This window comes from Pedobacter sp. Leaf176, assembly GCF_001424305.1.
Classification (GTDB): Bacteria; Bacteroidota; Bacteroidia; order Sphingobacteriales; family Sphingobacteriaceae; genus Pedobacter.
Genome location: NZ_LMPD01000001.1, coordinates 115344 through 346029 on the forward strand (window position 1 = coordinate 115344; position 230686 = coordinate 346029).

208 protein-coding genes, 1 tRNA gene, 1 pseudogene and 1 riboswitch (2 of these 211 only partly in view) are annotated in these 230686 nt (G+C 38.0%); of the genes and pseudogenes, 97 read left to right on the forward strand and 113 right to left on the reverse strand.

The genetic code is table 11. The features are described from left to right. The 4 genes from ffh to ASF92_RS00495 all read left to right on the forward strand — a co-directional run. On the forward strand, window positions 1-617 hold the 3' end of the coding sequence (gene ffh, locus ASF92_RS00480) for a signal recognition particle protein (RefSeq protein WP_056086244.1). The gene continues 721 nt to the left of window position 1, outside the view; only the last 617 of its 1338 coding nucleotides appear in the window; its start codon lies beyond the left edge, outside the window; it ends in the stop codon at window positions 615-617. A 219-nt stretch (window positions 618-836) separates the two neighbouring features. After that, window positions 837-2375: a YifB family Mg chelatase-like AAA ATPase gene (locus tag ASF92_RS00485; protein ID WP_056086247.1), complete on the forward strand. Its 1539-nt coding sequence runs from the start codon at window positions 837-839 to the stop codon at window positions 2373-2375. Window positions 2376-2641: 266 nt separating this feature from the next. After that, complete coding sequence (locus ASF92_RS00490; RefSeq protein WP_056086249.1) at window positions 2642-3304, forward strand: hypothetical protein; 663 nt, start codon at window positions 2642-2644, stop codon at window positions 3302-3304. 35 nt (window positions 3305-3339) lie between these two features. After that, window positions 3340-3957: a hypothetical protein gene (locus ASF92_RS00495; protein ID WP_056086252.1), complete on the forward strand. Its 618-nt coding sequence runs from the start codon at window positions 3340-3342 to the stop codon at window positions 3955-3957. Between the two features lie 714 nt (window positions 3958-4671). On the opposite strand, the gene ASF92_RS00505 is transcribed toward ASF92_RS00495, so the two are convergent. Together ASF92_RS00505 and ASF92_RS00510 are read right to left on the reverse strand one after the other, a co-directional pair. Next, window positions 4672-4917 (reverse strand): hypothetical protein, encoded by a 246-nt coding sequence (locus ASF92_RS00505; protein WP_056086257.1) that lies wholly within the window; start codon window positions 4915-4917, stop codon window positions 4672-4674. Next, a complete protein-coding gene (locus tag ASF92_RS00510) occupies window positions 4914-5516 on the reverse strand; it encodes a hypothetical protein (RefSeq protein ID WP_056086259.1) in 603 nt (200 codons plus the stop codon). The genes ASF92_RS00505 and ASF92_RS00510 overlap by 4 nt, the downstream gene beginning before the upstream one ends. Before the next feature lie 391 nt (window positions 5517-5907). Between ASF92_RS00510 and ASF92_RS00515 the strand changes: the two genes are divergently transcribed. After that, window positions 5908-6279: a hypothetical protein gene (locus tag ASF92_RS00515; protein WP_056086263.1), complete on the forward strand. Its 372-nt coding sequence runs from the start codon at window positions 5908-5910 to the stop codon at window positions 6277-6279. Between the two features lie 39 nt (window positions 6280-6318). Here the strand turns inward: ASF92_RS00515 and ASF92_RS00520 are convergent, their stop codons facing one another. Next, window positions 6319-6570 (reverse strand): hypothetical protein, encoded by a 252-nt coding sequence (locus ASF92_RS00520; protein WP_056086266.1) that lies wholly within the window; start codon window positions 6568-6570, stop codon window positions 6319-6321. Between the two features lie 430 nt (window positions 6571-7000). On the opposite strand from ASF92_RS00520, the gene ASF92_RS00525 reads away from it, so the two are divergent. Next, window positions 7001-8383 carry an MBL fold metallo-hydrolase RNA specificity domain-containing protein gene (locus ASF92_RS00525; protein WP_056086269.1) on the forward strand — a complete coding sequence of 461 codons (1383 nt, stop codon included), beginning with the start codon at window positions 7001-7003 and terminating at the stop codon, window positions 8381-8383. A 133-nt stretch (window positions 8384-8516) separates the two neighbouring features. On the opposite strand, the gene ASF92_RS00530 is transcribed toward ASF92_RS00525, so the two are convergent. Beyond that, window positions 8517-9764: a glutamate-5-semialdehyde dehydrogenase gene (locus ASF92_RS00530; RefSeq protein ID WP_056086270.1), complete on the reverse strand. Its 1248-nt coding sequence runs from the start codon at window positions 9762-9764 to the stop codon at window positions 8517-8519. Between the two features lie 192 nt (window positions 9765-9956). Further along, window positions 9957-11036 (reverse strand): glutamate 5-kinase, encoded by a 1080-nt coding sequence (gene proB / locus ASF92_RS00535; protein ID WP_056086272.1) that lies wholly within the window; start codon window positions 11034-11036, stop codon window positions 9957-9959. 206 nt (window positions 11037-11242) lie between these two features. Here proB and ASF92_RS00540 point away from each other — a divergent pair, with 206 nt between their 5' ends. The 4 genes from ASF92_RS00540 to def all read left to right on the forward strand — a co-directional run bounded on the left by ASF92_RS00540 (window position 11243) and on the right by def (window position 15919). Beyond that, on the forward strand, window positions 11243-13396 hold the full coding sequence (locus ASF92_RS00540; protein ID WP_231729710.1) for a S9 family peptidase: 2154 nt from the start codon (window positions 11243-11245) through the stop codon (window positions 13394-13396). Window positions 13397-13491: 95 nt separating this feature from the next. Then, window positions 13492-13944 (forward strand): hypothetical protein, encoded by a 453-nt coding sequence (locus ASF92_RS00545; protein ID WP_056086279.1) that lies wholly within the window; start codon window positions 13492-13494, stop codon window positions 13942-13944. Window positions 13945-13970: 26 nt separating this feature from the next. After that, the gene (locus tag ASF92_RS00550) at window positions 13971-15203 is read left to right on the forward strand and encodes a pitrilysin family protein (protein WP_056086283.1); all 1233 of its coding nucleotides are present in this window, start codon (window positions 13971-13973) and stop codon (window positions 15201-15203) included. Window positions 15204-15358: 155 nt separating this feature from the next. Continuing rightward, on the forward strand, window positions 15359-15919 hold the full coding sequence (gene def / locus ASF92_RS00555; RefSeq protein WP_056086286.1) for a peptide deformylase: 561 nt from the start codon (window positions 15359-15361) through the stop codon (window positions 15917-15919). Between the two features lie 45 nt (window positions 15920-15964). Here def and ASF92_RS00560 read toward each other — a convergent pair whose 3' ends face one another. The 3 genes from ASF92_RS00560 to ASF92_RS00570 are packed head-to-tail and all read right to left on the reverse strand — an operon-like array spanning window position 15965 to window position 18009. Continuing rightward, the gene (locus ASF92_RS00560) at window positions 15965-16606 is read right to left on the reverse strand and encodes a hypothetical protein (RefSeq protein WP_056086288.1); all 642 of its coding nucleotides are present in this window, start codon (window positions 16604-16606) and stop codon (window positions 15965-15967) included. Between the two features lie 46 nt (window positions 16607-16652). Beyond that, window positions 16653-16898, reverse strand: a complete 246-nt coding sequence (locus ASF92_RS00565) for a NifU family protein (protein ID WP_056086291.1) — start codon at window positions 16896-16898, stop codon at window positions 16653-16655. Between the two features lie 34 nt (window positions 16899-16932). After that, window positions 16933-18009 (reverse strand): Mrp/NBP35 family ATP-binding protein, encoded by a 1077-nt coding sequence (locus ASF92_RS00570; RefSeq protein WP_056086296.1) that lies wholly within the window; start codon window positions 18007-18009, stop codon window positions 16933-16935. Window positions 18010-18140: 131 nt separating this feature from the next. Here ASF92_RS00570 and ASF92_RS00575 point away from each other — a divergent pair, with 131 nt between their 5' ends. From ASF92_RS00575 to ASF92_RS00585, 3 genes are all read left to right on the forward strand, one after another. Then, window positions 18141-20297 carry a transglycosylase domain-containing protein gene (locus ASF92_RS00575; protein ID WP_056086298.1) on the forward strand — a complete coding sequence of 719 codons (2157 nt, stop codon included), beginning with the start codon at window positions 18141-18143 and terminating at the stop codon, window positions 20295-20297. A 119-nt stretch (window positions 20298-20416) separates the two neighbouring features. Beyond that, window positions 20417-20959 (forward strand): hypoxanthine phosphoribosyltransferase, encoded by a 543-nt coding sequence (gene hpt, locus ASF92_RS00580; RefSeq protein WP_056086303.1) that lies wholly within the window; start codon window positions 20417-20419, stop codon window positions 20957-20959. 53 nt (window positions 20960-21012) lie between these two features. Further along, window positions 21013-21672, forward strand: a complete 660-nt coding sequence (locus tag ASF92_RS00585) for a phosphatidylserine decarboxylase family protein (RefSeq protein WP_056086305.1) — start codon at window positions 21013-21015, stop codon at window positions 21670-21672. A 110-nt stretch (window positions 21673-21782) separates the two neighbouring features. Here the strand turns inward: ASF92_RS00585 and ASF92_RS00590 are convergent, their stop codons facing one another. The 5 genes from ASF92_RS00590 to ASF92_RS00610 form a co-directional block, all read right to left on the reverse strand. After that, the gene (locus ASF92_RS00590) at window positions 21783-22961 is read right to left on the reverse strand and encodes a mechanosensitive ion channel family protein (protein ID WP_056086308.1); all 1179 of its coding nucleotides are present in this window, start codon (window positions 22959-22961) and stop codon (window positions 21783-21785) included. Between the two features lie 87 nt (window positions 22962-23048). Then, window positions 23049-23396 (reverse strand): 50S ribosomal protein L19, encoded by a 348-nt coding sequence (gene rplS / locus ASF92_RS00595; protein WP_056086310.1) that lies wholly within the window; start codon window positions 23394-23396, stop codon window positions 23049-23051. A gap of 136 nt (window positions 23397-23532) precedes the next feature. Next, on the reverse strand, window positions 23533-24207 hold the full coding sequence (gene trmD / locus ASF92_RS00600) for a tRNA (guanosine(37)-N1)-methyltransferase TrmD (RefSeq protein WP_056086313.1): 675 nt from the start codon (window positions 24205-24207) through the stop codon (window positions 23533-23535). A gap of 14 nt (window positions 24208-24221) precedes the next feature. Beyond that, window positions 24222-24749, reverse strand: coding sequence for a ribosome maturation factor RimM (gene rimM / locus ASF92_RS00605; protein WP_056086316.1), 528 nt, complete (start codon window positions 24747-24749; stop codon window positions 24222-24224). Window positions 24750-24930: 181 nt separating this feature from the next. Next, window positions 24931-25500, reverse strand: a complete 570-nt coding sequence (locus tag ASF92_RS00610) for a 30S ribosomal protein S16 (RefSeq protein WP_056089009.1) — start codon at window positions 25498-25500, stop codon at window positions 24931-24933. A gap of 140 nt (window positions 25501-25640) precedes the next feature. On the opposite strand from ASF92_RS00610, the gene ASF92_RS00615 reads away from it, so the two are divergent. Together ASF92_RS00615 and ASF92_RS00620 are read left to right on the forward strand one after the other, a co-directional pair. Continuing rightward, window positions 25641-26162 (forward strand): 5'-3'-deoxyribonucleotidase, encoded by a 522-nt coding sequence (locus tag ASF92_RS00615; RefSeq protein ID WP_056086319.1) that lies wholly within the window; start codon window positions 25641-25643, stop codon window positions 26160-26162. A 145-nt stretch (window positions 26163-26307) separates the two neighbouring features. Continuing rightward, complete coding sequence (locus ASF92_RS00620) at window positions 26308-26634, forward strand: heavy metal-binding domain-containing protein (RefSeq protein ID WP_056086323.1); 327 nt, start codon at window positions 26308-26310, stop codon at window positions 26632-26634. Window positions 26635-26669: 35 nt separating this feature from the next. On the opposite strand, the gene pfkA is transcribed toward ASF92_RS00620, so the two are convergent. The 4 genes from pfkA to ASF92_RS00640 form a co-directional block, all read right to left on the reverse strand. After that, on the reverse strand, window positions 26670-27653 hold the full coding sequence (gene pfkA / locus ASF92_RS00625; protein ID WP_056086326.1) for a 6-phosphofructokinase: 984 nt from the start codon (window positions 27651-27653) through the stop codon (window positions 26670-26672). Next, window positions 27646-29355 (reverse strand): protein-disulfide reductase DsbD, encoded by a 1710-nt coding sequence (locus tag ASF92_RS00630; protein ID WP_056086329.1) that lies wholly within the window; start codon window positions 29353-29355, stop codon window positions 27646-27648. Before ASF92_RS00630 ends, pfkA begins: the two co-directional genes overlap by 8 nt. A gap of 124 nt (window positions 29356-29479) precedes the next feature. Continuing rightward, window positions 29480-29929: a protein-disulfide reductase DsbD domain-containing protein gene (locus tag ASF92_RS00635; RefSeq protein ID WP_056086332.1), complete on the reverse strand. Its 450-nt coding sequence runs from the start codon at window positions 29927-29929 to the stop codon at window positions 29480-29482. Next, on the reverse strand, window positions 29929-30714 hold the full coding sequence (locus tag ASF92_RS00640) for a biotin--[acetyl-CoA-carboxylase] ligase (RefSeq protein ID WP_056086335.1): 786 nt from the start codon (window positions 30712-30714) through the stop codon (window positions 29929-29931). The genes ASF92_RS00635 and ASF92_RS00640 overlap by 1 nt, the downstream gene beginning before the upstream one ends. Window positions 30715-30760: 46 nt before the next feature. Here ASF92_RS00640 and rsfS point away from each other — a divergent pair, with 46 nt between their 5' ends. The 4 genes from rsfS (at window position 30761) to ASF92_RS00660 (ending at window position 35078) form a co-directional block, all read left to right on the forward strand. After that, window positions 30761-31135, forward strand: a complete 375-nt coding sequence (rsfS, locus tag ASF92_RS00645) for a ribosome silencing factor (protein WP_056086338.1) — start codon at window positions 30761-30763, stop codon at window positions 31133-31135. Window positions 31136-31163: 28 nt separating this feature from the next. Beyond that, window positions 31164-33191: an ATP-dependent zinc metalloprotease FtsH gene (gene ftsH, locus ASF92_RS00650; protein WP_082489414.1), complete on the forward strand. Its 2028-nt coding sequence runs from the start codon at window positions 31164-31166 to the stop codon at window positions 33189-33191. A 91-nt stretch (window positions 33192-33282) separates the two neighbouring features. After that, window positions 33283-33927, forward strand: a complete 645-nt coding sequence (locus ASF92_RS00655) for an LUD domain-containing protein (RefSeq protein ID WP_056086341.1) — start codon at window positions 33283-33285, stop codon at window positions 33925-33927. Between the two features lie 71 nt (window positions 33928-33998). After that, window positions 33999-35078 carry a 3-oxoacyl-ACP synthase III family protein gene (locus tag ASF92_RS00660; protein ID WP_056086346.1) on the forward strand — a complete coding sequence of 360 codons (1080 nt, stop codon included), beginning with the start codon at window positions 33999-34001 and terminating at the stop codon, window positions 35076-35078. Here ASF92_RS00660 and ASF92_RS00665 read toward each other — a convergent pair. From ASF92_RS00665 to ASF92_RS00690, 5 genes are all read right to left on the reverse strand, one after another. Beyond that, window positions 35075-36568, reverse strand: a complete 1494-nt coding sequence (locus tag ASF92_RS00665) for a hypothetical protein (protein ID WP_056086349.1) — start codon at window positions 36566-36568, stop codon at window positions 35075-35077. The genes ASF92_RS00660 and ASF92_RS00665 overlap by 4 nt on opposite strands. 134 nt (window positions 36569-36702) lie before the next feature. Beyond that, a complete protein-coding gene (locus ASF92_RS00670; RefSeq protein WP_056086350.1) occupies window positions 36703-37446 on the reverse strand; it encodes a zinc ribbon domain-containing protein in 744 nt (247 codons plus the stop codon). Next, window positions 37446-38543 (reverse strand): Nif3-like dinuclear metal center hexameric protein, encoded by a 1098-nt coding sequence (locus ASF92_RS00675; protein WP_056086352.1) that lies wholly within the window; start codon window positions 38541-38543, stop codon window positions 37446-37448. The genes ASF92_RS00670 and ASF92_RS00675 overlap by 1 nt, the downstream gene beginning before the upstream one ends. A 210-nt stretch (window positions 38544-38753) precedes the next feature. After that, on the reverse strand, window positions 38754-39122 hold the full coding sequence (locus ASF92_RS00685; protein ID WP_056086359.1) for a TM2 domain-containing protein: 369 nt from the start codon (window positions 39120-39122) through the stop codon (window positions 38754-38756). A gap of 5 nt (window positions 39123-39127) precedes the next feature. Further along, window positions 39128-39430, reverse strand: coding sequence for a DUF2752 domain-containing protein (locus ASF92_RS00690; protein ID WP_056086362.1), 303 nt, complete (start codon window positions 39428-39430; stop codon window positions 39128-39130). A gap of 208 nt (window positions 39431-39638) precedes the next feature. On the opposite strand from ASF92_RS00690, the gene mfd reads away from it, so the two are divergent. Together mfd and ASF92_RS00700 are read left to right on the forward strand one after the other, a co-directional pair. Next, complete coding sequence (mfd, locus tag ASF92_RS00695) at window positions 39639-42977, forward strand: transcription-repair coupling factor (protein ID WP_056086364.1); 3339 nt, start codon at window positions 39639-39641, stop codon at window positions 42975-42977. Continuing rightward, window positions 42978-43193, forward strand: a complete 216-nt coding sequence (locus tag ASF92_RS00700; RefSeq protein WP_056086366.1) for a DUF3820 family protein — start codon at window positions 42978-42980, stop codon at window positions 43191-43193. A gap of 200 nt (window positions 43194-43393) precedes the next feature. Here ASF92_RS00700 and ASF92_RS00705 read toward each other — a convergent pair whose 3' ends face one another. Continuing rightward, window positions 43394-44113: a DsbA family oxidoreductase gene (locus ASF92_RS00705; protein ID WP_056086371.1), complete on the reverse strand. Its 720-nt coding sequence runs from the start codon at window positions 44111-44113 to the stop codon at window positions 43394-43396. A gap of 125 nt (window positions 44114-44238) precedes the next feature. Between ASF92_RS00705 and ASF92_RS00710 the strand changes: the two genes are divergently transcribed. Next, window positions 44239-44886 carry a hypothetical protein gene (locus tag ASF92_RS00710; RefSeq protein ID WP_231729711.1) on the forward strand — a complete coding sequence of 216 codons (648 nt, stop codon included), beginning with the start codon at window positions 44239-44241 and terminating at the stop codon, window positions 44884-44886. 63 nt (window positions 44887-44949) lie between these two features. Here the strand turns inward: ASF92_RS00710 and ASF92_RS00715 are convergent, their stop codons facing one another. Then, the gene (locus ASF92_RS00715; protein ID WP_056086374.1) at window positions 44950-47652 is read right to left on the reverse strand and encodes a M14 metallopeptidase family protein; all 2703 of its coding nucleotides are present in this window, start codon (window positions 47650-47652) and stop codon (window positions 44950-44952) included. A gap of 187 nt (window positions 47653-47839) precedes the next feature. Next, window positions 47840-48042, forward strand: a riboswitch (cobalamin riboswitch). 192 nt (window positions 48043-48234) lie between these two features. On the opposite strand from ASF92_RS00715, the pseudogene metE reads away from it, so the two are divergent. Both metE and ASF92_RS00725 read left to right on the forward strand, forming a co-directional pair. After that, window positions 48235-50567: pseudogene (gene metE / locus ASF92_RS00720) on the forward strand (5-methyltetrahydropteroyltriglutamate--homocysteine S-methyltransferase). Window positions 50568-50652: 85 nt separating this feature from the next. Next, the gene (locus ASF92_RS00725) at window positions 50653-51039 is read left to right on the forward strand and encodes an acyl-CoA thioesterase (protein ID WP_056086377.1); all 387 of its coding nucleotides are present in this window, start codon (window positions 50653-50655) and stop codon (window positions 51037-51039) included. Window position 51040: 1 nt separating this feature from the next. Here ASF92_RS00725 and ASF92_RS00730 read toward each other — a convergent pair whose 3' ends face one another. From ASF92_RS00730 to ASF92_RS00740, 3 genes are read right to left on the reverse strand one after another with little or no spacing between them, the layout of a single operon-like run. Next, window positions 51041-51850, reverse strand: coding sequence for a phosphatidate cytidylyltransferase (locus ASF92_RS00730; RefSeq protein ID WP_056086382.1), 810 nt, complete (start codon window positions 51848-51850; stop codon window positions 51041-51043). Between the two features lie 48 nt (window positions 51851-51898). Next, the gene (locus ASF92_RS00735) at window positions 51899-52105 is read right to left on the reverse strand and encodes a putative signal transducing protein (protein WP_056086384.1); all 207 of its coding nucleotides are present in this window, start codon (window positions 52103-52105) and stop codon (window positions 51899-51901) included. Further along, complete coding sequence (locus ASF92_RS00740) at window positions 52086-53012, reverse strand: CPBP family intramembrane glutamic endopeptidase (protein WP_056086387.1); 927 nt, start codon at window positions 53010-53012, stop codon at window positions 52086-52088. The genes ASF92_RS00735 and ASF92_RS00740 overlap by 20 nt, the downstream gene beginning before the upstream one ends. A gap of 43 nt (window positions 53013-53055) precedes the next feature. On the opposite strand from ASF92_RS00740, the gene dusB reads away from it, so the two are divergent. Continuing rightward, on the forward strand, window positions 53056-54063 hold the full coding sequence (gene dusB / locus ASF92_RS00745) for a tRNA dihydrouridine synthase DusB (RefSeq protein WP_056086390.1): 1008 nt from the start codon (window positions 53056-53058) through the stop codon (window positions 54061-54063). 35 nt (window positions 54064-54098) lie between these two features. After that, on the forward strand, window positions 54099-54485 hold the full coding sequence (apaG, locus tag ASF92_RS00750; RefSeq protein ID WP_056089020.1) for a Co2+/Mg2+ efflux protein ApaG: 387 nt from the start codon (window positions 54099-54101) through the stop codon (window positions 54483-54485). A gap of 561 nt (window positions 54486-55046) precedes the next feature. On the opposite strand, the gene ASF92_RS00755 is transcribed toward apaG, so the two are convergent. Then, on the reverse strand, window positions 55047-55742 hold the full coding sequence (locus ASF92_RS00755) for a zinc metallopeptidase (RefSeq protein WP_056089024.1): 696 nt from the start codon (window positions 55740-55742) through the stop codon (window positions 55047-55049). Between the two features lie 86 nt (window positions 55743-55828). Here ASF92_RS00755 and ASF92_RS00760 point away from each other — a divergent pair, with 86 nt between their 5' ends. Then, window positions 55829-56962: an FAD-binding oxidoreductase gene (locus tag ASF92_RS00760; RefSeq protein WP_056086393.1), complete on the forward strand. Its 1134-nt coding sequence runs from the start codon at window positions 55829-55831 to the stop codon at window positions 56960-56962. Window positions 56963-56970: 8 nt separating this feature from the next. Here the strand turns inward: ASF92_RS00760 and purU are convergent, their stop codons facing one another. Then, window positions 56971-57810 carry a formyltetrahydrofolate deformylase gene (gene purU, locus ASF92_RS00765; protein WP_056086396.1) on the reverse strand — a complete coding sequence of 280 codons (840 nt, stop codon included), beginning with the start codon at window positions 57808-57810 and terminating at the stop codon, window positions 56971-56973. 146 nt (window positions 57811-57956) lie between these two features. On the opposite strand from purU, the gene rmuC reads away from it, so the two are divergent. Continuing rightward, window positions 57957-59342 (forward strand): DNA recombination protein RmuC, encoded by a 1386-nt coding sequence (rmuC, locus tag ASF92_RS00770; protein WP_056086398.1) that lies wholly within the window; start codon window positions 57957-57959, stop codon window positions 59340-59342. A gap of 111 nt (window positions 59343-59453) precedes the next feature. On the opposite strand, the gene ASF92_RS00775 is transcribed toward rmuC, so the two are convergent. The 5 genes from ASF92_RS00775 to nadA all read right to left on the reverse strand — a co-directional run bounded on the left by ASF92_RS00775 (window position 59454) and on the right by nadA (window position 63628). Further along, window positions 59454-59783 (reverse strand): hypothetical protein, encoded by a 330-nt coding sequence (locus ASF92_RS00775; RefSeq protein WP_056086401.1) that lies wholly within the window; start codon window positions 59781-59783, stop codon window positions 59454-59456. Next, entirely contained in the window at window positions 59776-60135 is a 360-nt protein-coding gene (locus ASF92_RS00780; RefSeq protein ID WP_056086405.1) for a DUF6864 domain-containing function, read from the reverse strand. The genes ASF92_RS00775 and ASF92_RS00780 overlap by 8 nt, the downstream gene beginning before the upstream one ends. A gap of 9 nt (window positions 60136-60144) precedes the next feature. Further along, a complete protein-coding gene (gene thiL, locus ASF92_RS00785; protein WP_056086408.1) occupies window positions 60145-61185 on the reverse strand; it encodes a thiamine-phosphate kinase in 1041 nt (346 codons plus the stop codon). 138 nt (window positions 61186-61323) lie between these two features. After that, a complete protein-coding gene (locus tag ASF92_RS00790) occupies window positions 61324-62562 on the reverse strand; it encodes a dicarboxylate/amino acid:cation symporter (RefSeq protein ID WP_056086411.1) in 1239 nt (412 codons plus the stop codon). 67 nt (window positions 62563-62629) lie between these two features. Next, the gene (nadA, locus tag ASF92_RS00795) at window positions 62630-63628 is read right to left on the reverse strand and encodes a quinolinate synthase NadA (RefSeq protein ID WP_056086420.1); all 999 of its coding nucleotides are present in this window, start codon (window positions 63626-63628) and stop codon (window positions 62630-62632) included. Window positions 63629-64077: 449 nt separating this feature from the next. On the opposite strand from nadA, the gene nadB reads away from it, so the two are divergent. Further along, on the forward strand, window positions 64078-65664 hold the full coding sequence (gene nadB, locus ASF92_RS00800) for an L-aspartate oxidase (RefSeq protein ID WP_056086422.1): 1587 nt from the start codon (window positions 64078-64080) through the stop codon (window positions 65662-65664). Window positions 65665-65727: 63 nt separating this feature from the next. Next, on the forward strand, window positions 65728-66243 hold the full coding sequence (locus tag ASF92_RS00805; protein WP_056086426.1) for a gamma carbonic anhydrase family protein: 516 nt from the start codon (window positions 65728-65730) through the stop codon (window positions 66241-66243). On the opposite strand, the gene ASF92_RS00810 is transcribed toward ASF92_RS00805, so the two are convergent. The 5 genes from ASF92_RS00810 to ASF92_RS00830 all read right to left on the reverse strand — a co-directional run bounded on the left by ASF92_RS00810 (window position 66244) and on the right by ASF92_RS00830 (window position 76582). Then, on the reverse strand, window positions 66244-67890 hold the full coding sequence (locus ASF92_RS00810) for an Ig-like domain-containing protein (protein WP_056086430.1): 1647 nt from the start codon (window positions 67888-67890) through the stop codon (window positions 66244-66246). Between the two features lie 121 nt (window positions 67891-68011). Continuing rightward, window positions 68012-69874: a tRNA uridine-5-carboxymethylaminomethyl(34) synthesis enzyme MnmG gene (gene mnmG, locus ASF92_RS00815; protein WP_056089025.1), complete on the reverse strand. Its 1863-nt coding sequence runs from the start codon at window positions 69872-69874 to the stop codon at window positions 68012-68014. A gap of 113 nt (window positions 69875-69987) precedes the next feature. Continuing rightward, window positions 69988-71850, reverse strand: coding sequence for an ABC-F family ATP-binding cassette domain-containing protein (locus tag ASF92_RS00820; protein ID WP_056086432.1), 1863 nt, complete (start codon window positions 71848-71850; stop codon window positions 69988-69990). Window positions 71851-72517: 667 nt separating this feature from the next. Next, complete coding sequence (ybeY, locus tag ASF92_RS00825; protein WP_056086435.1) at window positions 72518-72958, reverse strand: rRNA maturation RNase YbeY; 441 nt, start codon at window positions 72956-72958, stop codon at window positions 72518-72520. Between the two features lie 258 nt (window positions 72959-73216). Next, window positions 73217-76582, reverse strand: coding sequence for a DUF4175 family protein (locus ASF92_RS00830; protein ID WP_231729712.1), 3366 nt, complete (start codon window positions 76580-76582; stop codon window positions 73217-73219). 205 nt (window positions 76583-76787) lie between these two features. Here ASF92_RS00830 and ASF92_RS00835 point away from each other — a divergent pair, with 205 nt between their 5' ends. Next, window positions 76788-78293 carry a family 16 glycosylhydrolase gene (locus ASF92_RS00835; RefSeq protein ID WP_056086438.1) on the forward strand — a complete coding sequence of 502 codons (1506 nt, stop codon included), beginning with the start codon at window positions 76788-76790 and terminating at the stop codon, window positions 78291-78293. Window positions 78294-78425: 132 nt separating this feature from the next. Then, window positions 78426-80804 (forward strand): phosphocholine-specific phospholipase C, encoded by a 2379-nt coding sequence (locus ASF92_RS00840; protein WP_056086443.1) that lies wholly within the window; start codon window positions 78426-78428, stop codon window positions 80802-80804. A gap of 164 nt (window positions 80805-80968) precedes the next feature. Here the strand turns inward: ASF92_RS00840 and ASF92_RS00845 are convergent, their stop codons facing one another. The 5 genes from ASF92_RS00845 to ASF92_RS00860 all read right to left on the reverse strand — a co-directional run bounded on the left by ASF92_RS00845 (window position 80969) and on the right by ASF92_RS00860 (window position 84422). Next, window positions 80969-81559, reverse strand: coding sequence for a DUF2911 domain-containing protein (locus ASF92_RS00845; protein ID WP_231729713.1), 591 nt, complete (start codon window positions 81557-81559; stop codon window positions 80969-80971). Between the two features lie 84 nt (window positions 81560-81643). Next, window positions 81644-81829, reverse strand: coding sequence for a hypothetical protein (locus ASF92_RS00850; RefSeq protein WP_056086446.1), 186 nt, complete (start codon window positions 81827-81829; stop codon window positions 81644-81646). Window positions 81830-81889: 60 nt separating this feature from the next. Beyond that, window positions 81890-82225, reverse strand: coding sequence for a hypothetical protein (locus tag ASF92_RS21315; protein ID WP_231729714.1), 336 nt, complete (start codon window positions 82223-82225; stop codon window positions 81890-81892). 23 nt (window positions 82226-82248) lie between these two features. Further along, window positions 82249-82536: a polysaccharide deacetylase family protein gene (locus ASF92_RS21320; RefSeq protein ID WP_231729715.1), complete on the reverse strand. Its 288-nt coding sequence runs from the start codon at window positions 82534-82536 to the stop codon at window positions 82249-82251. 41 nt (window positions 82537-82577) lie between these two features. Next, window positions 82578-84422, reverse strand: coding sequence for a glycoside hydrolase family 9 protein (locus ASF92_RS00860; RefSeq protein WP_056086449.1), 1845 nt, complete (start codon window positions 84420-84422; stop codon window positions 82578-82580). Window positions 84423-84533: 111 nt separating this feature from the next. Between ASF92_RS00860 and ASF92_RS00865 the strand changes: the two genes are divergently transcribed. The 5 genes from ASF92_RS00865 (at window position 84534) to ASF92_RS00885 (ending at window position 92042) form a co-directional block, all read left to right on the forward strand. Next, window positions 84534-85160 (forward strand): TetR/AcrR family transcriptional regulator, encoded by a 627-nt coding sequence (locus ASF92_RS00865; protein ID WP_056086453.1) that lies wholly within the window; start codon window positions 84534-84536, stop codon window positions 85158-85160. After that, window positions 85157-86476, forward strand: a complete 1320-nt coding sequence (locus tag ASF92_RS00870; RefSeq protein WP_056086456.1) for a TolC family protein — start codon at window positions 85157-85159, stop codon at window positions 86474-86476. Before ASF92_RS00865 ends, ASF92_RS00870 begins: the two co-directional genes overlap by 4 nt. Window positions 86477-86484: 8 nt before the next feature. Next, complete coding sequence (locus ASF92_RS00875; RefSeq protein WP_056086460.1) at window positions 86485-87522, forward strand: HlyD family secretion protein; 1038 nt, start codon at window positions 86485-86487, stop codon at window positions 87520-87522. An 8-nt stretch (window positions 87523-87530) separates the two neighbouring features. Beyond that, a complete protein-coding gene (locus ASF92_RS00880) occupies window positions 87531-89078 on the forward strand; it encodes a DHA2 family efflux MFS transporter permease subunit (protein WP_056086463.1) in 1548 nt (515 codons plus the stop codon). A 378-nt stretch (window positions 89079-89456) separates the two neighbouring features. Next, window positions 89457-92042: a phosphoenolpyruvate carboxylase gene (locus tag ASF92_RS00885; RefSeq protein WP_056086465.1), complete on the forward strand. Its 2586-nt coding sequence runs from the start codon at window positions 89457-89459 to the stop codon at window positions 92040-92042. A 112-nt stretch (window positions 92043-92154) separates the two neighbouring features. On the opposite strand, the gene ASF92_RS00890 is transcribed toward ASF92_RS00885, so the two are convergent. The 5 genes from ASF92_RS00890 to ASF92_RS00910 all read right to left on the reverse strand — a co-directional run bounded on the left by ASF92_RS00890 (window position 92155) and on the right by ASF92_RS00910 (window position 97442). Next, on the reverse strand, window positions 92155-92403 hold the full coding sequence (locus tag ASF92_RS00890; protein WP_056086467.1) for a hypothetical protein: 249 nt from the start codon (window positions 92401-92403) through the stop codon (window positions 92155-92157). After that, entirely contained in the window at window positions 92403-92711 is a 309-nt protein-coding gene (locus ASF92_RS00895) for a co-chaperone YbbN (RefSeq protein WP_056086471.1), read from the reverse strand. Before ASF92_RS00895 ends, ASF92_RS00890 begins: the two co-directional genes overlap by 1 nt. Window positions 92712-92725: 14 nt before the next feature. Further along, complete coding sequence (locus tag ASF92_RS00900; protein WP_056086474.1) at window positions 92726-93358, reverse strand: peroxiredoxin; 633 nt, start codon at window positions 93356-93358, stop codon at window positions 92726-92728. A gap of 326 nt (window positions 93359-93684) precedes the next feature. Continuing rightward, window positions 93685-96075, reverse strand: coding sequence for a prolyl oligopeptidase family serine peptidase (locus ASF92_RS00905; protein WP_056086476.1), 2391 nt, complete (start codon window positions 96073-96075; stop codon window positions 93685-93687). 179 nt (window positions 96076-96254) lie between these two features. Beyond that, window positions 96255-97442 (reverse strand): hypothetical protein, encoded by a 1188-nt coding sequence (locus ASF92_RS00910; RefSeq protein WP_056086479.1) that lies wholly within the window; start codon window positions 97440-97442, stop codon window positions 96255-96257. 181 nt (window positions 97443-97623) lie between these two features. On the opposite strand from ASF92_RS00910, the gene ASF92_RS00915 reads away from it, so the two are divergent. Further along, window positions 97624-98151 (forward strand): YfiT family bacillithiol transferase, encoded by a 528-nt coding sequence (locus ASF92_RS00915; protein ID WP_056086480.1) that lies wholly within the window; start codon window positions 97624-97626, stop codon window positions 98149-98151. A 43-nt stretch (window positions 98152-98194) separates the two neighbouring features. Here ASF92_RS00915 and ASF92_RS00920 read toward each other — a convergent pair whose 3' ends face one another. From ASF92_RS00920 to ASF92_RS00955, 8 genes are all read right to left on the reverse strand, one after another. After that, window positions 98195-98914 (reverse strand): heavy-metal-associated domain-containing protein, encoded by a 720-nt coding sequence (locus tag ASF92_RS00920; protein ID WP_082489415.1) that lies wholly within the window; start codon window positions 98912-98914, stop codon window positions 98195-98197. 380 nt (window positions 98915-99294) lie between these two features. Then, the gene (gene ygiD / locus ASF92_RS00925) at window positions 99295-100119 is read right to left on the reverse strand and encodes a 4,5-DOPA dioxygenase extradiol (RefSeq protein ID WP_056086485.1); all 825 of its coding nucleotides are present in this window, start codon (window positions 100117-100119) and stop codon (window positions 99295-99297) included. 113 nt (window positions 100120-100232) lie between these two features. After that, window positions 100233-100805: a YceI family protein gene (locus tag ASF92_RS00930; RefSeq protein ID WP_056086487.1), complete on the reverse strand. Its 573-nt coding sequence runs from the start codon at window positions 100803-100805 to the stop codon at window positions 100233-100235. A 222-nt stretch (window positions 100806-101027) separates the two neighbouring features. Further along, on the reverse strand, window positions 101028-101588 hold the full coding sequence (locus tag ASF92_RS00935) for an AraC family transcriptional regulator (RefSeq protein WP_056086490.1): 561 nt from the start codon (window positions 101586-101588) through the stop codon (window positions 101028-101030). Further along, a complete protein-coding gene (locus ASF92_RS00940) occupies window positions 101588-102091 on the reverse strand; it encodes a DUF3347 domain-containing protein (protein ID WP_056086493.1) in 504 nt (167 codons plus the stop codon). The genes ASF92_RS00935 and ASF92_RS00940 overlap by 1 nt, the downstream gene beginning before the upstream one ends. 79 nt (window positions 102092-102170) lie before the next feature. Next, entirely contained in the window at window positions 102171-102983 is an 813-nt protein-coding gene (locus tag ASF92_RS00945) for a hypothetical protein (protein WP_157263663.1), read from the reverse strand. Then, window positions 102984-103520 (reverse strand): heavy-metal-associated domain-containing protein, encoded by a 537-nt coding sequence (locus tag ASF92_RS00950; RefSeq protein ID WP_056086499.1) that lies wholly within the window; start codon window positions 103518-103520, stop codon window positions 102984-102986. 129 nt (window positions 103521-103649) lie between these two features. Beyond that, entirely contained in the window at window positions 103650-104054 is a 405-nt protein-coding gene (locus ASF92_RS00955; protein ID WP_056086504.1) for a hypothetical protein, read from the reverse strand. Between the two features lie 94 nt (window positions 104055-104148). On the opposite strand from ASF92_RS00955, the gene ASF92_RS00960 reads away from it, so the two are divergent. After that, the gene (locus tag ASF92_RS00960; protein ID WP_056086507.1) at window positions 104149-104877 is read left to right on the forward strand and encodes a peptidylprolyl isomerase; all 729 of its coding nucleotides are present in this window, start codon (window positions 104149-104151) and stop codon (window positions 104875-104877) included. After that, window positions 104877-105644, forward strand: a complete 768-nt coding sequence (locus tag ASF92_RS00965; protein ID WP_056086508.1) for an exodeoxyribonuclease III — start codon at window positions 104877-104879, stop codon at window positions 105642-105644. Before ASF92_RS00960 ends, ASF92_RS00965 begins: the two co-directional genes overlap by 1 nt. A 92-nt stretch (window positions 105645-105736) precedes the next feature. Here the strand turns inward: ASF92_RS00965 and ASF92_RS20910 are convergent, their stop codons facing one another. The 10 genes from ASF92_RS20910 to ASF92_RS01010 form a co-directional block, all read right to left on the reverse strand. Beyond that, window positions 105737-105895 carry a hypothetical protein gene (locus ASF92_RS20910; RefSeq protein WP_157263666.1) on the reverse strand — a complete coding sequence of 53 codons (159 nt, stop codon included), beginning with the start codon at window positions 105893-105895 and terminating at the stop codon, window positions 105737-105739. Between the two features lie 7 nt (window positions 105896-105902). Next, complete coding sequence (locus ASF92_RS00970) at window positions 105903-106463, reverse strand: 5-formyltetrahydrofolate cyclo-ligase (RefSeq protein WP_056086511.1); 561 nt, start codon at window positions 106461-106463, stop codon at window positions 105903-105905. A 97-nt stretch (window positions 106464-106560) separates the two neighbouring features. Then, entirely contained in the window at window positions 106561-107121 is a 561-nt protein-coding gene (gene efp / locus ASF92_RS00975) for an elongation factor P (RefSeq protein WP_056086515.1), read from the reverse strand. Between the two features lie 119 nt (window positions 107122-107240). Then, window positions 107241-107801, reverse strand: coding sequence for an elongation factor P (gene efp / locus ASF92_RS00980; RefSeq protein ID WP_056089037.1), 561 nt, complete (start codon window positions 107799-107801; stop codon window positions 107241-107243). Between the two features lie 449 nt (window positions 107802-108250). After that, on the reverse strand, window positions 108251-108865 hold the full coding sequence (locus ASF92_RS00985; RefSeq protein ID WP_056086520.1) for an ABC transporter ATP-binding protein: 615 nt from the start codon (window positions 108863-108865) through the stop codon (window positions 108251-108253). A gap of 31 nt (window positions 108866-108896) precedes the next feature. Further along, complete coding sequence (locus tag ASF92_RS00990) at window positions 108897-109361, reverse strand: GNAT family N-acetyltransferase (protein ID WP_056086524.1); 465 nt, start codon at window positions 109359-109361, stop codon at window positions 108897-108899. 42 nt (window positions 109362-109403) lie between these two features. Beyond that, window positions 109404-110189, reverse strand: coding sequence for an acyl-ACP--UDP-N-acetylglucosamine O-acyltransferase (lpxA, locus tag ASF92_RS00995; protein ID WP_056086529.1), 786 nt, complete (start codon window positions 110187-110189; stop codon window positions 109404-109406). Continuing rightward, window positions 110189-111601, reverse strand: coding sequence for a bifunctional UDP-3-O-[3-hydroxymyristoyl] N-acetylglucosamine deacetylase/3-hydroxyacyl-ACP dehydratase (locus ASF92_RS01000; protein ID WP_056086532.1), 1413 nt, complete (start codon window positions 111599-111601; stop codon window positions 110189-110191). Before ASF92_RS01000 ends, lpxA begins: the two co-directional genes overlap by 1 nt. Continuing rightward, window positions 111591-112667: a UDP-3-O-(3-hydroxymyristoyl)glucosamine N-acyltransferase gene (lpxD, locus tag ASF92_RS01005; RefSeq protein WP_056086535.1), complete on the reverse strand. Its 1077-nt coding sequence runs from the start codon at window positions 112665-112667 to the stop codon at window positions 111591-111593. Before lpxD ends, ASF92_RS01000 begins: the two co-directional genes overlap by 11 nt. Window positions 112668-112789: 122 nt before the next feature. After that, window positions 112790-114013, reverse strand: coding sequence for an HD domain-containing protein (locus tag ASF92_RS01010; protein ID WP_056086538.1), 1224 nt, complete (start codon window positions 114011-114013; stop codon window positions 112790-112792). Window positions 114014-114120: 107 nt separating this feature from the next. On the opposite strand from ASF92_RS01010, the gene ASF92_RS01015 reads away from it, so the two are divergent. The 4 genes from ASF92_RS01015 to ASF92_RS01030 all read left to right on the forward strand — a co-directional run bounded on the left by ASF92_RS01015 (window position 114121) and on the right by ASF92_RS01030 (window position 118241). Further along, the gene (locus ASF92_RS01015; RefSeq protein WP_056086541.1) at window positions 114121-115674 is read left to right on the forward strand and encodes a PglZ domain-containing protein; all 1554 of its coding nucleotides are present in this window, start codon (window positions 114121-114123) and stop codon (window positions 115672-115674) included. 80 nt (window positions 115675-115754) lie between these two features. After that, complete coding sequence (gene tsaE / locus ASF92_RS01020; RefSeq protein WP_056086544.1) at window positions 115755-116171, forward strand: tRNA (adenosine(37)-N6)-threonylcarbamoyltransferase complex ATPase subunit type 1 TsaE; 417 nt, start codon at window positions 115755-115757, stop codon at window positions 116169-116171. A gap of 83 nt (window positions 116172-116254) precedes the next feature. Next, window positions 116255-117484, forward strand: a complete 1230-nt coding sequence (locus ASF92_RS01025; protein ID WP_056086547.1) for an alanine dehydrogenase — start codon at window positions 116255-116257, stop codon at window positions 117482-117484. A gap of 79 nt (window positions 117485-117563) precedes the next feature. Beyond that, a complete protein-coding gene (locus ASF92_RS01030; RefSeq protein ID WP_056086550.1) occupies window positions 117564-118241 on the forward strand; it encodes a M15 family metallopeptidase in 678 nt (225 codons plus the stop codon). Window positions 118242-118310: 69 nt separating this feature from the next. Here the strand turns inward: ASF92_RS01030 and ASF92_RS01035 are convergent, their stop codons facing one another. From ASF92_RS01035 to ASF92_RS01050, 4 genes are all read right to left on the reverse strand, one after another. Next, window positions 118311-118811, reverse strand: a complete 501-nt coding sequence (locus tag ASF92_RS01035; protein ID WP_056086553.1) for a phosphoglycerate mutase family protein — start codon at window positions 118809-118811, stop codon at window positions 118311-118313. A 98-nt stretch (window positions 118812-118909) separates the two neighbouring features. Further along, window positions 118910-119965 carry an aminotransferase class I/II-fold pyridoxal phosphate-dependent enzyme gene (locus tag ASF92_RS01040; protein ID WP_056086557.1) on the reverse strand — a complete coding sequence of 352 codons (1056 nt, stop codon included), beginning with the start codon at window positions 119963-119965 and terminating at the stop codon, window positions 118910-118912. A gap of 5 nt (window positions 119966-119970) precedes the next feature. Beyond that, window positions 119971-120771: an alpha/beta hydrolase family protein gene (locus ASF92_RS01045; RefSeq protein ID WP_056086560.1), complete on the reverse strand. Its 801-nt coding sequence runs from the start codon at window positions 120769-120771 to the stop codon at window positions 119971-119973. Window positions 120772-120775: 4 nt separating this feature from the next. Continuing rightward, the gene (locus ASF92_RS01050) at window positions 120776-122104 is read right to left on the reverse strand and encodes a D-alanyl-D-alanine carboxypeptidase/D-alanyl-D-alanine-endopeptidase (protein WP_056086563.1); all 1329 of its coding nucleotides are present in this window, start codon (window positions 122102-122104) and stop codon (window positions 120776-120778) included. Between the two features lie 50 nt (window positions 122105-122154). On the opposite strand from ASF92_RS01050, the gene ASF92_RS01055 reads away from it, so the two are divergent. From ASF92_RS01055 to ASF92_RS01075, 5 genes are all read left to right on the forward strand, one after another. Continuing rightward, the gene (locus tag ASF92_RS01055; RefSeq protein WP_056086566.1) at window positions 122155-123405 is read left to right on the forward strand and encodes a PDZ domain-containing protein; all 1251 of its coding nucleotides are present in this window, start codon (window positions 122155-122157) and stop codon (window positions 123403-123405) included. Between the two features lie 77 nt (window positions 123406-123482). Further along, entirely contained in the window at window positions 123483-124349 is an 867-nt protein-coding gene (locus ASF92_RS01060; protein ID WP_056086569.1) for a phosphodiester glycosidase family protein, read from the forward strand. 221 nt (window positions 124350-124570) lie between these two features. Next, entirely contained in the window at window positions 124571-125317 is a 747-nt protein-coding gene (locus ASF92_RS01065) for a hypothetical protein (RefSeq protein ID WP_231729716.1), read from the forward strand. Between the two features lie 104 nt (window positions 125318-125421). After that, entirely contained in the window at window positions 125422-125613 is a 192-nt protein-coding gene (locus tag ASF92_RS01070; RefSeq protein ID WP_010599196.1) for a cold-shock protein, read from the forward strand. A gap of 83 nt (window positions 125614-125696) precedes the next feature. Then, window positions 125697-126224 (forward strand): alpha/beta hydrolase, encoded by a 528-nt coding sequence (locus ASF92_RS01075; protein ID WP_056086575.1) that lies wholly within the window; start codon window positions 125697-125699, stop codon window positions 126222-126224. A 46-nt stretch (window positions 126225-126270) separates the two neighbouring features. On the opposite strand, the gene ASF92_RS01080 is transcribed toward ASF92_RS01075, so the two are convergent. The 3 genes from ASF92_RS01080 to ASF92_RS01090 form a co-directional block, all read right to left on the reverse strand. Then, a complete protein-coding gene (locus ASF92_RS01080) occupies window positions 126271-126753 on the reverse strand; it encodes a hypothetical protein (RefSeq protein ID WP_056086579.1) in 483 nt (160 codons plus the stop codon). Continuing rightward, complete coding sequence (locus ASF92_RS01085; RefSeq protein WP_056086583.1) at window positions 126750-127331, reverse strand: RNA polymerase sigma factor; 582 nt, start codon at window positions 127329-127331, stop codon at window positions 126750-126752. The genes ASF92_RS01080 and ASF92_RS01085 overlap by 4 nt, the downstream gene beginning before the upstream one ends. A 327-nt stretch (window positions 127332-127658) precedes the next feature. Continuing rightward, on the reverse strand, window positions 127659-127979 hold the full coding sequence (locus ASF92_RS01090) for a multidrug efflux SMR transporter (protein ID WP_056086586.1): 321 nt from the start codon (window positions 127977-127979) through the stop codon (window positions 127659-127661). Window positions 127980-128140: 161 nt separating this feature from the next. Here ASF92_RS01090 and ASF92_RS01095 point away from each other — a divergent pair, with 161 nt between their 5' ends. Beyond that, window positions 128141-128494: a DUF6249 domain-containing protein gene (locus ASF92_RS01095; RefSeq protein WP_056086588.1), complete on the forward strand. Its 354-nt coding sequence runs from the start codon at window positions 128141-128143 to the stop codon at window positions 128492-128494. 53 nt (window positions 128495-128547) lie between these two features. On the opposite strand, the gene ASF92_RS01100 is transcribed toward ASF92_RS01095, so the two are convergent. The 3 genes from ASF92_RS01100 to ASF92_RS01110 are packed head-to-tail and all read right to left on the reverse strand — an operon-like array spanning window position 128548 to window position 130655. After that, on the reverse strand, window positions 128548-128970 hold the full coding sequence (locus ASF92_RS01100) for a hotdog fold thioesterase (protein ID WP_082489416.1): 423 nt from the start codon (window positions 128968-128970) through the stop codon (window positions 128548-128550). Continuing rightward, window positions 128960-129469: a DinB family protein gene (locus tag ASF92_RS01105; RefSeq protein ID WP_056086591.1), complete on the reverse strand. Its 510-nt coding sequence runs from the start codon at window positions 129467-129469 to the stop codon at window positions 128960-128962. Before ASF92_RS01105 ends, ASF92_RS01100 begins: the two co-directional genes overlap by 11 nt. Further along, the gene (locus ASF92_RS01110; RefSeq protein ID WP_056086593.1) at window positions 129450-130655 is read right to left on the reverse strand and encodes a HAMP domain-containing sensor histidine kinase; all 1206 of its coding nucleotides are present in this window, start codon (window positions 130653-130655) and stop codon (window positions 129450-129452) included. The genes ASF92_RS01105 and ASF92_RS01110 overlap by 20 nt, the downstream gene beginning before the upstream one ends. Window positions 130656-130876: 221 nt before the next feature. Here ASF92_RS01110 and gltX point away from each other — a divergent pair, with 221 nt between their 5' ends. The 8 genes from gltX (at window position 130877) to ASF92_RS01150 (ending at window position 140436) form a co-directional block, all read left to right on the forward strand. Continuing rightward, window positions 130877-132385: a glutamate--tRNA ligase gene (gene gltX / locus ASF92_RS01115; protein ID WP_056086595.1), complete on the forward strand. Its 1509-nt coding sequence runs from the start codon at window positions 130877-130879 to the stop codon at window positions 132383-132385. A gap of 155 nt (window positions 132386-132540) precedes the next feature. Beyond that, window positions 132541-133380, forward strand: a complete 840-nt coding sequence (locus ASF92_RS01120) for a neutral zinc metallopeptidase (RefSeq protein WP_056086599.1) — start codon at window positions 132541-132543, stop codon at window positions 133378-133380. A gap of 107 nt (window positions 133381-133487) precedes the next feature. After that, entirely contained in the window at window positions 133488-134642 is a 1155-nt protein-coding gene (locus ASF92_RS01125) for a cell wall metabolism sensor histidine kinase WalK (protein ID WP_056086602.1), read from the forward strand. Window positions 134643-134680: 38 nt separating this feature from the next. Next, window positions 134681-138274 (forward strand): response regulator, encoded by a 3594-nt coding sequence (locus tag ASF92_RS01130; protein WP_056086605.1) that lies wholly within the window; start codon window positions 134681-134683, stop codon window positions 138272-138274. Window positions 138275-138289: 15 nt separating this feature from the next. Next, window positions 138290-138661, forward strand: coding sequence for a response regulator (locus ASF92_RS01135; protein ID WP_056086608.1), 372 nt, complete (start codon window positions 138290-138292; stop codon window positions 138659-138661). A gap of 37 nt (window positions 138662-138698) precedes the next feature. Next, window positions 138699-139481 carry a protein-glutamate O-methyltransferase CheR gene (locus tag ASF92_RS01140; protein ID WP_056086611.1) on the forward strand — a complete coding sequence of 261 codons (783 nt, stop codon included), beginning with the start codon at window positions 138699-138701 and terminating at the stop codon, window positions 139479-139481. Further along, entirely contained in the window at window positions 139466-140062 is a 597-nt protein-coding gene (locus ASF92_RS01145) for a chemotaxis protein CheB (RefSeq protein WP_056086614.1), read from the forward strand. Before ASF92_RS01140 ends, ASF92_RS01145 begins: the two co-directional genes overlap by 16 nt. Before the next feature lie 11 nt (window positions 140063-140073). After that, on the forward strand, window positions 140074-140436 hold the full coding sequence (locus tag ASF92_RS01150; protein WP_056086617.1) for a response regulator: 363 nt from the start codon (window positions 140074-140076) through the stop codon (window positions 140434-140436). Here ASF92_RS01150 and ASF92_RS01155 read toward each other — a convergent pair whose 3' ends face one another. The 4 genes from ASF92_RS01155 to ASF92_RS01170 all read right to left on the reverse strand — a co-directional run bounded on the left by ASF92_RS01155 (window position 140437) and on the right by ASF92_RS01170 (window position 145672). Further along, entirely contained in the window at window positions 140437-141390 is a 954-nt protein-coding gene (locus tag ASF92_RS01155; RefSeq protein ID WP_056086620.1) for a DUF3137 domain-containing protein, read from the reverse strand. Further along, a complete protein-coding gene (locus ASF92_RS01160) occupies window positions 141390-141944 on the reverse strand; it encodes a LemA family protein (protein WP_056086623.1) in 555 nt (184 codons plus the stop codon). The genes ASF92_RS01155 and ASF92_RS01160 overlap by 1 nt, the downstream gene beginning before the upstream one ends. 56 nt (window positions 141945-142000) lie before the next feature. Continuing rightward, window positions 142001-143818: a hypothetical protein gene (locus ASF92_RS01165; RefSeq protein ID WP_056086626.1), complete on the reverse strand. Its 1818-nt coding sequence runs from the start codon at window positions 143816-143818 to the stop codon at window positions 142001-142003. 66 nt (window positions 143819-143884) lie between these two features. Continuing rightward, window positions 143885-145672 carry a hypothetical protein gene (locus tag ASF92_RS01170; protein ID WP_056086628.1) on the reverse strand — a complete coding sequence of 596 codons (1788 nt, stop codon included), beginning with the start codon at window positions 145670-145672 and terminating at the stop codon, window positions 143885-143887. Window positions 145673-145951: 279 nt separating this feature from the next. Here ASF92_RS01170 and ASF92_RS01175 point away from each other — a divergent pair, with 279 nt between their 5' ends. From ASF92_RS01175 to ASF92_RS01225, 11 genes are all read left to right on the forward strand, one after another. Further along, window positions 145952-147442, forward strand: coding sequence for a MiaB/RimO family radical SAM methylthiotransferase (locus tag ASF92_RS01175; RefSeq protein ID WP_056086632.1), 1491 nt, complete (start codon window positions 145952-145954; stop codon window positions 147440-147442). A 122-nt stretch (window positions 147443-147564) separates the two neighbouring features. Beyond that, window positions 147565-148812, forward strand: a complete 1248-nt coding sequence (locus tag ASF92_RS01180) for a sigma 54-interacting transcriptional regulator (protein ID WP_056086634.1) — start codon at window positions 147565-147567, stop codon at window positions 148810-148812. 8 nt (window positions 148813-148820) lie between these two features. After that, entirely contained in the window at window positions 148821-149327 is a 507-nt protein-coding gene (locus ASF92_RS01185) for an LptE family protein (protein ID WP_056086637.1), read from the forward strand. 56 nt (window positions 149328-149383) lie between these two features. Then, a complete protein-coding gene (locus ASF92_RS01190) occupies window positions 149384-150460 on the forward strand; it encodes a hypothetical protein (protein WP_056086640.1) in 1077 nt (358 codons plus the stop codon). Window positions 150461-150473: 13 nt separating this feature from the next. Next, a complete protein-coding gene (gene secG / locus ASF92_RS01195; RefSeq protein ID WP_056086643.1) occupies window positions 150474-150833 on the forward strand; it encodes a preprotein translocase subunit SecG in 360 nt (119 codons plus the stop codon). Window positions 150834-151073: 240 nt separating this feature from the next. Continuing rightward, the gene (gene groES, locus ASF92_RS01200) at window positions 151074-151364 is read left to right on the forward strand and encodes a co-chaperone GroES (protein ID WP_056086646.1); all 291 of its coding nucleotides are present in this window, start codon (window positions 151074-151076) and stop codon (window positions 151362-151364) included. 143 nt (window positions 151365-151507) lie between these two features. Continuing rightward, complete coding sequence (groL, locus tag ASF92_RS01205; RefSeq protein WP_056086649.1) at window positions 151508-153145, forward strand: chaperonin GroEL; 1638 nt, start codon at window positions 151508-151510, stop codon at window positions 153143-153145. A gap of 308 nt (window positions 153146-153453) precedes the next feature. Beyond that, on the forward strand, window positions 153454-158862 hold the full coding sequence (locus ASF92_RS01210; protein ID WP_056086654.1) for a PKD domain-containing protein: 5409 nt from the start codon (window positions 153454-153456) through the stop codon (window positions 158860-158862). Then, window positions 158859-159884, forward strand: coding sequence for a PorP/SprF family type IX secretion system membrane protein (locus tag ASF92_RS01215; RefSeq protein WP_231729717.1), 1026 nt, complete (start codon window positions 158859-158861; stop codon window positions 159882-159884). Before ASF92_RS01210 ends, ASF92_RS01215 begins: the two co-directional genes overlap by 4 nt. Before the next feature lie 23 nt (window positions 159885-159907). After that, window positions 159908-160567, forward strand: a complete 660-nt coding sequence (locus ASF92_RS01220) for an MgtC/SapB family protein (RefSeq protein WP_056086657.1) — start codon at window positions 159908-159910, stop codon at window positions 160565-160567. A 575-nt stretch (window positions 160568-161142) separates the two neighbouring features. Continuing rightward, complete coding sequence (locus ASF92_RS01225; protein ID WP_056086659.1) at window positions 161143-162570, forward strand: L-serine ammonia-lyase; 1428 nt, start codon at window positions 161143-161145, stop codon at window positions 162568-162570. Window positions 162571-162774: 204 nt separating this feature from the next. On the opposite strand, the gene ASF92_RS01230 is transcribed toward ASF92_RS01225, so the two are convergent. From ASF92_RS01230 to ASF92_RS01285, 10 genes are all read right to left on the reverse strand, one after another. Continuing rightward, window positions 162775-163686, reverse strand: coding sequence for an AEC family transporter (locus ASF92_RS01230; protein ID WP_056089042.1), 912 nt, complete (start codon window positions 163684-163686; stop codon window positions 162775-162777). 67 nt (window positions 163687-163753) lie between these two features. Next, entirely contained in the window at window positions 163754-164986 is a 1233-nt protein-coding gene (locus ASF92_RS01235; protein WP_056086661.1) for a DEAD/DEAH box helicase, read from the reverse strand. Between the two features lie 321 nt (window positions 164987-165307). After that, a complete protein-coding gene (locus tag ASF92_RS01245) occupies window positions 165308-165751 on the reverse strand; it encodes an Hsp20/alpha crystallin family protein (protein WP_056086669.1) in 444 nt (147 codons plus the stop codon). Between the two features lie 55 nt (window positions 165752-165806). Continuing rightward, window positions 165807-166190 (reverse strand): hypothetical protein, encoded by a 384-nt coding sequence (locus tag ASF92_RS01250; RefSeq protein ID WP_056086671.1) that lies wholly within the window; start codon window positions 166188-166190, stop codon window positions 165807-165809. A gap of 8 nt (window positions 166191-166198) precedes the next feature. Continuing rightward, window positions 166199-166429: a hypothetical protein gene (locus ASF92_RS01255; RefSeq protein ID WP_056086674.1), complete on the reverse strand. Its 231-nt coding sequence runs from the start codon at window positions 166427-166429 to the stop codon at window positions 166199-166201. 5 nt (window positions 166430-166434) lie between these two features. Beyond that, the gene (locus tag ASF92_RS20915) at window positions 166435-166704 is read right to left on the reverse strand and encodes a hypothetical protein (RefSeq protein WP_157263672.1); all 270 of its coding nucleotides are present in this window, start codon (window positions 166702-166704) and stop codon (window positions 166435-166437) included. Between the two features lie 484 nt (window positions 166705-167188). Continuing rightward, window positions 167189-167533: a hypothetical protein gene (locus tag ASF92_RS01265; protein WP_056086679.1), complete on the reverse strand. Its 345-nt coding sequence runs from the start codon at window positions 167531-167533 to the stop codon at window positions 167189-167191. 11 nt (window positions 167534-167544) lie between these two features. Continuing rightward, window positions 167545-168096 (reverse strand): RNA polymerase sigma factor, encoded by a 552-nt coding sequence (locus ASF92_RS01270; protein ID WP_056086682.1) that lies wholly within the window; start codon window positions 168094-168096, stop codon window positions 167545-167547. 317 nt (window positions 168097-168413) lie between these two features. After that, window positions 168414-169340 (reverse strand): PD40 domain-containing protein, encoded by a 927-nt coding sequence (locus ASF92_RS01280; protein ID WP_056086688.1) that lies wholly within the window; start codon window positions 169338-169340, stop codon window positions 168414-168416. Between the two features lie 153 nt (window positions 169341-169493). Further along, window positions 169494-170252 carry a DUF4197 domain-containing protein gene (locus tag ASF92_RS01285; RefSeq protein ID WP_056086691.1) on the reverse strand — a complete coding sequence of 253 codons (759 nt, stop codon included), beginning with the start codon at window positions 170250-170252 and terminating at the stop codon, window positions 169494-169496. A gap of 244 nt (window positions 170253-170496) precedes the next feature. Here ASF92_RS01285 and ASF92_RS01290 point away from each other — a divergent pair, with 244 nt between their 5' ends. The 3 genes from ASF92_RS01290 to ASF92_RS01300 all read left to right on the forward strand — a co-directional run bounded on the left by ASF92_RS01290 (window position 170497) and on the right by ASF92_RS01300 (window position 173100). Next, window positions 170497-171075, forward strand: a complete 579-nt coding sequence (locus tag ASF92_RS01290) for an RNA polymerase sigma factor (protein WP_056086695.1) — start codon at window positions 170497-170499, stop codon at window positions 171073-171075. Next, window positions 171068-172357, forward strand: coding sequence for a carboxypeptidase-like regulatory domain-containing protein (locus ASF92_RS01295; protein WP_056086697.1), 1290 nt, complete (start codon window positions 171068-171070; stop codon window positions 172355-172357). Before ASF92_RS01290 ends, ASF92_RS01295 begins: the two co-directional genes overlap by 8 nt. 128 nt (window positions 172358-172485) lie before the next feature. Continuing rightward, complete coding sequence (locus ASF92_RS01300) at window positions 172486-173100, forward strand: FMN-binding negative transcriptional regulator (RefSeq protein ID WP_056086699.1); 615 nt, start codon at window positions 172486-172488, stop codon at window positions 173098-173100. A 45-nt stretch (window positions 173101-173145) separates the two neighbouring features. Here ASF92_RS01300 and ASF92_RS20920 read toward each other — a convergent pair whose 3' ends face one another. The 9 genes from ASF92_RS20920 to ASF92_RS01340 all read right to left on the reverse strand — a co-directional run bounded on the left by ASF92_RS20920 (window position 173146) and on the right by ASF92_RS01340 (window position 181480). Next, a complete protein-coding gene (locus ASF92_RS20920) occupies window positions 173146-173295 on the reverse strand; it encodes a hypothetical protein (RefSeq protein WP_157263675.1) in 150 nt (49 codons plus the stop codon). 74 nt (window positions 173296-173369) lie between these two features. Next, window positions 173370-174380, reverse strand: coding sequence for an inorganic phosphate transporter (locus tag ASF92_RS01305; protein ID WP_056086702.1), 1011 nt, complete (start codon window positions 174378-174380; stop codon window positions 173370-173372). 12 nt (window positions 174381-174392) lie between these two features. Then, on the reverse strand, window positions 174393-175034 hold the full coding sequence (locus tag ASF92_RS01310; RefSeq protein WP_197413207.1) for a DUF47 domain-containing protein: 642 nt from the start codon (window positions 175032-175034) through the stop codon (window positions 174393-174395). A gap of 718 nt (window positions 175035-175752) precedes the next feature. After that, window positions 175753-176778 carry a cell wall metabolism sensor histidine kinase WalK gene (locus ASF92_RS01315; RefSeq protein ID WP_056086705.1) on the reverse strand — a complete coding sequence of 342 codons (1026 nt, stop codon included), beginning with the start codon at window positions 176776-176778 and terminating at the stop codon, window positions 175753-175755. Window positions 176779-176811: 33 nt separating this feature from the next. Continuing rightward, window positions 176812-177576: a TIGR03915 family putative DNA repair protein gene (locus ASF92_RS01320; RefSeq protein ID WP_056086707.1), complete on the reverse strand. Its 765-nt coding sequence runs from the start codon at window positions 177574-177576 to the stop codon at window positions 176812-176814. Between the two features lie 180 nt (window positions 177577-177756). Further along, window positions 177757-179016 (reverse strand): putative DNA modification/repair radical SAM protein, encoded by a 1260-nt coding sequence (locus ASF92_RS01325; RefSeq protein WP_056086709.1) that lies wholly within the window; start codon window positions 179014-179016, stop codon window positions 177757-177759. A gap of 154 nt (window positions 179017-179170) precedes the next feature. Continuing rightward, window positions 179171-179815, reverse strand: coding sequence for an HD domain-containing protein (locus ASF92_RS01330; RefSeq protein ID WP_056089048.1), 645 nt, complete (start codon window positions 179813-179815; stop codon window positions 179171-179173). A gap of 70 nt (window positions 179816-179885) precedes the next feature. After that, the gene (locus ASF92_RS01335) at window positions 179886-180167 is read right to left on the reverse strand and encodes a helix-turn-helix domain-containing protein (protein ID WP_056086713.1); all 282 of its coding nucleotides are present in this window, start codon (window positions 180165-180167) and stop codon (window positions 179886-179888) included. Window positions 180168-180295: 128 nt separating this feature from the next. Beyond that, on the reverse strand, window positions 180296-181480 hold the full coding sequence (locus ASF92_RS01340) for a class I SAM-dependent RNA methyltransferase (RefSeq protein WP_056089051.1): 1185 nt from the start codon (window positions 181478-181480) through the stop codon (window positions 180296-180298). A 72-nt stretch (window positions 181481-181552) separates the two neighbouring features. Between ASF92_RS01340 and ASF92_RS01345 the strand changes: the two genes are divergently transcribed. From ASF92_RS01345 to ASF92_RS01355, 3 genes are all read left to right on the forward strand, one after another. After that, the gene (locus ASF92_RS01345; RefSeq protein WP_056086716.1) at window positions 181553-181924 is read left to right on the forward strand and encodes a DUF3127 domain-containing protein; all 372 of its coding nucleotides are present in this window, start codon (window positions 181553-181555) and stop codon (window positions 181922-181924) included. A gap of 253 nt (window positions 181925-182177) precedes the next feature. Next, window positions 182178-184022: a sensor histidine kinase KdpD gene (locus ASF92_RS01350; RefSeq protein WP_056086718.1), complete on the forward strand. Its 1845-nt coding sequence runs from the start codon at window positions 182178-182180 to the stop codon at window positions 184020-184022. A gap of 142 nt (window positions 184023-184164) precedes the next feature. After that, window positions 184165-184860, forward strand: coding sequence for a response regulator transcription factor (locus ASF92_RS01355; RefSeq protein WP_056086721.1), 696 nt, complete (start codon window positions 184165-184167; stop codon window positions 184858-184860). Here ASF92_RS01355 and ASF92_RS01360 read toward each other — a convergent pair. Both ASF92_RS01360 and mqnB read right to left on the reverse strand, forming a co-directional pair. After that, complete coding sequence (locus tag ASF92_RS01360) at window positions 184857-185690, reverse strand: menaquinone biosynthesis family protein (RefSeq protein WP_056086724.1); 834 nt, start codon at window positions 185688-185690, stop codon at window positions 184857-184859. The two genes, ASF92_RS01355 and ASF92_RS01360, sit on opposite strands and share 4 nt — an antisense overlap. Before the next feature lie 40 nt (window positions 185691-185730). After that, window positions 185731-186354: a futalosine hydrolase gene (gene mqnB / locus ASF92_RS01365; protein ID WP_056086726.1), complete on the reverse strand. Its 624-nt coding sequence runs from the start codon at window positions 186352-186354 to the stop codon at window positions 185731-185733. Between the two features lie 100 nt (window positions 186355-186454). Here mqnB and ASF92_RS01370 point away from each other — a divergent pair, with 100 nt between their 5' ends. The 4 genes from ASF92_RS01370 (at window position 186455) to ASF92_RS01385 (ending at window position 192287) form a co-directional block, all read left to right on the forward strand. Further along, window positions 186455-186865, forward strand: a complete 411-nt coding sequence (locus ASF92_RS01370; RefSeq protein WP_056086728.1) for a 6-carboxytetrahydropterin synthase — start codon at window positions 186455-186457, stop codon at window positions 186863-186865. A gap of 6 nt (window positions 186866-186871) precedes the next feature. After that, the gene (gene folE / locus ASF92_RS01375) at window positions 186872-187504 is read left to right on the forward strand and encodes a GTP cyclohydrolase I FolE (protein ID WP_056086732.1); all 633 of its coding nucleotides are present in this window, start codon (window positions 186872-186874) and stop codon (window positions 187502-187504) included. Between the two features lie 84 nt (window positions 187505-187588). Then, the gene (gene fabD, locus ASF92_RS01380; RefSeq protein ID WP_056086734.1) at window positions 187589-188470 is read left to right on the forward strand and encodes an ACP S-malonyltransferase; all 882 of its coding nucleotides are present in this window, start codon (window positions 187589-187591) and stop codon (window positions 188468-188470) included. A gap of 88 nt (window positions 188471-188558) precedes the next feature. Next, the gene (locus tag ASF92_RS01385; protein ID WP_056086737.1) at window positions 188559-192287 is read left to right on the forward strand and encodes a HAMP domain-containing sensor histidine kinase; all 3729 of its coding nucleotides are present in this window, start codon (window positions 188559-188561) and stop codon (window positions 192285-192287) included. 1 nt (window position 192288) lies between these two features. Here ASF92_RS01385 and ASF92_RS01390 read toward each other — a convergent pair whose 3' ends face one another. Then, complete coding sequence (locus tag ASF92_RS01390; protein WP_056086741.1) at window positions 192289-193191, reverse strand: hypothetical protein; 903 nt, start codon at window positions 193189-193191, stop codon at window positions 192289-192291. A gap of 205 nt (window positions 193192-193396) precedes the next feature. On the opposite strand from ASF92_RS01390, the gene ASF92_RS01395 reads away from it, so the two are divergent. Further along, complete coding sequence (locus tag ASF92_RS01395) at window positions 193397-194941, forward strand: glycoside hydrolase family 10 protein (RefSeq protein WP_056089054.1); 1545 nt, start codon at window positions 193397-193399, stop codon at window positions 194939-194941. On the opposite strand, the gene ASF92_RS01400 is transcribed toward ASF92_RS01395, so the two are convergent. Then, window positions 194942-196084 (reverse strand): acyltransferase family protein, encoded by a 1143-nt coding sequence (locus ASF92_RS01400; RefSeq protein WP_056086743.1) that lies wholly within the window; start codon window positions 196082-196084, stop codon window positions 194942-194944. It abuts the gene before it with no gap. A 570-nt stretch (window positions 196085-196654) separates the two neighbouring features. Continuing rightward, window positions 196655-198580 (reverse strand): glucosamine-6-phosphate deaminase, encoded by a 1926-nt coding sequence (gene nagB / locus ASF92_RS01405; RefSeq protein ID WP_056086746.1) that lies wholly within the window; start codon window positions 198578-198580, stop codon window positions 196655-196657. Window positions 198581-198726: 146 nt separating this feature from the next. Here nagB and ASF92_RS01410 point away from each other — a divergent pair, with 146 nt between their 5' ends. The 3 genes from ASF92_RS01410 to ASF92_RS01420 all read left to right on the forward strand — a co-directional run bounded on the left by ASF92_RS01410 (window position 198727) and on the right by ASF92_RS01420 (window position 204444). Then, window positions 198727-199923 (forward strand): anhydro-N-acetylmuramic acid kinase, encoded by a 1197-nt coding sequence (locus ASF92_RS01410; protein ID WP_056086748.1) that lies wholly within the window; start codon window positions 198727-198729, stop codon window positions 199921-199923. Between the two features lie 67 nt (window positions 199924-199990). After that, complete coding sequence (locus ASF92_RS01415) at window positions 199991-203128, forward strand: SusC/RagA family TonB-linked outer membrane protein (protein ID WP_082489418.1); 3138 nt, start codon at window positions 199991-199993, stop codon at window positions 203126-203128. Window positions 203129-203145: 17 nt separating this feature from the next. Next, window positions 203146-204444, forward strand: coding sequence for a RagB/SusD family nutrient uptake outer membrane protein (locus ASF92_RS01420; RefSeq protein ID WP_056086752.1), 1299 nt, complete (start codon window positions 203146-203148; stop codon window positions 204442-204444). Window positions 204445-204480: 36 nt separating this feature from the next. On the opposite strand, the gene ASF92_RS01425 is transcribed toward ASF92_RS01420, so the two are convergent. After that, entirely contained in the window at window positions 204481-205227 is a 747-nt protein-coding gene (locus ASF92_RS01425; protein WP_056086755.1) for a DeoR/GlpR family DNA-binding transcription regulator, read from the reverse strand. 230 nt (window positions 205228-205457) lie between these two features. Between ASF92_RS01425 and ASF92_RS01430 the strand changes: the two genes are divergently transcribed. From ASF92_RS01430 to ASF92_RS01440, 3 genes are read left to right on the forward strand one after another with little or no spacing between them, the layout of a single operon-like run. Then, complete coding sequence (locus tag ASF92_RS01430) at window positions 205458-208532, forward strand: SusC/RagA family TonB-linked outer membrane protein (protein ID WP_056086758.1); 3075 nt, start codon at window positions 205458-205460, stop codon at window positions 208530-208532. A gap of 10 nt (window positions 208533-208542) precedes the next feature. Further along, window positions 208543-210120 carry a SusD/RagB family nutrient-binding outer membrane lipoprotein gene (locus ASF92_RS01435; RefSeq protein WP_082489458.1) on the forward strand — a complete coding sequence of 526 codons (1578 nt, stop codon included), beginning with the start codon at window positions 208543-208545 and terminating at the stop codon, window positions 210118-210120. Between the two features lie 12 nt (window positions 210121-210132). Then, on the forward strand, window positions 210133-210939 hold the full coding sequence (locus ASF92_RS01440; RefSeq protein ID WP_082489419.1) for a DUF4397 domain-containing protein: 807 nt from the start codon (window positions 210133-210135) through the stop codon (window positions 210937-210939). 156 nt (window positions 210940-211095) lie between these two features. Here the strand turns inward: ASF92_RS01440 and ASF92_RS01445 are convergent, their stop codons facing one another. Continuing rightward, complete coding sequence (locus ASF92_RS01445; RefSeq protein WP_056086764.1) at window positions 211096-211698, reverse strand: porin family protein; 603 nt, start codon at window positions 211696-211698, stop codon at window positions 211096-211098. Between the two features lie 146 nt (window positions 211699-211844). On the opposite strand from ASF92_RS01445, the gene ASF92_RS01450 reads away from it, so the two are divergent. From ASF92_RS01450 to ASF92_RS01465, 4 genes are all read left to right on the forward strand, one after another. After that, window positions 211845-212060, forward strand: coding sequence for a hypothetical protein (locus tag ASF92_RS01450; RefSeq protein ID WP_056086767.1), 216 nt, complete (start codon window positions 211845-211847; stop codon window positions 212058-212060). Between the two features lie 152 nt (window positions 212061-212212). Beyond that, the gene (locus tag ASF92_RS01455; RefSeq protein WP_056086769.1) at window positions 212213-213904 is read left to right on the forward strand and encodes a S41 family peptidase; all 1692 of its coding nucleotides are present in this window, start codon (window positions 212213-212215) and stop codon (window positions 213902-213904) included. Window positions 213905-213921: 17 nt separating this feature from the next. Further along, on the forward strand, window positions 213922-215250 hold the full coding sequence (locus tag ASF92_RS01460; protein WP_056086772.1) for an alpha-L-fucosidase: 1329 nt from the start codon (window positions 213922-213924) through the stop codon (window positions 215248-215250). An 84-nt stretch (window positions 215251-215334) separates the two neighbouring features. Further along, window positions 215335-217938 (forward strand): glycoside hydrolase family 2 TIM barrel-domain containing protein, encoded by a 2604-nt coding sequence (locus tag ASF92_RS01465; RefSeq protein WP_056086775.1) that lies wholly within the window; start codon window positions 215335-215337, stop codon window positions 217936-217938. Window positions 217939-218014: 76 nt separating this feature from the next. On the opposite strand, the gene ASF92_RS01470 is transcribed toward ASF92_RS01465, so the two are convergent. Both ASF92_RS01470 and ASF92_RS01475 read right to left on the reverse strand, forming a co-directional pair. Beyond that, a complete protein-coding gene (locus ASF92_RS01470) occupies window positions 218015-218341 on the reverse strand; it encodes a 2Fe-2S iron-sulfur cluster-binding protein (protein ID WP_029204033.1) in 327 nt (108 codons plus the stop codon). Between the two features lie 39 nt (window positions 218342-218380). After that, complete coding sequence (locus ASF92_RS01475) at window positions 218381-219391, reverse strand: NAD(P)/FAD-dependent oxidoreductase (protein ID WP_056086778.1); 1011 nt, start codon at window positions 219389-219391, stop codon at window positions 218381-218383. Window positions 219392-219683: 292 nt separating this feature from the next. On the opposite strand from ASF92_RS01475, the gene ASF92_RS01480 reads away from it, so the two are divergent. The 4 genes from ASF92_RS01480 to ASF92_RS01505 all read left to right on the forward strand — a co-directional run bounded on the left by ASF92_RS01480 (window position 219684) and on the right by ASF92_RS01505 (window position 223472). Further along, a complete protein-coding gene (locus tag ASF92_RS01480) occupies window positions 219684-220433 on the forward strand; it encodes a UDP-2,3-diacylglucosamine diphosphatase (RefSeq protein WP_056086780.1) in 750 nt (249 codons plus the stop codon). Between the two features lie 345 nt (window positions 220434-220778). Then, a complete protein-coding gene (gene prfA / locus ASF92_RS01490) occupies window positions 220779-221852 on the forward strand; it encodes a peptide chain release factor 1 (RefSeq protein WP_056086786.1) in 1074 nt (357 codons plus the stop codon). Between the two features lie 106 nt (window positions 221853-221958). Beyond that, window positions 221959-222032: transfer RNA gene (locus ASF92_RS01495), tRNA-Asp, on the forward strand. Window positions 222033-222704: 672 nt separating this feature from the next. Beyond that, entirely contained in the window at window positions 222705-223472 is a 768-nt protein-coding gene (locus tag ASF92_RS01505; RefSeq protein ID WP_197413208.1) for a TlpA disulfide reductase family protein, read from the forward strand. A gap of 95 nt (window positions 223473-223567) precedes the next feature. Here the strand turns inward: ASF92_RS01505 and ASF92_RS01510 are convergent, their stop codons facing one another. The 3 genes from ASF92_RS01510 to ASF92_RS01520 all read right to left on the reverse strand — a co-directional run bounded on the left by ASF92_RS01510 (window position 223568) and on the right by ASF92_RS01520 (window position 226806). Next, window positions 223568-224347, reverse strand: coding sequence for an OBAP family protein (locus ASF92_RS01510; RefSeq protein WP_056086794.1), 780 nt, complete (start codon window positions 224345-224347; stop codon window positions 223568-223570). Between the two features lie 140 nt (window positions 224348-224487). Further along, window positions 224488-225066, reverse strand: coding sequence for a DUF1543 domain-containing protein (locus ASF92_RS01515; RefSeq protein ID WP_056086796.1), 579 nt, complete (start codon window positions 225064-225066; stop codon window positions 224488-224490). A gap of 21 nt (window positions 225067-225087) precedes the next feature. After that, a complete protein-coding gene (locus ASF92_RS01520; RefSeq protein WP_056086798.1) occupies window positions 225088-226806 on the reverse strand; it encodes an FAD/NAD(P)-binding protein in 1719 nt (572 codons plus the stop codon). 211 nt (window positions 226807-227017) lie between these two features. On the opposite strand from ASF92_RS01520, the gene ASF92_RS01525 reads away from it, so the two are divergent. Continuing rightward, entirely contained in the window at window positions 227018-228967 is a 1950-nt protein-coding gene (locus tag ASF92_RS01525) for a glycoside hydrolase family 97 protein (protein ID WP_056086800.1), read from the forward strand. A gap of 67 nt (window positions 228968-229034) precedes the next feature. Then, complete coding sequence (locus ASF92_RS01530) at window positions 229035-229694, forward strand: hypothetical protein (RefSeq protein ID WP_056086803.1); 660 nt, start codon at window positions 229035-229037, stop codon at window positions 229692-229694. Between the two features lie 154 nt (window positions 229695-229848). Here the strand turns inward: ASF92_RS01530 and ASF92_RS01535 are convergent, their stop codons facing one another. Further along, entirely contained in the window at window positions 229849-230190 is a 342-nt protein-coding gene (locus ASF92_RS01535) for a hypothetical protein (protein ID WP_056086806.1), read from the reverse strand. Between the two features lie 142 nt (window positions 230191-230332). Between ASF92_RS01535 and ASF92_RS01540 the strand changes: the two genes are divergently transcribed. After that, window positions 230333-230686, forward strand: partial view of a biopolymer transporter ExbD gene (locus ASF92_RS01540; protein ID WP_056086808.1) — the 5' portion only. 174 nt of this gene lie beyond the right edge of the window; the window shows 354 of its 528 coding nt (coding positions 1-354); its start codon is at window positions 230333-230335; its stop codon lies off the right edge, out of view.

Genomic DNA, 230686 nt, shown 5'->3' on the forward strand with positions numbered 1-230686 from the left:
CAGGTGTAGTTTTAACGAAATTAGATGGTGATACTCGTGGTGGGGCAGCACTTTCAATTAAATCTGTTGTAAACAAACCCATAAAATTCATTGGTACTGGTGAGAAAATGGAGGCTTTGGATGTTTTCTATCCAGACCGTATGGCATCCCGTATATTAGGTATGGGTGATGTGGTTTCACTTGTTGAACGTGCCCAGATGCAGTTCGATGAGAAAGAAGCTGCAGAATTACAAAAGAAAATCCGCAAAAATAAATTCGATTTCAACGATTTCTATAACCAGATTCAGCAAATTAAGAAAATGGGTAACATGAAAGATTTGATGGGAATGATTCCGGGTGTTGGCAAGATGATGAAAAATGTAGACATTGAAGATGATGCGTTTAAATCGATTGAGGCAATCATCCAGTCGATGACACCTTTTGAAAAAGAAAATCCGGATAGCATTCAGCAAAGTCGCCGTTTACGCATTGCTAAGGGTTCAGGTCGGAAAATTGAAGAAGTTACCAAACTGATTAAACAGTTTGAAGACATGCGTAAAATGATGAAACAGTTTTCAAACCCGGCAGCCGCAGCCGCAATGATGAAAGGTATGCCGAAAATGCCTTTTGGAAGATAGCGTTAGGCTTAAAGCAGAAAAGACCAAAGCTAAAGCGAAATAGCATTGCAGATATTTAAATCCTAACCAGAAATGGTTGGGATTTTTTATTTAGTACGTTTTATTTTTCGTCTCCCGTATTTCGACCGATTATAAATCAGATAATTCTTTCTATATTAGCAATAATCCTATTCATCCCCGAATAACATAACATCCCATTTCATTTTTCGAGAATAATAAATGCTTGTAAAAACATACGGGAGTGCTGTATATGGTGTAAATGCACTCACAATAACTGTTGAGGTTAGTATTAGTGGTGGGAATAAGTATTATATGGTCGGCCTGCCGGACAATGCAGTAAAAGAAAGTCTGCAGCGGGTAGAAAGCGCCATACATGTTTCAGGTTTCAGAATGCCCAGACAAAAAATTGTCGTCAATCTTGCCCCCGCCGATATTCGAAAAGAAGGTTCTGCTTATGATTTACCCATCGCTATTGGGATTCTGGCTGCTTCTGGTCAAATTCCCTCCGAAGAACTGGAAAGCTATTTTATTATGGGTGAGCTTTCCCTTGATGGCGCCATTCAGCCAATCAAGGGCGCGTTGCCCATCGCAATCCAGGCTCAGCAGGTTGGTTTTAAAGGCATTATTTTACCAAAACAGAACGCTCGGGAAGCAGCCATTGTAGATGGGTTAATAGCCTATGGCGTGGAAACCTTGATTCAAGTTATCGCCTTTTTCAACAAAAGTGCGCCATTGGAACAGGTTAAAATCGATACAAAAGAGGCGTTTTTCAAAAACATTAGCAACTATGATCATGATTTCGCAGATGTTAAAGGACAGGAAAATATTAAACGTGCTTTGGAAATTGCTGCTGCCGGCGGACACAACCTGATTTTAATTGGCCCACCGGGCGCAGGCAAAACGATGCTCGCGAAACGTTTGCCAACCATATTGCCACCGCTGAATTTATATGAAGCTTTAGAAACCACGAAGATTCATTCCGTTGCCGGAAAGCTTTCATCCACAGATGCTTTAATGACTGTCCGGCCCTATCGTTCACCGCACCATACCATATCAGATGTTGCGCTGGTTGGCGGTGGTATAAATCCGTCGCCAGGGGAAATATCTTTAGCGCACAATGGCGTTTTATTTCTGGATGAATTGCCCGAATTTAAAAGAACGGTTTTAGAAGTCATGCGGCAGCCCCTGGAAGATCGAAAAGTCGCAATTTCCCGCGCGCGTTTTTCTGTTGAATATCCTGCAAGCTTTATGCTCGTCGCTTCGATGAATCCATGCCCCTGTGGCTTTTATAATCATCCGGAAAAAGACTGTGTTTGTGCTCCGGGAGTCGTACAAAAATACCTCAGTAAAATTTCGGGTCCGCTGCTGGATAGAATTGATTTGCATGTTGAGGTTACTCCGGTTAATTTCTCCGAACTCGCCTCCGCCCGCGAAGCGGAGAAAAGTGAACTCATCAGGGCACGTGTAATTATGGCCAGAGAAATTCAAGACAGTCGCTTTGCAGATAAGGACGATTTACACTATAATGCGCAGATGAGTCCAAAGATGGTTCGAAAAGTTTGCCAAATCAGCGATGCCGGAACAATACTTTTAAAATCAGCGATGGAACGCCTCGGTTTGTCAGCCAGGGCTTACGATAGAATTTTAAAAGTTGCCAGAACCATAGCTGATTTGGATGGAAGTGACCATATTGCACTCGAACACCTGGCAGAATCTATTAATTACCGCAGCTTAGATAGAGCAGGCTGGGCAGGATAATAACAAAACTTAAACAAAATAATATGACTTTCCATTTTGGAACCAGAAGCGCATCTGCTTTACAGAACTTGTGCAAAATCTGTCTTGCCAGCATTGTGGTGATCAAAAAATGTATTCAGCAATCGAGTTCTTAATCGGTATATTTGAATAGATTACACCGCTGATTTCGAGGCATAAGATGAAAAAATTTCAACATCCGGAAGAAGCAATTGTATACATATTTATCGAATAAACGATTTTGATTAACTATAATAGTTGAATGCACAATGAAATCACTTCTCGTTCTCATCTTATTTTTCTCTTTAAATACTGTTGCACAAATATCGAAAAAGCTAGTTGGCCCTAAAGGGTACACAAAAATTTTAGAAGCAACCGGCGACTTAGATAAGGATGGATTAAATGAAGTAGTTATTGCCTATAACACCAACAGGAGAAACGACAGCACTGGATTCAAAAGAGAACTATGGATCTATAAAATTGTTAACAGTTCACTTAAGCTTTGGAAGCAAAATTCCTCCGTTCTTTGGAATAGTAATGATTGTGGATTTTGCCTGGATGCAGGCGTAAATCTGTCTCTGGAAATAAAAAATAACACCATAATTATAGCGCAAACATTTCAGCATAATTCCAGGCATTACAGTACGCACCGGAATATTTTTCGCTATCAAAATGGAGATTGGTATGTTATTGGTTCCCGTTATAATGATTACGATACATGCGATTTCGATTTTAAATACGATATTAATTTTTCGACCAATCAGGTCATTGTAGATTATACTTTTGGCGATTGCGATGATAATACCCCTATACCAAAAGACAGTCAGCTAAAATTTAAATACCCTTTTAAATCAATTCCAAAAATGGATGGTTTTACTGCGGGTAAAACGGAAATTAAAATCCCCAACTCAAAGAAATATTTTTATTATTAGCATATAAAACTAAATTCAAGACCAGACTTTGCTCAATGAAAAACAATTTAGCCATAATTATATTTACGCTTTGCGTATTCGGTTGCAAAAATAATACTAAACCCGATCATCAATTCAATGATTCTTTAAAAGCCGATTCCGTTGCCACCAGTATTCCAATTATTAAGGATACTTCAATTATAGACACTCCTGTTTCTAATCATGAAGAGATTTATCATACAGACAGTATTAATTTCGAAAAATTCGTACTTGATGCAGAATCGAGCTCAGTTAAAGCACCTATTGATTGGTCGAGCTATCCAAAGGCAAAAGATTTTAAGACTAGAATCACCGAAGCCTATAAATCGAATGAAGTTAGTTTCGCTGGTAATTATGTGTTGGCAACATTTGGATGCGGTACAAGCTGTATAATGGGATTCATGATTGATGTACGCGATGGGAAAATTTACGACTTGCCACTAGGTGAAGAAAACTCTTGCCTATTTGCAGAGGATAGGGCCATATGCAAAACAAATAGTCTTCTGTTTATCTCCAGCATCTGTAAAGAGAAGCTGGAATCTACAAAAGCTTATTACGTTGCGTACTTATGGGACGAGCATAAAAAAGAATTTAGTAGCTTAAAAAATGAAGAAGAATTTTTGAAGAACAAATGAAAACACCAATAGCATTTTTTTATCGCTATAATAATTTTTCTTTTGGCATATAATGCCCTGAAATAAAAGTTAGCCAATGTAGAAAGCGATTGCTGTCCCAACTGCTTTTAAATGCGCAAGCATGGATTGGCGATTAAGTTTAATTTAAACGATTAATCATCAATGAGCATACAAAACTCAAAATTAAGAGCCGGAATTTATTTCACAATCAGATTATTGATTTTAGCCCTCGTGATTTTAATTTTTTACAATTATGCGGATTGCTTATTGCCAAAATACATTCGGGAAGATCAGTTTTCGTTTATTGAAGAGCTTAGTCTATTCCTGAAATTAACATTTTGCTTTTCTCTATTTTATGGAGTATTTATTTTTTGGGAGTTCAAAGCCTTCCGAACGAAAGGACTCTATAACTTAAAAAACATGGCTATAATTGTCTTTATAATTAATGTACTAATCTTTCTAATATCACTTTTTTTAACTTTTAAAAATAATTAGAAGCATCTATGCAAAATCTCTTTTTTAGCTGATGGGTGCTTTTCATTTTTTAAAGGAGTAATTAAAGAAGATGTACTAATGAGGGGCATAATTAATACGTTCTTTCCGAGAATATTTAGCCATTAAAAAATCGGTTTTTGAACGTTGACAAAAAAGATAATCTCAGTATTAGGTAAGTCCTTCCATATTATTGGACCAGCAACCTATACCAAAAAGTGATTATAAATTTCTCAATTTACGCTCCGCTTTAATTTTCTTAATACTTACCAAATTAGTGAGTATAATTGGCGATAAGGCAATTGGAATTACCGTTAAGGGCGTAAAGCCTTTTTTAAAGGTTAAAAACAGGCCTAAGCAAAACAATACCAATAGCATTCCTGCCAGCGTGTAAGTTACTGAGCTTACCATCTTTTCTCTTTTGAGTAACGCTTCGTCACTCAATTCTTCCAATTTTACTTCTGTCATTTTAATTTTTTATTTAGCGTTAATTCTATGTTTTTTACTGCACCAATTGGAGCAATTTTAACGGCCTTATTTCCTTTTGCTACGTAAAAGTAATAGATACTATTTACATCAATGAGGTAGATTACTTCTGATTCACCACTGTTATAGTTTAAGGTATGGTCGTACTTAATTGTGTTATTGTTTATTTTGTTCGCTAATTTTTTCCCTTGCCCAAGCCCTATGCCGATAAAGAAGGAGAATAATCCGCACGCTAAAAGTACAGCAAAAAAACGTGTATAATGATCACCTACTTCTTCCTCGCTAAGCATTTCGGTATTTTTTAACCCTGATAGTTTTTGCGCCCATTTTTTGTCTCGTTTGTTGGCTAAAAAAGCCGGATAGGCGTACAGAATTACAGCAAAAATAATTACCGCTGCAAATACAATAAGGTTAGAGGTTAAAGTTGCAATCGGACTAATTAAAATATCCATTATAGTAGAATATTTTAAAATATTAATGTCAATCTGGTAGTAAAAAATACTCTCTTTAAGTATGCCCAGCACAACAAGGAAAAGATAACCAAAGGGAAGTAATTTCTGTAAATTAACTGAAAATTTCATCTATAGAGCGTTTGCCAGGATAAACATAAGATAAGCAAAATGCATATGTCCACAAAATAAAAAATATTCACTTATAAAAAAATTTTGTTCTTAATCAACCAACACTTTCATTAAATTCCTATAAACTAAACAGTTCATCGATTAGAACATGTTCTTAAGTTCTATTTAGCCAAATACATTAAATGCATTAATTCATCCTCCGAAAGGGTCAAAACCATTGTGCTGTCATTCAATTAATTATAACTGATACAAGTCCAATTTATCGGATGGAACACTTATATTTTTTTCTTTAAAAATATCTTTGGCACAGTCGTTGTAAACAGTCTGTTACATTTAATTATCCGAATCGGTTGTCTACCCCAGCCGTTTCATAAACTTTGAAAAACAAAACATGAAAAAGACAGTTCAAATTTTCAGCATGCTTTTGATAGCATTAACCGTAATGGCATCTTGTAAAAAAGATACTGACCCGGCAGACAGAGATCTATTTGTAGGTACTTACAGAGGAACCGTTTCCTATAGTAAAGGTGACACACAGATAACCAGTACAGATGGTAAGGTAACCGTAACAAAAGTAAATGATACTTACAGTTTCTTTTTTGGTAACAATATCCCTGATATCACCGGGGTAAAATTCCAGGAAAGCGGAAATACGTACATCAGTGTCGGTACGGGCGTCATTGGTATTACAATAGATGCGAGCACCTTGAAAATAGGCGTTTCAAATACGAATGGAACCTGGACAGCGAACTGTACCAGATAATTTAAAAAGGAAAAGTCCCGGTTTAGCCGGGACTTTCTGTTATAATTCCTCTTCATCATCCTCTTCTTCAGGCACATACTTCTCAATTGCCTGCCCAATTGCATTAACTTCTTCATCTTCTTCAAAAATGGGAAGTTCAGTTTTGTAATCCATTTTTAACCAAATGGAAGAAGTATCTTTCTGAATTTGAATGTACTCTTTACCATCTTTAAAAATGGTATATGAATCATTACCCTCAGGAAAAACCGAATAATTTACCGGTCCTATTTCTATATCAAACGGCTCTTGCATTGCTGATGTTTTTCTTCAAAGATAAAGCTTTAAAATATTAAAATCAGCCTGAATTAAGGATTTGAAAATGAATGGTTCTGTTTTTCATGAATTTGGCAGCCCCGCTTTTTGCTAACTAAAGCAAAAAACTTTGCGTTTCGCTGCTATAGGGTTTATAAATTTTGGTTGTGAAAATAGCAATGCCGTTTTCCACTTAAATCCGCTAAAAATGGAAAGCCCGTAAACGAGAAATGAGTGTAGAATGAAATAGAAATCGGGGCTGAATGAACAAAAAAGCTACCGCAATTGCTTTCCAAAAAATAATGTTAAAATTTAAATCCCTGAACATTAAAATATTCAGACTGCAATAACAAAAAATTACCTGCTATTGTTTAAAAATTCCAGCAATTATACTACTTTACACCAAACAATTTACCCTACAGAAAGAAAGATGAAGTTAACGTTTTGGGGCGCCGCAAAACAAGTAACAGGAAGTATGCACCTGCTCGAAGTGGGGCATTATAAAATACTCATAGATTGCGGTTTAGATTATGAAAAAGAAACCTACCAGGAAGAAAATCAGCAGTTTCCATTCGATCCGGCCAGCATTAATCTGGTTATTTTAACGCATGCACATATCGACCATTCAGGCAACTTACCAACCCTGGTTCGTATGGGTTTTGATGGCCAGGTACTTTGCACGCCCCCAACTGCTGACCTAACTTCTATTTTATTATTCGATTCTGTAGAGCTTTTTTTAAGAAAACAAAATCGAAAGCCACGCACAAAACGCGGCAATTTCAGCGGACCGAAGCCTTTGTATCTCCACAAACACGTGATGGATACAATAGATCGTTTTGTAACCATCGCTTTCAATAAACCATTTAAAATCAACGGCGATATCAGTTTGACCTTCGTTCCTGTTGGACACTTATTAGGTGCTGCGGCAGCTGTTTTAACCATCAATGATAATGGCCAGGAAAAAAGAATTGCTTTTTCCGGTGATATCGGAAGAGAAAATTATCCGGTTTTGGTAAAACCAGAACCAATCCCTGAGGTAGATTATTTCATTTGCGAGTCTACCTATGGCGGCCGGTATCACACCAAAGACCAAACGCTGGAAGAAAGATTAGTCAAAGAAATCGAAGAAGCCTGTATTAAAACTCCAGGGCGATTAATTATTCCCGCCTTCAGCATTGGTAGAACACAATCCCTTGTGTTTGCACTAAACCAAATCTTTACTAAAAAATTATTGCCTCCCGTACAAATTTTCGTGGACAGCCCCATGGCGATACAAGCCACAGATGTTTACCGGAAACACCATAGTCTGGTTAATCAGGAAGCGAAAGATTTTTATAAAACCATGGGTGATGAGTTTGAATTTGAGCATCTCGCCTACGTCCAGACAATGAAAGAAAGTAAAGATGTTTCTAACTATTTCGACCCTTGTATCATCATTTCTTCTGCAGGTATGTTGGAGGGCGGACGTATTCAAGACCACCTTTACTATAATATCCAAAATTATTACTGTACCATTCTTTTTATTGGCTATTGCGCCAAAGGAACGCTTGGTTACAAGCTTTTGAGCGGCGCGCCAATTGTGAAAATCAAAGATCGTGAAATGATGGTTTATGCCACCATTCGCCAAACCGATTTACTCAGCGGTCACGGCGATCACGACGATTTAATCCGAACAGTAAAACAGACCGGTCAACCCAAAAAAGTTTTTTTGGTACATGGAGAAGATAAAAGTTTACAAAGTTTAACTGCCGCATTGCAAGAAGATGGCTTTGATGTGGTAGCTCCGGAACGTGGAGAAGTGTTTGAAATTTAGTTGTTAATTGGTTCATTGGGCGACAGCCCTTAACAATGGTTATTGCAACATATTGGTTGTTTCAGGAAAAAAACGGACTGGCTAAACTTTACATTGTCGATGCATCGATCTTCCACTTCCCTCTAATCTGCCATCAAGCCCGCACTTGCCCATTGCCCCGTACTACCCATTTATAGCTGGTCAAAGCTTCCAATGCCATTGGTCCGCGGGCATGAAGCTTTTGCGTACTTATGCCTATTTCCGCCCCCAAGCCAAATTGAGCGCCATCGGTAAAACCTGTTGATGCATTGGCATAAACCGCAGCTGCATCTACTTCATTTAAAAACCTCGTGATGTGGTCAGCATCTTCCGAAATGATGGCCTCACTATGTTTGGAGCTATAATCTGCGATGTGATTCAAGGCTGCATCAAAATCATCAACAATTTTGACAGCCAGTTTTAAGGATAAAAACTCCGTTCCAAAATGTGCTCCCGTTGCATGGCTTAAAAGTTCAGCAGGGTAAGAATTTTTTAAAACTTCAAAACTTCTCTCGTCTGCAAAAAGTGCCACTTCTCCTTTAGCCAAAGGCGACAGGAGTTTGTCCAAATCTGTTAACCTGCTATTATGAATTAAAACACAATCAAGCGAATTACAAACACTCACTCTTCTTGTTTTCGCATTAAATATTATGGCTTTACCTTTTTCCAAATCACCGGACTCATCGAAATAAGTGTGTACAATTCCTGCTCCGGTTTCGATTACCGGAATTTTACTGTTTTCACGAACATAATTAATCAGCGACTGACTTCCGCGAGGAATCAATACATCAACGAAACCTCTTGCATGAAGTAAAGCTTCTGTAGCAGCTCTTTCAGCAGGCAGTAAAATTAAAACATCAGGGTTAATTTTATGCTTTGCAATAATACTATGAATTAATTTTACAATGGCCAAGTTTGAAAATTCTGCGTCACTTCCACCTTTTAAAACGGCTACATTTCCCGTTTTAAAGCAAAGCGAAAATACATCGGCAGTGACATTCGGGCGAGCCTCATAAATAACACCAACCACACCCAGCGGAACGCGAATCTTTTGAATTTGAAGTTTATTTTCTAAGGTTTTATCGGAAAGGATTTCACCCAGCGGACTTTTTAAATCAACTACATTCTTAAGATCATTAGCAATATCAGCAATGCGTTGTTCTGTTAGTTTAAGTCTATCATATTTCGGATCTTCAATGGGCATTCTAGCCAAATCTTTTTCGTTTTCAGCTAAAATTTCTGGCGTATGCAAAACTAAAGCCTCAGCTAAATCAGCTAAAACTTTATTGGTGGTTTCTTTGCTCAAGCTAATCATGGTACGGGTAGCTTGCTTGGCCTTTTCGAAGTAACGTTTGTAGTTCATTTTTTAGTATCAATTAGCGAGAATCAAGTATCAAGATTTGCTGATGTTGTTCAATTATTAACACAGAGGCCGCTGAGTTTACACAAGGACACCAAGGCCTAAATATAGCTCAGTGTTTCTCTGTGCTTTTTCTTTGTGTGCTTTGTAGTTAAATTGTTTACAAGCTTTGGTCTTTCTGCTTTAATCTTTAGCTTAGATGGCTGAATAAAAATAATCATAATGTACCAGCGCCTTTTGTTTTTTCTGCCCGATTCTTTCTTTTGCTTTATCCGAACCGTATTCCGCAATGCCTAAACCAATTAACCGGTTTTGTTCGTCGATGATTTTAATGATATCACCCTTCAAAAAATCAGACTGTATTTCTGTAATACCAATAGGTAATAAACTTGTCGCTTTTCCAGAAGTTAATACACTTTTTGCGCCGTCGTTCAGTTTCACTACGCCTGTTGCCGATGTTTCTGAATGGGCAATCCATCTTTTTTTACCAGACTTAATTTTTTCTGGAACGAAACGGGTATGTACAATTTCATTATTTGTTAATGATGTTAAAACATTATCTTTTGTTCCATTCGCAATATGAACGGTTATACCAAGTTTAGCTACCTTTCGGGCCATAGTCGATTTTGTTAACATTCCGCCACGTCCGAATTGCGATTTACCCGTCTGGATAAATGAGGCCAGATTTGAAACCGGGCCCGAGATTTCTTCTATTACTTGCGAGCCAGTCGTGTTCGGGTCTCCATTGTAAATTCCGTTCACATTAGAAAGAATAATCAACGCATCAGCATTTAACATTGAGGCGATTAACCCTGCCAGTTCATCATTATCGGTAAACATCAATTCGGTTACAGAAACTACATCATTTTCATTTACTACAGGGATCACCTCATTCTGTAGCAAAATCTGAATACAGTTTTTCATGTTTAGGTAATGCGCCCTGTCACGGAAATCTTCTTTTGTTACAAGAACCTGTGCACATTTAATTTTGTGCGGCTCGAAGAAATTAGCATAGGTATTTATCAGTTTTACCTGACCAATTGCTGCTAATAATTGTCGTGTGGTTACGGCGTCTTGCTTTTCGGAAACTTTAATTAGGCTTCTGCCCGAAGCCACAGCGCCCGAAGAAACCAAAATTACTTCGACGCCTTGTTTTTTTATTTCGGACAGTTGGTCTGCCAAATGCCGAATCCGCGATTCATCAGGTAAGCCGTTAGCCTGTGTAATTACATTCGACCCAACCTTGACAACGATTTTTTTGTATGCTAATTTCATTGGCCTTTCCAACCCCTCCTTTGAAGAGAGGCATTTAATAAATTTAATATTGGCAATTTAACATCTATTTTTTTCAATTGGAGTGAATATCAACAGGATGGCGAATTTTTGCGAAAATAATAATTTGGCTGATTAAACCTTTAACGTGTTGAAATCAAAAATCTAACATAAATTCGTTAAATTGCATCAACCTGAACCAAACCATCATGATGAAACGTATTTTACCCTCGCTGATTTTGCTTGGCGCAATTACAGCTTGCAACAACCCAAAAAAACAAGAAATGAATTCTATAAAATGGCCTGATGCTAATCCGCCTATAGCCGAAATTAAACCTCATAAAAGAATTATTCACGGCGATACTGTGGTGGATAATTATTATTGGATGATTGATTATTTTAAGAAAGGACCTGATAGCACGAAAGTTGTCGATTATTTGAAAGCTGAAAATAAATATCTGGATACAATGATGAAAGGGACGGAAACGTTTCAGGCAGATTTGTTTAAAGAGATGAAAGGCCGTATTAAAGAAAAAGATGAATCGGTACCGGTATTCAAAAATGGTTATTATTACTATAACCGAACTGAAGATGGCCAGCAATACTTTAAATATTGCCGCAAAAAAGGAAGTTTAAATGCTGCTGAAGAAATTTTATTGGATGTTGATGCCCTGGCAAAAGGAAATTCCTACTACAGTGCATCGGGTTTTAGCATCAGTCCTGACAATAAATTGCTGGCTTTTGGAGTTGATAAAATTTCCCGCAGGCAGTACACCATTCAGGTTAAAAATTTAGAAACTGGCGAAATTTATAAGGACGCCATCCCTAATACACAAGGTGCAGTTGCTTGGGCAAATGACAACAAAACGTTCTTTTACACTTCGAAAAATCCCGTTACTTTATTAAGCGAGAAGATTAAGAAACATGTACTCGGAACGGATGCAAAAACCGATGTTGTGGTTTACGATGAGAAAGACAACACGAATTATATAGGCGTTTCTAAATCGAAAAATGACAAATACATTTTCATTGGCTCGCAGGGAACTTTAACTTCTGAATATAGAATGATTGATGCCAACCATCCAGAGGCACCTTTTAAAGTTTTTTCTCCGAGGTTTAAGGATGTATTATATGATGTGCTTCCTGTTGATGATAAATTTTATATCGTTACCAATTGGAATGCTAAGAATTTCCGTTTGATGGAATGTCCGCTGGATAAAACAGCAAAGGAAAACTGGAAAGAAGTGATACCGAATCGTAAAGATGTTTTATTGGAATATGGAGATGAGTTTAAAGATTACCTGGTATTATCGGAGCGAAAAAACGGCTTAACCGAACTACGTGTTTTAAAGAAAGACGGCGGCGATTATTACATCAAATTTGAGGAACCTGTGTACGCCGCAGGCATTGGCTCAAACCCTGAATACAATGGCAAAATGCTTCGTTATTCTTACACCTCGTTAACTACGCCAAACTCTACCTACGATTATGATTTAGAGAAAAAAGACAAAAAATTAATGAAGCAACAGGAAGTTGTCGGCGGTTATAACGCTGAGGACTATGTAACGGAGCGTGTATTCGCAACAGCGAACGACGGAACGAAAATTCCTGTAGCTTTGGTTTATAAAAAGGGCTTCAAGAAGAATGGACAAGCGCCATTGTTGCTCTATGCATATGGTTCTTATGGCTCGAGCACAGATGCAACTTTTTCATCGCCGAGATTGAGTTTACTTAATCGCGGTTTTGTTTTTGCCATCGCCAATATTCGCGGCGGACAGGAAATGGGTCGCCAATGGTATGAGGATGGAAAGCTGATGAAGAAGAAAAATACATTTACCGATTTTATTGCCGCGGGTGAATACCTGGTGGAGCAGAAATATACTTCTAAAGGGCATTTATATGCCCAGGGCGGCAGTGCAGGCGGTTTATTGATGGGCGCGGTAGTGAATTTGGCGCCTGATTTATGGAACGGCGTAATTGCTGATGTTCCTTTTGTTGACGTGGTAAACACGATGCTCGATGAAACTATTCCCTTAACCACCAATGAGTTTGATGAATGGGGAAATCCGAAGAAAAAAGATGCCTACGATTATATGAAAAGTTACTCTCCTTATGAAAATGTAGAGAAAAAAGCTTATCCGAATATGCTGGTTACAACAGGTCTGCATGATAGTCAGGTACAGTATTTCGAGCCTGCTAAGTGGGTGGCAAAGCTGCGCGCTATGAAGACTGATAAAAACGTTCTGCTCCTTAAAACGAATATGGAATTCGGTCATGGCGGTGCTTCAGGTCGTTTCGATTATTTAAAAGATGTATCGTTAAGATGGGCGTTTCTATTTGCGCTGGAGGGGATAGAGAAATAAAAGCTATTGTCATTCTGAGCTTGTCGAAGAACAATTACGGTTTCGACAGGCTCAACATGACACCCCTTTAAGTTTAAATCGCCTATATTTATCCAATGAACAGTAAATTAAAAACGCTTCAAATCATTCACCTGGCATTATGCGCGGGTGTTTTTCTTTTCGCATTGGTGACCATTTTCCTCAATCGTGAGATCACCTTTTTCGATGCAAATCCGAAAACCACTGCGCCATTTAACCCCATATTTCCGATCGTTGGGTTGATAACCATTTCCGCAAGCATTTTCTTTTTCAAAAATGTGATTGAGAAAATCGATAAATCTGCAGATTTAGATTCTAAAATAAATCAATATCAAAGTGCATTTATTATCAGTTCGGCACTTTTGGAAGGTGGTGCACTTTTTAATACCGTTGGATTTTTCATCACCCAAAATGCCTTTTTCTTGATTTTTGCCATGGCTAATTTTATTTTTCTGATTCTTAAACGGCCAACAAAAGATAAATTGATTTTTGCTTTACAATTGCAATACCCGGATACGGAAGCTTTGTAAGCAAATAGCCTTATCTTTGTCCTCCAATGGAATACAATGTTCATACTTTACCGAATGGTATACGCTTATTGCATGTGCCCTCGGCGTCTACCATATCTCACGCCTGCATTATCGTTAATACGGGCTCCCGCGACGAACCGGATGGCAAAGCTGGTTTAGCACATTTTATTGAACACCTGATTTTCAAACGTACCGAAAAACGCAGTACCAATCAGATTCTGAATCGCCTTGAAAGTGTTGGAGCAGATTTGAATGCCTACACGACCAAAGAATACACTTGCGTTCATGCTTCGTTCCTGAATCCTTATTTAGATAGAACTTTAGATTTATTTAATGACATCATCTTTCATTCTACTTTCCCGGAAGAGGAAATGGATAAGGAAAAAAGCGTTATTCTTGATGAAATAGCTTCCTATCTGGACCAACCCGAAGAAGCCATTAATGATGATTTTGAGGATATGCTTTTTGCTGGAAATTCGCTTGGCAATAATATCCTTGGCACAGCTGCAAGTGTGAGTAATTTCACCCGTGAAGATGTAATCAATTTCCGTAAGGCAAATTATCGAACCGATGAAATTGTAATTGCTGTTTTAGGAAATTATGGCTTCAATAGCTTTGTTAAAAAAGGGACTAAATATTTTGCCGATGTTGAGGAAAATTCTCCCACTTTGAACAGAGAAAAGCCAGTCGTTTTAAATCCAACTTCAACCAATATTTATAAACCGATTATGCAATCGCATTGTATTTTGGGAACTCAAACTTATTCTACTCACGATAAAAACAAAGCAGGGTTAATGCTGCTGAATAACTATTTTGGGGGCAATGGAATGAGTTCGGTTTTAAATCTTCAAATCAGGGAAAAGTATGGTATCGCCTACACCATCGAATCGAATTTTTCACCTTTGAGTGATACGGGAATTTTCTCCATATACTTTGGAACAGATAAGGATAAACACCAGAAAGCGCTCTCTTTAATTTTCAGGGAAATGAAAAAATTGCAAGATAATCCCCTGAATGAATTGCAATTGCAGAAGGCGAAAAACAAATTCATCGGGCAGATTGCTTTAAGTGAGGAGAACAGAATTGGGCTAATTATTTCGATGGCGAAAAGCCTTATCGACCATAATAAAATCGATTCCCTGGAGCAGGTCTTCGAGAAGATTAATAAGGTTACGACCAAAGAAATTGCCGGTATAGCTGATGAGGTTTTGGCTCCTGAAAAACTGAATATTTTTACTTTCAGCCCAATACTGGAATAATTGTTATTTTTGTAAAAACTAAGTGCAGAGTTTGCCTTTAGTTATCTAATTTTCGTCATTGCGAGGTGTGAAGCAATCCTAAAAATATCACTAATGTCTGGCGCATTAAGATTGCTCCGTACCTCGCAATGACGGCCGATTAAAATTATTACACAATGAAATTACCAATAGTAGCATACGGAGACCCTGTTTTAAAGAAAGTAGGAACCGATATCGATAAAGATTATCCTGAATTAAAAGAGCTGATTGCCAATATGTTTGATACGATGTATTATGCAAATGGTGTAGGCTTGGCGGCACCGCAAATTGGCTTACCAATTCGTTTATTCATCGTTGATACAGGAGAAGACGAAGATGGAACGCCTGGCTACAAAAAGGTTTTTATTAATGCCAGAATATTGGAAGAAAGCGGTGAGCCATGGAATTTCAACGAAGGTTGTTTAAGCATCCCTGATATCCGTGAAAATATTCTCCGTAAACCAAACATTAAGGTCAAATATTTTGATGAAAACTGGGTTGAGCATACGGATGACGTTGATGGAATGCCTGCCCGCGTTATTCAGCACGAGTATGACCATATCGAAGGAAAATTATTTACGGATAAGGTAAGCATTTTGCGTAAAACCATGCTTAAAAGCAAGCTGGATGCGATTTCAAAAGGAAACATTAAAACAGATTACAAAATGAAGTTCCCGAATAAAAGCAAAAGAAGATAGAATTTAGAAGGTAAGAGGGGAAAAAGAAACATTTTCCCTTTTTTATTATTCGTTTTCGCTCCTTTTTCTATCACCGTCAAAGATTTGCTGCATCAGCTTACCCCAGGCAAAAGGGTTTAACAAGGGATTTGTCTGAACCATATTTTTATTAATCATCCTGTCGAAATTATACCGGTAATTCTGGCTACTGATTTCCCCACCATCACGAGGCAAAGTCTGAATTAAACCGTTTATAGACGATTTTGAAAGGTTCTTTTTCGCAATTGCAAGGTCATCATCGGCTAGTTTCATGGATAAAAATTCACGGGTAAACTCTTCTGTGGTCGCCCATGGAAAAATACGAACTGTTGGCAAATTAATTACCTCCGATTTCAACTTAACCATGATTGTATATTTACTGTCTGGTGTGGTTTCCGGAATTATAGTAGAGAATTTTTTGTAACCAATTGCGGTAAATAAAATTGTGTCCCCAGGGTTAACAATAAATGTAAAATAACCCCTGTAATCAGCAGCCACGCGCTTACTTTTCTGGGAAAGGTTGGTTATGGTAACGTAAGGAATAACATTCGTACTGTCGATATCTGTTATAATTCCCGAAAATTGAATGAGCTTATCTTGAGCCGGCTTTTGCTGAGCAAAGGCCGTTACAGAAAAAAACAGGCAAATAAGGGCAACACAATATCTCATTAAAACAAAAGTAATTTTAATAATTAAAACCGCTTGTTAAATATTGTTAATCTTGTTCGGCCATATTTACGGCAACAACCGATGTAATCTCTGGAACAGCTTTCATAATTGCTTGTTCAATGCCAGATTTCATCGTCATAAAGCTCATCGGGCAGGAACCACAATTGCCTAAAAGCTTTAGCTTCACAATCCCTTCTGATGTAATTTCTTCAACAGAAACATCACCCCCGTCGGCCATTAAATATGGTCTGATGGTTTCTAATGCCTGTTCTACTTGTTCTGTTAAATTCATTATTTAATTATTAAAATATAAAAATAGTAATTTTTTAGCAATTAGCCATCTGTGCATTGTTAATGGATATCTGCTGCGCTATTTTGCTCGCGATGTCTCCAAATACAACATCCAAAAGAGGGTTTTGAGTTAATGCAACAGGTTTACCGTTATCACCAGCCTCAGCTATGCTTTGTATAATTGGAATTTCACCCAAAAACGGAACGTCAAATCGATCAGCCAATTTTCTGCCTCCACCCCTTCCGAAAATATAATATTTGTTTTCCGGCAATTCTTCCGGGGTAAAATACGACATATTTTCAATTACCCCTAGCACCGGAATATTGATTCCCGGCATACGGAACATGGCTAAACCTTTATGCGTATCGGCCAGGGCAACCTGCTGGGGCGTAGTAACTACAACAGCACCCGAAATCGGGAAGCTTTGTGTGATGGTAATGTGAATATCGCCTGTACCCGGGGGAAGATCGACAATAAGATAATCCAATGCTCCCCAATTGGTATCATTAAATAACTGCTTTACCGCATTTGATGCCATTGGCCCGCGCCAGGGCACCGGCTGACCAGGATCTGCAAAAAAACCTAGTGAAAGCAACTTAATCCCATATTTTTCAATGGGAATAATTTTGGTCTTACCATCTGCGGCTTCTTCAGCGCCAGGTTTTGCATCAACCAAATCGAACATAGTAGGAACCGACGGACCATAAATGTCCGCATCGATTAAACCAACTTTTGCACCATCTTTCGCCAACGTAACAGCCAGATTACTCGCTACGGTCGATTTACCAACACCGCCTTTACCTGATGAAACCAGAATGATGTTTTTTATGGCATCTAATGATGATGAATTGGCTGGCTGTGTAACTCTTGAAGTTACATTTATATTTATTTCCGCATCCGCATAAACGAAATGTTTGATCGCATTTGTACAGGCATTCTTCAGCATATCCTTCATTGGGCATGCGGGCGTAGTAAGTTCGAGTGTGAAATTTATTTGGGTGTCAACTATTCTTAAATCCTTTATCATGTTTAAGGTGACCAGATCTCTTTTTAAATCCGGATCCTCTACATTTTTTAAGGCATCTAAAACTTGTTGGGGACTTATCTGCATCTTATTAATTTAAATTCAAAATTAACAAAACATAGCCATAAATACTTTTATTTAGGCTTTTAAACTGTAATTTTAACACGAAATAAACATTTAATTGTTACGTTTAAGCAATTAACCATTTTAATGACTGTATGCGAATACCTAAGATAAACATCCCTAAAAAATATTTAAAAATTGGTGCCTGGGTTTTAGGTGTTTTTTTAATTGTTTGTATCGCATTGGGGGCGGTTGCCTATAGTAAAAGGGAGGCGCTTTTAAAAAAAATGGTTGCAAAGGCCATAGCGAAGGCAGATAAAGATTATGGCCTCAATGTTAAAATAGGTTCAGCAGGTTTTACAGGGCTAAGCACGGTAAAACTGACGGCCATTTCTGTCGTCCCTAAAGATAGAGATACACTTTCCAACATTGCTGATCTTAGTGTTGGCGTAAAGCTTTGGCCACTGATTTTCGGGAATGTAAAGTTTGCAGAACTTAAACTAAATGAGGGTTTCATTAATGTGGTGCTTAAAGATTCCACTACAAACATTGATTTTATCCTCAAGAGAAAGAAAAAAGATAGCAGCTCAACAAAAAGTAAAGTAAACCTGGCTGATATAGCCAGTAACATCCTTAATGAGGTTTTGTATAAAATTCCGGATGATATGGATGTCAAAAACCTGGTTTTGAAACTCAATGATAATGATACCGCTAAATTGAGCTTTGCGACGGTTGCGACAATTGATGGCGGAGATCTGAAATCTACAATTAATGTTAATAATGGAGAATCGACCTGGCATTTAGATGGTAGCGTAGACCCAGGAGATAAACAACTGAGCATAAGCGCTTATGCTGATGGAAAAAAATTGGAATTGCCTTATCTGAATAACAAACTTCATGCGAAGCTCAGTTTTGATACCTTGCAAACAGAACTTAAAAATGCGAAATATAGTGGTGATGATTACAAAATTTCAGGCTCATGGTCGGTTAAAAACATGCTGATTAACCAGCCTCGAATTGCAGGTAATGATATCGTTATTCAAAGTGCAAAATTAGATGCCGATGTACTGGTTGGCCCCAACTACATTGCGCTGGATAGCAGTTCAACGGCTTATTTAAAGAATGCGTCAATTCACCCTTATGTTAAGTATACGCTGGGTAGAAACAAAATTTACGAATTGAAACTAAACGCTGAAGAACAAGATGCCCAGTCAATTTTCCAGGCCTTTCCACAAGGTTTATTCGAATCATTAGATGGGTTAAAAGTTCAGGGAAAGATAAAATATAACCTGAATTTTTACCTAGACACGGCAATTCCTGATAGTGTAAAATTTAGTTCCTCGCTTAAGCCGGTTAATTTTAAAATAGTACAATGGGGCAAAACAAATCTCCAGAAAATTAACAGTCCCTTCGTTTATACACCATATGAGTACGGTAAGCCCATGCGCGACATTACCATCGGCCCTTCAAACCCAAATTTTACACCACTAAATGTGATATCTAAAAACTTTATAAATTCGGTTTTAACGGCGGAAGACCCTTCGTTTTTCACACATAACGGTTTTGTAGAAGAATCAATACGCAAATCCATTGCGGTGAATTTTAAAGAGAAAAAATTCAAACGTGGCGGAAGTACCATCAGCATGCAGCTGGTGAAAAATGTCTATTTAAGTCGGCAGAAAACTCTGGCGCGTAAAGCAGAAGAAATTTTAATTGTCTGGTTAATCGAACACAACCATTTGGTTAGCAAACAACGAATGCTGGAGGTTTATTTCAACATCATGGAGCTTGGCCAAAATATTTATGGTATCGGCGAAGCTTCAAGATATTATTTTGGGAAACAACCTGCCGATTTAACCATTGGTGAAGGACTCTTCCTGGCGAGTATTGTGCCAAAACCGAAAGCGTCCATGTATAAATTTATGGCTGATGGAGGTCTGAAGCCCTATATGTTTAACTATTTCAGGTTTATGGGCAATATAATGGCCAGGCGGGGTTTAACAGCAGCAGATACCTCTGGCTATGGCTTTTATAATGTTCGCTTAAGAGAAGGGCTGCGCCAGTATTTAGCGCCAGATACGGCGGCGGTTGATACAACCGGCTTCGATGACGATAATGATATGGGTGATGCACCGGTTCTGATGCAGGACCAAAACAAAAATCTTTTCGACCGGATTTTTGGAGGGGGAAAGAAGGATACTGTCAACCGACCCGTTGTAAAACCAACAGATACAGCCAAAACCAAAAAACAATTAAGACAAGAACGAAGGGAACAGCGACGAAAAGAGAAGGAGTTGGAAAATGGTGGATAAATTATAGAAATAATACAAGTTGTTCTAATTTACCGTCTACTTCCTCATCATTTAAAAGACCAGCATTGATAGCTGAATAAGAATGTTGTTTAATCCTTAATGCTAATTAAATCCGGCTCATGCATAAAATAAAAGTAGAAGACAGGGAATTTGAAATTTTCCTGGAAAACGATACCATTAGTAAAAGGATTCGGTTACTTGGTATCCAAATTAACGTGGATTACGAAAACAAGTGTCCTTTATTTATCGGTATTCTAAATGGTAGTTTTTTATTCATGGCTGATTTAATTAAAGAAATTAAAATCCCTTGCGAAATCGCGTTCATGCGTGTTGCATCATACGAAGGGGCGTCCAGTTCAGGACGAGTGAAAGAATTAATTGGCTTACCAGATAACATCGAAGGTCGTGACATTATTATCGTAGAAGATATCGTAGATACAGGTTTAACTTTAACTCATATTGTCAAAACGATTAAAGAAAAAAATCCTTCTTCGTTAAAAGTAGCCTCGCTTTTACTTAAACCTGCGGCTTTAAAACAGGAGATTGAAGAACTATATTATGTAGGATTTGAAATTTCCAACGAATTCGTGGTTGGTTATGGCCTGGATTACAATGGCCTGGGCAGGAATTTAACGGATATCTACAGGGCAACTGAAGCATAAATCTAGTTTGTATTATTTATTTTTCGCACCTTTGTTCAATAATTTCCAATATAATGACCATACATAAAGAAGGCTACACAACAATAGCTTTAAGCATACTGTTTATTTTTGTTATTAATGCATTTATAGATTACAAGTATTATGATCTAACGTGGTTACGCTGGTTTATTTACATATTTTCTGCATTACTTTTTATTATTGTATTACAATTTTTTCGCAATCCGAGCCGCAGCTTTTCAAGCGATGAAAATTTAGTAATCTGCCCCGCAGACGGCAAAGTTGTTGTAATCGAAGAAACTGAAGAAAGCGAATATTTCAAAGATAAAAGACTACAGGTGTCGATCTTCATGTCGCCAGTTAATGTTCACATTAACCGCAATCCGATTTCAGGTGTGGTAAAGTTTTTTAAATACCATCCGGGTAAATACCTTGCTGCATGGAATCCAAAATCTTCTACAGAAAATGAGCGCACAACAACTGTTGTGGAACATAAAAACGGAACGCCTGTTTTATTTCGTCAAATTGCCGGTGCATTGGCCCGCAGAATTGTTTGGTATGTAAAAGAAGGCGATCAGGTTGTTCAGGCAGAACAGTTTGGTTTTATCAAATTCGGCTCAAGAGTAGATGTTTTCCTTCCTGTAGGAACAAAAGTTAACGTAGCCCTTAATGATGTTGTTAAAGGCGGAATTACAACTCTAGCAACATTAAGTTAATTATTTTAACCACCTTAAGGCACCTTAGTACATCTAAGCCTGGCTGCATTAATTTACAACAACTTTAGCTAAATTATCCTGATAATCTTAAAATCCCATTAATCTTGTTTCTAGTCGGTAGCATCATTTCCTACTTCCTTTTCTCCTGTTGCTGAATTAGCTGGCTTATCGCTGATTAATCTTTGAGTTGGATAAGCAAAGTCAGATTTATTCTGCATCACAATCTCCATTATTTTGAAATTGATTTCCTGCTTAACAGCTAAATAGTCATTGTAGGCTGTAATTGAAACGAAATAAATGACCTCGATGTTTAACGAAGAGTCACCAAATCCTTCAAAATAGGCGTTGCCGTCATCGCTCGTATCCGCATGGTCATGGATATAGATTCTTATCTCGTCAACGATTTTTTTGATGGTTTCTACATTGGTTTCATAAGTAATCCCAAAAGAAAATTTCACTCTTCTGAAATTCCTTAAACTCATATTTTCCAACACGCCATCTATCATTCCCTTATTCGGAATTGTCGCCATAGTTTTCTCCGATGTACGGATTAACGTACTCCTGAAACCAACTTTTTCCACTGTTCCTTCTACGCCGTCTACTTTAACCAAATCACCTACAGTAAATGGCTTATCAAGGAAAATAGTAAATGACCCGAGTAAGTTTTCCAGGCTCTCTTTTGCAGCTAAAGCGATTGCAATACCCCCGATTCCCAATCCGGTTATCAGGGTTAATACATTTACTTCGAAAACAAAACCAAGTAAAGTGAAGAAGCCTATAAATACGACAATTGTTTTAAGTAACTCTTTCAAAAACGGCACCAGTTGATCATCCGATTTGCTTTCAGTAAGTGAAGCCCGATACATCAACACATGTGAAATGAAATCAATTATCCGAAGAAATATCCAGAAAACGGATAGGATTATCAGGAATAAAAATATTCTGTCGATGCATTCACCAATCGTAACAGGAATTGCTACTTTAACTTTTCCAATTAATTTATTGAAATGGAAAACAGTTACTTCCAAAGGATGTTTAAGCTGATTAATAGACAAATAAAATGTCGAAAAAAGGATAAAAATCTCAATTGGATTGAGCAGTAAGGCAACGAAAGTATCGTCATGACTCTGCTGGGAAAATCGCTGAAAAAGCTTAAACAACAATTTACTTAATAGTTTTGAAACAATTGTTTTGAAAATAAGCCCGGTTAAGAGAATACCTCCAAATAAGCAGTAGGCCCTTACCGTATTACCCCAAAAAGTTTGCTCAAAAAAAGCAGAATCTAACATATTGCTTTGTAAATTAGATAAAGATGATATAACAAAAAAACCTCCACGATTTTAATCGTGAAGGTCTATATCTCGCAACAAAGAATATTATTTTCTTAAAGATTTAATACGGGCAGCTTTACCAGTTAATGCGCGTAAATAGAACAATTTCGCTCTGCGAACTTTACCGTAGCTATTCACTTCAACTTTCTCAATGTTAGGAGAACTGATAGGGAATATACGTTCTACACCAACACCGTTGCTCATTTTACGAACAGTGAAAGTTTCGTTTGCACCTGCGCTGTTTCGTTGTATAACAACACCTTGGTAAATTTGAATACGTTCTTTATTACCTTCGCGAATTTTATAGTGTACGCTCACTGTATCGCCAGACTTGAACGCAGGAAAATCTTTTTTCGCGATGGCCTGCTCTTCAACAAATTTTACTAAATCCATGATTTTAAGCTATTAAATCGACATTTCAACCCGTGAAATTCGGATTGCAATATTAGGGATTATTTCCCAATAAAAAAAACTAATTTTATTTTTTCCACAATCTTTTGGAATTCCACATTAAATCAGGTAAATGCTTCTATTCCAAAAGGTCAGGACGACGGGTCTTAGTCCTTTCCAAAGCCTGTTCGTGCCGCCATTCATTCACTTTGGCTTCGTGTCCGCTAAGCAAAATATCGGGCACTTTGTGTCCCCGCCAATCTGCCGGACGAGTATAAACCGGCGCATCTAAAAGTTCGCCTTGAAAGCTGTCGGACAGGGCAGAGGTCTCATCATTCAAAACTCCGGGAATTAAACGGACCACAGCGTCTACCACAATTGCAGCGGGCAGTTCTCCGCCACTTAAAACGTAATCACCAACAGAAATCTCTCTGGTTACAAAAACGTCTCTGATGCGCTGATCTATGCCTTTATAATGTCCACATAAGATGATGATGTTTTTCTTTATGGAAAGCTCGTTTGCAGTACTCTGATTTAAAGTTACGCCGTCAGGGCTCATAAAGATAATGTCATCATAGGCACGCTGTGCCTGAAGTTTTTCTATACAGGCTGCAAAAGGTTCAATACTCATTACCATACCGCTGCCGCCACCGTACTGATAATCATCCACACTCTTTTGCTTATTGGTCGCATAATCACGTAAATTATGAACAACAATTTCAGCAATTCCCTTATTTTGTGCTCTTTGCAGAATAGAATGGGCAAACGGACTCTCAAGTAAGGCAGGTAAAACAGTTATGATATCAAAACGCATCTTCAAATTTAAGTTTAATTTTCAAGATAAACATCTAGTAAACCCTCCGGCAAAGCGAGTGTTAATATTTTTTCCTCATCATCAATTTCGATGATAAAATCTTCATTTAAAGGGAAAAGGATTTCAGTTCCTCTATACAAAACGGTTGCCACAAATTGTTGCGGATATTCATTTACCTCAATGATTTCTCCAAGCTCACCTAATGTTTCATCTACTGCGGTAAAGCCCTTTAAATCCGTGTAAAAGAATTCATCTTCATCACGTTCGGGCATTTGAGCAATTGGTAGATAAAGCTTCTTTTTTAACAATGGTTGTGCCTTATCAATATGATCGACATCATCAAAATTAAAATAGCCGGTTTTATTGGCTTGCAATTTTGCCGAGGCTACAAAATACGGAACCAGCTTGCCGTTCATATCAGCAAAAACGACATCAAAAGTCAACTGTTCGTATGCGTCAAATTCAAAAAAAACCTGAACTTCGCCTTTCAAGCCTCTGCTTTTTGTGACGTACCCTACGTAAAATGCTTCTTCATGTTTCATAACCCTTTGAATTCATTATTGCCTTTATTACGAATCTGATTTCTCATCAGATGAAGCAATCGCTTTCCTACACCTATTAGATTGCTTCGTGCCTCGCAATGACGGCGCTTGATAAAAATCTCTTTATATAAAAATAGCGTTCCGGATCCGGAACGCTATTTCTAAAAACAAAATAATTAAATTATTCTGCTCCTTCTTCTTTAGTTTCTGCTGCAGGAGCTGCTTCAGTTGCCTCAGCTTCAACAGCTGGCGCTTCTTCAGTAACTTCTTCTTCAACAACCTCTTCTGCAACTGGTGCATTTTTAGCTGCGATAGCTGCTGCTCTATCTTCCTTTTTCTTAGCTTCTGCTGCTAAAGCTGCTTTACGGGCATCCGCTTTAGACGTCGCTAAACCTTCTGTTTTACCAGAAATTTTACCTGCTTTAGCATCTAACCAAGCAGTGAATTTCTCATCAGCCTGTTCTTGAGTTAAAGCACCTTTTTTAACACCACCTTCTAAGTGTTTTTTGTATAAAACACCTTTGTAAGATAGGATAGCACGAGCGGTATCAGTAGGCTCAGCACCTTTGTTAACCCAGGCTAAAGTTTTTTCGAAGTTAATTTCGATAGTTGCAGGATTGGTGTTCGGGTTATAAGAACCTAAACGCTCAATGAATTTACCATCACGTGGAGCACGTGAATCTGCTACTACTACGTGGAAAAAAGGTTTTCCTTTTTTACCAAACCTTTGCAATCTGATTTTAGTTGCCATTTCTTTTTTGTTTATGTATTCAACATATTTCCCGGAACTTCGTGTTGCGGGCTGCAAAGATAAAAAAAATCTTCAAATTAAAAACATAGTTTAATTAGTTTATTTTCAGGAGATTTGACTTAAAAATTTGCATATATAACATGGAAAGAATTGCTATTGATATGGATGAGGTTGTAGCTGATGCCATCGGAAAATTTATTAAACTTTATAACAGAGACTATGACGTTCCTTTAGATTTAAAAATTGATGCCGGCAACGAAATTTATCATCACGTTCCTCAGGATGTAAATCAAAAATGGTTTGAATACATTAATGAACCAGGCTTTTTCAGGGATCTGAATGTTATCCCCGATAGTCAGCGGGTAATTAAAGCCTTACAACAAAAATATGACGTTTACATTGTTTCAGCTGCTATGGAATTCCGCAATTCTTTGGTAGACAAATACGATTGGCTTGCCGAGCATTTTCCTTTTATCGACTGGCAACACATTATGTTTTGTGGAAATAAAATTGTTCAGGCCGATATCATCATCGATGATCGTACCAAGAACTTTGTAAATTTTCCGGGAAGGCCTTTGCTTTTCACCTCGCCACATAATTTACTGGTTACCGAATACGAACGCGTGAACACTTGGGAAGAAGTTGCCGGGTTGTTACTTTAATCACCAACCAATATCAAGCAATGTGTTTTCCTGACTTTTAAAATTTAAAACGAGCGTTGATATCAACAGGATGAACGAATCTGATTTCAAAACAGAATGTAACATTTATCGAAAAAAACTTTCTAATTGAAAAAGCTTAATAAATATGTTAGTAACCACAACGCCTTCTGTTGAGGGCACAAAAATTGTAAAATACATTGGTCTCGTTACTGGGGAAACCATTATTGGCGCAAATATTTTTAAGGACTTATTTGCCGGGATAAGAGACATTGTTGGTGGCCGTTCGAGTGCTTATGAGCAAGTTTTAAGAGAAGCCAAAGATACGGCTGTAAACGAAATGCAACAATATGCCGCCGCTTTAGGCGCTAATGCTATTGTTGGCGTTGATTTAGATTACGAAACCGTTGGAACGGGCGGCAGCATGCTCATGGTAACAGCCAGTGGAACAGCTGTTATACTGGAAAATTTATAGCTGATGAGTAGCAAAACTACTCATCAGCTTTTTTATTAAAAAGAAAGTATGTCGATCAGTTTTAACCACCGGGAGCTCACTTTTTCTGCATCTATATGCTTAATTGCATGATCAAATGGTGTAAAAACCATTTCTCGGTTAACCTGGCCTGCCATTACACTACGCTCGCCGTTTATCAAACCTTCAACAGCCACCACGCCTAAACGGCTGGCCAAAACCCTGTCCATACAAGTTGGCTTTCCTCCCCGTTGTATATGCCCCAAAACCGACACTTTTGTGTCGTAGTGTGGGTATTTTGACTGGAGAATTTCGCCAACTTTGAATGCACCACCAGCGTCATCACCCTCGGCAACAATGATAATTTTTGACGATTTATCTTTCCGGCTGTGTTCCAATTTATGAAGTACATCTTCCACGCCCATATTGGCTTCAGGAATAAGAATTGCTTCAGCACCAACGCCAATACCGCTTCTCAATGCAATTAGGCCGGAGTCGCGCCCCATTACCTCAACAATGAAAAGCCTGTCGTGAGATTCAGCAGTGTCTCTAATTCTATCCACCGCATCAATTACTGTGTTTATCGCCGAATCATAACCGATTGTAAAATCGGTACCCGCCAAATCATTATCAATTGTTCCCGGCAAACCCACAATTGGGAAATCAAATTCATTCGCAAAAACATTTGCTCCGGTAAAAGTTCCGTCACCGCCGATAACAACTAAGGCATCGATATTTCTGCTTTTCAAATTATCATAGGCCGCTTTTCTACCCTCAACAGTTCTGAAAGCGTCGCTACGTGCTGTTTTTAAAATTGTACCTCCCCGCTGTATGATGTTCGCTACTGATTTACGATCCATCGGAATACAATCATCGTGAATCAGACCTTCATATCCGCGAAGAAAACCGGTTACTTCAATATCATAATAAATTGAGGCTCTAACAACAGCCCTAATGGCGGCGTTCATGCCCGGAGAATCCCCTCCGGAGGTTAAAACACCAATGTTCTTTATCTTATTCATTTGTTTGTTTCTTGGCAAATTCTGAAAGACCTTTATCCAGATATTGCAAATATTTTTTAATATTATATTCTACCCCTATTGGCGGAGAAACTAATTCTTTTTCATCGGTACCCAAAAGCACATAATAAGGCTGCGAAATCGTGTTGAATCTTTCAGCCTGTAAATGTTTGAACTTTTTACCTACTGTATTTACTTTTACAGGGCTAGTTTTTGACCCTAAAATTTCCGAATCAAATTGCTCATTTTCCGGCAAAGCTGTTTTATCATCTGTATATAATGATACAACGATATAATCTTCCTTCAACTTTTTAAGCACGCGGGGATCCGACCAGACTTTTGCTTCCATTTCACGGCAATTCACGCAACCATGGCCTGTAAAATCGAGGAAAAGCGGTTTTTTAACTTCTTTAGCGTAAGCTAATGCTTCCTGGTAATCGAAGAAACCGTCAATATTATGGGGAATATGTAAAAAATCCGCATATTTTCTTTTTGAATGAGCTGGGCCTGAGGGCTGATTTTCAGATGGGCCTTCCAATCCAATAACAAAATCCTGTGTAGACAAAGGCGGCACCAACGAACTAACAGCCTTTAATGGTGCTCCCCATAAACCAGGAATCAGGTAGAATGCAAAAACAAAGGCAGCTCCTCCCAAAAATAACCTTTGGATTGATATATAAGGTAAATCACTATCGTGAGAGAATTTTATCTTTCCTAACAAATAAAAGCCTAAAACAAATGCAATGACTACCCAGATGGCAATGAAAACTTCTCTGTCTAAAATCCCCCAGTGATAAGCCAAATCTGCAGTAGATAAAAATTTCAGTGCCAGGGCAATTTCTATCAACCCCAATACAACCTTAACAGCATTTAACCAACCACCGGATTTCGGAAGAGAAGTCATCCAGCTTGGAAAAATTGCGAAAACCACAAATATTAAAGCCAACGCTAAAGAGAAACCAAACATCCCCATAATAGGAGCTAAAAATCCGCCGGTTTGACCAACAGTAACCAACAGCGTTCCTATTAAAGGACCTGTACAAGAGAAGGACACCACAGCTAATGTCGCTGCCATGAAAAATATCCCTGTCAATCCTTTTGAATCGGATTTCGAATCCATTTTATTTACAAATGAGCTTGGCAGTGTAATTTCGAAGGCGCCCAAAAATGAGATTCCAAAAATTAACAATATTAAAAATATAAATACATTAAAAAATCCGTCGGTAGCGAGCTCATTCAGCGCACTGGCACCGAATATCAACGTGATAAGCAAGCCTAAAACGACATAAATCACGATAATAGAAACACCGTAAATTATAGCGCCTTGTATTCCTTTTCCTTTAGTTTCAGCTCTCTTGGTAAAATAACTTACTGTTAACGGTACCATAGGAAATATACAAGGAAGCAGGAAAGCAATTAATCCCGCTATAAATCCCGCTGCGAATATGGAAAGAAGTGATTTCGATGAGCCTTCCTGCACAGTGCCAGCCTTTTCTACTTTAGCAGAAACGGCTGTTGTATCCTTCGTTGTTGAATCTTTAACAATGCTATTTGCAGCACTGTCCTGTGCAGAACCAACCTCTGTAAACTGAATATCATCTGGCACAGATGCGGTTGTGTCTTGCTTGTTATTGGCAAGACTTTTAGATGTCGGCAGCGCAACAAACATTACGGCTAACATAATTAACAATAAAACCCTCTTCATGTGTGTGTGTTTATTCTGGCGAAAATACACAAAACGATTATGGAAAAGAAAGCGAAACGCAGATTTTACTTTAAATAGAAAGAGCTCCCGATTTGGAAGCTCTTTCTATGTACAAACATCTGCTTTATTTTACTGGAATACTGAATTCAACTTCCTCTGGTGGAAGGCATTGCTTATCGTTACAAACCATAAATTCTACTTTTCCCTTAACAGCGGTAACACCTTTATTAAGCTTTATTTTTTGCTGAAATACAACTTGATCTTCAAAATAGCTTACATTCATTTTAAATGTGTCTTCGTATTTAACAATCGCTTTTGGTTCTGCAGTTTTTCCAACTAACGTGAAATCTTTAGATGGTGAAAAAGTGAAGGTAGTTTTAACAGGGCCGCCACTTTTTACATTTTGAGAATAAATATGCCATCTGTCTTCTATAGATGCCTTTATATACAAAGTAGCTTCTGTTTTGCTTGTCTTTTTAGCTACGTAAGCCCAGGTTACCGGTTTCTCGATTTGAGCGAATGCGCCAGCAATGGTAAATAAAACCATTGATAGTACTAAAGTGATTTTTTTCATTATTGTTTAATTTGTGTGTGTATGTATTCTATTTCTTTAAAATTGAATCTTCTTAATTCCCCTTCAACTTCTACTCTTAATAACCCATTAGCTTCAACACCAACAATAACACCTTCAAAAACCCGACCATTTTGACGATAACCTGATTTGATATTGTAGTTTAAAAGTCTTTTTAAATATTCCTTTCCTAAAAAATCATACCTCTTTGACTTCAAATTTAAATAGTATTTTTCCATAAAAAAGAATATTTTTTCCATGATACGCTCCAATTCCACTTCTTTATGTAAAATTTGACGGATAGATATCGCATTAGTACTTAATTTCTCTTGGAACTCGGCTTGGTTGACGTTCAACCCAAGCCCAACGATAGTCGATTTAATGATTGAACCTGTCAGTGTGCTTTCTATAAGTATGCCACCAAGTTTCCTTTTATTGTAATAAATATCATTAGGCCATTTAACCTCAACAGGATCTGGAAGAATGTCAGAAAGCGCATCTGCAACAGCCAAACTAACTAAAATATTCAAATAAAACTGCATTTCTAACGGTAAAAAACTCGGTTTCAAATATATACTTGTACTGATATTTTTACCCGGTTCTGTGTGCCATACACTTTCCTGCTGCCCTCTTCCTGCGAATTGGTGGTCTGCCATAATTACAGTTCCTTCAGGTAGTGGATCGGAATTTGACACCATCTTTTTTAAATAATTATTCGTCGAATCAACTTCTTTTAGTTTGATTAGATTTTGACCAACAAATAGTGTCGAAAAAGTGTTATTTTGCAAGTGTTAAATTTATATTTAATTGTAATTCCAAAATTAAAGCATTTTAATGGTAAAAAAGAAAATAGTAGCCCTTTCTACATACCTTTCTGAGTTAGCCGTACATGGCATACAAGAAAAAAAAGGAGAAGATATTGTGCGGTTGGACCTTAAAAATATTCATACTTCAGTAGCAGATTATTTCATTATCGCGAGCGCAAATTCTGCTACGCAGGTAAAAGCTATTGCTGATAGTGTGGAGAAGGAAATATATAAAGCAACTCAAACAGATCCAAGACATAAAGAAGGTTTTGAATCTGCAGACTGGATTATTTTAGATTATTTCGACGTGGTTGTACACATTTTTAAAACTGAAAAGCGCCACTTTTATGGCATCGAAGAGTTATGGGGTGATGCTGAAAGCACTAATTACCAAAGCGCATAACCGTTAATATACCTTTTTAAGAAAACAAATGAATAATAATCAAAATACAAACGAGAACAATAAGGCAGGTAAAAAACTGCCGAATATTCCAAAAAAACCCCAGAAAGGTGGGTCTAAATTTAATATTTTTTGGGTTTATGCAGCCATTATTGTGGCGATAATAGCGGCCCAGTTTTTATTTACGACAGAAGGAGGCAAGGAAGTATCCTATAGAACGTTCGAAACTGAAATGCTGCTTAAAGGCGATGTAGATAAAATCATTTCCTATAAATCTGATGATATTGTAAAAGCAGAAGTTTACATAAAAAAAGACAGCTTAAATAAACCGCAATACAAGGCATATAAAAGTACAAGCAGCTTTAATAATAACACCGGCCCAACAGTTTACTTTATTGCTGGTTCTCCTGATGCATTAGATAAGTTACTTGCTGATTCTCAAAAAGATATTCCGAGCAATCAGAGAGTCTTAGCGCAACCAACAACTAAAAATAATCCTTTGGCTAGTTGGTTTCTTACGATTATCGTACCGGTATTGCTGTTAATCGCTTTCTGGATATTTATGATGCGCCGTATGGGCGGAGGTGCCGGTGGCGGCGGACAGATTTTCAATATAGGTAAATCAAAAGCAACCTTATTTGATGAAAAAAATGATGTCAAAACCACATTTAAAGACGTAGCGGGTTTAGAAGGTGCTAAAGAAGAGATTCAGGAAATTGTAGAATTCCTTAAAAATCCTCAGAAATATACGGTATTAGGTGGTAAAATTCCGAAAGGTGCTTTACTGGTGGGTTCTCCGGGTACAGGAAAAACCTTATTGGCAAAAGCTGTTGCTGGGGAAGCTCAAGTTCCTTTCTTTTCATTATCAGGGTCTGATTTCGTGGAAATGTTTGTTGGTGTCGGCGCCTCACGTGTCAGAGACTTGTTTAAACAGGCGAAAGACAAATCACCTTGTATTATCTTTATAGATGAGATTGATGCAATTGGTCGCGCCCGCGGTAAAAATGGTGTGATGGGCGGTAACGATGAACGCGAAAACACTTTGAACCAGTTGTTGGTAGAAATGGATGGTTTTGGAACCAATACACATGTTATCATTTTGGCAGCGACAAACAGGGCTGATGTTTTAGATAAAGCTTTATTAAGGGCTGGTCGTTTCGACAGACAAATTTATGTTGATTTGCCGGATGTTCGTGAACGTAAAGAGATTTTTGAAGTCCACTTAAAGCCAATTAAAATGGCCGAAGGTTTAGATACTGAATTCCTGGCAAAACAAACTCCAGGATTTTCAGGCGCAGATATTGCAAATGTGTGCAACGAAGCCGCTTTAATTGCTGCTCGTAAAAACAAAACGGCGGTTGATAAGCAAGACTTCTTAGATGCGGTTGATAGAATTGTCGGTGGTTTAGAAAAGAAAAACAAAATTGTTACGCCATCAGAAAAAAGAGCAATTGCAATTCATGAGGCTGGTCACGCTACAGTAAGTTGGATGCTTGAACATGCTGCACCTTTAATTAAGGTAACCATCGTTCCGCGAGGACAAAGTTTAGGTGCGGCCTGGTACTTGCCGGAAGAGCGCTTAATTGTTCGCCCTCACCAAATGCTTGATGAAATGTGCGCTACAATGGGTGGACGTGCGGCTGAAAAGGTTATTTTTGATACCATTTCAACCGGCGCATTAAGCGATCTTGAAAAAGTTAATAAACAAGCCAGAGCGATGATTACCATTTATGGCTTAAATGAAAAGCTAGGTAACATCACCTATTACGATTCTTCAGGTCAGAATGAGTATAATTTTAATAAACCTTACTCTGAAGAAACTGCCTTAATTATTGATAAAGAAATTTCCTCTTTAATAGAAAGTCAATATCAGAGAGCTATAAATTTACTTCAGGATAATAAGGATAAGTTAATCCAACTTGCAGACATTTTAATTGAAAAAGAAGTATTGTTTAAAGACGATTTGGAAAATATTTTCGGAAAGCGTCCTTTTGGCGCTGAAATAACCGAAGAGCTGGCCAAAGGTGGAACGAACAATGTTCCTCCAGTAGAAGCTTAATTTATGCAAAGAAAAGGCTTTTAAAACAAAACATTTATACATAAGTTTGAAACCTCGGATGTGAATATCCGGGGTTTTTAGTTTTTATACCATGAGGGATAATACGACAGCGAAAGAACAAATGCTAAAAAAGATAAGAAAAGCGCTTCTGGAAAAGCGCGAAAACCCTTATCCTAATCTGGAAGAACTTCCTTTGTACAAAGAAAACAATGAAGAACTTGAAGTATTGTTCGCAGAACAATTAACTGCAGTTTCAGGAAACTTTATCTTTTGTGAAGATGGTATAGACTTTATTGAAAACATGCTCCAACTTGCTGACAGGTTCAAATGGCGAAAAATTTATTGTTGGGAGCCTGAATTGCAAGATTTTTTAGCCCGGTATGAGTTTCCGTTTTACCAGACGGATAAAGCGTTCGAACAAGCTGAAGCCGGTATCACGATGTGTGAAGCGTTAATTGCCAGAAATGGAAGTATTATGGTAACAAATGAAAGTGCTGCTGGGAGACGATTAAGTATATTTCCACACCACCATATTGTCATTGCGCGCTCAAGCCAACTTGTTTTAGATTTAAAAGACGGTTTCCAACTGATTAAGAACAAATATGGCAGTCAAATACCATCCATGATATGCACCATTACCGGACCAAGCCGTACAGCTGATATAGAGAAAACACTGGTTCTCGGCGCGCACGGCCCTAAAGAACTCTTTGTGTTCCTTATCGACGATTTTTCTTAAATAATTTCCTTTTATAATTTATTAACCATATTTTTATACCAGATACCGTTTTAGTATGTGGTATTATAATTATGAGCGCAACAATAAATACTGTCATTATTGGAACAGGAAGTTATATTCCTGAAAATATTATTACAGGTGATGAGTTTCTAAATTCAACTTTTTTTGAAAACGGAAATCGTTTGGAAAAGGAAAATTCTGAAATCATCCACAAGTTTTCTGAAATTACTGAGATAGTGGAACGCCGCTATGTTTGTCATGATCAGTTAAGCAATCAGATTGGTGCAAAGGCTGCTGAAAAAGCCATACAAAACGCGGGCATTGATAAAGAAACTTTAGATTATATTATTTTTTGCCACAACTTTGGTGATGTCCCCCTAAATAGTAACCGCATTGATATATTACCTTCATTGGCTTCCAAAGTTAAACAACAACTAGGAATTTCAAATCCAGATTGTGTTGCCTATGATATCATTTTTGGCTGTCCTGGTTGGGTGCAAGGTAGTATTCAAGCCGATTATTACATCAAAAGTGGCGATGCAAAAAGGGTTTTAGTTATTGGTGCTGAAACTTTATCAAGAATTATAGATCCGCACGACAGAGATAGCATGATCTTTTCTGATGGTGCAGGAGCAGTGATTTATGAAGGCATAAAACAGGTAGGTGAACAAGACGGTATTCTTGCGCACAAAACAGAAACTCATGCATTACAACATGGGGGCTTGCTAACGATGGGAAAGGGCGCTCATCCTGAAGAAACTAACGGCAATTATTATCTTAAGATGAATGGCCGTAAACTTTACGAATTTGCAGTAATACAAGTCCCTCAGGTTATTAAAAAAGCCGTTGACAAGGCGGGTTTAAACATTGAGGATGTGAATATTGTTTTTGTTCATCAAGCCAATGGAAAAATGGACGCTGCCATAATGAAACGTTTGTTTAAGCTTTATGGTTTAGACAATGTACCAGAAAATCTCGTTCCAATGACAATCAGCTGGCTGGGAAACAGCTCGGTTGCAACCATCCCTACACTCCTTGATTTAGTTTTGAAGGAACAAGTTGAAGGCTACAAAGTTAGAAAAGGAGATGTCGCAGTTTTCGCATCAGTAGGCGCTGGCATGCATATAAATGCGTTCGTTTACAGGTTTTAACTTCCCAGCCTTTTAATTCCGGCTTTTGCCTGGCTTTCAATACTATTCTCATATTCATGGTTCTTCATGGAGATGGCGGTATTAAAAGCCTCTTTAGCTTTAGTCTTATTCCCTTTTTTCTCATAAACCTTACCCATTTGTAAGGCTGCATTAGATGCAAAATAATATTTCAGATTTCGGCCGCTGTTAACCGCAGCCTGATAATAATTTAACGCCTGATCATCCTTTCCCAAATCATCATAGATTCTCCCGGTTCTGTAATTAAATTCGGTTTTGTCTTTATCTGAAGCATAATCAGATGCCTTTTTATCTTCTAACAGCTGGCCTGCTTTTGAAAGATATCCGCCATCAAAAAGGAGCCTGGCTCTAAGTAAATCTACTGGAGGAGCAGGTGCGGCAGCCTCATTTTGAGCCTGTTTATCTTTCTCATTATAAGTAAAACCTGTATTTAGAGCTTTGGTTGCCAAAGTTGAGTAGCCCGTTTTATCGCCCTTCAAGAGCGAAATCCATGCAAGATGCAGGTTTGCATCTTTTATGTAGTTGGCTCCTTTATTATTTGTCAGAAATCTATTGAAGTAGCCGGATGCTGCGAGATCTAATTTATTTAAGTGTGCTATTCCTTCGAGATAATCCAGGTAAGGAAATGACTGATAAACTCCGCCCTCAGGTCTCTTCGCTAAAATGGTTATTGCTTCATCGTTATGCGCAGTCTTAATACAAACATAGCTCTGAAGATAAGATTTTAAAAGGCTCGTATCTGCGATTCGGTTAGTATATTTCATTGTTTTAGCATAAGCAGAAGAACTGTGGGCAACATCCGTTAATACGTAAGCGTAGTAGAACACGACTTCTTCATAAAAAGGTTCATAGGAAGATTTCGGCAATCCATCGGCAAGTTTATCCAGCATAGCTAAACCGCTTTGCATGTTACCCTTTATGCCAAAAGTTGATAAGGTTGTTTTTAGAACGCCGTCCGGAAGATTGCCAAGTACGGTATTAATTAGCCCTAACCCCTTATTATTCAATAAAAAAGCGGGGAATTTTTTTGCATTTTCCTGAAGCATGGAATTTGCTTTCCGGATTTCCATTGCGGAATTGAAATACTCTCCAAATCGGGCTCGAATTAAAGCCCATTGCAAATTAATCTCGGCCTGTGCATATAAATAATAAGGAGAATTCTTTTCGTCATCGCTTATTTTATCTAACCTTATCGATTTATTACCTTTCAGTTTATCGAATTCCGATTTACTTCCAGAAGTGATAAGGGTAAAATAGTCAATGTAGTTCTCGAGCAGGGGAATTATTGAGTTGTTTGGGTGCTGCTTCTTTTCGGTTGATACATATGCCCTTGCATTCCCCAATTTCAATTCGAAAACGCTTTTGTAGGCATTTAAACAATTGGCATTAAAATCAAAATTAGCAAATGTAAAATGCGGTAAAACTAGCAGTAAGGGCAAAAAAACGGAGGCAAAACGTAAGCTTTTAGTCATTGTTATGATTTAAATCGAAGATATCTAATAACAAATACTGTACCTCAATTCATGAATTCATTACTCGAACTTTAGATTTGGCCTTAAAAGAAAAAGTCCCAAAAAATTGGGACTTTTTAATACTTTCTTATTAACTAAGCTTCTGCGACTTCATGAGTTAAAGCTTCATCGACTAATATACGCCCGCAATGCTCGCATACAATAATTTTTTTACGCTGGCGGATATCCAGTTGACGTTGAGGCGGTATCTGATTGAAACAACCTGAACAAGAATCCCTATCAATGGTTACAACAGCTAAACCATTAATTGCGTTTTTACGTAGGCGTTTATAAGCAACCAATAAGCGTTCATCAATTGTTGGTTCTGCACTATCGGCTTTCTTCTGCAAATCTTGCTCTTCCTTTTCCGTTTCGGCAGTAATTACACCTAATTCTTTTCTTTTAGTTTCTAAATCCTTTTTTCTGCCTTCTAACTCAGCTTTAGCAGCTTCATAGATTTCAGTTTTCGAAGTAATTTCGAAACCGTGCTCTTTAATTTTCTTTTCAGAAACCTGGATATCTAAGCCTTGAATCTCAATTTCTTTAGTTAAAGCATCGTATTCTCGATTGTTTTTAACTTCTTTTAGTTGCGTATCGTATCTTTTAATAGCTGCTTGCGCATCTTTTATTGTGTTTTTACGCGTTACGATAGAATCTTCAAGATCATCAAGATCTGCCTTGATTTTCTGGATTCTGGTTTCTAATCCTAAAACATCATCTTCAAGGTCGGCAACCTCCATAGGAAGTTCGCCTCTTACCTGACGGATTTTATCAATTTTGGTGTGGATATTTTGTAATTCGTATAAAGCTTTTAGCTTTTGTTCTACGGTTTGTTCCATTAAAACAAGTAATTTATGGGGTTTGTATTTTGCTCCGTTAAACGGATTGCAAAGTTAGTAAATTTTTTCTGAATAATTTCAACCAATAAATTTGATGTAAATTGTTCAGTTTCAAAGTGTCCGATGTCGGCAATGATTAATTTTTCTTCTGCGTCAAAAAACTCATGGTATTTAAAATCAGCCGTAATAAATGCGTCAGCGCCAGCGGCAATTGCTTCTTTTAGAAGAAAACTCCCTGAACCTCCGCAAACCGCAACTTTTTTAATCCTTTTCGGTAGAACAGAGGTATAACGAACAACCTTTGCCTGCATTTTATCTTTAACCATGTGCAAAAAATCATAGGCTTCCATGTCGTATTCCAACCAGCCAACCATTCCGGAACCGACTTGCTGGTGTTTGTTTTCGAGGTTATATAAATCATACGCGACTTCTTCGTAAGGGTGGTTCTCGAATAGCGCAAGCAAAATCTTTCTTTCTGATTGAACAGGATACATAATTTCGATTCTAACTTCCGGCTCCTGGTGACGGACACCTTTTTCCCCAACGAAAGGCTCGGCATTTTCATTTGCTTTGAAAGTTCCGAAACCATCTGCATTAAAACTCGCTTCACTGTAGTTTCCGATATTTCCGCCGCCTGCATAAAAAAGTGCCGAACGCAATTGCTCGGCCTGTGCTTGTGGACAAAAAGTGACCAGTTTTTTTAGTAAACCTGATTTTGGCGAAAGCACTTTAATGCCACTAAGGCCAAGTTTATCACAAATTCTGGCGTTTACTCCGGTGTGCACCGCATCCAGGTTTGTGTGTATGGCATACAAGGCAACATTGTTTCTAACCGCTTTTAAAATAACCCGCTCTACATAATTTTTTCCGTTTAGCTTTTTCAGGCCTTTAAAAATAATCGGGTGATGGGTAATTATCAAGTTACATCCGGTAGAAATCGCTTCATCAACTATCTTTTCTACGCAATCCAGCGCAACTAGCGCAGCCTGAATATCCATATTTGGATCGCCGACAATTAAGCCCGAATTATCGTAATTTTCCTGATAATTTAAAGGCGCTATGCTTTCCAGATAATTTGTTATTACTGATAACTTCATGGTATAAAGATAGAAATTTGGACAAACTTACGAAGCTTAAAAGGCAAGGCGCGGAAGAGAAAGTCCGTAGTTTTGGAGAACCAATTTCAGTAAACCCGACAGAAACAAAAAGCCCGCAAACCCGATTCTTCATCGGGTGCGGACTTGCAGTGTATGGCGGGACTAACATTAAAACTTTTGCTGTCCCTGCTTTTCTAAAAATTAACGGACTTATTGAAATCCGCCCATTCTAACCATTTGCAAACTTTCGAAAACCATTTTCTGGTTATGCTCGAAAGCAAGGGTTTTGTGGTTTATAATATCTACAATTGAACCAATGAAGCATAAACCGATTGTTAAAAGGTACAAAATTCCCATCCCGATTTGGCCAACAATAAATCTTTGCAAGCCCGGCACAACGAATAAGCCAATTAAACAGAAAATTAACATATCTGACGGATTTTTTCTTTTGCTGCTGTAAACCATCAAAAAATTCCGCAATTGTTGTTCCGTTAAGCCGGTTGTTGCCTGCTGTAAGTACGAGTATTCCTCTGGTGTTATACCTGGTAACGACATTAGAGGTGATTGATATATATCCATGATTTCTATGTGTTTGTAGTTGAGTATTTTTTGTTCGTTTTGTATTTAATTAATGTTATTATTCTATACACTATAATTACTAAGGCTGGAAAACCTAACCAATGCTCGGAAAAGCTTTCGGCAAATTCGCCATGTAAGACATGACTAATCGACCTTCCTAGTCCACACCCCGGGCACCAATCTGCAAAGCCCAAATTTGCCAGCGGGCAAATTGTAAAGTGATGCTCATTTACATTTGCGGTTGCCATCAACACTAAAGCTGTTACCCAGAAAAAAATTTCTAAAGGAAAGCTTTTGAGGTGTTTCATGTATCGCTTTTTATATTATTTAGATTAAAGGAAAAAGTTTTGTTACAGAAAGAAGCATTAATTCGACCAACCCTAAAAAAAAAACGACCAAGGGCTTTATCAGTTCGAACAAATATTTTGAATTTAATAAAAATGTAGCTGCAAACTTAAAAAAACCTTTACATAAGTTTTGGCGTTAAAATATAAAAGATAAGCTTATTTTTGTGCCTTGAACATTCGCGATTTAATAAACAGATACAAAACCGACGATAGGGTAACTCAATTTACCAAGGCGTTGAATACTTCTAAAAACCCGAAAATACAATTAAAGGGTTTGGTTGGTTCGGCTGATGCCATAGTTGCACTTTCTTCATACTTTTTATTGCACAAGCCTTTGCTTTTTATTCTTCCGGATAGGGAAGAGGCCGCTTATTTCCAGTCGGACTTAGAAAGTGTTTTAGATAAACAGGTTTTGCTATTCCCTTCATCATACAGAAAATCTTTCGATTTTACCCAGGTTGATACGGCCAACGTTTTGGCTCGAGCAGAAGTTTTGAATGAACTTAATCACGACTCGGAATACGGCAAGATAGTAGTGTCCTACCCCGAGGCGATTGCTGAAAAAGTAATAGACCGCTCCGCTTTAGAGAAAAATACTTTAGAGATTAGTTTGGGCGCAAAGCTGGGCATTGATTTTATCAATGAATTTTTAATTGATTACGATTTCGACCGCAGGGATTTTGTTTATGAGCCAGGACAGTTTTCAATTCGTGGAGGTATCGTTGATATTTTTTCTTTTTCTTCTGATTTACCATATCGAATTGAGTTTTTTGGCGATGAGGTTGAAAGCATCCGGAGTTTTGAAATTGAAAGTCAGCTTTCGGTGGCTGATGTTAAATCGCTTACCATCGTTCCGAATGTACAGGCGAAGTTTCTGACAGAAAGCAACATCAGCATTTTAGATTACATTGATAGCGATACGCAGCTTTGGTTTAAAGATGTTGAATTTACGCTAGATATTGTAAAAGCCGGCTATAAAAAAGCTGTAGAACTTTGGAAAGCTTTATCATTGGCTGATAAAACCCAGAACCCGGATTGGATTGATCCTAAATTTGCTTTTACGGATGAAAAGCTCCTTGGCGATCATCTCCAGGATTTTCCGATAATAGAATTTGGCAAGCAGTTTTTCTACCAGACAGAAAATCGTTTTGAATTCGAAACCCGCCCGCAGCCATCGTTTAATAAAGATTTTAACCTGCTCATTCATAATTTGAAAGAGAATGAAAAAGCGGGAATAGTGAATTTCATATTTACCGATTCGCCAAAACAAATTGAACGATTGTATGCAATTTTAGAGGACATTGACAAAACTGCCAAGTTTACACCAATCAACAGCATGTTGCGTGAAGGCTTTGTTGATGCGCAAATTCAAACAGCATTCTATACCGACCATCAGATTTTTGATCGTTATTACAAATACAAGCTTAAAAAAGGCTATCAGAAAAGTCAGGCGATTACGCTGAAAGACCTTCGTGAGTTAAAATCCGGAGACTATGTTACGCACATTGACCACGGTATTGGTAAATACGCAGGACTTGAAAAGGTTGAAGTAAACGGCAAAACTCAGGAAATGATTCGCTTAATTTATGCTGATAATGATTTGCTTTACGTTAATATTAACTCGCTAAATAGAATTGCGAAATACAGTGGAAAAGAAAGCGGTGTACCGAAGATGAATAAGCTTGGTACCGATGCCTGGGATAAACTTAAAAAAACCACAAAAAAAAAAGTTAAAGACATTGCCCGCGATTTAATTAAGCTTTATGCTCTACGCAAAACGCAGGCCGGAACCGCTTTTTCTCCTGATGGGTATTTGCAGACCGAACTGGAGGCTTCTTTCATTTACGAAGATACACCCGACCAGTTAAAAGCAACACAAGACGTTAAGAAAGACATGGAATCGCCACACCCGATGGATAGATTGGTTTGTGGTGATGTTGGTTTTGGTAAAACAGAAATTGCCGTTCGTGCTGCTTTTAAAGCTGTTGCAGAAGGTAAACAGGCTGCAATTTTAGTTCCGACAACGATTTTGGCACTTCAGCATTTCAAGACTTTTTCTTCCAGATTAAAAGATTTCCCCGTAACGGTTGATTACATCAATCGTTTTAAAACCAGTAAACAGATTAAAGATACCCTAGCCGAAGCCGCAGCAGGAAAGGTTGACATTTTAATCGGTACGCACCGTTTGCTAAGCAAGGATGTAAAATTCAAAGACCTTGGCATCATGATAATTGATGAGGAGCAAAAGTTTGGCGTTACGGCAAAAGAAAGGCTTAAAGCCGTGCGTGTAAATGTTGATACGTTGACGCTTACAGCAACGCCCATCCCAAGAACTTTACACTTCTCCTTAATGGGCGCACGGGATCTATCGATTATCAGTACGCCACCGCCAAATCGCCAGCCCGTTAGTACGGAATTGCATGTCTTTAACGATAAATTAATTCAGGAAGCTGTTCAATTTGAACTGGATAGAGGCGGCCAGGTTTTCTTTATTCATAACCGCGTAAATGATTTAATGCAATTGGGCGGATTGATTCAGAAACTGGTTCCGAAAGCCAGAATTGGTATTGCTCATGGTCAACTGGATGGTGATGCTTTGGAAGATGTAATGCTTGACTTTATCAATGGCGAAAAAGATGTTTTAGTGGCTACAACAATTATCGAAGCCGGTCTGGATATCCCGAACGCCAACACAATTATCATTAATCACGCGCACATGTTCGGCTTGAGCGATTTACACCAGATGCGCGGACGTGTTGGGCGAAGCAATAAGAAAGCATTTTGTTATTTACTTTCGCCGCCATTATCCACCTTAACTTCTGAAGCCAGAAAGCGCTTAAGCGCCATTGAAGAATTTTCTGACTTAGGAAGCGGATTCAATGTAGCAATGCGTGATTTAGACATTCGCGGAAGCGGGAACTTACTTGGCGCAGAGCAAAGTGGTTTCATTGCTGAAATTGGTTTCGAAATGTATCACAAAATTCTAGACGAAGCCATCCAGGAATTAAAAGAAGCCGAATTTAAAGGCTTATTTGAGAACGAACCTGCGCGCTCCTATGTCGGTTTTACACAAGTTGATACCGATTTAGAATTGTATATTCCAGATGCCTATATCACCAATATTACCGAACGTTACAATCTGTATACAGAACTTTCCAAACTGGACGACGAAAACGAATTAGCAATTTTTGAAAAACATTTAGCAGATAGATTCGGACCGGTTCCGCCACAAGTAAAAACCATGCTGAGTGTTGTGAGGTTGCAGTGGCTGGGCAAAAAGTTGGGTTTTGAAAAAATCAGCTTTAAGAAAAATAGTTTACGCGGGTATTTCCTAAGTGATAAACAGTCGAAATACTTTGATTCTGAAACTTTTACCAAAATTTTAACCTTTGCACAAAATCATCCGAGAATGTGTAATATAAAGGAAGTTAAAAATACCTTAAGAATTGCTTTTGACAATATTAACACAGTTGAAGAAGCCATACAAACTTTAGAACTAATCGATTAAATGTTAGACCCTACGCTCTTGCTCGATTTGGTTAAAATGCAAATGCCTTATGGCAAATACAAAGGTTATTTAATTTGCAATATTCCTGAAAGTTATTTGCTTTGGTATAAGGACAAGGGCTTTCCGAAAGGCAAACTCGGCGATTTAATGGCCACAATGTTCGAAATTCGGGTTAATGGATTGGAATATTTGCTAACGCCACTAAAGGGAAAATAACTTGATGCGGAAAGTTTTACCGTTAGGCACATCATTTTTCTGAGCAAACTGAAATTATAGAAGCAAGATGTGGAATTTGAGGGTAAATATTCTAACTCACAGTTGTTTTGTTTCGTTGCCTGTGGTGTTTTATTATTGCCTCAGAAACACGGAATGCACGGAAGGAAGATGTAGAAAGTGAGTGAAGCAAAACAGAAAAATTATTCTAGCTCACAGCCGTTTTCATCACATATCGCACCATCATTTTGATTTAGTGAAGTCAGATTTGTTTTAGGCTGAGCAGATTTCCATTCGGCGAAGCTTTTGGTCAGGGCATCCGTAAAAGCCTGAACAGGCTGAGCCCCGGAAACACCATATTTCCTATCCATAACAAAATATGGAACGCCACGAATGCCCAAATTCTGACTTTCGTAAACATCGTACCGAACAGCCTCGGCAAATTGCGCACCCTGTAAAACCGCTGATGATTCTTCCCTATCCAATCCTATTTCCTGCGCAAGTTGCAATAACACTGCATGCTCACCGATATTTAGGCCCCGTACAAAGTGTGCTTCGAAAAGTTTTTCTTCGGCCAAATCCTGAAGATTGTGTTTCGCCGCCAAATGAATCAGGCGGTGCGCATCGAAGGTATTTGCAGGTATATTCTTATCGAAGTTTATTGTTAAACCAGCATCAAGCGCCATATCAGAAACTTGCTTTGTCATCTGTCTGGCCTGTTCAACCGGCATTCCTTTACTTCTGGAAAGATAATCGTAAACAGACTCATTGTTTTTATTATGATACTCCGGATTAAGCTGGTAGCTTTTCCATTCAACATCTATTTCGCTTTTGAAAGGCAAATTTTCAATTGCTTTTTCAAAATGACGCTTCCCGATATAGCAAAACGGACACATTACATCCGACCAGATTTCTACTTTCATAAATCAAAAATACCCGATTAAGAAATAAATAGGGTATGCAGAAAGTAAAAAGTAAAAACTGTAAAGTTAGTTTTGATGCTCAAGATTTACTTTTATTCTTTATGTTTGGTTAAACAAATTATTTAATGATGAAAAAAATTTTATTATCGCTCTTAGTGGTTGCGACTTCTTTTGCAGCCAAAGCCCAGTTTGAAGGTTCAAAGCAGATTTTTGAAAGCCCGAAACTTAAATCGGAAAAAGCTACCCACAAACTGGTCGCAATTCTTCCTTTTGCTACCAAGATTTCTTATAAGAAAATGCCCAGAAATTTTAATGCAGAGGCAAACAGAGATCAGGAGAAAACGATGTCTAAATCAATCCAATCGAGTATGTACACATTTTTGCTCCGCAAAGCGGGCGACTATACGGTAGAATTTCAGGATGTAGATAAAACAAATATCTTGTTAAAAAAAGCTGGTATTGCTGATAAATTAGATGAAATGACGAAAGATGAAGTTGCGAAAATTCTTGGTGTAGATGCGGTTTTAGGCGGCAGTTTTGAAACGGAGCAAACAAAAACCGAAGCAGGAGCCATCGCATCAGCCGTGTTGTTTGGCGGTTTTGGTGGCAAAACCGGTACCGGAACGCTTACACTTACGCTGAATAGCGGCACTTCTGGTGATTTACTCTGGAGATTTTTTAAAACGATGAACGATAGCATTACAACTTCTACAGATGATTTGGTTGAACATATGATGCGAAAAGTTTCGAGAAACTTTCCTTACGCAAAATAAAACCGAACAAATTTAAGAAAACGGCCGCTTCAATTTAAAGCGGCCGTCTCGTTTATATAAAATCTATTTATACAATTGATTAAAAATTAGCTTGAATGTTCCGTGGGTTTGTGCTCTAAAGGCAATCTCCGGACCAAATGCATAAAGTTTTCCTTTGCCAACATTTGCTTCAAAAGCCGTTACGCCATCTTGTAAATAGGCTTGTCCCCAGGCCCATCCGCTTCGCAAAGGGGTTGCAGAATTAAACCACATTAAAGGTTTTATTTTCCCTGAAGAAATTGCATCTGTAGTTAATTTGAAAACCGGACTGTTGTCAAAGTAAACGTCAGCTTCGTGCTCCATGCCCCAGTTTGCCTGCAGTTTGTTATCAACTTCTACATTGAGCACACTTCCTGGAATATAATATTTTTCGTCTGGCAATCTTCTTTCTGTTCCATTCACAATTTCTACCATTGCATTACGAACGGGCAGTTGTAGGTGGTAAGCAAGATTGGTGCTCGAACCAATAGTGACAATTTTGCCGCCATCCTCAAGAAATTTTTTAAGCTGAGGAATTGATTTATCAGCGGTAATTCTACCTGTTTGTTTTTTGTATTCTTCCGGCACTTCTTGTGGGTTTAGCACGCCGAAATTACCTCCGCCTCTTCCCGTTACACCTACGGTTGGCAGTGCCGGAATTGCGCCACCGACAAAAACAATTACATCATATTTCGATTTTAAATCTCCTCCATCAATATCCTGTGGATAAATTACGGCTGCATTGTAATGGTATTGTTCCATAATCCAACGTAACCATCCAGAAGCCATTGAACCACCATAAGTGTCCCAAAGCGCGATTCTACCTGCTGTAATCTTCGTTTTGTTCTTTGGTAAAGAAGCGGCCTTCAGTTTTACATTAGCTTTTTCTAAAATACTTTTTGCACTCCCGGATGCCGAAACATAGAAATCGCCATTTTCCTTCGAACGATAAACATCAACTTTAGCTTTTAGCAGGTCATTTACTGCAGTATAGGAGTCGTTTTGAGCCGAAGCCAACACATAACTCGATCCCGATGGTAATTCATTTTCCGGCTTTAATAATTGTCCAAAAGGAATTTTTTCAAAAGGCCCTGAAAAATCGTCAAGCAATCTATCGAATTTAACGTCCATCATGTAAGCAAGTGTCCAGCCAGCGGCATCGTAAGGCGGGGTTGGAGCGCTTCCTTCGTATTTAAAATCGTTTGGGTGATCTTGTGGCTCAAACATATCCAGAACATGTGGCCTGAAAGCCTGGTCCGTTTTAACAATATAGCTTCCTGCAGGATAACTTTTGCCCGCAACGTTAAATGGCGCAGTCGCTTTTTGAACCAGGATACCCGTTCTGATTAAGGCATTCAAAAACTTAATCGCTGAATTGAAGTCCGGTTGATTGGCAGATAAAATATAACCTCGGGCATCGCGATTTAACGGTGCTTTCATCACCGTGTCATAAGCCTTCATGCTAACACCCCTGCCTCTTGTAAACTCGGCTCCGGGCGTCGTAGCCGATGTCTTAGCCGCAGCATTTATTGCATCTATTTTTTTAGGAGAGAAAGACCAGGTATCTTTTTTTCCCCTTTCGATAGAGTTCTTACCCATCTGATAAATGTTATATAGCAACTCATCATGATACCGCTGGGCATAACCCAATACGGCATAGTTTAATGAAACCGAATAATCTATTGAGTTTTTGAAATACCATTTTCTTGGTGTAATGGGATTTGGTGAGTCGCCGTTAGGCAATAATCTCGAAGGAACCAAAGGGATTTCGGATGGCGTTGGGCTACCCACAATTTCCGTAAGTAGGCCAATCATATTATGAAAATAAGTTGTGGTACGCAAACCTCCATTATACCAGGTAGAAAAAACAGAGCCACCCCTTTGTGTATAGCCGGGCTTATTTTCTACATTCATTCGGTTATGCATTGCTGCACCCACCGCATCTAAGCTTGTTAAAATTGTAGCATCAAAAACATAATTAAAAGGGTCACGGTAAGGAGGTCCGGCAACTACTGTCCCGGCAGGCCCGGCCTGATGATGGTTATACATAATTTGCGGCAACCATTCTACGAACAACTGGCGCCCCATATTTTGAGTTTCCTTAAGATTTAGCATGAAAAAATCGCGGTTGTTATCGTGTCCTGCATATTTTTCGTACAACCTTGGCAAGCCCGATATAGTTCTTTTTTTCGGATCTTTATCTCTCATGTACCAGTTGCTTACCAATTCTTGCCCGTCGGGATTAGCATGTGTAAAAAGAATAATTACATTGTCCAAAATCCTTAGCGTTTCTGCATCCGTTCTCGAAGCAAATTCATAAGCGGTTTGGATAAGCTGATGAGCGCCCACAGTTTCGTTAGCATGTAAACCACCATCAATCCAAACTACGGCTTTACCTGCTTGTGCTAAGGCTTTAGCTTGTTCAGGCGTAAGTTCTGCATGTGCCAATTGCTGAGAAATTTCTTTGTAGCGATCTAATTTCTGCAGGTTTTCAGGAGAAGAAACAATGAGCATAAGTTGGCTTCTGCCTTCTTCGGTTTTACCGATGTCGACCAGCTTAACACGTTTGGATGTTTCGGCAAGTTTTTTAAAATAAGCTTCAGTTTGCGTGTAGTTTGCGAGCTGATAATCATCGCCGATGTTGAAACCGAAGTGCGATTTTGGCGTCGGCACTTCCTGCGCGAATACAGTGGCGCAACTCAACATTAAAAAGCTAAAACATATCTTCTTAAAGTAGTTTTTTATCATAGTCAGGAAATTTTGGTTGGTCAATCCAAATATATAACAGAAAAGCCTCGTTAATATCCTTGCTGTAAATTTGTTACAGTTTTACTAGGTCTTTACAGCCTTTAATCTGTCCTTAAAAATGCTTTTCTTAAAAAATCTTTAACCTTAATGCATACATTTGCCCTTGATGTAAGTTCTTAACTTTATTTTTTTATCAACCGATATCGGTCCCTGATGTAAAATTGGGGTTAAAAGGGAATCGTGTGCAAATCACGAACTGTCGCGCAACTGTAAATCTTGTCTTATAAAAACGAGACAACAAATTATCAAAAATGCCACTGTACTTTCGGGTATGGGAAGGTGATAATTTGGAGATAAGTCAGGAGACCTGCCAAATGTCGAATTGACGATGCTTTCGCGTTAAAAAGCAATTGGTCAGGTCTGATTTGTACAATAAAATTGCCGTTTTATTAGGTTTTCCTTTATGCCTTCAGGCTGCGAGGCCGGTTTTTTGTGCGCTAGACCTAGCATATTGTTTTTTCCAAAGTCTCGTAAAATATTGCTTAAGAGCTTTAAACGATTTATTCACATAATCTTTAAAACATGCTAACGCAAAATCTGGGTTACCCGCGCATTGGTAGCCAACGAGAACTAAAGAAAATCTGCGAAAATTATTGGGCAGGTAAAACGGGGTACAAAAATGTGCTCCAGGTTGGAAAAAATATTCGCCATGAAAACTGGCTGATGCAAAAAGAATCGGGGATAGATTTAATCCCCTCAAATGATTTCTCCTTCTATGATCATGTACTCGATCATTCCTTAACTTTCGGAGCAATTCCGAAAAGGTACAATGAAGTTATCCTAAGAAAAGGAAATTCAGAACTCGATTTGTATTTTGCCATGGCACGAGGTTATCAAAAGGATGGATTGGACGTTGTCGCAATGGAAATGACCAAGTGGTTTGATACCAATTACCACTACATCGTTCCTGAATTTTACGAGAACCAGCCTTTTAAACTTTTTTCAACCAAAATTATCGATGAGTTTTATGAAGCCAAACAACTCGGAATCCTCACCAAACCGGTGTTAATAGGGCCGGTTTCTTATTTGTTATTAGGAAAAGAAAAACAATCGGGTTTTGAAAAAATTGATTTAATTGAAAATCTGCTTCCCGTTTACCTGGATATTTTAACACGCTTAAGCTCTTTAGGATTGGAATATATTCAATTTGATGAACCTTTTCTATCGCTCGACTTATCTGAGAAAGAGCAAAAGGCTTTTGAATATGCCTATAAAGAAATCAGGATAGCATTCCCTAAATTAAAGATTGTTTTAGCGACTTACTTTGAAGGTTTAGGAAATAACCTTGTGTTAACGACCTCGCTTCCTGTAAACGTTCTGCATGTAGATTTGGTGCGTTCTCCCCAACAATTAAATGACGTTCTGGCGGCATTAAATGATAAAATTATTCTTTCTCTGGGCTTGGTTGATGGCAGAAACATCTGGAAAAATGACTTCGGGAGCGCTCTTGAAATGATAAACAAAGTAAACGAAAAGTTAGGGTCAGAACGCATTTGGATTTCCCCTTCTTGCTCATTAATTCATTCTCCTGTTGATTTAAATAATGAAACGGATGAGGAAAATCTATCTCCGGAAGTAAAAAAATGGCTGGCCTTTGCGAAACAAAAAGTAGCCGAAGTTGTCACACTGAAAAAGCTTGCATTAAACGAAGACCCTGCATCTACCCTGCAAAAACTCGAAGCAAATAAATGTGCGGTTGCAGACCGAAAAAATTCTAAATTAATTCATAATCCTGAAGTTAAATCCCGCCTTCAATCTTTAAAACCGGAAGACGCTGAGCGGTTAAGTCCTTTTTCAATAAGAAATTCAAAACAGAAAAGCCTCAATTTACCACAATTTGCGACGACAACAATTGGTTCATTTCCTCAGACAGCGGAGGTTAGAAGTTGGCGGGCAAAGTTCAAAAATGGAACATTTTCAATAGAAGAATATGATACTTTAATAGCTGAAGAAACGGCCAGGGCGGTGAAATGGCAGGAAGAAATTGGACTAGATGTTTTGGTTCATGGAGAATTTGAGCGAAATGACATGGTCGAATATTTTGGAGAACAACTTTCCGGTTTTGCCTTTTCTAAAAATGGATGGGTACAAAGTTATGGCTCCCGTTGTGTAAAACCACCTATAATCTATGGTGATGTTTTCGTCCAAAGGCGATGACTGTAAAATGGACCGCTTATGCCCAATCGTTAACCGAAAAGCATATGAAGGGGATGTTAACCGGGCCGGTAACCATTTTACAATGGTCTTTTGTTCGTAACGATCAGCCTCGATCGGAAACTTGTACGCAGATTGCTTTGGCCATACGCGATGAAGTTTGCGATTTGGAAAATGCTGGAATTAAGATTATCCAGATTGATGAACCCGCTATCAGAGAAGGTTTGCCGCTGCGTAAAGCCGACTGGCAAAACTACCTGAACTGGGCAGTAAAGGCTTTCCGAATTTCGGCAAGTGGTGTTCGGGATGAAACGCAAATCCATACGCACATGTGCTATTCTGAGTTTAGTGATATTATTCAAAATATAGCAGATATGGATGCCGATGTAATTACAATTGAAACCTCGCGTTCGCAAATGGAATTACTCGATATTTTTGCCAATTTTAAGTATCCAAATGAGATTGGTCCCGGTGTTTATGACATTCATTCCCCTCGTGTGCCTAAAAAGGAAGAAATGATAACTTTGCTTGAAAAAGCAAAATCAGTTATTCCATCCCGACAACTCTGGGTAAATCCCGATTGCGGATTAAAAACCCGGGGCTGGGATGAAACCAAAAAAGCTTTGATTGAAATGGTCGAAGCAGCTAAAGAAATGCGCAAAGCCGAGCCTGTTTTAGCAGTTGAACCACAAACAATTTAATACTTTTATTGCCACAGAGACTGAAAGAAATGAATTTCAAATCCCGTGCCTTCCATGTTTCTGTGGCTAAATTATTTCCTCCATTATGACTTTAGAAGAAAGAATAGAACACTCAAAGACCAGTATTTTCAAAGCCGTATTTCCAAATACAACCAATCATTACGACACACTCTTCGGAGGGACGGCAATGCACATGATGGATGAAGTTGCTTTTATTACAGCAACTCGTTTTAGCAGGCAGATTATGGTTACTGTAAGCAGTGATAGAATCGATTTTAAAAAACCCATTCCGGCGGGAACAATTATAGAATTAATTGGAAGGGTTAACCATGTCGGCAACACTAGCCTAAAAGTAAATGTTGAAATCTACATCGAGCAAATGTATGCCGAAGGCAGAGAACTAGCCGTTCATGGCGATTTTACGTTTGTGGCTATTGATGAAAATAAGAAACCTGTTCAGGTGATAAAATAAGTTAATACAAAATCAGGTATAAATAAGCATAAACCACAGGCGCTGCGAGCAATAAACCATCAAAACGATCGAGTAAACCTCCGTGACCTGGAAGCAAGCCTCCGCTGTCTTTTGTATCCAGACTACGTTTAAGCATTGATTCTACCAAATCGCCAAGGGTACCAAATGAGGCAATTAATATTGCCATACCAACCCAGACAGTTGATGTTGTTTCTTTAAACAAAAACGATATTCCATAAGCCACCAGGGCGCTCGTAAGCATGCCTCCAAAAAAACCTTCCCAGCTTTTTTTCGGTGAATGGCGCTCAAATAATTTGCGTTTTCCGTATTTAACGCCAAACATATAGGCTCCAGTATCATTTGCCCAAAGCATCAATAAAAAAGCCAGTGGAAAATGAAAGTTGTATTCATTCCAATCGTTTAGAAAACCTAATGCGTGGAAAAAGCAAAAAGGAAATGTTACGTAGACAAAGCCAACAAAAGTGTAAGAAATGTTAGCGAACGGAATCTTGTTTTTCTTGTAGAGTTCGGTAATAAAGACGGAGAAAATTAATGGTATACACAGCAAGAGGTATTTAACGTCATATTTTAAGTAATGCAAGCCTGCGGCCATCAAGAATATTAATGCCCCTGCTGCCAATCCAATATTTCTATGTGGCCTGATACCTGAGTTTTTTATAAGCTTATAGAACTCAAAAAGAGAAAGGACACTTAAAATGAGAAAAAAAGCTGTAAAAACATAGGTTCCTAAAAACACGGAGCCTAACATCACAATAGTAAAAAAGAAGGCCGTTATTGCTCTGGTTTTCATGATTGAAATAGGAGAATGGATGATGTTAGATAGCAGGTTTTCACCGCCTTATTCGATTTCATTTTTAACAAGATATTCTATTGCTTTATCGAAATCTGCTTTATTAACCAAAACATTAATTTCGCCAATATTATAAGCCGAAAGTTGCTTATTAATAACAACAGCAGGAATATCCTCTTGAATTAATCCTTGCTTTAATACTTCGGCCGCAAATGCATCGCCTGTTGTATATACTTTAACCCAATTTTCGCTCACGTTGTGCTGTATCTTTAAAAAATTTAAACAAAGCTATGGTTATTATTGCACTAATTAAATACCCATACCAGGGAAAACCTATCGGATCTTCTGCTTTATCAAGTGGCATATTATGTTTCTGCATGTAAAATGCCATGGAAACGGCATAAGCATTGTTGATGAAATGCCCTATCATGGCGTACCATATGCTTCCACTAAAGTAATATAAATAGCCAAATCCTGCTCCCAATAATAACCTCGGCACAAAACCATAGAATTGCATATGAATGGCACTAAAAATAATCGCAGCTATCCAAATTGCAGCATGATGACTATTAAATGCATTTGTTAATGACCGTTGCACGCCACCACGAAACATCAATTCCTCTCCAATTGCAGGCAAAACAGCAATCATAACCAGATTTACGATGAAGTCCCAATTATTTCTAACGGTTAAAAGCTGAATGGTCATTTTCATTGCCGCTTGCTCACTTTCTTTCATCCAGTCCTCCAGCCATTTTAGTCCCGAAGGTAAAATCATTTTCTGATTAGCGACGGCAATCCATTCCATAAAAGGCATAGAGGCAATCATGATTACCAAAACCAAGCTTGCAAGTATGATTTTCAGCTTTCCAAAAGAATAGAAATTCGAAGGTTTCTTACGGTTCGTATAGGCAAGAGCCAACGGGGGAACAATAAACATACCAATGGAGGTTCCTATCTGAAGAATCTTTAACGCATCGGTAAACATTGGGTCGCCGCTTGCTATTAAACTAAAATCTTTTATAATCCCCAAGCCGTAAACGGCCAGTATAACCATAAACGAGATGAGCGTAAATAGTAGAGCACCTGCAACTGCGTAAAATAAAAGTAAAAGTAATTGCAGGAAAGGGTTCATTTCTTCCTGCTTAGGCGTTACAACATTCATTATTTGTACCTTTGTATGTTTTATTAATCGTTGAAGATAGAAAATGTCTGTTAAGATAGGAAATATAGATTTAGGTGAGTTCCCATTGTTGCTGGCACCGATGGAGGATGTTAGCGATCCGCCTTTCCGTTTTGTTTGTAAGCAGAATGGCGCAGATATGATGTATACCGAGTTTATATCGTCTGAAGGATTAATTCGTGATGCTGCGAAAAGCCTTCAGAAACTGGACATTTTTGAATATGAGCGGCCTATTGGTATCCAGATTTTTGGTGGTGATATTGAACATATGCGGGAAGCTTCAGAAATTGCATCTGCAGCCGGCCCTGATTTGGTCGACATCAATTACGGCTGTCCTGTCAAAAATGTGGTTTGTAAAGGTGCCGGTTCCAGCTTGCTTCAGGATATCGATAAAATGGTAAAAATGACTGAGGCCGTTGTAAAGGCTTCGCACTTACCTGTTACTGTTAAAACCCGCCTGGGTTGGGATGACAATACGAAAAACGTTTATGAAGTTGCCGAGCGTCTTCAGGATGTGGGCATTCAGGCTCTTACCATTCATGGAAGGACCAGAGCTCAGCTTTATAAAGGCGAAGCAGACTGGTCGCTGATTCGTGAAATCAAACGCAATCCAAGAATAAAAATTCCAATTTTTGGAAACGGTGATGTTGATAGTCCAGAAAAAGCCGCGAACTGGCGGATGGAATATGAAGTTGACGGGATTATGATTGGCAGGGCGGCAATAGGTTATCCATGGGTCTTCCGTGAAGTAAAACACTTCTTTAAAACGGGCGAGCACTTGGCTGGTCCAACCATAGAAGAAAGAATTACGGTGTGCAGAACACACCTTGAAAAATCTATCGAATGGAAAGGGCCGAAAACTGGAGTTTTTGAGATGCGCCGCCATTATGCAAATTATTTTAAAGGTTTGCCCGACTTTAAACCTTACCGTATGCGTTTAGTTTCGGAAGGAGATATCAGCAACATTTACAGCATTTTAGACGAAGTGGCAGAAAAATTTGCAAACTATGATCAGGCAAATCAACTGGCTTGATTTTTGAAAAGCTTTTTGTACATTCGTTAATTATCATGGTTACAGCAATTACAGACGGAGTTAAAGTTTCAGTAGAAACGATTTACCAGCCGGAATATTCCAATCCTGCTAATGAACATTTTATGTTCGCTTACCGCGTAGAAATCGCAAATCTTTCTGATTATCCCGTACAGCTTATGCGTCGCCAGTGGTTTATTTTCGATTCCAATAGCAGTCATCGTGAGGTTGAAGGCGAAGGTGTTGTTGGTGTGCAGCCAATAATAATTCCAGGCGAAAGCCACGTTTATGTTTCGGGTTGCAACTTAAAAACTGATATTGGCAGCATGCAGGGAAAGTATGTGATGAACCGCCTTATAGACGATACTGAATTCGAAGTTGAAATACCCGAATTTCAACTGATTGCGCCTTATAAATTGAATTAATCATAATAAATTCTTCCACAAATCCTCGTTTCGACCTTAAGAGAATCTCCATTATTTAATTCAAAGATATTTCCCTGCCTGCTGCAGGCAGGTATTTTTGTTTTACTTCATCCGATAACTAGCGCATTTGGATTACGAGGCCTTTAACATAAATAAAATCTCAGAAAAGCAGCTTCAAACATTTCATTTTAAGGCTAGTCCTGCTTTTCATTTTATTCCGCACTAGTTCCTCGTTTATCGGCTTTCCATTGCAATCAGATTTAAGTTGCAGTTTTCTGGTGATATCAAAAGGTTGAACGGCATTGTGTACGAACCCTCTTCTCGAACTCTGCAGCTCAAATTTTACAACCTATAGTGCCACCTAAACCTGATCCCATAACTATCGGATTAAGCGAAATGCCGATATTTTTCTATCGCCTTAAGCAGGATCGGGACCGGAGCTTCCCTACTATTACAAAACCTGTTTTCCCTAAAGCATCAATCATAACACTAAATGCAATAACAAAAACGGCCAGGATTATTATCCCAGCCGCATTGTATCCTTCAGAATTGGATATTTCCTTAGTCTCTGCTTCTTCCAAAAAGCATTGAAGCATAATAAAGTAAGTTTGCTAAAGCACCAACAGCAGCAACAACGTAAGTCATCGCGGCCCACCATAGCGCATCTTTCGCCTGAGTATTTTCTTCCTGTGTTTGCATTACACCGGGATTATTTTTTAACCAGGCTAATGCTCTGTTACTTGCATCAAACTCAACGGGCAATGTTATAATACTAAAAACCGTTACCAAAGCAAGACCTACAACACCGATTGCTAAAACGATAGGTGTTACGGCAAAAACCATGAGCATTACGCCAATTAATAAAACCCATTGGAGCAGGTTTGATGAAATGCTCACCACAGGAACCATTGTACTCCTTAAATTTAGCCAGCTGTAAGATTTTGCATGCTGAACAGCGTGCCCGCATTCATGTGCTGCAACTGCGGCCGCAGCTACACTTCGACTGTAATATACATCGGTACTTAAATTTACGGTTCTATCTGTCGGATTGTAATGATCTGTAAGTTGCCCTTCGGTACTCATCACTTTCACATCGAATATGCCGTTATCATGCAGCATTCGTTCTGCCACCTCCTTACCCGATAAGCCAGAGCTTAATTGCATTTCTGCGTATTTAGAAAATTTATTCCTAAAGCGCCATTGTACAAACATGCTCAGCAATAATACCGGGATGATTAAAATTAAATAAACTCCCATTTTCTTTTGTGTATGTTTTTCGTTTAGCGTTATATCAAAAAGCGATCCTATATTATAAACCAACATATTTGTATTATTTTTAAAGCATGGCCAACCAATTATCATACTGGGAAATAACTTCATTTTTTGATTTCGACGCTATAGTTATTGGGAGCGGAATTGTTGGTTTGAACGCCGCTATTCACCTTAAAAAATCAGCTCCTGGTTTAAAAATAGCGATATTGGAAAGGGGTTTTCTACCATCGGGTGCGAGCACTAAAAATGCAGGTTTCGCCTGTTTTGGAAGCATTTCTGAACTCATTGAACAAGAGCGTATATGCGGATCGGAAAACCTGTTTTCTTTAATTGAAAAGCGATGGAAGGGTTTAGAAAAGTTAAAGGATATTTTGCCGGTTGAAGCGATGGATTACCGAGCATTGGGTGGCTATGAACTATTTAAAACCGATGACACTTTGCCTTATGAAACTTGTGTAGCTAAAATTGAACATTACAATCAACTCATTGAGCCAATAATTGGCCCGGATACATTTTATATCGATAGTAAGAAAATAAGAAAGCTGGGCTTTAGACATGTGTCCGGGCTGATAGCAAATCGTTATGAAGCACAAATAGATACTGGAAAAATGATGCTTGCACTGATTCAATATGCCCAAAGTCTTGGTTGTATCATTTTCAACAATTGTGAGGTAGAGCGAATAATTAGCGATCATAAATTATCTGTTAAGACACAACATGGTTACTTCACAACCCGAAAAGTTATCGTTACCACGAATGCTTTTGTAAATAAATTGATTCCTGATTTAGACGTTAAACCAGGTCGCGGACAAGTTCTGATTACCAAGCCTATCAAAAATTTAAAATTTGAGGGTACTTTCCATTATGATAAAGGTTACTACTATTTCAGAAATATTAACAATAGGATTTTATTGGGCGGAGGAAGAAATTTAGATTTTAAGGCTGAAAAAACTACGGATTTGGCTTTAACTTCTAATATTCAAAATGCCTTGGAAAAACTTTTAGAAGAAGTGATCCTACCCGATACACCCTTCGAAATAGATTACAGATGGAGTGGAATTATGGCTTTTGGAAACCAGTTGCAACCGATAGTTTCGGAAACCAGCCAAAATATTTTCTGTGCCGTTAGGTGCAATGGAATGGGCATTGCCATGGGTAGCCAAACTGGTGAAGATGTTGCAGAGTTGGTTTTGAGGAGTTTATAGCCATTACTCTATTTAAAAACAATTGTCTTATTTCCAGTTACAAAAACACGATCTTCAAAAATCAATTCAAGCGCATCCAAAAGCACTTTTTTCTCGATTTCTTTTCCTGCCCTAACCATTTCTTTCACACCGAAATTATGGTCGATATGTGTGGTATGCTGCGTAATAATGGGTCCTTCATCCAAATTATCCGTTACGAAATGTGCGGTAGCGCCAATAATTTTTACGCCACGCTCAAAAGCTTGTCTATATGGATTCGCACCAATAAAAGCGGGTAAAAAAGAATGGTGGATATTGATAATTTTTCCCGAGTAATCTTTAACAAAATCGACTGATAAAATTCTCATAAATTTTGCCAACACCAGGTAATCTACACCGAATTGATTAATAATCGTCTTTATTTCGTTTTCAAATTGGCTCTTATCTTTATCAGCATGGCTAACATAAAAATATGGAATACCCAATTTCTCAGTAAATTCTCTTAATGATTCATAATTTCCGATTACGCATTTCACATCAGCACCGAGGGTTCTGAATTGATTTTTAATAAGAATCTCTGCTAAACAATGGTATTCTTTTGTAACCAGCACTGCGATTTGTTTTTCAGCTTGTCCAATTAAATTTACTTCTGCTGCACCTGGCAAATTTTCAAGCAGTTGATTTTTTAATTTAGCAGGCTCAGTCAATTCTCCTGTGCAAGCAATTCGGGTAAAAAAAGCTTCGTTTGCTTCATCTACAAATTCCCTCATCGCAATTATATTTAACTGATGTGCTGCCAGAACCCGTGTTATATTGGTAACCAGCCCAACCTGATCGGTACAAGAAATTAAGATTGTTAATTCGTTCATTAGTATTTGAAAGAACAATAATAATAAATAAAGCCACAGATTAGCAGTTTTTTTCTGATCAAAGAAAGTAAATCTGCGCTTCTAAAAAGCAAAATATTTTGGTAAAGCAATTTTAAATATTGATTTTTACTAAAATTTTTATCATTATGGAAATTGCTGCTGTCTTATTATTAGTCGTTATTTTAGCTGTTTTAATATTGCTTTTTTTAAAGAAACCACAAATACCTGTTACTTTAATATCAGTAGAAGAATTTGAGAAAGCAAAAAGCGAAAATGAAGTTTTGAAAATTAATTTAGCCAAAGCTGAGGAACGGGTTTCGAATTTAACAGCCGAGAAAGAACACATAACGATTTTGCTTAAAGAAGAGCAGCAACGCTTAATTGACGAATTACAGGCCGAACGTGATCGCCTGGCCGATGCAAACCGCGAGTTGGAAGGCACACGATCTTTTTATCTGGCGGAGAAGGAAAAGTTAGCGGAACAGAAGGAAAGTTACGAACAATCGCAGGAAAAGCTAAATAAAGATTTCGAATTGCTTGCAAACAAAATTCTGGAAGAAAAATCGACCAGATTTGTCGAACAAAACAGAATGAATCTAGATTTGATTTTAAATCCGTTAAAGGAAAACATCAAAGCCTTTGAAGAAAAAGTTGAAAAGGTGTATAAGGCCGAATCAGATGAGCGCAACATTTTAAAAGGTGTGATTTCTGAACTTCAGATTCAAAGTAAAATGATTCAGGAAGATGCCAATAATTTAACCAAAGCGTTAAAAGGCGACAATAAAAAGCAAGGTAATTGGGGCGAAATCATTCTGGAGAAAGTTTTAGAACGTTCTGGTTTGGTAAAAGATCAGGAATACCGCATTCAGGCCTCGCATACATCCGCTGAAGGTGGTCGCTACCAACCAGACGTGGTGATAGATTTACCTGATGATAAACATCTTGTTATTGATGCTAAGGTAAGTTTGGTTGCCTACGAGCGCTCTGTATCGGCAGAAAGCGATGAAGAGCGTGAAGGCTTAACAAAGGCTCATTTAGCATCGATAAAAAATCATATTCAAGAACTATCTACAAAAAACTATCAGGATTTATATAAAATCAATTCTCCGGATTTCGTTTTGCTCTTCGTTCCGATTGAATCATCTTTCAGCGTTGCCGTTCAAAAAGATGCAGAACTTTTCAATTTTGCCTGGGATAGGCGGGTAGTTATTGTTAGTCCTTCTACTTTATTAGCAACGCTACGTACCATAGCCAGTATGTGGAAACAGGAGAGGCAAAACAGAAATGTTATGGAAATTGCGCGCTTAAGCGGCAGTATGTACGATAAATTTGTTGGCTTTGTTTCCGATATGGAAAATATTGGAAAACACTTGAAAAACGGGCAGGACGCTTATGATAAAGCCCTAAATAAATTATCTGATGGTTCTGGAAATTTGGTGAACACTTCAGAGAAAATTAAGAAACTTGGTGCCAAGGCAACTAAGCAGATTGATACAAAGTACTTAGATTTAAATGAAGCTGAAAATTTATAAACCTTTTATTTACGGTCGGTAAATCGTTCGGTTTCTATAAAAATGATTAAATATTAATATTTTTTGATAAAGCTGTAGAACTATTTTTTATTTTACAATTAATAAGATTGGCTATTTAATACCCTTTTTAGATTTATCACCAAACAGATATCCTATTGACAAAGTTATCAATGGCGAAATGATACTCCAAAGATCTTTTATTTGGAGTGAAATTTTTTCCGATGGCATTCCTGAAACAATGCAAGTATATATTAGTCCCGTTAAAATTAAAATAACTATTAAAAGTGCAGCTAGATTATTAGGTATTTTTTCTGAATTTCCCCAAATATCTCCAAGCCAACCCCTCTCAATTTTTATTTTTTCCAATTCATTTTGACTTTCTATAACTTGCTTTGCTAAAACTTTATCTTTAATTAGATTTGGATTTATTTGATTAGCCAATTTTCACCCCCTCTCCTAGATACCACGTGTAGTGAACTGTTTTTGTTGTCTTGATATTTAGTGCGTAAACAGTAAAATTTAAATATAATTTTTTATTGTTCAGAGTTCCTACTTCTAGTGGTGACGCATTTCCAGTACCTAAAGAATTATTAAAATTTATTAAAATAATCTCTAACTCAGTTCCTGAAATTTGCTTAAATTCCATTTTGTGAACATCTTTATTTTCTTCTTCATCCTTAAAAGACAAGTGTATTTTTAAATCTATGGCCAAATGAAATGTAATAGGCTCAGCTTCAAAACTTAGTACAGTCCCACTATTATATATTTCATAATCTCCTGATGTTATTTTCATATACAATTTTTATTTATTAAAAGCATTCCATCCCTGCGCTTTCAACTCATGCACATTATTAGATTTTGAAACCATTTTACAGCCTGAATTCTTATCCGTAACGTGGCCGATTACGGTGATATCTACATCGTGTTTTAATTTTTTATAGTCTTCCTGACTAATGGTAAATAACAGTTCATAATCTTCGCCTCCACTTAAAGCACACACCGTTGGATCAATACCAAGTTCTCTTGCGGTTTCATAAGTCATTGGATCTAAAGGGATTTTTTCTTCATAAATGGTGATGCCTTTATCAGATTGTTCAGCCAGATGCAAAATTTCAGAAGCCAAACCATCTGAAACATCAATCATAGAAGTCGGTTTTATATCCATTTCTTCTAAAAGTGCAACAATATCCATCCTGGCTTCAGGCTTCAACTGTCGTTCGATAATATAGTCTTTTCCTTCTAAATCCGGCTGGATCTGCGGGTTTTCCAGGTAGATCAATTTCTCCCTTTCCAGAATCTGAAGACCTACATATGCACCTCCTAAATCTCCCGATACACAAAGTAAATCATGCTCCTGAGCACCATTTCTGTAGGTTACCTTATCGGCATCCGCATAACCAATACTCGTAATACTAATGACTAAACCCTGTTTGCTAGATGAGGTATCGCCGCCAATTAAATCGATGTTGAATTTATTGCAGGCCAGTTCAATCCCTTTATAGAGTTCTTCAACAGCTTCCAGTGGAAATTTACTTGATAAACCCAAAGAAACGGTAATCTGGCTGGCATTACCATTCATTGCATAAATATCACTTAAATTAACCTGAACGGCTTTATATCCTAAATGCATTAGGGGAACATAAGCCAAATCAAAATGAATGCCCTCTAAAAGTAAATCAGTTGAAACCAGGGTTTGTTTACCTTTAGAATCCAAAACGGCAGCATCATCGCCAATGCCTTTTACCGAATAATCATTTCTTATCTTAAAATTCGTGGTCAGGTGTTTTATTAAACCAAACTCACCTAATTCATTTATATCTGTGCGTTCTTTATTTTCAAACATATACTTAAACCTATAAGGCCTTTAATTTTTTTATTATTTATTTAAAATTTTTAACTCGTCATTTCGACCGCAGTGGAGAAATCTTTGAACCTTGGTACAATCGTTTGTCCCTGCTACGATCCAGTCAAAATGACGTAATTAAGATGAAAAAATCTTACTCTCCATCCAGTTTTTACCTTCTGTGAATCTGGCGATTAGCATTGCCGCAACATTATCTCCTGTAGCATTTAATAAAGTTGCCATTGGATCAACCAAAGTTCCGATTATCATAGCCGGAGGCAATGCTTCAGGTGGCAACTGGTATGCAGATATCATTAATAATTCTCCAATATATCCTCCATTTGGAATTCCACCTTCAACAATACTCACTAAAACTGTAATACCCAATGCTAAAACTATGGTATCAACATGAACTAAATCCTTTCCAAAAATAGCAAATACAACAGCTATTTTGATAATTGAACTAATGCTCGAGCCGTCTTTATGTAAGGTCGAACCTAGTGGAATGGTTACATTTGCAATGTATGCCGGAACACCCATTTTTGAAGTTCCGTCTAAGTTTGCCGGTATAGTCGCAATGCTGCTACACGTTCCGATTGAGGTTAATGAAGGTACAATGTTATTTTTCCAAAATACTTTTATTGCTTTAAATCCACCGGCGATAAATGCATAAAAAGTAAAAAAAACTAGGAAATAAAATGTACCAATACCATAATATAACCCTAGAGCCTTCGCATAGGTTCCAAAAAGCTGAGGGCCAAAAACACCAACTTGATAAGCAAAATAAGCACCCAAACCAATTGGTCCTAGTTTCATAATCAGAATGATGAGTTTCTTCATCACTTCATTCCCTGAAACCAAAAAATTCTTAAAACTAGCTCCATCTTTTCCAGCGTATAAGGTTGAAAAACCCACTAAAACTGAAAAGATAATTAGTGCCAGCATATTTTTTCGACTGCCAATTTCATAAAATTCTCCAACGGTCAAAAGCTGGGTCATTTGTTCTCCGAAAGATTGAATTTTTTCATTTTCAACCGGTAACGGATTAGAACCCAATTGCTGGTGAATAGGAAAAATCCAGGTGGCAACTAATGTTAAAATCGCTGAAATAAGAATTGTAGACAGAAAAACTAAAACCATCACGGTTAGTAACTTTCCTAATTTTTTACTTCTGTCTATGTTTGCAATTGCTGATGAAACTGCAAAAAATACCAACGGAATTACGGCTGTAAACAACAGGTTTAAAAAGATATCACCTAAAGGCTTAATACTTTCAACACTTTTTCCAAAAAATAAACCAACTAAACTTCCAACAGTAATACCTGCCAGAAGCCATAATAAGCCTGAGTAATTTCTTAGAATGTTGCTTGTTTTCATTTAAAAAAGTTGCTTACCACCTTAGCCACCTAAAAAAAAATCTTAGGTGCCTCAGGTGGTGAAAAAATTATAAACCCAATTCCGCCGAAATATCCAGCATTCTTTGAATTGGCTTGCGGGCTTGTTCTATAATATGTTCAGGAACAGTTACTTCAGGTAATCCATTTTTGATACATAAATATAGTTTTTCTAACGTATTTCGTTTCATGTAGGGACAATCATTACAAGCACAACTGTTATTCGGTGGTGCAGGAATGAAAGTTTTATCCGGACAAGCTTTCTCCATCTGATGTATAATTCCGCTTTCCGTTGCTACAATAAATTCTTTTGCAGGATTAGAAATGGCGTATTTCAGAAGTCCTGTAGTAGATCCAATATAATCAGCCATTTTCAAAACTACTTCCTCACACTCCGGGTGTGCTATAAATTTAGCGTCTGGATGACGCTCTTTCAGTTTGATAATCTTCTCCTGAGAAAAAATTTCATGAACCATACATGCACCATTCCACAGTACTAAATCCCGGCCTGTTTTTTTTGCTACATAAGCGCCCAAATTTCTATCTGGTCCAAAAATAATCTTCTGTTCTTTCGGTAAACTTTCCACAATTTGAACAGCATTTGTTGAGGTACAAACAATATCGCTTAAGGCTTTTAGTTCAGCTGTACAATTTACATAAGTGATGACCAAATGATCAGGATATTTTTCCTTGAATTTTTTAAACAAATGAGGTGGGCAGCTGTCGGCCAGGGAACAACCTGCTTTTACGTCGGGTAATAAAACCTTCTTAGATGGAGATAAAATCTTCGCCGTTTCTGCCATAAAGTGCACACCAGCGAAAACGATTATATCAGCATCAGTTTTAGCAGCCTCTTGTGATAAACCCAAACTATCTCCAATATAATCCGCTATATCCTGAATATCAGGTTCTTGATAATAATGCGCCAAAATAATGGCATTTTTTTCTTTCTTTAATTTTTCGATTTCAACAAAAAGGTCGAGTGTTGGATCAATGTGTTCCTCTACAAATCCTTTTTTATTAATTTCTTCTAATACATCGATGTTCATTATTAATTTTCCTTTTTTTGAATTTAGACGTTGGTCAAAGATAAAGCTTTCCACGTCTCAATAATTAATAAGTTATTTTAAATAAATAGATCTTGTTTGTTTATTAGTGTGTTGGTAACGTTGGTAAGTTTCTAAAAAAAGTTCTTTTATGTAAGTTGTTAATCGTTTACTAACATTTAGATTACATTTTTGTAATATGATGAGTTTGATTTTCAGCACTATCGAAAAACAGGTTAAATTTTATCCATATTGGAATGTTAATTGTTTACAAGTGTGTGAAAAGTTAATTACTTGTACAAAGGTGCTTAAAAATTGAGTAAAAGATTGTGGCAAATTGTCTTTTTAGAGTAGCTTTAAACAATCAAATTTATTTGTTAGTCTTATCTCTACATAAAGCTAACAGTTGTTATATAGTTATCAACATCGTTGATAAAGTAAATGTTTTTTAAATGAGAAAAGTAGATTTTCTGGTAATTGGTTCAGGTATAGCGGGTTTAAGTTTCGCATTGAAGGCTGCCAGGTTTGGTAAAGTTTTAATTGTTACTAAATCAAATGAAGATGAATCTAACACTAAATATGCACAAGGCGGTGTTGCAGTTGTTGTGGATAAAGGAGATTCTTTTGAAAAACATATTCAGGATACTTTGATTGCCGGTGATGGATTATGTGATGAGAAGATTGTGGAAATAGTTGTAAAAGAGGGGCCTCAGCGTATACAGGAGATTATAGACTATGGTATAAATTTCGATAAAGACAATGCTGGTTTTTACGATTTAGCCAAGGAAGGTGGTCATTCAGAACACCGGGTTTTGCACTATAAAGACATCACCGGATACGAGATTGAACGGGTACTTTTAAATGAAATACACGCAAACACAAACATAGAGATATTAACACACTACTTTGCTCTGGAGTTAATTACCCAGCATCACCTTGGTGAGTTTGTGGATAAACGTACCGAAGATATTAACTGTTATGGTGTATATGCCTTTAACACAGAGCTTAACGATGTGGAAAAGATTGTGGCAAACGTTACAGTGATGGCATCTGGCGGAGCCGGACATGTATATTCTGCCACAACAAACCCTGTAATTGCAACAGGTGATGGTATGGCAATGGTCTATCGTGCAAAAGGAAAAGTAAGGAATATGGAGTTTATTCAGTTTCATCCAACCGCTTTGTACCATCCCGGAGAGTACCCTTCCTTCCTAATTTCCGAAGCTGTTCGTGGTTTTGGTGGTGTTCTTCGCCGCAAAAATGGCGAAGAATTTATGCATGAATATGATGAGCGTAAATCATTAGCACCCCGTGATATTGTAGCTCGGGCTGTGGATAATGAAATGAAAAAGTCTGGCGACGACTTTGTTTATTTAGATATCACCATGAGAAGTAAAGCGGATATTTTACAGCATTTTCCAAATATATATGCAAAGTGCTTATCCATTGGCATTGATATGACGAAAGATTATATTCCGGTAACACCTGCTTCTCATTATATGTGTGGGGGAATTTTGGTTGATGACTATGGTCGCTCATCCATTAAAAATCTTTATGCTTGCGGTGAATGTTCATCAACTGGTCTTCATGGCGCTAACCGGTTGGCATCCAACTCACTATTGGAGGCTACAGTTTTTGCACACCGGATTTACCAGGATGCTATAGAAAATTTTGAAAAGAATATAATCCCTGATAATATACCGGAGTGGGATTCTAAAGGCGTTACACAAAGCAATGAAGATGTTCTGGTTACGCACAATCTTCGGGAATTACAGAAAGTAATGGGTGATTATGTTGGTATTGTTCGTTCTGATTTTAGATTAGAAAGGGCTCACAGACGTTTATTTTTAATTTATCAGGAAACTGAAGAATTTTATAAAATGAATAAGGTTTCTGTTAAACTTTGTGAATTGAGGAATGTAATTCAAACGGCTTACCTGGTCATAAAATCTGCTATGCAAAGAAAGGAGAGCAGGGGATTGCACTTTACAACGGACTATCCAAATCACGCCGAACGATTGGTTGATACCGTGCTCTAATTTGTTGTTTTCTATTTGTTCGCTTTTTAATCTTTGATACCTATTTAAAAATAAAAACTAGATATGCCTTTAATATTACCTGTAAAAGATAAATATCCTCAAATTGGAAAAGATAATTTCATTGCTGAGAACGCCACAATAGTTGGTGATGTTACCATTGGTGATAATTGTTCTGTTTGGTTTAATGCGGTGATTAGAGGCGATGTAAATGCCATTACGATAGGAGATGAGTCAAACATCCAGGATGGGGCTGTAATTCATGCTACTTACATGAAAGCGTCTACACATATTGGCAATCGGGTTTCTGTTGGCCATAATGCAATTGTTCACGGATGTACAATAGAGGATAATGTTTTAATAGGCATGGGTGCTATTGTAATGGATAATGCCATAGTAGAACAATATTGTATTATTGCTGCTGGTTCTGTCGTTTTAGAAAATACAGTATGTGAAACCGGTTATCTGTTTGCTGGAACTCCTGCAAAAAAGATAAAGCCCATTACTGAAGAGCAAAAGGCTTTACTAAATAAATTACCAGATAATTATATAATGTATTCTGGCTGGTTTACCAATCCTTAATTACTCTTTAGGGAGTGGAGGAATAACCAGATTATTTTCAATATCCCAATTTGGACGCAATGTAATTTCATCTTTTGAATACCAGATTTTCTCCGGTTGCGTTCCTAAGTTAATATTTCCTGTATCCCATATTCCATTTTTATTCTGGTCGTAAACTACCCTAATTAAATATTTAGCTACCGGATAATTGTTGAAAATCAGTTTTGCATTTGATTTAATCGGATACGACCTAATCACAGATTTCTTTTCATTTAGTATCTCTACAATATAATTTACAGTTGTATCTGGAATAGAAACATTTAGGGTGAACTGACTACCATAATTCTCACTTGCATCAAGTGTAAATATTTTGGTAAAATCTTTATTCTTGGTATTAAACATACCTGTGAAAGCACCAGCAGAAAACTTTATATCATATTTTCTTTTAGCTTTCCACGGAAAGGAAATGTAATATTTAAGAAAGTTGACACTATCTTTTATAAGTTCGAAGTTTGTTCGTTTTATAGAATCGTCTAACAAAACAATTTTTGATGCATCCGCACTTAGTATTGGAGATGAAAAAGTGAGTGTGTAGCGCTGAAAAGGACTTAGTTTACCACCTCCTGCATTATCGCTAGGTGTAAGGTCTCTTATATAAGTATCCTTTTTACCTCTTATTAAATTAACAGTTTGCAAGAGTTTACCCTGGTCTTGAATAGAAACTTTAACAGAGTCGAAACTCATGTCATTTAGCCATACTTTTGCAGTATCATTGGTCTTATTAAACATCACTTTTTTAGAAACATCTAAAGCAGCAGGTTCGGTAATTATTATCTGAGGTTTTTTTAATTGTTGGGTAAAACTCAATAAAATACTTCCGTCAGCACCTATTTTTCTTTCTAAAACCCTGAAGTTTGCTGCTGATTCTTTGAAAACCTGTAGATTGATGTTATCTGTATTTTTATCAATTACCAGGGGCTCTTTGAGGAAACCAACTTCATCAGAACTTTGCTGGTATATTTTATCACCACCGCCAGATGATTCTTTCAAAGCATAAACTTTGTATCTTCCTTTTCTAAGGTTATTTAGTTTGTAATTTCCAGAGCTATCTGTTAAGGTATAAATTGAAGCACGTTTTTTACCAAATAAAGTATCCCTTTCTATCGGTAAAATTAAAACGGTTACATCTTTCTCTAACTCACCCGTTAAAGCATTTTTGACATTTCCACTTAGGCTTAATGAATCAATTTCGTTTCCGGTAGAAAAAACATAAGATAGATTTTTAATAACGTTGCCCTCGTTTATATCTCCGATGGCCTTACCAAAATTTAAAGTGTATGTTGTATTTTTTTCTAGTGTATCAGGCATCGTAATTTCCAATACTTTTTTCTTGATCTTTAATATCGGTGCTTTTTCTAATTCCGGTGAAATGGAAAATTCCTTAGTCTCATTTTGAATTTTAAAAAATTCATCAAACTGAATCAGAATTTTTTTGGCATTAAAATTTCTTGTCTGATTTTTTGGAAGCATACTTACAACCTTTGGTGGTTTGTTATCTTTCGGACCACCCTGGGGGGTTTGTATACTCGCACAACCAAAAAACAGGAGCAATGCTATTGCAACTACTAAATTTTTAATATTAAAATAAGGACCTTTTAAATATGGCATGTTTTAGACGTTCTAACGAATTTTTAATGTTTTTGGAACGATTATATTAAAAAATCTTTTTTTTAGTTTATATCGCATTATTTTGCGTCAATATTTTTTATTTTAAAATACTGATTATCAGTTACTTATTTATATACACCATCAAAACTGAAATATCTGACGGTGAAACACCTGAAATTCTTGATGCCTGACCCAATGTACGTGGTTTTATCTTAAATAATTTTTCTCTGGCTTCTTTTGAAATGGAAACAATTTTATTATAGTCGAAATCGGGTTTGATTTCTTTATCTTCCATCTTCAACATTTTAGCTACGATTTCATTTTCCTTTTCGAAATAGCTTTCGTATTTGATTTTAATTTCAGCCTGTTCTATCGTTTCATTATCTAAATGTTTGGTTGCTTCAGCTAATAGTTTACTCACTTTGATAATATCTTGTAATCCAACATGCGGACGTCCTACCAAACTATGAATTTTGACATTTTGATTCAATGCACTGGAATTTAAACTTTCCAACATTGGATTAGCATCAGCCATTTCTATGCCCTGATTCCTAGTAAATTTTACCAAGGCATCCGCAGCTGCAACTTTCTTTTTAACCTTTTCTAAACGTTCATCAGAAATTAAACCAAGCTCATGGCCGATAGGAGAGAGACGTATATCAGCATTGTCTTGTCTCAATAGCAAACGATGTTCAGCTCTTGAGGTGAACATACGATAAGGCTCTTCAGTTCCTTTAGTTACTAAATCATCGATTAAAACGCCAATATAACTATCAGACCTTTTCATAATCAATTCATGTTTATCGTTGATTTTTTGATGCGCATTTATGCCTGCCATAAACCCCTGGCAAGCGGCTTCTTCGTAACCAGTTGTTCCGTTTATTTGGCCAGCTAAAAATAAATTGCCGATTAGTTTTGTTTCTAATGTTAAGGATAATTGGGTAGGTGGAAAGAAATCATATTCAATGGCATAACCCGGTCTGAACATTTTTGCATCTTCGAAACCCGGAATCAATCGGAGGGCCCTTTGTTGAACAGCTTCAGGAAGTGAAGTGGAAAAACCGTTCACATAAATTTCGCAGGTATTCCATCCCTCAGGCTCCACGAAAATCTGATGTCTGTCGCGTTCAGCAAAACGATTAATTTTATCTTCAATAGATGGACAATATCTTGGACCCAAACCTTTAATTCTGCCCGTAAACATGGGTGATTTTTCAAAACCTTCTTTCAGTGTTTCATGTACATCACCATTCGTGTAAGTTATCCAACAGCAGCGTTGGTCTTTGGAAACTTCAGTATCGGTAAAAGAGAATTTACCTGGATTTTCATCGCCCCATTGCTCCTCCATTTTCGAATAATCTAAGCTTCTTCCATCTACACGGGGAGGGGTGCCGGTTTTCATTCTTCCGGATTCCATTCCTAATTCTACCAGTTGTTCGGTAATTCCAGTTGAAGATCTTTCTGCTGTTCTACCTCCGCCAAATTTCTTTTCGCCGATGTGCATTACACCGTTTAAAAAAGTGCCGTTGGTTAGCACAACCGCAGTACTTTCAATCTCGATTCCTAAAGAGGTCTTGACCCCGTAAACAGTATTGTCTTTAATTAATAAACCAACCACACTATCCTGCCACATATCTACATTTGGCGTTCTTTCCAAAGCTAGGCGCCATTCTTCTGCAAAGCGCATTCTGTCTATCTGCGCCCTTGGACTCCACATAGCAGGGCCTTTAGATTTATTTAGCATTCTGAATTGAATGGTCGATTTATCAGATATGATACCCGAATAGCCTCCTATTGCATCTACCTCACGAACAATCTGTCCTTTCGCTACGCCACCCATAGCCGGGTTACAACTCATTTGAGCAATCGTGCCCATGTTCATTGTTATTAATAAAACTGATGATCCCAGATTGGCAGCAGCGGCAGCGGCTTCACAGCCAGCGTGGCCGGCACCAACAACAATCAAATCGTATTTTGAAAACATTGTATTTCCTCTTATATGTTCCACGTGGAACATATTGTTTTAATCAATTTATTTTTCCGATTGTATTATGTTCCACGTGAAACATAAAGTTATACCGGAGTAGTTATTACAGATTATTCCGACAGCTCTAACCAGCGCATCGTGTAATCATCTAGTTTTTGTTTTAACTTTTCAATCTCATCAGAAACCTCCTGAATTTTTAAGTAGTCAGTAGCGTCAATATTCAATAAGCTTTCTGTTAATTCTGCTATTTTATTTTCGGTATCCGCCATGCCTTTTTCGCTTTCATCAAGTTCTTTTTGTTCTTTAAAACTTAACTTTTTAGCGGTTTTAATAGGAGCTTCTTCCGCAGGGTGAATAGTGGTTTTTTTAACTTCTGGTTTAATTTTTGGTTGCTCTAAACTTAATCTGTATTCGGAATAATTGCCATTATAAATTTTAACCACGCCTTCCCCTTCCATAATGAAAAGCTGATCGCTCATCTTATCGAGTAAATATCTATCGTGAGAAACCAACATTAAAATGCCAGGGAAATTTTCTAAAAACTCTTCCAATACATTTAATGTATCGATATCTAAATCGTTGGTTGGCTCATCTAATATTAAAAAGTTTGGATTCTGCATTAAAACTTTCATCAAATTCAAACGCTTCTTTTCTCCACCACTTAATTTCTCCACCATGCCATGTTGTTTCTTTGGCGGAAAGAGGAAAAGCGTTAAAAGGGCAGAAGCGGTAATTACAGAACCGTCGGCCATCTTAATATATTCAGCATCAGATTTTACGATATCGATAACTCTTTCCTTAGGATCGAATGTTAAACCCCCTTGTTTATAATAACCGAAAACAGTGGTTTCTCCGGTATCTACCTGACCAGCGTCTGGTTTTAATTGACTTGTAATAATATTTAGTAAGGTTGATTTGCCAGTACCATTTTTACCAGCCAAACCAATTCTATCTCCTTTTTTGAAGGTATAGCTGAAATCATTAATTATTGGACGACCATCAAATGATTTTGCTATGTGTTCAATCTCAATAATCTTCCCTCCCTGACGAGACATCTTCATTTGTAGGTTAATGCTCTGATTATCAGACTTTTTCTTCGATTTTTCTTCCAAATCATAAAACGCATTAATTCTAGCATTAGATTTCGTTCCACGAGCTTGTGGCATGCGTCTCATCCATTCTAATTCTTTCTTTAATAGTTGTTGGTTCTTATGTAAAACCGTCGCATCAAGCGCTTCTCGCTCTGATTTCTTTTCAAGATAATATGCATAATTTCCATTATAATTGAAAATTTTGCCCCTGTCCAACTCTACTATAGTATTACAAACGTTATCCAAAAAGTATCTATCGTGGGTAACCAACAGGACTGTTTTTTGTCCAGTGGTTAATAATTTTTCAAGCCACTCAATGGTATCAATATCTAAATGGTTGGTAGGTTCATCCAAAACTAAAATTTCAGGATCTTCAATTAAAAGTTTAGCCAAAGCCAAACGTTTCTTTTGTCCGCCGGAAAGTGTGGAGATTTTCTGTTGTAAATGAGTGATTCCCATTCTATTTAAAATGGTTTTAATCTCATGCTCATATTCCCAGGCATTGTGTTCGCTTAGTTCCTCATACAAACGGTTCAGTGTTTTTTCGTCAGGATTAGGGTTTTCAATTAACTCTTCATATTCTTTAATCAACTGTTGTTGCTTGTTTTCTAAAGAGAATATATGATCGCTAATGGAAAAGCCTTCAGTAAATTGAGGCTCTTGATCCAGGAAACCAATTTTAACAGATTTATTTTTAACAATCTTACCTTCAAGCGGAGGAAATCTTTCTGCCAGTAATTTTAAAAGTGTGCTCTTCCCAGCGCCATTAATTCCAACCAGCGCCACACGCTGACCAGAGTTAATGCCTAAGGTTAAATTTTTAAATAGCCATTCATCATGATAACCATGACCCAAGCCTTCTGCCGCAATTAGTGTGCTCAATTTATTTGTATTTCGGATTTATAAAGGAAAATTAGTGCAAAAGTAAGTATAAAATATTTGACAGCACATATAGATGTTCCAAACCAACTAAGTATCAGTTAAAAATGGCAGAATATTGATGGTGCTAAAGAAAAGATTGAAAAAGCATAGAGCATGAATGGAAAAACAGAATCTCAATTTCCCTTCGCATTTATAAAAACGAAACAGCGACTGGACTCGCTCCGCCGCTGCTTCTATCATTAACTAAAACTAAACTTTATTTTTATGCTATGGTTATAAGTAGATTCTAAAATATCAACTTTATGTCTTTCTTTATTGTTCTTGACTATAAGACTACAAGAGGGCGGAAAGGTTGCACGTCTATTTGCGATAATATACCAGTGTAGGTAAATCATCGACCAACGCCCATAACTTTTAGACGAACAGCAAATACTTTAAACAGATCTTAACTTGTTCATATATGTTTCTTAATTTATTGAGGCACCCCGTGACTGTCCCTTCCTGAAAAACTTTCTATGTAGACTTTTTTAGGAAGGGACGATGCTAAGTAGCGTAATGGGATAGGTAAATTTAGTGCCCGGCTGCCTTAAGCTGAAAGGATTGAGAGCAAATTAATTTTCAGGTTGTGTCTATGCTAAGAATGATACCTGTGTTAATTTAAAATAAATTACGATTTCATATCAAAATCAATTCTACATCTTAAATACTCGTCTTCTTTTTGAGTCATAAGGGCTTTAGCTGTTTTGCCTTTATCCTTGTAGCCGAGTAAATGCAAGGTTCCGTGAATCATAATGCGGCAAACTTCATCAAAATCGTTCGTTTTAAAGGTTTTTGCATTTTCTTTTACACGTTCGATGCTGATGAAAAGATCACTTACAATTTGCTTTTCCTCATCCGAGTTATCGAAAGTGATGATGTCTGTGTAGGTATCATGGTTTAAGTACTGCTGATTGATATCCAACAGGTATTCGTCGCTGCAGAAAATGAAATTGAGTTCCTGCAAATTATATCCTTCTTTTTCAATAGTTGCTTTAATCCATTTCTTAACCTTAAGTTTTTGAGGAAGATTGTAAGTAACCGATTCTGTAAAGAATGAAATTGCAGGCATATTGGCTGTGTTTTAGGCCGTAAATTTAGGAAATATTATTTAGCCACAGATTCGCAGATTATTTGTTTTTTGAATTTTAGGCTGGGATTTCTTGCCAATTTGGAAGATGCGTAAATATATTTTATCTATAAGCCGTAGTTCGTGTCCCTACGAAATATCATGTAATAATGAGGCATTAGTATTGACATAATTAATAAAAGTTGACACACTATTCAGCATAGTTGGTGGCTTATAAAAATCTGCGAATCTCTGGCCAGCCTACTGCACCGTATTCAACAATTTCAAATACTCGGCAATTTTATTCTTGTAATAATAGTTCAGACTCGGAGGTAACTTTTGCAACATATCAGTGCCATTTTGCTGCTGCTTTTTAAATTGTTCAACCATTTTTTGATATGATGGCGGAAACTCTTTAGCTGCTTTACTTTCCCGTTTTGAATCTTCTTCCTGGTCGCGTTCGGCTTTCTCGGCTTCTAAAAGCTTGGTTAACAGTTCTTTCTGACGGTTTAAAGTTTCCTGCTGTAAACGCTTGTTAACCAGTTCACTTTCCGTTTGTTTCATTTCCTTAATGGCTTCGTTCAGGTTACCCATTTTTCCTGAACCGTCTTTGTTTTCTTCACGATTTATCTTTTCCAAAGCCTGACGAATCATTTGCTGCTGTTGCGCCATTTTTCCAAACTCCTGACTCATTTGCCCTTTACCCACAGTTCCTTCATTTCCACCAGATTTTTGCATCTGCTCACGGGCTTTTTGCATGCTCTTGTTCAATTGCTCCTGCATTTGCGAAAGCTGTTTCATGCCTTGTTTCTGTTTTTTACCACTTCCAGGTTTTGAATTCTTTTGCATGTTCTGCAATTGGTTTAAAGCCTCACTCAACATCAAACTCAAGTTGTTAATGGAAGTCATGGTAAACTGCTGGTAACGATTGGCCTCAGGGGTTCTTCTTTCACCAAGACTTTCCAAGCTCTTATCTAGGTTGAAATTGATTTTATTCATCTCCTCGTTAACTGTCGATTCAATTTGAGGTACACGTTTACTCAATGCATACAAGCTATCGGCGATGGTTTTCAGGTTATCCTTAATACTTCTTTGTTTTTGAACATTGTTTACGTAGGATGGGTCTGCCTGAGTCATTTTCTTTAAGATGAGCATGACCTTTTCCTGCTCAAAGGATGTGTTCAGCAAGTTTTCAAGCAATTTTCGCAATTCTTTGGCGTTCAGGTTGTTTTCCATTTCCTCACCTTGTTGCTGCATGTCACTCATTTTTTTCGAAAGCTTTTCCATCTGATCGCCAGCTTTTTGCTGTTTTTGGCTTGCACCTTTCGAATCTTTTTTATCTAAAGCATCTTTACTTTCCTGCTGTTCTTTTTGAATGTCCTGAATCGCTTTTTCAGGGTTTTCAAAAGGATTAGGTTTCTCTAAAGACTGGTTTTTATCCTCCAATTTCTTGAAATCATCTTTCAAATCTTTCATTTCCTTGTTCAGGGCCTCCTGCTTTTGTTTAAGCGATTCGTTATCGTGCTTTTTATCAGCAGTTTGTTTAGCAAGCTCTTTTTGTTCCTTTGCCAACTCATTTAAACGATCGATATCATTTTGAAGGTTTTGCTCAAATTCCAGTTGTTTGTAAAGTTCTAAAATCCTATCCAATTCATTTTTGAGGGTTTTATTATCCAATTGCATTTTCGAGAGCTCCTTTTGCGTTTGGTCTTTATTTTTCTCATTCATCAAATTTTGCAATTTTTGCAAAAGCGCTTTAGTCTTTTCATCCAATACATTGTCAAATAAGTCTTTAATCTGCTTTTGTTTCTCTAAAAGCGCTTCAGTTTGCTTTTGGTCTTGCTGCTGTTGAATGTTTTTATCGTTCTGCTCCTTAATCTCCTTTACCGCCTCGTCCAATTGCTTTTGTTTATCCAGCAAAGCCTCAATTTGCTTTTTATCCTCGAAAGAAATCTGCTTCTTATCAATCAGACTTTCAGCAACTCTTTTACTTTCCTTTTCAATAGTATTAGCCAAACGAATGGCGGATTGGACTTTTTGTTTTAGTGCCTGGCTGTTAGCACTTACCTGCTCTGCAGTTTCTTTTTTTGTAGGTTGCTTAAAGGTTTTAATCTCAGAACGCGTAATTTTTGAACCGTTAATGCCATCATTATCAGCTACTTCAAAATAATATTCAATTTCCTGACCCGGCTTTGCCGATGTTATATTTAAATCCCAGAAATAAAAAAATGCATTTTCAATTGCGTTTGCTTTAATGGCGATATTCTTACTTACCGTGCTGATTATTTTATCGTTTTCCTTGATGTTATATTTAAAACTCAACCGACTAAAACCATAATCATCCCTAACCTGACCGCTGAAATATAGCGCTTTGGTGCTTATAGAATCTGGCTTTTCTTCAACCTGAATAGCAGGAGATTGATCTTTAATAACCGTAATTTGATGCGATAGCGAATCTTTAAGGGTTACAAAATCATTTTTTGGTGTGATGCTGTATTTAGAGTTATTGCGAATCGTGGCATTGAATGAAGATTCATCACCTATCACCTTTAAAATATTCTCTCTTCCATTTAAATTAAACAAAAGCGAATTGCTTTGACCGGTTTTAAGATTCCAGGTAATACGCGTTCCCTCAGGCAAAAGGATATCGCCAACATTGGCAATTACTTCTTGTTTTTTGCCAAGGTAAGCTGGATAATTTAAGGTTGCGCTTACATTTAATAATTCCGGACGAGGTTTAACGCGAACCGTAAATACCGTAGAACTAAATCCACCACCTTTAAAAATCAGTTTTTTATCGCTCTGAATGTTTTTGATGCCATAATTAAATTTGCTGATGCTCTGTTTTTCAAGTTTGTAAGTGTTTTTTCCATCTTCTACATAAACTTCAGCAGGCAACTCATCGCCAGCCAATTGCAAATTTACCGTTACGTCATCGCCCTGCGTAACAGTTAAATTTTTATTCAGAACCATAAAACTGAAAGGTGCTTTTGGAGCAATATATTCATCATATTTTAAGAAACTATTGGTTCCCTCACGTAAGATAGCAGGCGCAATAATGGCAATCAACAAAATGATAGAAAGCGGAATAAAAAGGTATTTTAAATACTTCCGGTTATCGTTTATCCGAACGGCGGTATAAAACGGAACGGGTTTCAACTCCAAAATTTTCTGGTCGATACTGGCCATTATCAACTGGTTGTTTTCTTGGAGATTTTCAGAAAGTTTATGCAGCTGTAAAGTGTTTAAAAGTTTATCCTTGATATCTGCAAAATGATTTCCAATAATAACCGAGGCCTCATCAAAAGACAAATGTTTGCCTAATTTCAACATCGAAAGCAAAGGTTTAATGATTAAAAAACCAATCAGTAATGAACCCAGTAATAAATATGCAAAGAAGATAAGCGTCTTAAATCCAGCAGATGGATTAAGGTAATACAGACTCAAAAAAACAAGCAAATACAATCCAAGCAATATCGCAGCGGCATAAATGGCGCCCCGTAAAATCTTATTCAAATAAAATTTACGGATAAACTCATCTATCTTCCTCAACAAATCGTTGTAATTATTGCTTACCATATCAACGTAAATGTAAAAATTGTTACCGTCAATTAAAAGAAACCTCATTAAGGTAACGCGTTTATTTCAAATAGTTTATTAGAAAATAAAAATTTGGCTTTTGAGGTTCTAAAAACCTTTAAGGTTTGAAACGGCCAATTAAAGATTAATTTAAAATCTATATCTTGTTATATTTAATACAAAGGTTACACAGATTTTAAACGAGTATTCATGGAAAAATCTACTTTTGGTTTTTTGTATAAACACCCCAAATATGAAACGAGCATTTATATTGACCTGTAGTATGGTATTCATTTTTACCTCTTCTTTTTCGCAGAAATTCAAATGGAATAAAAACCAGGTAATTGCCCATCGCGGCGCATGGAAAAAGAATAACTATCCTCAAAATTCCATCGCATCATTAAATGAGGCGGTGAAGTTGGGCTGTTATGGATCTGAATTCGATGTATGGATGACTGCTGATGATGTTTTGGTAATTAATCACGACCCCGAATTTCAGGGTTTAACGATTGAGAAAGTGAAATACGAGGAACTTTTAACCAAAACCATGAGCAATGGAGAGAAAATCCCTACACTCGAGGCTTATTTAAAAGAAGGGAAAAAGCAAAAAACGACGAAACTTATTTTGGAAATCAAACCTTCGTTAATAAGCAAAGAACGGGGAATCGATGTAACCAACAAGTGTATCGAAATGGTTAAGAAGGTTGGTGTTTTAGACTGGACGGAATACATTAGCTTTGATTATGATTATTGCAAACGCATTTTAAAAGTTTTACCAAAAGCGAAGGTCGCTTATTTAAAAGGCGACATTAGTGCGGAGCAAATGAAAACTGATAAATTAACTGGTGTGGATTATCACTATAGTGTTTATCAAAAAGATGGCTGGATTGAAAACGCACATAAATTAGGGTTAACTGTTAATGCCTGGACTGTAAATACAGTTCCTGAAATTCAGTGGTTATTGGCGCACAAAGTTGACTACATCACAACTAACGAGCCTGAATTGACTTTTGAGGAAATTAAGAAAACACCTGTTGCTTTGGGTTGGCAGTTAAAATGGTATGATGAATTTGATGATGCCGGTTTGCCACAAAGCAAAAACTGGAGTTACAATGTAGGAGGACAGGGTTGGGGAAACAAGGAATTACAATATTATACTGATGCTGATTCCGCAAATGCAAATGTGAAAAAAGGAAACCTAAACCTTACTGTTATCAAAGCAGAGAAAGAAAACAATCATTACACATCTGCCCGGTTAGTAAGTAAAAATAAGTTCGATTTCAAATACGGCAGGGTGGAAGTTCGGGCGATGTTGCCAAAAGGCAGGGGTTTATGGCCTGCGATTTGGGCACTTCCTACGATACAAAAGTATGGAAGCTGGCCAAAAAGTGGTGAAATAGACATCATGGAACACGTTGGTTATGAACCAGACAGTGTTTATGGAACCGTTCACACAGAAAAGTTTAACCATAAAATTAATACGCAGGTTGGCAAAGGCATAAAAATCAATCCTTACAATACTTACCACATTTATGCTATAGAATGGTATGAAGACCGCATGGATTTCTTCGTTGATGATCATAAATATCTGAGTTTTAAAAATACAGGAAAAGGCGCTCCTGAATGGCCTTTCGACCAAAACTTCCATCTGATTTTAAACGTTGCCGTTGGCGGTGGCTGGGGTGGAAAAATGGGGGTAGACGAATCCATATTTCCTGCAACAATGAAGGTAGATTATGTAAGGGTTTACCAAAAATAGGTATCGATGTAAGCGGTGAAATAGATGCTCAATTGTTTTATTGCGACTAAGCGGTTAATCTTTATCTGATAACTGTTGAATGCTATTTGCCACTGTTCCTAATTCTAACTATTTAATCTATATGTATGATTCATGGACTCACGTAGAGAATTTTTAAGAAAGGCGGCATTGTTCACTAGCGCTACAGGTATGGCGAATGCCTTGCCCAGTTCGGTTTTAAAGGCCTTGTCTATAAAAGCCGAGCCTGGCAGCACTTTTCAGGACGCAGAGCATATTGTTTTTCTAATGCAGGAAAACCGGTCGTTTGATCATATGTTTGGTAAAATGAAGGGTGTTCGGGGATTTAATGATCCACATCCCCACATTCAACCCGATGGCAATAAAGTTTGGCTGCAAAAAGATGGCCAGGGCTATACCTATGTGCCATTTCATGTAGACATTAACAAAACCAGAATTACCTGGCAGGGTGGGCTACCCCATTCCTGGAACGATCAGGTTGCAGCCAGGAATGGCGGCAGGTATGATAAATGGTTTCCGGTGAAATCGGCTATGACATTATCCTATTATGATAGAAATGACGTACCATTTTATTATGCTTTAGCTGACGCATTTACAATTTGCGATCAGCATTTTTGTTCCTCCTTAACCGGGACAACCCCAAATAGGTTATTCTTTTTTACGGGAACAGTACGCGGAGAGAAAAGCCTTAATAAAGTCGCCGTTGTTAATAATGACCAGGCTGAATCGCAGAATAATGTTTTTGTAGATTGGCCAACCTTCCAGGAAATTTTAGAGGATAACGGGATCGATTGGCGGATCTATCAGAATGAACTTTGGACATCAAAACTTCCGGAGGGCGAAATAGATGATTGGTTAGGGAATTATGGCGATAATCCTGTTGAGTATGTAAAGCGGCACAATGTAAAATTGTCTGCTTATTTCAGAAAAAATGGAGATAATACTGTAAAACCCGCTTTAACCGCTGCTGAAGTTCAGGCAAAATATGATAAACTTTCGCAACGGGAAAAAAATCTGATAGACAAGGCGTTCCAAACAAATATTAGCGAAAAGGATTACCTGGAATTAGCGCCTTTTACATTTACCAATGATGAAGGAAAATCCGAGACCATAAACATTCCTAAGGGCGATATTTTTCATCAGTTTAGAAAAGACGTTGATAGCGGAAAATTGCCTACTGTTTCATGGCTTGTAGCGCCGCAACGATTTTCTGATCATACCAGTTCGCCGCTTTATGGTACCTGGTATGTTAGCGAGGCTTTGGATATTTTGACCAAAAATCCTGAAGTTTGGAAGAAAACAATTTTTGTTTTAACGTATGATGAAAACGATGGTTATTTCGACCATCAACCACCATTTGTGGTGCCAAATCCTGAAGATGCATCGAGCGGAAAAGTATCTGCCGGAATTAATTATGCGACAGATTTCGAGGTTAGAAAGGGTAGTCCGATAGGTTTAGGGTACCGTGTCCCAATGGTTATTGCTTCTCCATGGAGCAAAGGGGGATTTGTAAATTCTCAAGTTTTCGATCATACCTCTTCATTAATGTTTATGGAGAAATGGTTGAGCAAAAAGACAGGAAAAAGCATTAGGAGCGATAACATCAGCGACTGGAGGCGAAACATTTGCGGGGATTTAACCTCGGCATTTCGCCCCTATAGTGGTGAGGAAATAAAATCTCCAGAGGCATTAAAACGAGACACTGTCGTAATGGATATTGGTAACGCAAAGAACAAACCCGCTCAGGTTGGTCCAACTGCTTTGAACAAAAATGATGTTGCTAAGATTAATAATTTTGAATCTTTCTCCGCTAAGACTTCAGCGCATGCACCCAAACAAGAACAGGGAACAAAGCCTGCTTGTGCTTTGCCTTATCAAATAAATGTTGATGCAAACCTGCTGCTTAATGAGGTAGAACTTGTTTTTAACGCTGCGAAGACACCGTTTGGTAATGAAACTGAAACAGTCGGCGTACCTTTTAACATGAATACCATCGCCAGTTTTAAAGGCGTTAAAGGAAAAGTCTGGGCCTATGCGGTAAAAGCCGGGGATACGATAACAGATAGAATCAATATTGACGATTTTGATAATGAAGTATACGATTTCAGAATTACCGGGCCGAATGGTTTTTACAGGCATTTCACAGGCAGTAAGAAGAATCCGCAAATTAGCATCAAAGCTAAAGCAGAACAAGGTGGCCTGGTAACTCAAAAACTAACCGGCAATCTGGTTTTCACAATTGAAAATAAAGGAACAGCACCTTTTAGTATTCAAATCATAGATAACAAATACAACGCGGCAACGAAGAATGTTAGTTTGAAACCAAAATCTACAATTAATGTGCATTTAAACTTATTGAAAAGTGCACATTGGTATGATTTCAGTATCATCCAAACGGGTAATAAGATTTTTAAACATCGTTATGCAGGAAAAATCGAAACCGGTGAAATTACAGTTACCGATCCTTACATGGGAGGGAGCCTCTCCCTGTGAAAGGCAGAAGTTTAGCAGTTTTGTAGCCGCCCTCTCCAAAAGAGAGGGTTCTAATGCGCAGTGAGTGAAACCTATAGGTTCAAACCATAACCTTTGTTTCCCTCTCTTCGGGAGAGGGAATGTCACAATTTGCCTAAGCATAAAACGTTCATAAGATGAGGCCTTTAAAAAGCAATTGGCAATTCGACTTGTGTTTTATCCCAGGCAGCGATTAGTGTTGCACCCGTTGTTAATGGCGCAAAGGTGATTGAAAAATATTCAACTGGTTTAGACAGCGATTTAACCGGAACATTTACACGAACGATGTCTTTCGTTTTGTTATAAGTAAAAGCACCCCATCTATCGGTTTGCGAATTCACAATTATCGTCCAGGTATCTTTATTTGGGATTGCAAACAAACTATATGTACCTGGTTTAATCTTCTTTCCGCTGATGGTTACTTTCTTAAAGAATTGAATTTCTGTACTCTCGTTGGCGCCGAAACGCCAAACATTTCCAAATTGCTCTAGTACACCAAAAATCGTTCTTCCCTTTTTCTGCGGACGAGAATACAACACTTTTATAATCGACCTGGTTGCATCATCAGCTTTAACCTTTGCTGCATTTAAAGGAAAATATACAATATCTGCCGGACTTGGGTCCGCAGGCGCAAATTTTACATCACCACCGGTTGCCTCTTGTGCTTTGGCACCAAGGCAAAGGAGAAAGAAAACAACAATGAAGATATTTTTCATTTTTACGTACTTTGTTTTCATTAGAAATTGGGTATATAATTCCGACACGATTGTCAAACATTTTGCGCTCGTTCAAAATCTAAATGTTGTGTTAAGACACAAAGACTAATATTTCCTGCCTTTTACAATAGCGTTTAAAAATAAGCCTGCGGTTAACAAACCTAAAACACCGCCTAATAAAGCGAAAATGTAGCTCTGTGTAATTACGGCTCCTGTTAACATACCGAAAAATAGACCTAAAGCATAATAAAGCCAGTTGAAGTTATTGTTGCTGTTTTCTTGTACACTCATTTTTTTTGATTATTTGAGACAAAGTTAATATTTATTTTAATTTTGTTTTGTGATAAATGGTTAATGATTTAATAAATTATCGATTTTAGTTAATTCATAGCCATTCTGCTTCAAATAGTTGATTAATTTAGGAAGTAGTTTATAGAATTTATCGGTTCGGCGGGGGTCGGTTCCAATGTGGAGTAATAGAATGAATCCGTTCAATCGATTCGGTTTAGATTTATTGTAATTAGTAATAGATTTAAAAATTTCATCCGATGTTTTATAGCTCTTACCCAATTGAGGATAAGTATAGTCTGCATTCGATCGGGTTCCTGAAGTAAAATTTATCAAATCTAAACCAAACTCTTGTGTCCAGTCCGCAATCGTTTTGTTGTACCATTCGTAAGGCGGCAAGAAGAAAGGAGCATCGGTTTTAGTTATTCCAAAGCGGGATAATTCTTATAATTCGATTTCAAATCTTGTTCAAAGTCACTTTTTGTAATTAATAGACTGTCTCGCTTATTCCAATCACAGTATAGCAAATGTTTGTCAGAATGTGGGCCGAGGTAATGGCCTTCTTTTTTTAAGCTATTAATCAACGATTTAAATCGCGGATTGCGATAGAAGTTTCCTGTAAAAAAGAATGAGGCTTTTATGTCATTATTGCTCAATGTTTCTCTGATAACTTCTCCACCATCTGCAAATTCATTACCTGTAAAAACCAATGCAATTCTCTTTTTGGTTGAATCGCCACGAACTGTTGCTCCTAAAATTTTGGTTTCACCTCCGGCGCCGGAGGTAAAGACTTTTTTGGCGATGATGCGGCCTCCTTCGCTGCGAGCAAATATATTAATGAAGCCGTTCCGTCCATCGTTGGTTCGTTAGTGCTATAATCGCCATAGTCATCATGATAAACGGCCAAAGCACTTTGGAAATCGGCGTATTCGTCGGTATTTGCTAATGTAATCCCAATAAGACCTTGATAGATATTGGTATAAACCGGACCATCCACCAGGCCGCCATCGATTGGATAATTTTTTAAATGCATAAAAGCGGAGTGAGGGTCTGTGGGTGTATCCTCCCAATCCGGCAAACCATAAACCATACTGGTTCCCCAAGGGTTGCAACCGAAAAGCCAGTCAAAATTTGCCTGTTCCAACTCATTAAAGGTTTCATCGCCACTTAAATTGGCGTACCAACTACATTGAATGGCAAATGATACCGTTAAATTATTGCTACACCAAATAAAAGGAATGCCCCGGTAAAATGCATTTTCTTTAGCCCTATTCCAAACCAGTTCGATTCCTTGTTTGTAGTAACCAGTAATTTTCGCCTTGTCATTACCGATTAATTGTTTTGATAATTCGTTATGGCCAATATTTATAAACGGATAATATTGGTAGTGAGCGGCGGTGTCCTTTTGCATCCAGGGCGTAATTTTTTCACTTTCAGCATAAGCAAGTGCATTTGATAAAGCTTTTCGGCGCACTTTCTTTTTTCCGTAATTCAATACTGCCGAAGCCAGTTCCATATCATCAACCCAGTTTTCTTCTGCATAAATATATGGTGATCTTACCGAAGCCGTTTGCGTTACGCCGGGCTTTTTTAGAGCAAAATGATAGGCACTTTTGGCTTTTTCAGCCAATAATGCAGAATAATTATCATCCTGATGTTTAAAAATCTCCGATCCTAAACTAAATGCACCACTAAATTTTGCTGCGGTTGAACTTGTGCCAGTGGTTGTGTTTAAAAACTTTCCCCTTTGCTGCGGCATTCCTGTAATAAAATATAGCGGTCGCTCAAAACCTTTTCCATACTGACTGTCTTCTTTGGGAATACGCATGGTGATGTGGTCACGATCATCAGCAAGTTGATTAAACATTATATTCTTCTTAGGGTGCATTTTCAGCAGCCAATCTAACCCCCACTTCGCTTCATCTAATATATCGGCCTTACCGTTTTTACCATCTAAACCATTTGCTTGTTTTTTATCTCGAAAAACTGAAGGAAAATCCCGGTAGGCCATTAACAAATGATAGGTTGCGTTTGCCGATGTTGTTGAATACTGCAGATAATCGCTCGCGTCGTGCCACCCGCCCGATGCATTGAAGTACGTGCTGTCTTTTATTCCAGCTTCTGAACCATAAAGAACATAACCATCGCGTGTATGGCAGCTATCCTTTAAAAATGGATTAAAACCACTTCTTTGCTGGCGCATATAACGGAGACAAAAATCGGCAGCCCCTTTGTAAACCGTATCATTAATTAAAAACAATGGTGATAAAACCCCGTTTGCCTTTATATAAAATCTTCCTTTAAGTTTAAAACCGGAAAAATTTAATCGGGCTGTTTTATTAAATGGTCCATAAGCGCCAAAAGATTCTACATCTGAAGATTTATAAACCAATCGGTCTGTACCTTTTTCGATAATTTCAAAATAAGAGGGGATTTCATCTGTTTTAGTTCCCCAAACTGCGACTTTAATTGAGGCAGGCGTGTACCCGAGCAAGTTAATTCTTATCCAGCTTTGCTGAATTTCTTTATCGGTTTTTTTGAAAGAATAGGTCAACACCAGAATTGATGAAATCACGAACGTACTGATTTTTCTCATTTTGAAAGGAAGATTTTAAACCTAAATTACTGTTTTATCAAGGAAATGTAAAAGATAGCGGAAAACATTTGGAAGTTAATCAATCGTTTGATTAATTTTGCGGCATAAGAAATGAAAACAGAAAAGCTAGATAAAAAACAAGCCATACTTGAGGCTGCTGAAAAGTTGTTTTGCGAAACAGGTTACGAAGGCACGTCAACCCGCCAGATTGCAAAGGAGTCTGGTGCAAACATGGCAATGATTAATTATTATTTCGGGTCGAAAGAAGGGGTTTTTATTGAGATTATGAATAATCGGATTGCAGGATTCGCATCTCAACTGAAAATTATTAACGAAGATAAAATTTCATCCCTTGAAAAACTGCACAAAGTGATTCAGGGATATGCAAACAGAATATTTTCGAACATCGCATTTCATAAAATGATGCATAGAGAACTTTCGCTCACCCAAAGGCCAGAAATGTATGATAAAATTAAGAATGCAATGAATCAAAACATGTTGCTTCTTGATCGGATAATCATAGATGGAATTGAGGATGGTAGCTTTAACAACGTAGATGTAAGAATGGTTATTTCAACCATCATGGGCACATTAACAAATGTTGTTATCGCACCGCATAAAATTGCTCAGGGAACAACTATCGACTTAAACAACCCCAAAGAAAACAAACTTATTAAAGAACGAGCCATCGCCCATTTACAAAACCTTGTAACAGTTTATTTAACAACAAAAAGATGATACCCAAATCGATTAGATTAATGCTTGTGGCATCATTAATTCCGGCGGTCATGCTTGCACAAAGCACAAAGGAATTAAATATCAACCAGGCAATTGAACTTGGCATAGCCAATAGTAAAAACTTAAAACTCTCCCAAAATAAGATAGATCAGGCCGTTGCTCAGCTTGAAGTGGTTAAAGACAACGCGCTGCCTACGGCTAGCGCAAGTTTCATTTACAACCATGCTGAAATTCCCACAACCACTTTTACGCTGCCTGGCGGAGGCTCTTCCTTACAATTACCTAAAAGAGCTGATGCTTTTGTTGGCACAGCAGCAGTTCAGGAATTGGTTTACGGCGGTGGCAAATTGAAGTATGCAAAAGAATCGACCAAATTGCTGGCCGATGTAGCACGTTTAGATGCTGATAAAAGTAAAGAGGAAATCACTTATGCAGTTATCAGTACTTATTATAACTTATATAAAGTTGAACAAAGCAGGAAAGTTGTTGATCAGAATTTAGAGTCTATCGCGGGTCAAATTAAACAGGCTCAACGTTTCTTCGAACAAGGGATTGTTACTAAGAATGATGTATTGCGATTCCAATTGCAGCAAGCAAATGTTACGCTTACCCAAATGGATATAGAAAGCAACCGTAAAGTAATTAACTATAACCTTGATATCCTTTTAGGTTTACCTGAAGATACTGAAGTTAAAATAATTGACCCGAATGCAGATTTAAAAGCCGCGGGTTCCTTAGGTGATTATATTTCGCAGGCAATGGTTAACCGCCAGGAACTGAAACAACTTGATGTGCAAAACAAAGTTGCCGATTATAACATCAAATCCATTAAAGCAAATACTTTACCGACCGTAGGTGTTGGCGCGAATTTATACTACATTAATCCAAGTGGTAATTTTATTCCGCCTGCAAACCAATATTTAATGCCAGTAACATTAGGTGCAACGGTGAGCTGGAATATCGCAAGTCTTTGGACAAACCGAAACAAAGTGAGCGAGGCTAAAGTCCAGCAAAGCGAAATCACAATTCAGAAAGACATTTTATCTGATAATGTTAAAACTGATATCAATAAAAACTTTCAAAATTATCAGGTGGCGATGAACAAGATTCAGGTTTTGGAAACGTCCATTGCTCAGGCTACGGAAAACGATAAATTATTAGCATCGAAATACAAGAATAACGTTGCATCTGTTACCGATAGAATCGATGCAGAAACACTATTATATCAGGCAAAAATAAACTTAGAAATCGCTAAAGCCGATGCGGGTTTAGCTTACTATACATTACTAAAATCAACAGGAAAAATAACGCAATAAATACAGCAATGACAACTGAGAAGAAAAAAAAGAATATAGTAGTGCCCATCATTTTAGGTGTTTTACTAGTAATAGGTATCGTTTTTGGTATCACAGAGTGGAATTATTACAGCAAGCACGTTGATACGGATGATGCGCAAATTGATGGAGATATCAGCCCTGTTGTTGCTCGTGTTGGTGGTTATGTTAAGGATATCAATTTTGAAGAAAATACACATGTAACTGAAGGCCAGATTTTAGTTAAGCTTGATGACAATGACTATAAAGTTAAGTTAGAACAGGCTCAATCAGGGCAAAGAGGTGCCAGTGCTGGTGTTGGTGTCGCTCGATCGCAAATTGTAGCCACCGAAGCAAATACAAGTACGGCAAGGGCAAACGTTGCAGCAGCAAGAGTTAAATTAAACCTGGCCAATAAAGATTATGCGCGTTATGCAAACCTTATAAAAGACGGGTCAATTACGCAGCAAGCTTTCGACCAGGCAAAAGCAACACAAGAATCGGCACAAGCAGCCTATCAGGCGGCGGTTGACCAATACAACGCTGCGGTTAAACAGGTTGGTACCACTCAATCGCAATTAGCTGTGAGCAGCAATGTAATCAGTCAGCGTCAAAGCGATATTGATTTCGCAAAACTTCAATTATCATATACTGATATTAAGGCGCCTGCATCGGGTATAGTTTCTAAAAAGAATGTTCAAAAAGGACAATTGGTTCAGGCCGGTCAATCTTTATTTTCTGTTGTTAACGATGGAAGCATTTATGTAACGGCAAACTTTAAAGAAACTCAGTTAGAGAAAATTAAAACAGGCTCTAAAGTAGAGATCGAAGTAGACGCTTATCCGGAAGAAAAAATTCAGGGAGAGGTGTATAACTTCTCACCGATTACCGGTGCTAAAGGCTCATTGTTGCCGCCTGATAATGCCACAGGTAACTTCGTTAAGGTTGTTCAACGTGTTCCTGTAAAAATTAAAATTCATCCATCAAAAGAATTGTTAGCTAAGTTACGCCCAGGAATGAGTGTTAAGGCTTCGGTTTCTACTAATTAATATTTAAAATGGCCGAAGTAGGTTTAAAAAAGTGGATCATCACGTTTACGGTTATCACGGCTTCTTTATTGGAACTGATCGATACAACCATTGTAAATGTGGCAATCCCTCAAATACAGGGAAACCTGGGTGCTACCCTCGAGGATATCGCCTGGTTATCTACGGGTTATGCTGTTGCAAACGTAATCATCCTGCCAATGTCGGGATGGTTAGGCAGTCGTTTCGGGCGTAAAAATTATTTCTTAACCTCAATTATCGTTTTTACACTCGTTTCATTTTTATGCGGCAACGCAACATCTTTAAACGAACTGATTCTTTTCAGGATATTACAAGGTGTAGCCGGTGGCGGATTGATTTCTACGGCGCAGGCTATTTTAATCGAAACCTGGCCAAGGGAAGATGTGGGTATTGCGACCGCTTTATTTGGTTTGGGTGCAGTTGTTGGTCCTACTGTTGGACCAACAATTGGTGGTTACATTTTGGAAATCGCAGATTGGCCCTGGATTTTTTACGTAAATATTCCCGTCGGGATACTCGCTGCCTATTGTACCTACACTTTTATTCGGGAAACACCGAAAGATGGAAAAGGAAAGCCAGTTGATTGGTGGGGTATTGCATTATTGGCAATCGCAGTTGGTAGTTTACAAACGGTATTGGAAAAAGGAGAAAGTGAAGACTGGTTTTCTACACCATATATTACTGCGTTAGCTGTGGCGTCCGTTTTTGGTTTATTATTGTTCATCTGGCGTGAAACGAGTACTGAATATCCGATTGTAAATCTTCGGATTATGAAGAAAAGAAGTTTTTCCATCGGTATGTTTACCTCCTTTGTTTTAGGTTTCGGACTTTATGGTTCTGTATTCGTATTCCCTGTTTTTGCACAGAATTTATTAGGATTTACACCCTTACAAACTGGAAAACTTTTTATCGCCGGTGGTATCTGTACAATTGCAATGATGCCCTTCATTGGTATTATGCTTAAAAAGGGCGTTCCGGCTCAATTTATGGCTACAGGGGGGATGTTTTTGTTTTTTGTATTCTGTTGGATGTTGAGTAATTCTACTTTAGCCTCAGGAACAGGAGATTTCTTCTGGCCTCTTGTTATCCGAGGATTTGGTATGGCATTACTATTTGTACCATTAACAACTTTAGCGATGCAAGATTTATCAGGACCTGAGATTGGGCAGGGTTCGGGCTTGAATAATATGAGCAGGCAATTAGGGGGCTCTTTCGGGATTGCGGCACTAACAACACTAATCCATCTTCGTTCAGGTTTTCACAGAAGCAGTTTGCTCGCTAACATCAATGAATATAACCCCGCCTTTGTACAGAAATTAAATGCATTAACTTCAGGCTTCATGGCTAAAGGTTCTTCTTTTCTTGATGCAAAACTTATGGCGATGAAAGCTATAGAAGGAAGTGTAATCAAACAAACCATGTTGCTAACTTATAACGACGCTTATTGGGTTGCCGGATTGATTATGTTGTTCTCTATACCCTTGTTGTATCTTCAAAAATTTAAGAAGAATGCAAACATTGTAACTGATGCGCATTAAGAGCCTTTCCTGTTAAAGTTTATGGTTGGACCTAAATTGCACCTTTACCTCCATCTACAGAAGGATGATTTGAAGGGTAGTTGTTTTTAACCTGTATTGGACAATTTATGGGAGCTAAGCCACATTACAACTCGGATTTGAGTGAGGCTAAATAAAAACAGCCGGTGTATTTTATTACATCGGCTGTTTTAACCCAAAAAATTAACAATCAATGCAATGCCCTTAAACATTGCTAATGTTCTTACCTGACCATCAGATAGCCAAATAAGATTTTAAAATTAAAATTTATTCTGCAATTATCCAAATTGTAAGGCTTGGAATTTTAATACCTAACGCATTTTTTGTAGTATTACCGTATACAAAAATATTGCTTAAGCCATGCCTAAACTTAGTTTGACAACACAGCGGGAATCTATTTTCAACAATGAGGTAATTGCCAAATTCGACCTTTTTAACAGCTTATTTTTAACACTCCCATTTTACAAAATTAAAGATACAGGTACATTATTGCCTCTATTTTTTAAAAGCTGTGAAGATGGGATTGCAAACGGGCAAAAACCAGCGCAGATTGTCGAAGCATTTTTTGCAAAGTATACAAGCTATAAGGAGCGCAAGGATATTATTGATTTGCTTTTTCGTTTTATCCAGTATATAGAGCGTCAGGTTGTGCTTTTTGATGCAGTTGAAGATGCTTCATTTGCAAAGTTAAATACCACAGATGAGCAAAGTACGTTGGCATTTATCCTGAAAAAGAATGCTGATAATAAACCGGTGTTAGCGAAAATTGAGAAACTTATTGATGAACTTTCTTTGCGGCTGGTGCTAACCGCGCATCCCACCCAATTTTATCCTGGTAGTGTTTTGGCCATCATCACTGATTTAACCAGCGCGATAAGGGCTAATGACATCACTTCGATGAATTCTCTATTGCAACAGTTGGGTAAAACGCCTTTTTTCAATAAAAAATCGCCTACACCTGTAGATGAGGCTTTAAATTTAGCTTGGTTTTTAGAAAACACGTTCTATTTCGCAGCGGCAAATATACAGCAGGAAATCGACCAGGAACTGGACGAATACAATCTGGAAACAAAGAAAATTTTAGAACTGGGCTTTTGGCCCGGAGGTGATAGGGACGGAAACCCGAATATTCATGCGGATACGACTTTGGAAGTTTCAAAGATGTTGCGTCAAATTCTTTTCCGTTGCTATTACCGGGATTTTCGGGTGATAAAGCGCCGCATTACCTTCAGGGGCGTTGAAGAGCACCTTGCCTATCTACACGATGTCTTATATAAAAATGCGTTCGATCAGACCTGTGAATTGAACGATATCTCTGATGAACTGAGGGCTAATCTTAATAAAATCAAAGAAATCTTATTGAAAGAACATGATGGTTTGTTTGTTGGCCTGGTAAATGATTTGATTCGTAAGATCGACTTATATGGAAACTATTTTGCTTCACTGGATATCCGGCAGGACAGCCGGGTGCTGAGAAATGTACATGCCTATTGTCGTCAGAACAAACCAATTTCTTCGCTATATCCTGAAGGTTATGACAGATTACCAGAAGCGGAAAAGTTGAAATTGATTTCATTTAAGGAAGCAACACCTGTGTATGCAACAAATGCAGATGCCCTGGTTGAAGATACCATTCAGACCATCAAAGAAATTAAAGGCATTCAAAAGCGCAATGGTGAAAAGGCTTGTCATAGGTTCATCATTAGCAATTGCCAGCAAGCAAGCGATATCCTTCAACTTATTGAACTCTTTCTCTGGAACGGCTGGAGTAAGGATAATTTAACCATTGATTTTGTGCCACTTTTCGAAACTGTTAATGATTTGAAAGGTGCTGCGGCAATTATGGATACGCTGTACAGTAATCCGTTTTATAAGGCCCATCTGGCAACACGAGGAAATAAACAAGACATTATGCTTGGCTATTCTGACAGTACTAAAGATGGTGGATATTTAATGGCCAACTGGTCTATCTTCAATGGTAAAACAACACTATCTGAGATCTCTAAAAAACACAATATTCAATTGGCCTTTTTCGATGGCCGCGGTGGCCCTCCAGCTCGGGGTGGAGGTAAAACACACCGTTTTTATGCTTCAATGGGTAAAGAAATCGCTAATAAAAACATTCAATTAACCATTCAGGGACAAACCATTAGCTCGCAATATGGTTCGATAGAAAGTGCCGAATTTAACATTGAGCAGTTAATTAATGCAGGCATTTCATCCGGGTTAAAGGAAAAACACAATGTGTTATTAGACCCTCAAAATAAATCATTGCTTGACGACATGGCTGAAGATGCCTACAGAGCTTTTGTCGATTTGCGTGAGCATCCTCTTTTTGTGAGCTACCTTGAAAAGCTTTCCCCTTTAAAATTACTTTCCCAGGCCAATATAAGCAGCCGTCCGGTAAAACGAAATGGCGGCGGTGAAATGAAGCTAGAGGATTTAAGGGCAATTAGTTTCGTGACAGCCTGGAGTATGTTAAAGCAGAATGTCCCTGGTTTTTATGGCATGGGAACTGCAATGAAGAATCAGGAAAAATTGGGTAACTGGGATAACGTAGTTAAAGTGTATCAGGATTCTGATTACCTGAAAACCATTGTTGATAATTGTATGATGAGTATGAGCAAGTCAGATTTTGTAATTACAGCCCATTTAGCTAACGACAAAGAGTTTGGTGCTTTCTGGACTCAGCTCCATGATGAATACCAATTGACAAAATCCATGCTTTTAAAACTATCCGGACAAGAAACATTAATGGCTAATTATCCGGTAGACAAAAAGTCCATTGCAACACGCGAAAAAATTATTTTACCGCTGGTTTTAATCCAACATTTTGCTTTAGAAAAACTACAGCACAACCAGAACGCGCAAGACCAGACGGCATTAGAAAAATTAGCTGTGAGAACGGTTTTTGGTATTGTAAATGCAGGCAGGAATTTGGCCTAAATAATCTTAAACAAACCACATTCCTACTTAGTTCGCGCGACCCCCAAAAAACAAAAAACCCTTGCGGAAACGCAAAGGGTTTTTTGTTTTTTAACGAGCCTGATTAAAGAAATTACCTGTCAATCGAACCCATTACTTTCTGACCGAAAGCGTTAAGCGCATCTTTCTCAGCGGCACCTTCGCTTACCATCTGGTGTACTTCAAGCGCACCACAGATGTTGGTTATCATTTCACCAGCAACATCAACTTCGTGTTCATTAACGCCCCTGAACTCACAGAAAGCCTCAAGAACCTCCAGAGTTGTCTCTAATTGAGCGGGGGTGGTGTTTTGAAATAACTGTCTTATAACCGGAATCTTCATTATTTTATCTTGTTAAATAATTCAATTAAACCCTCTGCTTTATTGGTTTGAACCTGGTCTACCAAATTGCCACCTTCAAAAGCTGCAAAAGTTGGTAAATTATCAACGTTTGCAAATTTGCGTGAATTCGGAAGTTTTTCGGCATCAACAATTAAGAAAGCCACATCTTCATTTTCAGTAGCCAGTTTTTTAAACTTTGGTTTCATGATTCTGCAGTTACCGCACCAGGATGCAGCGTACTGAACCATAACTTTTGAATTCTCAGCTAAATACTGTTGAAGATTATCTTCTGTTAATTCTAAAAACATAACGTTTCGTTTAATTAGTTAGCAGCTAAATATTCAGCAACGCCCGTTCTGTTTGCGTTCATTGCTTCTTTTCCCTCTTCCCAGTTTGCAGGGCAAACTTCGCCATGTTTTTGAACATGAGTATAAGCATCAATCAAACGTAAATATTCTTTAACGTTTCTGCCTAATGGCATATCGTTAACACTTTCGTGGAAAACTTTACCTGTTTCGTCGATTAAATAAGTCGCTCTGAAAGTAACGTTCGATCCAGAGAAAGACTCATTGCCTTCTTCATCGTAATTTACTTCCTGATCTAGAATATCTAAAATTCCAGATAATTGTCTGTGTGTATCCGCTAAAATCGGGTAAGTAACACCTTCAATTCCACCATTGTCTTTAGGTGTATTTAACCATGCGAAGTGAACTTCGTTAGTGTCGCAAGATGCACCAATTACAATTGTATTTCTTTGTTCAAACTCAGGTAAAGCCGCTTGGAAAGCATGTAACTCGGTAGGGCAAACGAAAGTGAAATCTTTTGGATACCAGAATAATAACACTTTGCTATTTTTGTTTACAGCCTCTTCAAATACATTTATTTTCAAATCATCACCCATGTCTGACATTGCGTCGATACTAACACTTGGAAATTTTTTACCTACTATTGCCATAATTTTTTGTGTTTTAATTTTATACTGCAAAGGTAAGGCTAATACAGGTGTCAATCAACCCTGTTTCACTAATTGTTAATTGTATTTATTGATAGGGATATAGATGAAAACTATATTTGTAAGCTATAATATAGCGGCATTCTATTTCTATTGTTGTCATGCTTAGCTACGAAACATCTGTTTACAGGCCGCAAATGCTTGATATAAAAAGTTCGTCATTGCTAGGCACGAAGCAATCTTAAGGCCTTCGCTGGTAGCGATCGTTGTAAGATTGCTTTCTCGGCTGAAAAAGCCTCTTCGCAATGACGACCTAACAATAGAAAGGGCTACTTTTTCAAAGTATTTTCATACAATTTGAATATCCTTTTATATTCATCCGTCCAGCTGCTTGGCTCAATGAAACCGTGGTCTTCAACCGGATATACGGCTAATTCCCAATTATCTTTTCCAAGTTCAATAAAGCGTTGCGTAATTCGAACGATGTCCTGGAAGTGAACATTAACATCAACCATTCCATGAGCCATAAGTAAATTTCCTTTTAACTTATCCGCAAAGTAAATAGGCGAGCTTTGTTTATAAGCGATAGGGTCGTTAAACGGTTCGTTTAAAATATTAGAAGTATAACCATGGTTGTAATGTGCCCAATCTGTAACTGAGCGCAATGCAGCGCCGCTGGCAAAAACATCCGACTCATTAAACATGGCCATTAAAGTGATAAAACCACCATAGGAGCCGCCATACAAACCAACATGTTTAGGGTTAACGCCGTACTTCTCAACCAAAAATTTAACTCCATCAACCTGGTCAGTTAAATCTTTTCCACCCATGTGTCGGTAAATTCCTGTTCTATGGTCGCGGCCATAGCCGGAGCTTCCGGTGTAATCAATATCAATTACTGTGTAGCCATTGTCAGCTAACAAATTGTTAAACATAAACTCACGGAAATAGGTACTCCAGCCGAAATGTACGTTTTGTAAGTAGCCTGCACCATGAACAAAAACCACCGCAGGCCTGTTTGGATGCGGGTTATCGGATTTATAAACCCTTGCGTATACATCATCACCGTGACGATTTTTGAATGAAACCATATCCGGCTCACGCCATTTATAAGAATTGAATTCTTTCGTCGTAGATTCGGTCACTTTTATAGCTTTTGCACCAGCTCTATTGGGTTGAATGTATAATTCCCCTGGTTTATTCATGTAAGAATAATTAATAGCAAGATACTTTTCATCGGGCGAAAGTGTAATATCGTTTAAGCCTTTCATCGTGGTAATTTGCACAGGCTTCCCACCATCCACACCAATTTTAAAGAAATTCGTAATGCCTGGATGTTCTTTATTTGCTTTAAAATAAAAGGTGCTTTTATCGTTCGAAAGTTGAACAGATTGGATTTCCCATTTGCCCGAAGTCAGTTGCTTTTTATCGCTTGTTGAAACGTTTGCAACATATAAATGCGAATATCCAGTTGCCTCACTTTGATAGTAAAAGCGATTGTTATCAATCCAACCGGTACTTCCCTGGAAAAACCCGCTAATGCCGGGACCACCAATCCAGGCCTCATCATGCTGGCGGTCAATCAAGTTGAGTTTGCCTGTTGCAGCGTCTAACTTTAATATCCACCGGTCTTTATTATCGGCAGAGGTTGCGACTATGATTCCGGCATTACCATTCTCATTCCACAGCGGACCAAAGAAATTTACCAATCTATCGGCATTTTTCTTTTTTAATGTATCAAGTTCCTTAGGGTAATCTTTATAAAAATCAGGAATATCCTTTATGCCTGTAATGGTAGATGTTTGTATGGCATAAACAGAATCTTTTTGAGTATAATAAATGAAACCTTGAGATACATTCTCGCTTTCACCAACTTTGGTTCTGCCTGGAATATCCTCGGTATAACCCGACGCAGTTACATAATTTGGGACAATGGTGTTATGGTTGTTCGTTGCGGGCGCAGTTAGTTTGTAAGTTACAAAACGCCCGTCAGGACTAATCACTACGCCATTTAAAAACCGCTCGTCAGTATAAAGCGGTTTTAAAGATTTGGTATCAGCAGATGGTGTGCCAAAACGTCCTCTTCCGCCGCGGGCGCCACTACCGCGAGTTTCTGCATTTCTTTTTTTAATGATATCAAATAACTCTATTTGCTGTGTTTTTAGCCAACTATCTTGTTCAGTAGCTGGTTTTCCTGCTGTTCTTCCTGTTGCTTTTCCTTTAACAAAGTTTGTTATCTGCTTGGTTTCGGCGGTTTTTAAATCTAACTGAAAAAGGTTATCGCCCAGTTGATAAACGATGGCTCCGTTGGTTAAAAAAACAGGGTTGCTTTCCCTTTCCATGGTATTGGTTAACCTGGTTTCTTTCTTCGTTTTAAAATTTTGAAGATAGATATCGCCGCTCTTCTCTACGATGCCCAACGATTTATCTTTGTTATAAATATAGTTTAAACTCAATAATTTTTCATCCTCCTTATCAACAGCTTTTACAGGTTTCAGTGGTGATGAAGCTGAAATTTTATACAGTTCTTCTTTCGGTTTGTTTTCAGGATTCCAATTGAAGTATAATGTTTTGCTGTCTGCAGTCCAGCGGAAGTTTGTCGGCGAGTTTCCCATCCATTTTGGGTCCCGCATTATTTTTTCGATGGTCAATGGTGCAATTTGTTGGGAAAAAGTGTATTCGCCCGTGCAAAGCAAGAAGAACAGTAAATATTTTTTCATGAATTTTGGTTTGGATGCTGCAATTTATAAAATGTAGGAACTAAACTTGCAAGGAAATGGAAATGTTACAACGCTTAGGTTTACCAACCACAGATGCCACATAATAAGTTGCCCCAGAAACACAGATTTATATAAAATTTGGTTTAAATTATCTGTGTCTTATATGCTTCTTTGGCAAATTATCTTATAACTCGCCCGGTTTTATCCACATTCACATCATCAAAAGGCTTTAAATAGTCGTTGATTATTACTGAAAATTCTCTTCGGGTTAAAACCTTTTTCAAATCGTATTTCGACGAAAATTTATAGTTCTTCGTCCATTTTTTTTCGATTTCAGATTTCGTTGCGTCAATGGCTTTGTTACCCACGTAACAAACCATAGAGATCGTGCTTTCTAAACTGATTGGACTATTTTGGTGGTCGTCAAACCAGATTTGTGCTTTGTAGTAATAATCTTTTATTGGCTGTTTAATTTCATCGGAAGTAACTCCCTTTTCAGGATTGAAATAAATTTTTCCGCTTCTGATATCCGCTTTCAAAATTCCAGTGATTCCGATTTTTTGCATCGCGAGCCAATTTGAATCTGCTATTTTGACATCCTCAAAAGGCATAAGCGGTAGCTTATAACTCAACAATTCGCCTTGTATTCTTTTTAAGTTTGATAAACTGGTTTTGGTTTTGAAGAATGCGGTATATGCTGCGGTTGCGCCCGCTGCTTGTCCAATTTCTAAATTATCAGCTTTGACGTACAAAATGTTCTCCTGGTTTGGGATAAGCAAATTGTAAAGCGAAAGGTAGTTCGATGTTCCGTTTATACCTGCAATTGTAGTGCGATATAGGTTGTCTGTATAATGTATAGTTTTTTTTTCGGCTGGTTTTAAATTTCCATTTTTTAATACGGGTACAACTTTTTCAATGTTACCAGTTACAATTAAAACCTTTGCTTTAATGCTTTTTTCTTTGGTCAATTTTGCTTCCCAGCCACTTCCGGAACGTTTAATTTCGTAATAATTTGTATTGTTAATTACATTAAGAAGTTTAGAACTGTCAGACCAGTTTTTAATAACCGCATTTACAATTTGGTTGGTCATTTCAGGCAAGGGAACACTATCAGTAAGTTTTAAAGATTTTCTTGCTTTCCTTTCGAATGTTTTTATAATGCCGCTTTGAGGTAGAATTTTAAAATCACTCAATTTAAAACCATCACCTTGTGTTAAAATGATGGCATTTACACCCGATTCGGATGCTTGTACGCCGGCCGCAAAAGCAGCATTTGCGTTACCTAAAATGAGCACATCTGTTTTAATGGTTTGAGCATGAATAATCAGCGGAATCAGGAAAGCTAAAACGAAAAGCAATTTTTTCATTGGTGAAATTTAAGATTAATGCAATATGCTTTAAAGGAATGAATCTTTAATGAAATGGGTTGATTTTAATTAAATTTAAATATAAGTTATGACTAATAAACTTAAGATTCTAACTGAAGAAAAAATCACTTATTAAACATATATTTTATTATAATTTTTGTAAAATTCCTAATTTGCTTCCATGGATTTAGAACAACTAAAATACCCAATTGGCCAATTTATTATGCCCGAATTGTTCAATGAGCAACAAGCGATGATCTGGATTTCAGAAATTGAAACTTTGCCTGCGGAGATTAAAAAGGCAACGGAAAACCTCAGCGATTTACAATTAAATCAAACCTATCGGCCTGAAGGCTGGTCATTAAAACAAGTTATTCATCATATACCTGATAGTCACCTGAACGCTTACATTCGTTTTAAACAAGCGATGACTGAAGATATCCCGATCATCAGACCATATTATGAAGAACGCTGGGCAGAAACTGAAGAGGCGAAAAATGGTAATATCGAAATGTCTATTTCACTTTTAACGGGTTTGCATCAGCGCTGGGTTGCCTTCCTAAAAACATTAAAAATTGAAGATTATCAGCGCAAATACATCCATCCCGCACAGGATCAAGAACTCACTTTGGCAAATATGTTAGGCATGTACGCATGGCATGGGAAACATCATTTGGCACACATTACGAATACCATTCCGAAAAGCTAGCCATATCTTATCTTTAGCGGAATACTCAAAGTGAAACGTAATTCTACATCAGCACAAGCATTGCCGCGCTCATCGCAATCATAATCGCATCCTCAACAATGGTAACGGTGCTCATGGGTAAATTAAAGACCGCACCAAGGCAAGCGCACTGAATCTTTTTCTTGTTCAATACGCTTTCTAATACGCCTAATATACTCACGACCATTACAATTAATGTAATCCAGTTTACCGTAAGCGGTGAAACATTTAGCGCAAAACTTAAACCTAATCCAAGTTCGATAAAAGCATAAATATATCCCCAGCCAGAAAATTTCTTCGCAACAATATCATACATCGCATAACTTTCCGCGAAGGCGCTCAGATTTAACATCTTAAAAAAAGAGAAAGTCAGGAAAAATCCTGCCATAAAAATCCGCATGAAAGTCATCAAATTTAAAGCACCATTTTGCCAAGAAACCACTAATGAAATTGCGAAAACATAACCGAAGATTAATAAAATTGGTTTGTAAGTTGCTGCCCAGGATTTTGTTTCTTCGAGAACTTCACTATGTGCAGTGGCTGCGATTTGGTATTTACTTTCAGCACCGCCTAAAGCCTGCTGCAAGGTAGATAAGCCAATGTGTTTATCCATCGTAATCGTGGCAGAATTTGTGTCTTTTGAGACCTCAACAGATGTTACATCTGGTAAAACCAAAAGATTACTTTTTACTTTATTTTCGCAACCACCACAGGTCATGCCGGTAAGTTGATAGGTATGTGTCATAAATCAAAAATTTATACAAATTTACCTTTTGGTGCGACGAGAACCGTTATAGAATAATCATAAAATGTTATAGAATTTTATGTTACTAATATGCTGTATAACTTTTCTTAATGACCATTAAAGAATTAAGAAAATTAAGGTTCAAGCTTCATTTAAATAAGCTAAATACAAGTTTTTGGTGATTCGTTTCTCCCTAAGCCTAAATACTAGCCCACCATAACGGATTGTAAAATATAGGCTTTTCTTAACGCCCTTAATTCCTTTATGGTAATTTTCAAAATAGGCTTGTGACCTTTAAAGAGTTAAGAAAATTAAGGTTTAAGCTCCGTTTAAAACAGCTAAAACAAGTTTTTTTGATTCGTTTCTCTAACCCTACACTTTTAGCCCACCAAAACAGACGTCATCGTCAACGAGCCACCAACTGCTTTATCGTTAAAGAAAGAAACTTCCTCGCTATCTTGCTTCATACCTAAAGTATAAATCAAGGGCAGGTAGTGCTCGGGCGTTGGGATGGCCAGCATCGCGGCGGAACCTAAATTTCGGTAATCGATCAAAGGCTTATGGTCGCCGTTAGCGATGAGGTTTTTGAATTTACCGTTCATCTCATTCGCCCAGTCATAACCGCCACCGTTAATCATTTCCCAACTTAACATTCGAAGGTTGTGAACCATGTTTCCACTACCCAGAACCAGTACGCCTTTCTTTCGAAGCGCATAGATTTCCTGAGCAATTTCGTAATGTTGCCCGGGAGATTTGGTATAATCAATGCTTAGTTGAAGAACAGGTATATTGGCGTTGGGATACATGTGTTTTACAACAGTCCAGGTGCCATGATCTAAACCCCAATCGTGATCTAAACCCACACTTGTGGTGTTTACCAAATCCGGAATTTCTGCTGCCAGCTTTGAATCGCCAGGTGCAGGATATTGAACATCAAAAAGCGCTTGGGGAAAGCCACCGAAATCGTGAATGGTTGATGGGAAATCCATGGCCGTAACAAAAGTTCCATGTGTGTACCAGTGCGCCGAAACTACCAGTACAGCTTTAGGAACGGGAATATTTTTTGCCAAATCGGCCCAGCTCTGGCTAAACTCGTTATTTTCGATACCATTCATCGGCGAGCCGTGACCAATGAAAATGGTTGGCATTAAATCGGTTTGTGGTAAACGCTGAGTAAAACTTCTGAATTGAGATAATGTTGGCATGGTAAGGGTTGTGAGTAAAATCGTCATTTCGACTAAAGTGGAGATATCTTTGAAATTTATATGAAAGATTTCTCGATTCCGCGTTGCTTCGCTCGAAATGACGGCATTGGAGATTATTTTGACTGAACAAATTCAAGGTTGAGTTTAATGGTAACATCTTTGGCAACACCAGCGCCGGTAGGGTCATATTTTATGTTATAATCTATACGGTTAATGTTCGTCGTTGCACCGAAACCAGCCTTCGTGTTTCCTTGTTGGTCCTTTGCAGTTCCACCATAAATTACTGCAAATTTTACATCTTTAGTTACGTCCCGGATGGTTAATTTACCAGCTAATTCATAATTGTTGCCGCTTAATTTTTTGAAAGAGGTGCTTTCAAACTTCATGGTTGGATAAGTTGCTGCATTGAAAAAGTCATCAGTTTTTAAATGGCCATCTCTCATGTCGACCCCAGTTGTAATGCTATTGACATCAACTGTAAAACTAATTTTTGCATCAGTTAAATCTGGTTTTGCAGCGGTAACTTTACCCTCGAATTTTTTAAATGAACCATCAACGAAAGAAATGCCCATGTGCTTAACTGAAAAGTTAACGAAGGAGTGCATCGGGTCGATTTTCCAGCTGGTTTGTGCGAAAGATGCTAAGCTGATTGTTGCAGCTATCAGAAATAAGAATAATTTTTTCATAACCTTTGTCTTTTTTATTTAAACAAAAGTAGGCTAACATTTAATTTACTAACTTGATGTATGTTAAGAAAGTAGAATTGGGAAAAAGCCAATTATTCTTTATTGTTATCCGCGGACTTAAGTCAACGGCAATAGGATGATTTCTATGCGAAATATAATTTTATTCTGTTGGCGATTTGCTGTTCCTTACCGTCAGTTCAAAAACTGATGGAGTTCGCAAATTCAAATCTCATCCAGCGTTTTTCGTTTATCTAATTCCTGGTTTTTATATGCAGATGGCGTTAAACCTGTAACCTTTTTAAACTGGGCGGATAAATGAGCAACACTGCTATAATTAAGTTGATAAGCGATTTCACTCAAAGTGAGCTCACCATACGTGAGCATTTCCTTAGCCTTTTCAACTTTTTGAGCAATGAAATATTTCTCAATGTTTTGATGCTCGGCTTCCGAAAAAATCGCGCTGAGCTGAGCATATTCCATCCTGAGTTGCTCGCTTAAATAGGATGATAAATTAACTTTTAAGGGTTCTTTAGTGTAATGAACAAGATTAATAATTATCGTTTTAATCTGTTCAGCGATTTGAGTTTTCTTGTCCTCAAGTAACTCAAAACCAAAATGAATTAGCTTTTCGGCTATTTTCTTCTTATCGTCGGCAGAAATATTTTGTGCAAATGAAACTTCTCCTAACTCAACCGAAATAGGGTTAAAACCAAGCTTTTCGAGTTCGGCTTTAACCACCATTTTGCAACGGTTGCAGACCATATTTTTGATATGGAGGTTCATTATTTTGATTTTATGGTTTCCGAAACATCGCCGCAATCGAACATCATGCTACCATAATATGGGTTTTCAATATTTTCTTTTTCGTTTAACCAGCTAGCTTTCGCCATTGGGCAATGCTGAACATAAACTGTTGCATCGTTAAATTTGATTTTTCGTACCGTTTTAATCATCGCATAAGAAATGCCTTCGAAAGATTTTCTTTGTGCTTTGATGTCTTTTGCGCCAACCAATTCAGTGGCTTTCGCTTTGATAGTTTTTGCCTGTTCCATCCAAATTGTGTGTTGAGCAGCGGGCAAATTTTTGTGAGGAATGGCATCAACTTTAATTGATAACGCTTTTGCTGTTTCTGCCGCCAAGTCTTTTTTATCGGTAGCCAGAGCATTTTTTACATCGTAGTATGCCCTTAATAACTGGTTGAAAGCGGCATCTGTTTTAGTTTGTGCAAAAGTCAATTTTGTTGTCGCTATGGCGATTATCGCCAATATTATCATAATTTTTTTCATCGTTTTATTTTTTTAATTTTTATTGAAGCTTGTATCGGTAAGATTAAACTTTACTGCTTAGGCAGGTTTCATATCGACTCTATTTTAAAGCATTAAAAAAGTTAAATTCTGCTCTTAGCAGATACATGTTTTTGGTATATCTATTAGCCATACTTCCTGTTGCCTGAAAGCGGTAACCCAAATCTATTCTGGTTGTACTATTCAAAATTACCTGAATAGCTGGCGCTAAATCTAAGTAAGATTCGCCCGAACCCGGGTCGGTTTTGCCCAACATTTCGAAATATATGTTGAAATTTGGATCCTTATAATTTTTATAAACTGCAGGCAAAACCAAATAACCAGAGGATAAACTGTAGGAAAGCATATTGTTAGCTCCCGGCATGCCGGCCATATTTTTATCCGTATCCTTAAAAGCATGCGCATAACCCAGTGTTGCCGACAAAGCAAGCTTATGCAAAAGCTGGGTAAAAATTAAACCACCTTGCAGGCCACTATTGTCGCCCTCCAGATTAATATCTCTTGTGTAAATAGATCGCTTGCTTGTGCTTACCCTACCGAAAGCGGCAGCTCTGAAGTGGCTTTGTGCGTCGTCCAACGATAAAAAGCGGTATTTTGCATATAAACTTCCGCCCTCCACGCGATATTTTCCATCCATATCAGATAAAAAAGCTTGAGCATGCATCATCAAGTTTTTATTGAAACCAAACATGACTTCCGGGATGGTTCTACTCACGAAACCGGGATTGTTAAACATGCCTTCGTTCGTGATGCGCACACCAATTGATTTAGTGGGCATGTTGCTTGCGGGTTCGGTAAAAACATACAATTCCTGACTGAACGCCATGTTGCAGGCACCGATGAAAATCAGCACCATTGAGCAAATTTTTCTCATTTAAGAAAGAACTAAGTGATAAACACGGGTTTTCTTTCCGTTTACGACAGCAGTTCCGTTTGCGTAAGCATCAGAATTTACTGTAGTTGATTGCTTTTTAAAAGCAGAACCTGAAATAAAATTTTTGTCTACAACCGACGCTTTTACCGTTCCATTCAGAGTTTTGTTTTTGGCATTTAAAAACCGATAAACATTGCCATCAATAATTGCCTGACCTTTATCATCAACCTTAACCTGGTTAAAATTAAAATCTGCGGTTAGGCCGCCTACAGAAAAACCGGCATCCTGAACTTTTTTACGTAGCATATCCAGGCTGACATCAGCACCTTTTTTGAAAGTTAAAACGAAGATGTTTTTATTTAAATCGGGTTTGACAGAGTTGATAAAACCTAAAGTTTCTAATGATTTTTGTGTGGCATTTGAACACATTGAACAAGTTAAACCTGTCACCTGTAAATCGGCGGTTGAAATTTGTTGAGCCGATGCCTGAACGGCGAAGAAGAGCATAATAATGCTGAATAATTTTATTGTTTTCATGATTATTTGAAATTAGAATTTTTGATTACCCGTCATTTCGACTGAGTTTTTCACTAGGTGGAATCTAATTGGCAAAGATTTCTCATTCCGCTTCACTTCTTTCGAACTGACGGAAACGAAGATTAAATTCTAATTCCTAAAAATGCAATTGAAAACATGTAAGGCAACCCGCGAAGAAAGTGGAGGTGCTTTGTTGCTAATTTTGCGGGAAAAAGCAGGAGTAATGTTGCTGATAAATTCTAGAACCGGAGGATGTAGAAAAAGCTGAATAGAAAACAACTTTGGCATCTCGACTTTAGCTGCGGTTTGGTGACTATCTTTAACCTTTACCGTAACCTGCGTGTTTTTGCAACAGCCATCGTCCTTAATCTTTTCAGCAGGAATATCCACGCAAAATTTACAAGAAACCTCATTGCTAAAGAGTTTTACATTCTCGAGTTTACCACCACAAAAATGCAAGCTTAAAGCCAAACCCATAACACTAACCATATAAAATAAGGCCAAAGAAAGTGCTATTTTTTGTTTTAACTTCATTATCACAAAGATAAGATAAAAAAATCCGAATAATAAACCCCTTTATTTATCGAATTTCATTTTTTACACTAATTTAGCCTTAAACCCGATCTGAATGAAGAAGCTATTTTTATTTATCTGCACTTTCTCTATGCTTTCTGCTTTTGCTGTGAAGCCGAAAAATCAATATGTCCTCATTAAAACATCGTTTGGAGAATGCATCGTAAAATTATACAACGAAACACCGCTCCATCGCGACAACTTTTTAAAGCTCAGTAAAGAGGGTTATTATAATGGAACATTGTTTCATAGGGTGATAAAAGATTTTATGATTCAGGGTGGTGATCCGGATTCGAAAAACGCCAAACCTGATTCCTTACTTGGTGAGGGCGGTCCAAAGTATACTGTTCCCGCAGAATTTAGAGATAGTCTATTTCACAAGAAAGGGGTGTTGGCGGCAGCGAGGGAAGGCGACGTGGTGAATCCACTAAAGGCATCAAGTGGAAGTCAGTTTTACTTAGTACAAGGAAAGGTTTTTACCGATGAGCAATTAAATTCTTTAGAGGAAAAACGGCTGAAATTTAAAATTCCGGAGTGGCAAAGACAGGTTTATAAGACCATTGGCGGAACGCCTCATTTAGATAGAAATTATACGGTTTATGGTGAAATCGTTGTTGGGTTGGATATCGTTGATAAGATAGCTGCCGTGTTAACTGATAAAAATAATCGTCCCAAACAGGATGTTAAAATGGACATCACGATTTTGAAAAGAAGAGCGGCGAAAAAGTTGGAAAAACAGCTCGCGCAGGATTCTTTGAAAGAAAAAATGTTAATGAAACCGTAATGAGAATTATCTCCTATAATGTTAATGGAATTCGTGCAGCAAGTACCAAAAACTTCTTCGGATGGCTCCAGGCGACTGACGCCGATATGGTTTGCCTGCAAGAAGTGAAAGCCTTGCCAATACAAATCCCCGAAATCATTGCTTTGATAGAACAGCTCGGTTACCACCATTATTGGTTTCCGGCAGAGAAAAAAGGTTATAGCGGAGTGGCTATATTAACCCGAGTTAAACCCAATCATGTAGAATATGGTTGTGGTAAAGATTGGATCGATAGAGAGGGTAGAATTTTAAGAGCGGATTTTGATGATTTCTCGTTGATGAGTTTGTATATGCCATCGGGCTCGAGCGGCGACGAGCGACAGGTAAAGAAATACGAGTTCATGCAGTTCTTCGATGACTATATTGGCAAATTGCGTCAAGAGATCCCAAACTTAATTGTCAGCGGCGATTTTAATATCTGTCACACCTCGATTGACATCCACAATCCAAAATCGAATGCGAACTCATCCGGGTTTTTGCCAGAGGAAAGGGAATGGATGCAGCTATTTTTGGATAATGGTTTCATCGATACGTTCCGCCACTTTAATAAAGGCCCGCATCATTACACCTGGTGGAGTTACCGCGCAGGGTCGAGAGGGAAAAACCTGGGTTGGCGAATCGATTATCACATGGCGACAAAGCAGTTGGAAAACCGACTGAAAATCGTTAGGATTTTACCAGATGCCATTCACTCTGATCATTGTCCGGTTTTGCTGGAAATTGACTGAGGTATATAATATGTATATGGATGATGGTGGTCTTGTTACCAGATAATCGCTGCTTTTACTGCAGCCATCTGTAAAAGCATAAACAAACGAAACTACAAATGCTCTGCCTCGTATTTCTCGCCGGCCTTCAACATCAGCTCTATTTGCTTTAAATCATCGTCTGTAAGCTCTTCCTTTTCTTGCAATTCGAATACCGCAATCATATTGTCTTCGTATTGCTTTTCAGTTTTGATAATGATTTCCTGATGCATGATAAACTTAAAATTTAATAATTTCTGTTGGTGTAAGGCAAAAATCCAAACGGATGTCGTGTTTGTTCACATCATCGATTTTATCGATTGCATGTGACAAAGATAAGCCTATTTTTTGAGCATTTATCTTTTCAAGAAAACGGTCATAAAATCCTTTTCCATAACCTACTCTGTGACCTTGCTTATCAAAAGCAAGTAGAGGAACTAAAACCATATCAATTTCACCATCATGAACAATTCCTTTCTGAGGTTCTAAAATATTGTAGAGATTTTTATGTAAGTCATCTGCGCCTAAATATTCATGATTGGTCATTAAAGCGGTTTCAAAATCAGCCTTAGGAACAATAATCTTAATTTCCGGATGATTTTTGGCCAGCCATTCAATTAGGAGAAAAGTATTCGGTTCTTTCTTTTCTTCAATAGGTAAAAAGATGTGCAGCGTTTTTAAATTGCTGAAATCCAGAGAAATAAATTGATTGAATAAGCCGTTGTTTAGCGATTCATATTCTGATTGGCTTATCGCTAATCTGTCTTTTAAAGCTTGTATTCTGATTTCGGATTTTAACATATTACATTTAGACAAATAAAACGCGGGGAAACATACAAGGTTTGTAAAAAAAAAGCCCTTGAAAACAAATCCAAGGGCTCTTCGGCTAATTTGTAAATTATTTTACACGTTCAACATATTCACCTGTACGTGTATCAACTTTAATTTTATCGCCCTGGTTTACGAACATTGGAACTTTAACCTCAACACCGTTTTCAAGTGTTGCTGCTTTTAAAGCATTTGTAGAAGTATCGCCTTTTACAGCTGGTTCAGAATAGGTAATTTCGAATTCGGCAAAGTTTGGCAACTGGCCCATAATTGCTTCGTCGCTTTCCATTGAAACAATTACATTCATACCTTCTTTTAAAAACTTGATAGCGGAACCAAATAATGATTTCTCAACATTATATTGCTCATAAGTGTTATTATCCATTACCACCAGGTAATCGCCGTCTTCATAAAGATATTGATAATCGTTGGTTTCAACGCGGCAAATTTCAACCGCTTCATCGGTATTCATGCGGGCTTCTACAATTCTGCCCGATTTAATGTTACGAAATTTACCAGTGTAAAAAGCGCCGCCTTTGCCTGGTGTACGGTGATTCCATTCATCAACTGTAACCAACTCGTTGTTTACACGCAGGATGTTACCTGTTTTAATTTCTGATGCTTTTGCCATATGATGTTATCCTGTCTGGATTTTATATTACTGATTTTTGTGACCGCAAAGGTAAAATTATTTTAATAAAAACCTATAAAGGTTTAGGGCTTAACGTTTAGGATGGAAGGTGTTATAGTCTACTTAACACGCTCCATATAGTCGCCGGATTTGGTATCAACCTTAACCTTATCACCCTGGTTTATGAATAATGGTACCCTGATTTCTGCACCCGTTTCTACGGTAGCATATTTTTGGGCACTGGTTGAGGTGTCGCCTTTAACGGCAGGTTCAGTATATGTAATTTCGAGTTCTACACTGTTTGGCAATTGCGCAACAATCGGCTCATCACTTTCAAAAGCGATGGTAACGTTCATGCCCTCTTTTAAGAATTTAATTGAACTTCCGAATAGCAATTTCGGGATGTTATACTGCTCAAAGGTATTGTTGTCCATAACCACCAAATAGTCGCCATCTTCGTATAAATATTGATAATCGTTGGTTTCTACACGGCAAATGGTTACCTCTTCATCTGTACGGAATCGATATTCAACAATTTTACCGGTTTTAACATTGCGCATACGGGCCTGATAAAATGCTCTTAGATTGCCTGGCGTACGATGGATGTATTCTTCTACACTTACCAATTCTCCGTTAAAACGAAGTACATTTCCGCCTTTTACTTCTGATGCCTTTGCCATTATAATTTTTTTGAGCCTCAAAGTTAAATAAAGGATTTTTGATTTGAAAAGCAAAATCTGGATTAATCCATTACGGCCGTCATGGAGGTAATCCTTGCGCAGGGTTTCGCTAAAAGGCTTTGAAAGAATGCTATTATTCACATGGCCATCTAGAATAAAATCAATGTATAAAAGAAATGCCTTTGGGAACCACTCCAAAGGCATAATCAACCTAAACCTAAAACTAAACTATGAAAAAAATCTTTTGCTATTTAAAGCCTTATATCTTGATTCCGTTAAACGGGGAATACCATCATTTCGTAAAAGGATATTATAATTTCTACATCTCTTTTTGGTGGTGCAAAGGTAAGAACAATTTTTAAATCTCCAAAAAAATTTTGAAATAAAAATATATTGTACAAATACATGACAAATCACGAAGGGTGGTTTAGTAATATTTAGACGATAACCTACTTAAAATCAGCTATTTGTATGTGTTTTCGGCAAAATTCGTATTCCTGAATTTGGTTGGATCCTATTATAGTTAACCGATTTTTTGTATAATTTTCGATCAACTCTCGATACCAATCGACTCCTTGAACGTCTAAATTACTGGTAGGTTCATCTAAAAATAAAATTGGTGAGTTGGAACAGCAGGCCAAAGCAAGTTTGGTTCTTTGCTTCATTCCTGATGAAAAGTACTTAATTTCTTTGTTAGCAGATTTTTCCAGACCAAGTATGGAAACCAGTGATTTAGCATTTAATCCAGCGGAAAAATCCTTAAACTTAAAGTGGAAATCAATAAGCTCTTTCAAAGTGAAAGTTTCTACCAATTCTAAATATGGAGCAGCTAAACTGATGTGCTTATAAATATCCTCCACTGGAATATCTTTATTTTCTGAAAATGAAATCTGCCCTTCTGATGGCGTTAAGCTTCCCGTTAAAACACTTAATAAAGTAGATTTTCCTGAGCCATTCGGACCCAAAATGGCGTAGCTATTGCCTGAAGTAAACTCGGTGCTTAGGTTTCTGAAAATCCATTCTTTATTAAATCTTCGTCCAACATTGTTTAAAGTTATCGTCATTTTTAGAGTATCAAGATTTGGGTATCAGGTATCAAGACTTGGGTAGCGGTTTAGCCATGCAAACGCTATTATTTACACCGATGTACTGTCCGTAGTTTGGTATAATCTTGTATCCGACTTTTTGGTATAAAGCAATTGCTTCAGGTTGTTTCTTACCTGTTTCTAAAACACATTCCTTAAAACCTAGTTCTGCAGCCCAATTTTCCAGTTCAGTCAATATCTTAGCGGCAATGCCTTGCTTTCTGTAATCAGGATGAACAAACATGCGTTTAATTTCCGCAGCGTTTTCAGAGAATGGTTTTATTGCTCCACAACCTACAGGGAGTTCATTTTGGTAAGCAACAACAACTTCTTTAATGGCATCAACCTTATTGAATTGAGCATAAAAAGTATGATCATCACCGTCTCTAATGGCCAAATCTTTATCGAGTAAAGTCACTAATGATCTAAAGTCAGCATTATCTGAATTCGTTCGGATTAGCGTTAAATTACCCATTAATATTTGCTTTAAGCTTTGGTCTTTTTGCTTTAGACTTATTTAACTGCCCATTCCAAAACCTTTCATCACACCACGATTAGAGTTGCGAATAAAGTCTACGATCTCATCACGAATCTCGGTTGGTTTAAATTCGGCTTCAATTATATCCAACGCTTTAGTTACGTTATTGTGTTTTACGAAAAGTACCCTGTAAATTTCCTGAATCTCATCAATCTGTTCATTGGTGAATCCCCTCCTGCGTAAACCGACGGAGTTAATTCCAGCATAGGACAATGGCTCACGTGCAGCCTTTACATAAGGAGGAACATCTTTACGAACCAGTGAACCGCCTGTTACAAAAGCATAAGAACCTACTTTAACGAATTGATGAATGGCAACCAGGCCGGCTAAAACGACATTATTTCCGATGGTAATGTGTCCGGCTAAAGTTGTGCTGTTTGAGAAAATACAATTATTACCAACTTCACAGTCATGGGCGATGTGGGAATAGGCCTGAATTAAGCAATTGCTGCCAATTACGGTTTTCCATTTATCTTTCGTACCGCGATTAATCGTTACACATTCACGGATTGTGGTATTATCGCCAATTTCGGCGGTTGTTACTTCTCCTGCAAATTTTAAGTCCTGAGGTTCGCCTGAAATCACTGCACCGGGAAAAATACGACAGTTTTTACCGATTCTGGCACCGTCCATTATCGTAACGTTGGAGCCAATCCAGGTTCCTTCCCCAATAACGACATCTTTATGTATCACCACAAAAGGCTCAATTACGACATTTTCGGCAATTTTTGCCTGAGGATGTATATATGCTAACGGTTGTATCATTATTGGGCAGGTTCTGTTTGTTTAATTTTAGATATTTGGGCCATCATTTCAGCTTCCACAACGATTTTTTCTCCTACCATACCTACGCCTTTCATCTGAGCGATACCCCTTCTGATGGGTTCCAGCAAATCGCAACGAAAAACAATGGTATCGCCGGGAAGTACCTGCGCCCTGAAGCGTACATTGTCTATTTTTAAGAAATAGGTCAGGTAATTTCTGGGATCCGGAACCGTACTTAATACCAGGATACCGCCAACCTGGGCCATTGCCTCAATCTGGATTACACCTGGAAAAACTGGTGCGCCAGGGAAATGGCCTTTGAAAAATTCTTCGTTCATTGTTACGTTTTTAACGCCTACAACGTGGTTTTTAGAAAGTTCTAAAATTTTATCTACAAATAAAAATGGCTGACGATGAGGCAAAATGTCCATAATCTGAACAACGTCGTATAATGGCTTAGCGCTAGGATCGTACACCTTCTGTATTTTCTTGTTTTTTTCTTTTTTAATGGCCGCCTTGATTTTCTTTGCAAACGCAACGTTAGCGGCATGTCCTGGACGAGCAGCCATGATATGGCCTTTTAAGTGCATACCAACTAAAGCCAAATCACCTATCATATCCAATAATTTGTGGCGTGCAGGCTCATTTTGATAGCGTAACTCCATGTTATTTAAAATCCCTTGAGGAGCTACATCAATATCTTTACGGTTGAAAAGTTTGGCTAAGTGGCTTAATTCATCTTTAGTTACTTCTTTGTCAACAATCACAATGGCATTGTTTAAGTCTCCGCCTTTAATAAGATTGTGTTGTAACTGATATTCTAATTCATGTAAGAAGCAAAAAGTGCGGCAAGAAGCGATTTCTTTCTTAAATTCCGCGATGGTATTGATCCCGGCATGCTGGCTACCCAGCACAGGGGAATTATAATCAATCATACAGGTAAAGCGATAATCATCTAAAGGCATCGCTACGATTTCAACTTTCCTGTCTGTTTCCGTATAGGTGATGTTATGGGGTATTGTAAAATATTCCCGGTCTGCATTTTGCTCAACAGTTCCAGCCTCCTCTAACAAATCAACAAACTGTATCGAACTACCATCCATAATTGGTGTTTCCGGTCCGTCGAGTTGTATTAAAATATTGTCTAAATCCATTCCAACCAAAGATGCCATAACGTGCTCAATGGTACTAACACTTGCACCGTTTTGTGTAATTGTAGTACCACGGGATGTGTCTGTAACATTATCGGCATCAGCGTCAATAATCGGTTTTCCATCTAAATCAATACGCTGGAATTTGAAGCCATGATTTTCCGGTGCCGGGCAAAAAGTTAAATTAACATTGGCACCGGTGTGTAAGCCAACTCCGGATGCTGATATTTCTTTTTTAATCGTCTTTTGTCTAACGTTCATTTTGTATTGTATTCTGTTGCTGTTCTGCTGTTAGTTTTTTTAGCGTTTCTTCTAAAGCGTTGATTCGCTTTTCTACATCTGGTAGATGTTTAAATATAACCGAAGCGCGCATCCAGTTTCTTAGTGGTTGTGCCGGACTTCCGTGCCACTGTTTATTTTCTTCTGTTATGTTGAAATTGATACCTGCCTGCGCACCAATTTGTGTTCCTTTTGCTAATGTTAAATGGCCGGCAATACCCACCTGACCGCCAATAACGCTGTTGGGACCTACTTTAGTACTGCCTGATATTCCTGATTGGGCAGCTAAAACGGTATTTTCCCCAATCTCAGCATTATGCGCCACCTGAATTAAGTTATCTATTTTGGCGCCTTTTTTAATGATTGTTGAGCCCATCGTAGCCCTGTCAATCGTTGTATTGGCACCGATTTCGACATCACTTTCAATTATAACGTTACCTATTTGCGGTATTTTATTGTATGTTCCATCTTTTTGTGGCGCAAAACCAAAACCATCGCTACCAATTACTGTGTTCGAGTGTATGGTAACCCTATCGCCAATGGCAGAATTGTGGTAAATCTTAACACCAGGAAAAAAATTACAGTTTTCGCCGATTTTAGAGTTAGCACCTACATAAACCTGAGGGTTAATTTTAGTTCCTGAAGCAATTTCCACATGCTCTGCAACATATGCAAAAGCACCAATAAAAACACCTTGACCAACTTTTGCTGTTGGATGTACAAAAGCCAGCTTATCTATGCCAGATTGCGATGCCTGTGCATTGACTGCTTCATTATATTTATCCAATAAAATTGTGAAAGAACTATAAGGGTTTTCGACACGGATGAGTGTGCTTGTATATTGTTGTGTGGGGTTAAAATCTTTAGAGACGATAACAACGGATGCCTGTGTAGAATAGATAAAATTTTCATACTTAGGATTGGAAAGAAAAGACAAAGAACCTTCTTTACCATCTTCTATTTTCGAGAGTTCTGTTACAGCTACATCGGGGTTGCCATCAATGGAACCATTTAAAAACTCGCTTATCTGCTTGGCAGTAAATTGCATCGTACAAAGGTAAATGTTAAATTGATATGAACAAAAAAACCTATCAGGGTTAAATCGTGTATATTTTACACAATAATAAGACTTAAAACGGTCCTAAAAGTTAAATATTTTGTTAAATAAGCCTAAATCCCGCGAGGGTAACATAGAATGTATTTTTCTACAGTTTTTTGCAGCGATTCTAAATTTGATAAATCCGAAGCTTTAGCAATATCTACAATATCGTTATTTTTCATTAAAATTTTGATATTTCCGACCCCTGCATTATAAGCCCTGTTTTGGATCGAATCTGTAAAAACAAAATACCTGGCTTCTTCAGGTTTAATTTTCAACAGGTCTACTGCCGAATTTTGCAAATATTGAATTCTATCATGCCCGGCCATTTCGTTGCCTATTTCAACTTTATATAAGTTTCTGGTTGTTAGCATTTTGCATAAAGTGGATAGAATTTGATCAGGATGTTGTACCCAGACTTTGACTGCTGCATAAATATCCTGATCATCAAGATTGGTAAAATGTGCTAGATTTTGATGCTGACTGAAGAAAATGCTTTCATTTATGTCGTTTTTGAGAAAATAGCTTAGTGAAGGCGCAGCAAATAATGTTTCGCCTGCAGCAGACAGTTCTTTTGCCCTTTCCAATAATTTAACTAAAATCATTTCCCCGGAAACGACCGTTTTGTGTAAATATACCTGCCAATACATCAATCTACGGGCGATGAGAAACTTTTCAACTGAATAAATTCCCTTTTCTTCGACAACCAAATCATCTTCGGAAACATTAAACATTTTTATAATCCGGTCAAAACTTATTACACCCTCGCTAACACCAGTAAAAAAACTGTCGCGGTTCAGATAATCCATTCGATCCAAATCAAGCTGTCCGGAAATTAGCTGGTGCAAGAATTTTTTGTGGTAGGTACCATTAAAAATCTCTATTGCATGGCTTAGCTTCCCATCGAAATGCTGGTTAAGCTCCTGCATCAGCTTTGCCGAAATGTCTTCATGCCTGATGCCGGTAACTAAAGAATGTTCAAGTGCATGCGAAAAAGGTCCATGGCCGATATCGTGCAGTAAAATAGCCAGTATTGCAGATTCTTCTTCCCCTTCGGTAATTACATGGCCTTTGCTTCTCAATAGCCCGATTGCCAGGTACATTAAATGCATAGCACCTAATGCGTGATGGAAACGGGTATGTAATGCGCCGGGATAAACCAGATGTGTCATCCCGAGTTGTTTGATGTACCTTAAACGCTGAAAATAGGGATGTGAAATTACATCATAAACCAATTCTGAAGGAATGCTTATGAATCCATAAACGGGATCATTTATTATTTTTTTCTTATTCAATCGTTAAAAATAGTTAAATACAAAGATGCGGTACAAAAATTGCTATTTTTATTTGTAGTTTGATTATAAGCCAAAATATAAGGCAATCCATATCCATTTACAAAAACATGCAAGAAACAAAAATATTGTGGGCCGATGATGAAATCGACTTGCTTAAACCTCATATATTACTACTTAACGATAAAGGTTACAATGTAACTACATTTACAAATGGTAACGATGCACTTGAAGCATTTGGAAAATCAAATTATGATTTGGTCTTTCTGGATGAAAATATGCCGGGAATGAGTGGGATAGAGACCCTTTCCGCTATTAAAAACCTCAATCCTGATGTACCAGTTGTATTAATTACAAAAAGTGAGGAGGAGAATCTTATGGAAGATGCTATCGGAAGTAAGATTGATGATTATCTGATTAAGCCGGTTAATCCAAAACAGGTGTTGCTTACGATTAAAAAACTAATTGATAAAAAACTGCTGGTGAGTGAAAAGACGTCTATGGCGTATCAGCAGGATTTCAGAAGGTTAGGTATGACATTGGGCGATCGCCTCAGTTATGAAGAGTGGGTGGATGTTTATAAAAAAATCGTTTTCTGGGAACTTGAATTAGAGAAGCTGGACGACCCGCAGATGCATGAGATTTTAACGATGCAAAAGCAGGAAGCCAACACGCAGTTTTCAAAATTTATCGAAGAGCATTACCTCGATTGGATTAAAGATAAGGACAATGCGCCATTGCTTTCAAATGAGTTATTGAAGAGAAAAGCCTTTCCACATATTAATGATAACACACCGGTATTTTTTATTTTAATAGACAATTTGCGTTATGATCAATGGAAAATCATTAATCCTTTGATCTCTGAATACTTCAGAATTGATGAGGAAGATATGTACACCAGTATTTTGCCAACGGCAACTCAATATGCCCGGAATGCCATATTTTCTGGCTTGATGCCTTTGGATATGGAAAAGCGTTTTCCTGGTTTGTGGCAAAATGATGATGACGAAGGTGGGAAAAACATGCATGAAGAAGCTTTTCTTGCGGACAATATAAAGCGTAATCTGCGCAAGGAGTGTAAATTTAGTTATAACAAAATATTAACATTTGAACAAGGAAAAGAACTGGTGGAGCAAACCAATAACTTGTTAAAAAATGATTTCAATGCGATTGTTTTCAACTTTGTTGATATGTTGAGCCATGCGCGCACGGATATGCAAATGATCCGGGAGCTGGCAAACGACGATGCTGCTTATCGCTCACTTACCCTATCCTGGTTTGAACATTCGCCACTTTGGGATTTGTTGAAGAAAATAGCACAAAAACAGGTGAAAGTTATCATTACGACCGATCATGGAACCATTCGCGTTAAAAAACCTGTAAAAGTAATTGGAGATAGAAGTACGAATACCAATCTTCGCTATAAACAAGGAAGAAATCTGAACTTCAATGCGAAAGAGGTTTTTGCGATTAAAAACCCGCATGATGCCTTACTACCAAAAATAAACATCAGTAGCAGTTATATTTTTGCCAGGGAAGACAGTTATTTTGTTTACCCGAACAATTACAACCAGTTTGTAAATTATTATAATGAAACTTTTCAGCATGGTGGAATTTCATTGGAGGAAATGATTATTCCGGTTGTAACTTATTCACCTAGATAACCCCCAATCCCTAAAGGGGAGTAATAAGGCAAAGGCGATGCGAATAATGTATTACTTTTGCCTTTTATCTTTTAACAGCAATGGAGATTCAAATTAATGGTTTAACCGAGTTACCAGATGTGGCAAATAAACTTTTGGCATTTGCAGGTGGGGAAAGAATTTTTCTTTTTGACGGAGAAATGGGTGCCGGAAAAACAACATTTATAAAAACATTTTGCAAGGTTCTGGGTGTTGAAGATTCAGTTTCGAGCCCAACTTATTCTATTGTAAACGAATATGTGGGCGAAAATGACACCGTTTATCATTTCGACTTTTACCGCATAAAAAACATACAGGAAGCTTATGATTTAGGTTATGAAGAATATTTTTATGGTGGCGGCATTTGCTTAATAGAATGGCCTGAAAGAATAGAAGAATTGCTGCCGGAGCACTATATAAAGGTCGAAATATCGATTTTAAGTGAAAGCGGCAGGAGTTTTAAATTGACCAAAAACTGAATTTCGGATGTAATTTGTTATCAGTATTTTAACAGATTTTCCGTACCTTCATCAACCTTAAACCCAAAACATTTCATAACATCATGGCTACAGGATTACGCGAAGGAATGGCCGATATAGCTCGCCAAGGCTTGTTGCAAACGCAAGAGGCGACGCTGGAAACAAAAAACAAAAAAAATAATCTTAACATAGGTATTCCTAAGGAGATCTCATTTCAGGAGAATAGAATTGCCTTAACGCCACTATCAGTAGCCTTACTTGTAAATAATGGTCACCGCGTGATTTTAGAAAGCGGGGCAGGCATAGCGGCTAATTTTTCTGATTCTGAGTATGCAGAACAAGGTGCCAAAATCGCTTATGACAAAAAAGAAGTTTTTGACTGCGACATTTTGGTAAAAATTGCGCCACCAATGCTGGAGGAAATAGCGATGATGCATAAGGGGCAAACCTTAATTTCTTCCCTTCAAACAGGCACTTTAAAGCAGGAATACCTTAAAGCGCTGATGCAGAAAAAGATCAACGCACTGTGTTTTGAGCACCTTCGTGATGAGGGAAATGTATTGAGCGTAGTGCGGGCGATGAGTGAAATTGTGGGTTCAACATCAATTTTAATTGCAGCTGAATATCTGAGCAATGTAACCGGCGGAAAAGGTTTAATGCTTGGTGGATTTACCGGTGTTCCACCTACAGAGATTGTAATACTTGGTGCAGGTACTGTTGGCGAATACGCTGCAAGGACTGCTTTAGCTTTAGGTGCAGAAGTGAAAGTTTTCGACAGCTCGATTTACCGGCTCAGAAGACTTCAGAATAACTTGGGAAATAGCCGGGTCTTTACCTCGGTTATGCAGCCAATCGTTTTAAATAAAGCCATTGTGACCTGTGATGTGGTGATTGGGGCAATTCGTGCAAGTCACGGGCGAAGCCCATGTATCGTTATGGAAGAAACCGTTGCCCGGATGAAACCGCATTCAGTAGTAATTGATGTAAGTATCGATCAGGGGGGCTGTTTCGAAACTTCCGAAGTTACTAACCACACAAACCCCGTTTTCAGAAAATATGATGTGATTCATTACTGTGTTCCAAACATTGCATCAAGGGTTCCGCGAACTGCCTCATATGCTTTAACCAATATTTTTGCGCCAATATTACTCGATATCGGTGAGTTTGGAGGGTTAATGAATATGGTTTGGAATAACCCTGGCATTCGCGAAGCTTTGTATATTTACCAGGGTAATGTAACTAATAAAGACCTTGCAGATATGTTTAATTTGCCTTTCAAAGATTTAGAGCTTTTGGTAGTTTCGAATCAATAAGGATGTAAAAGTGAAATGCAAACTAGACACTAGGAATGTATCAAATCTTGATACTTGATTCTAGCTACTTTATACTAATATGAAATTAAACGTCCTTTTTTTCCTTATTTCCTTTTCTGCATTCGCACAGACAAAACCTGAAGCGCCTAAAAAACTTTTCATAATAAATTCTTATGCCGAATACCAGGCTTCGGTGAAAGCAAATCCAAATAACCAGTTAGTAGAAATAAAAAAAGCAATTCCGACCATAAAGTTAGATATCCGCTACGCGACAAAAAACAACTTTATGAAACAGGTAATGTACAAGCAGGCAAGGGCTTTTGCTCGTAAACCGGTAGTAGAATCGCTGAAGAAAGTACAAGCTGAATTAAACAAGAAAGGTTTAGGTTTGAAGATTTTTGACGGTTACAGGCCTTATGCCATAACGGTGGCATTTTACAAAAAAGCCAGCGATAAGAATTTTGTTGCCAATCCCAACCAAGGTTCTAAACACAACAGGGGCTGTGCTGTTGATTTAACGATTATCGATTTGAAAACGGGAAAGGAAATTGCAATGCCAACGCCATACGATAGTTTCTCGGCTGCTGCTGCTGCTAATTACCCTAATGTTCCGCCAGAAGTAAAAAAGAACCGCGATTTTTTTATTGCCATCATGAGAAAATACAAGTTAAATGTACTTGAAAACGAATGGTGGCATTACGACTTTCAAGGATGGCAGGATTATGCTTTGATGGATATTCCTTTCGGGAAACTATAAAAAATTTAAAGCCTAATTATAAAAAGATGCTGAATGAGTTCAGCATGACTACTGACTTATATCAGTAGATTATAAGTGGTGTGGTACCCCATATTGATCCATTTTAACTCTGGCTTTATCGCCTTTAACGCTTAAATGAAAGATGAAATCGTAATCGTCGTCTGTTAATTCTTCCCGTGGCCGTTTGCCGCCGAAAGCCTCTATAATTTCTAATACAGTGTTTGAATGGCCGGCAATAATAATTTTCTTGCCCAAGTAACTTGTTTTTACCGTATCTACTAAAGATTTAATGTCGTTATAGTTGATAACTTTTGGAATCACTAATGAATCCAAAGTTTGATGTGTTCTCTTGTAGGGTGTACTGAAAGCAACGTCGATATTTTCTTTTTTTAGATACCTGGCTAAATCCCCGGCTCTAACTTTTCCTTCCTCCGATAAGTCAGGATTTTTTTCCTGAGGATCTGATCTTTCTTTTTCAGCATGACGGACAACCCAGATTTCGGTGGTTTGCGCTCTTCCAATTTGGAAAAATAAGAAAGTAAAAGCTAAAAAGATTAAAACTTTTTTCATCGTGGAGATATATTAAGTCTATAAATATTGAAAAAAATATTGGCTTGAAGAAATTGTACTCCAATGGCGTTAAATTTACTGTTGTTAACATTAATAGATTAACTACTTTCACAATTCTCTAGACAAGAAGCTAAATAGTCAATTTCTGGAGGGCTATGCCAGCTGCTCAAAACAACTCGGTTTATAAGCTCACTGTTTGCATCGGGATAAGGGAAAGAAGAAATTAAAATTTTATTCGGCAAGAGCCTACTTGCCAGCTCAGGATTATTTAAAAAAAATACAGGAAAACCAATTTCAAAATTCCAAACAAGGCTAAGTTTTGAGCTGAGCAAATCAATATTTTCTTGTAACTTATCCCATGCTTCTTTATAGATATGTTCCCCTTTAATAAATGTGTAAAGTCCGGCGGCGGCTGGTGGCGAAGCGCCGATAAAAGTATTTGTTCGTTTAAGTTGCTGAATAATCTTACTCGATCCTAAAACCAGGCCTGCGTCTAAACCCAGCGCCTTTGCCATCGATGCTACAATGACGCAGTCTATATTGTCTTTCTTCGGGAGCGCGACGAAACTGCCCAAGCCGCCATTATTTATACCAATTCCATGAGAATCGTCAACAATAAGGATGACTTTTTTATCATGATGAATTTCCTCCAGAAAACCGAAATCGTAAATCTCAGGAAAAAGGTTATTCATAGAATTACTTATTAAAACCCAGTTTTGTTCCTTTGCATTATTGATTAAAGCTAAAGTTTCCACTTTCCATTCTGAAAATGGTTTTCTGTTTGGAACCTGGTCGTCTAACCAAAGCGCCGGATGACATGAAGGCGCATAAATTACTTTTCCAAAGCCGGATAAGCCCTTTACGGTAAGTTGCGCAGCCAGATACCCGCTTGAGGTAATTAGCGCGTCTTCAGCTTTGAAGCGATGTGCAGCAACCTTTTCAGCATCATCATAAATGCCTAACTGGACGTTGTTCGTCCGGCTTGTGCCGTTGTTTAAGCCGTATTTTTTAATACCCTCGGTAAATAATTCTATAAATTCAGGATTTTGTGGAATCCCCAGATAAGCTGTTCCACCAAAATACAGATAGTCTATCCCACCAATATTTAAGATATTTGAAAATGGCTTTGCTATCGATTTAAACTCAGAATGCATTTCTTTTATTTGGAAAACCGTTTGCTGAAAAACTCAAATTGTTGCCTGATGGATTTTTTCCAATAATCAGAATTATGATTTCCAGGCTGGGAGATGTAAGTGGCATTGATTTTCAAACTGTCGCATTTCTCTTTCAATGCATTGTTCGATTGGTAAAAAAAATCACCAGCGCCACAATCGAAAATTATTTCTTTCTTGCTGCCGGCAAGCTTATCAATATTTTTAATTACAGAGTATTTCAACCAGATATCGCTGTCTTTATCCGGGTTACCCAAAAGTTCAGGAACACCGAATTTGCCAATGGCGTCTCGAAGGTTTACTCCTCCACTAGTACTACCAGCACTTCTGAATTTTTCAGGATGTTTTAAAAACAACCATAAAGCACCATGTCCGCCCATGCTCAAACCGGTTATAAATAAATTTGCACCATCTATTGGATAATCCTTTTCAATTTTTGGTAAAAGTTCATCGAAGAAAAAGGTTTCATATTGCCAATCCGTTTTTGCGGGACTATTTATATACCAGGATTTTACCAGGCCATCGGGGCAAATGATGATGCAGTGGTATTCATCAGCATATTTTTGCGCATCCATAATAGTGTTCCACTGTTTATAATTTCCTCCAAACCCATGGAGCAAAAATATAGCAGGAACCTTGTCTTTTTCTGTTAAATTTTTTGGCATGAAAATCCAGGTGGTATCTGCCTGGTGTAAGTTTTTAGAATTAAAGACAATTTTCTTCTGTGCAGTTGCTGAAAACAAAAATAAAGCAAAAAACGAGATTGAAATTAAACTGATCCTTATCATAAACTTAAAAATTATCGTGAATATAGGTCATAATTCTTACCATCTCATTTCTAACAGCTGCGGTTGGACTAACAAAATTGTTATTCATAAAAGCATAAACGTATGTTTTGCCTTTTTTTGTTACTATGTAGCCACTTTGGTTATGGACGCCGGTAAGTGAACCTGTTTTTCCGAAGACAAATGGTTTATCTGTTTTTGGATAAGCATTTTTAAGTGTTCCTGTTTTACCTCCGGCCGGCAACATGTCAAATAATTTTGATGGATTATTTACCTGCCTGTAAATTAAATTTAACAGGCTGATCATATCAATTGGAGAGAATAAGTTCATTCTCGAAAGGCCTGAACCATCAACCCATCGAGGTTTCTGCGGTAGTTCAGCTAAATAATTTTTTAAAACGTATTGGATTGTTTTTGCCGTATTTAAAGTGTCGCTGAGTTTGTCGCCACAAACCAGCAATAACTGTTCGGCGATAAAATTATCGCTTGGTAAAAGCATTGCTTTTAAAACAGAATCACGATTTGCACCGTATAAAGTTTTCGCATCAGCTGGCATTTTCATGTTAATAAGCTTAACAGATTTATGCAATGTATCGGCAAGTAAATTGAGCGTTGTTGTTGCATTTAATTTAAAAGGAATTTGCTGGGTGTAATTGGCTTTCGCAGGAACAACGTTGTATTCAAACTCGTTTGCGTTAAATTTTCGCTTTACAAAAAATTCGCCGGTTTTATTGGTACTGTCAGCAAAAAAACAAGAAGAGAAACTTTTTGGTATGACTGAAAAGCCACCAGCCGGTTTTCCTTTTACCCAAATAGTGTTATCGAGCATTGGCAATTCATTAATTTCTGCCTGGTAGTAGTCATTATAATCATCCCAGGACCATCCGGCACCAAAAAAGTCTCCAATATACCTTCCATTTGCGTAAAATAACTTTTTATCGGTTGATGAAAGAAAATTATAAGCCGATTTATCTTTCAGTTCAGATTGAAGAAAGGCCGGGTCGCCTGTACCCCAGAAAATTAAAGAATCACCCCGTTCTATATACCTTAAGGCCGGCATTTTTTCAGGAATCATTTTTAAAGCGGCGTAAAAGGTATATAGTTTTGTATTCGAAGCTGGGGTAAAAAGCTTATCTGCATTTTGCTGGTATACCATCTTGTCAGCTTCGGGATTGTATAAAGCAAAGCCTACCATATATTGCTTAATTACCTCAGATTTTGTAAACTCATTAGAAACCTTCTTCGCCATCATTTTATCAACAGAACAGGCGGAGAATAACCAAATCGATAAGAAAAGCAGCAGAAAGTAAAATTTGGTAATGTGGTGATGAATCATCTTTTAAAGTTATGTGAATATTACGAAACTAAATTATTAAATTTAATAAAATGTTAACCAAATATAAGTTTGAAATGGGTGTCCTGTTTCGCAAATTGATTATTTGCGCTGGCATGATTTTGCAGTTTCCCTTTTTTTCTTTTGCTCAGGATTTCCGTTTTCCCAATAATCAAAGAAAACAATCGATCCATTTCAAGTCGATTAAGAATCTAATAATCATCCCAATTTATATCAATGAAAAAGGGCCCTACGAATTTGTTTTGGATACCGGTGTTGGTCCGCTGATCATTACAGAGCCATCAATTATTGATTCTCTGAATTTTACTAAAATGAGAAAAATTAAAGTTTCCGGTTTGGGGCTGGAAACCGTTGAAGCCTTTATTTCTCAAAACATTAAGGCCAGGATAGGCAGGGCAGAAGGTGTACACATCCCTACAGCAATTTTAAAAGAAGATTTATTCAATCTTTCCGGCCATCTGGGAATAAAAATCTACGGATTAGTAGGCTTCAATTTCTTCAACAGTTTTGTCGTTGATATCCGCTATAGCGAAAATAGAATTATATTTAGCGATCATGATTCCAGAATTAAATATAAAGGAAGTAAAATCCCAATCGTAATCGAAAACCTTAAACCCTATATTTATGCAGAGCTTGATGCGCCAAACAGTGGGAAAATTAAAGCGAAGTTATTAATGGATACCGGTGCGAGCCATGCCTTGTCAATGGAAATGTTTAACGGTGAAATGTTTCCCCTTCCATATTCTAAAATTAAAGCGAACCTGGGGATGAGTTTAAGTGGACAGATTAAAGGTTATTTAGGCCGAATTAAAGAATTATCGATAGGTGAATTCAATTTTAAGGATGTAATTTCCGGGTTTCCTGATTATCATGTCATCTCAGAGAAAATAGATTTAAAAACCCGTAATGGAAATATAGGGGCTGACTTATTAAGAAAATTTAATATCCAGTTTAATTATCAGGATGGCTTTATGTATTTCCGGCCAAATAGTAATTATAAAACACCTTTCGAACATGACATGATCGGTATGGTTGTATATTTAGACCAAAAGAATTATAAAAGATTTTTGATAGGGGAAATTGATGAAAATTCACCAGCAGAGAAATCAGGCCTTTGTCCGGATGATGAAATAATTGGCGTTAATTTCAAACCGATGGATATCTATTCGCTTAATGAGCTTTCTGAGCTCTTCAAATCAGGCGCAAACAAAAGTGTAATCCTTGAAATTTATCGGAACAACAAAACTTTTTTTAAAGTTGTTCACCTAGAGCGAAGAATTTGAAGTGCAGAGGTAATTTTCAGGTTACAAGTCGACAAACAATTTGGCAGACTTTAAATTTGCCTGTAAAGTTCATTCATATGCTTAAAAGTACGGCAATTTTATTCCTGATTTTTATATTAACATCAAGCGCATTTGCGCAGGATAAAGATTCATTAACCTTTGTTAAAACCCATTGGATAAAAAGTAAAATAGCCAGGCAGGTAAAACTTTTTAAATATCATTTTAACGGGAAAAATCTGTTTGACGCTAATGAGCACATCTCTTTTCTGGAAGTAAAAAACAACGGGCGTAAGGCAATTTTTGCCATTGAAGCAGAAGAGAAAGAATTAATTACAACAAGTGATTTCGGAACAAAAGCCACCGCCTTAGCAGGGATTAACGGCAATTTTTTTGACGTAAAAAATGGCGGCTCAGTTGATTTTGTTCGGGTTGATGGGAAAATAATCAACTCGAACCGACTCGAAAAAAACAGAAACCGCGCTTTTCACCAGCGGTCAGCGGTTGTTATAGAAGATGGAAAAATCGCTTTAAAGAAATGGGATGGAAGTACAGATTGGGAAAAGAATCTGATTGAAAAAGACGTATTATTAAATGGGCCTCTGCTGGCATTAAATGGCATAAATGAAGCATTAGATACAGGTGCTTTTAACCGTTTGCGACATCCCAGAACTTGTTTGGGCATAAAGCCGAACGGACGCGTAATTTTACTTACGGTTGATGGCCGGAATGAGAATTCGGCGGGTATGAGTTTATTTGAGCTGACAAAAATTATGCGCTGGTTAGGCTGTGTGGATGCTATTAATTTTGACGGAGGTGGTTCTACCACCCTTTGGGTTAATGGTTATCCCAATAATGGTGTAGTTAATTACCCTACCGATAATAAGAAATGGGATCATGAAGGTCAAAGGAAAGTAGCTAACGTCATTCTGATTAAGAAAAAATAAATTATTTTAGTCGAAATTTGCGCCGGTCGCGTTATATGAATATGATTAAAAATTTGTGCTTCCTGTTTTATATTATTTTGTTGTGTTCATCCTGCGACTTCGCTTCAAAAAAAACCAACCCAAAATTACGGGATTATACATGGGAATCTGTAAAAGGAATCCGTTATCAGGAAGTAAAACGAAGATTTAAGAACGGCCTTTCTTTTAACCAAGATGGTTTTATGCAGAAACCATCCTGGATTATTGAAGTTGCAAAAGAAGATACCATGATGGCCTGGAGCCCTCAGAAGAAAATTATGCAGAAATTCTACCTTCAATATGATCATGGTAATATGTATAATTTTGCTGAAGAATGGTTTAAGGTGAAGGAAATGAGCAAAGACAGTTTAATTTTACAACGGGTACAGGTAAATGGAAAAAATGTATTAGCCGATTTCCGTTCGGATGTGAACATGACATTCTATGCCCAGAGTTACATTAAAAATAAATTAAAAACGACTGCCGAAAAATTGCAAAGGCCTACTCAGGCAGATACCGCTTTTATTACCAAAAGGGCAAATGTTGTAAACCTGAATAGTGATAGTGCTTTTGCGGCAACCGAGCCGGTTCAGTTTATTCCAAAGAGTAAAATTGTTACGGTAGAAAAATTGATTACAGCGAACAAACTCGAAGGCAGGACAACAGCTTACGATTATATGTTTCCGCAGTATAAAATCGTTATCGACAGGGCTTACAAGGATTTTGCCTATCAAATTTCCGCAATAATAGATTTTCAGGGCGGCATACATGTAAAAGACGTTTTTGGCGTTCTACCGGAGAATGTAGAATCAAAGAAAAAAAACATGCAGGCTGTGGCCGATATTTACATTCGAAACCTGTTTAACGTGTTGCCCGGAACCAGCCTTGGCATTCCACATAACAGCAGAATTACACTGATGGTTATCGGTAAGTCAATTAAAAAGCCTTAGTAATCTGCTATTTACAAAATTTTAACGTTAAAAAAATGTTAAAATTTATTTTGATTTTAAAAATTAAAACTTACCTTGCAGACTTAATTTTAATATTTAATACAATGCAAGAAGGCACAGTAAAATTCTTCAATGTAACTAAAGGTTTTGGCTTTATCATCCCCGCAAACGGTGATAGCGAAATTTTTGTTCATTCAACAGGTCTTATCGACGAAATCCGTGAAAACGACAAAGTACAGTACGAAGTTGCTAACGGTAAAAAAGGCTTAAATGCCGTTAATGTGAAAGTAATTTAATTAACTATCATATTTACAAAGAGGGCTGCTTTCTTGCGATGGCGGCCTTTTTTATTTTTAATTTTCTTGTTTAAGCCAACTTTATGACTCATTATTTTATCGTTCCGGGACTTGGAAATTCAGTTGGGAACCATTGGCAAACTTATTTCGAAAAATCGGCGACTAACTTTCATCGCATAGAACAGAAAGATTGGGATGCACCAAAATCTGCAGATTGGGTTGAAAATATTAGCCAGGCCATTTCCGGTTACGATCCCGAAACGGTTGTCCTTATTGGTCATAGTTTAGGATGTATTGCGATAGCCAATTGGGCAAAGATTTCAAATATTAAAATCAAAGGCGCTTTGCTAGTGGCACCTAGCGATGTTGAAGCGCCAAAGTATAACTTTAATACAGTGGGTTTTGAAAAAGTACCTTTAGAAAGGATAGATTTTAGAACCGTTTTAGTTGCCAGTAATAATGATGAGTGGGTAAATATAGAACGGGCTGAACTCTTTGCGAAGAAATGGGGTAGTGAGCTTATCAATATCGGCGAAGCCGGACACATTAACGCAGCTTCCGGTTTTGGCGAATGGAACGAGGGACTGGAAATTTTGAAAACCCTTGAATAATTATTTCCGAAGATTTTGTTGAAAATGATTGGTCTGCGGAGTTGAATCAATTTTTGTGACTTATTTTTTTTCTTAAAATGTAATCGATAAAAATTAATCCTAGAATCAGATCCACACCGAGGAAAATGTACAAATATGCCGTGCCTAATATCTTTTCTACATTTAAATTGACAAAGTACCTGCTGAAATCAGGCATACTAAATGTTGTGTTATATAGAATGTAACCTAATATTGCCGAAATAGAAAGCACAAAAAATGCGGCAATGCCGAAAATAATCCGGTTGTCTACCTTGGTTTTTAATGAAACTGGTGCAGGCTGAAGCCCAACCTCTGCCATTACATTTCTGGTAAACGACATCGATGGTTCATCTAGTACCATTTCGCCGAAAGCCAGGTTTAGATTTAATAACTCTTCATACTGCAGCTTCACTGAAATATCGATTTTAATTTTTTCTTCGATGTTTTTTCGCTGGGCTTCATTTAGATTTCCGTCAATATATTCCCAAAGTTGTTGTTCTATTGTGTTCATAGTAACTCCTTTACCTCATCTTTTAACAAATATTGTAATTTTTCTTTAAGCCTTTGTCTTGCCCGATACAGTTTTACTTTTATCGTATTGGGTTCCATGTTTAAAGCTTCGCCAATTTCTTCTAAACTTTGTTCACCCTTGTAAAATAGCGTGATAATAACAGCGTCATCAGGTAGTAATTCTTTAATCGCTGAGTTCAAAAAGGCATGACTGTTTCTTTGTTCATAAATATCGGCGTTGAATGCCGAAGTATGGTTTTCCAGTTGCAAGTATGTTTCTTCATCACTGATTGAGGAAGTATCTAAACGTTTTTTACGCAAAAAGCTCATGGCTGTTGTATACGTTATCGTGTATAGCCAGGTGCTAAATTTTGCTGTTTGTTTAAAAGTGCCTAGTGCTTTATAAGCTTTTATGAAACAATCCTGAGCAATTTCTTCTGCATCCTCCCGGTTTTTTGCAAACCTTAAAGCAAGTGTAAAAACAAACCGTTGATGGCGTTTCACTAACAAAGCATATTGCACGGTTTCGCCGGTTAATACATTTTGAATCAGCTCTAAATCCGTTAACTCTTGCTTCATACTTAAGCTAAGACTACCTGATAGCTAATCAGGTTACACGGAAATAATAAATAGATAATTTAGAAAAAGGATTTAATCCTCTGGAACTAAACAATAGATAGTTTCTTCGCTAAATACAGTCCTGTTATCACCTTATACAATGAAACGGTATGTTCCGATTCAGGTTTAGGAACTAAGGCTAGGACTTCAAAACTAACAAGCGCAGTATTCAGCCCCACAAAAAAACGTATATTTTGCCAGTTTGAGGTGATCCACATTTTCGTTGAGCACGTTGCTACACAAGAACAAAGTAATTTCTTGCGTGGGCTTGGTTAAAAGATTATTATGCTACTGCGCGGCAAAAAATTTTAAACCTGCAATCGATCCAATCAGCGTACAGATGAAAAAGATTCGCCAGAATGTTGCCGGTTCGTTAAAATAAATAATCCCAATAATAACGGTTCCAACGGCACCAATGCCTGTCCAAACCGCATAAGCAGTACCCATTGGCAAAGTTTGCGACGCTTTGTTTAGCAGTATAAAACTTAACGCAATACATATAAAGAAACCAACACTCCATTTTATATTACTGAAATTGTTAGATAGTTTTAAGCAAGTGGTGAAGCCGACTTCGAAAAGACCAGCTATAATTAATATAATCCAGTTCATAATGCAAAGGTAAAAATGTTTATACCTATAGTTTTATATCGAATAATTATTTACTGATTATTTTATCTATGGGTGTAACCTGATTAAAAACCATGTAGTCCTAATACACAGAACACGGTTCAACAAATAAACAGGATTCACACAAAATAAAAATTACAATCATGGGAGAAGCATTAATTCCAATCTCACTTTTTTTAGGCGCATTTGCAATGGTATTTGGAATACGCTATTTATCAAACAAAGAAAAAATGGCAATGATAGAACGCGGTATCGATCCCGGTGTCGGAAAATCTACGCCACGGCCATACCTGAGTTTAAAATTCGGCCTGTTATTAGTCGGCTTAGGTATCGGGTTACTGGTCGCATTATTTACGGTTAGAAGCGTATTTGGTCCGGACATGACACACGCGGAAGAAGATCAGTCAGCGGCGATTTACTTCGGTTGCCTGGGTATTTTTGGCGGGCTGGGTTTAATCACTTCGTTTTTAATTGAGAAAAAAGCAATCGAACTATAGTAAATCAGCCTGCAAAAATCCACATGTCAAAAGCATGAGGAGTTTTGCAGGTTTTATTGTGGTTTATTAATGATGGCAACAGTTAAGCGACTAATACAATTCATTTTGCCACGTTCATCATAAATTTTTATTTCCCAGACCTGCGTTTTAGCACCCAGATGCAAAGGCTTACAAATTCCTTTAACTAATCCATGTTTAACCGGCCGCAAGTGATTAGCATTAACTTCCAATCCAACAGCGACATATTTTTCAGGATCGATACACATGTAGGATGCGATACTACCTAAAGTTTCGGCTAAAACTACCGAAGCTCCGCCATGGAGTATTCCGGCAGGTTGGTGTGTACGCTCATCAACTGGCATGGTTCCAACGATAAAATCCTCGCCAATTTCCGTAAATTTTATATCAAGCAAACCGCCAATATGGTTTTTCGGACGACTGTTTAAATCATCAATTGTAAAATTTTTATACCACATGATAACGTTCTTTAAGTACACCAGCATGGTGAATTATATGGCCAGCAACGATAAACAGAATGGATTTAACTGTTATTTCTCTACCTGAAGCAACACCTTTTCTATCCAATTCAGATTCATTGAGGCTTTTAAAGAAATAAAGATTGGCTTTCCGCAAAGCGGCAAATTCTTCAATCATATCTTCGTAATTTCTCTCAGTAAAACGGGCATTGGATACATAATCATCCTCTTCGAAACCAGGTAAATGTTGCTGCTCATTTCTTGCGAAGCAGGTCATTCGGTAAGCAAAAATGCGCTCACAATCGATGATATGACCAAGCACCTCTTTTAAAGTCCATTTGCCCTCTGCATAAGCAAAATTTTCTTTTTCCTTATTTGATTCAAATAATACTGGAATGCTGAAAACCTGTTCTTCAAGGATTTCAATGATATCACCGTCAACTTTGCTAATGTAAGTTGCTCCCCAGGTTGGATAGTCGTCAGGCCGTGGTCGGTTCATATTTCAAGCTGCTTTTTAAGATTATTCTAAAAGTAGTTCCTTTACCTATTTCTGAGTCTTTAACAAAGATTTCGCCGCTATGGTAATTCTCCACGATACGCTTTGTTAGTGATAAACCCAGGCCCCATCCACGTTTCCGCGTGGTATAACCGGGTTGAAAAACAGCGTCAAATTTTGATCTCGGAATACCCTTTCCGCTGTCGGTAACATCAATAAATACTTGTTCTTTGGCCAGGTTTTCGATTATATTTACAGAAATTGAGCCTTCATTTTCTATTGCATTTGCCGCGTTTTTGAGTAAGTTTTCTGTAACCCAGTCGAATAAAGGAACATTTAACATTGCCCTTACCTGTTCATCACCTGTGATGGTAAATTTAACCTTGTCAGATGTTCTAACCTTAAAGTACTCAATGAAATTACTAATAACCAGGTAAACTACATGATCTTCAAGTATGGGTTTTGAACCTATTTTTGAGAAACGATCTGTAATAATTTCCAATCGTTTAATGTCATTTTCCATCTCTGCAATCAATGGGTCGTCTTCAGCATCGAATTTTGATTTCATTAGCTCTACCCATGCCATCAGTGAAGATATAGGTGTGCCTAACTGATGTGCGGTCTCTTTGGCCAAACCTACCCAAACGTGATCTTGTTCATCTCTTCTTGCTGAACTAAAAGCGGCATAAGCGGTTAGTAAAAACAAAAAGATAACGCCCATCTGGATATATGGAAAATAACGTAATTGAGTAAGCACAAATGAATCTTTGTAGTAGGCTTTATACTCTGCGCCAAAAACATTCATCGTTGCCGGCTTGTGCTGAATTTTCATAGTTGAAAGCTGCTTAACAAAATACAAGCTGTCGTAAACTAACTTTCCATTATCCGGCCATATTGTCTTTGTACTATCCAGACCGGATGTAGACACAATTAATCCTTCATTATTTGTTAATATTACAGGTGTTTTGGTGTTTTGCCTGATGCTTTCGACCAAGCCAACCAATAAATCGTTATCCATTAACAGCATGGAACGCTCCTGTACTTTCACCCAAAGTTGAAATTGATTTGCTTCTTCCCGCTCCATTTTTTTTACAAAAGAATCAGTATAAAATACGGATGCAATGCCGATTAATATCGCGAAAATAAGAAGGAAAAATTTCCAGCGGCGTTTTTTTTGGTACGGATTCATGCTTTGGTAGCCAAATTACAACAACAAAACGGAAAAAACATAAAACCATTATGCTTTTTCAAAAACTAGAGACAATAATTCACAATCATAAGCGCTTAACCATATATCAAAATGGATAAATGAATGAAAAACATATCTTTGTACCGAGCATAGTGTATAGCGCTTGGAGCATAGATTATATCTTGACTCTTTGCAATTAACCCCATGCTCTTTGCTTAATTATGGATAAGAAAGTTAGAGTTCGATTTGCACCAAGCCCAACCGGAGGTTTGCATTTAGGCGGTGTTCGCACAGCCTTGTTTAATTATTTATTTGCCAGAAAACACAATGGAACTTTTGTTCTGCGTGTGGAGGATACCGACCAGAACCGCTTTGTAGAAGGCGCAGAAGAATATATTGTAAAATGTTTGGACTGGTGTGGCATAACGCCGGATGAAAGTCCGGATAAACCAGGTGCTTACGGACCTTACCGTCAAAGTGAGCGCAAACTAAGTTATAGAAAATTTGCAGAGCAGCTAATTAGCGATGGTTATGCCTACTACGCTTTCGATACACCGGAAGATTTAGACGAGAAACGAAAGGTAATTCCGAATTTTCAATACGGACAGTCAACACGTATGGAAATGCGTAATTCTTTAACTTTAACCGTTAGCGAGGTTGAAGAACTCCTGGCGATAAATACGCCGCATGTTATCCGGATTAAAGTTCCCGAAGATGAAATTGTTCATTTTAATGATTTGATCCGTGGTGATGTAAGCTTTGAAACTTCTATTGTTGATGATAAAGTTTTATTGAAGGCAGATGGAATGCCAACCTATCATTTAGCTGTTGTCGTAGATGATAGAGCAATGGAAATTTCGCACGCGTTTCGTGGCGAAGAATGGCTTCCGTCAGCGCCGATTCATATCTTGCTATGGAAATACTTGGGCTGGGAAGCAGACATGCCTAAATGGGCGCATTTGCCATTAATTTTAAAGCCAGATGGACATGGAAAGTTAAGTAAACGAGATGGCGACCGTTTAGGTTTTCCGGTTTACGCAATGAACTGGACCGACCCAAAAACGGGTGATGTTACTAAAGGGTTTAAAGAAATGGGCTTCATGCCGGAGGCATTCGTAAACATGCTCGCACTTTTAGGGTGGAACGATGGAACGGATAAGGAAATTTTTACTCTTGCTGAACTGGAAGATAAATTTTCTGTAGAAAGAATCAGTAAAGCCGGTGCGAAATTCGACTTTGAGAAAGCGAAATGGTACAATCATGAATGGATTAAATCGCAAAGCGCAACGCACCTGGTCGCAGGCGTTCTAACAGAACTCACAAAAGCCGGGATAGAAGTTAATAATGGTTCGTTTCTAAATAAGATTATCGATTTGATAAAAGACAGGTGTACCCTCATGCCAGATTTTGTTGCGCAAAGCAGTTATTTTTTTGCCGCACCTTCCGAATATGATTCAGCTTCTGTTAAACCAAAGTGGTCAGCGGAAAAAGCGGCCTTTTTTGAAGCCTACGCAGAAAATATAAAATTGAGTAATGCTGTGGATGAGGAAGCAGCATTTAAAGCACTGGCACAAGAAAAAGGATTTAAGCCTGGTGAGTTAATGCTGCCTTTCAGGATTATGTTGGTGGGTGGTAAGTTCGGCCCTGGTGTTTTCGATATTGCAATTTTACTTGGAGTGGAAGAAACACGATCAAGAATCGCGAAAGCCATAACTATTTTTAACAACTAAAATAAAATGTTTAAAAGCAAGGCCTGAAATTTTAACTTTCAGGCCTTTTCTATATTCTTTAAAAGAATATCGGTATAATTAATCAACAAATTATTTTATACTTTAGTATAACAATTTCAAACAATTTGGGTTTAACAAGAAATTAAATATAAGTTATGCAGTGGTTTGGTAAAGGAAGTAATAATGTGGAAGATGGAAGAGGTGGCGGAGGTGGAAAAACTGCCTTGGGCGGTGGTATCGGTATAATTATTGTTGTTTTAGGTTTAATTTTTGGTAAAGATCTAACAGGTGTTGTTAGTCAGTTACCTCAAGGTGAGGCCGCCGAAGTTAAACAGGGTGTTCCGGCAAACGATTCACAGGCACAATTTATTTCAGGCGTATTGGAATCAACTGAACAAGTTTGGGATAAGGAATTCGAAGCTATGGGCAAAGCCTATGAACACCCGAAATTGAGGATGTTTGATGCATCAGTTCAGACTGCATGCGGAAGCGCAAGTGCTGCTGTAGGTCCTTTTTATTGCCCGGGCGACCATAAAGTTTATATTGACCTGACTTTTTATGATGAATTGAAAAATCGTTTCGGTGCAGCAGGAGACTTCGCTCAGGCCTATGTCATTGCCCATGAAGTTGGTCATCATGTTCAGAATCTTTTGGGTATTTCGGATAAGCTCCAGGAAGCCCGTGGTCGCGTAAGTGAAAAAGAATATAATCGTTTATCGGTTAAATTAGAGTTACAAGCTGATTTTTTTGCCGGTTTGTGGGCCCATAATGCACAGAACTTAAAAGATTTTAAATTAGAAGAAGGCGACATTGAAGAAGCGTTGACTGCGGCAAACGCTATTGGCGATGATAAGTTACAGAAGCAAGCCACGGGAGAAGTAACCCCGGACTCATTCACCCATGGAACATCACAGCAACGTATGTACTGGTTTAAAAAAGGTTTCGAAACAGGAGACATTAAACAGGGTGATACATTTAATTCAGCAGATTTGTAATTTTATAAAACATTTTCAATGCGCAGGTGTTTGTATACATTTATGGATTCCGCCTTCAATCAAAATGAACTATCAACTATTCAGCTCCCCTAATGTTTTTATAAAAGATGATTCTTATTGTTGATGACCGGCCTGAAAACCTGATATCCCTTCAGAAAGTACTGCAGGCTCACAATTTTGAGGTTGACACGGCGCCTTCAGGAGAGGAAGCGTTAAAAAAAGTACTAAAAAATAATTATGTATTAATTATTCTCGATGTTCAAATGCCGGATATGGATGGATTTGAAGTCGCAGAGGCAGTATCCGGATTTAGTAAAGCAAAAGATACCGCAATTATATTCTTGTCAGCAGTAAATACAGAGTTAAGATTCATCACAAAAGGCTATGAAAGTGGTGGTTTGGATTATATCACAAAACCCGTCGATATCAATATACTTCTGCTTAAAATTAAAACATTTTACAGGATTTATGAGCAAAATAGGAAACTCAACGAAATTCAGGAAAAACTACTGGAAGAGATTGAATTCCGAAAACAAGCGGAGCATAAGAAAGATGAGTTTATTAGTATTGCGAGCCACGAATTAAAAACGCCATTAACCAGCGTTAAGGGCTATATTCAACTATTACAGAGGAGCCTCAATAAAGATGATAAGGCGCTCGCGCAAAATCACCTAGATAAAGCCAGTATTCAGCTCGAAAAACTTAATGAACTTATTGTCGATTTGCTTGATATATCAAAAATTGAAAGCGGAAAACTTAAGTTTAATATGAAGGTTTTTTGTGCAGATACTATGGTAAATAATGCCATAGAAATGATGCAGCAATCCAATCCTGGTTTTACAATAAATAAACTTGGCAAAATTCATGAAATGATTTATGGAGATGAAATGCGACTTGAACAGGTTGTGATTAATTTCATAAGTAATGCCATAAAATATGCTCCCGGTACAAATCAGGTTAATGTTACGATAAATCTTAAAGATGATAAACTTTACCTCGCGGTAAAGGATTTTGGTATCGGAATTTCAAAAGAACAGCAGCATAAAATATTTGACAAATTTTACCGCATAGAAGAAAACAGCAATCGCTTTAATGGCTTGGGAATAGGATTGTACATCTGTTCTGAAATCATAAACCGTCACGGCGGTAAGATTGGCGTAAACAGCGTTCCCGATGAAGGTTCTGAATTTTATTTTATTATTCCAATTCATGACGAAACAAAATCGAAGCCTCAGGATGAACTACACGGAACCATTAATTAAAAATCATCCAAACATTCAATACCAACTACAATATTTTAATGAAAACAACTCTTAAAAATAATTTACGTTTGGGCCTCGGCTTATCGCTTATTATTCTTTTTATCAGTTCCTTGGCTTCTTATATAAGTATTAGCAACTTAATAAAGAGCACTGAATTGGTTAAGCATAGTGATGAAGTAATTTTGAACGTTGAAGGAATTATTTCTACTTTAAAAGACGCCGAAACGGGTCAACGTGGCTATCTTCTAACCGGTAATAAAATTTTTTTAACGCCTTATAACGGCGCTGCTGATACAGCATTAGCGTCACTAAACAGAATTGCTTTAAGTACAAAAGACAATCCTTTACAGCAAAAAAATATCGCGGAATTAAGGGACATATTGGTACGTAGGTTAGACATAATCAAATCTACAATCGAGATAAAATCTTTAGGTGGTCAGGTCGACCCAACGGTTTTATTTCAGGGTAAAACCTATATGGACCAGGCCAGGAGCACGGTTAACAGAATGGTGAAGGAAGAAAGACGTATACTGGAGCGCAGAACTGAAGAATTAAACAAACTCACTTCTTATACACCGGTATTGATTTTAATTGCAGCGGTACTGGCAATATTAATCACCTTATTTTTTTACAGGAAAGTATCAATTGATTTTGATGAACGTGTTAAACTACAGGAAGAAATTGAGGACAAGAAGTATGAAATGGAAAAACGTATTGTTGCCATTAAGGAAATTGCCCATCAAATTTCCATTGGTAATTATGGCGTTGAAATAGATGGCCAGTCGCAGGATGATATAGGCGAGCTTTCCGGCTCACTGAATACGATGGCTAAAGCACTGAAAAAATCTTTCGATGCGCTGGCGGAGAATGAATGGCTGCAGACAGGGGTAGCAGGACTGAATGTTAAAATGGTAGGCGAAAAAGATGTTTTTCACCTTGCTGATGATATTATTGAATTTTTAACTACTTATACAAAAAGCCAGATTGGCGCAATTTATCTGTTTAAAGAAGATGGGTTGTTGCACCTAAAAGGTCAATATGCTTTACAAGGCCAAAACTTAGCGCCAGTATTGCAAGTGGGGGAAGGCTTAATCGGCCAGGTTGTAAAATCAGGAAAACGGGTTTTATTAGAAGAAGTTCCTCAGGGTGAATTAACGATTAGCTTTGCAACTGGCAACATTAAGCCTTCTCAATTGTTGGTGTTGCCAATTATAAGAGATAGCGTTACCATCGGCGCATTAGAGCTGGGTAGCATGCACAACTTTGGTGATTTGCAGTTGCACTTTTTAAATTTAGTTCTTTCTGACGTTGGCACGGCGTTGTTAGGTGCCCAAAACAGACTAAAATTACAGCAACTTTTAGAAGAAACACAAGCGCAGTCAGAAGAATTGCAAGTACAGCATAATGAACTTGAGGGGATGAATGCGGAACTGGAGGCACAGGCGCAAAAGCTACAGGCATCAGAAGAAGAATTGCGTGTACAACAAGAAGAATTGCTACAAAGCAACCAGGAGCTGGAAGAAAGAAGCAGTCTGCTTGAGGAGAAAAATGAACTTATTGAAGAGCGAAATATTGAGATTCAACAAAAGGCGGAAGCTTTGGAGTTAAGCACAAGATATAAATCAGAATTCTTAGCAAACATGTCGCACGAATTGCGTACGCCATTAAATTCCATATTATTATTGTCCAGATTGATGGCCGAAAATGAAGAAATGGACCGTGAGCATCAGGAATATGCAGAGGTAATTCAAAGCTCAGGGCAAGGTTTACTTAGTTTAATTGACGAAATTCTGGATTTATCGAAAATCGAAGCGGGTAAGATGGAGCTTGACAGAGCAAACATCAAAATTGATGATGTTGTTGTTAACATGCGCTCCCTGTTTAACCCTTTGGCTAAAGAGAAAGCTTTAGAATTAGTTGTAAGCAAAGACAATGAAGTTCCTGAGTTTTTCCATACCGATAAAATGCGTTTGGAACAGATCCTGAAAAATCTTTTATCAAATGCCATTAAATTTACATCGGAAGGTTCGGTTACCCTTAACATTCAGAAAAATGATAAACTAAATGCGATCGTATTCAAAGTAAGCGATACGGGTGTTGGAATAGCACCTGAGAAACAGGGTCTGGTGTTTGAAGCTTTTCAACAAGCGGATGGTTCTACCAGACGTAAATTCGGAGGTACAGGGTTAGGTCTTTCTATAAGTCGCGAGTTAGCGAAGCTTTTAGGTGGCTTTATTGATTTAGAAAGTAAAGAAAACGAAGGCAGTATTTTTACACTGACGCTTCCGATGGATAAGAATAAAGGTCTTGAAGAAATGAAAGACCCATTGGAAAAAACAGTTACGGCACCTGCACGTGTTGTTGAACCCTTCACTAAGGTAAGCCATTTAACAGTTACAAACATTCCGCAGGAAATAGACGATGATAGAAATAACATTGGTCCTGGCGATAAAGTAATTTTAATTGTTGAGGACGATACGCCATTTGCAAAAACGCTACTAGACTTTACGCGTAAACGCGATTATAAAGGTTTAGTTGCTGTTCGTGGTGATGTCGGTATTGAAATGGCTAAGGCCTATAATCCATTGGCTATTCTGCTTGATATCCAATTGCCGGTAAAAGATGGCTGGCAGGTTATGGAAGAACTAAAATCAGATCCAAACACCCGTCCGATTCCGGTCCATATTATGTCTTCGTTGCAGGTTAAAAAAGAAAGTTTGCTAAAGGGTGCGGTAGATTTCATAAACAAACCTTTCGCTTTCGAACACATGCAAGAGATTTTTCAGAAACTAGAGCATGCTTTGAGCCGCCATCCAAAAAAGGTATTAATTGTAGAAGAAAACGAACAACATGCAAAGGCGTTGAGTTATTTTTTAAGCAACTTTAATATCCAAACTGAAATCGTAAATCAGGTTGGCGAAAGCGTTTCTGCTTTGCATAAGCCAGATATAAACTGCGTGATTTTGGATATGGGCATTCCTGATAAACATGCTTACGAAACTTTGGAAGTTGTTAAAAAAACTCCAGGTTTAGAGAACTTACCGATAATAATTTTTACAGGTAAAAATTTATCTAAAGGGGAAGAAAACAGAATTAAGCAATACGCAGACTCTATTGTTGTAAAAACAGCTCATTCTTATCAACGCATTCTAGACGAAGCAGGGCTGTTTCTTCACCTGGTAGAGGAAAAGAGCAAAGGCAAGATAAAAACACCACAGAAATTTTCTGAACTTCAGGATGTTTTAAAAGGCAAAACCGTTTTGGTTGCCGATGACGATGTGAGAAATATTTTTTCTCTGACGAAGATGTTAGAACAACATCAAATGAAAGTTATTGCAGCTACTGATGGTAAAGAAGCGTTAAAGTTGCTCGATGAAAATCCTTCAGTCGACGTTGTTCTGATGGATATGATGATGCCTGAACTGGACGGTTATGAAACAACAACAGCCATCAGGCAAAATTTTAAATACCGGAATCTACCAATTTTAGCGGTTACGGCGAAAGCAATGATGGGCGATCGGGAGAAATGCATTGCTGCAGGGGCTTCAGATTACATTAGTAAGCCTGTCGATATGGACCAGCTGGTTTCATTGCTACGTGTCTGGCTATACGAAAACCACCATAAATCTTAACTCCTTTAATTAATTATGCCTAGAAAGTTAATTCTAATTATTGACGATGACAATCGAAACATTTTCGCACTCAAAGCTGTTCTAAGAGCCAAAGGATTTGGAACATTGTCGGCGCCCAGTGCGCAGGAAGGCTTTGATATTATTGCAGAGAACGAGAAGGTTTCGGTAGTTTTAATGGATATGATGATGCCCGATATGGATGGATATCAGGCAATAGTAGCCATGAAAAAATCAGAAAAAATGCGTGACATCCCTGTTTTGGCGGTTACGGCGCAAGCAATGGTTGGCGATAAAGAACGCTGCTTAAGTGCTGGTGCATCGGGATATGTTTCCAAGCCAATTAATGTTGATGAACTGATAATACAAATAAACGAAGTTACAAAATAAGGTGATTAGCGAAGCGATAGATAATGAACAAATAGAGATGCTGCTTAGTGATGTTTTAGAAACTCATGGTTACGATTTTCTTGAATATTCCCACGCATCAATTAAGAGAAGAATCATTCGTTTATACGCACTCGACAATTTCGTAAGTTTTGCGGAATTCAGATACACAGTAAAAACTGATAAGCAATATTTTAAACGGTTTTTAGAAGAAATTACGGTTAATGTGACCGAGATGTTTCGTGATCCAAATTTCTATAAAGCGCTTAGAAATGATGTTTTGCCCGTTCTGGGTACTTATCCATTTATTAGAATCTGGGTGGCTGGTTGTTCGACAGGAGAAGAGGCCTATTCTCTTGCAATAGTTTTAAAAGAACTTAATTTATTGCAAAAATCACTTATTTATGCAACTGACATCAATCCTTCTGTGTTAGAAAAGGCTAAAAAAGGAATATTTCCATTAAACTATTTAAAGGGTTACTCTGAAAATTATGTTCAATCGGGTGGGGCCAAAGATTTTTCATCGTACTATACAGCAAATTACTCGTTGGCAAAGTTTGATGAAACATTAAATAGTAAAATGATTTTTTCTACCCACAATCTTGTATCCGATCATTCTTTTAATGAGTTTCAGCTTATTTTATGTCGAAATGTTTTAATTTATTTCGATAAAGATTTACAGCACAAGGTTTTTCAACTGTTCGATAATAGTTTGGAGAAATTAGGTTATTTAGCCTTGGGAAGCAAAGAAAGTTTAGATTTTTGGTCTAGAGCTAAAGAATATAGGCGTCTAAAAACGGAGAAGATATGGAGGAAACTATAATGCCAAGCAAATGCAAAGCTCTAATTATTGGTGGTTCAGCTGGAAGTTTAGATGTGTTATTGGAAATTTTTCCTTTATTAAGCGATGAAATTGATTTTCCAATTATATTAGTAACACACAGAAAATCAGGGAACGACGCGCTTTTAAGTGATTTATTGAGAAGCAGAACCAAATTGAAAGTCAACGAAGCGGAAGAAAAAGACAAGATTCAGCCTGGAAACGTATATATAGCACCGGCAGATTATCATCTTTTAATTGAAGAAAATGAAACTTTTTCGTTAGATTATTCTGAGAAAGTTAATTATTCGCGTCCGTCTATTGATGTTACTTTCCATTCTGCCGCAGAGGTCTTTAAAGATAAGCTGGTTTGTATTTTGCTCTCAGGTTCGAATGCTGATGGTGTTGCTGGATTAAAGACAGTTAAAAGTTCAGGTGGCCTGGTAGTTATACAGAATCCGAAAACGGCGGTAATGCCATATATGCCTCAGCAGGCGGCGAATGAAATTGAAGGGGGAATTATTTTAAACGCCAATGAGATGGCAGAATTTATAAATAAATTATATAGCTATAAAACGTCTTAAAACTGACAATTATGGGGGAAACAAAAAAAATATTTGTTTTTGATGATAACAGGGACATTTTAGATTTATGCACTTTCATTCTTGAGGATGCAGGATATGAAATTAAAACTTCTGAAAGCGCGAACGATATCGAAAATCAGGTTGCGGCTTATATGCCGGATATTATCTTTATGGATAATTGGTTGCCGGATTTAGGCGGGATTCAGGCTACAAGGGCTATAAAAAGCCATCCTGATTTAAAACACATTCCTGTGATTTATTTTTCTGCAAATAATGATATTTCAGCCTTGGCAGATGAGGCTGGCGCTGATAGCTATTTATCTAAGCCATTTGATATTGCTTCTCTTGAAGAAATTGTCAAAAAATACATCTAATTAATTCCTTCCCCATATCCTGGTGTTCAAATCAAGTTCCCGCACAATATCATACATAAATTTGATCACCGTTATGTCTTGATTTAATATTTCGGGATTAAGCAAAGTTTTAAAAACAGGGGCCTCAAAATAGTTTCTGCACAGCGGAAACGCAATGTACATCTTACTGTTAACAAACGAGAGAGAAACGGTTTCTTTTGAGTTGCTATTTAACGTTAAAATTCTTTCCATCATCGCCGGCGTAAGAATATACCGGGCTTCAACCTGATCCGTAGCATGCGTTATAAAGGTTCTGTTGAACTCGGCGTTTTCGAGGGCAATTATTTCATTATTGCCAAATGAAAACAAATTTTTAGAGAACCATGCGCCCATGGCGCCAAAAAGATCCTTTGGCTTAACGATGGTTGCACCATTAAAATTTTTATTAAAATCTGCGCAGAAAATTATGCCTCTGAAGATATCGTGCCACTCGGTTTGGGTGCCATTTTTTGTTTGTACTTCGGTTTTATATTCTGCATGAACTTCAGCAAAATAAAAAGCCGTTTTGTCCGCTTTTCCTTGTACCAAATCCTCGGTTTTATAGCGATCTGGCGTTTCAGAAAAAATTTGTGTCGCTTCAAATTCGTTTACTAAAATTCCTTTATAAGGCTCAATAACAAGGCTATCGTCTAATGATTTTAAAGCGGTGCCTATAACCTGAACTTTAAATGCTTCCTGATAGGATTTTAATTCATCTGAGATCCTGTACAGTAATGAGCCGCCATATATTATAAGTATCAATCCTATAATAATCGATGGAACCGGCAACCCCGAAGCAAAACCAGCTACCGCAACAATAATTCCGATAGCAATGAAAAGATAGCCTTTCTTTTGTGTTGCAGCTATTTTTGTCCGCTGAGTTTCTAATGTAACAAGTACATTTTGTAAAGCCCCATTGCCAGCAACGCTTAACATTAGTTGTTAAAAAGTTCTTTGGCACTAATATTTTTACGTTCTTCTTCTGCAGTAGCCAAAACCGTTATCGGCTGGAAATTTAACATACTTGCAAATAGGCTGCCTGGAAACATCATAATCTCGTTGTTGTAATCGGTAACGGCAGAATTATATGTTCTTCTTGCAGCTGCAATTTGCTCTTCACTTTCTGTCCAGGTGCTTTGTAAGTTTATAAAGTTTGTGTTGGCTTTTAAATCCGGATAATGTTCTACGTTAACCATTAAACCTTTGACGCTGTTGCCTAATTGAGCGTCGATGGACGTTTTTTCAGCATCGCTAATGTTTTCTGACATTGCTTTAGCGCGTAATTCTACAATTTTACTCAGGGTCTCCTGCTCGTAATTCGTATATTGTTTTACAACTTCAATCAGGTTTGGAATTAAATCGAAGCGTTTCTTTAGCATTACGTCTATTGCCGAAAAGGCATTTGTAACCTGGTTCTTTTTGCCTACAATTGAGTTATAAAAGAATATACAGATGAGCAGTAAGGCGCCGATAATAATAATTGCTGCCATAATTTTAGATTTTTAGTTTAGAGTATAAATATATTAAAACGTTACGATTGTTACCCTTAACGTCTTTCATTTTTCTGCTTCAATTCTTTTCGTTGACGACGCTCCAGCCGCTGTCGCTTTCGTAAATTATGACTTGCACGCATGGCTTTAAATTTGGCAATATGCTCCCTAATTTCAGTCTGTTTCTCTTCGGTAATGCCTACACTATATTTTACGCCAAGGAAAAGCGTTTTCCAAATCATACTAAAGAAAGAAGTATTTTCTGGTCTTACGTAGTTAATTTTTGCTGAAATAAAATTTCCATCAGGACCGGGATTTTCAGAGTTAATTATGAGCGCATTTGCCAGGAACGAAATCAGACCACGTTTAACCAGGTGATCTTTTGTCGGGTCGTTTTTCATTAAGGCAACCGATAAATCGAAATAAGAAAAATCAACGGTTCCTTTTGAGCCGAAATCATCGGCTTTGAAGTCGAATTTCAGCTTGTCGACATTTCCCCGGTTTATTCTGACCAGTCCTAGTGGTTTTGTAATTTGATTTAATACTCTGGCATTGAAATTTTGCAATTCGCCAGTGTAAGAAAAATCGCCGGTGTTTGCCGTTAAGTTGAATTTAAAGTCTACATCCAGCTTCCCCTGGCCCATTAAATAGGATGTCAAATTAGCCTCCATTATTGGCTTTGTCGCTTTAACCATATTAATATTTGTCACGTTGCTAATTGTCCCTGAAGTTTTTTCAAAGGAAATCTTACCCCGTTGTTCACTTTCCTTATTGTAAAGCGCATAACTTACGTCGACATCTTTCAATAGTAATTTATCAACCAGGATTGGAGCAGCAAGTTTTTGTAGAAGTTGATGGGGATATTTTCCTATTCTGCTTTCTTTTTCTTGTTTTGGTAGACCATTGTTGTTGAAAACTGCTACAAAACCGTTTGCGATTGCCATCTCTTTTGCCCTCAGTTCCTGTTTGGAAATGTAAAGCGGAAGATTAATTCCGTTAAGCGAGATGTCGTTCATTAAAATGTTAAACCTATCTCTTGCGTAACCTGCAACTGCACCGAATTTCATTTCATCATATAAAGGTTCCAACGCAAATTTATTTACGCTCAAACGGCCTGTTGAAGCTCTGAAATCAAGTTGGTCAAGCTTGATGTTGTACATGCTGTCCCGTGTTTTATAATTGTAGTTTTTTAGGTTTATAAGTACATCTTTCAACAAGTATAAACGAGTGGAATCTTCGAAAGAAGTGGAATCTACGAGTAAATCAACCAAAGTTATATTTAAATCATCGATGGAAAAAATATTAAATTTATTGACGTTCTTGTTTACATAATTGAAGCTGGCATCTCTGAAAAGAATTTTCTTTATGCTAAATTCTTTTAGGCTTTTTGAAATAAAAGTATAAGGTGACTGTATGAGGCGGGGTGCAGGGTTCTCGTTAAAATCCAATTGCCGGTTCACCATGTAGACTTCAGGTTTATCAAATAATATCTCTTCGATTTGAAGTTTCTTTTCGCGATAAAGGTTGATCGGATGGAAATGCTTTACAACAAGTTTTTTTAACGTTACTGTATAAAGATTATTCGGTGCTCTTTTTAGCGCAACCAATTGCTGATACCGATTGGTGTCGGCTGTAATTTTAACATTCTGGAGTGTCGCACTTCCGGTTAAAACGTTGGTGGAGACTTTTGAAAAAGTAATTGTATATAAACTATCGGTACTTTTATAAAGCAGGGTTTTAATCTGAGCGGTAAGCAGCGGACGTGATTTTATGTTCAAAAACCAGGCAAGGCCTGCAAGCATTAAAAAAGCAATGAGCAAAATACCCGCAATCCACTTGAAAATTTTGAAACGTCTTTTTTTTGTATCTGGCATTAAAAGAGAAGGACTGGTTTTTCATCAGCAATATACGTTTAAAACGCATTTTTTAAAAACGTGATATCAGTTTTTCTCCCTTTTTGCTTTTCTGGCTTCGCGTCTGTCTGCTCTGTTTTGTTCTCTTATTTTTTTTGCGATGACTTTTTGTTGCTTCACCGGATTCTTTTCTGGCACAATGCCAACACCAACGATATCTTTAATGCCCACAAAAATGGTTTTCCACATCAGATTGAAAAATGAAGCAGAATTAATTCTTGTATTGGTCATAAATGCAGTTCTTGGCGCTTCACCTTTTTTAGGATTTTCATTTTTTACCAGGATCGTATTGGCTAAAAATGAAAGCAGGCCTTTTTTCTTTGTGCCTTCGCCATCAATATTATCAGACAACAGTTTTACTTTCAGGTTTGTATAAAGCATATTCATTGAGCCTGAAGCCGAACGCAAGTTCCCATTCGCCTTAAAATTTATACGCTGTACATTTCCACTTTCAATTTCGATTGAGCCCAGGTTTTTCGATAGTGAGTTGAGATTTCGTAAATCGAACTTGCCTAAACTTCCGCTATAATTAAATGCGCCACTATTGTTTGTTAAATTGAAATCGATTTTAACATTTAACTTGCCACTCCCCATCAAAAGCGTATTGAAATTAGCTGTAGCATGGCCGTTTTTTGTGAGGGGTAAGCTATCGTTGGTTACGTTCAAAACCGTTCCGCTGAGCGATTTAAAATCAACAGTTCCGATTTTCTTGCTCGCCGGATTATATTCCGAATATTTTAAATCAACACCACTTATATTAACCACATCAATTGTGGTTGGCATATTTAATCTTTTTAAAGCCAGGTGCGGGTAGTTTCTGCCTTTGTCTAATCCAGGCGGTGGTGGCGACTCGCGACTCATAAAAACCTCTACTTTTGCAGGCCCGATTTTAAGTGATTTTGCATAGAGTTTCTGGTCGTTATTTAACCCTATAAAGTCAACGCCATTAAGTTCTATTTTTTCAAATGCCAGATCGTACCTGTCTTTCTGGACTTTAAATTTCCTGGCAAAAGTTAATTCAGGATAAAGAGGGGTTAACTTTAAGCCTTTCACCATAATTTTTTTCGACGCGGCAGATCCTGCAATCGTATCCACCTTCATTGAATACATTTTATCTTTTGTGAAAGATTTGTATCCTGCAAGCTGAAAAGTAACGTCTTTTGTGTAGTAAAAGCGTGATGTATCCTGACCTGACAGAGAATCTAGAAGAAAATCTTTAACGCTAATATCGAGGTGTTTGATGGAGTTTTTAGTTTTTCTGGGGCCACTTTTGTCAATGTAATCAAAATCGGCGTCGACAATTTTTACTGAATGTACATTAATGGATTTAAAAGTTTTTGAAATTTGTTCGTAGAGTGATTTCTCAGGTTTTACAGTATCCCTTTCTTTGGGAATCTTATTAAAAATCATATTAATGGAAGGTTTATCCAACCTGATTTCGTTTACATCAACACGCTTTTTAAAGTAAGCAGTTAGGATACCAACTCTGGTGATCTGTATTTTCTTAAGCTTGATTTCAAAAGTATGTGCAGGTGCGAGACCTTGCATTTTCAAGCTATCAAAAACCAATGTATCCGGCGTCAATTTAACCTCCCGAAGCGCCAGGCTACCGGTTATTACGTTTAAATTAATGCTTTTGAACTCTATTTTATAAAGATGATGGGAGCCTTCATAAACGCCAGCCTTTATTTTTTCGGTAAGAATTGGTTTCCAGCGGGCGCTAATGAACATGGCAGCAAAAGACAAAATTAAAATCAGTCCGCCCAAGATACTGGCCATCCATATCCAAAGTTTATTTTTGTTTTGAGCTGTCATTTATTTGAGTTATAGTTTACTAACAGATTGTTGCTCGAAAGGTTTGCTGGTTCCGCCGCTGAAGTCAACGGCAATGAACTATATCCAATTAGTTTAGTCAGACGGTATTACTACTTTTCATTGCCCCTGGCTTTTACCAACAGTCTTTTGATGCCTTGTGCCTATTCTATCCGATGGAGCAATTAAATAATCGGTTTGTAAACATTTAAACTAAATATGTCAATTTGTCACTTTTAATTTTATTTATGTATTTTTGTAATCCCCAAAAGTTTTTAAATAATGATTGATTTACAAGTACAGGATAAGACGCATGATGAGGCGAGGCAAGGAGAGGCGTTAATTTTAGACATACCAATTAAAGCTGATGCCCGTAAATTGTACATCGAAAGTTATGGCTGTGCCATGAACTTTGCAGATAGTGAAATTGTGGCTTCTATACTTTCTGAAACAGGATTTGAAACAACAGGAGATTATCATCAGGCTGATGTTATTTTCATTAATACCTGTTCCATTCGCGAAAATGCGGAAACAAGGGTGAGAAATCGCTTATCGCAATTTGGGGTTGAAAAACGCCGTAATCCAAAACTAATTGTCGGTGTATTAGGCTGCATGGCGGAGCGTTTAAAGTCTAAATTTCTGGAAGAAGAAAAGTTAGTTGATGTGGTTGTCGGTCCGGATGCTTACCGGGATTTACCAAACTTAATTGAGCAGGTAGAAAGCGGGCACAAAGCCGTTAATGTACTTTTATCCCGCGAGGAAACCTATGCTGATATCAGTCCGGTTCGCTTAAACAGTAATGGCATTACAGCCTTTATTTCGATCACCCGTGGTTGTAACAATATGTGTTCGTTTTGTGTGGTGCCATTTACCCGCGGTCGTGAGCGTAGCCGTGATGCACATTCAATTATAGAAGAAGCTAAATCATTATTTGAGGCAGGTTACCGTGAAGTGACGCTTCTGGGACAGAATGTAGATTCATACACCTGGACGCCCATCCCCAACCCTTCCCAGAGGGAAGGCGGCAGCGAATTGTCTAACCAATCTGAGGGGCAAGTCTCCCCTTCCGGGGGAGATTTAGAGGGGGCCGTAAACTTTGCCCAGCTTTTAGAAAAAACGGCTTTAGTAAGCCCTGATTTAAGAGTCCGTTTCTCTACATCACACCCGAAAGATATCACTGATGAGGTTTTATACACCATCGCAAAGTATGATAATATCTGCAATTATATTCACCTGCCGGTTCAGTCGGGCAATACCCGTGTTTTGGAATTGATGAACAGGACTTACACCCGCGAATGGTACATTAACCGCATCGATGCGATTAGAAAAATTATTCCGGGTTGTGCAATTTCTACCGATATCATCGCAGGTTTCTGTACTGAAACGGAGGAAGAACATGAAGAAACTTTGAGCATGATGGACTATGTGCAGTATGATTTTGCCTATAATTTCACTTACTCGGAACGACCGGGGACGTTAGCGGCCCGTAAGCTTGAAGATGATGTTCCGGAGGAGGTTAAAAAGCGCAGACTGGCCGAAATTTTGGCCAAGCAACAGGCGCATTCTTTGATGCGTCTACAGGAATGGGTTGGAAAAACCGTTCGCGTGTTAATTGAAGGGACATCAAAAAAATCGGATATGGATTATTGCGGCAGAGGCGATAGCGGAGCGATGGCAATTTTTCCTGCGATTGAGGGCGTAAAACCTGGTCAGTATGCAAATGTTTATATTGAAAGATGTACTTCAGCAACACTGATTGGAAAGATAGTTTAAAAAAAGGCTGAAAGGTTAAAGCTCAAACAAAAAGCTCAGCTTAAATTCAAAAATTTATGACTTCAAGTTTTGATATCACAACCCGGTCTCGATACTTGATACTAAATACTTGATACTAATAAATGGATACACAAAATATTAAACAGCGATTCGGTATTATTGGCAATTCGCCGCTGCTCAATCGTGCCATAGATATTGCAAGTCAGGTTGCACCAACAGATATGTCGGTTTTAATAACCGGTGAAAGTGGAAGTGGTAAAGAAGTTTTCTCACAAATTATCCATCAAATGAGTGCCCGTAAACATGGTGCTTTCATTGCCGTGAACTGTGGTGCCATTCCTGAGGGAACTATAGACTCAGAATTATTCGGACACGAGAAAGGTTCTTTCACCGGCGCACACGAAGCTCGTAAAGGCTATTTTGAAGTTGCCAACGGCGGGACAATTTTCTTAGATGAAGTGGCCGAACTGCCCCTTGGAACGCAGGCCCGCTTGTTGAGAATTCTGGAAAGCGGCGAATATTTACGTGTAGGTTCATCAAAAGTTCAAAAAACTGATGTCCGTATTATTGCAGCCACCAATGTAGATGTTTACAACCGCGTAAAAAACGGTAAGTTCCGTGAAGATTTATATTACCGGTTAAATACAGTTCCTTTACGCATTCCGGCATTACATGAGCGTAAAGAAGACATTTATTTGTTATTCAGAAAATTTGCTGCCGACTTTAGTGACAAATACCGGAGTCCGGGTTTGCAACTTGAGCCTGATGCCATACAGATTTTGACCAATTACAGCTGGCCGGGAAATGTTCGCCAATTGAAAAATATTGCCGAGCAAATCTGTGTTTTAGAAAAAGACAGAAATGTTACCGGACAAGCGATACTAAACTACATCCCTAACGAAACCGGGAATAATTTGCCAATGGCCATCAATGCCCAGTCGAAAGAAGATTTTACAGAAAGGGATATTTTGTATAAAGTGCTTTTCGATATGAAAAAGGATATGGTTGAGCTTAAAAAGCTGGTGGCTGAAATTATCCAGCACGGGGGTAATACGGCCTCAGTTTTAGCTGATAACCCCCAATACATTAACCAACTGTACCGGGATGTGGAACTTCCGGCAGGGCAGGAGCATGGTTTTACCATCCAGCAGCCAACTGCAAACCCGAACAATAATAACAATAACAATTCTGACTATAATTTTGCACATGATGCTGAAGAAGTAGAGGAATCGTTATCCCTGGTTGATAAGGAATCTGATTTAATAAAAAAGGCGCTAAAAAAACATAAGGGTAAACGTAAATTTGCTGCTCAGGAATTGGGTATATCTGAACGTACGCTCTACAGAAAGATCAAAGAATTAAGTCTATAAATCAGTTTATGAAGATTAAGTTATATGCCCTTCTCATTCTGGCAACACTAAGTTCATCATGTGCTTACACTTTTAGCGGGGCATCTACTGAAGGGCTGAAAACGGTAACCGTACGTTTTTTTGAAAACAATGCTCAGCTTGTTGTTCCTACGTTGAGTCAGCAATTTACAGAGGCTTTGAAATCCCGTATCCGTAGCCAAACAAAGTTGAGTATTACACCCAATGATGGCGATGCCATTTTTCAGGGCAACATTACGGGATACGAAATCAGGCCGGTTGCTTTAACATCGAGTGCTACACCAACGGCATCGAACAACCGATTGACGATTACAATTGCTGTAAAATACATCAACAATATCAAAGGCCATGAAAAGGAAAGTTTTGAAGAAAGCTTTACCCGTTATTTTGATTTTCCTGTGGGTGGTTCGATACAGGGACTTCAGGCCCAAGCCATCGAAGCAATAAACAAACAGCTCACGGAAGATATTTTTAACCGGGCTTTTGCTCAATGGTAGATTAAACTTTTTTAAAAACCGCCCTGCATTATTTATCTTAGCAGCAAACCTCGGCAATGGATAACAAACAGCTACTTGCAAATTTATTGGATCAACCAGGAAAGGTAAGGCAAGAGCATATCCCGATGTTACAGGAAATGTTGGTGCAATATCCTTATGCACAGCCTATTCGTTTGCTTTTAGCCAGGGCAGATGCTGCATTTGTTCCCGGCGCAGCTTTATACAGCAATGGAAAAGTTTTGTACAATTTACTTCAGATTGATAATGTTGAGGAGGAAGAGGCGGTTGAATTGATTGCGCCGCCGGAACAATCTTTACAAATTGAATTTGCGGCAATTGATACAGAAAGCACGGCTGATGAGCAGGAAATTTTCGATGAGATCGGTGAAATTACAGGCGATTCAAAACCAGTTATTTCACATCCGGTAAATGTCGAAACACCGGATAACTTGTCAGGCATTGATGGTCATTTAATGGATTTGCCATCTGATGAAGCTAATTTCATTGAAAGCGTGGCGGAAACGGATTTTTTTGCTTTCGAAAAGCAAACCAGCACAGATGTTGTAACCGTGCCGCAAATAGAAACAGTTGTGCCCGATGAACCTGGGTATAGCCACGTTTCTAAATATGACGATGATCAACTCCCATACACGTTTTTATGGTGGCTGGCAAAAACACGTAAGGAGCACGAACAAATTTTTCAGCCTTACGCCCAGCCAAAACCTAGCTTGGCGAAACAACCGCAACAAGCTACTCAACAACAGGCAGAATTTCAACAGCAATATGTGGAGCATATTTTTCACATACAAACGCCTTTTGAAGTTGCCGATCATTTGGCAGAATACCCAGCGGCAGAAGTAAAAGATGCCAAGGGAGCAGAAATTATCGAAAAGTTTTTAAAAGAAGATCCAACCATAAAACCGCCTAAGCCAGAACAAATCGACAATGAGAATAAAGCGAAGAAAAGCGCAGAAGACCATTATGACCTGGTTTCGGAAACTTTAGCCAAAATTTACATCGAGCAAATGCTTTACCACAAAGCCATAGATACTTATAAAAAATTAAGTTTGAAATATCCGGAAAAAAGTGGTTACTTTGCCGACCTTATCCAATCCATAGAAAAGAAATTATAAAATATATTTTATCATGATAACCCTTTTAATCATTTTATTAATCGTTGCCTGTGTTGCTTTGGGCTTATTTGTATTGGTACAAAACCCTAAAGGTGGTGGTTTAGCAACTGGTGGCGGTACCAGCAATATGTTTGGTGTACAACGTACAGGCGATGTTTTGGAAAAAGGCTCCTGGGTATTATTGGCTGTTATTGTAGTTTTAACGTTGTCAATTACGACTATTGCTAAAACTAACGGCGGTGCTGCGGCAACAGGTAACACTGAAATTCAGGATCGTTTGAACAAAATGCCTTCACCTTCTCCACTTGGCGGCGGTGCTGCAAATAGTACTGCTCCTGCAAAACCTGCAACTGCAGATACAACAAAGAAATAGTTTAGGCTAATAAAGTTTTTTAAAAAGCTTTCCTCAAAAGGGAGAGCTTTTTTGCGTTTTTATTGTATTCATAAACCTTTTAATTCTGCCAAGCTGACACTCTAATTTTCTGATATTCTATTTTTGTTTAAAAAATTGACAGTACAGGTGCAAATTTGTCCCTGAAACGCTCTTGGCATAAAAAGTGTTAATTGTATGCGTAGTTAAAAAACTTAAATCAAAATAAAAATAATAAAAGTTATGGCGTTAAACCTTAAACCAATTGCTGGCAGTTCGAACAGAGTAATTGTAGAACCGGCTGCCGCAGAAGAAAAAACTGCATCGGGTTTGTATATCCCTGATACTGCAAAAGAAAAACCATCTAAAGGAACTGTAGTTTCTGTTTCTGAAGAAGATTCTGAAGGTAAAAAAGCGACTGTAAAAGTTGGCGATGTTGTGATTTATGGTAAATACGGTGGTACCGAATTCCCTTACGAAGGTAAAGATTACTTAATCATGCGTGAAACTGATATCTACGCGGTAGTTGGATAAGTAATGATTGAATGACTGAATTTCGAATTAATGAATTCAGCATAAATCAAAAAATAATACAAATTATAGAATTGGTGAATTTATAAATGATAAAATACACCAAAGCCAAATTCTATCATACAATCATTCAAAATTTTTAAAACATGTCAAAACAAGTAAAATATAACGTAGAAGCACGCGACGCCCTGAAAAGAGGTGTTGATATTCTTGCAAATGCAGTAAAAGTAACCTTAGGTCCGAAAGGCCGTAACGTAATCATCGATAAAAAATTCGGTTCTCCGGCAATTACTAAAGATGGTGTTACCGTTGCAAAAGAAATCGAATTGAAAGATGCGGTTGAGAACATGGGTGCTCAAATGGTTAAAGAAGTAGCTTCTAAAACAGCTGATATTGCTGGTGATGGAACGACAACTGCTACGGTTTTAGCTCAGGCAATTATTACTACTGGTATTAAAAACGTTGCTGCAGGTGCAAATCCAATGGATTTAAAACGTGGTATTGATAAAGCTGTTGCTGCAGTTGTTGCTAACTTAAAAGAGCAATCACAAACGGTTGGCGAAGACAATAACAAAATTAAACAAGTTGCATCTATCTCGGCTAATAACGATGAAGTTATTGGTGCCCTTATTGCTGAGGCAATGGGTAAAGTTGGTAAAGATGGCGTAATTACTGTTGAAGAAGCAAAAGGTACTGAAACTGAAGTTAAAACAGTGGAAGGTATGCAATTCGACAGGGGTTATTTATCTCCATACTTCGTAACCAATGCAGATAAAATGGAAGCTGAATTAGATAATCCTTACATTTTAATCTACGACAAAAAAATCAGCAATATGAAAGAATTGTTGCCGGTTTTAGAAAAAACAGTTCAAACTGGTAAACCATTGGTTATCATCGCTGAGGATTTAGACGGCGAAGCTTTAGCTACTTTGGTGGTTAACAAAATCCGTGGTTCATTAAAAGTTGTTGCTGTTAAAGCACCGGGTTTTGGTGACAGAAGAAAAGCAATGTTAGAAGACATCGCAATCTTAACTGGCGGTATCGTTGTTTCAGAAGAAAGGGGTTATAAATTAGAGAATGCTGATTTAACTTACTTAGGTTCTGCTGAGAAAGTTGTTGTTGATAAAGACAATACAACTGTAATCAACGGTGCTGGTAACTCAGAAGATATTAAATCTCGTGTTAGCCAGATTAAAGCTCAAATTGAAACCACTACTTCTGATTACGATAAAGAAAAGTTACAGGAGCGTTTGGCTAAATTAGCTGGCGGTGTTGCTGTTCTTTACGTTGGTGCAGCTTCTGAAGTTGAGATGAAAGAGAAAAAAGACCGCGTTGATGATGCTTTACATGCAACTCGCGCAGCTGTAGAAGAAGGTATTGTTGCCGGTGGTGGTGTTGCTTTTATCCGTGCAGTTGCCGCTTTAGCAGATTTAAAAGGTGCAAACGAAGATGAAAATACCGGTATCCAAATCATTCGCCGTGCGATTGAAGAGCCGTTACGTCAGATTTGTGAAAACGCAGGTATTGAAGGTTCTATAGTTGTTCAAAAAGTTAAAGAAGGTACAGCCGATTTCGGTTATAATGCCCGTACTGATGTTTACGAAAACTTGATTGGCGCCGGTGTTATCGACCCAACTAAAGTTTCTCGTGTAGCGTTAGAAAATGCAGCTTCAATCGCAGCGATGTTGTTAACAACTGAAGTTGTTTTAGCAGATGAGCCTGAAGAAGGTGGTGCAGCAGCTCACCCACCAATGGGTGGCGGCGGCATGGGCGGCATGATGTAATTCAGTCCTCATAAAGTTACGTGTAAAATTAAGCCCCTTAAAACAAAGTTTTAAGGGGCTTTTTTATTGCTACAGCGTGAAAAAACCCGTTTATTATCCAAATTGCGCCTATAATGAATGGCGTTTTGTGTAAAATTTTAGGAAGGTATAATCATTTACTTAATTTAGTAGGGAATAATTGAAGAACTATATCGAATAAATATTTACTAAACAAATTGTTTTCCATCCTTAGTCTGACTTGTAAAGGCAGATGGGTTATATTTCTTCCTATAATAGCTTCTTTTTAAACAATTCCCTATTGTTAACTTATGAAGACCTGGTGTAGTAAGATTTTGCGTGTAGTCGCTGTATGCTCGGCTTTTTTATTTTTTGCTGTTTCGGCAAAAGCACAGTTAACGATTGGTGCTGTTGACCCTGGGCCTTATACGCCCGGAAGTACAATAACTGCAACATTTAAGATAGATCCTAATACTTGTATAACCCCAGGAAATTCTTTTCGATTAATTCTGTCTGACGCAGCCGGAAATTTCGCTCCAGGAACATTCATTGGAGCATACAACGGGTTTTACACAACTTATGTAAATGGATTAATTCCAGCCGGAGTACCTGCAGGGTCCAATTATAGATTGCGTCTAGAATCTACTACGCCCGTTTTAACAAGTAATATTTCAAATAGTTTTGAAATTAAAACCGGTACTCCGGCAACGGTTGCAAAGATTACATCTACTTTATTGAAGACTGGAGATGATGAAACGTTCGGAACATGTATAACTGCCGACAATAAAAACTTCTTTTTCACCGATTTATCTAGTCCTGGTACAACTGTGACTGCTACAATAACAGATGAGATAAATGGTGGAGCGCCAACTATTATAAATTTTACACCATCAACAATACCTTCTTTTACTGCGAAACTAGGGCATTATACTATTGTTGTTAAATCGGTAAGACCAGATGGAACTATCGGTACAAAATCATATCTAATCATTAATAATCCAATCATAACAACTTTTACCACATCGGGTAATAATATAGTTTGTCTTCCGCTTGGATTTCTGGAATTTCAGGTTAATACATCTGCGCTGGGAATTAAAAATAATTTTCCTGGCGACGTGTACAGAGTAAATTGGGGTGATGGACAAACGTCAGTCTACACTTATTGTGATATTATTGGAAGCGGTGGAATAGTAAGACATCAATACAATAAATCTTCCTGCGGGCAAAATTCAACCGGGAGTAGCGGCACAATTTATAATGTTTTTGATGTCGTCGTTCGGGTGAATAATTCCTTTTGTGGAGATATTGGAACTGCAGTTTCTACTACGGCGAAGGTAGTAATTAAAGATGTTAATAGCTTTACTTTTGATAATCCAGGTTGTACCGCAACTACTATTACCTTTAAAAACACATCAATCGTAGGCGATAATCCTAATACGAATTCGCCAGGTTGCGCGCCGAACAATGTTACTTACAACTGGTACGTTGATGGTGTAATTAAACAGGCTAACATGCCTAGATCTTATAACCTTGTCGCAACTTTTTCTACGCATGGTACTCACGTAATTAGGCTGGAATCTAATAGTTCTGGGTCGTGTAATGCTGAACCAGTAGAACTTACAATTTGTATACAAGACCCGCCAAAGCCTGCATTTACATTACCTTCAAATTTGATATGTGCCCCGGGCACATTGCAGGCGACGAACACATCTGTAATAGATCCGACTTGTGCCGCTACAAATAACTATAAATGGACTGTTACCCCAGCCGTAACCTATGCTGGCGGAACAAATGCATCCAGTACAGATCCGTTATTTAACTTCACATCCCCCGGAACATACGTTATTTCACTTAGCATAACGACTTCATCATGTGGCATCATTACTTCGGCACCACAAACTGTAATTGTTAATGCTCAACCAACTGCTACTCTTTCTTCGGATATATCACTTTGTAATTTAGGTGCTTATGATTTTAATCCTACGACAACGGGTCCAACCAAAACAATTTTTACTGGAACCACTGTTCCAACTACAGATACCTATACATGGTCTGTAACTGGTGGTAGTTATTCTTATGACAAGAATACCACTTCAACATCTCAATATCCATCCATAAAATTTAATGATTATGTTGAATATACAATTTCAGTTGTCCATACTAATAATTGTGGAACAACTCCTCCAGTAATTCAAAAATTAACATTTATTTCTGCTCCAGAAGTTCGCGCTGGTGATGATAAAACGATTTGCTTTGATGCAATTAATGTTCAGCTTGCGGGAAGTATTAATGGATCTCTTACAGATAATAGTAGTACCTGGATTGGTGGTGGAGGACGATTTTTGCCAGGCAGAAATGTTTTAAATCCTACATATGAACCTACTAATGCAGAAAGGTTAGGTGGTAGGGTAAATTTAATTTTAAGGAAATCAACCGGTTTAGCTGGCATTTGTGCTACTGTAGATGATGAAATTATTATAAATATAGATCCCGCCATCAACATTTCGAGCGCCTCAACCAAAACCATCTGCTCGGCCACTGCAGTTAATTACACGCCAACAAGTAACCCGGTTGGTGCCACATACACCTGGTCGGCCACCGGAACTGCAAATGCTTCGGGCTATAATACATCGGGAACAGGAGTAATAAATGACGTTATAATCAAAAATGATCTATCAGCAGATGCGCTTGTCACCTATACCATTATTCCCCGTCTCAGGGATTGTGACGGCACTCCTTTCACCTTCACCGTAATCGTTAAAGCAAAAAGTGTCGGCGGAACAACGGCTGCAAGTAACAACGATGTTTGCGCGGGTGCAAACGGTGGTAGTATCAGCCTGAGCGGAAATGTTGGAAATATCATTCGCTGGGAAAGTTCTATAGATGGTGGTCAAAACTGGAATGCGATAGCTTCTACTTCCAGCCCATATATATTCTCTAACTTAAACCAAACCACGCAATTCAGGGCTGTTGTAAAAAATAGTGTTTGTGATGAAGCTTTTTCCCTGCCAGTTACCGTCACAGTAAATGCAGCTATTCCTGATGCAACAGTTGGCGCAAATCAAAGGTTGTGTGGAGACAACATGGCAACCTTAAACGGTAATAAAGTGGATGCGCCTTATTTTGGAAAATGGACACTTACCTCATCTCAAACCGGTGTTTTAATTACAGATCCTGTTTTATTCAATACTACTGTTTCGGGTCTGGTTGCCGGCCAAATCTATAGGTTCAGGTGGACGATTTCTGGCGCTGCAACCTGCGATCCGAAATTTGCTGAAACAACAATAACGGTTTACCGCCCTTTAACCAATACTATTACAGCTGCTGCTGCCGATGTTTGTGCAGGACAAAGTATAATCATAACTGGAGATACACCGACGGGAGGGAATGGAACTTATGCATACCAATGGCAGGTGAGCGCCGATGGGAGTATCTGGAACGACATCGGTGGGCAAACCGGCCCCAACCTGAATATAGCAATAACCACTTCCTCATTTTACAGAAGGGTAGTAAACAGCAATGTTTGTACATCAAATAGTAACGTAACTGAAATTAAAACCCTTCCTATTCTTGGAAGCAATACCATTTCTGCTGACCAAATTCTTTGTTCAGGTACAGCTGCCGTAATGCTTACCGGCTCTTTACCAACAGGAGGAAGCGGCACTTACCGTTATCAATGGCAATCAAGTTCAGACAATGGAAACAGCTGGATTAATGTTGACGGAGCTACCGATCCCAACTTTACGCCACCAATACTGACGGCAACTATTTTATACCGCCGTTCAGTAACCAGTGGTACCTGTTCCGATTTAAGTAATTCTGTTAAAATAACAGTAAATCCATCAGCCAAAGCAAAATTCACTTTTACAGTAGATAAAGGATGTCCACCATTTACACTAACACCTGCCATTATTAAAGCCATTCCTTATCCAGATAGAAATGGCACTTACACCTGGTTTGCAGACGACAATCCTATTCCAAACGGTACAGGCATAAATTTCCCGGGATATACAATCACGGGCGACAATAAAAGTGTTGTCATAAAATTAGTTGTGACAAGCAGCTTAGGGTGTAACAGTGACGAATTCACCCACACTTTTTCAACGCAACAAAATGTAATTGCCGCGTTTACACAGTCGGCGACGCAAGGCTGCGGCCCTTTGACTGTAAACGTTACAAATACATCCAATTCACTAACTGAGTCCAGTTTTAGATGGGATTTTGGAAATGGAACAACTTCTAATCAGGCGCAGCCCGGGCCGGTAACTTTCCAGCCCGATCCAACAGGTAAAGATATCACTTATACAATAACTTTGAGCGCCATAACACCCTGCGGTACAACGACCAGAACGTCTACCGTATTTGTACAAGGCAAGCCGGTATCCATATTCAGCCCGGATAAAACAGCCGGTTGCTCACCATTAACTGTTAATTTCAGTAACACTTCGCCTGAAAGTTCCGGCACAACCTATTCCTTTGATTTTAATGATGGTTCCCCTTTGTTGGTGACGAACAACAGAAATTCTGTAAGCCATTTATTTACTACACTTGTTGTAAGGGACTATGTTATCACCATGACTGCAGAAAATGCTTGTGGTAAAAGTACCTCAAGTTATACCCTTCGGGTTGCGCCAAATGACATCATACCGGAGCTGGTTGTTAATGCAGGCGAACTTAGGGGCTGTGCGCCGTTTAAAGTGAATTTTTATAATAATACAAAAGGAGCAAGCAGGTTTGCTTATGATTTCGGGGATGAAACCGGTCTGCAAATTACCAATTCAGCACCTGAAACCGTTGCCCATACTTTTACAAAGCCTGGTACATACACTATTACGTTGTACGCAACAAACGATTGCTCGAATGCACAGACCACAGAAACCATTACCGTGTTGGCACAACCAACAGTTGAGTTTACGGCAGATAAAACGGTAATTTGTGATGGTGGTTCAGTCAAATTTAGAAATATAAGCAAAAATGCGATAGGCTATACCTGGGATTTTGGAGACGGAACAACTTCTTCAGCGTTCGAACCCGAACATGTTTATACAGGTGCAGGTCAAAATTTTACAGTAAAATTAACGACTACAAATACCTTAGGTTGTATTAATACTCTAATTTTAACTGATTACATAAAGATTGCACCCGAATTAAAGTCTGTTTTTACTGTTTTGCCCGGTAACGAATTATCCATACCCAATTTTACATTCAGTTTCAGAGACGCAAGTTTAAATGGAGCTGGAAGCTGGGAATGGAATTTTGGCGACGGAACAGTTTCGACCCTCCAAAACCCGACCCATACTTATGCCAACGTAGGCGATTACACCGTAACCCTAAAAATTTTAAACAAAGAAGGTTGTTCCGCAACTTCATTTCAAGCCGTCAGGATAATTGGCGTTCCCGGATTTTTATACGTGCCAAACTCATTTATGCCAGGTAGTGCGAAAAATGAACTACAAACTTTTAAGGCTAAAGGTCGTGGCATTGATAACTGGACGATGACAATTTTTAATAAATGGGGACAGGTTCTATGGGAAACAACGAAGTTGGATGATGGTGCGCCGCTGGAAAGCTGGGATGGGACTTACAAAGGACAGCCGCAGCCACAGGGCGTTTATTTCTGGAAGATAGAGGTGAAGTTTATAAACGCAAGCGATTGGAAGGGTATGACCTACGATTCATCCCCACCGAAAAAAACAGGTAATATTTATTTAATAAGATGATGAAGAGTAGGTGGATTTGTTTATTTGTGTTAACAACATTAATGCCTTTGCTATCGGTGGGGCAGGATTATATCTATTCCCAGTTTTATAACGCGCCAATATATTTGAACCCGGCATTAACGGGCCAGTTTGAGGGCGATATCAGAGTTAGTGCCTTATACCGGAATCAATGGACGGGGCTTTCGGGTGATTTTTCTTACATGAATGCCTCTGCTGATTTAAACCTTCAAAAGATAAACAGTGGTATTGGGCTTGTTTTTAACCGGAGCAGTGAGGGTACGGCATACCTGCAAAAGAACAATATCGCCTTAAGCTATTCCTACATAATCGGTGGCGATGATTACACCCTTTCTTTTGGTTTACAGGGTGGTATAACCAATCAAAAATTAAACTGGGATAGATTGGTTTTTGGCGACCAGATAGACGTCACTTCAGGGATTATACCCGGCATCATCTCGGGTGCTGAAAGGCCAAATGTCGACAGCCGCTTTTATTTCGATGCTGCTGCAGGAAGTAACCTGGTATATAAAAACTTTATGGTTGGCGTGGGTTTACATCATCTAAATCGGCCGGATGAATCTCTGGCGGGCTACCAAGCCAGATTGCCAATGAGGATATCCGGTAATTTAAGTTATAAACTCGCGCTCGTTCCCGATCAGTATGATAGAGATGGTTCCTATTTAATTCCTTCTATTGTGGCTTATAAGCAACAGAATGTTACCTCATTTAGTGTTGGCACACAATTTAAGTACGCTGGGATAAATGCCGGTATCTGGTATCGTAATGATGGAAATTCGAATGGTAATGATGCAATCGTATTCTCGGTGATTTTCGATATATTTAACAGGAGAACAAACGGTGAAAAATTCAGAATCGGAGTTAGTCATGACGCAACCACTTCAAAAATAAACTATACCAACACCGGCGGAACTTCAGAAATTGGTTTGGGTTATGAAAAATATTGGCGAAATAGTTCCAATTATGGCCGGGCAAATGGCCTGAGATGCTATGATTTTTATTAATTTGCCTTTGTTAAATCGAGGCAATGAACGAAATCATAGATAACAGTCATTTCATCACGCAGAGCGAAGTCAATAAATTCCTTCTGGCCACGTTGCTTTGTGGTCTAATCGGAGCAGAGCGTGAATATAGGAGTAAATCAGCAGGTTTAAAAACCATGATGATGATTGGTTTGGGGGCAACCTTGTTTACCATCCTTTCCATTAAAATCGGACCAACCAGCCAGGATAGGATTGCCTCGAATATTGTTACTGGGATTGGTTTTTTAGGTGCTGGTGTAATTTTTAAAGAAGAAAACCGCGTTAAAGGTTTAACAACAGCCTGTATCATCTGGATAGTTGCCGCAATAGGAATGGCTGTAGGCTCAGGCTATTATGAGCAGGCGATTGGTGTAACGGGCGTTGTGCTTTTGGCACTGATTATTTTTCCTTTTCTTGAAGAAATCGGCGATCGGCGCTTTACAAAACGCATCTATCGGATTGTAAAGCAACAGCACGTTCATGGAGATCTGGAAAGCTATGAAGAAGTTTTCCGGAACAACAGGCTTAAACCACAACGTGGGAAACATCAGCTGGTTAATAATGTTATAACCGGGAACTGGACGGCCACAGGAACCCCTAAAAACCATCAGAAATTTGTTGAACAAATGTTGAAAGATGATGAGATTATTGAGTTTGATTTTTAAAAGGGGAAAGTAAATCCAGTTTTTGTTGTTTTAAAGCTACTTTTTACCTCTATAACCATGGTGTCTGACCATTTATCGTGCCACGGAATAGATGGAGTACCTAATGCACTTAGCGCATCGAAAGGAATAATTCTTATTAAGTTTCTGGTAGTGGTTTCTTCGAAAATTCAATCACTGCCATCCGTGTTTACAGCTCTTGTATTAGTGATAAACTTGCCAATTGATTTGCCGTTCAGCATCGCTTCTATGAAAGACATATTTACGCCATAAAATATCATACCAACAATTCACTCTGTAATTTCATCATTTAATATATTGATGATGCTCGGATCAATAATTGCGGTTACTACCCCCAGGATGAACATAAAGAGAAAAATGATATCAAAAATGTAGTGTGTCAGCCTTAACCCAGACGAAGCGCGGCAATAACGATAATTGATTTATTCGAAAGTATTGATATTGAAAAACACATTAGAGCATTGTGTTCAAACTAAGTATCTATTTTACTGCTGAAGCAAAAATTAATTCTCACTAAATCATAAAACAAATCATAGCTTTGTATAACTAACTGCTTCATGATAAAAGAACAAATTTCTGTTTTCGATATTTTTAAAATTGGCATCGGTCCCTCAAGTTCGCACACGCTTGGTCCGTGGCGTGCTGCCCAGCAATTTACCGCTTCGCTTCAAGAAAATAGTCTTTTAGATGATGTGGAGCTGGTGAAAATATTACTTTATGGCTCGCTTGCAAAGACCGGCAAAGGCCACGGAACGGATGTTGCTATTTTACTAGGTTTAACGGGTGCCGATCCGGTAACTTTCGATGTTGATGCAGTTACACCAACTTTTGAAGCCATTCAAAATAATAAAAAACTTAATCTGGCGGGGCATGTAATCATCGATTTTGATTACAGCAATGATTTCCTTTTCCTGTTTGCAGAAAGTCTTCCATTTCATCCAAATGCGGTCACTTTTCAGGCGCTCCTGAAAAACGGTAAAGCGTATTCAGAAACCTATTATTCTATTGGTGGTGGCTTTGTGGTTAAAGATGGTGAAGATAATAACCAGAAAGCACAGGTCGATTTGCCTTTTCCGATAGATAAAGCCAAAGAACTTTTACACTGGTGTTTGTCGACCGGCTTAAAGGTGAGTGAAATTGTTATGGAAAATGAACTTGCCTGGCGACCTGAAGCGGAGACTAAAAGCCGAATCCTACAGCACTTTGCGGTGATGAGAGATTGTATCTATCGGGGCTGTCATACGACTGGTTTTTTACCCGGGGGCCTTGATGTTGCGCGCAGAGCATTTCCTTTGAATAAGCGTTTGATAGGCAAAAGCGAATACCACGACTACACTTCCTGGGTCGAGGCGATTAGAAAAGGAGGAAATGGCTTTAATTATATTTTAGATTGGGTAAGCTGTTTTGCATTAGCCGTTAACGAAGAAAATGCCTCTTTTGGCCGGGTGGTAACCGCTCCAACAAATGGTGCTGCGGGTGTAATTCCAGCGGTTTTGCAATATTTGATTACCTTTTGCGACGGCTACTCTGACGATAAAATAATTCAGTTTATAGCCTGTGCTTCAGAAATAGGAAGTATTTTCAAAAAAGGCGCAACAATTTCGGCTGCAATGGGGGGATGCCAGGCAGAAATTGGCGTATCCTCTGCTATGGCTGCTGCGGCGTTAACCGAATGTTTAGGGGGTTCGCAACGCCAGGTTTTAATGGCTGCTGAAATAGCCATGGAACACCATTTAGGTTTAACCTGCGACCCGATTGGCGGGCTTGTTCAGATCCCTTGCATAGAAAGGAATACAATGGGTGCAATTAAGGCAATTACGGCCAGTCAGTTGGCCCTGCAAAGCAATCCTGATAAGGCAAAAGTTAGTTTAGATGCAGTGGTAAATACCATGTGGGAAACCGCTTTGGATATGAATGCCAAATACAAAGAAACTTCAGATGGCGGCCTGGCTACGAATATTCCAATTAGTTTGCCGGAGTGTTAATTTGTTTTTACCAACTAAGACACCTTGGTTCACCTAAGAAACAACAGCTTGTAACCAATCTACTTAAAGAATGTAACCAAAAAACGGTTATTAATTTTTTAATTCCATTGTGTTCACTGTGCCTTTGTGGTTTAGGCGTGGTATCCAACTTATATTTTCTTAAATGCCTTATATGGCAAAACCTTCATACTATTTGTAGTTACCTTAAACCAAACCGGAATAAATCAACACCAACCACCAAACTCCGGTAGTAACAAACGACAATAAAATCCCTATGCCGACCACCAGATTAGAAACTCTGGGGTTCAAATTATACTGATCAGCTACTACACCTGCGGTTAATAGTGTAGGCATTGCCATTTCGAAAATGGTTATCCTGGTTACCATTCCACTTATGCCTAAAAACACGGCGATAATCAAAATAGTAAGCGGAGCTAGAATCAACTTATACAATAAAGCGAAGCTGATGTGTTTTAGCTCGCTTAACCAACCGCCAAATTTCAATTGTAAGCCAATAGAAAACAATGCCAGCGGACCAACAGTTCCTGCCAGTTTATCAAAGAGCACATTTAAGGAAGATAAGTTCAGGTATCGCGGTAAAGTTAAAGCTAATAAACAGCCAATCAGGGGAGGGAATGTGAATAATTTTTTGAGTACCAGTTTCGCACTCAATTGCTGTTGCTGAGAAGAACGGATGGCAACTACAATTCCTATAGTAGACAACAAAGTAAAAGTAACCTGATCGCAGATTATTGCAATGGCCAGTTCCTTTTCACTGAAATAAGCGATAATCAACGGAAAACCAATAAATGAAGTGTTGCTTAATGAGCTCACTAATTTTAAGCCACCAGAAGTTGCCATGCTCATTCTGGTAAATCTCGAATAAATAGTAATAAAGATCCAGCCCAGAATCCAGACACAAATGGGTGCTAAAGCAGGAAATAGTAAATCTTTTGTCCACGTAATATGTGGAAGATATTTAAAGGAAACTGCCGGAAGTGCGATGTAGATTATCCAGGCGTTAATGCTTTTATGTGCGTCTTTTGGTAAAGTTTTGCTTTTGCGAAAGAGTATTCCGGCCAGGATGCATAAACCGATTAGAATGAAATTTGCCATGGATTTGTGCAAAGATAATGATAAAAGAAAAACGCCAATCAGATATTCTGTTGGCGCTTTGATCCATTTAACTATTGGTACTCGGTTTTGGCTTTTTTTTGTGCCAAACCTTTTTCTTCCCGTTGTTCCTTGATTGTTGTGGCTTTTTTTCTTCCACATGTGTTATTTCCATTGCTGAAATGTGCTCCGGCAAAGTCATCCGTGGAACTGGTTTCTCAATCAGTTTCTCGATATTTTCAAATTTGCGCTTATCTCTCCCGTTTACGAGCGTAATTGCTGTGCCTTTTGTCTCTGCCCTTGCAGTTCTGCCAATCCGATGTACATAATCTGCTGGGTCGCCGGGAACATCATAATTGATTACCAAATCGACACCTTCAACGTCTATTCCACGCGATAAAACATCGGTCCCAATAATAATTGGTAACCTCCTGTTTTTAAAAGCCAGTAGAATATCTTCGCGCTCTTTTTGTCCCAGATCGGAATGGAAGGCATCTGCCTTAATACCCAAACTTTTGAAAGTCTTGTATAAAGCTTTAACCTTTTCCTTTGTAGAGGCAAAAATGATTGCGCTTTTATAGGTCCCGTCTTTAAAAATATCTGTTAATAAAGCCTGTTTTTGTTGATCGTGAATATTGTAGGCCTGCTGGTCAATTCCTTCCGCTGGTTTTGCAATGGAGATGGTAATCTGCTTCGGCTCATTTAAAATGGTGCCCGCCATTTTTCTGATTTTTGGCGCCATCGTAGCGGAAAACAAAAGGGTTTGACGTTTTTTGGGAAGGTAACTCACAATGCGCATAATGTCATCATAAAAGCCCATATCCAACATCCTGTCGGCCTCATCCAGAATTAAGTGCTGTAAATGCTCCAGTTTCAAAACACCTGAAGAAAGGTGAGCCATCAGTCGACCGGGTGTTGCAATGATCACATCAACACCCTCACGCATAGAGCGTTTCTGCTGTTCGTAAGCTATGCCGTCTCCGCCACCATAAACCGCAAGCGAACTGATATTAGTAAAATAAGCAAGTGCTTCTACCTGCAAATCAATTTGTTGGGCAAGCTCACGCGTGGGGGCTAAAATCAGGGTGTTATTGTGCCTGTCTTTCGCCCTCATAATTTTATCCATTACCGGAAGTAAATAGCTGGCCGTTTTTCCTGTTCCAGTTTGCGCGCAGGCAATCAGGTCGTGATTATCTAAAATTACAGGAATGGCTTGTTCTTGTATCGGAGTAGCACTTTTATACCCCATCGCCATTAGGCCTTCATGTAAGTCGGGGTTAAAATTAAAGTCGTTAAAATTCAATCTGTTATGTTTATATATTTTAGGCAAAAGTACCTTAAAATACGGCGAATAGCAAACCCGAGTTTAAACTCAGTATGTTTAATGATTTTGAAAAGCAATGTTCCATGTAAATCGGTTGTAAGGGAAAAGATTGCATTTACGATTTTTGTCAGAGTTGGTGTTTGGAAACGTCGCAAATTGAGTTCGGTTTTCCGTGTATTCTTTGTTTCCGTGGCGAACACCATTGTGTTCTCCGTGTCTTTGTGGTAAATAGTAATCGTTGAACTCAAAAAAGCCCAGACTGCAAACAATCCGGGCCTCAGAAATTATAATAGACAAAACTTAGTTCACTGCAATATCTTTCGCAGGTATGTTCGTTTCGGGGTTTTTAGGAAGTGTAATTTTTAAAATTCCATCGGCATATTTGGCTGATATAATTTCGCTGAGCACTTTTCCGTTTAATGCGAAGGCCCTTTCAAAGGCCCCATTGCTGTATTCTCTTCTGCTAAATCTGGAAGCAGATGCCAGATGCTCTTTTGGTATGTAGGTGATTGTTAACACATCATCTTTTGTTACCACTTTCAAATATTCTTTTACCAAAGCTGGTGCGAAAAGGTGAATGATGTAACTATCTTCGGTTTCCTCAATGTTAACAGGCACGCGTCTAATCCCGTGACCAAACATACCCTCCGCATGGCGTGCAAATTTCCCGTGGTGATGACCACCAAATCTTCCGCCCCAGCGGCTGTTCATTTTGCCTGAATGGCATCTATTTTCGTTGTACATTTTCTTAATTTTTATTTGTTGTTATTTCGTTAGTTCATCAGCCCAAGCCGATATTTTAATTAGAAACACCATATTCAGTTTTCGGGATTCCCAATAATTGTGTTATGATATTTGCGTATGGATAAGCGGGAGAAAAAACCGCGTAATCGAATTTCAATCCTCTTATTTGCACCACGATATCATCTATAAGCTTCATCGGTTCCAGCAGTGCCGTAATCAAACCTGATTTAGGCTTTTGACCATCTTCGGGTTTATTGAAAACATCCAAATCTTTATTGTAAGCTTTAAAATCGGCGCCAATATTTTCTATTGGCTTTTTAAATTCATCAGAACTGAAAAACGTAACTTTTTCACCTCGGGTGATCAGCTCGCTGGCTAAACCCAAATTTGGTTGAACATCACTTTCAGACGGAACGCTTAAAAACAGAACTTTAGACATCAGCTTATTTATTTAATGTTTGCACTATCAATTTGTGTTATCGAAGTATCAGCAGCTTTTCTGCCGTGGTGACTGAAACCGTGATTTCTATAGTGTTCACGATTGCAATCAGACTCATGATAATGTCTATTTTTAAAATCTAATCTATCACGGTAACCGTTTTGAACTGCAAGTACGTTAAGGCTGTAAAATGTTGCTCCAGCGACAGCCATCGCTAATAATATTCTGAATGCTTTCATGGCGATTAATAATTTATATTAATGTTTTGAACCGGACCATTTCCCTGAACCAATGGTTTGTACCATTGATTATCGATTGGTACTATTGGAGGATAGTAATTGCCAAATCCCTCAAACTTGTTCGCAAAATGGCGGTGTCTTCTGCCTCTGAAAACCATTCTGAATACAAAACCGATTATCATTATGGCGAAGATAAATTTGAATATAAATGGTATGAAGAAAGCGACTGCACCAAGTACAATCCCAAATCCTATTGATTTTAATATTTGTTTCATTTTTAATTTCTTGTTATTTAATAGGGTAGACGGAGGAAGATTAGTTTTACTTTAAAAAAAATTGAAAATGTTTTTACCACCTTAGACACCTAAGGTTCAGGGAAATTGCTTTTAAAACATTGGTAAAAATTACTTAGCCACGGAAGCACAGAAATCACGGAGGAGATTAAAGTTTTTCCGTGTTTTTCGTGCTTCCGTGGCAAACATAATGCTTAGGCATGCGCAGAAAGAGGAAGATTAGCAGAGAAAAGTTAAAACCGATTTCCCTGACCTAAGATCACCTCAATTTGTGAATGTTAATAAGGAAGGTTGAGGGGGAGGTGGGTTTAACCCGAAGCCTATCCGCCAGGAAAAGAACACCCCGCCCTACGGGCACACCTCTGAAAGAGGGGAATTAGAAATCGCAGAAGTAACAAATTAAGATGATAACCGTTTTCGAAAAACAACACCCATAAAAAATGCCAGCTTTTCAACTGGCACCAAATTATTCTTTATTGCGGTGTCCCCAGCCACCGCATCTTCGTTTATATTCTTCTTTAAACTTTGCGCGTTCTTCTTCATTCATACTTTGCCATTTCGATCGCATGCCCATAGCCTTTTCGCGGAAACGATTATTGCCGGCACCTTTATTAAAATTACCAAAAAGCAATCGGCATAAAACCAAAAGTCCAAGCGCCTGCCAAAAATTTAACCGACTGGCATGTGTAACTTCTGGTAAAATCCAATTCCACAAATACATTACAATAAAACCCAACGCAGTAGCAATTAACGCCACCACAGGTAAAAAGAAAATGAACTTCTTGCCTTTACTAAACTTTCTATTTCTCATTTCCTGCAAAATTAATAGTTAATAAATTCCTGATATAAATTTTGTAAACGATTACGCAAATGTTTAACAGCGTAGCCCTTTCTTGATATTAAAGTTTTAATGTTTTCGCCTGTTTCATCGGCGATTTCCTGGAAAGTTCTATCTTCCAATTCGTTCTGAACAAAAATATAACGTTGATTTTCGGGCAATTCCTGCAAAGCTAAAAACAACTGATCCCAAAAGAGTTTTTTTAAACTCTCCTCTTCCGGCGAAAAAGATTCTGCCAGCAAAATCTCCCTGAAATTGATTTCGCCGTCTTCATCCTCGTAGCTCAAATCCTCAATAAGTACATCTTTTTGCTTCCGATACTTATCGGTAATCTTATTTCTGGCCACCCGATACAACCATCCGCTAATCTGCTCAATGGTTCCTGCCTCTGGCTGGTTGCTCAACTGATACCAAACATCCTGCAAAATGTCTTCCGCGTCCTCATCCGTATTCACCCGACCTCGAATGAAACTGAATAAACGCTTACCATAACTGGCAACCGTAGAAATGATATTTTGAGGTTCGTTTGTCGGCAAAACTTTTTGTTTGATAACTCCGTAAACGGATGATAATCAATATTACTTTAAAATTTGCTAAATTTTTTACTGAATAGCCGAGTTTTGCTGAGGAGGCCATCGTAAGGCATGTTTTTAAGGAAATTAAAGGCAGCAGTTCTTGGTAAAATTAGCCCTGCTTTTCGTTTCAATCCATGCTCGTACCCGCTTGCGGGCTTTTCATTGCAATCAGGTTTAACTACCACAAACTGTGCAAGCAACTCGCATTGTAAACCCCAGCATTGCTTACAATATTTTGGAAGATTAATCCGAATGAACATTTCTTCGGTATATAAGTTTTACTTCAAGGCCCCTGTCGGATTGATTCCCTTATCGACTACCAATTTACTGTTTCTGCTTAAATCAGAAACATAAATCTTATTTTGAGTGGAAGGCTTTTCCGAACCACTGTAAAAAATTCTATCATCAGCGGTTACAAAAACGTAGGGAACATTCATGCCTACTGGGGAAATTCTATCGACTTTCTTGCTGGCTAAATCTAAAATATATACTGCTTCAGCCTGACCAATCGAGCCATCGTTATTGCCAGCGTTAAAAATTAATTTCTGACCATCCTTAGTATAAAAGAAACGATCATTTCTTGCGATTTTAAAATCCTTACCAATTAAGCTCAAAATAGATTTTGTATCAATCAATTTCCCAGAAATATCAAAAGTATAAAGGTTAATTAAATCCTGTCCGATAATTTCTTTTTCGTTTTTCCAGGTTGGCGAATAAGCATTAATTTTCGGTCCGCCATCCAACATTACAAAACCCGTATTATCGGTTTTAATAACGCCAATTTTAAATATGTTTTTGCTCTTTAAAATGTTAAACGCAATCGCCGTTCCATTTGGCGACCAAACGGCCTGTTGGTAATCGCCACCATGTACCTGAAGTTGCAGCTGACTTTTATTTTCCATATCTGCTACCCAAATGGTTTTACGGCCGGCAGAGTCAATAACGGTATAAGCTAATTTATTTCCATCGGGTGAGATTGCCGGGTCGGTAGCACCGCCAAACGAAATCTGCTTCATGGTATCGATGCTCGTTGCTACAATTCTCCTTCCATCCTGATAGGCTAAAGCGAAATTTTTATTTCTCAAAGAAACTGTATCCAAAACCGCCTTCGTGTTTTGTTCGCCGGATTTATTTTGGCTGCAAGAAACAATTAGCGCCACACATGGAATTAAAATGGAAATAATTTTAATGCTGATTTTAGTCATATACAATTTTACAAATAGTTTTTAAATAAAAAAGATTCAGGCCCTTTTGAAACCTGAATCTTTAATTTATGATTTTACCAAAACTTAACTCCCTATCTTATTAGTCGCCATAGTTCGCTTCCTCACGAACCATTGGCAAATCATCGCATCCTGCTAAATCTTTCTCTTATCCGCATAACCGAAAACTTTCTGCAATAAAGTTGTACTTCTTGAGCTTAGGTTACCCCTGATTTTTAATTCTTCTTTAGCTACCTCGATAAATAAACCATCTATCGCTTTCTGCGTAACATATTCTGTTAAATTGGTATTTACTGGTTTAACCAAAGGCAAACGGTTGTATTGAGTTGTTAAATCGCTGTAATACTTTGTTGCATTTACCTTATTTAAACTTGTGGTTACAATCGGACTAAACTTCTGCATCAATTGGGATGTAGTTACGCGTTTGAAATATTCAGTTGCAGCATCATTGTTTCCTAACAGGATGTTTGTTGCATCAGTAATCGTCATTTGTTTAATGGCAGAAATAAAGATTGGTTTAGCTGCTGTAGTTGCATCCTCTGCGGCACGGTTCAAACTCACCACCACATTGTCGCAGAGTTTGTTTAAGCCGATACTACGCAATGTTCGCTCCACCTTTTGTGCTTCCGGAGGCATTAAGATTTTTACTGCAAGATTGCCGAGGAAGCCATCTTTAGCGGATAGCCTGTCAGTGCCAGCTGATACACCAATCTGCAGCGCTTCCTTGATTCCTTGCCCAATTTCGAAAGTTGTTGGCGTAATTCCTGTATTTGTTGTGGTATTTTTTTCTGTTATCTTTTTAAAAATATCGCCTAATTTTATTTGTGCGTTTACATTCAGGTTTGAAAATAAAATTAATGCCAGAGATGAAGATAAAATATTAATTTTTTTCATTGTGTGGATTTAATCCTTGATAAGCAAAACAACTGCCACAAATCTAGTCTCGAATTTATTTGTGCAAGGATAAATGCAATGCAGATTGAGAAAGATTAGAACAAAGCGGGACCATCAGATACCAAAACGTACAATCATTGCTATCACAAATAACAAATCGATATCCTAAATGATTAGTTTATTCCTCATCACTCAGAAATATTTTTTATACTTGGATGATAATTTGCCTTAGCTACCCAATTTTTTGAAATTTATAAAAAATACAGCTGGAAATAACCAGAAACAAGATGCAGACATAATTGCCGCGTATAAAAATACGGGCGATTTAGACTCGTTGGGTACGCTTTACAACAAATATATGCACCTGGTTTTCGGCGTTTGCCTTAATTATTTCAAAGATGAGGAGCAAAGTAAGGATGCTGTAATGCAGATTTTTGAAGAGTTGATAACAAAACTCAAAATTCATGAAGTACAGAATTTTAAAAGCTGGTTGCATGTGCTCACACGAAACCATTGTTTAATGGCGCTGCGGAAATCTGCGAAGCAAAATAACGTTTCATTAGACGATACTTTTGTGGAAAACAGCGAATTTGTGCATCTGGATATTGACAATACAAAGGAAACCCAGCTTACCATTATGGAAAAGTGCATGGAAACCTTGACTGAAGAACAGCGAAAAAGTGTAGATTTATTTTATCTACAGGAAAAATGCTATAAGGAAGTGGCCGATATTACCGGTTACGATATGCTTAAGGTGAAGAGTTACATCCAGAACGGAAAGCGGAATTTAAAAATTTGTATAGAGAAGAATAGCAGTGAATAATGATTGGTTAGATATTGATGTACTTGAGGATTACCTTGATGGTAAGCTTGATGCAAAAGGTATGCACTTTGTGGAAAGGCAGGCTTTAGATGATCCTTTCGTTGCCGAAGCACTTGAGGGTTTGCGCCAATCGCCAAAACGTAAACAAACACTTTCTATTTTACAAAGACAACTTTACGATAGGGTTTCTAAAAAACCAATTAAGCGTAGAATGTGGGGCATTACCACGCAACGTTTGAGTATTGCGGCAACAGCTACAGTTGCTTTTATTGCAGTGAGCATTCTGTTTTTTATGCGTGAAACAAATCGTAAAAACGCTGAAATCGCATCAAGAAAATCAAAAGGGATAATCGTTAATTTAGATTCTTCAAATGCAATTGCGTCGGCTAAACCTAAAGCTGTAGATACATCGGTTGAAGCAGACGAAATTTCTAAATCTGCCTTGATAGATAAAGCCATAACTGAAGCAAAAACTGGTGAGTTGGCAAAAAATACAAAGACGGCTCCTATAATTAGAAATGCTGATGTAGTTGAAGCGAAATCGGCAAAGGCCAGCGCAGAATACTCGGAGTTAAAGAAGGCCAAATCAGCGCCAATGGCTATGCAGCGCACGGAGATTAGTCCTATGAGTGAGGTGGTGGTGTCAGCTGCGCCTGCAGGTTCGGGAAATGGTTTAATTTACAGCGGTAATGTTGTTTCACAGAGTGGACAGCCGGTTCAGGGCGCAGTTGTGAAACTGGAAAATTCGAAAGCAGTAACGGCAACAAATGCAGCGGGGTTTTTTGCCCTGCCTGTGGACAGTGTTGATAAAGACAAGGAAATTTTAATTAAGGCACAAGGTTTCAACGATAAAGCCATTGTCACAAATCCCGATGCAATTCGGATGGCCTTAACAGGCGATAAGTCTTTAAATGAAATTGCTTTAATCACAGGTTCTAACGGACGGAAAAGAGAAGCCATAACCCCTAAGAAAATTGTTTTGAAAGCAGTAGAAAACCTGGATAAAACTAAAGAAGAAATTACTAAACCTATACCTGTCTCCACTATAAATTATGAGCAGTATCTCGAAAATAACAATAAGTTATACAACCCGAAAGGGCCTGCCCAATATGTTGTCTTAAGATTTAAAGTCAAGAAGAATGGACGGCCAGCTCAGGTTTCGGTAATAAAATCCCTGAGTAAAAAAGCCGATGCTGAGGCAAAAAGACTTATCGAAACCGGTCCGGATTGGGTTTTACCTAATAATGGTGACGACTTAGTCGAATTGAGCGTTAAATTTTAAATTAACCGCAAAGAACGCGGAGTAAAACCATCAATATAAAAGCACTACCAGGTCACATTAAAAATGTTAAGCTTTTTCCCTTACGTGAACTTAGGTGTCTAAGGTGGTAAAGACATATATAACAACTCATGTACAAAGCCCCATATTTTACAACCAGCAACCAGGAAGAAATTCTTGAGTTTATGCATCAAAATACATTTATAACTCTAGTCGGTTTTGATGGCAAATTTCCTGTTGCCACACAAGTTCCGGTTAAAACTGTAGTTGAAGGCGGGGTTATTAGGCTTATCGGTCACATCATGACCAAAACTGACCATTGCAAAGCTTTTGAGCAAAACCCAAATGTATTGGCGATTTTCACGGGTGCTCATGCATACATCAGCGCATCGGTTTATGAAAAACCTCAATCAGCTTCTACCTGGAATTATAAAACTGTTCAGGCAAAAGGTATTATGAGGCTGTTAAACTCAGAAGAAACTTACAAGGCAATAAAAGAATTGACTGATAAATACGAAGATCCAGATTCTAGTCCGGCAGCCTTTAATAGAATGGGTGAGGCTTATATCCAGAAACATTTGAAAGCGATAACAGGGTTCGAAATTGTGGTGAGCCATATTGATCACGTTTTTAAATTGAGTCAGAACCATTCTACTGCAAACCAAAAAAACATTGTTAAGAATTTAGAACTAAGTGGCGATCCTCTTGCTCAGCAAGTAGCTAAAGAAATGAAAGACAGGTTGTAGCTTAACCGCAAAGCTCTCAAAGGGTAAAACGCAAAGAACGCTAAGTTAGGCGCAGAGTTCTTTTAACCCTGCGGGAAAAACATAGCTCAGGTTTATTTCAAGCGTTGAGGGGATTTCCCCCTTTGGAGGGTGCAAGGGGAGGATGTTTGAATCCAACACTTCTGCAAAAACGTAATACTCAACTCTTCTTTGCATACTTCGAGGTTAAACGAAAAAAGACTAAAGCAATTCGCCTTAGTCTTCCTGAGTATATTTAAAGGATTTTGTTTTTATTTGAAGTAGTAAATTACACCATAGATAATTGCTGCCAACGTAGCAGAAACCGGAATGGTTAAAATCCAGGCCCAAATTAAATTGATGGTTACACCCCAACGTACAGCTGATACACTTTTTACAACACCTACACCCACAATCGAACCTGTAATGGTGTGAGTAGTAGAAACCGGGATACCGAAATGTTCTGTAATACCCAATGTAATGGCGCCTGCACCCTCAGCTGCAACACCTTCAAGTGCCGTAACCTTTGTAATTTTAGAGCCCATTGTTTTAACAATTTTCCAGCCACCACTCATTGTGCCTAAAGAAATTGCTGAATAACAACATATTGGCACCCAGGCTGGCATTGATTCAAAATTTGGAATCACATTTGCCGCAATTAATGCTGTTGCTATAATACCCATTACTTTTTGTGCATCGTTACCACCATGGAAGAAACTCAATGCGGCAGATGAAAGTAATTGTAGTCTTTTAAACCATTTCTCTGCAGTTGCAGGTTTGGCATAGCGGCAGATATTAATAATAATCAATGTTAAAACCACCGAAATTACCATACCGATTATTGGCGCCAATACTATAAAAGAAACAATTTTTACCACATAACCCATATTTACGGCATCAAGCGGACTAGCGCCTGTAAGTAGAGCATGCGTCATACCTGCGCCTGCGAAACCTCCGATTAAAGTATGTGATGAACTTGATGGTATACCATACCACCAGGTTAAAAGATTCCAAATAATTGCGGCAATTAAACCCGCAAGAATAACCTCTAAGGTAATGTAATTTTCGATTACTGTTTTAGCAACCGTGTTTGCCACTTTGTGGTCGGTAAAATAAAAGTAAGCTGCGAAATTGAAAAGTGCAGCCCACAAAACCGCCTGGAAAGGCGTAAGAACTTTTGTAGAAACAACCGTTGCAATCGAATTAGCGGCGTCGTGGAAGCCGTTAATGTAATCGAAAGCAATGGCCAGAATTACAACAACAACCAATAAGGTAGTTACCATGTTTGTATTTTATTAAGCGTTTTTAACCAGGATAGTTTCAAGCACATTCGCTACATCTTCGCACTTATCTGTCGCTTTCTCTATCGTTTGTAAAACCTCTTTTTGTTTAATTAATTCAATCGCATTGGTTTCGTACTCGAATAAACGGGCAACTGCTAATGTAAAAACGTAATCAGCCTGGTTTTCGCCGCTGTTGATGCGGATACAAGCATCAGCAATAACACGGATGTTTTTGAAACTGCGTAACTCCTTAATTGCTTTATCAATATCGGTACACATTTCAACCAAAAGCTCGGCAATTTTTACAATAGGCTCATTAATGGTGTTCATGTTATACATTTGCATGCGGTTCGCAGTACCATAAATATAGTCAGCAACATCATCAACAGCCGTAGCCAACTGGTGAATGTCTTCTCTATCAAAAGGCGTGATAAAGTTCCTGCTCAATTCTAAGAAAATCGAATGGGTAATGTCGTCGCCTACATGTTCTAAGCGTTCAATTTCCTTAAAAATGGTTTTCCTTGCTTCAGCATCACCTGTGCTAACCATTTCTAATAGCGTTTCAGCAATTTTCAATGCGTTGCTGCCGGCTTGTTCAAAAAGAGGATGAAACTTTTTATCCTGAGGCGTAAAGAACTTAAAAATATTGTTCATGTTAATTTTAATATGTTGCAAAGCTACGTGCTCAATGTTAAGTTAATGTTAATTTCTTAATTATATTAAGGAATTAGTGCTTTGAGCTGTCACACTCGTTTATTTTCAACTGTTTGATTAGAAATGATAAACATTCGAAAATGGTAGGTCTTGGTGCTTCGGCACCAGAAGTCCCGCTAAACGCTATAGCCCTCATGAAAAATTCGGGGCTGCCGCTAATATCGGGTTTAGGAAACTGGGGTAATGTTCTTCGGAAAATAATAGGATAATAATTCCTTCCCCTGCCCCTCCAAAGATGGAGAACCTTCAGAGTTGTAATAAACCGAGCTTACAATTCCTTTAATTTCTTATAGGGTTAAAAGTTTTTTCAGCTAACGTTATATTTCCTTCGCACGCAATGGTTAGTTTTTGAAATTGATAGTTCCTCACAAGGTTTTTGAAATTATGAGCTTATTTTCTCAGGCATCCGCACATACTTGTGTTCTCTGTGAAATTTCTCTGCGACCTCTGTGGTCACTATTGAGATTGCTTCGTTCCTCGCAACGACGACCTTTTGAAACTATGAGCCTATATTTATTGAATTCTTTTATGGTTCAAAAATTCTGCACATAACTTTATGTTCTATGTGAATTACGCTGCGACCACTGTGATGAACACCCTTTTGGTACCTAGCTTTGCGTTCTTCGCGCTTTCACTCCGCGAACTTGCGGTTAAATAACTATCCGCCTTTTTGAAGCGTGAAAGCAAATGTTGTTCCAATACCTGGCGTACTTCGAACAGAAATGGTTTGTTGGTGCGCCTCTAAAATATGCTTCACAATGGCTAAACCTAAACCGGTTCCACCCACTTCTCTCGCTCTATGTGTATCAATACGGTAAAAACGTTCGAATAAACGAAACAGGTGTTTCTCTTCAATACCAATTCCATTATCGGTAACCTCAATTAAAAACTGGTCATGAAGTTCAAAAATTTTGATTGCCGTTTCGCCGTTTTCAATACCATATTTAATACTGTTCACCATTAAATTAATTAAAACCTGGCGAATCTTTTCCCTGTCTGCATTAACCGTAGTAACAGCTGTGTACTTGTCCTTAAAAAAAAGTTTAATATGCTTTGCTTTAGCCCGGTCTTCTAGGTTTTCCATTACCTCTTTTGCCAGTTGCACAAAATCGAATTTTTGATAATTAATTGGCGATTCACCCGTTTCCAGTTTTGCAATCGCATCTAAATCATTAATTAAATAACTTAAACGCTCCACGTTATTCTCTGCCTTTTTAAGAAATTTAACCGCCATTTCCGGGTCGTCTTCAATACAATCCTGTAAAGTTTCGATATAGCCCTGAATGGCAAAGAGCGGCGTTTTAAATTCATGGGAAACGTTGGAAAGAAATTCCCGGCGAAACTGTTCTTGCTTCTTTAACAAATCGATTTCTTTTTTCTTAGCGCCGGCCCATTCTTTAACTTCCTGTTCTACATCATTAATGGGATCTGAACTCACGTATTCGCCAAGCGCATCTTTTAAATCCTTGCCAAGTTTAAGGTTATGGATAAGCTTATAAATCAGTTTAATTTTCGTGTAAATGTATTTCTCCAGTAAATAATAGAAAACCAAAAAACTACTTAAAAAAGAAACACCAAACGAAATGGCCAGATAATACAAACTATGTTGAAAATAAAAGTTCACCATGCCAATAGAAAGGGCAACGGCAAGCGCAGTAAATAAAACCAGCACACTTAATTTCATGCTGCAATTTAAAGCTTTTATGTTAATGCTATGTTAACTCAATTGCTTTTCCGTCAAATATTTCCAATATCTTTTGGGTACATGCCTTACATGAAGCTTCGTGTTTTTACGGGCAACGATGTTGGCGCTTTTAAAATAATCTTTCCATAAAACGGAATACAGTTCTTCTTTTTCATCCAGCAAAATGGCTTCAGGGTTTTTACTGTTTACACCGTTTGTAAAATCAATGGTTATTTCTTCTACAGAATTTAAATTATAATGTAGACCATACTTTCGTTTTAAATCATAAATAATCCATTGCTGATCGGCATAACGGTTTTTAAAATGATTTGAAATTAACGGGAGTACATTAAAATCAGGATCGATGCCTGTGTAGAAAATCCCGTCTGCAGTATGTTGAAAACGAATAAATGCTTCCATTCGATGTTTTTCGCGTTCCACGCTTCTCGCATATTTAGATACAGCCATTACGTGATCATTGCCATAATTTGTTTCGGCACCAATCCCATTCTGGAAAATATAGATTGTAAAATGAAAAAGGTGGTTATAAGCCTCATGAATTTCAGAGAGGTAGGAACAGTAAAATTTCCTCAACCATTCTTTCTTCAATTTCTTTTGAAGACCAGCCCAAACCCGATCCGATTTTTCCGAATTTGTAATAACTGTAAAACTTTCCGCAAAAGCTTCTGGTTGAAACATCTCAACCGACTTAAGTTCAACTTTTCCCGGTTTGCGTTCAAACCACTCAAACACGGCAGTTAAAAGTCCTGGTAATGATCCATCGAAAATGTAAGTCATTGAATGATTGATTTATGTAGTGATCGCTTTGAGCAGAGCGGAGAATTTTTGTACATGGCACAGGATTCAAAGATTGCTCCATGCCTTACACAGGCAGGCGTTTCTCTGGTGCTTCATCCGATAGCTCTCGGATCGAAAGGGTGGTACTTATTTTGTATCTCTGTGATTCCGGGGCATATATTAAAACAAAATCAATTGATTGCTATCCGTCTTCAAATATTTACTCTGGCTTTCTGCCAGAATAAAAGCTTTAATCTGTGTCCCCTGATAATCTTTCAATTGATAAGGACTATCAACGCAAGTAATGAAATGTTTAGCCCGGTTGTAAGCAACACCAATTTTTTTAAGCTGGTCAATTCTTAATTTTCCAAACTTCCTGGCCTGAATAATTTTCTGTGCCGACATTACACCAATGCCCGGAATGCGAAGAATCATTTTATAGTCCGCTTTATTAATATCAATTGGGAAATGCTGCATATTCCGTATGGCCCAACTCAGCTTCGGGTCAATATCCACATCCAGGTTTGGGTTCGCATCATTCAGAATTTCCTGAACCTTAAAACCGTAAAAACGCATTAACCAATCTGTCTGGTATAACCGGTTTTCCCGCAAAAGCGGAGGTTGTGTACCTAAAACAGGCATTCTTGTGTCGTTGCTAATGGGCACATATCCCGAATAATAAACTCGTTTTAAAGAGAAGTTTTTGTAGAATGCATTGGCTGTATACATAATATCCTTATCGCTTTCTGGAGTAGCACCAATAACCATCTGCGTACTTTGACCGGCTGGAACAAATTTTGGAATGTGTTTAATTAACTTTTTATCTTCTGCAAATTGAGCGATGTTCTGTTGCACAAATGCCAGCGGCTTAATGACATCATCATGGCTTTTTTCGGGCGCTAAAAGCTTCAACCCTGCTTCAGTTGGCATTTCTAAATTGATGCTCATCCGATCGGCATACAACCCTGCTTCTTTTATTAACTCATCGCTGGCGCCCGGAATTGTTTTTAAATGTATATAACCATTATAATTCTGCTCTAACCGCAATTTTTTGCACACCAGCAATAAACGTTCCATCGTAAAATCCGCATTTTTGAAAATCCCGGAACTTAAAAAAAGACCTTCAATATAATTTCTTCTATAGAAATTCATCGTCAATTCAACAACTTCGTCTACAGTAAAGGCTGCACGTTTTACATCATTGCTTTTTCTTGATACGCAAAAAAGGCAATCGTAAATGCAATGATTGGTTAAAAGGATTTTTAATAAAGATACACATCGTCCATCCTCTGTGTATGTATGGCAGATGCCTGAACTATGGCTGTCACCAAGTCCTTTTCCATCATTTTTTCTGGTTCCACCACTAGATGAACAGGAGACATCATATTTTGCAGCATCAGCCAGGATATTTAGTTTTTCACGAATTCTATCAAACGACATAGGGTAGCATTTGCTAACAAATATAGCTTGAAATAACTAAAAATATTAGTATTTTGATAGAAATGGCATTCCTTGTAAGAATATTTCACTCATCATTGCTTAGATATCGCGTTTCCGGGCCTCGAAGATAAGCTGATAATTAGAATTGAATTCTTTATTTACCTTCCCATTCCATGTAGAACTGATCGAGAAATTTGAGCATAAAATTATGCCTGTCCAGCGCCATTTCTCTGCCTTTCTGAGTATTCATGCTGTCTTTTAGTAAAAGTAATTTTTCATAAAAATGGTTAATCGTTGGTGCGGTTGTGTTTTTGTAGGTCTCTTTAGACGTATGTTGAACAGGCTTAATTAAAGGGTCATACAGTACCCGGTTTTTAAAACCGCCATAGGTAAATGCACGTGCAATACCTATCGCGCCTATGGCGTCCAGCCTGTCGGCATCTTGTACAATATGCATTTCTTTCGATGAAAAGGCGGAACCATCAAAACTGTTTTTAAATGACATATGCTGAATAATCAGTTTTACCTGAGAAATTGTTTCCGCATTCACTCCTATTGAAATTAAAAATTTTTCTGCCAGATTCGGTCCTAATTCTTCATCGCCGTTATTAAACTTAGGGTCTGCAATATCATGTAATAAGGCAGCTAGAATTACAACCAATTCGTCTCCTTTTTCGAATTGGTTAATGGTCAATGCCGTTTTATAGACACGTTCTATGTGAAACCAATCATGTCCGGATTCTGCATTTTCAAGTGTTTTTTTTACGAAATCTATAGTTTTTTCAATGTAATCCTGCATCTGATGGGTCATTTAAATAATAATAAGAAAGGTACAGGAAAATAGGTTTAATTTAAAATCTTTGCAACAACTACCTATGAACTGCTACCAATTCTTCAGTTTCAGAGAGATTTTTAATAATTTCTTTATGTTCGAGCGTAAGCAACTGGGTTACATCTACATCAATAACTGATGCAATCTGAAACAAACGTTCTAGCGTTAATTTACTATACCCAAGTTCTATTTTACTATAGGCATTTTGCGATATCTTCAATTTCGCTGCCAGATAATCTTGAGTATAATCTCTATATTCTCTGATTTTTCTAATATTCCCGGCAATGTGCTTCATCTTTAAAGCTAATAGATTTTCCATAGATAAGGTTTTATTCTAATACCATATAAACGAAAATTGCCTATAAAAGGATTTTGAAAATAAACTTTCAGTAACAATCTTATGTAAAAAGATAAATTTATGTCGTTTAAAGAAGAATATACTGGCAATTATTCCGTAACCGCATTCAGGGGTGCCCTTCTGCTTCCGTCGTAAAGTTCATACTCAAGTAAGCGACAATCGAGTTTGCCGTTATAGAATTCTATTTTCTTTGACGCTTTTAACCCGATTTTTTTAGCTAAATCCGGATTGCCTGTAAAAATATAGCCTGTAAACCCTTTACATTCTTTTTTCATAAAATCACCCATGCGTTTGTAAGTCAATTCCAGTTTGCTATGGACGCCAAGTCTTTCGCCATATTCCGGATTAAAAACAACAACGCCTTTTTCGCCTTCCGGGACAGGCGTTAATTCGAAATCGCAAACCTGGAAGTCAATTAATGTGTCAACACCAGCGGTTTTCGCATTTTTTCTGGTCACTTCTACTGCATCTTCTGAAATATCTGAAGCAACGATTTTTAAATCAATATTTTTTACTACCTGATCTTTTAATATTCTGCGTTCAGCAAAAAACACCTCTTCGTTATAACCCATTATATGCATAAAACCGTAGTTCATGCGGTATAAACCTGGTGCCCGATTGGTTGCAATTAATGCAGCTTCAATAGCTAACGTTCCGGAACCACACATTGGATTGATAAAGGGCGACTTTTTGTCCCATTGTGTTGCATAAATTACACCCGAGGCAAGCGCCTCCAGCATGGGCGCCTTGCCCGGAATTTTCCGGTAACCGTGTTTGGCTAGAGTTTCGCCGGACGTGTCTATAAAAACAGTAGCCTCGGCATCTTTCCAATATAAATGAACAACTGCTTTATTGGCATCGGATCCGGAATTCGGACGGATTCCTTTTTTTTCTTTCAAACGGTCAACAATCGCATCTTTTACTTTCAAATTAGCAAAAAGGGGCGTGGTGATGTTCGGATTATCCACATTAGAAGTGACAGAAAAGTAACCTGTAAAATCAATTAATTCTTCCCATTCGATAGCCGAAATTTCCCGGTATAAATCATCGGGTGTAATGGCTTTAAAACTTTTTATAGCGTATAAAACCTGACTTGCACAGCGCAGGTTTAAATTTAACTTAATACATTCTGTGAGCGTTATATTCAATTCTACACCAGTTGCAAAGGCTCGTTCTATGGTATAACCTAAAGCGTTCACTTCTTCCTGCAGATATGGAGATAGGCGGTTGTTACAGGTAATAATTACCTTGCTTTTATTGTGGAAAACTTGCATCATATTGTATGCGAAGTTATCAATAAAATTATAGAGATTTGATCTTTATAGTACAATTAAGTCGTATTTGATATGGAAATTAAAGGAAAAGTACACGAAGTAGGTGCCACACAACAAGTAAGTGAAACGTTTAAAAAACGTGATTTAATAGTAGAATATGCAGAAAATCCAACATATCCGGAATACATCCGCTTTGAGGCTTTACAAGACAAAGCAGCATTATTAGATAGTTTTAAAGCAGGCGACGAAGTTGAAGTTTTCTTTAATCTACGTGGCCGTCCATGGACAGATAAAACAGGAAAAACATCGTACTTTAACAGTTTGGTTATCTGGAGAATTAATGCAATCGCAGCTGGTGCACCGGCAGCGGCAACTCCGGCCTATGCAGCGCCTGCTGATGTGAGCAATACCCCAGGAGGTGAAGATGATGATTTGCCTTTTTAAATAAAGAATCTTTTTTAAGCAAACAATTTTTGAATGAAATGCCGGAAATTTTCCGGCATTTTTTTTAGGTATTGCACGGGGGGACTTCCGAAATTAACCCACACGTGCTAGATTGAAAGTTCGGAAGTCTAAGCAGCAGCCTTGCTGTTAAATTATGTTAAATACATACATTTCAGCGCGTTATTAAGTATTTTTGTATACTTAATTTTGGCATTGCAATTATAAATTCTTTGTCTCCGTATAGCGTTAGTTAATGAAGAAAAAAAGTTTTTGGTTTATTACTGTTTTAATGACAGTGGCTTTACTTGGCGTTTTTGTAATGCAATTGTATTACATCAGGGAAGCTTATAACCTAAAATCGCAACTTTTCGATGAGCAGGTAAACCAAACATTAACTGCTGTTGTAAATAAAATTCAAAGGCTCAATGCAGCGGACAGGATCAATCGAAAAGACATCGAAAATAAAATAAAGCGAAGTCAGGATTTAAGGCAAAGGCAACTTGATATTAAAGATTTGCGGCAACAGTTTGCTGAAGCATCAGATTTAAGACAGGCGGAACGTGAAAATCTTGTAGAAAACTATTTAAATCAGCAAGATAGTTTGATCAGAGCTTCATATGCTGCACCCAAGGTAATTAGCGAAAGAGAATATGTCTCTTTATCGCCTGGTGGTAAATCGAGTCTCGATATGCAGTTCAATGCTGTGGTAGATGCAAACAGCTTAACAGTGAAAAGGATAAGTTTGCGCTCAAAATTCTTTTCGCCTGACACAAAAACTTTTAATTTCAGAACTGCGCAGAATCTACCGGATTCCATTCGATATCAGGTTTTTGAGCCAGCGACAGGGAAACCATTATTACTGACATTGCCAAAAATTTCTGATGATTTGGTGAAGAAGTTTAAACGGGAGGATGATATTGCAAAAAGACAGTTGGAACTTAAAATAGCTGCATTAGGAAAAGATACCCTACCTTATAAAACCGGTTACAATTTGTTGGCGGATGTGGCCAAGGAAATGAATGAAAAAAATATCCCGCTTGCTCAAAGGATAAATTTCGGCTCGCTTCAGGAAACACTTAAGAAATCTTTTTTGGACCATAATATTAGCCAGGACTATAATTTTAGGGTTAAGCTTGCCGAAAAGGATTCCGTGCTTTACTATCAGGCTTCTTATCCCGAACAAACGTTCTTGCCCAAAAATACCTATCGTACAACCCTTTTCGGTAATGATTTATTTCGTGACCCCGGAATTTTAGAAGTTAATTTTCCGGAAAAGAATTCGGCAATCATAGGTAATCTAAGTGCTACATTAGCTTCATCTGTGGGCCTTTTGCTGGTACTGGTTTTCATCTTCAGTTACACGCTTTATGCAATATTGAAGCAGAAAAAAATCTCTGAAATGAAAACAGATTTTATCAATAATATGACGCATGAATTTAAGACACCCGTGGCCACCATTATGATTGCCAGCGAAGCGCTTAAAGATCCGGAGGTTACTGAAGATAAAACGCGTCTAAAAAGACTGGCAGGGATAATTTATGATGAAAATGTAAGGCTTGGTAATCATATCGAACGTGTGCTCAGCATTGCCCGTCTGGAGAAAGGCGAACTTAAGATGGAAAATACTGAAGTCGATATGAACGATTTAATTATGATTGTTCTCGATAGTATGAGCCTTCAGTTACAAAAGAAAAATGCTGTTTTAAATGTGCATACAGATGCCGAGAACGCAATCGTATTTGGAGATGAATTACACCTTTCCAATGTGCTCTATAATCTGATAGACAATGCAAATAAATACAGCAGGGACGTACCGGAAATATCGATTATAACGAAAAATATAGGCAATAAGCTGGTAATCGAAATTGCAGATAAAGGTATCGGAATGAGCAAGGAACATTCAAAAAGAGTATTCGACCAATTTTACAGGGTTCCAACAGGTAATTTACATGATGTAAAAGGCTTCGGACTCGGACTGAATTATGTACAGGATATAATTAAAAAATTGAACGGAAGTATAAAAGTAAGCAGCGAAAAAGATAAAGGGACTACTTTTGAAATCACCTTATCTTTTGTGAAAACTTCACTGCCGGCATGAGAATGCAATATATCGATAGATAAATAATGCTTTAGGATTTAACTAGCTGAATAATTAATTTAATTATCAATCTTAATTAAACCATCATGCTTTATCAGAATCGAACCCTTAACGTAAATAACTATACCAACAACAGGAAAAAATGAAAAAAATACTTTTAGTAGAAGACGATCCTAATTTAGGCCTGCTGTTGCAAGATTATTTGCAGTTGAAAGGAAAGTTTGATGTTGTTTTGTGTACTGATGGTGAAGAGGGCCTTAAAACTTTTAATAAGCAAAATTTTGATCTTTGTATTCTTGATGTGATGATGCCAAAGAAGGATGGATTTACTTTAGGTAAAGACATCAGAAAAATAAATGACCATGTGCCTATTATATTTGCTACTGCCAAAACCATGCTTGAAGATAAATCTTCTGCATATGATTTAGGTGGAGATGATTACATTACAAAGCCATTTCGTATTGAAGAACTTTTGCTTCGTATAAATGCGATGTTTAAACGCATCTCTAATAAAACGGGAAGTCATGAGGAAATTGCTGAAAGTCAGTTTTCCATCGGGAAATACAATTTTGATTATACAACACAGGTCATAACCTGGGAAGGGCAGACCCAGAAATTATCAACCAAGGAGGCGGAATTGCTACGGTTGCTGTGCCTTAAGAAAAACACGGTATTAACACGTGAAGAAGCGCTATTAACCATCTGGCATGATGACAATTATTTCAACGGACGAAGTATGGACGTTTTTTTGAGCAAACTACGTAAATATTTAAGAGAAGATCCAGCTGTAGAGATTATCAACGTTCACGGAAAAGGCTATAAACTTTTGGTTAGTTAATCCGAGGCATACAGATCCTCCGGTACAGCGGGAATGAGGTTGCGTTCCTGTGCAAGGCCAAATAAAGTGTTAATGGCTTTCCGGCCTTCTTTTCCTAAATCTATGCTGTATTTATTGACATATAATTCTATATGTTTATACATCACAGCTTCATCCATTTCCTGCGCATGTTGTTTGATAAAATCAACACATGATTTTGGATTGGCAAAGGCATATTCAACAGATTGGCGAATGAGGCGGTTAACTTTTAGTTGGATAGCTTTGTCTAATTTTCTATTGATTACAATTCCTCCTAAAGGAATCGCACAGCCCGTTAATTGTTCCCAATAATCCCCTAAATCGATAACTTTGTGTAAACCTTTATCCTGGTATGTGAAACGGTTTTCGTGGATAATTAAGCCTAAATCTATCTTTTCTTCAAGCAGAGTAGATTCAATTTCGGAAAAAACCATTATTTCCTTATTTTGCAATGCAGGGTAGGCGATACCCAGTAGGAAATTTGCTGTTGTATATTTTCCTGGAATGCCCACCTTTAATTCCGGACTTAATTTACCTGTTAAATCTTTTTTACTTATCAGCAAAGGCCCGACCCCAAAGCCCAAAGCGCTGCCCGCATCAAGTAGTGCATATTCCTTGGCAACATATGCAAAAGCATGGAAACTTAACTTAGTTATGTCTAATTCACCCTTTAAAGCCTTTTGGTTAAGTGTTTCCACATCATCAAAACAGACTTCGAATTCTAAACCTTCTGTGTCAATTTTGTGGTGTATTAAGGCATCAAAAATAAATGTATCGTTAGGGCAGGGCGAAAAGCCGAGGGTAAGTTTCATGCGTCAAAATTAAGCTAAGCTGTAAATTAGTTCGTCATAATCAATTCATATCTGACAGAAAGGCAATTGCCCAGTTATTTAAATTTTTAATCGCTAATCCAATTTTCCACTTGTCTTTATTACGGGGCTCAACATAATTAGAAATGCTTCGGATTTGCAGGCAGTTTATCGATTCCTGCTGACAAGCAAAAAAAACTGCAGCGCCTTCCATGCTTTCCGTTTTTGGATGCAACCGCTCGGTCAAAGTCCGGATATTTTTTTCATTTCCGCTTACCCGGTTTACGGTTACCCCGGAAACCTGTGGTAAATCGACATTAATCAGGCTTTTAGATTTGTAAGTATGCTCCCCAAAACCCAAATCAGTTATGGTTAAAAAGTTATCTCCATCTTCGGCACCCAATTCTGCAAAGGTATCTTCTGTTATATTTAGCAAACTTCCCAGTTCAATTTTTCTGTCGAAACAGCCAGCTATTCCTAAATTTAAAACCAAATCATAGCGATGTGATAAGTGTTTGCCAAGTGAAAATGCGGTGGCGACCATACCCACACCAGTAATTAAAATATCGAAGCTTTTTCCTTCAATAAAATCTTCTTCCTGTAAATTAAAATGCTGATATAGAAAGGTGAGTTCAGCTTTGGTAGCGGCTACAACTAATGTTTTCATGATGTAAATTTAGTGGATTCTTTTAATTTAAATTGCTTTCTTTAAGCATTGGCCTTTAGGCTTAAAGCTTTATCTGTATATTTGCCGTTTAATTATAATAATGATTTATATAACAAGAAAAGCATCATTTAATGCAGCGCATAAGCTGGCCCGTACGGATTGGGATGATGAAAAAAATGCTGAAGTTTATGGTAAGTGCGCTAACCCTAACTGGCATGGTCATAATTATTGGCTTTATGTTACTGTAAAAGGCGAAGTTAATCCTGAAACAGGGTTTCTTGTAGACCTTAAATGGTTAAAAGATGTAATGAATACGTACGTAGTGGACAAAATCGATCATAAAAATTTGAATCTTGACGTAGATTTTATGAAAGGTAAACTCGCCTCAACAGAAAACCTTGCGATTGCAGTTTGGGAAGAGTTAACTTCACCAATTGCAGAAAGCGGTGCTGTTTTGCACAGCGTTAAAATTTACGAAACGGAAAATAATTTTGTTGAATATTTTGGTTAAACCTGAATGGAAAAAGACATTTTAAAAGGAGAATCCAGAGATGGCTATGTAAAAATAGATCGTTATGATGAATCCAAAATCGAAGCTGTTGCAGCACATTATAAAGACATATTATCTCAATTGGGTGAAAACCCGGAGCGTGAAGGTTTGGTAAAAACACCTGAACGTGTTGCTAAAGCTTTACAATACCTAACACATGGCTATGACTTAAAACCCGATGAGATTTTAAAATCAGCAATGTTTGAAGAAGATTACAGCCAGATGGTTGTGGTTAAAGATATTGAAGTTTATTCCATGTGTGAACACCATATGTTACCGTTTTTCGGCAAAGCGCATATCGCTTACATTCCAAACGGGCACATTGTTGGCTTAAGCAAAATTCCTCGTGTTGTGGATGCTTTTGCCCGTCGCCTGCAGGTGCAAGAGCGCTTGACGAATGAAATCAGGGATTGTATACAAAATACCCTAAGCCCTATGGGCGTTGCCGTAGTAATGGAATGTAAACACTTGTGTATGGCCATGCGTGGTGTGCAAAAACAAAATTCTGTCACTACAACCTCCGCCTTTACCGGCACTTTTTTAAGCAACGATAAAACAAGGGCTGAGTTTTTGAGGTTAATTACAGCCAGTTTAGATTAAACCCCCAACCCCTGAAGGGGAATAAGGGCATTAAAATTAATAATTTTAGAAATAGTTAATTTCCCCTTTAGGGGATTAAGGGGTATGAAGGCATATATTTTCCCTGGTCAGGGAGCACAATTTGTAGGCATGGGCAAAGATCTCTATGAGAATCCTAAGGCCGCAGAGTTATTTGAGAAAGCAAATGAAATTATCGGTTTCAGAATCAGCGACATTATGTTCGATGGAACAGATGATGAACTTAAACAAACCAACGTAACGCAACCAGCAATATTTTTGCATTCGGTTATACTAGCAAAGGTTTTAGGTGATGATTTCAAACCGGATATGGTTGCCGGCCACTCCTTAGGAGAATTTTCTGCTTTAGTTGCAGCCGATGCTTTGAGTTTCGAAGATGGGTTTAAACTGGTGATAGCACGTGCAAATGCCATGCAGAAAGCATGTGAGATACAGCCTTCAACAATGGCCGCAATTTTAGGCTTGAGTGATGATGTTGTAGAAAAAATTTGTGCTGAAATCGAAGAAATTGTGGTGCCGGCTAATTATAACTGCCCCGGACAATTGGTTATTTCAGGCAGTATAGAGGGAATTGATTTGGCGTGTGCAAAGCTAACCGAGGCTGGCGCTAAAAGGGCTTTAAAATTGAATGTTGGCGGTGCTTTTCACTCGCCTTTAATGGAACCTGCTAAAATCGAATTACAAGCTGCAATTGAAGCTACTAATATCTCCGCTCCGGTTTGTCCGATTTATCAAAATGTTGATGCGCAGCCATACACCGACCCGGCTCTAATCAAAAAGAACTTGATTAAACAATTGACCGGTGCCGTACGTTGGACGCAAACGGTTGAACATATGCTGGCAAATGGTGCTACGGAATTTATAGAAGTTGGTCCTGGGAACGTTTTGCAGGGTTTAGTTAAGAAAGTTAGTCGTGATGCCGTGACAAGCAGCGTAAAAATCGCTTAACAGTTCAATTAAAAGGAAATTCAGCGCCATAAACAAGACTGTTTATGGCGTTGCTATTTACCAATATTTAATATCTTTATAAAAATCGATGAAATTGAGCTTTGGTGTTAAAATAAGATTTCTATTGCTTGTTTTGGGTTGCTGCCTCATTGCAACTTCCATTTCATTGAGTCGTTTTACAACAAAAGAAAAGCTTCTGGAGCGGGAAGCTAAAAAAGTTCAGCAAATCCTTCTTCTTAAGGAAGAAATAGTCGATAATTTCCTTTCGAATAAAAAACAAATTGCCAAAGCGAAGCAGTTTCATAATGAAGCAAAAAGCGCTTTAAATTTCCTGGCATCATATCGAACAAACGGAATTAATCTTCAGACCTTTCAAAATAATAAGCTTAAATACTGGAGTACAATCAGGATTTCAGATATAAATCCCAAGACAATTAAGGAAGGGAAATCGGTTTTATATTTATCTAACGGATATTACGAGGTAATAAAGAAAACGGATAAAGATTTTGTACTAATATTTTTAATAGCCATACAGTCGAAATACAGTGTTCCCGAAAACAAGTATTTCAGGAATGACATGGATCCACTATTATCTGATTCAAAGATCATAACACTTTCCGCGTATAATGATAAAGATGCTTACTCAATTATTAGTAAAGACAAAACATTTTTATTTGAATTAAAAATAAAACCGGGCTATACGGACGATTATTATTCCGATATCCAGCTATGGCTTTTTATAGCTGGTATTTTATGCATTTGTATGTTTTTCAATTCGCTTTGCTCATTTCTGGCAAGGCGTGGGTATCTGGTTTCTGCAAGCTTGTTGTTTTTGGCTTTTTTTATAGTAGGGCGTTTAACGGATATTAACTATGGCTGGTTCAATCACCATTTTCCGTTGGAATTATTTGACCCTAAAATATATGCCGCTAACGACCTGATGCCTTCGCTGGGCGATTTCCTTATGAACGTATTAGCAGCGACATGGTGGCTTTTATTTGTTTACAATCATAAAGAGCAATATCAATTCGCGGATTGGATAAAACGTAACAAATTCTTGGGATTATTTATCCATTGCACTTTACTCATCAATATTGCATTGATCGCATTTTTCATTGACGATTTATTTTTCGGTCTGATTAACAATTCAAAAATCAATTTCGACATTATCAACATACTTAAGTTAAGTGGAAACAGTTGGGTAAGTATCGTGATTTTGTGTTTAGCCTGGTTTCAAATCTATCTCATTACAATAATATCAATTGAAATAGGTAAACAGTTAAACGTAACCAATAGGGAGCGACTAATGCTGTTCTTAGCGGGCTTTGGAATAGTTTTTATTTATAAATTAACGACCGAATTCACAGCATTTTTCATTGTTTACTCATTGGTTCTCCTCATTATTGGTAGAATATCATATGTAAAAGGAAAATATTTTTCTACTGGTCTGCTTGCGATTTTGTTTTTTTGCCTGGCCTTCAATACGTCCATTAAATACATAAAATATAAAGATATTAAGGAACGTAGCGAGCGCGAGCTACTTGCCAGAAAAGTACAATCATCAGATGATCCGAATGCAATTATTGCACTTAGCAAGCTAGAGCGGCAATTACTTGAAGATGAATTTTTAGTCAGGTATTTCGCAAATAACAGCGTAGTGAACTTCCCAAGACTTAAAAACCACATTAAGGGTTATTTAGATGGATATTTAAGTCGTTACGATTATAACATATATGATTATGATAAGTTCGGAAGCGCGATAAATGAATCAGAAGCTCAACCGATACAGAAATACAAGCGGCTTGTGGAGTCCGGGTCTGTAAAAACAGAGGCATCTAATTTTTTCTACCAGGTTAACAACACGTTCGGTTACCAGGACTATTTTGGAATTATCCCGGTCGTAAAAAATAACGGTTTACTTGGTACATTAATTATAGAGTTGCATTCCAAACCTTATAATTATAACAATCGCTTACCCGATCTTCTGGCGGATCAGAAATACAATAAAGATGAGGAATTTAAAAATTACTCCGTCGCATTATACAATAATGATAAATTGCTTAACCAATCAGGTACATATACCTATCCGCTGGATGGAAGCATTTACAAGGGTAAGTTAAATGATTTTGTGATCGCTAACGATAATGAATTACGTTATAGTCACTTAATATTTAAGCCCAGCAACAGCAAAATGGTTATAATCAGCAAGGAAAAGGTTGGTTATCTGGAGCGGCTGGCTGCACTTTCTTTTTTCTTTTTGGTTTTCATAATATTTAGTATAATGCTCTATGGTCTGGTTTGGCTTATTAAAAACCTCGATGATGACAGGATAGGTTGGTTCAGCATTAACCGCTCCCTGATGATTAATGCAAATAAGATTCTATATAAAACACGTATTCAGGTTACAATCATTTTAACTGTTGTTGCAACGCTACTCGTTGTAGGCTGGACAACGTATGGGTATATGAATGTAGAATATCGTGGTCAGCAAGACGTTTTGATAAAGGATAAAATCAGGAAAGTTCAGCAAAATTTTGAAAAGCAAATATTTAACGACGGAGAAATAAATACAGATGAAAATGCAATAGCTGATTTTAATAACTTCGCAGACATTAACAGCGCGGATTTAACTCTTTATGATACCCTAGGAAATGTCATAATGACCACCTATCCGAAACTGTACAATTTCAAGATAATCGGGCGTAAGATGGGTCCGAAAGCATACCTGAACCTGAAGGGGCTCCAACGGTCGGAGTTTATTAATCAGGAAGAGAAAATAGGTAATCTGACATATGCAGCAGCCTATGCACCGGTAAAGAATGCGCAAAATAAAACAATAGCTTTTATTGGTCTGCCCAATTACTCCAACGAAGATGAATATAAGGATAAAATAGCTCTTTTTGTAAGTAACCTGATAAATTTGTATGCCCTGGTTTTTGTGGCAATTGGCGTATTGGCAGTTTTTCTTGCTAATCAGATCACAAATCCGCTAACGTTTCTACAGGAAAGTTTTAGCAGAACTAAGATAGGACAAAAAAATGAACCTATCGTTTGGCGCAGGCACGATGAAATTGGTTCGCTGATTAAAGAGTATAATAACATGATTGCTGCTTTGGAAGACAGTGCGATGAAGTTGGCACGTTCTGAGCGGGAAAGTGCTTGGCGGGAGATGGCAAAACAAGTTGCGCATGAGATTAAAAACCCACTTACACCTCTTAAACTTGGTGTACAGTTGTTGGAAAAATCCTGGAAAGAAAAAGACCCGAACTTTGAGATTAAGTTCAATAAATTTAGTAAATCCTTTATTGAACAGATTGAAAGCTTGTCTAAAATTGCATCCGAATTCTCTAATTTCGCGAGAATGCCAGATACTAAATTAGAACAGACAGCAGTGCTTGCTGTTATTGAGCAAGCCAGAGAGGTTTTTAAAAGTGCTGAGAATGTTGATATCAATATTGTAAATAAATCCCAGATAAATATTTACATTCAGGCAGATAAAGATCAATTACTTCGCTCCTTTAATAATCTTTTTAAAAATGCTATTGAAGCTAATGATGATGGAGGTGACTGTTCAATTAATGTTTTGATTTACAATGATAATAGAAATGCATATATAGAAATTGAGGATAATGGTAAAGGCATTCCGGTTATCCTGCACGATAAGATATTTGTACCGAATTTTACTACAAAAACGTCTGGTACTGGTTTAGGATTGGCCTTCGTGAAACAGGCCATCGAAAATGCAGGCGGGAATATCAGCTTTACTTCTGTTACCGGTAAAGGAACAACGTTTTATTTAAACTTTCCATTAGTTTAAATTACCTTAATTCTAACTGCGCTTTACCCATTGTGGCACTGTCAGTATATAAAATTACGGTATAAATGCCCTTGATATAAGGCTTCGGATTAGTCCAATCTATCGTATAGGTGCTGTTGTCGTTATTATAATCTATAAATATAGAGTGGGTGTATTGCATTTCCTGCCCCTCGGCTTCAAATCGATTGCCCTCATCTGCCAGTAAGTTTCCAGCAGGATCGAAAACCCTGATGAAAATATTATGATGACCTTTTTCTGCCAGCTCATTTGGTATAATGCTAAAACGTATGCTTAGTTTTTCTGCCGCTGATGATTTATTAACTTCTATTTTTCTGCCCGAAGATTTAGTTCTGTAAGCGACGATTTCGGCTTTTTGTATCTTTAAAATAGCTGCGGTTTTCACTTTTGCATTTAAATTGGAATTTTCATTTGCCAGATTATTTGCTCTTTCATTTGCAGTCCTGACGGAGTTTTCCAAACTATCTTTCGTAGATTTTAAAAAGAGAAATTCTTTTTCAAGCGATATGATTTTTTTATTGTAATTGTTTACGAATGTTTGAAGTTCGGCAACTTTTTTTCTGGCGTCCTCTAAATCTGCTTGCGTAATCTTATCATTTTCAAGTGAACGTTTTAGAGATTCGATTTCTTTTCTCGCCAGGTTTTGTTCTTCAATCAGCTTTTCGTTGAGATCCAGGTTAAGCGCATTAACTTTATCCAGTTCAACTTCGATTTTTTCAACTTCTAACCTAAGTTTATCTTTTTCTGCGCTCACCGTAACCAACCGGCTACCTTGTTGCCTGTCTTTAAAAAACAAATATCCATTTGTACCAATTAAAGCTGCTATTACAATTATGAGGAAGTAAATTTTATTTCTATCGCCTTTGTTAACGTTTGTTGGTTCCATTTGAATATACTCAGTCGTTTCTGTTAATATATTATGTTCTCATAGTTAGTGGTAACATATTTTGAGGTAGTTTAGATTTGTAACAAATTAAAATTTTTGATAGACTTATATAAGTTTTTTAAAAAAAATCGTTTACTTGCTAAAGTTCAAATTGTATTATTATTTGAGCAAACAGGTCATAAAAGTAAAAAAACAGACAGAAATAATGCTTAGAAACTTCCTATACGCAGTTTTATCTATAACTATACTGCCTTATATATTAAATGCTCAACCAATATCAAAAATTGCACCAAAAAGAGAGTTTAGAGGGGTTTGGGTAGCAACTGTTACCAATATTGACTGGCCATCCCGGCCCGGACTCACAGTCGATCAGCAAAAACAAGAACTTATCGGAATTTTAGAGCGGCACAAAGCACAAGGTATTAATGCAATACTGCTGCAAGTACGTCCAGCCGCTGATGCCTTTTACGCGAAAGGCCGTGAACCCTGGAGCCAATGGCTCACCGGGAAGCAAGGCTTGGCACCTGCACCAGGCTATGATCCTTTAGAGTTTGCCATAAAAGAAGCTCATTTCAGAGGGATGGAGCTGCATGCATGGTTTAATCCTTACCGAGCGAGTATGAATGTGATAACGCGCCTGAGTGATGACCACATTACAAAAAAACACCCGGAATGGTTTTTTACCTACGGTGGCAAGAAACAGTTCGATCCCGGGATTCCGGATGTGAGGCAATACATCACGCAGGTAATTTTAGATGTCGTTCGAAATTATGACGTTGATGGCATTCATTTTGACGATTACTTCTATCCTTATCCTATTGAAGGACAAAGAATTGATGACGGATCTACATTTTACAAGTACCCTAATAATTTTTCAGATATAAAAGACTGGAGGAGAAATAACGTCGATTTATTAATTAAGATGGTTGATGATAGCGTACATCATTATAAAAAATACGTGAAGTTTGGTATTAGTCCTTTTGGTATTTGGAGGAATAAATATGAAGATCCTGAAGGCTCTGAAAGCAGGGGGCTTTCCAATTTTGCAGAGCTTTATGCCGACAGCCGTAAGTGGATAAAGGAAGGTTGGGTAGACTACATCAACCCTCAGATATATTTCCATTTCAGTAAAAAGGTAGCGCCTTTTGGCGTTTTATTAAATTGGTGGAGTAACAATGCTTATGGCAGGCATGTTTACGTTGGCCATGCTGCCTATTTAATTAATTCAAGAGCAGAAGCGGCCTGGAGAAATCCTTCTGAAATTCCAAATCAGATTAGAGCTTTGAGAGAGAATAGCCGCATTCAGGGCAGTGTTTATTTTTCTTCCAAATCATTAAGTACGGTCGGCCGATCGCTTGGAGATTCCTTGAAAATGGATTTGTACAAATACCCGGCCTTACCACCACAAATGCCATGGTTAGACGAAACGCCTCCAAATGAACCTCAACTATTAACTGCCGATGCACTGAAAGATGGCGTGCATTTGAACTGGCAAATGCCATTGAAGGCTAAGGATGGAGAAACTGCCGCAGGCTTTGTTATCTATAGATTTGCAGAAGGCGAAAAGATATCCATACTTGATCCTAAAAATATTCTTAGGATCTGTTTTGAAAACTACCTTTCATTTATCGACACAACAGCTGAAAACGGAAAACGATATAGTTATATGGTAACGGCATTAGACAGACTGAAGAATGAAAGCGAACCAAGTGGTCCGGTTGGCGTGGAAATCCCTTTGGCCAAAGAATAGTTAAACTTTAATAATAATATTTTTTTTATACATAAAATACAGCAATACATAGAATCCAAGTACATAGGTTATTGCCCAAACCAATGAGGCATTGACAGGTGAAAAAAATGGCAAATAACACGTTTCGTAGAAACGGACTAATAAGCCTGTTTTTGTGCCATCGGGATTGACTAACTGTATCAGGTTAAGTACACGGGGCATTAAACCTGCAAGAAAGAAAACGGTTATCGCGTTTACGCCATAAATAACAAAAGGTGTAGTGAATCTTTTGTAGCCCTGAACGTCAATAATCCAGTAACATAATGCAAAAGCAACTGAAGCCAGACCGCCTGTGTATAAAACATAGGAGCTGGTCCAAAGCGATTTGTTAATAGGAAATTGTAAATCCCAGAGTAAACCCAGAACAATTGCAACGATGCCAGCGCTAAACAGCCATGCAACCTTAGTTGGGTTATCTACATCTTTTCTACGCATCCAGATGCCAGCCAATAGGCCGAATAAACAAGTTCCGATAGCGGGTAATGTGCTTAAAATGCCTTCCGGATCCCAGGTTTTTGATGAAGCCCATGTATGTGCCTCTGTTAAAATGAGCCTGTCGAGCCATGCGGCGAGATTGGTTTCTTGTTCCATGTTTGGATAACCGACGCCCGGAACAGGCACAAATGCCATCAATGCCCAGTAAATGGCAAGGATTATAATTAATGTTTTAAATATTGTTCTTGTAGATGCTTTTAAAAAAATTATGCTGCTGATGATAAATACAATACCAATGCGCTGAAGTACACCTAACAACCTTACCGTTTGTAATGCATGTGCAGGATCATTAAGTAGTTTACCAAAAATGGCCAGAAAAAAGCCTAAAAAATATAGTATTAAACCGCGCTTAACAGCTTTTATAATGGTTTTTCTATGTGTAGACGGATCTGACTTGCTGCTGCTCATGGCGAATGCAATCGATATACCAACTATCCAAAGAAAGAAAGGAAAAACCAAATCAGTTGGTGTGCACCCATTCCATTCCGCATGTTCCAAAGGAGCATAGATATGGCCCCAGCTACCAGGATTATTAACTAAAATCATGGCGGCTACCGTAAAACCCCTTAAAAAATCGAGGGATAGTAAACGCTGTCTTGGATGAATCATTTCCGGGTTGGTTAAGTTAAGCCAACTAATTTAGAATATTGTTTTTATAAAGAGAAATATCTTCCGAGTCTTCTTAAATCAAACATCCGATTCTACATGGCAGGAACAAAGGAGACTTAGAATGTTTTAATTTTAAGTTGCCTGGAGTTTATGATCTGCAATAAAGCCACTAAGTCTTTAAACCATTCTAAGACTTCGACTTTATTAATTAAGGTAGATTCATTTAAAAGAAAGGTATTGTAAGAGGAATAGTTATAGTCCTCTAGTTTTTCGGCTAAACCCGCTTTGATGGGTTAACTGAAGATTTCTGTGTATGGAGTTACATATTTTTTAAACTGATTGAGAAAGTATTTATAGTTACGCTCTTCAAAAAAGATTAAATTTTTATTATTTCCACGATTGTAAATGTGATAACTACCTTTTTCCTCTATTTTCATATTTAAATGGATATTAAATTAAAATAGGGAAGATTGAATATAGCTTTTTTAAAAGAAAAAGCTAAAAACTAAGGGGAAAACTTACGAAGTCTACGGAGCTAAATGCTTGGGAAGACTTCGTAAGTTAAGGTGTTTAATCAGCAAACTTCCATCGAACGAAAGCTTCCATCGCTTCGTACTCTGCCAGGCCTAATGCATCGTAAGCTTTGGCAGTTTCTCGGTTGCGATCTTCTGCTCGCTGCCAAAATTCCCTGGCATCATCTCCCGGAAATACAGCTCTATCTTTTTGGCTCTGGTGTTTAAAGATAGCATTTCGTTTGCGCTCAAGTTCCTGAGGCGAGATTGGAACTGCCATTTCAATTTCGTGTGTTTCAAACTCTTGCCAGGCGCCACGGTACATCCATAACCAACAATCTTGTGCCCAGGCTTCCGTTTTACGAAGCTGGGTTAGAGCAGCTAAAATAATATTAAAACAAACAATGTGTGTGCCATGCGGGTCTTCAAAATCCCCGGCGGCGAAAACCTGTTGTGGCTTTACTTTCCGTAGAAGCTCAATCGTAAGTTCTATATCTGCATCGGTTACCGGATTTTTTTGATTTTTTCCACTTTCATAAAAAGGAAGTGCCTGAAAGTGGATATGGTCATCTTCCAAACCACAATAACGGGCACCGGCAATGGCTTCACCTTTTCTTATTAATCCTTTTACGGTCTGAATCTCGGGCGTATCAACCTGGTTTGGTTTCTTTTGATCGATAAATGCCCGCATATTATTATAAAGGGCCTTTAATTCAGAGTTATCCATGCCCATTTTTTCCGAGAAATCGACATTAAATTCGACAAAACGAAGTACGTCATCATCCCAAACGGCCGTATTTCCAGATGTTTGATAAGCGACATGAACATCATGTTGCTGATCAACCAGACGGATAAATGTACCGCCCATCGAAATTACATCATCATCAGGATGAGGAGAAAATATAATCACACGCTTTTTAGCTGGTTCTGCTCGCTCAGGGCGTTGAGAATCATCAGCATTTGGCTTACCACCAGGCCACCCGGTAATGGTATGTTGCAGCTTGTTAAAAATATGGATGTTTATATTGTAAACCGGCCCTTTTTCGGTAGCCAGTTGTGCCATGCCATTATTGTTATAATCGTCTTCTGTTAATTTTAAAACAGGTTTTTTTAAATTATTCGCCAACCAAATTACTGCTTTGCGAATCAAGTCTTCCGTCCAAACGCAGTCCTTAACCAGCCATGGCGTATCAAAACGAGTTAGCTCGGCAGCCGCAGGGGTATCCAGAATAAATTCCACATGGTCCGAAAGCTGAAGATAAGTTGCCGGAACGTCCCCTGAAATTTCTCCTTCAACAGCCTTTTTGATAATGGAAGCCTTTTTGCGGCTCCATGCCATTAAAATAATTTCTCTTGCCTTGAAAATCGTTCCGATGCCCATCGTTATCGCTTTGGTAGGGACAAAAGATTTTCCACCGAAGTCTCTGGCAGCATCCCGGCGTGTCAGATCATCAAGGGTAACTAAACGCGTTCCTGAATTGGGTGCAGACCCAGGTTCATTGAAACCAATGTGACCTGTACGGCCAATACCCAGAATCTGGATATCTAATCCGCCAAGATTTCCGATTTTTTTCTCGTAATCTAAACAGAATGCAGGGATTTCTTCCAATGGAATCGTTCCATCAGGAATGTGCACATTGTTTTTGTCGATGTCGATATGATCGAATAGATTTTCGTTCATAAAGGTAACGTAACTCTGAGCTGCGTTTGGCTGCATTGGATAATATTCATCCAAATTAAAAGTAATTACGTTTCTAAAACTTAAACCCTCTTCTTTATGCAGTCTTACCAATTCGGCGTAAACTGCAATTGGGGTAACACCTGTTGCTAAGCCCAGTACTGCAGGTGCGTTGTTTGCTTGTTTTGATTTAATGAGGTTCGCAATTCGGTGCGCCACATTAACGGAAGCAATTTTTGGATTATCGAACACGCTCACAGGGAGTTTCTCGAAACGTGTCTCCTCCAGTAGATTTAATCTTGCCATTTTTGTTTATGGTTTTTAATGTACGGAGCAGTAAATATAACGAGTTATGACCAATCTTTAACAAAGGTTATTTACTTTTATTGCAAGTATTTGCATTAGTCAACATTACCTGAAATTAAACATTTGATCAATTGTCCTGAATTATTATGAATAAACAAATCCAGAATCTTTATGAAAGGGCTCAAAAGGAGCAGCGTTTAATCATTGGCTTAATGAGTGGAACATCGATGGATGGTTTGGATATTGCGCTTTGTGACGTAACCGGAAGCGGTACGCAAACCCAAATTCAAATATTAGCATTTAAAACCTGGGCGTATAATGATGACTTTAGAACCAAAATTAAAGCCGTTTTTTCGAAAAGAGATGTTGATTTACAGTTGGTTTGCCTGATGAACGAATACATAGCCAATGTTCATGCAGAGTTAATTAATCTGGCATTAAAAGAGTGGGGATACAAAAATGATCAGATAGATTTTATAGCCAGTCATGGACAAACCATTTTTCATTCGCCTAAATCCCTTCATAAATTAACAGATTATCCAAATGGGACAATGCAAATTGGCGATGGTGATCATATTGCAGTTAAAACAGGTATCATTACTTTATCCGATTTCAGGCAGAAACATTTGGCTGGCGGAGGCGAAGGCGCGCCTTTAGCTGTTTATGGAGATTATCTTATTTTTTCAAAGGAAAGCGAAGATAGAGTTATGCTCAACATTGGAGGAATAGCCAACTTTACCTATTTGCCCGGATCCTTAAAAGCAAACGAAATTTTTTCTACAGATGTTGGTCCGGGTAATACTTTGATGGATCAGTATGTTCAAAAACATTACAATATTTTCTACGATAAAAATTCTGAAATAGCATCATCAGGGATACTAAACGAAAAATTACTATCGACTTTACTTAACTGTGGTTTTTTTGATGACGACTTTCCAAAAACGACCGGGCCGGAGTTATTCAATCTTGAGTATTTGCAATCAGCGCAGAAAGCGTCTGCAACAGAAAGTATTGAGAAGGAGCATGTTATGGCAACACTTTGCCATTTCTCTGCCGAAACGATTTCAAACGCCATAAAAAAATGCTTTGGCGCTAATGCTGCTGCAACTGTATTTATGAGTGGTGGTGGAATGCATAATCCACTATTGGCAAGTTTACTGAAAGTTAAGCTGCCGAATTCGGTATTTATGAGCACTGCTGATTTAGGAATAAATCCGGATGCTAAAGAAGCCGTATTGTTTGCAGTTCTTGCTAACGAAACATTGTGCGGAAGCCCAATAAATTTTGGTCAAAGACAGGGTGTACCTTCTATTTGTATGGGTAAAATCAGTCTGCCTGAATAAAATATTTGGTTTGTAATCAATTTTATTAAATTTGCTTCCATCCTAATCCCTACTAATCTTTATTTTTATGGAAAAATTTTACCTTAAATGGTCACCAAGATTTTTTACAGTTTTGATGATCCCATTTCTGCTGCTTTTATTTACAGAAATAGCCGCCGCGCAAGCTAAGCGCTACACCATCACCGGGAAAGTTACTGAGGCGACAACCAAAGAGCCAATTCCCGGGGCAGTTGTGAAGATTCTAAATACAACGCTTACAACAAGTACTACCGCAGACGGAACTTACACTTTCGCTTTAGATTTGCCACCAGGAAAATACCAGGTTCAAATATCTTATGTTGGCTTTAAAACCTTAACACAAACAGCAGATTTAGGCGACAGAGTTCAGGTGCAGCTTAACGGCAGTTTAACTACCGATGCAGTTGGGCTCGATGAGGTAATCGTTACGGGTACCTCGCAAGGAACAACCCGAAAACAATTGGGTAGTTATGTGAGTACGGTGAAAGGTGATGATTTAAATAAAGCGCCGAGTGGAAATGTTTTAACAGCGTTGCAGGGTAAAACTCCGGGCGCGCAAATTAGTCAGAACAATGGAGATCCCGCTGGCGGAATGTCGGTTAGGCTGCGTGGTATAAGTTCTGTTTATTCTTCTTCAGAGCCGCTTTACATCATTGATGGTGTAATTGCAAACAATTCTACAACACGGGTTACCAACACCTCTGGCAACTACGACGGCAATAATTTTGTAGGTTCTATCGGCCAAAACAGAATGGTTGATATCAGCCCATCTGATATTGATCATATTGAAGTTTTGAACGGTGCAGCCGCTGCGGCAATTTATGGTTCGCGGGCAAATGCAGGTGTAATTCAGATTTTTACCAAACGTGGTAAGAGCGGTGCTACCCGGGTTACTTTTAACACCAGTTTGACGATTAGCGAATTGCGAAAACAAATTGAAGTCAATCAGGCGCCAATAAAATTTGGCGGGTCGGTAGATGCTTTTACTCAGGATATCATTCAAACTGTAGGAACTCCACCAGCATTGCTCACCAATACTACGCCAGTTACACGTTATAACTACCAGGATTACATTTTTCAAACTGGGGTAGGTACAGATAATTCTGTTTCAGTTTCTGGTGGCAATGACAATACTAAGTTTTACACCTCGGCAGGTTATTTTAAAAATCAGGGAATTATTAAGAATACGGATTTCACAAGGTATAATTTTAAGGCAAATTTAGATCAGAAAATTAATAACTGGGCAAGGATGACTGCTGGCTTTAATTATGTACATAGTGATGCAAATGAAAAACCAGATGGTAACTCGTTCTTCTCTCCGATGAATTCTGTAACCATTATAGGTAACTTCCACGATATTTTTAAAAGAGACGCTCTTGGCAATCTGCTAGCTGTTGGTGAGCGTGGCCGTGTTAATCCGGTATCGGTGATTGAAGATATTAAGCAGCGCCAATTTTCAAACCGTATAATCGCTAATACGGGTTTAAAGCTAAATCCGGTTAAAAATTTAACAGTTGATTATACAATGGGTGTTGATAATACGATTCAGAACGGTACGACATTCATCCCTCCGTTCGCCTACAACGTAAGTACCGGTTTTTATGGTGGAGGTGCAAGTTTAGATCCTTCTTTAAATGGTTATGCAAGTGCCGCAAATGCCACTACAACCTTATTTAATAACGAGTTAAATTTTACATACGATGCTAAGTTAACATCGCTGTTAAGTTCTACCACTCAACTAGGTGGTTCCTACCAATACCAAAAAGACTTATACAGTTTGCTTAATGGAAGAGGTTTAGCCCCTTTTGTGGAAACTGTAAATGGAGCAAGTTCAATTCTACCAAATAATGATAGAAGATCAGAGTTTTCAATCTCAGGGGCTTACTTACAGCAAAATTTTAAATACAAAGATCACCTTTTTGTAACCGGAGCGGTTCGTGTCGATCAATCGACTGTATTTGGTGAAGATAATCGTACCCAGTATTACTTAAAAGGTAACATCAGTTATGTGCCATCATCTGCCGATTATTGGAAAGATTTTGGTGTAAACTCCTGGTGGAATGCCTTTAAAGTTAGAGCGGCTTATGGCGAATCAGGTAATTTGACCGGTATTGGTCCTTACGATCGTTTTAATGAGTACACTTCAAGCTCTTACATAGGAAAAATTTCACTGGTTTCGAGCGGGCAGCTTGCAAATACCAGCGTTAAACCTGAGCGCCAGAAAGAACTTGAAATAGGTACTGATATGGCCTTCTTTAACAACCGTTTGAGTTTAACATTCAGCTGGTACAATAAAAATGTGAAAGACTTGCTGATTCCGGTGGTTGTAGCGCCAACAACAGGTTTTTCGAGTTTATTGGATAATGCAGGCTCCATTCGTAACCGAGGTTTCGAATTAATGGTAAGCGGAGTTCCATTAAAAACAAAAGACTTTAGCTGGAACACTACTGTTATTTTCAATAGAAACCGGAATAAAGCAGTAGGAACAGGGGGGTTAAGGTTATTGTCTACCAACCCGGGAGCGCCTGTCGCAATTATTGATGGACAGCCAATCGGTGTATTTTATGGAACTTTTTTCGCCCGTAATTCCGACGGAAGTTTGCTCACCAATTCGGCTGGTATTCCTCAGCTAGAAAGGGGTACGCAAACATCAGCAACCAGTTATTTGGTACAACGTGATGCAAATGGCTTACCGGCAGGGACAACTTTACGCAAGGTTCTGGGCGATCCTAATCCGGATTATACCGCATCATTTGTAAATGATTTCACGTATAAAAAACTGAGTTTACACGTTCAGTTAGATGCAGTGCAAGGTGGCGAGGTTTGGAATGCCGACTGGCGTACCAGGCAAGGTGTTGGAAATGGTAAAGTTGCAGAACAAGAAGATTTAGGTTTATTACCGAGAGGTTATATCGCAGGCGTATATGCAACTGAAGAATGGCGTATTGATGATGGCTCTTTTGTAAAACTGAGGGAAATATCTTTAAGCTATAATTTAGGAAAAGTTTCTTTCGTTAAAGATCTTACCTTGAACGTAAGCGGTAGAAATTTATTCAGCTGGGACAATTACAAAGGTTACGATCCGGAGCTAAACTCAGGTGGCCAATCGACTATTTTAAGAAATATTGATTTTGGTTCAGTGCCAATTCCACGCACCTTTTCTTTGGGTTTACAAGCTAAATTTTAATTCCAAAAATTAATTATATGAAAACTATCAACATAAAAAACTTGTCTTTTTTAATAATGATTGCGGCATCATCTCTGCTGTTTTCATGCAAAAAAGAATATAAAGACCCAAATGGGGCAATTGCTGCCGATGTGTTGGCGTCATCAAAAGGGTTAACTGGTGTTTCTGTAGGCTTGCAAAGAGTTTATACAGTGAGCAGACCTGGTTTGCTTTTCAATTCAATTGCTGCTAATGGCTTTGTCACCAATGAAGTGTTTTTACTAAACTCAGGAAATATTCCTGAGCTGCAATTAAGCACAGGAGGAAGTGCCGTGGATGGTACAAACTCAATTCTGTTGAACTTGTGGGCAAATGCAAATAAGATAGTTTATGATGCTGATAATGTGATTTCCAACGCTGCAAATCTTGCAGATAAAAATTATGCTGCAGGCTTAATCGCGTACTCCAGTATTTTCAAAGCCTTGGCAATTGGAAACATGTCTCAATATTGGGAAAGAGTACCTGCCGCAATCGGTTCTAACGTTACGTTTGTAACACGTGTTGAAGGATTTACAAAAGCGATTTCTGTAATTGACAACGCAATTTCTGTAATCGGAGCAAATCCGGTAAGCGCCACATTTTTAGCACAAATTCCAGCAGGTTTAGACATAACGAATACTTTGTATGCCTTAAAAGCCCGGTATGCATTATTTGCAGGAAATTACACCCTCGCTTTGGCTGCTGCCAACCAAGTAGATTTGATAAAAAGGTCGTCATTTAATTTTGATGCCATTACATTGAATCCGATTTTTGAAGTGGCAACATCAACAAACAACGTCTTTCAGCCGACAAACGCCAATTTAGGCTTAACGGGTTCATTTATTCCTGACGCGGCTGATAAACGTATACAATTTTATACTTCTACTGCGGTAATTGCACCAGCTGTACGCATAAGCGGTTTCGGTGCAACGGCCTCAACAGCATTCCCGATTTACCTTCCAGGTGAAATTACGCTAATTAAAGCAGAGGTTTATGCAAGGCAGCCGGATTTAACCAACGCTTTAGCTGAGCTGAATAAAGTAGTAACTAAAACAGCTGCGGGCGATCCGTTCGGCGTTGGTGCAGCCTTGCCTGCTTTAACAGGAACTTTTACCCAGCAGCAGTTATTAGATTTAATTTATAAGAATCGTTGCATTGAATTGTATATGTCTGGTTTAAAACTTGAAGACATGCGAAGATTCGCAAGGCCAACAACGGAGAGAAAGCGGAATTTTTTCCCTTACCCGTTTCAGGAACGTGATAACAACCCAAACACACCTGCGGATCCTGCTTTCTAAAAAATTAAGGGTTCCGAAGCTAATCGGAACCCTTAATTATAAAATATTAAGTTCTTTTACTCTGTAACCCGCAAGCGCATCATGCGCCTCATCCAGTTCTGTAATCAGAAAGCTTATATTTTCAATCGGACAAACCTTTAACCTCAACGAAATATCCAATTTCTCCGAAATGCAAAGTACAGCTGTTTTTTTGGAACAGGCAATCATTGCCTTTTTTAGCTGATTGATTTCCCAATAGGTATCGGTTAACCCGTCTGATGGATGTATGGCACTCGTACCCATCATACATAAATCTGCTTTGATTTCGGAAAGCTGCGTAATTACTTGTCCGCCATAGGTAATCTGTGAGTTTTTTGAGAAAAGTCCTCCAATTAAAATCACTTCGATGTTGTCATACTTGGCTAGTTCCACAGCGACCAAAGGACTTATCGTAAAAAACGTAGCTTCTAGATTTTGAGGGAGTTGCTTCACGAACTCCAGTATCGTAGTGCCCCCACCCGTCAAAACGACCATGCCGTCTTTAACCAATGAAGTCGCCTTCTTCGCGATGCTGATTTTACTATCTCTTGCATAAACTGTACTATCATCAAATGAACTGTGATATGATTTTGAAAGCGCGCCACCATGCACTTTAAACAGTTTTCCTTCATCAACAAGTTCTTGTAAATCTCTTCTGATTGTATCCTCAGAGACAGCTAATAACTGAACCAAATCTGATGTAAGCACTCGGTTGTGCAAATTGATCTGGCGCATAATAAAATCATGACGTTCTTTTTTCAGCATATTGATGTTTGGTTTATACGAATGTAAAAATACTTTCCAATAGTTTGCGTGTTTATGCGGTTTTGTGCAATTTAATGTTGTGGTAGTTGTATAAAATCTTTGTTGTATTGTTCATTTATTAAAAAACATTTATCATATTTACTTTTAAATACTTAGCATGCGTTATTGTGCGTGTTTTGGAACAACAAAAACTAACTAATCACTTCAAACTAATCTTTATCTGGCAGTTTATGAAAAAAAAACTACTATTAATTTTTATCGGCACGTTCTTGTTGCTGGCTCAGGCCTTTGCGCAACAAATAACCGTTACCGGTAAGGTTACGTCATCTGACGGACCCATACCCGGTGTTTCCATTCGAGTTAAAGGAACAACTATAGTTGCTCAGACGACGGGCGATGGCAATTATTCAATTAAAGCGCTGAGAACAGATGTGCTGCAGTTTTCCTATATTGGCTATAAAGGTCAGGAAAAAGCTGTAAATGGTAATGCTATTCTAAATGTAACATTAACTACAGATGCAAGCGATTTAGAAGAGGTTGTTGTTACTGCTTTTGGCATCACAAGAGATAAGAAAGCTTTAGGCTATTCTGCTCAAACAGTAAAAGGAACTGATATTGCACAAACACAGCGTGATAACTTTATTAATGCGTTACAGGGTAGGGTTGCTGGTGCTACAATTACACCTACAAACGGAACGCCTGGTGCGTCGTCTCAGATTATCATACGCGGAGCGGTATCATTAGATGGAGATAACCAACCCTTATTCGTAATTGATGGACTTCCGGTATCTAATAAAACTTTTAGTGAATATAATAAAGTTGGACAAGGAACTTTCAACAGAAATAACGATTACGGAAATCGAGCAATGGATATCAATCCAGAGGAAATTGAGTCGTTAACGATATTGAAAGGACCAGAAGCCTCAGCACTATATGGTACTGATGGCGCATCTGGTGCTGTCGTAATTACCACCAAGCGAGCAAAAGCAGGTACTGCTAGAGTAACATATAACAATTCTTTTCGTGTAGAAAATGTTTATCGTTATCCCGAAGTACAAACGGTATATGGGCCGGGTGTATCCGCTGGTTTTTTGGATGAAGATGTAAGAACTTTCTTTGGTTCAAAATATCCTGCCGGGACTGTTTTTTATGATAACATTGGTAACTTTTACAAAACAGGATTTACGCAAAAACATAATGCTTCAGTAGAAGGCGGGAGTGAAGCGCTGTCCGTAAGGTCAAGTTTGGCTTACACAGATCAGGGGGGTACTTTGCCGGGAACGTCTTACAATTCTATCAACGCTAAATTAACAGGAACATCAAAAATTAGCTCAAAAATTAATGCAAATGCCTCTATCAATTTTATTTCATCTAAAACAAATAAAGCTTTCAAGGGTGCTGGCAGTCCGATGTTGAGTGTTCTAAGTTGGCCAACTGCCGATGATATGAGCAATTATTTAACTGAGAATGGCGATAGAAGGACCATTACGGGTTCTTTTACCGGAGAATTGGATAACCCATATTTTGCATTAAATAAGAACCCTAACACAGAGAAAATTAACAGAGTACTGGCAAACTTTGGCCTCGATTATACCCCAACTAAATGGCTTTCTTTTGCGGCCAGAGCTGGTGCTGATGTTACCAATTTTGAAGCGATGGATGCTTATCATCCTCAGTCTTATGGCTGGGATGGAACCAATGTTGCCGCTGGTGGCACATTGAATACGGTTGTGCAAAATTCTAAATTATACACAGGAAACCTGGTTGCAACTTTGCGTAAGGATTTTGGAAAGTTTAAGCCGGTTTTAAGAATTGGAGCTGATATTAAAGATGATCATTCCATCTCCACAGCTAATAAGGGGACTGGCTTTTTAAAAGCAGATTTTTATAGTTTAAATAATGTCACTTCAACAACAGTTCAAGCATTCTATGCGGATGAGTTAAAAAGGAAAGTGGGTGCTTTCGCAAGTGCTGAATTTGGTTACGATGAATTTTTATACCTCACTTTAACAGGCAGACAGGATTATTCATCTACATTGCCAACAAGTAACCAAAGTTTTTTCTACCCTGCGGCATCTCTGAGTTTTGTTTTTTCAGAGTTAGCACCATTAAAAGATTCGAAATGGTTATCCTTCGGTAAATTAAGAGGATCTTGGGGTCAGTCGGGTAAAGATGCGAGAACAGCTTATATTACTAAAACAAAACTTATAGCCCAACAAACTACAGGCGGTGGATTTGCTGTAGATGCTACTGCAGGAAATCCGGCAATAGAAGCCGAGTTCACAACCTCTCAGGAAATTGGTTTGGAGATGGGTTTCTTTAATAATCGCTTGTCTTTCGATTTCTCATATTATCAATTGTTATCAGAAAAGCAAATTACTGCACCACGTTTAAGTTATGCAACAGGAGCTATTTTAGGCTGGATTAATAGTGGGGAACTAAGGAACAGGGGTTTTGAATTGATATTGAAGGGTACCCCTTTCAAAACTTCAAAATTTTCCTGGGATATTACCGCGAATATTTCAAGAACCAGAGGCAAAATTTTGTCATTACCGGCTGATCAGGACGTATTCTATGTGTCGGATAGTTGGTTAGCAAACAATGTTCGGGCACAGTATGTAGTTGGATCATCTATTTCCGCATTCGCAGGATTCCATTATGTGAAAAACAATGCCGGTCAGTTACTGATAAATCCAACTAACGGGATGCCTATTATTGATCAGACCTTTACTCCTATTGGTGATCGTGCTCCTGATGTTGTAATGGGTTTAACAAATAGCTTCACTTACAAAAATTTTAATCTATCGTTCCTATTAGATATTAGAAAAGGAGGCGATATATACAATGCGACAGATTTATATCTTTATCAGCGGGGTTTATCTAAACTCAGCTTGGATAGGGAGCAACCTCGCATTATTGAAGGCGTATTCAGAGATGGCTTGGAAAATACTGCAAACCCAACAAAAAATAATGTCGTAGTAGTTCCTTATGCTACCAAGACATATTATGATACCTATTATTCAACCGAGGATTTTCTGGAGAGAGAAATCAATTGGATTAGATTGAAGGACATTACATTGAGCTATAATTTACCAAAGGAGATGTTCACTAAGAGTAAAGTTTTTAAAAGCGCGAACATATTCGTAACGGGAACAGATTTACTTTTACTGACCAACTACAAGGGTGTCGACCCATCGGTAAATGGCTTAAGCGCAGCTTCTGGCGGCTTAGGAGGTACAGGAATCGATTATGGTTCTGTGGGATTGCCACGAGGTTATAATTTAGGAGTTAGAGTTGGTTTTTAATAATAAAGAGATGAAAAAGACATATATATTATTTGCCGCAATTGCGACAATGGTCGCTGTATCAAGCTGTAAAAAGTATCTTGATGTAAATACTGATCCTGCTACCCCTCAGGATATAGAAAGCAAAACATTAACACCACCATTATTTTCACAAATGTCAAGAGGTATTGGTTATGATGCCAGATACCTTGGGCCTGTAATTCAGAATTGGGGTTACAGAACTGGTGCTTTTGTAGGGGATGTACATGGTTGGATTGTATCGAGCGATGCAATGGGCGAAATCTGGAGAACAAATTATTATGGTTTGGGTGCAAATTTAAACCTGATTATAGATGATGCAACAAAAACTGAGCAATGGAATTATTTGGCCCTCGCTCAAACTTTAAAGGCCTGGAGTTGGCAAACTACAACTGATTACCATGGAGATATAATTCTTAAGCAAGCATATGAGCCAAATCGATATGTGTTTGATTATGATCCTCAGCAAGATGTGTATGCAGAGGTTGTCAGATTAGCTAATTTGGCAATTACAAACTGGAGCAGAACTGATGGAACAGGTACTGTTGGTAAAATGGCGGCTGCAGATCTAATTTACGCTGGTGATGCCTCAAAGTGGATTAAATTTAATTATGGGATACTAGCATTAAACTTAAACAATCAAATTAATAAGGCATCGTATAATCCGGCAAAAGTTATCGAATATGTAGATAAATCGTTAGCAAGCAATGCAGATAACTTTTTAGTTCCTCATTTAGGTACTAATACTGTAAACGCTAACTTTTTTGGTCCTGTTAGAGGAAACTTAAATAGCTATAGGGTATCGAGATTTATTGTTGGCTTACTAAATGGCCAATATTTTACTGGTACAGCAGGTAATGTTATTGATCCACGTATTTCGACATTAATTACTGCGAGTAACGATGGCCAGTACAGAGGTACAATTCCAGGTCAAGGAGATCCGGCCTCAACGGCTGCCGCATTGCCAACTGCAATAGCGAATCCTTGGGGTTCAATCGGAATTAATTCAGCTACCCCAAGCCCAGGGGCAGGAGGTGGTAAATACTTGTTTAAGGATAATGCTCCAATGCCTATGATGACCTATTCAGAAATGCAATTTGTTAAGGCAGAGGCGGCATTTAGAATGGGTAATGTAAGCTTGGCTTACCAAGCTTACGTTAATGGAATTAGTGCCAGTATTGACTTTGTAAGCGGACTAGGCAATGCTATTACGACTACGCAAAAGACCGCTTACATGAGTAGTGCGTCGGTTAAACAAACTGCAGCCACACTTACTTTAAGGGATATTATGTTGCAGAAATATATTGCAATGTATGGCTATTGTTTTGTGGAGACTTGGTGCGATTTACGTAAGTATAATTATGGTGACGGAGATACTAAAGGCAATAATCCGTATGGCGGGGTATTTGTTTTGCCAACCAACCTGTTTGCAGATAATGGAGGCAAGCCTGCGCAACGCTATCGCCCGCGTTACAATTCTGAATATCTTTGGAATTTAACTGCGCTTAAAAAAATTGGAGGCGATAAGCCAGATTATCATACTTATAAAATGTGGTTTTCAGAACCTTAATCAATTAGTCAAATGAAGAAAATATTATATCTTTTTGTAGTAAGTATGGGTCTATTTACTGCATGTAAAAAGGGTGAGTTGGTTGAAAATACCCCTTACGAATATGTTAATCCAGGTGATACACGTTATTCGTACATAAAAATTTTGAATCTTACTCCTGGAAGCCCGGTTGCAAACTATTACTTAGACGGTGCAAAATTTTCAGGGGGTTTATCATCAACAGGTATTGAAAGTGCGGGCTATACCTACAATGGGCTGTTTCCGGATTTTGGATATGCGGTTACTACACCAGGCTCACATAAATTGACAGCAAAAGTAGTTCCTGCGGCAACAACGGATGCAAATTTGGAGATTTTAAATACAACAATTAATCCTGCGCCTGGTAAATATTATAGTATGTTTACGACTGGGCAATATTCGTCAACTTCTAAAGTAATTCCATCCGTTTTGACCATTGAGGATGTAAAACCAATGTTGGATACTTCCAAGATTTTTGTCAGACTGGTTAATTTAGCGATTGGAGGTCCAAATCTAGACCTTGTTAAGGGAGACCTTGTAACTGGAACAAAGATAATCACTAATGTGGCATACGGTTCTGCATCATCTGGCTGGATTGAAATTCCAAATCCAGGCTCTGGTACCGCACCATCGCAAAACCTCTGGTTTGTAAACTCGCTAACAGGTGTACCAGTAATATCAGTTGCATTTACAAGTGCGTTAACCAAAGGCAGGGCTTATACGATATACTCACGCGGTATTTTCGGAAGCACCGCAACGGCAACATTATACAATGTTACATTCTATACCACATTCTTTTAGAATATAACACTCACCATTTGAAAAACCAGGTCAGTTCTGACTTGGTTTTTTTTTGCCCAGAAACCGAATTGGAACCGGCAGCTCACAGAAGCCTAACCCTCATACAATAAAAAAAGCGGCCAATTGGCCGCTCTTATCCTGTTCTGAATTAAATTATTACAATATCTTAAAGCCTAAACTCAACTGAAATAAGTTAGGTTTTTGGGTATATTTTTCACTTTTGCTTATGTTGGATAAGCCTGCTTCATAACGTAAATCAACAGAGATGGAGCCCACGTCAATGCCAGCACCTGCCTGAATGCCCAACGCTTGGTTTTTATAGTTGTCGAAATCTGTCGCTTGCTGATAAGCAGAATTGAAGCTGGAGTTTTCATCTAAAACGAATGAGATAACCGGACCAGCCATTACTCTGAAATTTAATTTATTTGAACCAAACTTTGTCCCTAATAAAACGGGGATATCCAGGGTCGTGAATTTTACCTTGCCTTCTGCTGCAATTTCCGTGTTGTTATTATTGGTGAAGCTGATGAACTTGTTGCCTTTGCTCCCAATATACGCCTCTGGTTGTACATAGAAACTGGCACCGCCAATTCGGGCCCAGGCACCAATCTGGTAACCTAGCCGGTTTTCCTCACTAGCAAAATCAGCATTTATTTTAGCCAGGTTTACACCCGCTTTAACACCGAGATTAAATGTTTGCGCATGTGACGTTAGCCAACCCGCAGTCAGGATAACAATAGAGAAGATAAGTTTTTTCATTGTGTTTAAGTTTAAGGATAAATTTGTTTATAACGTACATTTAACACAATTATCATGCTAAAGTGAATTAGAATTTATCTTTTTGTTCTCATTAAACACAGCAATCAGCGTAAATATTTTTACTTTTGTAGCAAATCAATTAAAAGATGGCAAACTTCCAGTTAACAAAAGATAATGCAGAGAAAGTTAAAATTAAGTTTTTAAGAAAATATCGTGATCTTGTTGCTGAGCCATTGGATTTTACACCTGGTAAAGAAGATAAATTGGTTGAAGACATTATGCGCCTGGTTAAACGCGATCGTACTTATGTCGAATTCACGCTTCAAAAAGCACTGGCCGATACAAAGGGTAACAGACTTTAGTTTCATCTCCCCAGCAGCTAACGGTTAAATTACTTATTTAAAAGGTATAGCCTGTTTTTAATCTTTATCCCTTTTTGTACATTTACAGGTACATTAATCAAATCCCGTGGTAAGGTTATATTTTCCTTACTCAAGGATATTAAATTCAAGGGATGAAGAAATTTAAATACTTGATTCTTGCAGCAGTTTCATGCATTGCAATTTTATTCTTTTCTTTTAAGGAAGACTTATTCCTGGTGTCTAAAAATCTGGATATTTTTGCTTCTCTGTATAGGGAAATTAATATAAACTATGTAGACGAAACCAGTGCGCCGGAATTGATGAAAACGGGTATTGACGCCATGTTGGAAAGCCTGGATCCTTACACAGAATATGTTCCAGAATCAGAAATAGAAGATTACAAACTTAAATACATCAGTACGCAGTATGGTGGTATTGGTGCAGGAACGGTTATCATTGATGGAAAGCTTTTTGTAAATGAAGTAAGCGAAGGCTATGCAGCTAATAAGTCGGATGTGAAAGCCGGGGATCAGGTTATAAAAATTAATAACATCGAGATTAAAGGAAAAGACCGCGCTCAAATCAGTCAGTTACTCCGCGGACCAAAAGGAACTCCGGTTGATTTAACCATCATTCGCGATGGAAAGGAAATTTCAAAAAAGATAACCCGCGAAGAGATAAAACAGCCTAATGTGTCATATTTCGGAATGGTTGGTGATGGCATTGGCTACATTCGCTTAGATAAATTTCTTGAGAATTCTGGACAAGAAGTCAAGGATGCACTTATTAGTCTGAATAAAGAAAATCCAAAAGGAATCGTACTTGATTTGAGAAATAATGGTGGTGGTATTTTACAGGAAGCAGTTAAGATTGTAAATCTTTTTGTTGATAAAGATCAGCTTATAGTAACTCAAAAAGGCAAAAACACGGCCAAAACTATTACATACAAAACGCAATTGCCGCCGGTTTCACCTTCCGTTCCGCTAGTGGTTTTGGTTAATGGAAATTCAGCTTCAGCTTCCGAAATAGTTGCCGGTTCGTTACAGGATTTAGATAGGGCTATTGTAATTGGTCAGCGTAGTTATGGAAAAGGATTGGTTCAGCAAACATTTAATTTGCCTTATAACAGCCTGGTCAAAGTTACTGTAGCCAAATATTATACCCCTTCCGGAAGATGCATTCAAAAACTGGATTACACACACAAAAATGCCGATGGCATTGCCGAGCGTTTTGCCGATTCTACAATATCGATGTATCAAACCAAAGCCGGTAGAAATGTTTACAGTGGCAATGGCGTATATCCTGATATTTTTGTCGATGTGGATAAACTGAGCCCGATTACAATTACTATGCTCAACAAAAATCTGTTTTTTAATTATGCCAATTTATATAAAAAAGAAAAACCAATTGTTGCATCCCCGAAAACCTTTCAGATTTCGGATGCAGATTATGTTGCCTTCGCCAGTTCTCTGGCAGATAAAGATTTAAGTTATCAAAGCAGAACGGAGCGCCTATTAACCGAATTGCGATATGAAGCTGATAAAGAAAACAAAACCACGGAAGTGAAAGCAGATTTGGAAAATCTAAAAAATAAGTTGATATCGGCAAAAAAAGCAGATTTAGCGAATCACAAAGCTGAAATAAAAAGAGTGTTGGAAACACAAATCATCAGCCGCTATTTTTATGAAAAAGGGCGAATCGAACAAAGTTTTCAGTACGATAAGGAGTTGGCCGCTGCAAAATCCGTATTTAATAATCAAACACAAATGCTGGCCATTTTAAAAGGCAATGGTAATTATAAAGTAATAGGGAAGCCTGTTAAAGAAAACGTACATGTAGATTAAACCTCCATCAATTATCCATGAAAAAACTTTTACTGTTAGGCTTCGTTTTATTATTCTTTGCCCGTTTAGAAGCGCAGGAATATGTTCCTTCCGAATCAAATCTAAAACAACGAGCCTGGTTTTCTGATGCCCGGTTTGGTTTGTTTATTCATTGGGGTCCATTTAGCATTCCGGGCAGCGGTGAATGGGTAATGAACGAAAGAAAAGTAACTGTCAAAAATTACAGTCGTTTAGAAAAATTTTTTAATCCAATTGATTTTGATGCGGCTAAATGGGTAAGCACTGCGAAAAATGCCGGTATGAAATACATTACCCTGATTACAAGACATCATGATGGCTTCAGTATGTGGGATACAAAATATTCCGATTTCAGCATCATGAACACGCCTTACAAAAAGGACATTGTTAAAATGATGGCTGATGAATGCCAAAAGCAAGGTATTAAGCTGTATTTGTATTATTCTTTGCTCGACTGGCGCCGTGAGGATTACCCTCACGAAACAGGTAAAACAGGGCAGTTTAGTGGACGCAAAGGCCATGGAGACTATGCCAGCTACCTTCAATTTATGAAAAACCAGCTTACCGAGTTGTTGACTAACTATGGTGAAATCGGAGGAATCTGGTTTGATGGTCATTGGGACCAAACTGCACCGGAAGGTGCCGCAGACAGGAGCTCACGTATTGATTGGAAATATAATGAGCTTTATGGTTTAATACACAAACTTCAGCCTCAATGCATGATTGGTAATAACCACCATATGTCTCCTTTTCCAGGAGAAGATTTCCAGATGTTTGAGCAAGATTTACCTGGAGAGAACAAATCCGGGCTCAGTTTTCAGGAAGCAAGTAACCATTTGCCTTTGGAAGCCTGTATTACAATAAATGGCTCCTGGGGCTTCAACTTAACAGATACCAGCTATAAAAATATAACGAATTTGATCCATACATTGGTAAAATCAAGCAATTTAGGTACGAATTTATTACTCAACATCGGACCAATGCCAAACGGGGAAATCCAGCCTGAATTTACGGACCGTTTGAACGGAATTGGCGAGTGGTTAAGAGTTTACGGGGAAAGTATTTATGGCACAAAAGCTGGCTTCATAAAATCACAAAATTGGGGAAGTGTAACTCAAAAAGCCGGTAAAGTTTATATACACATTTTCGATAGCAAAAATACATCTGTTTTCTTTGATAGGTTTCCGTTCAGGAAAATCGGAAAAGCTTACCTTTTAAAAGATGGAACACCGGTTAAGTACAGTTTAAAAAATGGTTCAGCAGACATCCAAACAGGTTTTATGAATAAGGAAATCGATAATGTAATCGTTTTGGAGGTTGCTGAATAAGAGTAGATTTTGTTAATAGTCACTGTAGTGGTGATTCATTTTAACGATAATTTGCTTTCTTTGTGCTCCTTAACAACAAACTAAATGAGAAAATTACTTGTCCTTTTATTTTGGTTCTGCAGTTTCATTGCTAGCGCCCAAAACAGTTATGAATTAAATTCTGGTTGGGTTTGTGCCAATATCAAAGATGTAAACTCTACCGGAAATCTAATTTCAGATCAGCGCTTTTCGTTGAGTAGCTGGATGACCGCTACCGTTCCCGGAACGGTTTTAACCACCATGTTAAACAACAAAAAGATTCCCGACCCTTTTTATGGGATGAATAACGAAAAAATTCCTGACGTTTATAAAACTGGTAGCGATTATTACACCTATTGGTTTGTTAAGGATTTCCAGGAAAAAGCATCAGGCAATGAGCAGGTATGGCTTGAGTTCCGTGGAATCAATTATAAAGCCGATGTTTATCTGAATGGTAAAAAAGTTAATCAGAAGGTTATAGAAGGGATGCATTTGCGTTCTAAATTTAACATTACAAAATTGCTGTCTCCGATAGGAAAGAACCGATTAGCTGTTATTGTTCGTCCGCCCGATGTAGTAGGGAATCCTAACGGTGGCCAGGGCGGCGATGGAACGATTGCTAAGGGCTTAACCACTCAATATACCGCAGGCTGGGATTGGATTCAACCAACTCGCGACAGGAATACCGGAATTTGGGATAAAGTAACTGTTGAAAAAACAGGGGGGATAGACCTTAAAAATCCACATGTGGTAACGCTGTTACCCGGCAAACGCTTGGTAGATGGAAAACAAAAGGCTGCAACTATTAAAGTATCCGTTGAAGTAGAAAATCCAACAGATAAAGCTATGGCCGGCATTTTGGAGTACCAATTCGGCGAACAAACCGTACAAAAGCAAGTTAACATCAAGGCAAATCAAAATGCAGAAATATCATTTCCCGATTTGATTCTTCAGAATCCAAAATTATGGTGGCCGAGCGGATATGGTGAGCAACATTTGTATGATACCAAAATTAGATTCATCAGCAATGCGAAAATAATAGACCAGGAAAATCTTAAAGTTGGCGTCCGACAGATTGATAATATCTGGAATGAACAAACCAAAAGTATGGGCGCTTATGTTAACGGACAAAAAATATTTATTAAGGGCGGAAACTGGATCATCTCCGATGCGATGCTGCGTTTCAGCGATGCACGATATGATGCTGAAGTTCGTTACCATAAGGATATGAACCTGAATTTGATTCGGATTTGGGGGGGAGCAATTCTTGAACGGCCTGAGTTTTACAATGCTTGCGACAAATATGGGTTGTTGGTTTTCCAGGATTTTTGGTTTAGCGGAGATTGTAATGGAAGATGGGTAGACCCAATGAAAAAGGAAGACCAATGGACAAGGAGAAAATATCCTGATAACCACAATCTGGTTTTAACCGCGATAGAAGACCAGGTAAAAATGATTAGAAACCACGCTTCATTAGCCTTTTGGTGTGGCGGAAATGAAATTACACCGCCTGAAGATATTCTTCAGCCGATGAAGAACGATATTCTCCCGCGCTTAGATGGTACACGCATACTTTTTGATTTTTCAAACAGCGATGAAATGTCTTTTAATTCATTGGGTGGTAATGGCGACGGACCGTATGGTATCCAAAATCCGGTGAGTTTCTGGTCAACTAAAACCTTTCCTTACAATTCTGAAGTAGGTTCTGTCGGCGTCGGCGATTATGAGTCGCTGGAAAGATTTATCCCGAAGGAAAATATGATTTCGCCTCAATTTAAAGAGAAACCGGATTCTGTTTGGGATTACCATAAATATATTGGTTACGATGAACATATTAATCCTTACGGGAAAGCCAGGGATGCCAAAGATTTTGCAATGAAAGCACAGTTGGTTAATTATGATCAGTACAGGGCTTTGATGGAAGGTTTTTCATCACACATGTGGGAGTGGTATACAGGCTCTATTATCTGGAAAACCCAGAACCCATGGACCGCAATGCGCGGCCAGATGTACGATTACTATCTTGACCCGAATGCTTGTTTATATGGTTTGAGAAAAGGAAGTGAGCCACTTCATATAATGATGAACCCGGTGGATAGCATGGTCACTGTGGTTAATAATGGCTTTACAAATCGTGATAATTTAATGATTCAGGCGAAGGCTTACGACATGGATGGTAAAGATTATTTCTACTCACAGGTTTTTAATTCTATCGGTGCTTCTTCTGTTCGCAGGTTTTTCCCTTTGAATGATTTTTTAAAGAAGCTTGATAAAAAAGAAGGTGTTTTTGTTTCATTGCGAATTCTAAACGAAAATCAGAAAATTTTGAGTGAGAATTTATATTGGTTGCCATCAAAAGACGGGGAATACAAAGGTTTACAAAAAATGAAATCTGTTTCTCCAAGAGTTGAAGCTGTAGAAAAAGTTAGTGGAAAAATTATAGTCACGCTGAGCAACAGCAAAGATAATCCGATAGCGTTTTTTAATCGAATTGCATTGATCGATGCCGTGTCGGGTAAGCGGATTTTGCCTGCTTTTTATGATGATAATTACATCAGTATTTTGCCTGGTGAAAGCAAAACGATAACCGTTGAATATACTGGTAAAGAAAAAACAGCTGTTGAAGTTTATGGATGGAATGTTGATAGAAAAAGGGTAGAAGTTAACTAAGTCGTGATGTCTGAAAAGCTGAAATAAAAAAAGCGATGCTAATGCATCGCTTTTTTTTATTTTACGTATTTTTCAATTAGCTCACGCCATGAAGTTTAACTTTCAAGCCGTCCATGTTGTTATTCAGCTGTAACTGGCAGGCCAAACGTGAATTCGGCAATAAATCCGGTAGCGTATCTAACATTGCGTATTCATCATCTGTCATTTCGTTTAGCTTCTCTTCACCCTCGAGCACATCCACACAACAGGTTGCACAAAGAGCCATCCCGCCACAAGTAGCTAAAATATCGTATTCTGAAGCCTTTAAAAACTCCATTAAACTTAAGCCCATGTCGGTTGGTGCTTCGTGGGGAGTAACAGAACCATCCGGCTCCTGCATGTATATCGTGATGTTGTTTTCCATTTGCTCGTTTATATCGAATGCAAATATAAAATAAACTACTTAAAATTCTGAAACTCCGTTTACGGTTGTATACTTCATGGTGTATTTGACGCCCGGATTCATATAGGAATAAGCGCTGTGGCTCATCAATGCCGCCTCATGGAATCCGCAAAGAATCAATTTTAATTTATTTGTATACGTGTTGATATCACCAATTGCGTAAATCCCAGGGATATTTGTAGAGTAATCATCCGTATTTACCTCAATTGCACTTTTACTGATGTTTAAGTTCCAGTCTTCAATTGGGCCTAATTTAGGGCTCAAACCAAATAAAGGAATTAAATGGTCTGCTTCCACAACTGACTTTTCCATGGTGCGATTTTGCACAATTTCAACCTGCTCCAGCTTATCCGTTCCGTGAACCGCTTGCAAGTTGCTGTTTAAAACAAGGTTAATTTTTCCGCTTTCTGCTAATGCCATCACTTTAGCAACCGAATCAGGTGCGCCTCTAAAACTTTCGCTCCGGTGTACCAGCGTTAATTCAGAACAAACATCAGCTAAATAAATCGTCCAATCCAAAGCAGAATCACCACCGCCCGCAATAACCATTTTCTGATCACGGTATTTTTCGGGGTCAAGAATCATGTAATTCACGCCTTTGCCATTCTCGAAATTCTCCAGATTTTCTACCGCTGGCTTACGAGGTTCGAAACAACCCAAGCCTCCTGCAATAACAATAACCTTTGCTTCGATTACTGTTCCCATATTTGTCGTTAAAACGAAGTCAGCTTCACCACGCTTTTCCAGGCCTTCAATACGCTCGCCTAAAGTAAATGATGGGTGGAAAGGTTTTGCCTGTTCCATCAAATTATCAATAAGCTCCTGAGCTAAAACAGAAGGATATCCAGGAATATCATATATCGGTTTTTTAGGGTAAATTTCAGAAAGCTGACCACCAACCTGCGGAAGATAATCAATCAGATGGCAACGCATTTTTAATAAACCGGCTTCAAAAATGGCAAATAAACCAACCGGACCAGCGCCTATTACGGCTATATCAGTAGAAATCATTCAAAAAAAATTTTAAAGCAAAGTTACAAAATAAACCATTATCAATATTCTTATTTAGAAATATTCCAGATAATTCTGTAAAGTGATTATTTTCAGTATTTTATATGTTTAAATGAATTGATAGCAAAAATTAAAAGTGTTTGATTGATTAAAACAAATTATAATTGGTCTATGGATTTAATAGAAATAATGGCAGATTTTACAGATTTATTTTTCTTTTTCTAATGAATCTTTTGCTCTTTGTTCTTCGTTCTTTAGTCTTTCCGCTTTTTCCTTACCTTTGAAACTATACATGAGTAAAAATATATATTTCGCTTCTGATTTCCATTTAGGCACACCAAACTATAGCGAGAGTCGTACCCGTGAGCATCGAATTGTAAGATGGCTTAATTTCATAGAACCCACTTGTTCCGAGTTATTCCTTATTGGTGATATTTTCGACTTTTGGTTCGAGTATGAAAAGGTAGTTCCGAAAGGCTTTATTCGTTTACAGGGAAAATTGGCGTCGATGGCAGACTCCGGCATTAAAATCTACTTTTTTAAGGGTAACCATGACATGTGGGTACGCGATTACTTTACCAAAGAAATCGGTATGGAAGTTATAAGTGACGAAATGATTATGGAACGGGCTGGGAAAAAATTTTACTTACACCACGGAGACGGACTTGGCCCGGGAGATAGAAAATATAAATTTCTACGCAAAATTTTTAGAAGTCCGCTTTGTCAATGGTTATTTGCAAGATTGCATCCTAATTTAGGAATTGGTATAGCGAGTGGATGGAGCAAAAGCAGCAGGGCTGCGAGTAACCCTGAAGAAGTTTTTTTTGGCGTAAACTACGAATGGCTTGCCGTTTACTCGAAAAACATTTTACAGAGAGAGTATTTTGATTATTTTATCTACGGACACAGGCATTTGCCTATGGATTTGGATTTAGGCGGAGGAAGCCATTACGTAAATACTGGCGAATGGCTGAAATATAATTCTTACGCTGTATTTGATGGCGTGGAGTTGAAGCTGGAATATTTTAAAGAGCCTTCCTAAGAAATTCTATATCATGCTTGCTGTCAACAGCGTTTTCAACTTTTGGAAAGCAATGTCTGTCTCTGCAATCTATGTCCACCGCGCTCTACATCATAGTTCCAATTGGAAAAGATCGGCAGCTGCCATTTCATTCTTTTTTAGTTATGCGGGTTTTTATTACAATTATGGCTTGCAAAGCGCCTTGAGAACTTTCCTTTTTGTTTGCGTAAGTCCGTTATTTTCAGAAATTAATTTTCATTTTCCTTTGATTTACTGCCCTAAAACTAATTCAGCTTTTTTACTTATTTTTGCATTCCTTAATTTTTTGCTGAAACAAATTTTAAGGAATTCAATTTTAATAATAATATGTTAGATAAATTAGAAGCGATTAAGCAACGTTGGGAGGATGTGGAAGAGCAATTGAGTAATCCGGATGTGATTCAGGATATGAAACGTTTTGCGGCTTTAAACAAAGAATATAAAGATTTAGGCAAAATTGTAGATGAATACAAAATCTACAAAAATGTAATGAGTAATATCGATGCAAACAAAGAGATCTTAACTGTTGAAAAAGATCCTGAAATGCGTGATATGGCAAAAGAGGAGCTCGATCTGCTTTTAAAACAACAGGAAGAAATGGAGAGCAGCATTCGCCTGATGTTGATTCCTAAAGATCCTGAAGATGCTAAAAATGCGGTATTTGAAATCCGCGGCGGTACCGGCGGAGATGAAGCTGCGCTATTTGCTGGTGATTTATATCGCATGTACACACGCTACTTTGAAACTAAAGGCTGGCGTGTGGAGACAGTTGATGTTACAGAGGGTACCGCAGGCGGATATAAAGAGGTTATTTTAAAAGTTAGTGGCGATGATGTTTATGGTCAGTTAAAGTATGAAAGTGGCGTACACCGCGTTCAACGCGTTCCTGATACCGAAACTCAGGGTCGAGTGCATACGTCTGCTGCTTCAGTGGCTGTGTTGCCGGAGGCAGAGGAAATTGATTTATACATTAATCCTGCCGACATCGAATTACAGACATCACGTTCTGGCGGTGCGGGTGGGCAAAATGTAAATAAGGTTGAGACCAAAGTACAGTTAACGCATAAGCCATCGGGCATTGTTGTAGTTTGCCAGCAGGAGCGTTCTCAATTGGGTAACCGGGTCATCGCAATGGAGATGCTGCGTAGCAAGCTTTATGATATTGAATTACAGAAGAAAAATGGTGATATTGCCGCTAAACGTAAAACAATGGTATCTACCGGAGACCGTTCGGCAAAAATCAGAACCTATAACTATCCGCAGGGTCGTGTAACTGAACACCGCATTGGATTAACCATGTATAACCTGCCTGCCATAATGGATGGAGACATTCAGGAGATTATTGATGCACTTCAATTTGCAGAAAATGCGGAGAAGATGCAAGAAGGTGCTGTAAGTTAGGGGTTTATAATTTTTTTAAAAAAAAGTTTGCGAATAACGATTTTGTCTCTATATTTGCAACCTCGAAAGGGGAAAGAGGTTTAAACTTTTAAAAAGTAAACAAAACGGAGTGGTAGTTCAGCTGGTTAGAATGCCTGCCTGTCACGCAGGAGGTCGCGGGTTCGAGTCCCGTCCATTCCGCGAAAATAGTTTTAAAATAAACTAAAAGCCTGTAAATTAAATTTACAGGCTTTTTCGTTTTCTGAAAACATCAAATTATTAATTTTTGGATTAAGGGGAAAAGTTGAGGGGATATTGTTGGGTTAACGCACAGAATGTCTACTGGAAATCATATCAAGCCCAATAGTTTTAGGATTCCCACGTGTAAGAGAGAAGATACCAGCATTTTAAATGCTTATTTAGATAAGCTGGGAGTCAAAGGCAATGGCTCTGCATCAGGTCCTGACTACGGAAGAAGAAACCGTAACTGCAGAACAGTAATAGACCGCTTCATAGGTAAAGCCTGATGTCAAGAACCCTGATAACTTTCATTGTAGATTAAAAGCGGTAAATAATCTTTTTCAATGCGTCAACTGCCCTTACTGAGCCAATTTTCGATAGGATTATATCCGTCTTGCTTTCTAGGCTTTATGCCGATGTATTCTGTGCATTAGTGCAATGAAATTTTCTCAAATTTGATGACAAAATTTCTTGGGTTGTAAGAGTAAACTATGCAAGGTTTTAATAATTTAAGCCTCAATTTGGATGCTTGGCTCAACTGCAATTATCGACGAAGATATAACCTGATTAAAAAGTTTTCCGAATAAACAATAAATCGTAATGAAAAGCAGTAATTCAAAAAGGATCAAAACCATGATTAGACTTTTTAAACCTATTTTAGTGGCTCTGGTAATCATCATTATGATGAATTGCAGAAATGTTAATCACTTGATACCATTAGTTGATCCCACAACAATACTTGCGAACAGCGATCAAACAACGAACTATATTGCAGAATATGTAAACTTCGAGGCCACATTCCAGCCACTGGACACCGAGGGAAGGGAATTTAGTCGTAAAGCGTTTTTAGAGCAAATCCGAACCGGTAACTACCTGCCCGTAAAAATAAAATCTGTTAATAGCATCTATCAGCTCTATAAAATCAATATGCTTATAGAAGACGCTCCGAAATATTATTTAATCGATCAGGCTCGCCAGGGACTTTTTCAACTTTCATTAATTGGTAAGGAAGCGCCTAAATTTGATTTTGTAGACCTCAATGGAAATGCGTATAAACAAAAGGACATGGAAGGTAAAATTTTAGTGATGAAATTCTGGTTCATTGGATGCGTCGCATGCATAGAGGAAATGCCAGCCGTTAACAAGATTGTCGATGAGTTTCATAACCGAAAAGACATTGTTTTCGTGAGTCTTGCATCAGACAATGCTGCAAAATTGAGAAAATTCCTTAAAAATGTGACTTTTAAATATCAGACAGTTGCAAACGCAGATCCATATATGATAGATTCAATCGGTACCACCGTATTTCCATCCCATTTAATTATCGGCAAAGACGGGAAAATACGCAAGTTTACCACTCAGTATGCCGAAGTCGAAAAGGAATTGAAAAGTCTTCAGTAACAAGCAGTACAAAACACAGCCACTTAAATATCGTATAACGCAAGGAAGTTTTAAAGTTGCTAATTTTTAGCTTGTCATTTATGTTGCCGATGATGTTATTTATTTGCCGGGCCTTGATGTTTGTGCACGGCGCTGTCTACCTTATTGGTTATGATAAACTGCCTAACATGGCCTTTCTCCCAGGCGTTGGCCATTGGGTCTACCTTCGATATTGGAATATTTTCGCGGTCTTTTTTCTTTTCTGCAGTGGAAATATTAAATCTTTTATCTCGTTTTGTAACAAGCTGCGAATGTATTTGCCCTTCTTTGGTAAAGCCCATCATGATCATAGGAGAACCGGTTGGTAAGTTTCGTGTTTGGTCAGTGTGCCACGTATGGATGGTTTTTCCATATGTAGAAACAAGCTTTTCCATCAGTTCATGTTCTGCCATTTTTGGAATCCCCGGAGCAATCAAGGTGCCGGATTTCACTTCGTAGTGATGGGAATGCCATAGTTTTTTCTCTTCTTCAGAAAGGGTTTTAAAGATTTTTTCGGTTACTATATATTCGATTCCCATAATTTTAGCATTCTTATCATTGCCATCAAAAATGATGGCTTGGTAAAAATCCTCGTTCAATTGCTGAACATAATGATGGGCTTCCATTTGCGCATTGAGATTTCCATTGTAGAAATGAAACCCGTCTAAATACACATCAAATAATTTTAATGGGCTCTTATCCTGGATAACATCTGCGCCGATTTCGAGCACCTTATCCTTGCCGCTTTTGTCGCCTCCAGGCGGCTCAACATTTGACGATGTGTTTTTGCCTCCACAAGATACCATTGTGAAAAATAAAATCAAGATAGCCGGCGATAAGGTTATTGACTTTTTCATACCTCATTTTTATACAAAACAAGGGCTAGCGGGAGTTTGTTTCCAGTATTCAAAAGTCGAGCATTGGTCACTGGAATTTTACTTCTGTTTTTTAAATTCCGGATGTATTGCCGAATAGATTCAAGCAATATCAGTTGATGCTACAACTTGTCTAACTTAAAATAGCCCAAGTGTATTTCGTCTTCGGGTAAATCTGGAGCCGGTTCAATTAAGATATGGTATTTTTCTTTTTCCTGCGGTTCCAGGATGTCTTCAATTCTATAAATGTCATCTACATCGATCCCATATTTTTCGTCAACATGTGAATTCGCGCCTTTAATAGAATTTGTTTTGAAGAAAACGGTTTTTTTGGCGTCACTTACAGCACTTGCACGATTGTCATGGACGCTCAAAACAATATAATGCTGTTCTTCGAGTTTACCCGATTGATAGCCACCCAAGTTAATGAAAAACAATTTTCTATCTGAAATGACTGTATTTTCTGATCTCTCAACAACTTTTACCTGATAGCCATCTACGTAGTTTACTTCACGCCAACCATCTACATGAATGCTATTGCCGGCTTCAGGCCAAAAGGCCTTAATTTGAGGAACTAATTCTTTCAAAGAGTTTGCGATGCCGAAGAAATAGTCATGCTGTTCTACATTTCTTTTTGGCGCTTTAGAACCTAATAAAAGCATGAAAAGTTTAGGTAGGGGTGTTATTGCTTCAACAGACATTTTTTAAAATTTGTTACAGGTTCAAGATAAATCAGTATTTAAAAGCGCATTTGATATTCTTTCCGACGCCGCTTCGCAAAAATCCAGGCCTGAATAATCAGGATTATAACCGCCAATATAGGGTACCGCCATCATGTAAATGCGTTCGTTTAATGCATTGAATTTGTCCAGGACTTGGAAGTGGTCGTTAATCGCAATGCCGGGAACATTAAGATAGTAATTTTTGTCGTCCAAACGCTCAACTTTATCATTAACATCAACTTCTTTCGATCCGGCTTCATTATTTTTAAATTGTATTCTGGCAGGGCTTACTGTTTTCTGTTCAACCAAACTTTGATATGGTAAATCTTTAAAAGATAAGTGAGGCTGACCTACGCAATCGATAAAAGTTTCATAATAAGTTGCCTGCTCAACACCATTTTCATCGGTAAATCGATATATAGCCCCTCCCTTTTGTTGAGGTTCTTCTTCACCATCGCTGCCAACAGCAATAATTTCTAACACACCTGCTTCATGTAACGCCATCATTTCTTCTACAGAACTCTGCGGAACAAAGGCAATAACTATAGAAATTAACGGCATTAAGGTTTTTTGGAGCCTCAACATATCTTCTGCAGAAAAATATTTAGCAGGGTAGTTCATTGCAAAACTTAATACTGCCAAAAGCTCTTTCCAATAAATTGATTCTTCTTTTTCTATGGATTCTTCGGCTTCAATATATTCAGCTTCAAAAAGTTTAAATGGTTCAGAATGTGCCCTTTTATTCATTACAACGGTAACAAAGTCTTCCATGGAAAGGTCTTTTATAACCGAATAAAATTCAGGCCTTTTATCTTTAAATAACTGCTTGAAGTTTTTATCGAAAACATAGTCGAGTGATAGAAAACCGTCATTTTCTGCTTTATTCTGTGTCACTTCTTCTTTACTTAGAATCGAATCTTTCAAAAGATGCGGATCTTCCAAATGGAACCTTATAGCAGGTAACATGCCATTTCTGGAATGCATGACAATCTTAAAAAGCTCAGAGTCAGCGGCCAATTCAAAAATTAATTTTTCATTTTGATCCAGTTTAAACTCGCCATTGTGTCTGGCCAGGGTCCTGATGCCGTCTATAGCAGTTAAAGAGGATCCTTTTACGGCCACGGGGTGATTAACTTTAAAGCGTAATTTTGATGGAGGATATGGTGAGTCGAAATAGCCCGGAATTTTTCCCTCAAACTTCTTAGGCCAGCGGTGGCCAGTGCAGATAATAGCGTTATCGTATTCAAATTCAGATTTGTCGCTGAGTTTTATCTTCACCGTATTTTTATCGGGGTAATCAATTATATCTATAACTTCTTTTCCAAGAAAAATTTCAACTGACAGGCCAATGGCATCAGCCTGACTTTTTAATTTATCGAACTGAGCAGCTAAATATTTGCCGAAAAGCAGGCGCGGCATAACTTTATAGTCGTTAAACTTATCAGGATCAATCCTGAAAGGCGTTAGTATATCTTCTGGAAGTGTTTTAATCCATTCCTCTACCGATGTAACGAGCTCAGGAATTTCATTGCCGGATACATTAGTGATGTGCTCGGCGTTTGCCCCGGCTTTACTGTAAGGCATACCGGCGCCCAACTCATCGCTTTTTTCGTAAATGTCTACACTAAAATCGGTTCTTCCAGATTCTACTAAGCGTTTAAACATAAAAAGGCCGCTTGGACCGCCGCCAAGAATAGCGATATTTTTAAGGTTCTTCAATTATTTGTCTTATTTGTTAATGCAGTTTTGAAATAACCGTTTCAACGAAATAAAGTTTTGTGATTATGAATTATATAATTTTTTTTCCGAATGAATGGTTTGTCGAACTAAAACGTTTTATAAGTATTTAAAGCTTGATATTAATTATATATTTGTTAAGCTAACTAGCCGTATAATCCTTGTCTATAATTTAAAAGCTTAATTATAACTTATGAAGTTCAAATTATCATTAATCATTTTAGCATTATTCGTTTCATCTAAGTTGTTTAGTGCGCCAATCGAACTTTATTCTCCGGATAAAAAGGTTAAGATTACGGTTAACCTGGGGAAGAAAATAACTTACTCTGTAAACGTGAATGGAGATATCGTGCTCGCAAACTCGTTTTTAAGTTTAAAATTGACTACCAGCCAGCTGGGTGAAAGTCCTCAACTTTTAAAGAAATTGACTACGGCACATGCTGATCAATCAAAACCTGTAGTGCCTTTAAAAAACAGTAGCGTAGAAAATAAATATAACCTGCTTCGCCTCGATTTTAAGAAAGATTATAGTGTCGAATTTAGGGCTTACGATGACGGCATTGCTTATCGTTTTATCACGAATAAGAAGGATTCGGTAACTGTTGAAAATGAAGGATTACATTTAGAATTCTCAAAAGACGTAACAGCGGCTTACCTGGAAACCAAAAGCTTTATGACGTCTTATGAAATTCTTTACCAAAATAAAAATCTCCGGGAAGTTGACGCACAGAAAACAAGTGTGCTCCCGATTCTTTTTAATGACAAGAAATACAAGATTCTATTTTCTGAGGCAGATTTGTACGATTATCCAGCCATGTTTGTTAAGGTAACGAATGGAAAAGCAATTGAGGCCGTTTTTCCAAAAGTACCGGAAATTTATGCACCAAACGGCGACAGGAACCTTAAGATAGTTAAAGAGCACAACTACATTGCGAAAACTGTAGGAAAACGTTCCTATCCGTGGCGTTTCCTGGTTATTTCTGATAAAGACGAAGTTTTGCCAGAGAATCAGATGGTGTATAAACTATCGACACCTAATCAGATTAAAGATTTTTCATGGATTAAGCCTGGGCAGGTAACCTGGGAATGGTGGCACAATGCATATGTTTACGGAGTAGATTTTAAATCAGGGTACAATCAGGATACTTATAAATATTACATCGATTTCGCCTCTAGATTTAAAATACCATATATAATAATGGATGAAGGTTGGGCAAAGACCACTTTAAATCCCTACGAGCCAAACCCCACAATTAATCTACAGGAACTCATTGCGTATGGCAAGCAGAAGAATGTGAAAATAATTTTATGGTTTACCTGGCTCGCAGTTGAGCAGAACCCTGACGTATTTAAAAAATTGGAGGAATGGGGCATTGCCGGCGTCAAGGTGGATTTTATGGATAGGAGCGACCAATGGATGGTAAATTATTATACCAAAGTTGCAAAGGAAGCTGCCAAACACCACATACTGGTTGATTTTCATGGTGCTTTCAAACCTGCTGGTTTAGAAGTTGCTTATCCAAATGTACTTTCCTACGAGGGGGTAATCGGCATGGAGCAAAATATAGGTGGGGGTTTAGCAACTCCGAAAAACAACTTGTACCTTCCTTTTTTAAGAAATGCGGTTGGTCCAATGGACTATACACCTGGCGCGATGCGTTCGGGGCATCCGAAAGATTATCGGGCTAACTGGATAAACGTGATGAGTATTGGAACACGGGCACATCAAATCGCAATGTATATTGTATTCGAAAGCGGTTTTCAAATGCTGGCCGATAATCCTTTTAACTACCTTCGTGAACCGGAAACAACTTCATTTATAACAAGTATTCCAGTAACCTGGGATGAAACTAAAATACTTAAAGCCGAAGTCGGAGAATATATTGTAACTGCAAAAAGAAAAGGTCGCGATTGGTATTTAGGTGCGATGACAAATAGTACTGAACGTAACATAGTTATTGACACAGATTTTCTGCCAAAGGACAAAAACTATCAATTAACGCTGATTAAAGATGGGATAAATGCAGATTTCCAGGCGATGGATTTTAAAAGGCTGGTCATCAGGATTAAGGCGGGCGATAAAATAAATATAGATATGGTTAAAGATGGTGGGTTTGCAGCCCATTTAACACCTCTGAACTAAGTTTTATGAGCGGCTTAATCAAGCCGGCAAATTTTTATTAACTTTAATAAATACTTATTACAATTTTATGCGTAACTCAATTGTCGTGTTATTGGTATTTATCACTATAAATGTCAAAGCTCAATCTCCGAAAGATTATAAGTTCGGGCACTATTATAATAAAAAAGGCGAAAAAATTTCGGGGTTCCTGTATTGTCCGTCCAATTTCAACTCGTTGGTGTATAAACAGGACAGTGAAACGCCACATCAAACAATCAGCCTCGACGATGTGCAGTCCATCGTGCTTGCAGCAAGTAATGATAGTTTGATAGTAAAAACTCAGGATAATAAACCTGGGAAAAAATACCTTGCTAAACAGGTTGCCTCAACTCCGGAACGGAATTTTTTCTGCAGGTATAGCATTTATACCACTGCGGGTTCAAAAAGCATGAGCATGAGCGCATTTCCAACCATGGCTGCATCATCTGGTAGGGGAATCTACACCAATACAAATTCATTTTCTAGCGCCTCCGGAGTTACTGGAATAGATGAAACTTATTTTTATGAAGAAGGCAATACCACCTACGAATTAAATAAAAAGAATTACATTACTATATTGAGTAAGGCTTTTGCAGATAACCCCGTATTGATTAAGCAACTTCAGTCTAAATATTTAGGTTTCAATGATCTGGGCTCGATTTTCAAGAAATATAATGAGGATCAAAAATCTGGATTAAAAAAATCTTAAAAAAATAACTTTGTTTTTAGTATTTTATCCGATACCTCATCACTTGTTCAAAGTAATTAGGGCGATATTATATTGCATGTTCTAAATAAAGGGAAAAGAAAAGCGCCTTCGATTTTTAATCAAAGGCGCTTTTTCTATTAAGATTCAATTTTTATTAAAATAACTCCTGCTCATCTCTGTTTTCAGTTGGTATTTTTTTCAGGAAATCATCGAAAGATGGACCAGTGTTATCAGAGTAGATGCCATAAGCATCTAAAATGTAACCAATTTCTCTGTCCTTATCCTCAGTTAAATAAAGCACAGAATTATCTGCTGGATCAGAGTCGCCTTCAAAACGGTATGTTTTAACAATTACCAAATCTTCCGGTTTATAAATTTTACCGTTTTGGCTTTGCATTTTGCCGTGGTCGGTCATTTTTAATTCATTATCCTTTCCCTTCAACCTCAATTTCTCTAAAATTTGACTCAAAGTATTCATTGCTATCGGCCGTTCCATAATATATGATTTTTAGTATAAATTAAACAAGCTGTACCCTAAATGGTTTTCACATTTTTTATTCGGAGCAGCTTTTGAGAAATAAAGTCGCCTTTTATGTAAAATGGTTTTAGTTATCATCTTATGTTAAAACTTAAACATTATGGCAAATCTAGAATCGTCTACCAACAGCAATGCTGCAAAAGGCAGAACAAAAAGAACAGTTCCTAAAGTTGACCTAACTGCTATGGTCGACCTTATGTTCTTGCTCACCACTTTTTTTATGCTGACTACAACGCTATCTGAATTAAAAGCAGCGGATGTAACCAAGCCAATGCCAAGCGATGCCAGAGACCCTTATCCTGCATCAAGAACAATGACTGTTATGCTTGGAAAGCAGGGACAAGTTGCTTATTATATGGGTGAAACAGAAAAGGCAAAGATGAACACCTGTAAGCTTTCTGATATTGAAAATCAAATCGTGGAAAATAAGCTTCAGGTCGCTAAACAGAATAAT

What these genes read in the sequence shown, in the direction of transcription:
- ASF92_RS00675 (WP_056086352.1), bottom strand. Translation starts at nt 38,543, where the DNA reads ATGAAGTTATCAGTAATAACAAATTATCTGGAAAGCATAGCGCCTTTA.
- ASF92_RS01460 (WP_056086772.1), top strand. Translation starts at nt 213,922, where the DNA reads ATGAAAAAACTTTTACTGTTAGGCTTCGTTTTATTATTCTTTGCCCGT.
- ASF92_RS01425 (WP_056086755.1), bottom strand. Translation starts at nt 205,227, where the DNA reads ATGCTGAAAAAAGAACGTCATGATTTTATTATGCGCCAGATCAATTTG.
- ASF92_RS01225 (WP_056086659.1), top strand. Translation starts at nt 161,143, where the DNA reads ATGATAAAAGAACAAATTTCTGTTTTCGATATTTTTAAAATTGGCATC.
- ASF92_RS00955 (WP_056086504.1), bottom strand. Translation starts at nt 104,054, where the DNA reads ATGAAGTTAAAACAAAAAATAGCACTTTCTTTGGCCTTATTTTATATG.
- ASF92_RS01025 (WP_056086547.1), top strand. Translation starts at nt 116,255, where the DNA reads ATGGCTACAGGATTACGCGAAGGAATGGCCGATATAGCTCGCCAAGGC.
- ASF92_RS00505 (WP_056086257.1), bottom strand. Translation starts at nt 4,917, where the DNA reads ATGACAGAAGTAAAATTGGAAGAATTGAGTGACGAAGCGTTACTCAAA.
- ASF92_RS00585 (WP_056086305.1), top strand. Translation starts at nt 21,013, where the DNA reads ATGACCATACATAAAGAAGGCTACACAACAATAGCTTTAAGCATACTG.
- ASF92_RS01435 (WP_082489458.1), top strand. Translation starts at nt 208,543, where the DNA reads ATGAAAAAGACATATATATTATTTGCCGCAATTGCGACAATGGTCGCT.
- ASF92_RS01445 (WP_056086764.1), bottom strand. Translation starts at nt 211,698, where the DNA reads ATGAAAAAACTTATCTTCTCTATTGTTATCCTGACTGCGGGTTGGCTA.
- ASF92_RS01255 (WP_056086674.1), bottom strand. Translation starts at nt 166,429, where the DNA reads ATGAAAGCATTCAGAATATTATTAGCGATGGCTGTCGCTGGAGCAACA.
- ASF92_RS00560 (WP_056086288.1), bottom strand. Translation starts at nt 16,606, where the DNA reads ATGAGATATTGTGTTGCCCTTATTTGCCTGTTTTTTTCTGTAACGGCC.
- ASF92_RS00670 (WP_056086350.1), bottom strand. Translation starts at nt 37,446, where the DNA reads ATGGAACAAACCGTAGAACAAAAGCTAAAAGCTTTATACGAATTACAA.
- ASF92_RS00705 (WP_056086371.1), bottom strand. Translation starts at nt 44,113, where the DNA reads ATGAAAGTAGAAATCTGGTCGGATGTAATGTGTCCGTTTTGCTATATC.
- ASF92_RS00890 (WP_056086467.1), bottom strand. Translation starts at nt 92,403, where the DNA reads ATGAAGATTCCGGTTATAAGACAGTTATTTCAAAACACCACCCCCGCT.
- ASF92_RS01415 (WP_082489418.1), top strand. Translation starts at nt 199,991, where the DNA reads ATGGAAAAATTTTACCTTAAATGGTCACCAAGATTTTTTACAGTTTTG.
- ASF92_RS01355 (WP_056086721.1), top strand. Translation starts at nt 184,165, where the DNA reads ATGAAAAAAATACTTTTAGTAGAAGACGATCCTAATTTAGGCCTGCTG.
- ftsH (WP_082489414.1), top strand. Translation starts at nt 31,164, where the DNA reads ATGAATAATAATCAAAATACAAACGAGAACAATAAGGCAGGTAAAAAA.
- ASF92_RS00910 (WP_056086479.1), bottom strand. Translation starts at nt 97,442, where the DNA reads ATGAAAAAATTGCTTTTCGTTTTAGCTTTCCTGATTCCGCTGATTATT.
- ASF92_RS00920 (WP_082489415.1), bottom strand. Translation starts at nt 98,914, where the DNA reads ATGACACATACCTATCAACTTACCGGCATGACCTGTGGTGGTTGCGAA.
- rimM (WP_056086316.1), bottom strand. Translation starts at nt 24,749, where the DNA reads ATGAAACATGAAGAAGCATTTTACGTAGGGTACGTCACAAAAAGCAGA.
- pfkA (WP_056086326.1), bottom strand. Translation starts at nt 27,653, where the DNA reads ATGAATAAGATAAAGAACATTGGTGTTTTAACCTCCGGAGGGGATTCT.
- ASF92_RS01080 (WP_056086579.1), bottom strand. Translation starts at nt 126,753, where the DNA reads ATGAACACAATAGAACAACAACTTTGGGAATATATTGACGGAAATCTA.
- ASF92_RS00915 (WP_056086480.1), top strand. Translation starts at nt 97,624, where the DNA reads ATGGATTTAGAACAACTAAAATACCCAATTGGCCAATTTATTATGCCC.
- ASF92_RS01135 (WP_056086608.1), top strand. Translation starts at nt 138,290, where the DNA reads ATGCCTAGAAAGTTAATTCTAATTATTGACGATGACAATCGAAACATT.
- ASF92_RS01230 (WP_056089042.1), bottom strand. Translation starts at nt 163,686, where the DNA reads ATGGCAAATTTCATTCTAATCGGTTTATGCATCCTGGCCGGAATACTC.
- apaG (WP_056089020.1), top strand. Translation starts at nt 54,099, where the DNA reads ATGGTTACAGCAATTACAGACGGAGTTAAAGTTTCAGTAGAAACGATT.
- ASF92_RS01310 (WP_197413207.1), bottom strand. Translation starts at nt 175,034, where the DNA reads ATGAACAATATTTTTAAGTTCTTTACGCCTCAGGATAAAAAGTTTCAT.
- hpt (WP_056086303.1), top strand. Translation starts at nt 20,417, where the DNA reads ATGCATAAAATAAAAGTAGAAGACAGGGAATTTGAAATTTTCCTGGAA.
- ASF92_RS01475 (WP_056086778.1), bottom strand. Translation starts at nt 219,391, where the DNA reads ATGATTTCTACTGATATAGCCGTAATAGGCGCTGGTCCGGTTGGTTTA.
- ASF92_RS00870 (WP_056086456.1), top strand. Translation starts at nt 85,157, where the DNA reads ATGATACCCAAATCGATTAGATTAATGCTTGTGGCATCATTAATTCCG.
- ASF92_RS01455 (WP_056086769.1), top strand. Translation starts at nt 212,213, where the DNA reads ATGAAGAAATTTAAATACTTGATTCTTGCAGCAGTTTCATGCATTGCA.
- ASF92_RS00930 (WP_056086487.1), bottom strand. Translation starts at nt 100,805, where the DNA reads ATGAAAAAATTATTCTTATTTCTGATAGCTGCAACAATCAGCTTAGCA.
- ASF92_RS01300 (WP_056086699.1), top strand. Translation starts at nt 172,486, where the DNA reads ATGTACAAAGCCCCATATTTTACAACCAGCAACCAGGAAGAAATTCTT.
- ASF92_RS00565 (WP_056086291.1), bottom strand. Translation starts at nt 16,898, where the DNA reads ATGAATTTAACAGAACAAGTAGAACAGGCATTAGAAACCATCAGACCA.
- ASF92_RS01305 (WP_056086702.1), bottom strand. Translation starts at nt 174,380, where the DNA reads ATGGTAACTACCTTATTGGTTGTTGTTGTAATTCTGGCCATTGCTTTC.
- secG (WP_056086643.1), top strand. Translation starts at nt 150,474, where the DNA reads ATGATAACCCTTTTAATCATTTTATTAATCGTTGCCTGTGTTGCTTTG.
- ASF92_RS00685 (WP_056086359.1), bottom strand. Translation starts at nt 39,122, where the DNA reads ATGGATATATATCAATCACCTCTAATGTCGTTACCAGGTATAACACCA.
- ASF92_RS00835 (WP_056086438.1), top strand. Translation starts at nt 76,788, where the DNA reads ATGAAACGAGCATTTATATTGACCTGTAGTATGGTATTCATTTTTACC.
- ASF92_RS01220 (WP_056086657.1), top strand. Translation starts at nt 159,908, where the DNA reads ATGAACGAAATCATAGATAACAGTCATTTCATCACGCAGAGCGAAGTC.
- ASF92_RS00810 (WP_056086430.1), bottom strand. Translation starts at nt 67,890, where the DNA reads ATGCCATATTTAAAAGGTCCTTATTTTAATATTAAAAATTTAGTAGTT.
- ASF92_RS01215 (WP_231729717.1), top strand. Translation starts at nt 158,859, where the DNA reads ATGATGAAGAGTAGGTGGATTTGTTTATTTGTGTTAACAACATTAATG.
- ASF92_RS01065 (WP_231729716.1), top strand. Translation starts at nt 124,571, where the DNA reads ATGCAGAAACCATCCTGGATTATTGAAGTTGCAAAAGAAGATACCATG.
- ASF92_RS01055 (WP_056086566.1), top strand. Translation starts at nt 122,155, where the DNA reads ATGTTAACCAAATATAAGTTTGAAATGGGTGTCCTGTTTCGCAAATTG.
- ASF92_RS01245 (WP_056086669.1), bottom strand. Translation starts at nt 165,751, where the DNA reads ATGTACAACGAAAATAGATGCCATTCAGGCAAAATGAACAGCCGCTGG.
- ASF92_RS01120 (WP_056086599.1), top strand. Translation starts at nt 132,541, where the DNA reads ATGCAGTGGTTTGGTAAAGGAAGTAATAATGTGGAAGATGGAAGAGGT.
- ASF92_RS00860 (WP_056086449.1), bottom strand. Translation starts at nt 84,422, where the DNA reads ATGAGAAAAATCAGTACGTTCGTGATTTCATCAATTCTGGTGTTGACC.
- ASF92_RS01000 (WP_056086532.1), bottom strand. Translation starts at nt 111,601, where the DNA reads ATGAACGTTAGACAAAAGACGATTAAAAAAGAAATATCAGCATCCGGA.
- ASF92_RS01395 (WP_056089054.1), top strand. Translation starts at nt 193,397, where the DNA reads ATGCTTAGAAACTTCCTATACGCAGTTTTATCTATAACTATACTGCCT.
- ASF92_RS00945 (WP_157263663.1), bottom strand. Translation starts at nt 102,983, where the DNA reads ATGAGAAAAATTTGCTCAATGGTGCTGATTTTCATCGGTGCCTGCAAC.
- ASF92_RS01535 (WP_056086806.1), bottom strand. Translation starts at nt 230,190, where the DNA reads ATGGAACGGCCGATAGCAATGAATACTTTGAGTCAAATTTTAGAGAAA.
- ASF92_RS01450 (WP_056086767.1), top strand. Translation starts at nt 211,845, where the DNA reads ATGGCAAACTTCCAGTTAACAAAAGATAATGCAGAGAAAGTTAAAATT.
- lpxA (WP_056086529.1), bottom strand. Translation starts at nt 110,189, where the DNA reads ATGATACAACCGTTAGCATATATACATCCTCAGGCAAAAATTGCCGAA.
- ASF92_RS01440 (WP_082489419.1), top strand. Translation starts at nt 210,133, where the DNA reads ATGAAGAAAATATTATATCTTTTTGTAGTAAGTATGGGTCTATTTACT.
- ASF92_RS01510 (WP_056086794.1), bottom strand. Translation starts at nt 224,347, where the DNA reads ATGAAAAAGTCAATAACCTTATCGCCGGCTATCTTGATTTTATTTTTC.
- ASF92_RS01350 (WP_056086718.1), top strand. Translation starts at nt 182,178, where the DNA reads ATGAAGAAAAAAAGTTTTTGGTTTATTACTGTTTTAATGACAGTGGCT.
- ASF92_RS01050 (WP_056086563.1), bottom strand. Translation starts at nt 122,104, where the DNA reads ATGATTCATCACCACATTACCAAATTTTACTTTCTGCTGCTTTTCTTA.
- nagB (WP_056086746.1), bottom strand. Translation starts at nt 198,580, where the DNA reads ATGGCAAGATTAAATCTACTGGAGGAGACACGTTTCGAGAAACTCCCT.
- ASF92_RS01140 (WP_056086611.1), top strand. Translation starts at nt 138,699, where the DNA reads ATGCTGCTTAGTGATGTTTTAGAAACTCATGGTTACGATTTTCTTGAA.
- ASF92_RS01265 (WP_056086679.1), bottom strand. Translation starts at nt 167,533, where the DNA reads ATGAGAAATAGAAAGTTTAGTAAAGGCAAGAAGTTCATTTTCTTTTTA.
- ASF92_RS01505 (WP_197413208.1), top strand. Translation starts at nt 222,705, where the DNA reads ATGATTAGACTTTTTAAACCTATTTTAGTGGCTCTGGTAATCATCATT.
- ASF92_RS00905 (WP_056086476.1), bottom strand. Translation starts at nt 96,075, where the DNA reads ATGAAAAAATATTTACTGTTCTTCTTGCTTTGCACGGGCGAATACACT.
- ASF92_RS00590 (WP_056086308.1), bottom strand. Translation starts at nt 22,961, where the DNA reads ATGTTAGATTCTGCTTTTTTTGAGCAAACTTTTTGGGGTAATACGGTA.
- ASF92_RS00985 (WP_056086520.1), bottom strand. Translation starts at nt 108,865, where the DNA reads ATGACGATAACTTTAAACAATGTTGGACGAAGATTTAATAAAGAATGG.
- ASF92_RS01145 (WP_056086614.1), top strand. Translation starts at nt 139,466, where the DNA reads ATGGAGGAAACTATAATGCCAAGCAAATGCAAAGCTCTAATTATTGGT.
- thiL (WP_056086408.1), bottom strand. Translation starts at nt 61,185, where the DNA reads ATGTTTGAAAATAAAGAACGCACAGATATAAATGAATTAGGTGAGTTT.
- ASF92_RS01210 (WP_056086654.1), top strand. Translation starts at nt 153,454, where the DNA reads ATGAAGACCTGGTGTAGTAAGATTTTGCGTGTAGTCGCTGTATGCTCG.
- purU (WP_056086396.1), bottom strand. Translation starts at nt 57,810, where the DNA reads ATGAACGAATTAACAATCTTAATTTCTTGTACCGATCAGGTTGGGCTG.
- ASF92_RS01095 (WP_056086588.1), top strand. Translation starts at nt 128,141, where the DNA reads ATGGGAGAAGCATTAATTCCAATCTCACTTTTTTTAGGCGCATTTGCA.
- rmuC (WP_056086398.1), top strand. Translation starts at nt 57,957, where the DNA reads ATGGAAATTGCTGCTGTCTTATTATTAGTCGTTATTTTAGCTGTTTTA.
- ASF92_RS00715 (WP_056086374.1), bottom strand. Translation starts at nt 47,652, where the DNA reads ATGATAAAAAACTACTTTAAGAAGATATGTTTTAGCTTTTTAATGTTG.
- ASF92_RS01060 (WP_056086569.1), top strand. Translation starts at nt 123,483, where the DNA reads ATGCTTAAAAGTACGGCAATTTTATTCCTGATTTTTATATTAACATCA.
- ASF92_RS01335 (WP_056086713.1), bottom strand. Translation starts at nt 180,167, where the DNA reads ATGGAAAATCTATTAGCTTTAAAGATGAAGCACATTGCCGGGAATATT.
- ASF92_RS00510 (WP_056086259.1), bottom strand. Translation starts at nt 5,516, where the DNA reads ATGAAATTTTCAGTTAATTTACAGAAATTACTTCCCTTTGGTTATCTT.
- ASF92_RS00935 (WP_056086490.1), bottom strand. Translation starts at nt 101,588, where the DNA reads ATGAACCTCCATATCAAAAATATGGTCTGCAACCGTTGCAAAATGGTG.
- ASF92_RS00755 (WP_056089024.1), bottom strand. Translation starts at nt 55,742, where the DNA reads ATGGGAGTTTATTTAATTTTAATCATCCCGGTATTATTGCTGAGCATG.
- ASF92_RS00530 (WP_056086270.1), bottom strand. Translation starts at nt 9,764, where the DNA reads ATGAACTACAAACGTTACTTCGAAAAGGCCAAGCAAGCTACCCGTACC.
- ASF92_RS00940 (WP_056086493.1), bottom strand. Translation starts at nt 102,091, where the DNA reads ATGAAAAAAATTATGATAATATTGGCGATAATCGCCATAGCGACAACA.
- ASF92_RS00495 (WP_056086252.1), top strand. Translation starts at nt 3,340, where the DNA reads ATGAAAAACAATTTAGCCATAATTATATTTACGCTTTGCGTATTCGGT.
- ASF92_RS01340 (WP_056089051.1), bottom strand. Translation starts at nt 181,480, where the DNA reads ATGCAAGTTTTCCACAATAAAAGCAAGGTAATTATTACCTGTAACAAC.
- ASF92_RS00740 (WP_056086387.1), bottom strand. Translation starts at nt 53,012, where the DNA reads ATGAATGTTGTAACGCCTAAGCAGGAAGAAATGAACCCTTTCCTGCAA.
- ASF92_RS01370 (WP_056086728.1), top strand. Translation starts at nt 186,455, where the DNA reads ATGATTTATATAACAAGAAAAGCATCATTTAATGCAGCGCATAAGCTG.
- lpxD (WP_056086535.1), bottom strand. Translation starts at nt 112,667, where the DNA reads ATGCAATTTACTGCCAAGCAGATAAGCGAGTTTTTAAATGGTTCCATT.
- ASF92_RS00970 (WP_056086511.1), bottom strand. Translation starts at nt 106,463, where the DNA reads ATGTTAAAATCCGAAATCAGAATACAAGCTTTAAAAGACAGATTAGCG.
- nadB (WP_056086422.1), top strand. Translation starts at nt 64,078, where the DNA reads ATGAGAAAAGTAGATTTTCTGGTAATTGGTTCAGGTATAGCGGGTTTA.
- ASF92_RS00805 (WP_056086426.1), top strand. Translation starts at nt 65,728, where the DNA reads ATGCCTTTAATATTACCTGTAAAAGATAAATATCCTCAAATTGGAAAA.
- folE (WP_056086732.1), top strand. Translation starts at nt 186,872, where the DNA reads ATGGAAAAAGACATTTTAAAAGGAGAATCCAGAGATGGCTATGTAAAA.
- ASF92_RS00730 (WP_056086382.1), bottom strand. Translation starts at nt 51,850, where the DNA reads ATGAAAACCAGAGCAATAACGGCCTTCTTTTTTACTATTGTGATGTTA.
- ASF92_RS01100 (WP_082489416.1), bottom strand. Translation starts at nt 128,970, where the DNA reads ATGTGGTATAAAAATTTTACAATTGATGATTTAAACAGTCGTCCGAAA.
- ASF92_RS01400 (WP_056086743.1), bottom strand. Translation starts at nt 196,084, where the DNA reads ATGATTCATCCAAGACAGCGTTTACTATCCCTCGATTTTTTAAGGGGT.
- nadA (WP_056086420.1), bottom strand. Translation starts at nt 63,628, where the DNA reads ATGAACATCGATGTATTAGAAGAAATTAATAAAAAAGGATTTGTAGAG.
- ASF92_RS00610 (WP_056089009.1), bottom strand. Translation starts at nt 25,500, where the DNA reads ATGGCAACTAAAATCAGATTGCAAAGGTTTGGTAAAAAAGGAAAACCT.
- ASF92_RS01040 (WP_056086557.1), bottom strand. Translation starts at nt 119,965, where the DNA reads ATGCATTCTGAGTTTAAATCGATAGCAAAGCCATTTTCAAATATCTTA.
- ASF92_RS01105 (WP_056086591.1), bottom strand. Translation starts at nt 129,469, where the DNA reads ATGAACCGACCACGGCCTGACGACTATCCAACCTGGGGAGCAACTTAC.
- ASF92_RS00665 (WP_056086349.1), bottom strand. Translation starts at nt 36,568, where the DNA reads ATGACTAAAAGCTTACGTTTTGCCTCCGTTTTTTTGCCCTTACTGCTA.
- ASF92_RS01465 (WP_056086775.1), top strand. Translation starts at nt 215,335, where the DNA reads ATGAGAAAATTACTTGTCCTTTTATTTTGGTTCTGCAGTTTCATTGCT.
- def (WP_056086286.1), top strand. Translation starts at nt 15,359, where the DNA reads ATGAAATTACCAATAGTAGCATACGGAGACCCTGTTTTAAAGAAAGTA.
- ASF92_RS01325 (WP_056086709.1), bottom strand. Translation starts at nt 179,016, where the DNA reads ATGTCGTTTGATAGAATTCGTGAAAAACTAAATATCCTGGCTGATGCT.
- ASF92_RS00880 (WP_056086463.1), top strand. Translation starts at nt 87,531, where the DNA reads ATGGCCGAAGTAGGTTTAAAAAAGTGGATCATCACGTTTACGGTTATC.
- ASF92_RS00615 (WP_056086319.1), top strand. Translation starts at nt 25,641, where the DNA reads ATGGAAAGAATTGCTATTGATATGGATGAGGTTGTAGCTGATGCCATC.
- ASF92_RS00485 (WP_056086247.1), top strand. Translation starts at nt 837, where the DNA reads ATGCTTGTAAAAACATACGGGAGTGCTGTATATGGTGTAAATGCACTC.
- ASF92_RS00960 (WP_056086507.1), top strand. Translation starts at nt 104,149, where the DNA reads ATGAAGAAGCTATTTTTATTTATCTGCACTTTCTCTATGCTTTCTGCT.
- ASF92_RS00895 (WP_056086471.1), bottom strand. Translation starts at nt 92,711, where the DNA reads ATGTTTTTAGAATTAACAGAAGATAATCTTCAACAGTATTTAGCTGAG.
- ASF92_RS00990 (WP_056086524.1), bottom strand. Translation starts at nt 109,361, where the DNA reads ATGGGTAATTTAACGCTAATCCGAACGAATTCAGATAATGCTGACTTT.
- ASF92_RS01285 (WP_056086691.1), bottom strand. Translation starts at nt 170,252, where the DNA reads ATGAAAAAAATTAATATTTTATCTTCATCTCTGGCATTAATTTTATTT.
- ASF92_RS00865 (WP_056086453.1), top strand. Translation starts at nt 84,534, where the DNA reads ATGAAAACAGAAAAGCTAGATAAAAAACAAGCCATACTTGAGGCTGCT.
- ASF92_RS00875 (WP_056086460.1), top strand. Translation starts at nt 86,485, where the DNA reads ATGACAACTGAGAAGAAAAAAAAGAATATAGTAGTGCCCATCATTTTA.
- ASF92_RS00850 (WP_056086446.1), bottom strand. Translation starts at nt 81,829, where the DNA reads ATGAGTGTACAAGAAAACAGCAACAATAACTTCAACTGGCTTTATTAT.
- ASF92_RS01320 (WP_056086707.1), bottom strand. Translation starts at nt 177,576, where the DNA reads ATGACTTACATTTTCGATGGATCATTACCAGGACTTTTAACTGCCGTG.
- ASF92_RS01525 (WP_056086800.1), top strand. Translation starts at nt 227,018, where the DNA reads ATGAAGTTCAAATTATCATTAATCATTTTAGCATTATTCGTTTCATCT.
- ASF92_RS01180 (WP_056086634.1), top strand. Translation starts at nt 147,565, where the DNA reads ATGGATACACAAAATATTAAACAGCGATTCGGTATTATTGGCAATTCG.
- ASF92_RS00575 (WP_056086298.1), top strand. Translation starts at nt 18,141, where the DNA reads ATGCGAATACCTAAGATAAACATCCCTAAAAAATATTTAAAAATTGGT.
- ASF92_RS00885 (WP_056086465.1), top strand. Translation starts at nt 89,457, where the DNA reads ATGCCTAAACTTAGTTTGACAACACAGCGGGAATCTATTTTCAACAAT.
- ASF92_RS00710 (WP_231729711.1), top strand. Translation starts at nt 44,239, where the DNA reads ATGATGAAAAAAATTTTATTATCGCTCTTAGTGGTTGCGACTTCTTTT.
- groL (WP_056086649.1), top strand. Translation starts at nt 151,508, where the DNA reads ATGTCAAAACAAGTAAAATATAACGTAGAAGCACGCGACGCCCTGAAA.
- dusB (WP_056086390.1), top strand. Translation starts at nt 53,056, where the DNA reads ATGTCTGTTAAGATAGGAAATATAGATTTAGGTGAGTTCCCATTGTTG.
- efp (WP_056089037.1), bottom strand. Translation starts at nt 107,801, where the DNA reads ATGGCAAAGGCATCAGAAGTAAAAGGCGGAAATGTACTTCGTTTTAAC.
- ASF92_RS01390 (WP_056086741.1), bottom strand. Translation starts at nt 193,191, where the DNA reads ATGGAACCAACAAACGTTAACAAAGGCGATAGAAATAAAATTTACTTC.
- ASF92_RS01015 (WP_056086541.1), top strand. Translation starts at nt 114,121, where the DNA reads ATGCAAGAAACAAAAATATTGTGGGCCGATGATGAAATCGACTTGCTT.
- ybeY (WP_056086435.1), bottom strand. Translation starts at nt 72,958, where the DNA reads ATGCCTGCAATTTCATTCTTTACAGAATCGGTTACTTACAATCTTCCT.
- ASF92_RS20915 (WP_157263672.1), bottom strand. Translation starts at nt 166,704, where the DNA reads ATGAAACAAATATTAAAATCAATAGGATTTGGGATTGTACTTGGTGCA.
- ASF92_RS00660 (WP_056086346.1), top strand. Translation starts at nt 33,999, where the DNA reads ATGAGCGCAACAATAAATACTGTCATTATTGGAACAGGAAGTTATATT.
- ASF92_RS00630 (WP_056086329.1), bottom strand. Translation starts at nt 29,355, where the DNA reads ATGAAGAGGGTTTTATTGTTAATTATGTTAGCCGTAATGTTTGTTGCG.
- trmD (WP_056086313.1), bottom strand. Translation starts at nt 24,207, where the DNA reads ATGCGTTTTGATATCATAACTGTTTTACCTGCCTTACTTGAGAGTCCG.
- fabD (WP_056086734.1), top strand. Translation starts at nt 187,589, where the DNA reads ATGAAGGCATATATTTTCCCTGGTCAGGGAGCACAATTTGTAGGCATG.
- ASF92_RS01090 (WP_056086586.1), bottom strand. Translation starts at nt 127,979, where the DNA reads ATGAACTGGATTATATTAATTATAGCTGGTCTTTTCGAAGTCGGCTTC.
- ASF92_RS00540 (WP_231729710.1), top strand. Translation starts at nt 11,243, where the DNA reads ATGATGAAACGTATTTTACCCTCGCTGATTTTGCTTGGCGCAATTACA.
- ASF92_RS01035 (WP_056086553.1), bottom strand. Translation starts at nt 118,811, where the DNA reads ATGAAAAAAGTTTTAATCTTTTTAGCTTTTACTTTCTTATTTTTCCAA.
- ASF92_RS01330 (WP_056089048.1), bottom strand. Translation starts at nt 179,815, where the DNA reads ATGCAGGATTACATTGAAAAAACTATAGATTTCGTAAAAAAAACACTT.
- ASF92_RS00635 (WP_056086332.1), bottom strand. Translation starts at nt 29,929, where the DNA reads ATGAAAAAAATCACTTTAGTACTATCAATGGTTTTATTTACCATTGCT.
- ASF92_RS01075 (WP_056086575.1), top strand. Translation starts at nt 125,697, where the DNA reads ATGACTCATTATTTTATCGTTCCGGGACTTGGAAATTCAGTTGGGAAC.
- ASF92_RS01420 (WP_056086752.1), top strand. Translation starts at nt 203,146, where the DNA reads ATGAAAACTATCAACATAAAAAACTTGTCTTTTTTAATAATGATTGCG.
- ASF92_RS00550 (WP_056086283.1), top strand. Translation starts at nt 13,971, where the DNA reads ATGGAATACAATGTTCATACTTTACCGAATGGTATACGCTTATTGCAT.
- ASF92_RS00515 (WP_056086263.1), top strand. Translation starts at nt 5,908, where the DNA reads ATGAAAAAGACAGTTCAAATTTTCAGCATGCTTTTGATAGCATTAACC.
- ASF92_RS00570 (WP_056086296.1), bottom strand. Translation starts at nt 18,009, where the DNA reads ATGCAGATAAGTCCCCAACAAGTTTTAGATGCCTTAAAAAATGTAGAG.
- ASF92_RS01315 (WP_056086705.1), bottom strand. Translation starts at nt 176,778, where the DNA reads ATGAAATTAAGTGTGCTGGTTTTATTTACTGCGCTTGCCGTTGCCCTT.
- ASF92_RS01530 (WP_056086803.1), top strand. Translation starts at nt 229,035, where the DNA reads ATGCGTAACTCAATTGTCGTGTTATTGGTATTTATCACTATAAATGTC.
- ASF92_RS01170 (WP_056086628.1), bottom strand. Translation starts at nt 145,672, where the DNA reads ATGACAGCTCAAAACAAAAATAAACTTTGGATATGGATGGCCAGTATC.
- ASF92_RS00845 (WP_231729713.1), bottom strand. Translation starts at nt 81,559, where the DNA reads ATGAAAACAAAGTACGTAAAAATGAAAAATATCTTCATTGTTGTTTTC.
- ASF92_RS00900 (WP_056086474.1), bottom strand. Translation starts at nt 93,358, where the DNA reads ATGGCAATAGTAGGTAAAAAATTTCCAAGTGTTAGTATCGACGCAATG.
- ASF92_RS00830 (WP_231729712.1), bottom strand. Translation starts at nt 76,582, where the DNA reads ATGAGGTTTCTTTTAATTGACGGTAACAATTTTTACATTTACGTTGAT.
- ASF92_RS20910 (WP_157263666.1), bottom strand. Translation starts at nt 105,895, where the DNA reads ATGCATCAGGAAATCATTATCAAAACTGAAAAGCAATACGAAGACAAT.
- ASF92_RS00545 (WP_056086279.1), top strand. Translation starts at nt 13,492, where the DNA reads ATGAACAGTAAATTAAAAACGCTTCAAATCATTCACCTGGCATTATGC.
- ASF92_RS00950 (WP_056086499.1), bottom strand. Translation starts at nt 103,520, where the DNA reads ATGAAAACAATAAAATTATTCAGCATTATTATGCTCTTCTTCGCCGTT.
- ASF92_RS00790 (WP_056086411.1), bottom strand. Translation starts at nt 62,562, where the DNA reads ATGAAAACAAGCAACATTCTAAGAAATTACTCAGGCTTATTATGGCTT.
- rplS (WP_056086310.1), bottom strand. Translation starts at nt 23,396, where the DNA reads ATGGATTTAGTAAAATTTGTTGAAGAGCAGGCCATCGCGAAAAAAGAT.
- ASF92_RS01085 (WP_056086583.1), bottom strand. Translation starts at nt 127,331, where the DNA reads ATGAAGCAAGAGTTAACGGATTTAGAGCTGATTCAAAATGTATTAACC.
- ASF92_RS01185 (WP_056086637.1), top strand. Translation starts at nt 148,821, where the DNA reads ATGAAGATTAAGTTATATGCCCTTCTCATTCTGGCAACACTAAGTTCA.
- ASF92_RS00620 (WP_056086323.1), top strand. Translation starts at nt 26,308, where the DNA reads ATGTTAGTAACCACAACGCCTTCTGTTGAGGGCACAAAAATTGTAAAA.
- ASF92_RS00780 (WP_056086405.1), bottom strand. Translation starts at nt 60,135, where the DNA reads ATGAAAATAACATCAGGAGATTATGAAATATATAATAGTGGGACTGTA.
- ASF92_RS01280 (WP_056086688.1), bottom strand. Translation starts at nt 169,340, where the DNA reads ATGACTAAAATCAGCATTAAAATTATTTCCATTTTAATTCCATGTGTG.
- mnmG (WP_056089025.1), bottom strand. Translation starts at nt 69,874, where the DNA reads ATGTTTTCAAAATACGATTTGATTGTTGTTGGTGCCGGCCACGCTGGC.
- gltX (WP_056086595.1), top strand. Translation starts at nt 130,877, where the DNA reads ATGGATAAGAAAGTTAGAGTTCGATTTGCACCAAGCCCAACCGGAGGT.
- ASF92_RS00520 (WP_056086266.1), bottom strand. Translation starts at nt 6,570, where the DNA reads ATGCAAGAGCCGTTTGATATAGAAATAGGACCGGTAAATTATTCGGTT.
- ASF92_RS01470 (WP_029204033.1), bottom strand. Translation starts at nt 218,341, where the DNA reads ATGGAAAACAACATCACGATATACATGCAGGAGCCGGATGGTTCTGTT.
- ASF92_RS01130 (WP_056086605.1), top strand. Translation starts at nt 134,681, where the DNA reads ATGAAAACAACTCTTAAAAATAATTTACGTTTGGGCCTCGGCTTATCG.
- proB (WP_056086272.1), bottom strand. Translation starts at nt 11,036, where the DNA reads ATGAAATTAGCATACAAAAAAATCGTTGTCAAGGTTGGGTCGAATGTA.
- ASF92_RS01360 (WP_056086724.1), bottom strand. Translation starts at nt 185,690, where the DNA reads ATGAAACTTACCCTCGGCTTTTCGCCCTGCCCTAACGATACATTTATT.
- ASF92_RS01480 (WP_056086780.1), top strand. Translation starts at nt 219,684, where the DNA reads ATGAGTAAAAATATATATTTCGCTTCTGATTTCCATTTAGGCACACCA.
- efp (WP_056086515.1), bottom strand. Translation starts at nt 107,121, where the DNA reads ATGGCAAAAGCATCAGAAATTAAAACAGGTAACATCCTGCGTGTAAAC.
- rsfS (WP_056086338.1), top strand. Translation starts at nt 30,761, where the DNA reads ATGGTAAAAAAGAAAATAGTAGCCCTTTCTACATACCTTTCTGAGTTA.
- ASF92_RS00700 (WP_056086366.1), top strand. Translation starts at nt 42,978, where the DNA reads ATGTTAGACCCTACGCTCTTGCTCGATTTGGTTAAAATGCAAATGCCT.
- ASF92_RS01430 (WP_056086758.1), top strand. Translation starts at nt 205,458, where the DNA reads ATGAAAAAAAAACTACTATTAATTTTTATCGGCACGTTCTTGTTGCTG.
- prfA (WP_056086786.1), top strand. Translation starts at nt 220,779, where the DNA reads ATGTTAGATAAATTAGAAGCGATTAAGCAACGTTGGGAGGATGTGGAA.
- ASF92_RS00840 (WP_056086443.1), top strand. Translation starts at nt 78,426, where the DNA reads ATGGACTCACGTAGAGAATTTTTAAGAAAGGCGGCATTGTTCACTAGC.
- tsaE (WP_056086544.1), top strand. Translation starts at nt 115,755, where the DNA reads ATGGAGATTCAAATTAATGGTTTAACCGAGTTACCAGATGTGGCAAAT.
- ASF92_RS01345 (WP_056086716.1), top strand. Translation starts at nt 181,553, where the DNA reads ATGGAAATTAAAGGAAAAGTACACGAAGTAGGTGCCACACAACAAGTA.
- ygiD (WP_056086485.1), bottom strand. Translation starts at nt 100,119, where the DNA reads ATGCCAACATTATCTCAATTCAGAAGTTTTACTCAGCGTTTACCACAA.
- ASF92_RS01410 (WP_056086748.1), top strand. Translation starts at nt 198,727, where the DNA reads ATGAATAAACAAATCCAGAATCTTTATGAAAGGGCTCAAAAGGAGCAG.
- ASF92_RS01250 (WP_056086671.1), bottom strand. Translation starts at nt 166,190, where the DNA reads ATGTCTAAAGTTCTGTTTTTAAGCGTTCCGTCTGAAAGTGATGTTCAA.
- ASF92_RS01110 (WP_056086593.1), bottom strand. Translation starts at nt 130,655, where the DNA reads ATGAATCCGTACCAAAAAAAACGCCGCTGGAAATTTTTCCTTCTTATT.
- ASF92_RS01190 (WP_056086640.1), top strand. Translation starts at nt 149,384, where the DNA reads ATGGATAACAAACAGCTACTTGCAAATTTATTGGATCAACCAGGAAAG.
- ASF92_RS01150 (WP_056086617.1), top strand. Translation starts at nt 140,074, where the DNA reads ATGGGGGAAACAAAAAAAATATTTGTTTTTGATGATAACAGGGACATT.
- mqnB (WP_056086726.1), bottom strand. Translation starts at nt 186,354, where the DNA reads ATGAAAACATTAGTTGTAGCCGCTACCAAAGCTGAACTCACCTTTCTA.
- ASF92_RS00725 (WP_056086377.1), top strand. Translation starts at nt 50,653, where the DNA reads ATGACTTTAGAAGAAAGAATAGAACACTCAAAGACCAGTATTTTCAAA.
- ASF92_RS01160 (WP_056086623.1), bottom strand. Translation starts at nt 141,944, where the DNA reads ATGGCAGCAATTATTATTATCGGCGCCTTACTGCTCATCTGTATATTC.
- ASF92_RS00525 (WP_056086269.1), top strand. Translation starts at nt 7,001, where the DNA reads ATGAAGTTAACGTTTTGGGGCGCCGCAAAACAAGTAACAGGAAGTATG.
- ASF92_RS01155 (WP_056086620.1), bottom strand. Translation starts at nt 141,390, where the DNA reads ATGTTAAGCGTTGCTGGCAATGGGGCTTTACAAAATGTACTTGTTACA.
- ASF92_RS01125 (WP_056086602.1), top strand. Translation starts at nt 133,488, where the DNA reads ATGATTCTTATTGTTGATGACCGGCCTGAAAACCTGATATCCCTTCAG.
- ASF92_RS00690 (WP_056086362.1), bottom strand. Translation starts at nt 39,430, where the DNA reads ATGAAACACCTCAAAAGCTTTCCTTTAGAAATTTTTTTCTGGGTAACA.
- ASF92_RS01515 (WP_056086796.1), bottom strand. Translation starts at nt 225,066, where the DNA reads ATGTCTGTTGAAGCAATAACACCCCTACCTAAACTTTTCATGCTTTTA.
- ASF92_RS01070 (WP_010599196.1), top strand. Translation starts at nt 125,422, where the DNA reads ATGCAAGAAGGCACAGTAAAATTCTTCAATGTAACTAAAGGTTTTGGC.
- ASF92_RS00965 (WP_056086508.1), top strand. Translation starts at nt 104,877, where the DNA reads ATGAGAATTATCTCCTATAATGTTAATGGAATTCGTGCAGCAAGTACC.
- ASF92_RS01045 (WP_056086560.1), bottom strand. Translation starts at nt 120,771, where the DNA reads ATGATAAGGATCAGTTTAATTTCAATCTCGTTTTTTGCTTTATTTTTG.
- groES (WP_056086646.1), top strand. Translation starts at nt 151,074, where the DNA reads ATGGCGTTAAACCTTAAACCAATTGCTGGCAGTTCGAACAGAGTAATT.
- ASF92_RS20920 (WP_157263675.1), bottom strand. Translation starts at nt 173,295, where the DNA reads ATGCAAAGAAGAGTTGAGTATTACGTTTTTGCAGAAGTGTTGGATTCA.
- ASF92_RS01385 (WP_056086737.1), top strand. Translation starts at nt 188,559, where the DNA reads ATGAAATTGAGCTTTGGTGTTAAAATAAGATTTCTATTGCTTGTTTTG.
- ASF92_RS00490 (WP_056086249.1), top strand. Translation starts at nt 2,642, where the DNA reads ATGAAATCACTTCTCGTTCTCATCTTATTTTTCTCTTTAAATACTGTT.
- ASF92_RS00760 (WP_056086393.1), top strand. Translation starts at nt 55,829, where the DNA reads ATGGCCAACCAATTATCATACTGGGAAATAACTTCATTTTTTGATTTC.
- ASF92_RS01030 (WP_056086550.1), top strand. Translation starts at nt 117,564, where the DNA reads ATGAAATTAAACGTCCTTTTTTTCCTTATTTCCTTTTCTGCATTCGCA.
- ASF92_RS01175 (WP_056086632.1), top strand. Translation starts at nt 145,952, where the DNA reads ATGATTGATTTACAAGTACAGGATAAGACGCATGATGAGGCGAGGCAA.
- ASF92_RS01165 (WP_056086626.1), bottom strand. Translation starts at nt 143,818, where the DNA reads ATGCCAGATACAAAAAAAAGACGTTTCAAAATTTTCAAGTGGATTGCG.
- ASF92_RS00655 (WP_056086341.1), top strand. Translation starts at nt 33,283, where the DNA reads ATGAGGGATAATACGACAGCGAAAGAACAAATGCTAAAAAAGATAAGA.